This is a genomic window from Bacillus sp. FSL W8-0770 (assembly GCF_038008705.1).
In the GTDB taxonomy this organism is placed as follows: domain Bacteria; phylum Bacillota; class Bacilli; order Bacillales; family Bacillaceae_G; genus Bacillus_A; species Bacillus_A cereus.
Genome location: NZ_JBBOZR010000001.1, coordinates 2,790,173 through 3,020,858, shown reverse-complemented (window position 1 = coordinate 3,020,858; position 230,686 = coordinate 2,790,173). Strand labels below are relative to the sequence as shown.

The window sequence follows — 230,686 nt, the reverse complement described above, 5'->3', positions numbered from 1 at the left end:
AGAGAGTATCGAAAGAAATAAGGAAAAATACATAGAAACAAGTCATGATATTCATGCGAATCCGGAGATTGGAAACCAAGAGTTTTACGCATCAAGAACGTTAAGCTTATTACTAGGTAGTGCAGGATTTCAGCTGCAACACAATATAGCTGGACATGAAACAGGTTTTATCGCGCGAAAAAGTTCAGGAAAACAAGGACCAGTCATTGCATTTTTAGCGGAGTATGACGCTTTACCAGGACTAGGTCATGCGTGTGGTCACAATTTAATTGGCACAATTAGCGTTGCAGCAGCAATCGCATTATCAGAAACGCTTGAAGAAATTGGCGGGGAAGTTGTCGTGTTTGGTACACCAGCAGAAGAAGGCGGGCCAAATGGTAGCGCGAAATCAAGTTATGTAAAGGCAGGTTTATTTAAAGACATTGATGCGGCGCTTATGATACATCCGAGCGGAAAGACAGCGACAACGAGTCCTTCATTAGCAGTCGATCCACTTGATTTTCATTTTTACGGAAAAACAGCTCACGCTGCAGCTTCGCCAGAAGAAGGGATTAACGCATTAGATGCGGTTATTCAGCTCTATAACGGTATTAACGCACTTCGCCAACAACTTCCGTCAGATGTGAAAATTCATGGCATTATTACTGAGGGCGGAAAAGCACCTAATATTATTCCTGACTATGCCGCAGCAAGATTCTTCATCCGTGCAGCAACGAGAAAAAGATGCGCGGAAGTAACAGAAAAAGTAAGAAACATTGCTGAGGGAGCAGCATTAGCAACAGGTGCGAAAGTAAAAATCCATCAATTCCAAAATGAAATCGATGAACTACTCGTAACAAAAACATATAACGACATTGTAGCTGAAGAATTAGAATTACTAGGTGAAGATGTAAATCGTAAAGAAAGACTCGGGATCGGCTCAACTGACACAGGAAACGTAAGCCAAGTCGTACCGACAATTCATCCGTACATTAAAATCGGTCCAGATGATTTAATTGCGCATACGAATGAATTTAGAGAAGCAGCGCGTTCAGAATTAGGAGACAAAGCATTAATTACATCGGCAAAAGCATTAGCAAATACGGCGTATCGATTAATTATGGAAGAAGGGTTGTTAGAGAAGGTGAAGGCGGAGTTTAGAGAGGCGCAGAGGAATCAGGGATAATAAGGGGATTAAGGTGCTCTTTTCGCAGAGCAATCTAATTAATAAGTAGAGGTATAAAAAAGAACATTGAAAATCAATGTTCTTTTTTTAGTTACTAATCATTGATTTTGTTGGATTTTCTCATAAAGGAAAAGCTTGTACTGTTAGCGGAGGATAATACGTATCCCTTTATTAGAACGACAATTTCTCCTCAAACTCACTCTTTAAAATAATTAAAGGAGATGACAAGCCAAATTGCATTAAAGAGTCTAAAAATGCAGCGAGAGAATCCATCGAATCGCTCATGACCTTCATCATATAATTAAACTCCCCACTAATTCGATATAAATCTGTTACTTCAGGAGCGGCATTACAAAATTGAATAAAATCAGAGCATTGGCTCGTTTTAAACATGATGAATGCTTGAATGTTTTTATTAATTTTTGCAGGCTCAAATTTCGTTCGATAAGCCGCTATAACTCCTTGATCTTCAAGCTTGTTAATACGTTCTTTTACAGCAGGTTGCGTCATGGATATAATTCGTCCTATTTCTGAAACAGAAATTCTCGCATTTTCATACAACAAGTTCATAATTTTATGATCGATTTCATCCAATTTTACTGCGTTTGGCATTGTGTAGCCTCCTTATTTTATTTTTTTAAGTAAATAACAAATTATAACTATAATATTATAAGTGAACGGACTGAATTACCTATAAATCTATATTTAAAATTATTGGTGTTTGAATAAAAATATAAGTATAGGATTTATCGAATAGAAATTTAGGAAGGATGGAAAAAATGAAGAATCTTGATGGGAAGGTAGCGTTAGTAACAGGGGCGAGTCGTGGTATTGGTCGTGCGATTGCGAGGAGATTGGCAAACGATGGTGCATTAGTTGCGATTCACTACGGCCGAAATAAGGCAGCTGCAGATGAAACGATTAGTGATATTGAATCTAGTGGAGGAAAAGCGTTCTTAATTGAAGCTGAACTCAATTCAATTGATGGTGTCAAAAAGCTAGTAGAACAGTTAAAGAATGAATTACAAATAAAAGTTAGTACATCAGAGATTGATATTTTAGTAAACAACGCAGGGATAGGTACACAAGGGACGATTGAAAATACGACAGAAGAAGTTTTTGATGAAATTATGTCTGTAAATATTAAGGCACCGTTCTTCTTAATTCAGCAAACATTGCCGTTACTACGAGCAGAGGGGCGTATTATTAACATTTCATCAGCTGAAGTACGACTTGGTTTTACAGGCTCAATTGCATACGGCTTAAGTAAAGGTGCATTAAATACGATGACACTTCCTCTAGCTAAACATCTCGGAGAAAGAGGTATAACAGTGAATACAATTATGCCTGGATATACGAAGACAGATATTAATGCAAAATTGCTAGATGATCCGGAAATACGAAGTTTTGCTACGAATTCATCTGTGTTCGAACGAATAGGGCAAGTTGAAGATATTGCAGATGCAGTAGCATTCTTTGCTTCTGCTGATAGCCGCTGGATAACAGGGCAGATTTTAGATGTTTCTGGAGGGTTTTGTTTATAGGTGCACTACTCCATATCCATCAAGCTAATATTTTCATATCCCCCTAAATTTAAATTTTCTTTCTCTACAGATAGCTATTTTGAGAAGCCGCTCATTTTTTCGTTTTGGGGGCATTTCTTTTTCTTAAGTTGATGAGCATGTATGGTGACCTCTATTAGACGATAGTGAATTAACAATTTCGGGGTTCAGTTCAACTTTATTCAAAATAAGATTTTTTTGCAGTAAAATCAATGTTAGTGGAACTTTTTTAATCAAAATTTTTTCTAAATTAACATAAATACTTGCAATATTTAAATTAGTACTATATAGTTCTAGTTATGACAAAGGTAAAATTAATGAATCAAAGACGTGTGATTGAAGTAGCTGCAACATTATTTTTAGAAAAAGGGTTTGCTTATACAAGTATGGATGAATTAGTACGTGTAAGCAAAGTTTCAAAGTCTAATGTGTATTATCACTTTTCTAATAAGGAAGTATTATTAGAAGGGGTCGTTGATTATTGGATTGAAATGTATCAATCTGCAATTGATGACGTACTTTCTCAGAACCAATTTTTAGTTGAAGATCGTATCCAACTGTTTTTAAAGCAATTATCACAAGGAGTTCAGTCGAGAGAGTATAAGGGGAGCTGTCCATTTATTACTCTTTATATTCAAAGTCCTAAACAGGCCACGCAAATAAAAGAAAAAATAGGTCTTTTTTTTACAGGATTACAAAAGAAAGTTTCTCTATTACTTAAACAAGGGGTAGAGAATGGAGAATTCAGAAATACGATTCATATTGATGAGGTTGCATCACTTTTTATTACAAATCTTGAAGGAGCGTTATTTATTTCAGAAACATTGAAGGATGCAACTGTAATCACGAAAACAGCAGATCATTTTTTAAAATTGCTTCGATAAAAGAAGCATTTTTTTTACATCAAATTAGTACTGATTAGTACTAAAAAAGGGGATTTTATATGAGAACAGTATTTTTAACTGGTGGAACAGGCTTTATTGGAAAGCAATTAGTGAAAGAATTAGCCAAAGAGGATGTGAAAATTCTTCTTTTAGTGAGGTCGAAAAGTAAAGCAATACGCCTTTTTCAAGAAAGAGGCATCTTAAAAAAGGAAGTTATGCACTTTATTGAAGGTGATTTGACGAAAATAGATTTAGGTCTAAGTGCTGAAGATAAGGAGAGGGTATTGAAAACGGATGTGATTATTCACGCAGGAGGCCCCATGGATATTCAAGCGACAAGTAAAGAGGCAGCTTCCGTATTTTTAAATGGCGCCAAACATATTAGTGAATTAGCTAAAAGTATTCATCAATTGAAGGGCTTGCAACAATTTATTCATGTTGTAGGTTATATGAGTCCCTTTGATGATAAAAATAGCAAGATTGCAATTGATGTGTTTAAAGAAGGAAACAGTTATTTGAAAATAAAAAATCCATATGAGAGAACAAAATTTTTAGCAGATCTTTATATCCGTCAGCAGGCATCAGCAGTAGGTTATCCGCTTTCTGTAATTAATCCACCAACTGTAGTCGGTAGTAGCAAAACAGGGAGTACAGAGCAGATAGCAGGATTAGGTTTGCTTGTGATGAGTATGCGAAGAGGGCTCATGCCAGTGATTCCTGGAGGTAAGGGATATAGGTTACCACTTATTTCAAACGATGAGTTTGCGAAGTTTATTGTGCAGGTTTTCAGGTTGGAGCAACCGACTATTCAAACATATACACTTGTTGAAGACAAACAGCACGATCAGAACATGGCTGAGTTATTAAGTATTATGTCGGAAAGTATGAATATGAGGGCACCAAAAATCTCGGTTCCAATGCCGCTTATGAAAACAATTATGAATAGTGGAGTAAGTAAAATAACAAAAATTCCTTCTGATGGACTGAATTTTATTACAAAACGAAAATTTTCAAATGTTTCAGCGAAAAAAATTATGGGAGGAGATTGGTTTAGGAAGACGAGTGTAATGAAATTTTTCCCTGCCGTAGTAGCTGATCTGGATTATCGAATGATGTATCAAAATGGCCAGCATAATCATGTATTTAAACGAACATTATGCGATAACAATACCCTTTACCAATTACAAGGAGAGGGTAAACCGTTTATTTTATTACATGGTTTATTGAGTGATGGAGAGGATTTATTTCCTTTAGCACAAGAGCTTCATGAAAAAACTGGTCAACCTGTATGGATCTTGGATCTTCCAGGTTTGGGGCGTTCTCCTTTTAAACGAGATAAAAATCTTCTAAATATCTATTTGAATGTAGTGAAAAAGTTATTGGAGAAAGCTACGAATGGTGCACATCTAATTGGTCATTCATTCGGTGCATTTATTCTTCTGGAAGCATTGGTACAAGAGTACATAGATAAGAAGTATGCAATCACTTTACTTCAGCCACCTGTAGTTAAAAAAAATGCTAAATCGCTAAATGTTCCTCAATTTATGAACAAATGGACATTAAAACTGGCAACTACTAATTTCATAGAGCGATATTTATTAAGTAATGGTTTGTTTGAAAGTATGGAGAGCATCCCTGAACATTATATCGAAAAAGTAAGTAACAGTTTTACTTCTCCTAGAATTTTAAATACTACGGTTCAGCTTAACAGTTTACTACTGAAAAAAGATCAAGGTGATTTCAAGGAAGTAACAAAGTATAATCTTCACATTATTTGGGGGGATTATGACAGAGGTTATTCTGCTCCATCGTATCTTGGTAAGGTTGATTTTGTTCCATATGGCCATCATTTTCCTCTTAGCCATCCGAGTGAAACGGCAACATTAGTAATGAAAAATAGTGATACTAGCAGATGAGAGTGTGGGATAAATAAAAAGTGTGTAGTAAAATCGTTGTGTTTTTGAAATAAAATCGTACTGTGTGGGAACCCACCCCATCACTATCAGACTAAGAAACGCAAATACCTCAAAACGAAAAAATGAGCATTTTGTTACAAGATAGTACAAAATTTTGTTCTGGGGGTGCTATAAAATTTTAGCTTGATGGCGATGTGGGCATGGGGTCCCACCAACAAACCGCGAATTTCGTACGCTAAGCAAAATTTGAATGTACTAAAAACTTCCCGTAAGATGCATTCCCTACAACTTCATTTAGAAACTTGAAAAATACTGGGATTTTATATACGAATAGGATGAAAATGGTTTGTATACATAGTTGTGTTTTTGTCAGGGGGATAAGTTCCTAGTAAAATAAGGATACTATAATAAAAGAGAAAGCTTTGCATAATATGCAAAGCTTTCTCTTTATTTACTCACAAAATATCCAATTGTATAGATAATCCATAAGTGGACCGGATAGAAAATATAAAACATATATTTTGTTAATGAATTATTTACACCACGTTCTCCACTGTATAAGAAGAAGAATGGTAAAGCAAATATCATCATCCATTGGTTGTTAAAACCAAATAAACCCATTTCCGTAAAAATTTCTCCAGACATAAGTGATGTTGGTACCTCTATTAATGAAAGTAATACATATGTGATAATTAACCACATTTTCTTCTCTCTAAAGAAATAGAAGATTAATGTCATAATGACGCCAATATCACTTGCTTCTGTAAACAGTCCTAATATAGCCGCAATAATGGTAGCTGGAATTCCTAGTAAATAGTTTTTTGTACGTTTCGTATAATCAATCGTACAAAGTAAAACAATACTCATTCCAAGTGACAAGAAAATATTATTGTGAAGTCCACCTTCCCTTGGGAACAAGTACTGAATTAGCGCTGAACCTGCAAACATAATCGCTGCCCACATAAATACACGTGTAGCATACTTTGTACGATTTCGTGTATAGAAGAATCCTTCCACTACAAAATAGAAGAAAATTGGCGCTACAATACGTCCTGGATGATGCATCCACATTGGTATACCCGGAATGTAAGTATACACGTGGTCAATGACCATAAGGATCATTGCAAAAATCTTTAATTGAAAAGCATTTAACCTCATAATATATAAAACCTCCACTTTACATGTTACTCAGATACTATTAATCTTTTGAAAACACAGTTTTGTTTTCTTACATACACAATATACTTTCATAAAAAAGTATAAATTTTTTGTCCAAGAGGTTCTTTTATAAAAAATAGAACCTCTCGAATAGTAAAACTTTGGGTAAACTTGCTATATTATTTTTAGATGAAGTATCTAAAACATTAAATACATGTATTGTTAATTCATTAGTTTTTTCAAATAGTTTCGTCGTATGATGAAAAAGCTTATAACAAATAGCAATAAAAATATTCCTACACCTATTGCTGTGACTCCATAAAATGCTGATGAAAAATGGTTACGCATTCCAATCGTTATTCCACATAGAAGAATAGATGCAAGTGCAAACGGGATAAAAATTAAAGTTGCCAACTCCTTAGTCACCACAGTAACTAATTCTTTCGTAGAAAAGCCAAGTTTTCTGATTCCTGCATATTTTTCTTTTTCGCCTTCAAATGACGTTTGCAGATAGAAATAAAGAATACTCATTGCCGCGCTCAAAAAGATAAGGCTCAACATGAAACCGATAAAGAATAGGAGGCTCACTGTAGTTTTTTCAGTCTCGTAAAAATTAATTTTAGAAGAAATTAGGCGCTCATTTGGTATTGTTGAAATTTTGGAAAGAATCGTTTCAGACAAGTCGAGCTTTTCTGTCCAATTATCAATTTCATAAGCAAATACTTTAAATACAGGATAGTCAATCGTTTCATAAACAGCATCTGGGACGATATAGTACATCTTTTTAAAACCTGAAGTTAAAATATTTCGTTTCTCAAGGCCCGCATATTTAAGTTTTCCAAACGGGTAGTCACGAATAAATTCTGTACTTGGAAGAGCATAGTTATTTCCTGCTGCAACATAGTACTCATCATCCTTTAGTGAAATTTCCTTATGAAAGCCAAGTGCATTATAATTTGAAACCGACATAAAACCGATATTATGATCTTTATCTGTTTTAAATGCTGAATGATATGCATCGTATTTACCGTGTTTTGCTAATGAATTTTCAATAAATGAAATATCATCCTTTTCAACTTCCGTTGCATTTCCTGAGAGTGAGATATATTCAAAGCTGTACGGCTCTATTGATTCTACTCTCGTATCTATATTGTAATAGGAACTGTACAGTACATTTGTACATACAAACACACCTAGCAACAAAACTGTTAATAAATAGATAAGATAGGAATGTGAGCGTCCTTTGGCCTTTATGTTCGAAACGTAAAGCATATTTGTTTTTTGGTAATACGACGGTCGTTTTTGTAATACACGAATCGATAAAAACATTCCCTGCGTGATAATAAAATAAATGGCTAATAGCGAACTAACAAATAGTAAAATGTAATGGATCGTTCCAGATGATTCAACCCAATTCATTTCTAATATGAGCGATAGTGCTAAGAATACGCTCGTAATTACGGATAGTAACAACTTCCATGGTGCAGGCGCTATTAACTTTTCCTGTGTTACATCTGCTTTTAACAGATGAACAGCTTCTTCTTTGTTAATAAAACGTGTTATAAATTTAGAAACGATAAAGAATAAAATTGCAAATAGAAAAATCGTTAATGCGATAGCTTGCATTGGTATATACATACCAAAGCTACTCGCTTGTAAAACCCTTTTGGTGACCATTAAAAACAAAGGGGCGATTACAAGCCCAAGCACAATCGCTGTTAGAATTGCTACACCAGCAATAAGCATATTTTCTCTGAACACCATCTTACGCACTTGCTTCATAGATGCTCCAGTAATCATAAAAATGCCAAGGCTTTTCGTTTTCTTTTTCAAAAACGAAAACATCGAATAAATGATGAAAGCGAATGAAAAAATATACACAATACAGCTCGTAAGTATCATTACAAGGCTAAGTGTGCTTCCTGTTTGAATGATCGCCAGCATTGGATGGAATGCTACAATCGAAAATAAGAAAAATATCAAAATGGAAAATACACTGCTTAAAAAATAGGAAATATATGTCCATTTATCGCGCAAGATGTTTTGAAGGACAATATGATTAAAACTCATGCTGTCCACCACCTAAAAATGTAAGTGTGTCCATAATTTCTTGATAAAACTTCTGTTTATTATTGCCTCGATGCACCTCATTATAAAGAATACCGTCTTTTATAAAGATTACGCGATGTGCAAAACTAGCAACATAGGCATCATGTGTCACCATTAAAATAGCTGTGTTAAAGGTCTTGTTAATTGACTCAAACAAAGTCATAACATCATTTACCGCTTTAGAATCTAGGTTTCCAGTTGGTTCATCGGCTAATAATAATCCAGGTTCATGAATAACAGCTCGCGCAATTGCCACACGTTGTTTTTGTCCTCCTGAAATTTCAAATGTACGTTTCTTTAAAATTTCTTTAATACCTAAAAAAATTGCAACTTTCTCTAAACGTTTGCTCATTTCCTTAGCTTCTACAGAATCAAGTACCAAAGGTAATAAAATATTTTCCTCTACTGTTAAAGTATGAACAAGGTTAAAATCTTGAAAAACAAACCCTAATTCTGTACGACGAAACTTTGCTAGTTCAGTATCATTTAATTCATAAGGATTTTTCGAATTAATTGTAACTAATCCTTTAGTTGGAGGATCGATTGTGGAAATGCAGTTAAGGAATGTTGTTTTACCGCTACCGGAAGGACCCATTACGGCAACAAACTCATTCTTTTCTAAATGAAAATCAATCCCTTTTAATGCTTTATAAATAATTTCCCCTGTATAGTCCTTTTGAAGATTCTTTACATTTAAGATTGTGTTTAACATTAATATTTCACTCCTTTGTATCTTTCAGTATTTTAGTATAAATATGCTTGTAACTTCTTAACATCTCTCAATGTGACAGCAAGATGACAAAATTGTCACATTCAAAACGGCTACCTTATTTGGTAGCCGTTTCTATACTTCTTGAGAAATCTATTGTAAATGTTGTTTCATTATCTTTAGAATGTAGGTGGTATGGATGATTTAATGTAGTAAGGATCCTATTTACTAAATAAAGACCGATACCAGTTGCTTCCCCTTTTGTACGTCCTTTCGTTCCTGTGTAAAATAATTCAAAAACACGTTTTATTTCACTTTCAGGTATCGTTTCTCCTTTATTTTGAATGAATAACTGTCCATTTTCATAATGAATCATAATAGAAGAGTGTTTTTCGCCATATTTAACAGCGTTACTTAATAACTGGTAAACCACAACTTTTAGCCATTTACGATCTGAATAAAGCAATATATGCTCCGGTATGGTGCTTTTAGGAAAGATTTCTTCCTCAATAAAATAATCTCTTAAATCGTTAATAACTTCCTGTACGACATGCTTTAACAGAATTGGTTCTATTTTTAAATCAGCTAATAATTTAGTAGAGCGACTATACGTTAGTAACTGATTTAAAGAGAAGTTCAGTTTATCACATTCAACTTTTACTTTTTGCCACTCTGCAAGGGAATTTGGTTCCTTAAACTGATTGGACTGTATAAGCAGTTGAATGACAGAAAGTGGCGTTTTCATTTGATGAACTGCATGAGAAATCATTAATTGCTGATTATGTAAAGAACTCTTATACTCCTCTTCTTTTGATAAAAATAAGGATTGAATATATTGCAATTGAGTTGCGTATGCTTTCTCGTATGGAGCAATTGGCTGATAAATCATGAAACTGTCCGTATGGATGTTCTTGTTCCCAATATGTGCATACATTTTTTTACGACGTAAATAACGACCAAAAAGTAATACGATTAATAGAGAGCAGGCTAGAAATATAAAATAGGTATAATGATTTTCAAAACCATCTAATCGATGAATAACGATTGGTAAGCTAATAAATGTAATAATATAAAGAATAATAAAGCTCAAATGGTCTTTTAAAAATAACTTCATGTGAGTTTCTCCGTTAATTGATAGCCAATTCCTCGAATAGTTCTAATTTCTAAAGTAGAATGAATGGCTTCTAATTTCTTTCGTAATCTTGCAATATTTACTGTTAATGTATTTTCCTCTACAAATTCTTCCTCATCCCAAATGGCTGTAAGGAGTTGCTGTCTTGTTACAACATTAGGATATGATTCAAAGAACATTGTACATAGCTGGAATTCTTTTATCGTTAATAGCTCCTCCTGATTAGGTGCGCATAATCGTACAGTATCTAAGTTTAAAATTGTATTTCCTATTTTGAAAATTTTCTCCTGTACATTTCTGGCATATTCGCCATATATACGACGAATTTGTCCATTAATTTTTGCAAGAACGACTCCTAATAAAAAAGGTTTGGTAATGAAATCATCAGCTCCATTTTCAATGCCATATACTTGATCCGTCTCACTCATACGAGCAGAAAGAATCACAATGGGACAATTCGATATTTGTCTGATTTTACGGGACCAATAATAACCATCAAAGGCAGGAAGGGTAACATCCATTATGACGAGATGGGGTTGGAAATCTTGAAAAATTTCTAATACCTTTTGAAAATCTTCTACAATGAGGCAATGATATCCATATTTTTCGAGATGTTCTTTTAGTGTATCCGCTATATTTATTTCATCTTCAACAATCAATAATTTATACATTTCATCCTCCGATTTATTTATTAACTTTATCTCATACCTTAATTTTAAATCATTATTACTTATGGTCAAAATGAGACACATTCTTATACTATATAAGAATAATCTTTATCTCAAAGTTATATGATCTTTACATCAGAACTAAAGAGGGGTATCTTCTCTAAAAGAATCGTTTTCATCTCGTTCAGAGTAAATAGGCTTTTTTGAATATTCATAAAAAACTAATGCTAAGTAATTTTTAACAATTGAGAGATAAAATCGAAAAATCAAGATATTTTTCAATTTGAAAGGGAATGCCAATAACATTAAATAAATTTTCAACACCCTTAAGAAAGACTTTCTTTGATTATAGCTGCCATTTTGGCAGCTATTTTTATCTCACAAAAAGGGGCTGATTAGTAGAAGGGGAAATTTTCTATATTTCTTTTTTTATTGGGAACATCTCATATATTTTTTCAGTTAAAGATTGAGGAGACTCTCTTGACGATCTTTTGATCCAATCAATGAAGACATTAAAGAATCCACCAATAAAAAATAATGCTTGAGCTTTGCTCATGTTATTACTGATCGGATTGTCTGTTTCAAATATAGATTTTATTGCGGAATTAACATAATCAAGAAGAAGACCAGACATATTGGAATCTATTATGTTTTTCATTAGGATACGCTCATTGGCCATAAAACTTATTAAACCTTCTATAAAAAGTTGAAGACTATCATGAGAATCTAAATAAGTAATTTCTTCTAAAAATTTGTCGATACCTTTTTGCATAGAGGCATTAAGCACATCGTAAATGGTACGATAGTATTTGTAAAATGTAACTCTTGCAACTCCAGCTTTTTTGCAAAGTTCCGTAACTGTTATATCCTCCAATTTTTTTTCTTGCAGCAGCAGACCCAAAGCTTCTGTAATGTATTCTTGGGAATATATACCATCCTGACGTGAGTTTCTCAGCGCTAACACATCCTTTCATTTTGTTAGTTTTAGCTTCTATTTATCTAAAAGTGCTTGAAAAACCACCCCTCTCTTTTATACTTACATGTGTAAGTGCTAATGTTAATACAAATGTTTCGATAATGACTATGCTTATTCTATAAAAGGAATTTGATTACTGTCAATGTATGCAAAAAGGTCATTTGAAACCATGTACTTACTATTGTAAATAACGAAGTTGGAGGAGATTAAAATAGCAAAGTATCTTTACAAATTAGGTGGTTGGGCAGCAAAACATGGGAAGAGTATTGTTTTTAGTACCTTAGGAATTTTATTCATCTTGGGGGTACTAGCTGGAAGTTTAGGTCCCTCTTTCAATGATGAGTTAACGATTCCAGGCACACCAGCTGAGAAGGCAAGCAAGTTGTTAGAAAAAGAATTCCCTGAATCTCAAAGTGCTGGTGCCCAAATTAAAATAGTTTTTAAAGCCCCAAAAGATCAGACATTAGATTCGGAACAGGTAAATAAAGTGATTACGGATACTTTGTCTGATATTAAAAAAGATGATTCAAATGTTGAATCAATTGCAACCCCTATGCAACTTAAAAATTTAACCAAAGATAATACCATGGGGTATGCTGTTGTCAATTATAAAAATGATGCTGAAGATATAAAGGAATCGTCTAAGAAGAATGTATTAAACAAAATTGAACAAACTCGTGAGGAGGGAATCCAAACGGAGTTAACCGGTGATGTGAAATTTACTGTAGTCGAATCAAATGGTGAATCGGAGGCTATTGGAATAGTTATTGCCTTTATAATTTTGGCGATTACATTCACATCTTTCCTAGCAGCTGGGATGCCTATTATCACTGCTATTATAGGATTAGGAACTGGAATGCTCGTAGTTATGATAGGCTCTAATTTTATTGAATTGCAGGATCTTTCGCTTTCAGTGGCTATCATGTTGGGAATAGCCGTTGGAATTGATTATGCTTTATTTATTATGACTCGATTTAGACAACAACTTGGCGAAGGACATTCCGTTAAAGAATCTATTGCTATAGCAACTGGTACTGCAGGGAGTGCCGTTGTTTTTGCTGGAATCACTGTAATAATTGGACTTCTTGGATTATCTGTCATGAAGATTCCTTTTTTAACCAAGATGGGAGCAGTATCATCTATTAGTATATTAAGTGCTGTATTGGTTTCCATTATCGTACTTCCAGCTTTACTAGGAATAGTAGGGCATAGATTTCATCCCTCTACAGGAAATAAATTCTTGAAAAAAATTACAGGTGCAAAAGAAGGCAAAGTACCTTCGAATAAATGGGGAAAGCTTGTCACAAAACATCCGTTAGTTATGTCTTTCCTGGCTATCGCATTACTTGCTGTCATTAGTCTTCCATTTTTCCATATGAACCTAGGACTGCCCGATGACGGGGATACCATGTCAAAAGATACAACGGAAAGAAAAGCATATGATCTCATGACAGAAGCATACGGGGAAGGTGTTCACTCTTCTCTAGTTGTGGCAGCAAAAATAGATAGTAAAAAACAAGACCCACAAAAGACACAAAAAGCAATGGCGGAGATTACAGAAGAAATTGGTGAGCTAAAGAATGTTAAGAGTGTAACACCAGCTTTCCCTAATTCTTCTGGTGACGTTTTTATTATCACTGTGACCCCAAAAACGGGACCAAATGATATAGAAACAAAGAATCTTGTGAAGCATATTCGAGAAAAGTCGAATATAACCAAAAAAGAAAATGACATTGAGTTATTAGTTACTGGTACAACGGCGGTCAATATAGATATAACAGAAAAGCTAAATACAGCATTACCTATATTCGCAGTGCTTGTAGTAGGACTGGCATACGTCCTGTTAGTGTTAGTATTTAGATCCCTATTACTTCCTTTAAAAGCAGTAGTAGGCTTCCTCCTTTCATTGGCTGCAACACTAGGATTTGCCGTGTTTGTTATTCAAGATGGAAATCTTCTTGATTTATTTGGTTTCCCTTCTTCTAGCGCAATTCTTGCCTTCTTGCCAATCCTTACAATTGGTATCCTTTTTGGGTTAGCAATGGACTATGAAGTGTTTCTTGCAAGTCGTATGCGGGAAGTTTACACGCATACAGGCAATCCAAAGGAAGCTATACTTGCAGGGATGAGAGACAGCGGAAAAGTTGTAGCTGCAGCAGGATTAATCATGATAGCTGTATTTTTTGGCTTTATGCTTATGCCAGACCCAATGGTAAAGGCTATAGGGATGAGTCTAGCATTTGGAGTTCTATTTGATGCTTTTGTGGTTAGGCTGACGATTGTTCCTGCCGTTATGACATTGATGGGAAAAGCAGCTTGGTATATGCCGAAATGGCTGGATAAGATTCTTCCAAATATAGATGTTGAAGGTGAATCTATCTTGCATAAATCAGAAAGTAAAGATAAAAAAGTGGGATAAGCGTAGCTATGAGTTAAGGTTTGATAGAAAATATCGTTTGAACCAACATGGGGTTTAGCCGAGATACCAAGAGAAAAAGAACCAGCAGAAGTTCGAGTAATTTTCTTTGGAAAACATGGTGAATTACGAGAACGAGCGCTACAAGATTAGCTTCAAAGAAGTAGCGCACTAAACCTTTTAATTAATGCGATTAGTGTATGGAATACGGTTTATTTAAATGAAGCAATAAAAGTTTTGAAGAAAAAATTTGATGAAGAGATATTAAAACATATTTTTCTATTAGGGTGGGAACATATTAATTTCCTAGGAGAATACCGATTTAATAAGAAAGAAATTGCACCTTTGGAATCTCTTCGACCACTACAAACAAATTAACAGTAAAAAGCCGATTATCCTGAAGTGAACCCCGAAAACGGGACACCTATCAAAACACCTAAACCACTTGTTCCCTAAATTCTTTAGGGGATAGGTGGTTTAATTTTCTTGAATTCGCACACAATTGTAGTAATGAATGTATTCTAGCACAATCTTTCGCACAGTTGTGTTGGATACTTTTGTTATCTCTTGTGAATAGAAAGCTTCACTTTTCAAATGACCAAAGAAGCTTTCCATGACGGCATTATCATGGCAATTTCCTCTCCGGGACATGCTGGTGATCATGCCGTTTTCTTTGGCATACGCTTGAAATTCTTTTGCTGTATAAATACTTCCTTGATCCGAGTGAAGAATGACATCTTTTACTCTTCGCCCTCTCATTGCTTGTTTCAATGTCTTCATCGCTAATGTCAGTGTTTGTGATTCGCTGATGACACAACTAATAATTTCACGATTAAAGGCATCCATGATCGTTGATAAATACAAGGTACGTTCTCCAAATAAGAGATACGTCACATCTGTAAACCACTTTTCATTTGGTCTGGATGCATCGAATTCACGCTCCAATCGATGAGGGGCTACCATTGGTTCCGCACCATTGATATATTTCTTTTTCTTTCGACGTACTTTTGAAAGAATGTGATTTCGTCTCATGATTCGTAATACTTTTTTATGATTCACACACAGCCCATTTTCCGAAGAGTTGCGGTCACTCTTCGATATCCATATCGTAATTTATGCCGAAGACAAACATCCTTTATTTTCTCTTCTATCTCATCTCTCAAGTCCACTGTTCGTTGTAACCAACGATAAAATGTAGACCGGGGTAATTCTAATACATTACACAATTCTTTTACCGTTAGTTTTGTTTTTAAATTGGTCCATAAAGTAACTACAGTTTCTGGTTTCAGCCCCTTTCGATTTCCAGATACTTTCCCCATACAAGTAATTTTGTTTTTAGATGTTTATTTTCTAAACGTAGCTGTTCTAATTCACTGAGCTCTTTTGGTCCTTTTCCATAAGAATATTGTTTTCCTACAGGTTGTTGAAAACGATACGTTTGATCTGTACGATACCATTTCATCCATGTCTTAATTTGGGAAACATTTTTAATTCCGAGTTTCTCCATAATTGCACGATTTGAATAACCGTCTTTCTTCATTTCAATGACTTTCCACTTTGTTTCTTCTGGGTAATGAACTCTTGTCTTCAAACGAAAAACACCTCCAATGAATTTGCATACTTAGTATGCGAATTCAGGAGGTGTTTTTTTCATGTACCACTATTCGGGTTCACTTCATCCCTTAGCGTACTGGAAATCGGCTTTTTCTATGTGGAAATCCGCTTAGCGTACGAAATTCGCGTTTTGTTGGTGGGACTCCATTCTATATTAGTAACAAAAAATATTTATGAAAGGTCTGCTTTCTTGTCTCATTAGGAGAAAATGATAGACTAAATTTATGTTAATGGGCATAGGAAAGGATTCTACAAACATTAAATACGATTGACAACGTGAGATTACAAGTGTAATATTCAGTTATAGATTACAAATGTAATACAGAGAGGTGTAATTTTAACCAATGAAAGAATTACCTAAAATTTCGGAAGCTGAATTAGAAGTAATGAAAGTATTGTGGTCAAACTCTCCACAAACGGCAAATGATGTAATTGAAGCGTTGGAGGTAAAAATGGATTGGAAACCGAAAACGATTAGAACGTTGATTAATCGATTAGTTCACAAAGAAGCAGTGGCTTATCATCAAGATAAAGGGCGTCTGTACTCTTATTATCCTTTGGTATCGCAAGATAGTTATTTACAAGTAGAAACGAAATCTTTACTTAAACGTTTCTATGGTGCAGCATTTAAACCTTTACTTGTAAATTTCTTAAAAGAAGAAAAGCTGTCTTCAGAAGATATTAACGAACTTAAACGTATTCTGGATGAGAAAACTGAGGAAAATCAGAGGAAGGATAGATTATAGTGATAGAAAAATTTATAAATATCTATCTACCTGCTTTTTTTGATTGGATGATTGAGACCTCTATTATGGCTAGTATATTAGTGGGCCTAATCTTGTGTATCAAGGTCTTGTTTAGAAATAAGTTAACGCCACGTTGGCAGTATATGCTATGGATCATATTAATGATAAGACTTGTATTACCTTGGTCTCCAGATAGTTCCTATAGTATCTATTCTGTTCTTACTTACAAGAATGACGATGCATTCATTTCTAGGGGAAATCCTGTAGCTAAGTTTCTTACAAAAGAGAGTACGCAAGAATTAAAAGGTATAGACGATACAAAGGTTCTCACAAAAGAAGATACTTATACCTCAAGTTCAACAAAAACTGTTCAGGCAAACAAGACACAAGCAGGTATTAATGAAAAGCAGGACGATGAGTCGATTTCATTTTATACAATCTGTATATACATTTGGCTTACTGGCGTTATCCTTCTAAGCGTTGCTACGTTTATAATGAACAGGCGTTTATTACTTTACATAAAAAAACAACCTGTTATTACAGATGAGAAGATTGTCCAGATTTTTGAAAAGTGTAAGCAATCTATGTCTATTCAACGGAATATCCCTCTATTTGTATCTGGAAAGGTTTCTAGTCCAACGGTGTTCGGATTTATTCGCCCCAAGTTGTTGTTATCCAGTGTACATATGAAGATTTTAGATGAACAACAATTACGATATATTTTTTATCATGAATTAGCTCATATCAAGCGAAGAGATGTTGGTGTAAATTGGCTTATGCATGGGTTACTCATTTTAAATTGGTTTAATCCCATTCTATGGTATGCCTACTCATGTATGCGGGAAGATCAAGAGCTAGCATGCGATGCATTAGCTCTTACATGTATAGATTCAGAGGAACAAATTGCGTATGGACATACTATTATTAGTCTATTGGAACACTACTCAAGTTATTATCAAGTACCAAGTATAGCAAATTTTAGTAAAAACAAGAGAGCGTTAAAAAGGAGAATTCTAATGATTAAAAAATTCCAAAAAAAATCATATCGTTGGTCTGCGATAGGCGCTGTGGCAGTGATTGCAGTATCATCTGTATCCTTATTAAACGCCCGTGCTGATCAGCCGACTAACCCTGAGAAACAACAATTAGAAGTGAAAAATAATATGAAAGAATTAAAAACACGAACAGATGCTCCTATACAGCGAATTGTAGAAAAAATGATTGGTACAAAAGAACAAGCAGAAGCAGAATTTTTTGTTTCCGAAGGAGACTATAATACTTTACTTACAGAGATTGGAGTGGCGAGGAATCTGTTTACGAAAGAAGAATTTGATCGATTCATTACATTGGAAACAGAAGCACATATTTTAGATAAAAAAGTAAGGCAAGTAGGAAGTCCTGAAAAGTTAGACCCAGAAGAGGAAAAAAAATATGAGAAAAACAGTGAAGAAATTGGACCATTTAGAGAGAAAATTCATTCGCATTTTAGATTAACTAAAAAGGAAGCACAAAAATATGTTGATTTTCCAATTAACACCCCAAGTTATGTGGTAAAAGGGTTTAAATTAACTGGAGAAGGTGTTAATACACCGATGACTACTGGAAAAATGAATCCCGATTTTATTTATGAATATCAAAATGAAAGTAAAGATAATGTATATATTGTGCACCAATCTGCAGTTACTGCTGAGGGAATAGAATTCTCGAATAAAAAAGCGGATTATAATGAAAAGGTAACAAATTATGAATTAGAAGGTACAAAAATAACCTTAGTTGAAAGTCTTGATACAGAGGAAACCTATAAAGTAATGCAAATGATAGTTCCTGCAAAAGGAAAGAATAGCGCTTTTCAAGTCTTTATTATTGCAGGTGATTTAAGTAAAGAAGAAACAGAGAAAGTTATGCTGTCCTTTCTAAAATAAAAATAGAGTCTCAGGATCCCGTTCTTGAGGCTATATTTTTTAGCTTAAACGAAACCTATAAGTGGGAAGAGAAATTAGTATAGTCTATATAATAAAAAAGTAAAATGATATTTAGTTTTGCTAGCTTGATTGAAATGAAAAAAAATAACAATTTAAAACATAAATTGAATCTAGGTAGGTATATTGTATGGAGAACAGGAGGGAGTATAATTCAAAAAGAAGTAATGGAAGAATACTAGCAAATGGTGATGTATTTTACCGCTATCACCTGGATCTCAAGTAAAACCTCATCATTTAGATATAGTTTTACTTGAGATGAAGCGGTTTGAGGTAGCAGATTCATATTAAAGCCAATTCCAGTGATCCATCTAAATTAGGAGAGAATAACTCATACTGTCAACTGATGCGAAAACGTGGAAAAAGAATCTACTTAGAAGTAAAGAGATTACTGTTATTGAATATACAACAGACTATAGTAAAGCGGTAGAAAAAGAAGAATACAAGCTAATAATGTATTCTTAAGTTTTTAAAGGACGTGAAATGAATATGAAACCAGTTTTAAAATATATAATTATTTCCCTTGTTTTTTCAATAGTAGGGGTGTGTTGGGCGCTGTTTGACATCTGTATGTTAGATGCAGACTGGCTATTGATTTGGATAGGTGTATTAATGGCATATCTATCGTTGTATATCGTGATAGGTCTATATAGTAGAAAATCGTACGACTCAAAATTGGCTAAAGTGCTTCTAAAAACAATAATTACAACCTTTAGTTTTGGAGCATTAGGAATATCATTCGGAGTTGTACACATGATATTAGGACCATTGAGCCTTACTTTAATGACATGGTATTGGTTTATAATGCTATTTTTATATTTAATACCCATAATATTATTAGTGATTTTAGTATTGGTAAATTGTAAAAATCATAATTTCCCTGGGGTATATAGTATACTTATACTTGTAAATATACTTCTTACGTTATGGCCGTTATTATGGCCGTTATTTATTACTTTTATGGGTTCTGGTATGAATGCAAGTGCAGGATGGTAGCAGCTCCACAGATTATAAAAGGGTTAAAAGAAAAAGGTTATGAACTTGAAGTTTATAACCAGAATAATCATTTTCCAATAAACTTGTGGCATGATAACCGAATATAAAAAATTATTTATTAGTTAAATGAATGGAATAAGAAATTAATGCAGGGTTTAAATATTTGTAAGAGCGTGTTTAGCAAAACATATAACAACACACTATTTTAACTGGCTATTTTTTATTATTTAAATTTTAAAAATAGTATTGATTAAATGAAAAAGAGAGTTTTGCTCTCTTTTTTTGCATTTCAGCAAAGCCTAATTAAATGTGAACTGAAAATTCATTTGGAATTTATATTAGTAGCGGAAGATATTCAAGAAGTATCTACTTTCGTGTCTAAAAAGTATCCACTTTCATGTCTTTCTACACCAATAGTATGATTTTATTTTGTAATGAAAAAAGCCCTAGATAGGGCTATATAATTTTCTTCATACCACATTGACGGCATTCTCTTAAGAAGATGAAATCTTTAACGGAACTTTTAAATGCGGTGTTGCCGCAATTATCACAGCGACCACTGATTTTATTATCAAGACCTAAATCTAAAAAACACTTAAAATATCACGCTCCTAACATATTATATATGACTAACATGTTAGGAGCGTTTATTTTTGGTAATGAGTTTTGAAACTGAATTTAAATAGTATTTTTCTCTATCTGGATAGAAATAAGTAAAGTACAATAAACGGTCGTTTTTGGAACTTGGGTGTTTACACGAATTCACTAAATATATCACCTTCCATTTGTTATGGTTTTCAAAATAACTATTTACATATAATTTACATTAGTGTACTATTTGTCTAGTACACTAATACAGAGGAGGAAAGAAATGAAAACTGAGTTTTCTCCTAATATCCCTATTTATGTTCAGGTAATGGAATACATCAAAAAAGAAATTGTAACAGGACGTTTGGCACCAGGTAAAAAAATTCCTGCTGTACGTGAATTAGCGGGTGAATTACAAGTTAATCCAAATACAATTCAACGTACGTTTCAAGAGCTAGAACGGAAAGGTATTGCTGAGACACGTAGAGGAACAGGAAGATTTGTAACAATGAATGAAGAAAAAATTACAGAGCTACGCAAAGAAATGGCAAAAGAGTTGCTTGATAATTTTATAAATGGAATGAATAACTTAGGATTTATGGAAGAAGAGGTTCTCCCAATACTCCGTTCTTATTTGGAAAAGAAAAAGGAGGGAAATGAATGAAAGAATTATTGAAAGTTGAAAATCTGTCGAAAAGATATGATTTAAAAACAGTGATTCAAGATATAAGCCTAACAATCTCAGAAGGAAAAATTATCGGTCTTGTTGGTGAAAATGGTAGTGGGAAAACGACATTATTAAAAATGATTTCGGGTTTACGTTTTCCTTCTAAAGGAAGTATTACAATTAAAGATAAAAAGGTGGGATTAGAAACGAAAAAAATCGTTTCATTTATGCCCGATAGTCCTGTTTTTGAAAAATGGATGACTGTAAAAGATGCTTTGTTGTTCTATCAAGATATGTATGCTGATTTTAATCTACAACAAGCAATAGATTTGATAGCTAACTTTAAAATCCCGCTAGAGGAGAATATAAGCATCTTATCAAAAGGGAAAACAGGGATATTACAGCTAATATTAACTTTTTCAAGGAAAGCAACGGTATATGTATTAGACGAGCCATTAGGTGGAATTGATCTTGTTTCTAGAAAGCATATAGTAGATTTAATTCTTAACTTTTATCGTGAAGATAGTACCATTCTTATTTCGACTCATTTAGTAGAGGAAATTGAAAATATATTTGATGAGGTAATCTTTTTAAAAGACGGGAGTATTGTATTGCATGAAAATGTAGAAGAAATTCGTTTTCACCATGGAAAATCAGTACATGAGTTATTTAAGGAGGTTTTTGAGAAATGAACCCACTTTTTCGTTATTTGTTTAACTGTAATAGAAAAAGGATAGCTGTATTTTACCTTGGATTTATTACTATTTCATTACTTCTTTTATTTAAGATGGTGGGATTATCAAAGGTGACAAATCAAATTACAAAGGATATAACTTTAGGTATATTTATATTCATCATAGGTGGCGCTGCATTTTTACTACTTTTAATAGCTTTGCCTTCTTTCAATAAAATGCTAAAAAATACGATGATTCGTTATACAGCTATCTCAGGAAAAAAGTATATATATGCAAATTTATTTTTTTTCACATTAATGTTTATTCTTTTATTAGTAATAGGCTTAATTTTTCTATACTATTTTTCTCAGAGTAACCTTGGAGAAAAAGTATCTGAAGGCTATCAACAAGAATTTCATAAGTTATATGCATATGGAGTTTTTCATCACATACTTTCCGTTTTTTTATGGGGAATCGATTTCATGAGTATATTAATTTCCTGTTATTTCATCATGGTAATTACAAAACTCATTCCTATAAAGTCATCATTGAGTAAAAGATTTTTATCAATGACTTTCTTTGCTTTATTTTTAATCATACAAACATTAGTATTGGATTTTTTTAGTAAATTAGGAGAATATGTAATCACCATAAAGAGTACGTGGTTCATAGATAAAAATGGTTTTATTGACACTTCACTGTATCCTAGTGAAGACTTCACTATTTTAGATGTATGTTTTACTTGCTTATTCATAATTGTTCTAACAGCTATTACAGGTCGTATCATAGATAAAAAATTAGAAATATAAAGCTCCACTTTAAAGGTAAAGTATATTTAGGAGGAAAAAATGAGGACAACTAATCCAATATTAAAAAAAGAAAAATTTCATAAAGAAAAGAAAAATGCTTCTACGATGACTATCGGTGGAACGATAGCAAAAACATTCATTTTGCTTATCTTACTTCTTGCAGCGTCTGTCTATTCATACGTACAGATGACACAAGGGACAATGAAAATACCTGTGTTAATTGGAATTATAATAGTTACTCTAATTGTCGCATTTTTAGTTATATTCATTCCTCGTATATCACCAATCTGCGCACCGATTTACGCAGTATTACAAGGAATTTTATTAGGAAGTATTTCAGCTTATTATACAAAGCGATTTGGTGATTCTATCGCTTTAACTGCCGTATTACTAACGATTTCGATTTTATTTGCCATGTTAGTGTTATACGCAACGCGAATAGTAAAAGTAACTAAAAAGTTCCGTGCGGTTGTAACGGTTGCAACACTTGGAATTCTTATTATGTATTTTATTGTTTTCTTACTAGGCATCTTAGGGGTGACTGTTCCATATATTCACCAAGGTGGGACAATTAGTATCATCATAAGTACAATTGTAATTATTGTTGCTGCATTAGATTTATTACTCGATTTTGATTCCATAGAAAATGGTACTCAGAGTGGAGCACCTAAGTATATGGAGTGGTACAGCGCAGTAGGGCTTATGATGACATTAGTATGGTTATACTTAGAGATCCTTCGTTTGATTTCTTACATTATGAAAAACAAAGACTAGAAAACATCCTGCATGGTTCAAACATGCAGGATGTTTTTTGTATCTCGTATTTTCAATTAAATTTATATAGGTAGTAACAAATGTACGATGTTACTGTACAAAAATTCCAACCAATGCTTATAAGCTTTCAGCTCCCTCTCTGTAACCTTTCTTCGATTACTACAGACAATTTAACTGTAAAAAAAACAATAAGCTGTCCACATGGACAGCTTATTTACATAATTCTTGATTATCGGTAGCAAGTTTGTCATAAAATCCTTGTTTTTACTAAATTTTTTGTCTCTATGTCTATCTATCTCTTATACAAGATTTTATATATCATTGATATAGCGGGGATTCTAGGGATCGTTGCTATTCTTTTTTGCATAAAATCTTGTATGAAAAAGTGGTTAGACTAGTGTGCTTTACTCCGGTTCATTTCAAAATATAATTGAAAATTCATCTTTAAATTAAAAAAGAAGTGTTACCTATATATTAATAACTTCGAAATATTGTATAACAGATAATTTTTATTGTGCAAACGAATCAGGATAGTGTGGCGACCGACCAACTAAATAGTTGCTTATCCTCAATTATTAGAAGGAAAGTTCTATCATTTCACGAATTGATTAGACATAGACGAGTGCTATAATTTTCTATATATACATAAAGAGGTGACTACGTATGAATCAAAGACCGTCAGAAGAAGAATACGCTGGGAGCTCCGGCGAATATATTCGTTTGGTGCCAGACGGTAACATCATCGACATTCTGCTCGCTCAGGAAAAGCAAATGACCGAGCTCCTGGCATCGTTGACCGAAAGCCAGGCCGCATATCGGTATGCGGAAGGAAAATGGACACTAAAAGAAGTTGTGGGCCACATTACAGACGCGGAACGCGTCATGACTTACCGCCTGCTCCGGTTCGCAAGAGGGGACCAGACGCCGCTGACCGGTTTCGATCAGGAATTGTTCATGCCTCCTTTCGGAAGTTGGACAACCGAGCAATTGGCTGAAGACTACCGGGCCGTACGGCAATCAACGATCACATTGCTGCGCGGGCTACCGGCGGAGGCGTGGAACCGCAAGGGTACAGCCAACAACCTAAGCATTACGGCGCGCGCCCTCGCGTACGGCATCGCAGGACACGAACTTCATCACATGGGAGTCATCCGAAACCGGTACTTGAGTTAATCGTCGGCTGAGGCCTTTTGAATGGAACTAACACCTTTCATACAATCGTAGATACCGTTCTTATTGGGGCCCGCCCCACAACCATCAACTTAAGGATTTAGACTATTTTTGAAATTGAAAGCACGTTACTATTCTCTTATGTTAATGAGAAAGGGTGACGCGCTTTTTATGATTATGCACTAAAAACAAGAGTTATCTTTATTTGCCGAAGAGTTATATCGATTTTTCTCATTTTAAGGTATTTGTTTTTCTTAGATTGATGGTGATGGGGCACTACTCTATTATGATCAAATTAAAATTAAAAATAGTTATAGAGACTCCATTTCTCGGAAATATTATAACTATTAAGTTGTAAAAAGAACCGTCGTTTTTCATTTTTGAAAAGGCTAGGGTACTTTTTAGTTGTAGCGAAGATATAATGGGAGGAAGTTTTTCTAAATCAAAAAAAATTGATTAATAAGTTGCATAATAAACTCACTAGCGTATATACTATAAACATCAAAAAAAGTTGATGAAGGGAAGTGAACTACAGTGGCACAAAATTTTCAGTTATATGAGAAAAAGTTTAAAGCGTTGGCTGATCAGAAGCGTTTAGAGATTATGTATGAACTTTGCCAGCGAGGCCAAACTTGTGTATGTGATTTAACGGAGGTTTTTGAAATGACGCAATCTAAATTGTCCTATCATTTAAAGATTTTATTAGATGCAGGTTTAATTGTAAAAGAAACAAAAGGTACGTGGAGTTATTATGATTTAAATGATGCGGAAGTAAATAATTTATTATCAGAAGAATTATGCTGTATCTTTAGAAAAACAGGCAAAGGTAGTTGTTGTTAAAATTTCGTACTATTAATCAAAAAAAATTGATTAATAACATATAAAGAGGAGGAATAAGCTATGAGATATGTTCACGTCGGTATAAATGTTACGAATTTAGAGAAGTCTATTGAATTCTACGAAAAGGTATTTGGTGTGTCACCAGTTAAGGTGAAAGTGGATTATGCAAAATTTTTATTAGAGACGCCAGGACTTAACTTCACGCTAAACGTACGAGATGAGGTGAAGGGAAATCAAGTAAATCATTTCGGTTTCCAAGTTGATACAGCTGAAGAGATTACATTGCATAAAGAAAGATTAGAAAAAGAAGGTTTCTTTGCGCGTGATGAGATGGATACGACTTGTTGCTATGCGGTTCAAGATAAGTTTTGGGTAACGGATCCTGATGGGAACGAGTGGGAATTCTTTTATACAAAAGCACAGAGTGATGTTCATAAAATAGAAGAGGCATCTTGTTGCACGACTTCTAACGTAGTAGAACAAAATTCTTGTTGTTAATAGGAGATGGAAAATAAAATGAAACGTTTATCTTTTCTAGATCGATATTTAACACTATGGATTTTTCTAGCTATGGCTGTTGGGATTGGTTTAGGGTTTGTATTTCCTAGTGTAGTAGACGGACTGAATACATTACAAGTTGGAACGACGTCTATCCCGCTTGCTGTTGGTTTAATTGTCATGATGTATCCACCATTAGCAAAGGTTCGTTACGAGGAAATGGGCCGAGTATTTAAAGATGTAAAAGTATTGGTTTTATCTTTAGTACAAAACTGGATTATTGGACCTGTACTTATGTTTGTTTTAGCAATTATTTTTCTTCCTGATAAGCCAGAATACATGGTCGGACTCATTATGATTGGTTTAGCACGCTGTATTGCAATGGTAATTGTTTGGAATGACCTTGCCGATGGGGATAAAGAGTATGCGGCAGGTTTAGTAGCTTTTAACTCGGTATTTCAAATGCTTTTCTTCTCCGTTTATGCATACGTGTTTGTAACAGTCATTCCAGAATGGTTAGGAATTGAAGGGGCTATTGTCGATATTACAATGATAGAAGTAGCGAAATCCGTATTTATCTATTTGGGAATTCCTTTTATAGCAGGTATGTTGACACGCTTTGTATTCGTTAAGTTAAAAGGAAGACAATGGTATGAAAAAGTGTTTATACCGAAGATTAGTCCACTTACATTACTTGCATTACTATTTACAATCATCGTTATGTTCTCTTTAAAAGGGGAAATGATTGTTAGCGTACCATTAGATGTAGTAAGAATAGCAATTCCGTTATTAATCTATTTTATTGTCATGTTTTTTGTTTCTTTCTTTATGGGAAGAAAAATTGGTGCAAACTATCCAGTGACTACAACGTTAGCATTTACAGCAGGTAGTAATAACTTTGAGTTAGCGATTGCAGTAGCAGTTGGTGTGTTTGGTATTCATTCAGGTGCAGCATTTGCAGCTGTTATGGGGCCGTTAGTGGAAGTACCTGTAATGATTGCGCTTGTAAACGTCGCTTTTTGGTTTAAGCGAAAATATTTTAGTGATCAGCCAGTCTAAATTTAAAAACAAAGGCGGAAAACAACATGGAAAACAAAAAGACAATCTATTTCTTATGCACAGGAAATTCGTGCCGAAGCCAAATGGCAGAAGCGTGGGGCAAACAATATGTAGGTGATAAATGGAATGTATATTCTGCAGGAATCGAAGCACACGGAGTAAATCCAAATGCGATTAAAGCGATGAATGAAGTAAATATTGATATAACGAATCAAACATCAGATATAATTGATGCAAACATTTTAAATAGTGCTGATTTAGTCGTTACGCTGTGTAGTCATGCGGATTCTGTTTGTCCATCTACTCCGCCGTATGTAAATCGTGTTCATTGGGGATTTGATGATCCAGCAGGAAAAGAGTGGTCCGAATTTCAACGTGTTCGTGATGAAATTGGTGAACGTATAAAGCGATTTTCTGAAACAGGGGAGTAAATAAAGGAAAGAGTCAATCTTCTATCTTATAGGGGATGGGCTCTTTTTTATTATGTATTTCATTTACTTATCGCATTGCTTTAAAACCACTCTTAGGAATAATACAGAATATTATGTGAAAACGGTAAAGTTTCATTTTATAATTTTTACTTTATTAAAAGTTGATTTGTTAGAAAGGATAATCATTTATTGATATAATGAATGGATGCGAAGCAGGAAATAGATAGAAAGATACTGCTAGTAATTTATACTTAAAATGTAGGGAGATTGAACAGAGTTATGGGGACAGAAAAAGAAATTAGTTCCGCTAAATTAATATGGAAGATGACGCGCCCACATACATTAACGGCGACGTTTTCTCCTGTAATTTTAGGAACAGTGGCATCACTTTATGTTGCCAAAATTGATTGGCTGTTATTTATTGCGATGATGGTTGCATGTTTAGCATTGCAAATAGCAACTAACTTATTTAATGAGTACTATGATTTTAAACGTGGATTAGATACCGCTGAATCCGTTGGCATCGGTGGCGGAATTGTCCGTCATGGGTTGAAGCCAAAAAATGTGTTAACAGTTGCGCTTTTATTATATGTCGTAGCAGCTTTTATTGGCATTTATATTTGTATGAATAGTAGTTGGTGGTTAGTGGTTATTGGTTTAATTGGGATGGCAGTTGGCTATTTATATACAGGTGGTCCACTACCAATTGCGTACACCCCGTTTGGAGAATTAGTTTCTGGATTGTTAATGGGGACATGTTTTGTACTCATTGCTTTCTTTATTCAAACGAATACTGTAACGATTGAAAGTGTATTGATTTCCATTCCAATTGGAATTTTAGTCGGTGCAATCAATATGTCGAATAACATCAGAGATATCGAAGAAGATATTAAAGGTGGAAGAAAGACATTAGTAATCCTCCTTGGGAGAGAGAAAGCTGTGGTAACACTAGCGGTAGCCTTTTTTATTGCGTATTTATGGATTGCCGTAATTGTATTAATGGGTTATATAAGCCCTTGGGCATTAGTTATGTTCCTAGGTTTGAGAAAGCCAATTTCTGCGATTCAAAGTTTCCAAAAAGGGGCAAAGGATCCTGGGTATATGCGCATCGCAATGAAATCAACAGCGATGACAAATACGATTTTTGGCTTCTTATTATCAGCAGGATTATTAATTAGTTACTTGTTTTAAATAAAAAATATGGTTAAATAACTTAACCCCAGTTTCTCAATTTTAATATAGAGAGATTGGGGTTTTTATTTTGACTTTGTTTAATGTTAAAAACAGTTTCATTTGAAATGCAAATACCAATAAATTGCAACTTCATCATTTTCAATATCCAAACCTTTATAAACAAGAAAATCAAACCCACCAATTACAAATCCGCATTTTTCATAGAACTTACATGCTGCGACATTATTATTTTGCGTTTCAAGCATGATACCTGGCATATTACCTTTTTTTGCCCACTGCTTTGCTTGATCAACTAATCTTTTACCAACTCCGAGTGTACGATATTTTTTATCTACCGTTATATCTTCTATGTAAGCATAGTGGTTCCAATTCTTTTTCAATACCATTAATCCAATGATTTGGTTATGTAACAGTGCTATGTAAATGACTTGATTAGGTTTATTTATATATTCATTGTAAGCCAGTTCTTCATTATCATCTTGATTTTGTAAATAACTTTTTTCATAACTCGGAACGTCTTCTACTGTATATTCTATACGTTTATTTCCTTTGGAAAGAGAAAGAATTAACCGAGCATTCACTATAAAACTGTCATCAATCTCCGGGAGATTATCTAAATCATTTGTTTCTAACTCTCTAATTACAAGGTTCATCGGGGCACCTCCACATAATAATATTTCTTCTAGTTTTTTATTTGGTTCAAATGAATTCCAATTACAAAATTATAATAGAATTTCAATAGTACGGCTATCTTTGTATTTTATCTTTATACCAGTATGTTGTTATCTTGATATAAAAATATTGTTTAGAAAGAGTAGTATCTTTTATTTTGGATGTATATCCAGTTTTCAAATTTAACTGTAGTAGAGAAACAAATATTTTTTTAAAGAGTGGATGCCATACGTTATTCTTTAACTAAATTCGACATTATCTGCATTTTATCTTCACCTTCCTCTATTAATCTATTTATTGTAAACATCAGCTGGAGTTAATGCTCAGCTGTATAAATAATGAATATAAAAATTAATAGGGAAAGGATCGAAAAATAATGAAAGAATCACAAAGTAAGAAAAAAACAAGTCGACTAACTAAGGTAATAATATCTCTAGGAGTTGTTTTAGCAACGACCTTTTTCACGTTCTTTTTAATAGGAAAATGGAACTCTATTCCAGCGAAAGGAGTAGCTAATGAAAGTATTAAGCTAGCTAATACGCAACAACAAAAAAAGAAAGAGGACACATCACTGACAAAACAGAAAAGACCTGATGGAAAACCGGTAGGAAAGGTTGTGTATTTAACATTCGATGACGGTCCTAGTGAATTAACTGGGAAATTTTTAGATGTACTAAAAAAACAAAATGTTGCCTCGACATTTTTTATGCAAGGTAGCAATTTACAAAATACAGGTTTTCAGGAAAATGTAAAAAGAGCGGTAAAAGAAGGACATTATATTGGTGCTCATAGTATGACACATAATAGTGATAAGCTATACAAAAAGGGACAATTTGTACCGGAGATGAAAGAAACGTTAGCTCTGATCCATAATATTACGGGTACAACTCCTAAACTAGTTCGTCCGCCATATGGATCTGCACCGGGATTAAAGGGTGAGGAAATTCGTAATCAAATTGTAGAAGCAGCAATAAAAGTTTGGGATTGGACAATAGATTCAAATGATTGGAAACTAAAAGGTAACCCACAGCAAATTATAGAAAATGTAAAGCGTACAACAACAGAAGATGTGGAAGTAGTTCTAATGCATGAAAAACCACAGACATTACAAGCGCTTCCGGAAATTATTAAATTTTATAAGGAAAAAGGGTATGAATTCGGGGTATACAATGAAGCGGATCATTTTCAACTAAATTTCCAGAAAGATCAACGTCTATAGTATCAAATAAATAAATTAAGAGCATGTTCTGATTTATCTTTCTTCAGGACATGCTTTTTTTGCTCGCTGCTATAAGCTTATTACTACCAATTTAACAAAGCAGCATTTACAAGTTACTTTATGGATACCTCATTTTAGAATAACTAACTTATAGAAAAAATTGAATAATTTTCATGTGTAAGGAGATTTTAAGAAGGATATAGAGGGGATATTTTCCTTTTGTTTTCTAGATAAATGATTACTTACAAAAAACATTTAGTGGAACGGTTTTTTAAAGCTATTCTGTCAAGAAATTACTAAAAATTGGGTTCAAAACATAAACCACTCGATAAATGGGGTAGTATGATGAAAAAACTTAGTAGAAAGCGTTTGAGAAAAGATATTCAGGAACTTGAGAGTGCAAGTATGCTGCTCCAAAATGATCAAGAGTGCGAACTCAAGCAGAGTGTATCTGCGAATGAAGAAGTTTTGAGAAAAGTTTTTGAAAATTGTTCCGATATTGTTTTTCGTCCAATAATCATAGAAAGTCAAAATAAAATTCTTTTTATTTATATAGATGGATTAACTGACACTAAAGTTGTGGAACAAGTTGTTTTGAAACCAATGATGTTCGAAGGTCTGCCTAGTGGAGTAAAGAGTGTGGATTCGGTAGGAGAAATTATACAAAATCAGCTAATTGCGGTTTCTCAAGTAAAGACAATCTCTAAAGTTCGTGAGGTTATAGAAGCAGTATTGAAAGCGAATATCGTCATTTTAACAGAAGGAGAGAGTCAAGCTCTAGTCGCTGATTTAAAAGGTTTTGAAAAACGAGGTATTGAAGAGCCTGCTGCGGAGATCTCTGTTCGTGGCCCTCGGGACGGGTTTACGGAAACGATAAGGGTCAATACGAGCCTGATTCGCCGAAGAATTCGAAGCCAAAAACTAAAAATGGAACCTTATTCGATTGGGGAATTGTCACAGACAGATGTGGTAATTGCCTATATTGAGGGAATTGCACCTGATTCGGTTTTGGATGAAGTTCGCCAAAGGGTAAAGCGAATTCAAATTGATGGAGTGTTGGAGTCAGCTTTCATTGAAGAGTTTATTGAGGACCAACCCTTTTCGCCCTTTCCACAAATTCAAAATACTGAGCGGCCAGATGCGGTTTGTGCAAGTTTATTAGAGGGGAAAGTCGCCATTTTAGTAGATAACACACCTTTCGTTTTGATTGTTCCTATGACATTTTGGACTGGTCTACAAGCAGCGGAGGATTATTATGAACGCTCCATCTACACAACTTTTGTTCGATGGATACGTTTAATATTAATTAATATTTCATTATTTCTTCCTTCTCTCTATGTTGCTATTACAACCTTTCATCCTAAATTAATTCCGACAAATTTGCTTATTAGTATTGCAGCTGCGCGAGAAGGCATTCCGTTCCCGGCTGTCATAGAAGCGCTAATGATGGAGTTTTTATTTGAAGGCTTGAGGGAAGCGGGGGTTCGGTTACCAAAACCTGTTGGATCAGCAGTTAGTATTGTCGGAGCACTTGTTATCGGGCAAGCTGCTGTGCAAGCAGGTATTATTTCCGCACCTTTGGTCATTGTTGTGGCGACGACGGGTATTGCGTCATTTGCGTTCCCGCGCTACAACTTAGGAACAGCTTACCGGATGTTACGCTTTCCGATGCTGTTATTGGCAGGGATGCTCGGGCTATACGGTGTTGCAATAAGTACCCTTACGATTTTGATTCATTTAACTAACATTCGTTCTTTTGGCATTCCGTATTTAAGTCCAGTTGCACCTCAGACTCCTCGTGATTTAAAGGATGTTTTTCTCCGAACACCTCGTTGGAATATGACCCACCGCCCAATAATGGTATCTGGTGAAGAGAAAGTCCGTTTTCCAGGTGGACAAAAGCCAGATGAGAAACGGGGAGGGGAAACAGAATGAGCCTGCACAAGGCACTCTGTATGATACTGGTCATTTCTTTATGCTTCTTGACGGGATGTTGGGATCGGACAGAATTAAATGATTTGGCAATAGAATTAGGATGGGGACTTGATCAAGCGAAGAATAATAAGATTGAAATTAGTGCTCAGTTTATTATTCCATCAAAAATGGGAATGGGACAGAGCGGAAGAAGTAATGCAGGAAAAGCGTTTTTTACAGAATCGGGAACGGGAAGGGATACACATGAAGCTATACAAATGATGCAAACAAAAATGTCGAGAGAAATTTTTCGAGGGCACCAGCGTGTAATATTGATTGGAGAAAAAATGGCTAAAAGTGGTCTTGCTCCAGTTTTAGATGCATATAGCCGCGATCCTGATATTCGATTACGAGCAGGTGTGTTTGTCATAAAAGGGAATACTGCAAAAGATTTTCTGAAAGCATCCATCCCTTTAGAGTCTATCCCGGCACTTGGGGCACTTAAAGAGCATATGCAAATAGAGGCAGCGGGAGATATGTCTTTATTAAATTTTCTCATTGCTGGTACGAGTGATGGAATCACCCCGATTTTGCCCGTTATTAAACTAAATGTGTCTCATGAAAAAGGTAAAACCGTGGTCAAAGGGTTTCAAATTGTAGGCGGTGCTATATTTAACAACGATTTCAAATTGGTAGGATACTTGAACATGCAGGAATGGTTAACTACTCTTTGGGTAGTGAATCGTTTAAGTAAACAGACAGTTACAGCAACGGCCTCTAAAGGAAATGGTAGTGCAAGTTTATATATGACAAAGATCAATAGAAAAATCATGCCTACTATACAAGGGGACACAATTAAGTGTGACATTGTTTTTTCTGGTGAAGGAACAATTCAGGAGAACAATACGAATTTAGATCTTTCGCAGCCAAAAAATCTTACTCTTTTAGAACAAGTATTGGAAAAACAGTCCGAAAAGGAAGCTCTCCAAACTATTAAAAAGGTTCAAAAACAATACGGAACCGATATCTTTGGATTTGGAGAAGCCATTCATCAAAAATATCCATCCGAATGGAAAGGGTTAAAAAAGAATTGGAGTAAACAATTTCGAAAAGTGGAGGTTTCTGTTCGTACAAAGCTTACTATTCGGCGAGTAGGACTGACTGGACCACCGTTGCAGTTGAAGAAAAATGAAATGAAAAAATAAGGAGGGATATAGAGTGTGAGAAATTCGATGAAAATCTCTGGGAGGCAAATCTTTTGGATGATGTTCACATTTGAAGTGGGACAATCCCTTCTTCTAGTTATTCCAGCGACGATTCGTACGGTCAAACAAGATGCGTGGATCTCGATTTTGATTGCAGGAGCGATAGGGGTTGCTCTTACTTTTTTGGCAACTACACTTGGTTCGCTTTATCCGAAACAAACTCTCATTGAATTTAGTCAAACTATTCTTGGTAAATGGCTAGGAAAGCTGCTGATGATTCCTTACTTCTTTGGGTGGTACATGATAATTTGGATAACCGTCCGTGAATTTGGTGAGTTCATTATTATCGCTTTGTTTCATAATACACCTTTGTGGGTCATTGTCTTTACTGCGATATTATTGCTCATTTTTATCATTTACCAAGGAGGGGTGGAAGGTGTTGGACGTTTAAGTGAAATCATAGGGCCAATTGTACTTTTAATGATAACGTTTGTAATCATTTTGAATGTTGGCAATATGAATTGGGATTATATGCAGCCTATTTATCACGATTCTGGTTGGCTTCCCATACTTAAAGGTTCCTATACTCCTGTAGCCGCATTTTTTGGAGAGGCTGTTATGATGATGATGTTCGTTTTCTTTATGGATAAACCAGAGCAAGCGTCATCAAGGGCGATGTTGGGGGTAGGATTAGCCGTTTTCATGGTAACGATCGGAACATTAGCGGTCATTTTAACATTCGGTCCGAATTTATCTTCAAGTTTTTTGTATCCGGTTTACGATTTGAGCCGATACATATCTGTCATGGAGTTCATTCAAAATGTGGATATTTTGATAGTTATTATTTGGTTTTTTAGTATTTTTGTGAAATTGGCGTTATACATGTTCATCGCTTGTTATGGAACAGCGCAAATATTTCATTTGAAGGATTGGCGAAAAGTAGCGTTAGTTCTTGCTCCTATTTCGTTCATCATAGCTGTGTCAGTTAAAAATATCCAAACATTTACCCATTATTACTACATATTTTTCGTAATTCCAATTGCATTTCCCGTTTATGAGCTAGGGATTCCTTTACTGTTATTGGTGGTTGGCAAAATTCGAAGGAAATATGCATAAACCCAATCGTTAATATGTTTGGAGGACAGGTATACTTTTAGTTTTTTGACTAATATAAAAAGAGAAAAATCCTACTTATAAGTGTAGGATTTTTTGTTTGTATATTACGTTACAAGAGTTTCCTTGTTTTCTCCGGAATGTCCTTTTTAGAAATGTATGCAACAGAGTCTTTATAGTAAGAGTATTTTGTTGGGGATAATTAAAAAACATATATCGCAATATAAAAATTCACTTTAATACTAAAGGATACCTGACAACGATCCCTATAAATTCTTCTCAATAATTGAAAATAAAATCAATCCGGATTATTATATTGTTATTGTAAATTTATTTTATTGAAGGAGGATACATAGATGAAAAGCTCAAAAGGCTCTATTGAATCAGAGATAAGCAAAGCAATTACTCACTGGGAAAAGGACTACCTAGGACGCGGGTCTATATCCGTTAAGACAGATATATTACGGGATATGATTATCGTAAATTTACAAGGTGTTTTAACACCGGCTGAATACAGTGTTTGCGAAACAAAAGACGGTATGCTAACGATAAAGAAAAATCGTTCGGAGCTAGTTGAATCTGGAATTGATGATCTGAAAGAGATTATACTAGAATTAACTGGAGAGGAAGTGAAAAGCTTTCATACGGATATAAGCTCCCGTACAGGCGAACGAGTAATGATTTTTAAATTGCTTCATAATCTTGAGGAGAAATTTTAAAAATACCTTAAGGTTAGTGGAAGGATTAAGAAACCTACAAGTTTTGCACTTTATTAACAGGCTAATAATTAAAAACTTGAAGTTATTTAGGTATAATAAATCTTAATTCTAATAACTCTTAAAAAACGGATAAAGAAATTGACAAACTGCTTAATATGGTTTATCTTATAATTGTTTTAAAAAATTGATAGATGCTCATTTTAACAGTTTGCTATAATTAAGGCTTTAGCATTTTTTTAATATGTAATATTGACTAAATGAAAAAGTTTCTTAATTAAAAGATAGCGTATAACATAAATTGATATATTGATTGCATAATCTAGGAGATCAGAAATATACATTTCTTTTTAATAGGAGTAATACATACATTACTATCCTCTATAAAATGGGAGCTCTTCAAAAAACTTTATTGAAGTTAGTTGAAGTGAAACCGACAATCTCCATAATTCAATGATGATATAAAATCATTGAATTATGGAAGTTGTCGGTTTTTTTTATGGGAAAAAACGATGTACTAAAAAGAGTGAATGAAAATTGAAATTAAAAAAACTATCGTAATGAAAAGGAATTTTTATAGGCTATTTTCGCTTAGAAGGGAGTATTTAACATGTTAATTTCGCTGAGTTCATCAACACTGTTAACATTATTTTTTATGGCGCTTAGTGCTTCTTGGCTAAGTGGATTATTGTTTTTACATGCAAGGATGCCTTTACGTTTTGTTCATATCCATATTGGTATCGCTGCTTTGCCTTCATTGATTTCTTTACTCGCACTTGTTAATAACAATGGAGATAGAGTTGTGGGGCCTTGGCATCTAGATACTTTAGCTTGGTTAATGGCTTTCTTTGTTCTTACAATTGGTTTAATCATTCAGCGTTTCTCTGTACGTTATTTAATGGGGGATCACTCATATCGAAAATACTTTGCACTTTTTACATGTACTACAGGTGTATCTTCGGTTGCATGGTTAAGTGATGATCTTCGCTTAATGCTCATTTGTTGGGGAGCAACGCTTATAGGATTGGTTCTACTTATAGGGCTAAATAAAGGGTGGAAAGTAGTTAGTGAAGCAACTAAAATCTCTGGCTACCTATTTACAATAAGTTGGATTGCCTTACTATCAGCTATCATTTGGCTTTTTCAAGTAACAGGACAGTGGCAGTTAACATCAGTTTTAACGAATGAAAATGTAGCTCAATTTGGAACATTGGAGAAAACAGGAATTAACTTATTGATTATAGTAGCTGTGATGATTCCAGCAGCACAATGGCCTTTTCACAGATGGTTAATTGAATCAGCTGTTGCTCCAACTCCTGTTTCTGCTATTATGCATGCGGGTTTAGTAAATGCTGGAGGTATCATATTAACTAGATTTTCGCCACTTTTTCATGATGATATTGCACAAATCATTTTACTAATTTTCTCTAGTATTTCTGTCTTAATCGGAACAGGAATTAGTTTAGTTCAAGTTGATTATAAACGTCAGCTAGTAGGTTCAACTATTGCACAAATGGGATTTATGCTTATTCAATGTGCATTAGGCGCCTATTTAGCAGCTATTATTCATTTAATTTTACATGGTTTGTTTAAAGCTACACTATTTTTACAAGCTGGTTCTTCCGTGCAACGTTTTGGGGTAGTGAATCAGTCTAATGAAAAGATGTCTAATTTATGGATGATAGTTGGGCGTGTTTTAGGATTATTTATAGCAATTACTTTCTGGTTTATGACTTCTGGAGAGGGGTATCAACTAGTTAGTGCGTTAATCTTAGGCTGGTCACTATACTTTTCATGGAAACAGCTTGTTGTTTTTGGAGAGGGAAGAATGGGACGAATTGCTGGCGTAATTGTTTTGATTGGATTTTCTCTCATTTACTTTACCGTTCATAATTCTCTTTATAAATGGTTGCATACTGATATTTATCAAAGTGTTCAACCTTCAGCTCCAGCCGTTATCTTTGTTATATGTATTTTACTATTTAGTAGTGTTACTAGTACTTTCGTTACTCGTCATCAATCTTCTACTTTATTCGCTGTACTTTATCTTTGGTTAGTTCGAGTAGGTGAGGCGAGAAGAAAATCAGTAGAAAGTCACCCAAGCTATCTGAAACATTATGTATCAAAGGGAGGTAATTCGTGATGAGCATATCGTCAATATTAAAGAAAGATACAAACATTGATATGCAAGAAAATAATATAAATGATTTAGTTGCATCTGCTAGCCGAGTTATTGCACCACTTTGGCCTATCTCTACGTTTGCAGCTCACCACCCTTGGATGGGACTTGAAAAGCAATCATTTGAACAAGTCGCAAATTGGCTAAAAGAAGCTCGTAATGTGGATATGTATCCTAGTACTTCCATGATTCATTCGGCAAAAGCGAAAGGTGAGATTGAGGAATCATTTTTACAAAGTAGTTTGTCTCGTTGGCTGGATTCACAATCTTTTCATATTCCGCGAGAGAAAGTAGAGGGATTTTGCCAAGCGGCTTTAAAGTTAGAAAAATTACCTTCTAGTCTATTATCATCGCCAGAATTAAATAAACTGGCAGACGAAATGAGTTATATAAATACAGGGAGTATGAAAGCCTCTGTTATGCAGCCAATAAGTTCGCTTATAGAGAATCAAAATAGTGAAAACCTATCTGATATTCTTAATTATCATATCATTAAATGGTGTAAATTATATCTTGATGACTCCGGATCAAGTTGGACGATGCCAAATCGAGAGAAAGGTTTTTATCGTGCATGGCAACACCTTATTACATTTGATCCAGCGCTCAGTAAAAATGAGCGTAAAGTTTTAAAAGATTGGCCACAAGATGCCGAAGTAGCTTTAGCGAGAGCGTTATTTGAACTAGGAATTTCTGAATCTAACATACAAGCTTATCTTGAAGGGCACTTACTTTCTTTACCTGGGTGGGCAGGAATGATACGATGGCGCTCACAACAATCAATTCAGGAACAGGGGCTTTTAATAGAATATTTAGCAGTTCGAATTTCTATGGAGCTGGCTATTGCAAAACCTTATTTACCTTTAAAAAATCAAAAGGTTGAGAAAAAAGTTTCGATCGTCCCACTTATAGCTTCTTGGATCTATTGGGGGAATATTTCAACACGGGAATGGTCACAAATGTCTGCAGCTGAACAAAGCGAATTGTTAGCATTTGCATATCGTTTTGATGAAAATATTCGCAGGAAACTTTGGCTGGAAGCTTGGGAACAAACGCATGCAGAGCAATTAAGAGAGAAGATTGCTTCTAAACAATGTGCAACCAATGATAAAAAGCGTGTATTAGCTCAATTAGCATTTTGTATTGATGTACGTTCAGAACCGTTTCGTCGCCACTTAGAAAAACTAGGTCCGTTTGAAACGTTTGGAATAGCTGGTTTCTTTGGGTTACCAATTGCGACTAGTGAACTAGGTAGTAATGACAGCCATCCTTCTTTGCCAGTTATACTGAAACCGAAGCATCAAATAAAAGAGCTTACAGATGAAAATGAATTTAAATCTTATGAGCAACGTAAGAGGGTAGGCAGTTCGGTGCGTTATACATTTAAAACGATGAAACAGAACGTACTGACAAGTATGGCGCTACCTGAGTTAAGTGGTCCTTTACTTGGTCTACAGATGGTGACAAGAAGCTTTGTCCCAAGAGGAGTTGGTGGTTTCATTCGTAAACTTCGTAAAACTATGTTACAAAAACCTGATACAACATTCTCGCTTAATTATGTTCATGACACAAAAGGTGAGATACCTATCGGTTTTACGAAAGAAGAAAAAGTGAACTATGTGCGTCAAACTTTAAAAATGGTGGGACTGACAGAAAAATTTGCTCCTTTAGTTGTAATGTGTGGACATAGTAGTCAAAGTACGAACAATCCTTATGCGGCAGCACTTGAGTGTGGTGCTTGTGGAGGCGCAGCAGGGGGATTCAATGCAAGAGTTTTCGCTACTTTATGTAATCTTCCAGAAGTAAGAGAGGCGTTGTCTGCTGAAGGCATTAACATTCCTGAGGATACCATTTTTGCAGCAGCTGAACATAAAACAACAGTGGACGAATTGGAATGGATTTACGTCCCAGAACTTTCGAAAACTGCGCAAGAAGCGTTTGATTGTATCGAGACGATTATGCCAAATGTGAGCCAACATGCAAATAGAGAACGTTTAACGCAATTACCTAATTTTAAAACGAAAATAAAAAATCCGAGTAAAGAGGCGCATCGATTTGCAGAAGATTGGAGTGAAATACGTCCAGAATGGGGATTAGCGCGTAATGCATCTTTTATTATCGGAAAGCGTGAATTAACTCAAGATTGTGACTTAGAAGGTAGGGCTTTCCTTCATAATTATGATTGGAAACAGGATGAAAGTGGAGATATATTAGCTAATATTATTGCAGGACCAGGAACAGTTGCGCAGTGGATAAATCTACAATATTACGCATCAACTGTAGCTCCTCACTATTATGGTAGTGGAAATAAAACAACCCAAACCGTAACGGCGGGTCTCGGTGTTATGCAAGGGAATGCTAGTGACCTGTTGCCAGGCTTACCTTGGCAATCCGTTATGCAGTCAGATAGTGAGACGTATCATTCACCACTTCGTTTACTAATTGTCATTCAAGCACCTATTGAATATATAGAACGTTTGTTAAATAATGATTTCACATTTCGAGAAAAAGTTCAAAATGGATGGGTTAGACTTGCAAGTGTTGATCCAGAGGGAAGCTGGAAAAACTGGTAACAATTATTATTGTTACTAGCTTAAAAGTTTCATAAATACAATAATGAAGAAAGGGTGCTCCATATGAATTCAAAGAATAAAAAAGTTTTATTATTAACAGACATTGAACACGGAATAGAGCCTAGTATCCAACAAGTAACTAACATTCAACAAGAAAACATGTTGACTATACACAGCTATGATTCTGTAATTGTACATCCTTATGGAGATATAATGAGATCTATTATTATTGCTATTTATCAAGAAAATGTTAAAGAAATTTTTGTTGTCGGAATAGAGGATAAAAAAACTTCTTCAGTTAATCTACAAACTCAACGTGATTTCATAAAAGATAATATAGAATTAGACTATCTCTTTAAAAATTGCATGCCTGAATTTTCAAGTGGTAGCCTTAATCAATGGCTGAGTGGACAAAAAAATGTTAGTGAAAATATTGAAAAGAGTATAGATATGATCCGTCATCATCCATTAGTACCTTCTGATATTGAAGTTCATGGTTTCATAATTGATAGAACGGGTGAAAAAGAAACGGTTGTTAAAGTTTCTGCTAATAAAGTACTGAAACAAATGGATTTTTATGTGTAAGTTATCGATAGATAAGCAACTTTTATTTGGACTTGTGTCCTTTACAAAGAGCAAAAGAAATCTTCTATAAATGGGGATCTTTTGCTCTTTTTGTTTGAATTTTTAATGTGTTTTATAGGAGATACCTAATATGTACATAATAAAAATATATAACTTTTTGCATAAAATTTTAAGGACGGATTAGCAGGCGGAAAATAAAAATTTATGTTGTGATTTATTTCAAGATTATTACTAAAAAGAATGGAGATTCTTTAATTATGAGAATAAAACAGTTAAAACCTAAAGTGATATGGAAAAAAAGAATGTTGCTAACTCTTTTTATTGTTTTCGGATTGATTATTGCGGGGGTTGTTTTTTGGAATGTTTCACCTATTCCGAAAGCGTTTCTCATAAAAAAAGCATTTGAAGGTGGAATGTTTGTTCAATCTAATAATTATAAAAACGCTCTAAAAGAGACACGAATTGTTAAAGATATCAATTATAATTCTAAATTTCCTGATGGTACATTAGACATTATTTATCCCAAAAATTTTATAGGGAAAACACCTGTTATTTTTTGGGTGCACGGGGGTGGATTTGTAGGTGGAGATAAATCAGACATTACTGGTTATGCAGTAGAATTAGCTGCTCGTGGTTATACAGTGATAAATATAAATTACGCTCTTGCTCCTAAAAGAAAGTATCCTACACCAGTACTACAACTTGGTGAGGCTTATGAATATATAAAAGCAAATGCAAAGAAATATAATGTAAAACTAGATGACCTATATTTTGCAGGAGATTCTGCGGGAGCGCAAATATCTGGACAATTTGTTACTATTCAAACATCTCCAGATTATGCGAAATTAACCGGGATTGACGCTGTTGTTGCTCCTTCTACAATTAAAGGTATATTGCTATTTTGCGGCCCGTATAATATGCCTGCATTAGCTAAAATGGAAACATCCAAAGAAGTGCAAGACTTTATGCGTACTACTGGCTGGGCTTACTTTGGGAAAAAGAAATTTGAAACATTACCTGAAATGGAAATCGCCTCTATTTATAAACACGTTACAAAAGATTACCCACCAACGTTCATCACAGATGGAAATACTGCATCATTTGAAGAGCAAGGTAAAGCATTAGCTTCTACTTTACAAAATAAAGGAGTATCTGTAGATACACTTTTCTTTGATAAAAATATCTCTGGCGAGTTAGCACATGAATTTCAATTTAAAATGAACACTCCAGCAGGTGAAGAAGCTTTTAACCAAGTTCTTAAATTTCTAAATGAAAATAAATAATATATATACTATTAACTTTTTATAAGCTTAGTTTAATACCATATATGGGTGAACAAAATATTGCATTAATAATCTAATGGTAGCAAAAATAAATTTGATAAGAAGTATATAGTAAGAATGATTTGGAGATACAGATGGGGATATAACTATTTTATTTAGGACGGTGCACTTTAAATGGATTTACAGAAAGGGAAATTATATTGGAACACAACTTTTTCTAATACACCTTCTTATCCTCGGTTGGAAGAAGATATAAAATGTGACGTACTAATAATAGGAGCAGGAAGTTCAGGTGCTCAATCAGCATACTATTTGAGTGAATCAGATTTAAATATTGTTGTCGTTGATAAAAGAAAGGTAGGACACGGGAGTAACCTTACAAATACAGCACTTATTCAATATTTAGGTGACAAGATGTTTTTTGAACTTGTAAATACATTTGGAGAAGAGTATGCAGTTAAGCATATGAAATTATGTGAACAAGCTATTAATGATATTGAATATGCTGATCAAAACTTGCCTTATTGCTCTGATTTTAAACGACGTGACAGTTTATATTATGCAAGTTATGAAGAGGATATAAAGAAATTAGAAAAAGAACTGTATTATTTACATAAGCATGATTTTAAAGCGACTTGGCTATCAGAGGAACAAATTGGACAGAGATATCCATTTAAAAAACGTGCAGCTATTTATACGTATAATGATGGTGAAATAAATCCTTATAAATTTACACATAGTTTATTAGAACAAGCTTCTAATAAAGGAGTTCAAATTTATGAAGATACAGAGATTGTTGGCAAAAAGTTAGAGAAAGAATGTGCTATCTTTTATACAAAGGGGGGCAATTCTATTACTGCCAATAAAGTAATTGTGGCTGCAGGATATGAAGGGTTAGAATTTAAAAAGGAAAAGAACGCTACACTGATTAGCTCATATGCAGTTGTTACTAATCCTATAGAAGATTTATCTTCTTGGTATAAACGTACTCTCATTTGGGAAACTGCGAGACCATATATTTATATGAGAACTACTGCAGATAACAGGATTATTATAGGTGGGTTAGATGAAGATACAAACATTGCTCAAGAAAGAGATTCAAAATTAATCCATAAAAAAGAGAAATTAGTAAATGAATTTAATAAGCTCTTTCCCAATATAACAGTTGAACCTGAATTTTATTTAAGTGCTTTTTATGGTGGTACTCATGATGGTTTACCTATAATTGGAATGTATGAAGAGTTTCCAAATTGTCACTTTATCTATGCGTATGGAGATAATGGATTAGTATATAGTATGGTGTTTTCTAAAATTGTTCGAGATATAATTATTAACGGTTCAAGTCCGGATTTGAATTTATATTTACAAACTAGACCAAAACTAAATGAGTAAGCTACATGTATGCAAAATCAAGGTAGTATAAAAAAGTAATAGTTTTTACGGTTTTAATTACTTTATATAGGAAGCAATTCTACAATTATAATCTCTCCAATATATTTGGGGGGATTTATTTTTTTTTTAATGATTTATTGAAAAATAGTCTAATTAGACTATAATGAGTATATAGTTTAATTAGACTATTTATTTTGTTGAGTGTGAAAAAAGGAGGAAAGAGGTATGGTTGCAAAAGAGAGCAACTTACGCTTAGTGATAGCTGGGTTAATGCTAGGTATTTTAATGGCTGCAATGGATAATACAATTGTTGCCACTTCAATTGGTACAATTGTCTCAGATTTGGGTGGATTGGATAAATTCATCTGGGTTACTTCTGCTTATATGGTTGCAGTTATGGCGGGTATGCCTATTTTCGGGAAATTATCTGATATGTATGGTAGAAAGAGGTTTTATATTTTTGGTTTATTAATCTTCTTAATTGGTTCTGCATTATGTGGTACTGCGCAAAGTATTGTTCAGCTAAGTATTTATCGTGCAATTCAAGGTATAGGTGGGGGGGCACTGATGCCAATCGCCTTTACCATTGTATTTGATATTTTTCCTATTGAAAAAAGAGGGAAAATGACTGGGTTATTAGGGGCCGTATTTGGTTCTTCAAGTGTATTAGGGCCTTTATTAGGTGCGTATATAACAGAAAATATAAGTTGGCATTGGATTTTTTACGTCAATATTCCAATTGGTCTAATGTCATTAATTTTTATTTTAAAAGCTTATAAAGAAAATAATCCACCTACTAAGCAAAATATTGATTGGTGGGGGGCGATAACACTCGTCATAGCAGTAATTAGCTTAATGTTCGCTTTAGAATTGGGAGGAAAAGAATTTAAGTGGGATTCGATACAAATCATTGGGTTATTTGCATCGTTTATTGTATTTTTTGTTGGCTTCCTATTGGTAGAAAGAAAAGTGAAAGATCCGATAATATCATTTTGGATGTTTAAGCGTAAGGAGTTTGCAATATCACAAATTATTACGTTTTTCTATGGAGCAACATTTGTTATTTTAACAGTATTTATTCCTATTTTTGTTCAGGCTGTATATGGTGGAACAGCAACTAATGCTGGATTAATTTTAACCCCAATGATGTTAGGTTCTGTAGTAGGTAGTGCAATTGGTGGAATATTTCAAACGAAAATTAGTTACCGCAACTTGATGTTATTATCTATAATATCCTTTGGGATAGGTATGTATTTGTTAGGAACGATGGATCCACAAACAAGCCGTGTACTTTTAACGATATACATGATTATAACGGGGTTTGGAGTTGGATTTTCGTTCTCTTTGCTTCCCACAGTTTCTATTCATAATATGGAACCGAGATTCCGTGGTTCAGCTACTTCAACAAATTCATTCTTTCGTTCACTAGGTATGACAATTGGAGTAACGATTTTTGGCTCCATTCAAAATAGTACCTTTACAGCTAACTTAAAGGATGCTTTTAAGGGAATAGAACATGGTTCCAGCATGTTAAATAATCTAGGTGATCCGAGTGCAATATTTCGCTCAGATGTAAGGTCCAGTATACCTACTTTTATTCTTGAAAAGGTTATAGCTGCTATGTCATCTTCCATTACTACTGTTTTTCTATTAGCTTTAATTCCAATTATCGTTTCGTTTATGGCAATATTATTTATGGGGAATGTCAAAGCTGGTACAAAGGATAATAAAGTGAATTTGAAGTTATAAATTTTATAAAACAAAAAGATTCTTTACTTATTTTTAGCTTATACTATTGGTATAGGTTATTAAGGAGTGGAGAGTTATGAATACAAAGCTTTTTATGCTGGGTCTTCTTATGGAGAAAAATAGGCATCCGTATGAAGTCCAGCAACTTTTAAAAAATAGTGAAATGAAATATTATATAAAAATTACTAAAGGCTCTTTATATTATACATTTGAGCAACTTGAAAAGAAGGGTTTTATAGAGGTTGTTGATATTATTCGTAATGAACAACGTCCTGAACGGACTATTTACGGTATTACTAAAAGTGGTAAACAAGAATTTGAACATTTATTATTAGAGCAAATGATAAAGAAAGAGGATATGCATCGTCCTATATATGAAGCGCTACTTTTTGCACAATATGGGGAAGAAGAATTAATTCTAGAACAGCTAAAAACTAAAATTTCTCAACTGACGTTATATCTTACTACCCTTCAAAAAGTATATGAAGAGAAGTGTGGAAAAGAGAGTGTAGCTAAGTTATATATATTATCTAGTGTCATTTTACATTTAAGAACAGAGTTAAAAGTTTTACAGAGTTTATATAACACTATAAAAAATGAAAAGATAGATAATATTGGAAATGATGTACTTAGAGAGATAGAAAATCAATGTTTATAGTGACAGATATTATAAAATAAAGAAAAGTATAATATTTTAATTCATAAATTAAAAACGTTAATTTGGACAGGTCTAATAGTATAGGGAACTGTCCATTTTTAATATGTAAATTCTCCATTCAATGTTAAGAAATCTTAATATTTTTGTAGGGTGAAAATTAAGATTTTTTCAGTAGATTGATTGTATGTTCTAAATTAACATTGGAGAGGAATTTATGAATGTTATTTGTTTTATGTAAGAGTATGTGAAGCGGCCTCGGATCGTAGGGGGCTATTTTACCCAGTTCAAATCAACTTGCAAAACAGATGGTTTCTTCAATATGTTTAAAAAAGCAAAGTGTATTATCACGCATTAACGGGTAGTAAGACCCACATCTCAAAATTAAGTGGAAGCAAAGAAGTTAGGTGGGGGGCGGGATTCCCGTAAAAGACCGATTGGTGAGGGCTGATTAAAGTTTCACTTTATACGTGTAAGGTAAAACTAAATGTATAATACTACAGCATAGAACGAGATGTCAGAGAGGAAGAAAATATGATGCAGAAAGAAAAAATTTTGATTGTAGATGATGATATAGAGATAAGAAAAATCGTATCCATTTATTTAAAAAATGAAGGGTATGAAATTATAGATGCATCGGATGCTATAGAAGCTTTAGAAACTTTAAGAAATACAACAATTGATTTAATCATTTTAGATATTATGTTACCGAAAATGGATGGCATAGAGGCTTGTTTAAAAATAAGAGAACAGTATCAAATGCCTATAATTTTTTTGTCAGCTAAAGATGAGGATATAGATAAGATCCAGGGATTAATGAGTGGGGCAGAAGACTACATTACCAAACCGTTTAATCCACTTGAATTAATGGCAAGAATTAAATCTCAATTACGAAGATATCGTGTTTATCAAACAGAAGAAGTAAAACAATTTATTCATGAAATAGGCCATCTTAAGGTAGACGAGGAGACAAGACAAGTTTTCATTAGAAATGAAGAAGTAAGGTTAACTCCAAAGGAATTTGACATACTTTCTTTATTAGTGAGAAATAAAGGAAAGGTTTTTAGTGTAGAAAAAATATACGAGATGGTCTGGGAAGATTCATTTTATAAATCAGATAATACAGTCATGGTTCATATTACTAAAATACGGGAAAAAATTGAAGAAAACCCTCGTCAGCCTGTTTATTTAAAAACAGTATGGGGAGTTGGCTATAGAGTATGATCGATCGTACGAAATTAAGGGATAATATATTCTTTTCTACACGCTTAAATATAAAGCTTATTTTAATTTTTTTGCTCTGTTTCATCGTTGCGGTTGTTACTTTTTTTCTCATAGCAATGAAAAGTGCAAATCTACTTTCTTATAATCAACAGATTGAAAAAGAAGCCGAAATAAGGGAAATAGCGATAGGGATAACTAATGATATACAAAAGCGTAATTTGGAATCTGGGCATATAGAACAAGTTATACCGATGATTCAATCTATCCAAAAGAAGAATGAAAATTTAAGGTTTTTAGTATTAGATTATAAAGGCCATATTATCTATCGTTCACATAATTTTCAATTGCAGGATAATCTCCCACAGGAATTATTACAGGAGAAATTAAATGTTACACCAAACGTCAGAAATCCTTTGTTTGAGAAGTTCATATTGTTTGTTTCACCAGTTTCATTTCAAGATGGAATTGGATATGTAATGGTACAATCTCCAAATTCGAATAAAACAATCTCACCAACTCAATATAATCAAAATTTATTACTTGCTTTGGTGAGCAGTATATTAATTTTCATCCTTTTATTTTTGCTGTTTATGATCCCTATTACAAGATACATTAAAGAAATTGAACGAGGTATTCAAAAGATTGTAAAAAAAGATTGGAAACATTCCATACGTGTTAAAGGAAAAGATGAATTATCTTCTTTAGCTTATAATATTAATTGGATGGCTAGTCAATTAAGGGAGCGTTTTGAGAAAGAGAGAGCAATTGAGAAAGGTAAAAGTGAATTTATTACCAATATTTCTCATGATTTGCGTACCCCTTTAACGTCTATTATTGGATATTTAGCATTAGTAAATGAAAAACAATATCGAAATAAAGAAGAATTAGAAATGTATATTCAAAATACGTATAATTTAACATTAAAATTAAAAACTCTCATTAATGAATTGTTTGAATACACAAAATTATCTTTACCTGATGTTAAGTTGAGAAAAGAAAAAGTAGAATTGGGCAATTTGTTAGGTCAGCTAGTAGGAGAGTATATCCCGATTTTTGAAAAACAGCAATTAATTGTTAAACTAAATATCATTAATAAGGATATTTGGGTATGGGCAGATATAGAAAAACTGGTGCGTGTATTTGATAATTTACTATCTAATACTGAAAAATATAGTTTTTCAAATTCAACAGTAATAGTGGAACTAAAAAAAGAAGAAGATAAGGCATTTATTTGTATTACAAATAAAACAGATCATCTTGAAGCACAAGAATTAAGCAAGATGTTTGAGAAGTTTTATCGAGTTGATAAATCACGGTCGAGTCAAATACATGGATCCGGAATTGGTTTAGCAATTGTAAAGCGCACAATTGAATTGCATGAGGGTAAAGTATGGGCTGAAAGTCATGGAAATAGTCTTACGATACATGTAGAATTACAACTTTTAAAAAATGTTTAAAAACTATTTAAGAATTTTCATTATGTAACTAATATAAATGCTTAAATAAAGCATTTATAAATAATAGTAGGCTTCTTTTGGTAACCATTGCATGAATGCCATGCCCAAATGGGGAAATCTATAGTAAAGTCAATACCTTTCTGTTTCATGTGTCTTACAATGTATTTATATGCTTTGCAATCTTCTTTACTAACAAAAATAGGATTGGCTATAAGCTTACCTTCATTCAAAAGTGTATTTATAGCATTTTGGTTTTGAAAAGTCCATAGGATTGTTGAATCAATAAATGTATTTAAGTTTGATTGTTTATCAAATTGTTTTTTCATCTTTCGCTCCATTTTCTTTTTTATTTTGCAGAATTAAGAATAAATATGACTAATCGGACAATAAGAAATACCTATGCTAGATACAATTGTAAATGCTTATTTAAAGTAACAGCAAGGAATAACCTTTGTATATAGAGTGTACAATACATGCAAAACAGGATTAAAGAAGATTTTAAATATAATATGAAATAGTACAAAATAAGAATTTGATATATCTTTTATATATAAACTATTAATTGAAGTTTGTAATTACACATTATAGTTAGTATACTAACTATATAATTAGTGTGCTAACTATATTGGGGGTTATATGAATAATTTAGGCTATTTATTACACAAGGTAAGTATAATGACGAAAACAGAATTATCAAATCAATTAAAAGAATATAAAATAACAGCTCAGCAATGGTCTGTGTTAAAGGATATATCTCTTTATCCAAATGGAACCACCCCAGCTATGATTGCTGAAAGGCTCTTAGCAGACCGTCCAACAGTAACCGGGATTATACAAAGATTATTGCAAAAAGAATGGATTCTTATAAAACATAATCCTAAAGATAAACGGTCACATTTAATATTTTTAACAGATGAAGCTAAGACATTAATACAGGAGATAGAAAATGTAAGCGATGAAGTTATAAAAAATGCTACAGCTAGTATTCCTAAAGAGGAAGTAGAAAATACAGTTCGAGTTTTGCAAAGTATGATTCAAAATTTACAAAAAAATAAAGGGTGATTAAAATGATTTTAGTAACAGGTGCTACAGGGAATGTAGGAAAAGAGGTTGTAAAATGCCTAATAAAAAGAAATGCTACTTTCAAAGTCACAACGCGCAGTAGAGAAACTGAAGGAGTGTATTTTGATTTTGAAAATCCTTCATCTGTAAAGGCGGCTTTAACAGGTGTTACTAAAATCTTTCTAATAAGACCACCACATCTAGCTGATGCAAAAAAGTATTTCCAGCCTGTTGTAGATGCCGCAAAAGAAATAGGTATAAAACACATTGTATTTTTATCTTTATTAGGTGTAGAAAAAAATCCGATAGTACCTCATGCTAAAATTGAAGCTATGATAAAGGCTTCTGGGATCCCTTACACATTCCTAAGACCGAGTTTTTTTATGCAAAATTTATTATCACAACATGGTGATGAATTAAGAAATAAAAAAATAATTGAAGTACCTGCTGGTAAAGGGGAAACAAGTTTTATAGATGTACGGGATATTGGAGAAGTTGCAGCTAAAATATTAACCGAAGAGGGACATGAATTTAAAGCTTATTCTTTAACGGGAAATGAGGCATTAACATATTATGAAGTTGCTGCTATTATTTCAAAAATAATAAATAAAGATATTACTTATACAAATCCAAGTATATTTAAATTTAGAAAAAGAATGATTCAAAAGGGACTTAACAGTGACTTTATTTGGGTTATGATTGGAATATATACAACTGCAAAATTAGGGTTAGCTAAAAAAGTCACATCAGATTTATCGAATTTACTAGATAGAAGTCCAATAACTATGGAAACGTTTGTTTACGATTACAAAGAATTATTAATATAATAATGCAAAAGTAAAAAAGAGGATTATTCACATAAAGAATCTATTATGTTTTAAGAGTAAGAGGGGATAGCCATGCAAAACAAAATTATCGTTATGTTTCAAAAAGATTTTCGTTTATATGATAACCCAGCTCTATTTGAGGCTGTTCAGTCCGGGGAGGTTCTTCCGGTATATGTACAAGATGAAACTTTTTCAATAGGAAGTGCGGCAAAGTGGTGGTTACGCCATGCTATAATGGATGTCCAAAAGCAACTTAAGGAATTGGGCTCTACTTTAATAATCCGCAAAGGAAATACACAGGAAGAAATACTTTCTCTCATAAAACAATTAGATATAACGGCTGTATATTGGAATAGTTGTTATGATCCAGACAGGTTAAAATCTAATCAAAAAATGAAAATGATATTAGAAGATAAAGGTATTATTTGTAAGGAATTTAATTCGCATTTATTATTAGAACCGTGGATTATAAAAAAGAAGGATAACACTGAATATAAGGTGTTTACGCCTTTTTACAATGCATTTCAAAAGCAGGTAATACCTAAACCTATTAGCAGAGTGCAGAGTATAAAGTGGGGAAACTCTTTACCAGCAAGCTTATCTGTTTCAGAATTACACTTGTTGCCGACTATACCGTGGACATCTCATATGGAAGCAATATGGGATCCGACAGAAGAAGGGGCATATAAAACATTCAAGAAATTTTTCTCTAGCAAATTAGCCTCTTATAGTGAAGGAAGAGATTTTCCAGATCAAAATGTCCATTCGATGTTGGCACCGTATCTTTCATTTGGTCAAATATCAGTAAAGCTAATGTTTCATTACTTAATAAATAAAAGTACCGAAAGACAATGTAGTCTTTTTGAAAAACAAGTTAATAGCTTTATACGTCAATTAATTTGGCGAGAGTTTTCTTATTATTTACTATATCATTATCCATTTACAGTATCTAAACCTCTTAATAAGAGCTTTGAAAATTTCCCGTGGGATAAGGAAGAGGAGTTATTAAGCGTATGGCAGAAGGGTGAAACTGGTTATCCGTTTATTGATGCGGGAATGCGGGAGCTTTGGCAAACAGGTTTTATGCATAATCGGGCAAGAATGGCTGTAGCCTCTTTTCTTGTAAAGCATTTGTTAATTCCATGGCAAGAAGGAGCAAAATGGTTTATGGATACACTACTAGATGCTGATATTGCAAATAATACAATGGGATGGCAATGGGTTGCTGGAAGTGGGGCAGATGCATCACCGTACTTTCGTATTTTTAACCCCATCACACAAGGAGAAAAGTTTGATAAAAATGGAGAGTATATAAGAAGATGGGTACCAGAATTAAGCGATATACCGAATAAATATATACATAAACCATGGGAAGCGCCTGCGCATATTTTACAAAAGGCCAATATAAAGCTTGGGGATACATATCCTTATCCGATTGTTGATCATAAGGCAGCACGAGAGAGAGCCCTTTGTGCATATAAAAGTATGAAAGAATTTGTATAAAATAGGTTAAAAAATATGTATTTGGAATTTAAATATTAGAATTTTATCCATTACAAGGGCATACTAATCATATAAAGTTTCTATAATCTTCTAGTAAAAAGGAGAATGTTTATGAAAAAATCTAGTATTATAGTATTTTTACTAACATATGGTTTGTTTTATGTTTCTAGTGTTTTATTCCCTATTGATCGTACTTGGTATGATGCGTTAGAAAAGCCGTCTTGGACACCTCCTGGTATGACAATCGGAATGATATGGGCTGTATTATTTGGACTTATTGCATTATCAGTTGCAATTATTTACAACAACTATGGATTCAAGCCAAAAACATTTTGGTTTTTATTCCTTTTAAATTATATATTCAATCAAGCGTTCAGCTATTTTCAATTTAGCCAAAAGAATTTGTTTTTAGCAACAGTAGATTGTTTACTTGTCGCTATTACTACGTTACTTCTCATAGCGGTTTCTTCCAAATTATCTAAAGTATCGACATGGTTGCTAATACCATATTTTTTATGGTCTGCATTTGCTACATATTTATCTTGGACAATTTATAGTATAAATTAAAGACGGAACTAAAAACTTGAGCACAATAAAAATGCTCGAGTTTTTATGTGTGTTAATGATAATCCGAAATATGGAATATATACATCTTATGGAGGTCATCTTTGTGAAGAAATGGATAAAAATTATGCTGTACTCTTTACTAGCTATTTTAATTATAGGAAGTTTTACTTTTTTGACTTGGTCTCAGTTTACTTATAAACCGACGAAAGAGGCTTTGTCGTTAGTAGATGATAAAAAAGATGAAGATAATATCGTTTTTGGAGCGAAAGATGCGAAAGTAGGGGTTATTTTTTATCAAGGAGCTAAAGTAGAAGCTGAGGCTTATAGTTACTTAGGAGAAGCGCTTGCAAAAGATGGGCACTTTGTAGTAATGCCTAAGTTACCATTAAATTTAGCGATACTTGGAATAAATGAGGTAGACAGTGTAATTGAAAAGTATCCGGAAGTTCAAAAATGGTATGTTGCAGGGCATTCAATGGGAGGAGCTATGATTTCTAAGTATGCCTTCCAACATGAAGACAAGGTAGACGGGATTATTTTCTTAGGTTCGTATCCTGCAGATGACTTTTCTACAAAATCGATTCCGATGTTATCAATTTATGGGGAAGTAGATGCTTTAGCAACTGTAGAAAAAATAGAGAACAATAAAAAGTTCATGTCAAAGAATACAACTATGCACATGATAAAAGGGGGAAATCATGCTCATTTTGGCATGTATGGTGAGCAAAAAGGTGATAATGCGAGTTTAATTACGGCAAAAGCACAACGAGATGAAACAGTAAAAGTAATTGAACAATGGTTATTGGAACAATGATAACGAATTTAATAAATCTACCGAAAGAATTATCCAAACGGTAGATGGGAGAGAGAATAAAGAGCCAAATCGTATGAATTGGCTCTTTTATTTATTTGCTATCTCCAATTGTCCCCTTATTTTCTCCGGAATATCCTCTTTAGAAATAATATCGTAAGAATACACATATTTTCCTTTCACATGAATTTTTAAGTAAGTTTTTCTTATAAAATCATTAGGCGTGTTCGTTCCAACTGTATATTCTTTTTCATTACTTAATTCGTCAACAGCTTTTAGTGAGTACATAGCTTTTCCTTTATGATGATAATCTGGAACACCATATCCTTTCGCAACGGCATATACATTTTTTTCTTCAGCAATCGGATTAAATCTGTCTAAATCTCCACGTAATATGAAAGGTAGTAAGTATATAGGGAGGCCTATTCCTAGTATGCAAATTACAAATTTCTTCATGATTGTTTCTCCTTTTGTCTATTTACATTTTTGAGTATAGAAAAAAGTTCTTATGAATATAGAGGGAAATTCTTTAAGTTTTTCTTAATAAAGTTTAACTTTGTGAAAAAAACTAGTTTGAGCATTAAGTTTACGAAATGAATAGCCAAATAACCTGTTTTCTTTATTTTTTGATGGTAGGTTATTAGGTTTTATATTGGTATGAGTGAATTAAGAAATAAGTGAGGTTTAGGAAATAGAATGAATTTATCTTATAGTAATAAGAGAATTACCTGAATAAATGATAGTGAGAACAATTAAAGAAAGCATCTAGTGGGGTGCTTTTTTCTTTTGAAACAGAGAATCTCATGGGTCGGTTACATGTAATTTCGTGCTGTGCTTCTAGGTCATTGGAAAATCCAACAATAAAAAAAGAGGGGGAAGGCGTTTTTTATTGAAGTTTGTTAATGATAGATTTTTAACTTGAGAGGGGGATCGTAAAATAGATTATTAATCTCTTTGGTAATTTTTATTTTCCTTATAGTTGGCATATTGTATTAGAAATTTTAAATTTTGAAGGGAGAATCAATAAGTATGGGTAAGAAAAGAAGAATAAGTAATAAGTTATTACTTATCAGTGCAATTTTTACAATAGCAATTCCCTCAGTCTCATATGCGGAGGAAGTAATTTCACCTGAAAATTTTAAGAGTTCTTCAAATTTGTATAAGGCACGGAATACGGAAATTTTGAAAACAAATTTATATCCTAATACATATAATAATCCATTTAACCACCAATTTATTTCAAAATTAAAGGAAGTAAACACAAATATAAAAAAAATAGACAATAGTGATGATGAAAATCCTGTTATATCTACTACTCTTTCATTTATTCGCCATATGAATAGTGAAGATTATAAATCTGCATTTGATTTAACCTCAAGGTCATTACAGAAAATAATATCCGAAGAATGGTTGAAGAGCTATTGGGAGGGACTGCCAGTTCAATTACAAGCAGGTTCTTTTATAGAAATTGGAGAGGTTACACAAAAAGAGACAAATCCTGTTCATACAAATGTGGAGATTCAATTAGTTTTTGAAAAAATGACTGTACCTTTACTAATTAAACTAGATCCATCTGGAAAAATAGACGATTTTCAACTAAGCATGTCGTTTAGTCCTGTTGCTGAGCGTCCATCATATAGTAAGCCTGAATCATTTGTTGATAAAGAAGTAGTAGTTGGAAGTGGTGCATTTCCATTACCAGGAACATTGTCGGTTCCAAAAGGAAATGGTCCTTTTCCAGCGGTTATTCTTGTTCAAGGATCAGGAGCAACTGATCAGGATGAAACAGCGTTTGCTTTAAAACCATTTCGCGATTTAGCTGAAGGTCTTGCATCGAAGGGAATTGCTGTCCTTCGCTATAATAAACGAACGTATGAACATGGGCTGAAAACACAATTCAGTCCCTTCTATACAGTTGATAAAGAGACAACAGATGATGCTCTTCTTGTAACTCAATTTCTTAAAAATGAGCCTCTAATAAATAAAAATCAAATATATATTCTTGGTCATAGTCAAGGTGGAATGATGCTTCCGAAAATGATTGAAAAAGACCAAAATCAAAATATTGCTGGGGCAATTGTAATGGGTGGGCCAGCTCGTACGATTCAAGACGTTGTTTTAGATCAATTTGAGTATCTTTTTTCTATTGGAGCAATGAACCAGGAGCAATATAAATTCTACAAATCGCAATTTGAATTATTAAATGATCCAAATTTCTCTGGTCAGAATCCTCCAAAAGATTTTTACTTAGGATCAGCAGTATTTTGGGATTCTATTCGGAAAATTAAAGCAGCAGAAATGTCAAAGGAACAAAAGACACCGCTTCTTATTATTCAAGGGGAAAGAGACTATCAAGTTCAATCAAAAATCGAAATTCCTCTTTGGAAAGAACAATTAAAAGAACGAAATAACGTTGATTATCGACTATATCCAAAGTTAAATCATTTCTTTACAGAGGGCGATGGGGAAATAAGTAAGCCGGATGAATATTATAGTCCTGCTAATATACCTGAGTATGTTATAAATGATATTGCTGCTTGGGTGCAAGGCAGATCGCAATTAAATTAGCAACTATATGTTTTAATAAAGACTTTCTTTCTGTAATCAAAATAGAAATATTTTTATTAGGTTATATGTTTTGTAAAGGCACTCTTTGAAAAGGAGTGCTTTTTTATTTTTCTATGATTTCTATAAAACAATGGGCTTGCCTTCCAAACAAATCGTTATTTGTAGCGCTTTTATCAAAGCAAAGTGCTCGTGACATTTCCTTGATATTCAAAAACATTAATAACCTATTATGTGAAGTTTTTTGAAAATTTAGGTTTAACATCTTTAAAATAGGTGTATTACATAACAACTAAATAAGAAAATAAAAAATCTAAGGGAGGAAAAATACGATGCATAAGAATGAAAGAAAACCGGTGGTTTATGAATATCAAAATGAACAGGAAGTAGTTATGAAAGTAAAAGAGCTAGAATTGCAAGGGATTCGCCAAGATGACATTTACGTCTTAACACATGAAAAACATATAACAAAAAGAATTGCGGATGATACAAACACAAATACGATTGGAGTAAAAGAACAAGGGTTGGGCACAAGTATTATCAATTTTTTCTCCAAAAAAGGGGACGAGCTCCGAAATCAAATGGAGGAAATGGGGTTGTCGAAGGAGGAAGCTAACTTATATGAAGAAAAACTAGATCAAGGGAGAATTTTACTTCTAGTAACAGATGAAACACTAACGGCGAGTGATAGGCAGCCGCAAAACTATCATTCTCTCTAATAGATTGCAATATCTAATAAATAGATAAGTTAATTATTTTAGGTTGTAGCATGGAAGAAAATAAAAGTAGAGAAGGGTGAGAAAAATGAAACATACAATATTTAAATATGCTGTGATTGGGATTACGACCGGAGTCATGGTATCTCTGTTAAAAAAAGAAAATCGGAAAGCAATACAAACAAAAGGAAAAAGCGTAAAAGACAAACTACAAGAAGGAAACATAAAGGAAACATTAGAGAAGGTAACCGAGACAAGTAAACAATTTTCTGTAACTGCAGCTAATGTTGCAAAACAAACATTACCACAACTGCTTACAGCCACACCAGTTGTCATTTCTACTATTAAAGATTTAACAAAAAACGAAAATAACAAAAAGAAAAAAGATGAAAAGGATAATGAAATAAAACAAAATAGTAAGAACCTAGACGGAGAAAAAACGGAAAATGAAAAGAAATATGTGAAAGAAGGGAAAGAAGAGAGTGCTTAGATTTAATTCTAAAAAGAGAAAGTGAGGAAAAAAGTATGAAATCTCTGTATGCAATTGATGTAGGAATTGGTTTTACTAAGCGGGCATATCGACAGGATGTAGATTCTGAGGTGACGATTAAGAGTGAAGCTGCCACACTAGCTCCTGTACCTAATCATGCTGAAAGTGAAGATTTAACAAAGGTAAGTTTTATAGACTTAGACTTTGCATACTACATGGGAAATGAAGCACATCAATCTGACGCTTCATTTCTTCCTCCATTTGAAGAAGAAATAGAAAATTATTATGAAAGCGAACGATTTAAACAACAAATATTTGGTTGCATTGCAAAGGATTATAAAGAAAATGTCGTGTTACCTTTAGTTGTTACCGGGCTTCCCGTTACTTGTTTTGGTAGTCAGCATGAGCAATTACAACGTGCACTAAAAAAAGAAACTTCCGTACAAATTGATGGGAAATTTATTCATATTACGGTGGAAAATGCTTTGATTCTTCAGCAACCAATCGCTTTACATGCCTATTTCTTAAAAGAGGGAATCATTCAAGAACGAGATCGCATCTTAATTATTGATGGTGGATTTCGTACATTAGAAATGACAGATATGAAACAGAATGTCATTTTAAATCATTATGAGACGGAACTAGGATGTAGCAAGCCTTTGAAAAATATTAAGAATATCGTGCAGAATCATGAGGGTGAAAGTAATCAATTGCATATTAACGACATGCCAAACATATTAGAAAAAGGATATGAATGTCGAGAAGAAAATCATGAGACAAGTCAGGTTCATACTTTGATTCAAAAAGAGTTGGATGCACACTTCCAAGACGTCATGCGTGTATTACAAGAACAATTTAAGTTAGAACAGTATAACACTATTATTTGGACAGGAGGAATAGTAGATCTCCACAAAAAACGAATTGAAAAAATGCAAAGTGAAATTTCTTCTTTCCGTATGGTAGACGCTTCGAAAGAGGCTGCACTCCATGGATACTATATTATTGGGAGTCAAGTATTTGACGACATCACCAATCAATCTGCATATGAATCCAAATTATAATAACGAATGAAATGGAGTTTGTTGAATAGACGTGCCAAATTATGTAGCTTCTTTTCCATATATAATAAATTCTTTATAAGAAAAGATAAAAAGTGCTTGTATAGAGGAAATGTTTAAAATTGAGAATGAAAATAACTAATATATAGGGGGTCTTTCTTTTAAAAGAATAAGGCCTCCTATGTCATTTATTTTGTAATTTAGATGATCTAAAAACTTTTCCTCCAAGACATGAATACCTACATACAAATGTCATATTACGGTTATGATTCGATTAAACATAAAACAATTTAGAAAGGAAGAATAATATGGAATGCATAAAAATGACGAAATGGAGTTGGTATCATGTGAAAACTAGTGAGCTTGAAAAACTTTCTTCTATAATCCCTCGTGATGTAACATCTTATTTCTCTCAATTTGTAAAGAAAATAAGTTCTCCTTGTGAAAATGGATTATATGTTTATACGTTATCACCAAGTCAAACTTGTGTATATGGTTCGTTTTTATATGATCAAGATAAAAAGGACGCCAAAATTCAAAAATTTCTTCATTATTTCGTAGCTCATGGAATACTGATAACAGTTCAGGAAAAAGAGGAAGAGGATTTCAAAAAATTAATACATAATTTCCCTATGGGTACAAAAAATTGTAATAGTTCCGCTGAAGGATTATGTGCTATCTTATCAATGTTTATATCTCATTATTTGCGAAAGGTTGACTACTTTGAAAACAATTTCAGAAATGTATTATGGGATTTTTATCATCATAATAACATAGCAGTTTTAGAAAGGATTTATCATATTCGTCATGAATTATTTATGAACACACACGTGTTTCGCTTAATACAAGAAGTGTTACAAGGCCTAAAAGAAGCTTGGTTAGAAAAACTAACAAACACCCTTTGTTATAAACAAACAAGCGTAAAATTAGAGCGTGGATTACAACTCGTTAAAGAGTACCAAGAAGAATTAGACACGATGATTCATTTGCAAGAAGTTGTTTCTTCTCATCGTGGGAATGAAATTATGAAAGCTCTTACTGTATTAACTGCTGTGAGTACGCCTTTGACAGCCTTAGGAGCATTATGGGGTATGAATTTTAAATACATGCCTGAACTAGAATGGAAATATAGCTATTTAATCGCTCTCTTATTTATTATTTTCACAACAGGGGGGATGTATATGTATATGCGATTCAAAGGATGGACAGGTGACTTATTACGAGTAAAGAAAAAGAAATCTTTTTTTAAATCTAATTAATCCGCTTAATTATTAGACTTGGTACAATTGTAAAACGACACCTAATATATCAAAGATTGTTTTCCTCTCATACAGATGAGATTTTCGTCCGTTTTATTATAGGAGATTGAACAGGCGAATTAACACCTTTGATTGCTATTAGGTGTTTTTCTGTATGGCTTGATAAATAAGAAGAAAATAATCTTTAATCTATATATGACCTTATATTCACTCAGTTCTTGTTTCTTTTCATAAGAAGTAATTGATGCATTTGAACCATAGTAGCCGAACAGAGTAGGATCGCGATCAGTTGCTCATACAAATAGTAGGATGCTATCCCGATAATTGTAGTTTGCTAATAATTTTACCTTACATAAATGTAATACAAATGAAAGGTAAATGAATATGTAAAATTCCATAAAACAATTATTCTATATAAGGAGCAAATACGAATTAAAGAAACGGTATACGTATATATGATTTGCAGCAATTATCTTAACTAGTTAAACCATTTTTAAACAATAATTCTAAGGAGATTAGAAATGAGAAAAATCATTAACCTATGTATGATTGGAGCCCTCTTATTTGGTTTATACTTGGCGTTTACGCCTAAAGAACCAAGAAATGGAATTTTGATGTTAGGAGATAAACAGGCTTTACAAGATATACGAAGTGAAAACAAAAGTGAAATTAAGTCTATCGATTTATATGAAGTTAAAACAGCACAATATAATGGAGAATCAGTATTTATTATGGATCAAAAAACAGGTGAAGCGGTAATAAAAAAAGGGATATTACGAGAGGGAGAAGATCATTTTACACCGATTTCAGATCCAATAAAGTCTATGCCTAAAATAACAAATGATAATGCTGTGTTATTCGCGGGTGAAAAAAGTAAAAATATAAAAAGAGTAGTAATTGCTGACAAAGAAATACCGGTAAAATATGATAGTAATACTTGGTTTGGGCATTATCGTAACTCGAATTATGAACAGTGTATTTTAATTGTCAATAATTCTATGTTTAATCAAATTCCTATACAAGAAACCTATATGGGAATTTTTGAACTTAACAAAGTTTATGGAAATAATCATGGAGTTGTTGATACCGAGGATAAAAACTCAGTACAAGTGGAGAAAGAATTTCAAAAAATTATTGAGAGTAGAAAAGATAATTCACAGTTTTTAGAAGCGTTATCAATTATAAAATAATAAGCCCCAAAAAAGGTGAAAACTAACTAAAAAATAATATAAATATTACGGAGGATTCATATGGCAGGCGTTATAGGACATACAGTAGTTACCGCAACTGTAGGATTAGTATATAAAAAACATTTAAATATCACAACTTTATTTTTCGGTATGGCGATTCCAGATGCTATAAGCATGTTCATTGGAAAGGTACCGCTTATACCAGGAGGAGCGGTAGATGAGAGTTTCATAGGTGGACTAGCTTGCGCTTTAGTTTTGACTTTACTAATTATGATAGGTCTTAAAACAATACCTAGATTAATGAAACTGTTTACTTATAAACAGAGCTCTTCATTAAAAATTATTTTTATTTCTGCTTTAATAGGTACAGAATTACATGTATTGATGGACCTTATTGCTATAAACGGATGGCTGAATGGAACCATATTATAATAGTTTGATTTTAATGAAATATATAATTTAGGAATATCACTTCTTTTATTGTAAGGAGTGGTCTTTTTTATATAGAGGCTAAATTTTCACAAATAACTGTAAAGGGAAAAATTTCGTTATGGGGGTGTCTCAAAATCTTAGCTTGATGGCGAGGGGGTAGTGCCATATCCCCATCAAGTTAAAGTTTTGATGTCTCCGCAATAATAAAAAAGGTGAAAATTCATATGAAAGATTAGAGCTCTCCTTCTTGTAGGAGGGCTCTAATCTTTGTTTAAAAACTATATCATATACATGGGCAGACTCAATATGTGAACTTTGTCCGGATTCAATTTAGAATATAAAAAAAGAGAACTTGCGTTAGAATACAAGCTCTCTTTAAAAGAAATAACGTAATTGAGATACTTATATATTAACAATTTTTTTCTTCTAATTCCATATGTCTTATGTTGAGAAATAAATGATAAGGGGCTTAATAAAACTAAAAATGAATTATTGACATAATATTTCGACGATAATATAATAAATCTCGAATTCAAGATAACTTGTAAAGGATTGGTAATTATGAGTGTGATTAATGATGAGAGCTTATCTTTAAAGTTATTTGTTACATTATCAAGGGCAGCACAGGCAATTACTAAGCGTATTGAAGAGGATATAAAAAGTTATGGACTTAATCCAACTGAATTTGCAGTGCTTGAGCTACTATATAGTAAAGGCGATCAGCCTATACAAAAAATTGGAGTGAAAATATTACTTGCAAGTAGTAGTATCACGTATGTAGTGGATAAGTTGGAAAAGAAGAGGTTCTTAATACGAAAACCATGTCCAAAAGACCGCCGTGTCACGTATGCGTCAATTACTTCAGATGGTATTCAGTTAATGGATAGTATTTTTCCTCAGCATAAAGAGGCGATTCGGCATATATTTGGTGGTTTGAACTATATTGAGAAAAAAATGATAATCGAAAAGTTGAAAAAATTAGGGTATTATGCACTAGAATTATAAAATTTTAGAAATATATCTCGAATTAGTAATATCCTAATTAAATATAAATTAAATAAATAGGAGGAAAAATTAATAAGTGGTAGTAAATGTATTATAATACAAAATGAATAAATCGTATAATTTCAATTAGTACAGTAGGGAATAAAGTTGTTATATTAACGTATACATATCGTCCTTTTCATTATAAATCTTTCATAAAGCGGAGAGTGGGTATCAAGAATGGAATTACGTCATTTAGAGTATTTTATTCAAGTTTGTAATAATAATAGTTTTACTAAAGCTGCGGAAGTTCTAGGTGTTTCACAGCCGACTTTAAGTCAACAAATCCGTGTGTTAGAAGGTGAACTTGATACACCTTTGTTTCATCGAGTTGGAAGAGGTATCAAAATGACAGAAGCGGGTAAGCTGCTATTTGATAAAGGAAAATTTATCATGCAACAATTTGATGACGTTTATAATGAAATTTTTGAATTAAAGGGTGTAAAAAGAGGTGTAATTACTATAGGAGGTTTATTAGAGGATCTCACTTATTTAACACCTTATATTATGAAGTTTCAACAACATTATCCCAACATCGTAGTAAAGATTATAGAATCTGAAGTTGCTGTAAATCAAATCGTTGACAAAAATATTGATTTCGGGATTACACGTAGTGCTCAAATTCCAGACACATTAACAAACACCCTTTTGTATAGTGAAGAGCTCGTCCTTGTCATTCCAAAAAATCATCCTTTGAATGAAAAATCATTTGTTTCTTTTCGAGAATTAGTAGGGCTCAGTAGAATAATGGTTTCATGTAGTTGTCGTGAATCTATTAAAATATATTGTGAGAGTTTAGGGTTATCTTTATCTGAAGCAAATATAGAAACAAAATCTTCTATTTCTCTATTGAGCCTTGTATACAATGGACATGGGGTTGCCATAATACCTCGTTCACTGGTTAACTTTGTTAATAATGATACTTTGAGCATAGTTCGTATTACTGATCCAACACCAAGTCAAGATATTAATCTTATTCACTTTGATGATAAATTTTTAAGTTTTGCTGCACGCATCTTTATGCAGAAGTTAAATGATTCGCAAAAAGTATCAGTGTAATAGAAATAATAATGATTCTAGTGTGAAATTTGAAAAAATCTATAAGTCTTAAGATAAAGCAAATATTAAAGTCAAAGGGCAGTGGCTTTATATGTGTGGTGTGATTGATTTTTGACTTTTACTTAAGGGAAAGGGGTAGGCTTTGCAAGGAGAGAAGGATGTAAAAAACAAATCAAGTTTAAGCTATCAACTCTTTTGTCCTATTAAATAGTAATAGATTCCAATAGAGATATACAATGCTATTTCGAATCTACATATCCTTATTGCAGAAAGAAAACCACCGGCATTATACCGGTGGTTTTGATTTAGAAAGCAAAGCAAGTACAACCAATACCCCATTTAGTTCCATCTTTTCCTATTACGGTATGAGTGTGTTGATGGAGAGGGTTACTGCAACTATGTAACTTGTTATCATGGGCATCGTGAGAAAGTATAGTGTTGGCTAGGTTAGCACCGCCATAACCATAAACTCCCGTCGGTGACCAGTCAGGTGATGCTGGCGGCAATTCAGGTGATAAATTTTTAAATTCATCATTTCCATACACAACCTGTCCGCCCATAATTGTGAGTAATGATTCAAGGTTTTTGATTTCTTCTTCTGGCACAGTAAAGTAGTCAGCAGACAATACAGCAAGATCAGCAAACTGACCTACTGCAAGGGTTCCTTTTTTACCTTCATCACCAGAGAACCACGCACTTCCTTTTGAATATAATTCCAGGGCTACTTTTCTATCCAGTTTATTTTTTTCATCGTATATCGAAAGTCCACCAATGGTTTTTCCGGCAACCATCCAATAAAGAGCGACCCAAGGGTTATAGCTGGAAACTCTAGTTGCATCACTACCGGCGCCAACAGGTATACCAAGGTCTAACATACGATAAATCGGAGGAGTACGCTTTGCAGCTTCCTTTCCGTATAAATCAACAAAGTATTCACCTTGAAAAGCCATGCGGTCTTGGATGGCAATACCGCCATTTAAAGCCTTAACACGTTCCATGCTACGATCTGAGATTGTTTCTGCATGATCAAACCACCATCGTAGACCATTAAAAGGAATTTCACTGTTAACTTCCTCGAATACATTTAAGAAACGTGTGATTGACTCATCATAAGTTGCATGTAAACGGAAGGGCCAACGGTTTTCCACCAATAGAGAAATTACTTTCTTTAAGTCAGCTTCCATCATCGTAGCTAGTTCAGGCCGTGGCATTTGAAATTTTTCAAAATCGGCCGCTGAGAATACTAACATCTCTCCGGCACCATTCATTTTATACTTATCAGTTCCTTGACCTGGAGAAACAATTTTTGCCCATGAAGCAAAGTCTTCATATTCATGATTTGGATTCTGCGTAAATAGATTATAAGCAATACGCAAAGTTAATTGTTCCTTCTCGGCTAAATGTTCAACAACTTTGTAATCATCAGGATAATTTTGGAATCCACCACCTGCGTCAATAGCACTTGTAATACCTAATCTATTTAATTCGCGCATAAAATGGCGAGTTGAATTAATCTGGTCGTCAAAATTAAGTGCTGGTGCTTTACCCAAACTTGAATAAAGAATAGAAGCGTTAGGATTCGCAATTAAAAGGCCCGTTGGATTACCTCGTTTATCCCGCTCAATTAAGCAGCCTGGAGGGTCTGGTGTATCTTTTGTATATCCCAGTGCATGCAGCCCAGCACGATTTACAAGTGCTCTATCGTAAAGATGTAGCACAAATACAGGAGTGTCTTCAGAAACGGCATTAATTTCTTCCAAAGTTGGCAACCGTCTCTCTTTAAATTGAAATTCAGACCAACCTCCAACTACCCTTACCCACTGAGGAGCAGGTGTACGCCTTGCCTGTTCTTTGAGCATTTCTAGAGCAATAAAAAGTGATGGCACGCCTTCCCAACGTAATTCCATATTATAATGCAGACCACCACGAATAACGTGTATATGAGAGTCATTCAGGCCTGGAATAGCTCTCTTTCTTTTAAGGTCTATTTTCTTTGTTTTTTCCGTGGCACTATTAAGAAGCTCATCTCCACCTACTGCAGTGACTAAACCATCAGTTATGGCGATAGCAGATACCTCAGGCTGAGAAGGGTCAAGGGTAGTAATTTTTCCGTTATATAAGATCATATCCGGTAAATTCATGTTCACACCTCGTCTACTTTCTATTATTTTGTAACCATGGATGAAATAATTTACCGAAAATCGGCATGACTACCCATGATAGCAAGGACACTATACATACTGAAACAAAAAAGGCCGATATAATAGGATTCATATGTTTTATAATAGGTCCTATCACTTTAGGAACTAACATGCTAAGAGGCCATACACCCAAAAGGGTAACGATAGACATTTTCCATTTTGGCGGTGGAACTGGCGTTTTCGGAGTAACAAACCAATAAGCCAAACTACTTTCAGTTTTGTAACTCGGATTAGTAACTTGAAATTGTTCTGCCGTTTTTAACAAATCCCGGCGAATGTCTGATTCTTGCCAAGCACGTAGATGCTCATACGTATCAAAGCGAAAAATAACAGTATACTCTCTCGATTCGTTATTTGGGACTATTAGATTTACACCTAAATGCCCTGGGAATTTAGTAGCGGCAGCTTCGATTTCATGTCTCCATGTTTCAAACTGTTTTTCTTTACCTTGTTGAATTTCCCATGTAACAATCGTTGTTACTGGATCAGCAGCATCCATCGTGTTCCCTGTATAAGTCTCTTCGACAGCTACTCCTTCTTGTTTCATATTTTCCTGCTTGGAAGCGCGCCGTGCACCATAGTATATGCGTATTCTACTCCTTGACCATAAGCGCCAGTGTGCTCCTTTACAATTTCCATTACAGCATCATAAGTGTCTTTGTGTGCCCAGTCACGTTGGTATTCAAGTAAAACTTGAATTGCTGTCACTGGAATTGCACCAGCTTGTTCTACACGACGCATAGCAGCGTTATGTGCTGTCAGACTAGTACCACCTGAAGCATCATCAACTGCATACACTTCATAGCCAGCTTTCATTGCTTCAAGCACAGGGAATGCAAGGCAAACTTCAGTCCAAAGTGCTGCAAATATTAATTTCTTTCTACCTGTTGCTTTAACTGCTTCAACAAATTTTGGATCTTCCCAAGAGTTCATTGAACTGCGTTCTATAATTTCATGGTTTGGGAATATATCAAGAATTTGTGGCCAAAAATAACCAGAAAAGCTGCGTGTCTCAACTGTAGTAAGAATAGTAGGTACGTTAAAAGTTTTTGCTGATTTAGCAAGTAGCATAACGTTATTAATCAATGTTTGTCTATCAATACTTGCAACTCCAAAAGTCATTTGAGGTTGAAAATCAATCAAAATTAATGCACTGTTCTCCGGATTTAACAATTCTAAATTACTCATAATAAAACGCTCCTTTTTTAATTGTTTAAAATTGTAATCGTAAAAATAAAATTTTTGCTATACCTTTTAAATTAAAAGAGAGTGCTGATTTAATCAGCACTAAATGTATACTATCCATTTTTTTGAAAGTGATTTAAAGCTATTTCTTTGAAATACATTTATCCCGCATTAACGGGCAGTAAGACCCCCACCTCAAAATTCAGCGGAAGCAAAGAAGTTAGGTGGGGGATCAACTGCCTGTAAAAGCCCGATTGGTTCAACTAATAATCAGTGGGGGATGAACAAAACCCCCACTGATTAAAGTTTCACTTTATGCATTTTGTTTACTAAGATCTCGCTGAGCTCCCCTATAGCTTCCAATTATATTTTGATAGCCTGGAAGATTGCTAGCAAGCAAATTGCCAAAACCTTCGACATCGTTGCGCCAATCGCGTTGTAATTCGCAAGCTACGCTAAACCAGTTCATAAGTTGCACACCACTATGTGCCATACGAGTATTGGCAGCATCTGCAACTTGTTTACTGAAAGTTCCTGAAGCATCCGTAACAGCAAATACTTCATATCCAGCTTTTATAGCGGAAAGTGCCGGGAAAGCAACACAAACGTCCGTAACTACGCCTGCGATGATAAGTTGTTTTTTTCCAGTTTCTTCGATTACTTTTACAAAATCATCATTATCCCATGCGTTAATTTGTCCAGGTCGAGCTATTTTTGGTGCATGAGGAAAGAGATCAACCAATTCTTGCATTAAAGGTCCATTAGGCCCGTTTTCGAAACTTGTTGTTAAAATAACTGGTAAATCAAAAAACTTAGCAGTATGAGCAAGAGCTAAAACATTGTTCTTGAATTCATCAACACCATAGTCACGTACTAGTCCGGACATAAGACCAGTTTGATGATCTACTAAAAGCAAGACAGCATCATCTTTGTTAATACGAGAATAGAGATCAGTCATTATGTATTCCTCCTAAAAATTAAGTAATCGAAGAAAGTTTAAATAGTCGAATACTATCATAAGTTTCTTCGTTTATAACTAAGCTGACCAATAATATTGGTTATAGCAGCATTCACAGAACATGAAGTGCTATACAATTTTATAGTATTTGAAAACTGATTCGTTAATCAATTCTAAATTATCTATAATTCGTATAGGTCGTAACTATAGTTGTTTTCACTATAAAATAGATTGGTTTTACCTATACATCCTATAGATAGAACAATATTGATAGTCACCTATTTTTGTTATTACAATTGAATAGGAGTAATGTTCAGTAATTATTTTATGATGAAAAAGGTATTAGAGGGGGGATTGTTCCAAAAGGAGAAAATGAATTCTTTGGAATAATAGAGTTTCATACTTAGAGTTCACAACATAAACGTGCATGAATAGGTTATGACATTCATCCGGATTATTGAAGAAAAGGATACATATTAGAATATTTTTTGGAGGTAGAAGCATGGCTAAAATTACTGTAGGAACCGAAAATCAAGAACCAATTGAGATATATTATGAGGATTATGGCACAGGAAAACCAGTTGTACTAATTCATGGTTGGCCGTTAAGTGGGCGATCTTGGGAATACCAAGTTCCCGCTCTTGTTGAGGCTGGATACAGAGTTATAACATATGATCGTCGAGGATTTGGAAAATCATCTCAGCCGTGGGAAGGGTATGAATATGATACCTTTACTTCTGATTTACATCAACTATTAGAACATTTAGAGCTTCAAAATGTCACACTTGTTGGTTTTTCTATGGGTGGAGGCGAAGTAGCCCGGTATATTAGTACGTATGGAACAGATCGTATTGAAAAGGCTGTTTTTGCTGGAGCAGTACCTCCATATTTATACAAATCAGAGGATCATCCTGAAGGGGCATTAGATGATGCAACAATTGAAGCGTTCAAAAGTGGTGTGATTAATGACCGCCTTGCATTTCTTGATGAATTTACTAAGGGATTTTTCGCGGCTGGTAATCGAACAGATTTAGTTAGTGAGCCATTCCGTTTATATAATTGGGATATTGCAGCCAGTGCATCACCTAAAGGAACACTTGATTGTATTACCGCCTTTAGTAAGACAGATTTTAGAAAAGACTTGGAGAAGTTTAATATACCTACTCTTATTATTCACGGTGATTCTGATGCAACTGTACCCTATGAATATAGTGGGAAATTAACACATGAAGCAATTCCTAATTCTAAAGTAACGTTAATAAAGGGTGGTCCACATGGGCTAAATGCAACGCATGCCAAAGAATTTAATGAAGCACTCCTATCATTTTTAAAGGACTAATTACAACTATATAATTGTTAATTAATAAATTATAAACAAGTAAAAAATAAAGCTTTATAAAAGATGCTCTTGGATAAATCCAGGAGCATCTTTTTAATGGTGATATTGAGATGTTAGGTTGATAAATCTCCATTAATTTTGGATTGAATACTCTTCTTAACAGCTAAAATATATTGATTAGAGTTTTTTAGATTTCTTAGAAGTATTGTTATATTACTATCAAGATAATATTTTGAATAATCCTCAAAATAAAGAAATGTTTTGTCAGAAAACAATAAAATCTTATTAATTTTTATAATTAGTTGAATTTTTATAGAAATAATTCTCTTAATATATTAAAATAACATCGTATTATGTCAGATTTTAATTAGGGGAGAGAAATTTTATGTTGAAAAAAATTATTCCAGTTGCTTTAGCATTAAGTACAGTTACTTTTACTAGTGTATTTGCTATGCCTTCAGCCCAAGCAAGTACAGAATCAAACCGCTACATAGATGTACAAATGCTCGGTATTAACGATTTTCATGGGCAACTAGACACTGTAAAAAAAATTAACAATAAAGATGCAGGGGGAATTGAGTACTTAGGGGCTTATTTACGTGATCGTGAAAAACAAAATCCGAATACATTAAAGGTACATGCTGGAGATGTTGTTGGAGCAAGTACTCCTGTTTCAGCATTATTACAAGACGAACCTACGATTGAATTTCTAAATGATTTGAAATTCGATGTTGGAACGATAGGGAATCATGAATTTGATGAAGGTGTTGAAGAAATGAACCGCCTTATTTATGGTGGATACCATGAGAAAACAGGGAATTTTAAAGGAGCAAAATTCCCATATGTTGCTGCAAATTTCTATAATAAATCCACCGGTCGTTTATTTTTACCACCATTCACTATAAAAAAGGTACAAGGAGTTCCTGTTGGATTTATCGGAGTCGTAACAACGGATGTTCCTAACCTTGTTATGCCTACTATGCTAAAGAATGTAGAAATTACAGATGAAGTTGAAGCTATTAACAAATCCGTAAAGCAATTAAAAAAACTAGGCGTTAAATCTATCGTTGTTCTTGCACATAACGGAGGTATAACAGATGGGAACGGCGTAACAAATGGTGATATCGTCCGATTAGCAAATGAGACTGATCCAGAAGTCGATGTTATTTTTGGTGGCCATAGCCACACTTATGTAAATGGAACTGTTAATAATAAACTTGTCGTACAAGCAAATTCATATGGTATGGCTTTTGCTGATGTTGATGTAAAGATTGATCGTAAAACACAAGATATTGTTGAGAAAAAAGCAGAAATTGTTACAACTTATCATGAAGGCATAGAGCCTGATAAAAAAATAAAGAAGAAGATGGAGAAATATCAAGCAAAAATCGCACCTCTTGTTAATGAAGTTGTAGGTAAGTCTATTGCGCCACTAGATCGCAAACTCAATACGGCTGGTGAATCTACTCTTGGAAATTTAGTTGCTGATGCCCAGCGTGCAACAATGCAATCCCAAATTGCACTTATGAATCCTGGTGGTATTCGTAATGACTTAGATGCTGGTGATATTACATGGGGAGAGATATATGGTATTCAACCATTCGGAAATCAATTAATAAAAGTAAATTTAACAGGTCAAGACATTCGTGATATTTTAAATCAACAATGGCAAAAAGACATAACAAGAATGCTTCAAATTTCAGGAATCCAATACACTTGGGATGCGAACAAGCCCAATGGAGAAAAAGTAACAAGTATTCGCTTAACGAATGGAGAAGAAATTATTCCTTCTAAAACTTACAGCGTCGTTGCTAACGCATTTCTAGCTTCAGGGGGAGATGGATTTGTATCCTTTAAAAACGGTAAAGATGCTGAAACAGGACCAACTGATTTTGAAGCATTAGTAGATTATATAAAAAAATCAAAAGAACCAATTCAGTCTATTATTGATGGAAGAATTCAAAAGATAAATTAGGTTTTTATTAATCTCAAAAACAACTAGATTACCTGTGCGCTATACTCTTTAGTGTGCAGGTAATCTATTTTTTTTGATTTGAAATAGTCTAACTGTGGCCAATGGGTATACCGTCTAGATGCAGAGTGCCGAAAAAAATGAAGTGAACAAAAAATAACCCCTAAATTAACTCTATGATAAAGAGACTACAAACAATCAAAATTTGGAACTTCATATTAACCATATATTAACTACGTTAATAATACATACTGAAATTGAATACTTTAGATAACATCATTTATAACGGATATCTGCACATTATAATGTTATGCAATGAGGAATTTACAATACAATGAATTGAAGCTTATTTAGTTTTATATTTGTATAAGTGAATTAAGAATTTCTTAAGAACCTATTAAGAAATAAGTGAGTTTTAGGAACTAGAATAAATGTATCTTAACAGTAATAAGAAAATGAATGTTTTAAACGGAAGTTGGCAGAGTATGTCAAAAAGCTATAAGTAAATATTTCAGGAGGTTTTTTATGAAAAAGAAAATAATTATTGCAATTGTTGCTTCTGCTATAACAATGACTCATTTTGTAGGAAATACTTATGCAGATTCGAAAACAGAGGTTTCTGTTACAGCTCCCTATAATACAAATCAAATAGCGAAATGGTTAGAAGCACATGCAAAGCCTTTAAAAACAACTAATCCAACTGCATCTCTTAATGATTTGAAACCACTTAAGGATATGGTAGGTTCAGCTTCAATTGTAGGTTTAGGTGAAGCTACGCATGGGGCTCATGAAGTTTTTACGATGAAACACCGCATTGTTAAGTATTTAGTATCTGAAAAGGGCTTTACCAATCTAGTTTTAGAAGAGGGATGGGACAGGGCCTTGGAACTTGATCGATATGTTCTTACTGGTAAGGGAAACCCAAACCAACATCTAACACCTGTATTTAAGACGAAAGAAATGCTAGATTTACTTGATTGGATTCGGCAATATAATGCTAATCCAAAACATAAATCGAAAGTACGTGTCATCGGGATGGACATTCAATCAGTAAACGAAAATGTTTATAATAATATAATAGAATATATTAAAGCGAACAATTCAAAACTGTTGCCTAGAGTAGAAGAGAAGATAAAAGGGCTTATTCCTGTAACAAAGGATATGAATACTTTTGAAAGCCTTACGAAAGAAGAAAAAGAAAAGTATGTTTTAGATGCTAAACAAATTAGTGCTTTATTAGAGGAAAATAAAAGTCATTTAAATGGGAAATCTAAAGAGTTCGTATGGATAAAGCAAAATGCTCGTATTATTGAACAGTTTACTACAATGTTAGCGACACCTCCTGATAAACCAGCGGATTTTTATTTGAAACATGATATTGCATTGTATGAAAATGCGAAGTGGACTGAAGAACATTTAGGAAAAACCATTGTATGGGGACATAATGGACACGTTTCGAAAACAAATATGCTTTCTTTTATATACCCTAAAGTAGCAGGGCAGCATTTAGCAGAATATTACGGAAAACGGTACGTATCTATTGGAACGTCAGTTTATGAAGGACAATACAATGTGAAGAATAGCAATGGTGAATTTGGCCCCTATGGAACATTAAAATCGGATGATCCAAACAGTTATAACTACATTTTTGGACAGGTCAAAAAAGATCAATTTTTTATTGATTTACGTAAGGCGAACGGCGTGACAAAAACTTGGTTAAACGAACAACATCCAATTTTCGCTGGAATAACTACCGAAGGGCCTGATATACCAAAAACTGTTGATATATCATTAGGTAAAGCGTTTGATATACTTGTTCAAATTCAAAAAGTGAGTCCATCTCAAGTACATCAATAAATTTAGAATCATGTGCCGTAATGACAAATTTCATAGTGTGTCATATAACACAATGAAATTTGTTTTATATAACAAGAAGAATAATCGCATTAGAAAAAATCAGCAGTTTAACCTGTTAAGAGTAAAACGAATCTTACAATATGTAAAGCGCAAAAACACTGAAGCGAAAAGCATCGGTGTTTTTTGCGCTTTCGGGCACAGATGCTACTTCAATCCTATTGTAGAAGTGATTTTGTATGTAAGGAATTTGTAAGGAATAGGTAAGAAAAAAGAGATTTTCATTGTGTAGGATAAAAATATAAGGAGGCATGAAGGGGGGAACAAGTACGGCCTACATATAAAACAAATAATCAGTAACAAGAGTGTTTTAAGGAAAAGAAGTAATTTCTATGGTTAATATGTATGTGGAAAAAGAGTGATTTAGAGATTGTTAGAACACAATGGTGTTTGTGAAAATAATGATTAGTACGTTGATTGCAAATTCAGTGTTGACTTTTATCATTGGGAGAGTTGATAGCTGTGTGATTAGTATATGAGACAGCTATCAGCCATCAATACAATTTAAATAGAAAAGAGGAATTTTTTATGAAAACACGCAGTAAAATTACATGTGCAAGTCTAGCACTTTTAATAGGTGGAAGTTCCCTGTTATACATAACACCAACATCAGTTGTAAAAGCAGAATCTACGCAAAATGTATCTAGTTCGTTACAAACAAGTACGCAAAGCGATCGTACTTCCGTTAAGAAAGCAATGCGAGATGAACTGCAACTTGGATACCCGGGAATACTCGCTAAAATTTCTAAGGGGGGTAAAACTTGGAGTTATACAGCTGGGGTAGCGGATCTGAAAACTAAGAAACCAATGAAAGCAGATTTTCGCTTTCGCATTGGCAGTGTGACGAAAACGTTCATTGCAACAGTTCTACTTCAATTATCTGGAGAGAACCGTTTGAATCTAGACGACTCCATTGAAAAATGGTTACCTGGTGTTATTCAAGGAAATGGATATGATGGTAACCAGATTACGATCCGGCAAATATTGAATCATACAAGTGGTATTGCTGACTATATAAATTCAAAAGACTTTGATATTACGGATATAAAAAAATCGTATACGGCTGAAGAATTTGTAAAGATGGGGATTTCACTTCCCCCAGACTTTGCCCCAGGAAAGGGTTGGTCTTATTCAAATACAGGATATGTAATACTAGGAATCCTTATTGAAAAAGTAACAGGAAACAGCTATGCGGAAGAGGTTGAAAATCGGATTATTGAACCGCTTGATTTGTCAAATACATTTCTACCTGGTAATTCAAGCGTGATTCCAGGCACCAAGCATGCCCGTGGCTATTTGCAACTAGACGGAGCGAGTGAGCTAAAAGATGTTACTTATATTAACCCAGGTAGCTCGGATGGAGATGTGATTTCTACTGCTGACGACTTAAACAAATTCTTCTCTTGCTTACTAGGTGGCAAATTACTGAAGGAACAGCAGTTAAAACAAATGCTTACTACAGTTCCTACAAATAGAGAGGGAACCGGATATGGTCTTGGAATACTTGAAATTAAGCTTCCGAACGGTGTCTCGGTATGGGGACACAGGGGGGCCGTTCCAGGGTTTTCCACTTTTGCTGGTGGAACACTTGGAGGTAAACATACACTCGCTATCAATTCGAACAGTTTAAACCTTAATAACCCAGAAGTTTTTAAAAACATTTTACTTGCTGAATTTAGCAAGTAGGAAAAACGGATAAATTTTGTCATTTGTAATTTCTATCGGAATGGATTACCGCTTGAAAGAGTATAGAGGGATTAAGTATCTATAATTGTGTAGGAGCAGCATTTGCAAAATTAGAAATTGAACTAGATTCAACCATCAAAGATAATATTAGCGGGAAAAAATTGAGGGACATTAAGGATTTTGTGAAGAAGACTTCAAAAATGAACTGAAATCTAATAAACAACGTAAAAGCTAAAAGATTTTCACTGTGAGAACATCTCAAAATATTAAATTGATGGTAACTTTGTTGTAGCTCTTTAAACATACCTATATTAAAACCCAAATTTCTCAATTTAATGCTGAGAAATTTGGGTTTTTCTAAAGGAATCAATTTTTTAAAAAATTTTTAGAAATTTAAAGATAAAGTATTGTATACATGTAAGTATGATTAAAAATGCAAAGTTGTAAATGCTAAATTTAATTAAATACGCCTTACTCTCTTTAACATTGGCCTGAATGAATAGTTTATAGGAGATTACACTGGCTAAAGATGCGATAATTGTTCCAAGCCCTCCAATATTTACTCCTAGTAATAAAGCTTTCCAATCAGAAGTAAAGTTTGATAGAAGAATTGAAGTAGGAAAATTGCTAATCAATTGACTCAAAAATATGGAACTAAAGAAGACTGAAGTATCTCCTCTTAAATTAGCGCGAGCAAATGTCCCCAGTGCATCGGAATGGGAAATGTTTCCGATAAAAATAAAAAAACAGACAAAGGTTATTAGAAGAAAGTAATCGATCTTAAATAGTAAGTTTCTATCTAACGTAAATGCTGCTATCAGTGTGACTATTAGCGCAATGTAATAATTAATAACACCAAAAATAGATGCAATGATAGTAATAAGTATCAAAATCCAGACGGTAGCTTTTTTTCGATTTTTCACGGTAATAACAGGTAGTTCTATTTTCAAATCTGTTTTTTGAAGTTTTTGAGTAAATATAAATAACAAACTAATTCCAAGTACAGCTAAAAGCAGGATTGAACCTAAAAATGGGATGAGCTTAATTCCATAGTAAGAATATAGGTATAAATTTTGTGGGTTTCCCATAGGCATCAAGCTACTACCGATGTTTGCCGCAATTGTCTGCAGGATGATTGTATCCATCATGTTCATTTGTGTTTTTTTACTAATGACAAGTGTTATTGGTACAAAAGTGAGGAGAGCAACATCATTTGTTACAAACATGGAGCAAATAAAGCATAACAAAATTAGAATAATAGATATTGACCTGCTGTTATTGCATTTATTTAAAATCGCAACGGCAAGTTTGTCTAATATCTTTAGCTGTTCCAAGGCCTTAATGGCCACCATTAGATTAAATAAGCTAATTAACACTTCAAAGTTAATATATTCGATCTTTGGCGAATGTATTAAGCAGCTTACAATTGCTAGTATCAGTGAAATGGTAAGTACTAAATCCTTTTTTAAAAATTCGAATTTCATAAGGAGTCTTTTTTTATTTTGAACAAATACTATTTCTTTCACAATACACCACCTGTAATCTATGTTAGTAAATATACGTTTTTGGGATAACTCGATATTGCTAGAAAAGAGGATGACATAAGGTCCTAAATAAGAGTTTTGTAATGTTTCATCCCTTCAACAAAATCCTTTTTTCTTAGTGTCTTTCATGTTGTAAATATGTGCAATATAGACGAATCCAACTAGGGGGATTAATTGAGAAAACAAATGTTTTTTGTATGATACCATAAATAAATTAAATGTTTTATTTTTTAAATATTCTTATAATATCCCGTTGATTCTTGATTTCAAATACTTTATATGAACTTCTAAAAGAGAAAAAATATGCATGTTTTTATGAAGAAAATAGAGGCTTGTCAAAGGATAGATAGAACAAAATCTGCGACGTTTGGATACTGTATAAAATTCACAAAATCTCACTGTTTTTTTAGATGAAAAATCTTAAAATATTTTTTATTTTTATAAAAACCTGTACTTTTTCGTAACATTCTGTACTTTTAATTATAAATTAAAGACAAGCTTCTCTTAGTTAAAGATTGAAAGCGCTTTATAGATTTTTTGTGAAATTTTTACCTAGCCTATTTTTGAGATTAGTAGTAAGAAAGGAGATATTTCCATGTTCTTAAGAAAATTAACAAAAAACCAGTTAATCACTATAGATTATTATGATTTAAATGTAAATCACCGGTAAACGAAACAAACATAATAGTACAACAACATTAGTGGATAAGAATATTAGTTTTGCAGAAGGGGATAGAGCATCGTGTGTATAAATGGTAAGTTTTTAGAAAATTCAGTTTTGCGGTTGCGTGTTGCGATGTTTGTTTAAACAGGCCAATTCTATTAATATAGAAAATTTTTATCCTTGTTGTATTTGAATATGAATGAGGTATTTATGCCAAGGAATATAGGTGATTTTATATAGATTATGATAGATAAATTTTTGGTATGGAGTGATAATATGGAAAGATTTTTTGTAGAGTTAGTCGGATCAACAAATGATTTTTTATGGTCTAAATTGTTAATTATTATGCTTGTTATTTGCGGAATTTATTTTACATTTAAATTGAATTTTGTACAGTTTCGAATGTTAAAAGAGATGGTCCGTGTATTAATGGAGGGGAAAAGTGGTTCTAAAGATCAAATCTCTCCTTTTCAAGCGTTTTGTATTGGTATGGCAGCCCGCGTTGGAACAGGGAATATCACAGGAATTGCGATTGCAATTGCATTAGGTGGTCCTGGAGCTGTATTTTGGATGTGGATTATTTCTATTATTAGCTCGGCCTCCAGTTTTGTCGAAAGCACATTAGCACAGATATATAAAGTAAAAGATAAAACTGGTTTCCGCGGTGGTCCATCCTATTATATGGAAAAAGGGTTGAATAAACGTTGGATGGGAGTATTATTCTCTATTTTAATCACAATTACTTTTGGTCTTGTATTCAATTCAGTACAATCAAATACAGTTACAATTGCTTTTCAAAACTCATTTGGTACAGATCGTCTAACAGTTGGGATAATCATGGCTATTGCTTTCGCTGCGATTATTTTTGGTGGTGTACAACGTATTGCAAAAATGGCTGAATACAAGGTGGTATTTTTAGCAGTATTATACATTGGAGTTGCATTATTTGTTGTAGTTACCAACATATCAAAAATGCCGGAAGTTCTTTCTCTTATTGTTCAAAACGCATTTGGTTTTCAACAAATAGCAGGCGGTTCAATTGGTGCAGCACTTATGAATGGAGTTAAACGTGGTTTATTTTCAAATGAAGCTGGTATGGGAAGTGCACCAAACGTTGCCGCAACAGCAACAACAAGTCATCCGGTGAAACAAGGACTGATTCAAGCATTTGGTGTATTAACGGATACACTGATCATTTGTACTAGCACTGCCTTTATTATTTTGCTGTCTGATGCATATAAACAACCGGGGTTAAATGGTATTGCACTTACACAAGCAGCATTAAGTGAACACATAGGTCCTTGGGCATCGGGTTGTCTTGCTATCTTTGTTTTTTTATTTGGATTTGGTGCGTTAATTGGCAACTATTATTATGGTGAAACAAATATTCGCTTCTTACATACAAGTAAAGTGTGGTTAATGATATACAGAATAAGTGTGTTGGCTATGATTGTATTTGGTTCTGTTGCAAAGATTCAAATTGTATGGGATTTAGCGGACTTATTTATGGGCTTTATGGTTATTATTAATTTAATTGCTATTACCTTACTTTCAAAAGTAGCATTTGCGGCGTTACAAGATTATATAAACCAGAAAAAAGCTGGTAAAGATCCTATTTTTTATAAAGAAAACATTAAAGGGCTTGAAAATATTGAATGTTGGGATAGTTATGAGAAAACTTCAAAAAAGAAAAGTGTGTAATAAGAAGGATATTCAGACTGCAATATGTCTGAATATTTTTCTTGGTTCTAGTGCAAATATTATTGATTATAGTAAAGAAAAAATCATTCTATATAAAGTTAATAGTACGGGGGAATATGATTAAATGATAAAGGATTCTAGCGTTCAAGTTGAGGGTCAAGAAAAAGTTTGCTTAGATCAATGGGTAGCTCATTATCGAGCGTATGCAGCTAAGGGACGAAGCGCCAGTTATATTCCCGCTCTGGGGGAAATAAATGTATCGCAGTTAGGTATTTGTATAGTAAAGCCAGATGGAACAATGATAAAATCAGGAGATTGGGAGATACCTTTCACATTACAAAGTATATCAAAAGTAATCGGTTTTATAGCCGCTTGTTTAAGTCGCGGTATTTCTTATGTATTAGAACGAGTTGACGTAGAGCCAACTGGAGATGCCTTTAATTCAATTATTCGTTTAGAGATACATAAACCAGGAAAACCTTTTAATCCTATGATCAATGCTGGAGCGATTACGATAGCTTCACTTTTGCCAGGGACATCGGTGCAAGAAAAATTAGAATCTCTATACGTATTAATTGAAAAAATGATAGAGAAGCGTCCCGCTATTAATGAAATAGTATTTCAATCAGAATGGGAAACGGCTCATCGTAATAGAGCATTAGCATACTATTTAAAGGAGAATGGTTTTCTAGAATCAGATGTGGAGGAGACACTAGAGGTTTACCTAAAACAATGTTCCATTGAAATAAATACAGAAGATATTGCCTTAATAGGGCTTATACTAGCACATGATGGATATCATCCTATTCGCAAAGAACAAGTGCTCCCTAAAGAAGTAGCTAGGTTAACAAAAGCTTTAATGCTAACTTGTGGAATGTACAATGCTTCTGGAAAATTTGCTGCTTTCATTGGATTACCAGCTAAGAGTGGGGTATCCGGCGGAATTATGACACTTGTTCCCTCAAAATCTAGGAAGGATTTATCGTTCCAAGATGGATGTGGTATTGGTATTTACGGACCAGCCATTGATGAATATGGGAATAGTTTACCAGGAATTATGTTGTTAGAACATATTGCAAAAGAATGGGATTTAAGTATATTTTAAAAAGGAGCACAGATATTTTGGTGTTAGAGCGAGTCCAAAAGTGTTCAGACCTTATATTGTGTCTGAACATTTTTGAGTTATAAAGTATCTTTCTAAAGTAGAAGGGTGTAATGAATACTCACAATCTATAATGCTTTCGTTTATATCTTATTTATCAGTTTTTGAAAAAAATAGAGTAAGTATTGTATTAATGCAAATAGGTTTGTATACTGACTGTTAGGCGAAAGTGAGAAGTGATTATTTTGAATCTTAGTAATTTAGTAAAAAAAGACATCTATATTCTCGTTTTAATGATACTTACAGTACCCTTAGTAGGTGAAATAAAGTCATTTCCTTTAAATGAAACATTTAGAATGAGCTTTGGCGCACCAACATTTTTCTTTTTTTTGTTATTGTTTCGACGAATTCCAGCATTTTTACCGGGTTTTTTAACAGCGATAGTCGTGGTAGTATTTCGTATCTCAATGGATGTCATTATAAAGGGAAATATGGATTGGCTAGCCGCTTTTCATACTCACTATCCTAGTTTTTTCTTTTATTTTACTTATTCGTATCTCTTTCATTTAGCAAAAATCAAACGTTTTTATCATCAACCACTAATGATTGGTTTTATTGGTTGCATGATTGAAATACTGTCAGACTGTGTGGAATTAATGATTCAATATTTCGTATTAAAAACATCAATCACATCCGAGGCAATAAATGAGATTATTGTTATCGCATGTTCCCATAGTTTTATAGTTCTAAGCTTTTTCAATATGATGAAATTGTATGAAGCGCAATCAAGGGAGAGACACATAAAGAAACAAAATGAACACATGCTCATGCTTATCTCTAATTTATATGAAGATGCTGTTCATTTAAAAAAAACATTACAAGATGCTGAGAATATAACAAAAAAATCCTATGATTTATATAAAACCTTAGACTCTTTTGAGCACAAACAGATGGATTTTCAGTTTGGGGATTTAAGGCAACAGGCATTACAAATTGCTGGTGAGGTCCATGACGTTAAAAAGGATAACCAACGTATTTTTGCGGGACTTTCAAAACTAATTTCCGATGAAAGTTTTACAGATTATATGTCTGTACATGAACTAGTAAATATCATTATACGGGCAAATACGAAATATGCACGCTTGCTAGAGAAAGACATCCAATTTTTGTATAAAATTGATGGTGTGCATCCTCATTATCATATTTACACAATCTTATCTATTATAAATAATATCGTTACAAACGCTGTAGAAGCTATCCAAGGTATGGGAACCATCACAATTGACATTAATAAAGACCACCATTTTGTTGAATTTCAAATAGGCGATAATGGTCCTGGTATTTCTTCAAAATATAAAGATTCAATTTTTGAGCCTGGGTTTACTTCTAAATATGATGATTTAGGCAACCCATCGACAGGTATCGGATTATCGTATGTTAAAGAAATGGTCGAACAACTTGAAGGTGATGTTACGCTTGAGGACAGAACCGAAGGAAAAGGATCAATTTTTATAATTAGATTAGGGATTGATCATATAATTTCGAAAGGGTGATTCTATGTATTTTTATATAGTAGATGATGAAAAAGCGGTTCGCTCAATGTTGGCTCAAATTATCGAGGATGAAGATCTTGGGGAGGTTATAGGAGAAGCTGAGGATGGTTTATCTTTAGAGCAACAAATGCTAATCCTTAAAAATATAGACATTTTATTTATCGATTTGTTAATGCCGATTCAAGATGGAATAAAAACAATCCGTCAAATAAAACCTTCGTTTAAAGGGAAAATCATCATGGTCTCTCAAGTAGAATCAAAAGAATTAATTGCTGAAGCTTATTCGCTTGGTGTTGAATACTATATTATTAAGCCAATTAACCGGATTGAAGTATTAACAGTTGTTCGGAAAGTCATTGAACGAATTCGTTTGGAAAAATCGATAAAAAACATTCAAGAATCGCTTAATATGGTACTAAAATTGGATAGTAATTCAAGTGCACAAGAAAAATACCGTAATGAAAAACATTTAAATACTTTTAATCATTTTCAAAATTCCATTCATTTTCTTTTGTCTGAATTAGGAATAGCCAGTGAAAGTGGAAGTAAAGATTTAATGGATATGCTAGATTATTTATATAAATATGAACAAGATAACACGTTGGAACAAGGCTTTCCCTCACTAAAAGAGATTTTTATGAATTTGGCTCAAAAAAAACTTGGGGATTCAGCTGAAGATGCCGAATTAAAAAGGTTCATAGAAGCTTCCAAACAACGGATTCGGAGAGCAATTTATCAATCATTAAACCATTTAGCATCCCTTGGACTTACTGATTTTTTAAACCCGAAGTTCGAAAATTATGCTTCTAGATTTTTTGATTTTACTACCGTAAGGAGAAAGATGACAGAATTGAATAATGAACCAACATTACCTGCTCGTATTGATACGAAAAAATTTATTCAAGTTCTTTATTTTGAAGCAAAACGAATACACCTGGAATTAAGATGATAAATGCTTGCTAAGTATTATTTTCAATTGATAGATTGATAATAGTTTTTCTTTTTATTCTCCTTTATTTCATATTAGTTTTAAAATCAGAAAATTCCGTATCGATTTGGTAGAAGTGTATGAACTTAGAACAAAAGAATATGTATTTTTTACACATTAATATTCATTTAAAAACGAGTATTTCCAAAATAAAATATAACTACATAGTAAGTTGAATTTAAAAAAAAGATGCTATCTTCTAGCATCTTTTTTTCTTTAAGAGGAAATATCATTAATACTTATATTATTTGAAATTCAAATGCAGGCATATAAATAAGGGAAAAGGAGATAATATTTAACAAATTATAATTGGAAATGGTATTTTAGGTCAGAAATGTTTTTATACTAACTAGGTTATTGGTGCTAAATAAGCATAATGTCTCGCTTTTCTGCTCTTTAATCTTATCGTTATTTTTTATTAAGTACATATCGTTTTTTAGAAATCTCAATCCTAGCAGAGTATATAAATTGGGTGATAAAAATGTGGAACATAATTACTTCTTATCTTCCAGATTGGAAAGTCTTTGTACAAGCTTTTATCTTGTTTTTAATTCCGTATACTATCTCAAGATTTTTTCATTGGGTTCGTATGTCAGAGAAAGAGTGGGAAGAATGAGTTGGTGGAAGTCAAGAGACAAACAAGTGAAAAAAAATAATATTCAAAGTAAAACGAAACAAGAGCATAAACCATCTCAAAATGCAAACGTTCATTTCACAAATGATTTTGCCTCTAACTTAGAACTTATAAAGCAACAAATCGGACATAATTCTGATGTTCGCTTTCGGAAGTTTAATATTGGACGCACAGATATTCAAGCTGGGATCGTTTTTGTTGATGGTCTATCAGATAAAGAGATAATTGACAAACATATTATGAAATTACTAATGGATGATTTTTCTGATGAATATAAAAATGAATCTTCTTATGTGGAGGGGACTGTTTCAAAAGAATATATTAAAAATAAAGTTCTTACAATTAGTGAAGTAGCAGAAGTCCATTACATAAAAGATTTAATACCCAAAGTATTGATAGGTTCAACAGCTCTTTTAATTGATGGTTTAGCAGATGTGTTTATTCTTGGTACAACAAAAGCAAATAAACGAAATATTGAAGAACCAGTATCGGAGGCATTAGTCAGAGGGCCACGGGTCGGTTTTACTGAAGTATTAAGTGATAATACCTCACTTTTGCGACGACACTGTGCGGATGAGAACTTATCATTAGTAAAGCTACCAGTAGGAGAACGTGCAAAGAAAGAGTTAGTTGTCGCATTTATTAAAGATCTTGCTAGTACAGAATTGGTGGATGAAATAAAAAATAGAATTCAGAAAATTGACATAGACAGTGTACTCGAATCTGGTTATATAGAGCAACTTATTGAAGATAATTATCTCAGTCCTTTTCCGCAGATTCAAAATACAGAACGACCTGATCGTGTTATTAGTGCTTTAATGGAAGGTCGAGTAGCTATTTTGTTAGATGGAACACCATTTGTTTTAATTGCTCCAGTTACATTTAGTATGCTGCTGCAATCACCAGAAGATTATTATGAAAGGTGGCTTCCTGGTACGCTTCTCCGTTTATTACGCTTCATGACAGCTTTTGTTTCATTATTTGCTCCAGCACTGTATATTTCTTTTATTTCATTTCATCCAGGATTAATTCCCACTAAGCTCGCTATTTCTATTATCGGATCGCGAGAAGGAGTTCCTTTTCCCGCTTTAATAGAAGCGTTAATTATGGAAGTAGCTATCGAAGTTTTGCGAGAAGCAGGTTTACGTCTGCCTAAACCGATTGGGCCTGCAATGGGAATTGTGGGTGGTTTAATAATTGGTCAGGCTGCCGTAGAAGCAGGAATTGTTAGTCCAATAATGGTTATCGTTGTTGCGGTAACAGCTATTTCTTCTTTTACTATTCCTCAATATAGTGTGGGAATTACGTTACGCATTCTTCGTTTTATAGCTATGTTTTGTGCTGCGATATTTGGCTTGTATGGAGTTATTCTCTTCTTTCTTTTACTTTGCAGTCATTTAGTGAAATTGAAAAGTTTTGGCGTTCCTTATACCAGCCCTGCTGTTCCATATCGATTCAGTGACTGGAAAGATTTTATAGTTCGCATGCCATTAAAAATAATGAGACGTAGACCAAAAATAATGCATACCAAAAAAAATATCCGAAAAAGGTAGCTGATGACGAAAGGAAGTGGCCTTCAGTGATTACGAAACCTAAAGACCGAATAACAACTTCACAAGCAGTTGTTATTATTGTAAATTACATACTTGGGACAGGAATTCTCACTCTGCCCAGAGCATCTGTGGAAAAAGTGAAAACACCAGATGTATGGCTAAGTGTGATATTAGGTGGAATACTGGCAATGGTTTCAGGAGTAATTATGGTCAAATTAAGTCAGCAGTTTCCAGAAAAAACATTTTACCAATACAGTCAAGATATTGTAGGGAAATGGATAGGCAGGTTGCTTAGTTTTCTTATTATAGGGTATTTTCTTACAACTTCAGCATTTCAAATTCGTTCAATGGCAGAAGTAATAAGCTTTTTTTTGCTCGAAGGAACCCCCACATGGGCTATTGTTATGCCTTTTATGTGGATAGGTCTCTATTTGATTATGAGTGGTATTAATTCAATTGCACGGATGTTTGAAATAATATTTCCTATTACTTTTTTTATTTTTTTACTCATTTCCTTTATGAGTATCGGAATATTTGAGATAGATAATCTCCGTCCCGTATTGGGTTTGGGGATTAAACCAGTGTTAGATGGGATAAAAACAACGTCTCTCGCATATACAGGTCCTGAAATTATGTTAATTCTTTTGGTATTTATGGAACAACGAAATAAAGCAGTAAAAGCTATTTTAGTTGGAATTTCTATTCCGTTAATCTTTTATGTAATAACTGTTGTAATGGTCATTGGTGCATTATCAATTGATGGGGTTGTAACAAGAACATGGCCGACAATTGATCTTATGCGCAGTTTTGAAATTTCTGGATTGATATTTGAACGTTTTGAATCTTTATTGCTTGTAATATGGATTATGCAAATATTTGCTACCTATACGATTAGTTATTATGCAGCTGCATTAGGATTAGCACAACTCTTTAAAAAGAGAATTCATCCGTTTATTTTTGCTTTGATTCCAATCATTTACATCATTGCTATGACTTCGAAAAATATAAATGACTTGCTTAAATTGGGGGATATGCTCGGTAATGCTGCTTTATTTTTATTTGGTTTACTGCCACTGCTTCTTCTTATTATTACGCGATTAAAAGGAGGAGTAGTGTGAAAAATAAATTTAATTATATGCGGTTCTATTTGGCTTTGTTATGGACGCTTTTGCTTCTATTTTTAACAGGATGTTGGAGCAGTAAAGAAGTAGAAGAGTTGAGTTTAACTGCAGGTATAGCACTAGATAAAGGGAAGGATTCAACAATTGAGAAAGAGGATGAGGAAGGAGGTTATCCTAAAAGAAATCTTATAACAGCTACTTATCAAATTGTTAGTTCGCAAGCACAAAGTAAAGGAAATGGACAACAAAAACGTTATATAAATGTTTCTGAGACCGGTGATTCCATTCATCAAATTGTTCGTGAGTTTTCATTGAAAAGAGAGAGCACAATGTTCAGCCCACATTTAAAAAACATTGTTATTAGTGATAGTCTTGTACGTACATTCAGTTTAGAACAATTACTTGAACAGTATCTCCGTGACAATGAAGTTCGGCTTAGCTGTATGCTCTTAATTAGCAAGGGTCTAGCGAAGGAGGTACTGGAATCAAACAAAAAAGGAGAAATCCCAGCATTTCGTTTGTCTGGAATTGCAGATAATAGAAATAGAACAACAAGGATTTTACCTCCTGTATCGCTCGCTAAATTGGAAGGAAAGATGCGGTCAGGGTCCAGTTTTCTTTTGCAAAATGTAATCTCGATAAAAGGGGAAACAAAATTTGCAGGAGCTGCTGTAATTAAAGGGAAGACAAAAAAGTTGATGGGCTTTTTAAATGAACAGGAATTGGAAGGAGTAGTATGGATAAACGGAAAAAGGAATGGTGGTGTGGTAAAAACTTTTGATAAAGAATCAAAGAAACTTATTATATACGAGATAAAATCAATAAAAAGCAAAATCATACCACATGTTAACGGAAATAATATTTCCTTTGATGTAAACATTGAATCAGAAGGGCGTTTGTCTGAAAATTGGATGCAATCAGGAAAAGATTTTGAAAATGAATTTTTAAAAAGGGAAGAAAAAGCTATTGAAAAAGAAGTAAAGCACTTAGTACATCATGTTACAAAAAAAATACAAAAAGAATACCAAGTCGATATTGCGGGTTTTGGCAACCAATTAAGAATTAAACACCCGAGAACATGGGAGAAAGTCAAAAAAGATTGGGATCAAACATTTAGTAAAGTACCGATTAAATATCATATAAATGTAACTATACAAGATTATGGAGCGTCAAGTTTAAAACGGTGAGATACATTAATTGAAATTATATTTACATCAAAACAAAAAGTTATAAAAGTTTTAATTTGAAAATTTTTGTAACTTTTTGTTTTTTTATGTCCTTCTCATTATAGATTAAAGAAATGATTTTATCCCGCTATTTGCCGGGCAGTAAGACCCACACCTCAAAATTCAGCGAAAGCAAAGAAGTTATTAGAGGTATATGTAAGCTCTATATAGGAAGGAGAATTTTGAAATTCTATTGATAAACCAAGTAATTGTAATAGCCCTTATTTAGAATAATAATTTCAAAATCAATAAAATTTAGAGTAGAAGGAGTAAGAGCAAATTATTATGAATAAACAAATAGGATTCATCGGATGTGGAAACATGGGTATTGCTATGATAGGTGGGATGATTAAAAAAAATATAGTTTCTCCAGATCAAATAATTTGTTCAGATTTAAATGTCATTAATTTAAAAAATGCTAGTAATGAATATGGCATAACTATAACTACTAACAACAATGAAGTCGCTAACAGCGCTGACATTTTAATTTTATCAATCAAACCAGATTTATACTCATCGGTAATTAACCAAATAAAAGATCAAATAAAAAATGATGTAATCGTTGTAACTATTGCTGCAGGAAAAAGTATTAAGAGCACTGAGAATGAATTTGGTAGAAAGTTAAAAGTTGTTAGAGTAATGCCTAATACACCGGCACTTGTTGGAGAAGGAATGTCTGCGTTATGTTTTAATGAAATGGTTACAGAAAAAGATATAAAAGAGGTACTGAACATATTTAATATTTTCGGCCAGACGGAGGTCATAAATGAAAAACTAATGGATGTTGTTACATCTATTAGTGGTTCTTCTCCAGCATATGTGTATATGTTTATAGAAGCCATGGCAGATGCTGCTGTACTTGGCGGTATGCCGAGAAAACAAGCTTATAAATTTGCGGCTCAGGCTGTATTAGGTTCTGCAAAAATGGTATTGGAAACAGGAATACATCCAGGTGAATTGAAGGATATGGTTTGTTCTCCAGGTGGAACGACGATAGAGGCTGTAGTAACGCTAGAAGAAAAAGGTTTAAGAACAGCTATCATTTCAGCTATGAAACGTTGTACGCAAAAATCTATGGAAATGTCTAGTTTAACTAGTAAGTGAGAAGCGAATTTATATAATATTTTAAATCTATTTAATGTAAAAGAAATATTATGAGGCTAGTTAATAACTAAGTAAATTTATATACAACACTAACGAGAAGAATAAACCTTATTTTAAAGGGGATACAGAAAATATGAGTAATTTACTAAAAAAGAAATCCGTTACACAATTGTTAGAGCATAATCAAAGCAAGACTTTAACGAAAACATTAGGAGCATTTGATTTAATTATGTTAGGGGTAGGCTCGATAGTTGGAACGGGCGTTCTTGTGTTAACTGGATTAGTAGCAGCAAGAAATGCTGGCCCAGCAGTTGTTTTTTCATTTATACTTGCAGCAATTATATGTGGATTTATAGCATTATGTTACGCGGAAATTGCTTCTACACTCCCGGCGTCTGGTAGTGTATATACATACTCATATGCAACAATTGGTGAGTTTGTTGCTCATCTAGTAGGTTGGTCATTGCTATTAATATATATCGTGGCAACAGCGGCTGTCGCTGCTGGATGGACAGGCTATTTCCACAATTTAATAAAGGGATTTGGATTAGAGATACCTAAAGCTCTAGTAACGATTCCTTCGCATGGTGGTATTGTGAATCTACCAGCAGTAATCATTACATTGATATTAGCATGGATGTTATCTCGTGGTACGAGGGAAAGTAAACGAATCAATAATACAATGGTATTGATTAAAATTGGAATGATTTTGTTGTTTATTACGGTTGGTATATTCTATGTAAAACCAATGAACTGGATACCAATTGCACCATACGGTTTAAGTGGAGTTTTTACGGGTGGAGCAGCTATTTTATTCGCTTTTACGGGTTTTGATATATTAGCAACTTCAGCAGAAGAAGTAAAAGATCCGAAACGTAATCTTCCGATCGGTATTATTGCATCATTAATCATATGTACAATTATTTATGTTATGGTATGCCTTGTTATGACAGGAATGGTTTCCTATAAAGAATTAAATGTTCCTGAGGCGATGGCTTATGTAATGGAAGTTGTAGGACAAGGAAAAGTCGCTGGTGCAATTGCTGCAGGTGCTGTAATTGGCCTTATGGCTGTTATTTTTTCCAATATGTATGCGGCAACACGAGTATTCTTTGCAATGAGTCGTGATGGATTGTTACCAAAATCATTTGCGAAAGTTAATAAGAAAACTGGAGCACCCACTTTTATAACTGGATTGGCAGGAATAGGGAGCTCTATAATAGCTGGGTTTATTGATTTGAAAGAATTAGTTAATTTAGTTAATATCGGTAGTTTGGTGACGTTTGCGTTAGTTTGTCTATCAGTTATTATTCTACGTAAATCACACCCAAATTTAAAACGTGGATTTATGGTACCTTTTGTACCTGTATTACCATGCGTTGCAATTGTATGCTGTTTGTTTTTAATGCTAAATTTACCGTTAAGGACATGGGTGTACTTTAGTATTTGGATTACTATTGGGGTAGTAATATATTTCCTTTATTAGATAAAACACAGTAATTTAAATGAGGAAACGATCTCGAAATTACATGATAAAATTGCGAGATAATAACGATAGAAAATTTTATTAATAATCATATTGATAGTTGAGGAACATAGAAACAGTTTTTTACCATTTAGCAAGAGATAAAATAAGAGATGCTAGGGCAGCTAAGTACTTTTTTAGAAACCTTGCTTGTTTTTTACGATTTAAAACTGCTAAGGAGAGAGAAGTATGAGTGAATTGCATTTTATGAGTATAGAAGAATTAGATAATAAATTGAAAAAATCTGACAGTGGTATTTATTTCATTAAAGATTATAATGACAATATTATTTATGTAGGCAAGGCTTTTAGTATAAAAAGTAGAGTATTAGCTCATTTTAATAGTTATTCCAATATTGAGGAATATGTCCATTTATTTAATAAAGTAGCGTATCTCGTTGAAGATAGTTTGTTAAAACGCTCATTGTTACAAGTTACTTATATGATTAAATATAAACCAGTATTAAACAAAGAAGTACAAAAAGAATTCCCAGAGTTGTATACTCAATACATTAAGCAGACAAATAAAAAATCTATGTTGTTAGAAATTGATGAAGCTAAAGAAAAAGGGGATGAGTTAAAGAATAAATTAGTAAAATTAGTGGGTGGAAAAACTATGTTTTATGACATAATTTCTCTGTTAAACAATGGATATAACTATCATGTCCTCGCAAAAGTATTGAACATAGAACTTCAAACTTTAATTATAATAAAAGAACACCGAAATAAATTCCCGATACCACATAATTATAAGAGGACAATAAAACATCAAGATATAATGTATGCTTTATCTGGAAAAAAGAATTTAAGTACTTCAAGGTTAAACACTTAACTTTAAAATAGTAAATTCGTTGCTTTTGTAGCTTTTATTGTTATATTGAAATGCAATGTACATTTGTGTTTCAAATTTAATTGGTGGAATAAGGGGAGGGAAAGGGTTTCTATAAAAATACTGGAATAAATTAGGTTGCTCATGCATAAATAGCATAATTAGGTACATGTTATTTATAAATATTCAAAGATGAGAAAGTAATACAAATGAAATTCTTATTTCTGCTACTACAAGTACTATTGAGCAAATGAAGTATGAAATTGCTTTTGAACTAGGAGTCACACTGGGACCTGATACATCACATCATCTGCAAATGGTTCGGATCGGTGGAGAGATTACAAAACGCTTAGTTCGAATGGCTGAAAAACAGTTAACAGGTCAATACAGAGTACACTAAGAAAATAATCCGTATATATATATGGATTATTTTTCCTTTAATTTACAAAAAAATAAATTTCGAAATTGAAAAAACCTCTCAGATTCCTTTATAACAAACTTTTTTAGTTGTGTTAATGATATAGGTATCAAAAGATAATAAACCCGATACGAACGATGTATGAGCCTTTAAAAGAGTTTTGGTGTTATTTGCAATTTTAATTTCATAATACTTAAGCCGATATAATAAAATGTTTTATGTCTAAATTGATATAAAGTAATAATTATTAAGTGATATTTCTTTTTTATAGAATAAGTAAAAACTGATATTGTAGTAATTACTGTTTTGAGGTCAATTTACTGTGCACCTTAATTATTGAAGTTTTTTTGTTGATTAAAAACTATTGTATTTGGAAATTAATAATAAGTTTATCCCGCTATTTGCCGGGCAGTAAGACCTCCACCTAACTTCTTTGTTTCCGCTGAATTTTGAGGTGGAGGTCTTACTGCCCGTAAAAGCCCGATTGGTGAGGGCTAATAATCAGTGGGGATGAACAAAACCCCCACTGATTAAAGTTTCACTTTATGTGATGCGGTAATAAAACTATCTAGTTTGCTATTCTTAGTATTTGTAAAGTCTATATATTTTTTCCTCTTTTGTGGAAAGTAAAACTATTGTTACGACCAGTAATATAGTGTCATTTTTTTGAATATTCCATTCGTTTTTTGTTTTTAGTTGATGAAAAGACCTTTCTCTCAATTAAATGTTTAATTGAGTACTTGAATTTCCTCCACCTTGTACTTTTCAAAGCATAGTGCTTCAAAAATAGCCGTATCGCTTTCATCTGTTTCCAATTTCACAACTTCTTTATTATTTTTTTCTAAAATTTGGAGCAAAATAGTTTTTCAGTTTCACATTTAAATTAGCAGTATTTATTTTTTGAATTCAATTTGTATAAATGATTGAATTGGAACTTTGACTGTTGTTTCTTGCGGTGGTACAGTACCTCTTTTTACTTTCGCTTTATTTTAAATCTTTTTCCAGCTTGGTCCTCGCATTGACTACCACTGTATTTTGTAGTACTTCACTGTTTTCTCAAGTTCAATAATATATCTTGTAGAATTAAGAAAAGAACTTAGTGTATTTCCTTTACTTATCTACTCTGATATTTAGATGCTAACTACAATTAAATAATATATGATTTTTATAAAAAAGATATAGTAATATTTTGTTGTGAATTGTACTAATTTGATATTTTATAGTATTATTTGTCGTGAATTATATATAACAGAATATATTTTATGGATCTATAAAGGAGAATGTAATGAATACTTCCATCGATATACAACACTTGTGTGATCTTGCACATAAAGCATTTAATGCCCCTGTGCATATTTTGTCTACAGACAGAAAAATTTTATATCATTCTACATCTGATAATGTTTGTAGTCCTTTTTATTCTTCAAAAGAAGAACATCTTAGTGATATTTATCAAGAAAACGATCCCTTTAACTTGCCACTTTTTCGAAGCAATAACTATCTTGAAAATTTTGTTCTAATTCATATAGAAAATCATGATGATATTAAAGGGACTATTATAATCGGTCCTACTATACATTCAAAAGATTCAGATGATATGATCATAAAATTTCAGAAAGAATTTAAATCAAATGATAACATTCAAGAAAGACTTGCCTATTATCAGTGTTTATCTGAGATTAAAAAAACTACATTAATTGATATGGGAATTTTATTACATTACATGATTTTCAATGAAAAGTTAGATGTAGATATTGTCTTGGAAAAAAATAAAGTACTAGAGGAAGTTCCTAATAAAATTGTGAAACCTGATTTATATATTTTAAAACGCCGACAAAACAAACCTAAAACACACAATATGGCATTAGTAAATGATTTCTTTTCGACTATCAAAGAAGGAAATAAAAAAAAGTTAATACAGTATATGTATGCGGTTTCACAAGAAGATGTTGAACTTATGCTAATAGAGGATCCGCTCAGGAATCAAAAAAACCTTGGAATTATTGCGATTACCTTAGCCACTCGATATGCAATAGAAGGAAATCTGCCACCAGATATTGCTTTTGCTCATAGTATTTTATATATACAAACCCTGGAACAATTAGATAGTGTAGAATCTGTAAAGCGATTGTCAGGGGACGCTTTACGTACCTTTGCAGATCGTGTGAAAGAATACAATGCAAAAAAGTATTCTTACGCGGTTACTACATGTATAAAACATATTAATAAAAATGTTTACGATGGAATATCTCTGAATGAACTTGCTAATCATTTAGAAATTACGCCTACTTATCTGTCTAAACTATTTAAAAAAGAAATGGGAATTACTTTAAGCGAATATATTCAAAGGGAACGAGTGGAAGAAGCAAAGAAATTATTAACCCTCACTACTTATTCGTTATCAGATATCTGTGCTTGGCTTAACTTTAATGACCAAAGTTATTTTATAAGAGTTTTCAAAAAAATCACTAGCATGACTCCTAGGCAGTACCGTGAAAAATATACAATAATATAAGCTTGTTATTTGCTGTCTCCAATGTAAAGACTTAAACATGGGTGTAAGTACCCCAAAAGATGAAAATACTGGACTTATTACGCTAGAAAGAGTTTGTGATTTGTCTAGAAAAAGAACTTGTATTCAAATAGACGTATGAGATTAACCAGATATTATCTTGTTAGCGGAACAGTTTCAATTTTTAGGAGTTAGAAAAATAATGGAGAAACAAAGTATATCTATTTTTTTAATAACAATCATGTGCTGAATTTATCCCGCTATTTGCCGGGCAGTAAGACCTCCATCTAAAAATTCAGCGAAAGCAAAGAAGTTAGGTGGGGGGCGGGCTGCCCGTAAAAGCCCGATTGGTGTGGGCTAATAATCAGTGGGGATGAACAAAACCCCCACTGATTAAAGTTGCACTTTATCGGTATAGTTCTGAATCAGATAAACTAGTCTGATGTCAGCTCAAACAAATAGCTCTTGAAGACTTTATAAACACATATGTGAGCAAAAGCTCAATGGAAATCTTTGTACCATATTGTTAATTTGAAAAAATACACTAACCGTTATTTTGCTAAAGGAAATAAAAAGACAGAAGGCTGCAAAGAGTGTTCCAAGGAAGCTTTGCAGCTTTTTTGTAATTTAAAACCTATGTTTATAACGAAGATAAGTTTATAGACTAATATCTTTATACTGGATATTTATTAATAATGATATTAGGATTTTTTGTGAAAAATCAATAATATAACATATATTACTAAATATATCTACATTTTATGCAATTATACATAACTAAATAAAGGTAAAAAAGTATAAAAAGACCTATTATATTATTCTATAAGTATTTTTTCTAAAATAAAATTTCTTGGTTGAGCTAAAATAGTTATTTTTAACCGTATACACATTAATTTGTAATCATTCCAATTACAGAAATGAAATTTACGAATAACTATATTTATATAATTTTTTCCGGGACATATTTTTATTTAACAGTGAATTATCGAGCTTAATCGACAAAATCTTTCTATTTACGCATTAAAAATTTAATGTTTTAATGAACAACATAACTGGTATGACCAGACAGAAAGGAGAAGGTTACGCTAATAGGAATTATAGTGAAGTTGTAAGTAACATTATGTCTTTAATAATTTTCTAAATAGTCAATTTATTCACAAGAGGTCAAGAATCAAATTGGTAATAAACGTGTTCTAAGTTTCTGCATAACAAAAGTGAAGTTATTCCGCAATAAAAGTATAAGCAATGTACAGTATAATTTCATCTTTTGTTGTCTAGTAAGGAGTTTGCTGACAAAACTAAGAGGGATATTATCAAATTGAAATTAAACAATGTTATGACAAGATTAACTGTAAGCATTGGTTTATTGATCCTCACGATTCTGTAAGTTAAACCGCAACTTTAGGAAAGAATTAATAATTTACTACTCATAAGGTGCCTGATTCAAATATAGTTAATAAATTTTTGTTATTTATATTTTAAAAAATAGAGTATCGAAATGAGAGATAAATAAAATCCTTATATCCTATTAGAAGTAAAAAACAACGATATTAACGTATCTGAAAGATTTCTCCTTCTTATCCAGTTTACAAAGAGAGCGGTCGTACAAGTTATATGAATTAAGTTATAAAAACAATGGTAAAGGAGTGTACGGAATGAAAACTAAAATAATGACAGGATTTTTAATAACATCCATTGTAACTGGAGCAACTATTCCTATCAATACTCTCGCAACACCAATCGTTCAAGCAGAAACTCAACAAGAAAACATGGATATTTCTTCATCATTACGAAAATTAGGTGCGCATTCTAAATTAGTCCAAACGTATATTGATCAATCTTTAATGAGTCCTAATGTACAGCTAGAGGAAGTCCCAGCTTTAAATACCAATCAATTCCTAATCAAACAAGATATGAAGGAATGGTCATCGGAACTCTATCCACAGTTAATTCTATTAAATTCAAAAAGTAAAGGATTTGTAACAAAATTTAATAGTTATTACCCGACATTAAAATCGTTTGTAGACAATAAAGAAGATAGAGAAGGGTTTTCGGATAGACTTGAAGTACTTCAAGAAATGGCTATGACGAATCAAGAAAATGCGCAACGACAAATCAATGAATTAACAGATCTTAAATTACAGCTTGATAAAAAATTAAAAGATTTTGATACTGATGTGGCAACTGCGCAAGGCATACTAAGTACAGATGGAACAGGAAAAATAGATCAGTTAAAAAATGAAATATTAAATACCAAAAAAGCAATTCAAAATGATTTACAGCAAATTGCATTAATACCAGGGGCTTTAAATGAACAGGGATTTGCTATATTCAAAGAAGTTTATAGTCTTTCAAAAGAAATTATTGAACCGGCTGCTCAAGCAGGGGTGGCAGCGTATAACAAAGGAAAAGAAATTAACAACTCTATTTTAGAAGCGGAGAAAAAAGCGGCGCAAGAAGCGACAGAACAAGGTAAAACTGCTCTAGAGATTGAAGCAGCAAAAAAAGCAGCTCGTGAAGCAATTGAGAAAAGCAAACAAGGTGAAATAGCAGCCGCAGCCGCAGCAAAAACACAAGAGTATGACCTGATGAAGGTCATTGATACCGAAAAGATTAAGAAAACATTTGGCGTTTTTGCTGAAGTAAATAAATTAACAGCAGAACAGCGAGCATATTTAGATGATTTAGAGAAACAAAATCAAAAAATATATGATTTAACAACGAAATTATCAATAGCTGATTTACAAAAATCAATGCTTCTTCTTACACAAAATGATTTGCATACGTTTGCAAATCAAGTAGATGTAGAACTTGACCTACTAAAGCGCTATAAAGAAGATTTAAATCTAATAAAAAATAGCATTACAAAATTATCTACTAATGTTGATACAACTAACGAGCAGTCTCAAAAAGATACATTAAGACAATTAAAAAATGTAATAAGTTACCTTGAAGAACAAGTATATAAATTTTGATATTGCGTTTTTTGGGAATTCATAAAGATTATAAGCATTTAGCGAAAGAAGGAGAATAGTCATGAAAAAATTTCCATTCAAAGTACTAACTTTAGCTACATTAGCAACTGTTATAACTGCTACTACCGGTAACACTATTCATGCATTTGCACAAGAAACGACCGCTCAAGAACAAAAAGTAGGCAATTATGCATTGGGCCCCGAAGGACTGAAGAAAGCATTAGCTGAAACAGGGTCTCATATTCTAGTAATGGATTTATACGCAAAAACAATGATTAAGCAACCAAATGTAAATTTATCTAATATCGATTTAGGCTCAGAGGGGGGAGAGTTGCTCAAAAATATTCACCTTAATCAAGAGCTGTCACGAATCAATGCGAATTACTGGTTAGATACAGCGAAGCCACAGATTCAAAAAACTGCTCGTAATATTGTAAATTACGATGAACAATTTCAAAATTATTACGACACATTAGTAGAAACTGTACAAAAGAAAGATAAGGCAGGTCTAAAAGAGGGTATAAATGATTTAATTACTACAATCAATACAAATTCAAAAGAAGTTACAGATGTGATTAAGATGCTACAAGACTTCAAAGGGAAACTATATCAAAATTCTACAGATTTTAAAAATAATGTTGGTGGTCCAGATGGGAAAGGTGGATTAACTGCAATATTAGCAGGTCAACAGGCAACGATTCCACAACTTCAAGCTGAAATTGAGCAACTTCGTTCTACTCAGAAAAAACATTTTGATGATGTATTAGCATGGTCAATTGGTGGTGGATTGGGAGCAGCTATTTTAGTTATTGCAGCTATTGGAGGAGCGGTAGTTATTGTTGTAACTGGCGGTACAGCAACACCGGCTGTTGTTGGTGGACTCTCGGCTCTTGGCGCAGCTGGTATCGGTCTAGGAACTGCGGCTGGTGTCACAGCATCTAAGCATATGGACTCCTATAATGAAATTTCTAACAAAATCGGAGAATTAAGTATGAAAGCAGATCGTGCTAATCAAGCAGTTCTTTCGCTTACTAACGCGAAAGAAACATTGGCATATTTATACCAGACTGTAGATCAAGCGATATTGTCTCTAACAAATATTCAAAAGCAATGGAATACAATGGGCGCAAATTATACAGATTTATTGGATAATATCGATTCTATGCAAGACCACAAATTCTCTTTAATACCAGATGATTTAAAAGCCGCTAAAGAAAGTTGGAATGATATTCATAAAGATGCAGAATTCATTTCAAAAGATATTGCTTTTAAACAGGAGTAGAACTGAAATTTAAAACCTAAATTGGAGGAAAATGAAATGATAAAAAAAATCCCTTACAAATTACTCGCTGTATCGACGCTATTAACTATTACAACTGCTAATGTAGTTTCACCAGTAACAACTTTTGCAAGTGAAATTGAACAAACGAATAATGGAGATACGGCTCTTTCTGCAAATGAAGCGAGAATGAAAGAGACCTTGCAAAAGGCTGGATTATTTGCAAAATCTATGAATGCCTATTCTTATATGTTAATTAAGAATCCTGATGTGAATTTTGAGGGAATTACCATTAATGGATATGTAGATTTACCTGGTAGAATCGTACAAGATCAAAAGAATGCAAGGGCACATGCCGTTACTTGGGATACGAAAGTAAAAAAACAGCTTTTAGATACACTGAATGGTATTGTTGAATACGATACAACATTTGATAATTATTATGAAACAATGATAGAGGCGATTAATACAGGGGATGGAGAAACTTTAAAAGAAGGGATTACAGATTTACGAGGTGAAATTCAACAAAATCAAAAGTATGCACAACAACTAATAGAAGAATTAACTAAATTAAGAGACTCTATTGGACACGATGTTAGAGCATTTGGAAGTAATAAAGAGCTCTTGCAGTCAATTTTAAAAAATCAAGGTGCAGATGTTGATGCCGATCAAAAGCGTCTAGAAGAAGTATTAGGATCAGTAAACTATTATAAACAATTAGAATCTGATGGGTTTAATGTAATGAAGGGTGCTATTTTGGGTCTACCAATAATTGGCGGTATCATAGTGGGAGTAGCAAGGGATAATTTAGGTAAGTTAGAGCCTTTATTAGCAGAATTACGTCAGACCGTGGATTATAAAGTAACCTTAAATCGTGTAGTTGGAGTTGCTTACAGTAATATTAATGAAATGCACAAGGCGCTTGATGATGCTATTAACGCTCTTACTTATATGTCCACGCAGTGGCATGATTTAGATTCTCAATATTCGGGCGTTCTAGGGCATATTGAGAATGCAGCTCAAAAAGCCGATCAAAATAAATTTAAATTCTTAAAACCTAATTTAAATGCAGCGAAAGACAGTTGGAAAACATTACGAACAGATGCTGTTACATTAAAAGAAGGAATAAAGGAATTAAAAGTGGAAACTGTTACTCCACAAAAATAGGGAAATATTAATTCTGTTGTAAAGTGAACTAAAACATAGAAAGTCTATGATTACACTGTTAAACAGAAAAGTAATAATTAATAAATCCTTATATAACAGAAAGGCGGAGTCTCATTAAAGACTTCGCCTTTCAATTATATATAAGTATGATTCGAATAAAAAATAACCTTGTAGTTTAATTGCTTTTTTTAAATTTGCAACAGAATCGGTTAATTTGAAGCAGATTATATACATTTTCTTTAATACTTAATGATTTGAAGGCTGCTAAAGAAAGTTCAAACGATACTGATAAAAGATGTAGAACTCATTTTGAAAGACATCGCTTTTTAATAAGATTAGAACTTGAAACCATACCTTATATAGGAGGAATACGAAATGATGAAAAAAATCCCTCATAAACTACTCGCTGTATCAGCGTTTTTAACTATAACAACTACTTATGCAGTCATACCACTAGAAACTTTTGCAATTGAAATTGAACAAACGAACACTGAAAATATGTCTCTTTCAGCAAATGAAGAACAGATGAAAAAAGCTTTGCAAGATGCTGGTTTATTTGCAAAAGCTATGAATGAATATTCTTATTTGCTAATTAATAATCCAGATGTGAGTTTTGAAGGAATAACTATTAATGGAAATGCAGATTTACCTAGTAAAATTGTACAAGATCAAAAGAATGCAAGAGCACATGCTGTTACATGGAATACACAAGTAAAAAAACAGCTTTTAGATACATTGACAGGCATTATAGAATACGATACAAAATTTGAAAATTATTATGAAACATTAGTAGAGGGGATCAATACTGGAAATGGAGATACTTTAAAAAAAGGGATTACAGATTTACAGGGAGGAATTCAACAAAATCAAAAGTCTGCAAAAGCATTAAAAGAAGAATTAATTCAATTAAAAAATGCTATTGGAGAAGATGTTAGAACATTTGGAAGTCATAAAGAGACATTGCAATCGATTTTAAAAAACCAAGGTGCTGATGTGGAGGCTGACCAAAAGCGTCTAGAGGACCTTTTAGGACAAGTAAAATATCAGAAAGACATAGAATCTAAGGGCTTAGACATGGTGAAAATCCCCTTTATTCCAACCTTGATTGCTGGTGGCATAATGATAGGTGATGCAAGAGGTAAGTTAGGTTGGCTAGAACCTGAATTAGCAAAATTGCGTCAGACTGTAGATTATAAAATAACATTGAATCGTGTAGTTGGAGTTGCATTTCATAATATTAGTGATATGCATAGTATGCTTGATAGTGCTATCACTGCTCTTACTTATATGTCTACGCAATGGGAGGATTTAGATTCTCAATATTCGGGTGTACTGGGACATATTGATAAAGCTGATCAAAAAGCTGATCAAAATAAATATAAATTCTTAACCCCTAGCTTGAATGCAGCGAAAAACAGTTGGAAAACATTAAAAACAGATGTTGTCACTTTGCAAGAAGGGATAAAAATTGCAGAGAAAAAAGAACAGGATTTTTTGAATCAGCTTCGTCCATCAAACGTTTTCTACTTTTATAAAAAAATTCATAACGCATACACTTTTGAAATAAAGACTGGAACAAATGCGCCAAATGCGTCTTATAAAATTATGAATTTAACTAAAAACACTGTTCATAATATGTGGAGTGGAGGGGCTAATACTAACATGTGGGCTGATTGGCTTTCATTCAATCCAAATGATGAATTTGCGGTAGTAGCAGTAGTGGATGGTAAAGAATATGTTGTGTATAAAGACAAAGTCCAAAATATAATGAACTGAATCTGAAAGTAACGAAGTAATTGGAGCTGGAGAATAAACTAGACACCAAGTTAATTGAAAAATTGCAATGGCATATATCTCCTTATATCCTAGAATAATTTGCTCAAGAAAAAGAATTTGTTCAGCGAAAAAGTAAATATTGAACCAAGGAGTTAGTTGTCTTATGTGTATGGTTTTACCGAAAGGTTTCAAGTACATTACTCATACAATTATGTAGTTATCCTGAAGCATCTACAGGTGTTCTTATCGACCTTGAAGAACTACTTAGCTTCCTAAGTTGAGTGATTTTATGCAAAATTAAGTAAACGTTTTTGTACATAGATTAGTTGACATTTATATAGTTTTTTTCCATTTTTAAAGATAGTTTTGTTTTTTATGTTATTTTTCAAAAATTACTGCTGAAATTTCTATATTCATCACTCAGCATATAATCATTGTTTGATGAAATGACATACCACGTCCCTTAGAGTTTCAGACATATTACGATAAATTAAAGAAAAAAGATAATAGTAGTCAACGGTTACTATTATCTTTTTTGAACTATTTTTCATTAAAATATCTCATCTGCTGTGCCCCTTATTTACTTTTCTAGATTTTATCCTAGTTTAAAATTTATGCATTTGAACTGTTTATACAATTTGTAGGATTTTTAGCTTTTTTGTCGAATACACTTAATGCAAGGAGGGACATTACATGATTATTAAAGATTATTTCATCAACCTTTCTATTTTTTCTTTATTAGTTAGCGCAGCAATATTTATTCAAGTGTTTACAATTAATTCTAGTCGATATTTTGAAAAGCTCTATGGAGGGATTATTGCAGTTACGTTAATGTTCTTTTCTTTTCCATACATGGGATTTTCCTACGATCTTCGAGTTGTTCCTCTTATTCTATCTTTTATTTACTTTGGTCGTATTGCTGGTTGGATTACGTTAATTAGCATAATTGTAATGCGTATCTTTTACACAGGAGGGTACTGGGAACCTCCTGTGATTGCTTATTTAGGTATGGGGATTCTATTTTCTACCTTTAAAACTTATTTTAAAAAACTACATCCTTTTAAAAGTGCATCGTTATATTTTTCTGTTTTTATTGGAATAAAGTGGTTAGTTGGCGTATTATTTAATACTACATTACTTTACACAGGAGGCTTATTATATATAGCGTTAGGACTTTTAATTGGGCTATTTCTTATGGAAGCCTACCAGAGATTGTATTATTTAACACAGGACTTATCTAAAATGAATCGAGAATTAAAAAAATCGAAGCAAGAACTTGCAGATACCGTACATGAGCTTCAAGGAGGAATTTTTAAATTTAAAAAAGTGGGTAAGCACTTTATACACACTTTATGTGATGGACAGTTTTATTATCAAAACGGATTTTATTCTGAACAGGTGGTAGGAAAAAGCTTACGTACTATTGATGCTTCTATTGTTCCTCCACATTTAGTTCCACAATTGATGAAGTACTATCTTCAGGCATGGGAAGGAAAAGAAATTATATTTGAATTACCTTGGCCAAATGATAAAACTATTATTCTTATTGCGCTTAGGCCGATTAAACGAAATGGACAAGTTATTGAAGTTGTTGGTTCTACAGTTGATATAACCGAAAGGAAAAAGGTAGAATCAGAATTAAGCGCTACCAAAGAATTATTGGAATCATTTATAAAGCACAATCTAGATGCTATTACCATTTCTGATCGAGAAGGGCATATTTTACAAGCGAATAAAGCTTATGAAAAGATATTTGGGTGGTCATCACAAGAAATCATAGGTAAGAGATTACCTTGTGTACCAGATTTTTTAATGGAAGAATCGATTAAAAATATTCAGAAAATTCTAACAGGTGAATCTGTGGTTACTAGATTAGAAACTGTTAGACAAAGGAGCGATGGGAGTCTTCTTGATGTCAGTCTGACAGTTTCTCCTATACTAGATGTAAGAGGAAATGTGATAGCTTTATCAGCAATATGTAGAGACATCTCTGAAAGAAAACAAGCAGAAAGAGAACGACATCGATTACACCAGCAATTAAGAGATAGTGAAATGAAGTACCGTGCACTAATTGAACAAGCAACTGATGCGGTATATGTAGTAGAGCTGAATGAAGATAATGCTCCAAGTCGATTTATTGAGGTAAACCCTGTTGGGTGTAGAAGATTTGGATATAGTAGAGAAGAGTTGCTCTCATTATCATTTTCAAATGTAGTACCACAAGATTCTCAAATAATCGTAAGGTTATTAGAAAAAATTAAAAAGGGACAAACTTCCTTCACTTTGCAAGATGAATATGTTTTTCCAACAGGAAAAGTAATAACAACTGAGTTTAGTGTTCGTGTTTTTAACTTAAATGGTAAAAAAGTTTTCCTAAGTATTTCTCGTGATATCACTGAACGGCTAAAAACAGAAGAATTATTACGAAAATCTGAAAAACTTGCTGTTGTAGGACAATTAGCGACTGTAATGGCTCATGAGATTAATAATCCATTAACTGCAATGAAAGGGTTCATGCAATTACTAAAATCAACGGAAAATGAAAATAATCAAAGTTATATAAATATAGTATCATCAGAGATTGAGCGTATAGAGAGTATTACAACTGAATTTATGGCGGTAGCCAAACCACAGGTGGTAAAAATAAAACCTAATGATATTAGTGTGCTAATGGATCAAGTTTTAATGCTACTACAACCTCAAGCAATGATGAATAATATAAAAATTAGAATTGATCTTAACCCTGGTATTCCATTGATTTCATGTGAAGGAAATCAATTAAAGCAAGTATTTGTTAATATATTAAAAAATGCAATTGAATCTATGCCGATGGGAGGAGAAATTCTCATTCAATTAAATATACTTGATAATAATCAATTAAGTATTCGTTTTATCGATCAAGGGTGTGGGATTCCAAAAGAACGTATACCATACCTCGGAGAACCTTTTTATAGTATTAAAGAAGAGGGGATTGGCTTAGGGTTAATGATCTGTTATAAAATCATTGAAACACATCAGGGAAAGGTATTTATTGAGAGTGAAGTGAATAAGGGAACTACAGTTGAAGTCACTCTCCCTATTTGTACACTTCAAAATTAATACACTCTTTTACTGAAATTTTATAAATTTGTGAGCAGTTAGCTTTGGCTAGCTGCTTTTTTGCATATATTGTAATGGATTCTTCATATTACGGCTTTTTGATGTTTCATATATGGATTTTGTAGCTTTTAAGAACTCTGTAAGTGTTTTGTAATATTTACGAGAGACTTTTTTAACAGTTATGAGAGAGAAAAGAAAGATTTGTTATATATGATGAAATTAATCTTACTAGTAGGTGTTCTAATTGACCTAGAAACCAAGGAGGAAAAATAACAATGAAACAATTGAAGCCAGCAATTAGTGTATTAGGTAGTGTATCGATGGCACTGACTCTAGTATCTCCTGCTTTAGCAGATGTAAAACAACCGAATCCAGGAGGTACAGTTGAAATATTTAAAGAAAATGCAAATGCAAAAAAAGAAGATAAGAATTTCACGCTCGGATCTGATGGGGAGATAGGTTCGCTCATTACACAAAACATTGAAATGGCAAACAATGATTGGGACAAAGATGGTATTTCTAACGACTTAGAGATTAATGGTTATAAAATTGAATTCAATTCACAAACTGGAAAAAATGAAGCGAAAGCATGGGATCCTGAGAAGGATAAAGGGAAACCAAAATTTATATCGAATCCTATGAATGCAAATACGGATGGTGATCCTTTTACTGATATGTATGAGGTTGAGAATTATAACAACGATTCTGATACTAATTTCAATCCGATAGTTGCCAACATACCGAATTTGCAAATTGGTGTCAAACGAATTGAGGTAATTCCTATTGCAACCATTACGGATAATAATGGCGGATCAGTTAGCAGAGGGTGGGAAAAAAGTGTATCTACACAACATTCATTTAATGTAGGTTTAAGTGGTTCAGGTGGTGTAGAAGGCTCAGCAGCCGGCCCTGTTCCTTCCGGAAGTGTTTCAGCAAATGTGGGATATGGATATTCAAAAACAACTACGGAAACGGAGAGTTATACAAATAATTTTGATTGGTCTACGGCAACAACTGTGGATACAGCGAACGCAGCAAAATTACGGGTACATTTGGAATATAAGAATGTAGGAACAGCATCCGCTGAAAATGTTTCGCCACATTTTAATATTCGTTTAGGAAACAAAATTATTAATACTGTAAAGGCAACACAAGATCGTTATAAAGCAAACTATTTAAGTACAGAAAAAGGTGGACGGAATAAAACAGAAGTAGTAATTGACAGTTTAGAAGGACAAGCAGATGCAAATATTGTCTTATCTTTGGATGAATTAAAAGCTGTTGAACAAGGGGAACTTCTTTCGATTGAAGTTTTACCTACAAGTACAATGGATTTATCTATTGAAAAAGGTGAAGAAATTATGCATTTGGGGGATTCAGGGAGATATGAGTCTAGAGTGAATGCAGCTACTGAACAATTAGAAACAGATATAGGAAATATACCAAAGTTTAGGATATATACTCCTAAAGACAAATCCCTTGCTGATAAGCCAGTTTTATCCTATAACGAAGTTTTTCAACATGTAAATATAGATACGAAAAAAGTGAATCATATTGTAAACAAGGCTAAAAGTACTAATAACGTATCAGTGGTTTCAGCTAATAATGGAACTGATGCATTAAACGATTTAAAAGCGGGACAGGGAGATGGCGGTTATTTACATAAAGATTCTGTACACGGTGCTTTTGCAAAACTACAGCAACCAACATTAGTAGAAGGTAGTTATGATTCTGTGACGCAAAAGATTAGGGCAACAGTTTTACCGGGTTTATTTGGAGTGAGTAAAGAGATTCCTACTACGTATAACAAGAAATGGAATGCTCCATCACAAACAGTAACACTAGTTAAACGTGAGAATGGATTTACATATGAGTCTAGAGAAAATATACACCCTATTAAATCTGAAATTGCTGCGCACAGAAAAGTTACATTTGAAATCAATGACGCACACAATTTAACGCCTATACAAAAGATTGATACTGAAATTAAAGCTAATAAAGAATTTGAAGATTATGTAGTAGATAATTCAGGTGAATTTGTTACAGAAGGAGTTCCTTATACTGTGGCCTCATATGGAAATACAGCTTATTGGGGAAGTCATCATGCCGGGAATAAATGGGAGTATCTTTGGTCTGAAAAATCTAGTGATGAAAAAGTGAATGTAATTATTGAAAGAGTAGGTCAACCTAAACCTGGAAAACCAATTAAAAAGGATGAAGAGGTATTAATTAAATTTCAAAATCCTATTTATTCAGATTATGCATATTTAAAACTTCAAGATAGTTATATCCATTTAGATCAAAAACAGAACGCAAGTACTTTTAAATTTAATCATGCATATCCAAAGAATTTCACTGGACACCATAAGCAATGGAACATACTATCTAATGGTAACAAGTTAAAGGTAGGATATTTAATCGATTATATGAAATATGGTAATGGAGAGAATGGGACTGATACTATAGCATGGAATCTATCAAGAGTTCAGTAATAGGTAATAGTTCTGTTGCTAAGTTTGGAAAGAGAAACGGAAATGAATTGAATCCGAAAAGTTAGATACGATAATTTAGGTTACTAATAAGGAATGAGTTCGATGTTAAATCGGACTCATTTCTTTTAATTTATATGATTTAGTAACTACTATTTTAAATACTTATCTAGTCATATAAGTAATCAAATGTTAAGATTACTATCTATATTACATAATTTATTTTTCGAATTTTCATTTGTTTTGAGGCTGAAATGTGGAATTCTGATTTATTTATGTGATTAGTTTCTATATCTTTACCTATAAAGATATTTTTATTGAATAATAGAAAAAAATTTTGTGTTATTGGTGAAAAAGAAGTGAGGATAGTATATGAAGAAAAGAATTTTAATCGTAGAAGATGAAGAAAATATTCGAGAAGTATGCAAACGATATTTAGAAAGAGAAGAATATGAAGTTTATACAGCTGTAAATGGTAAAGAAGGTTGGGATTTATTTCTTACACATCAACCAGATTTAATTATATTAGATTTGATGATGCCAAAAAAAGATGGATGGGAATTATGTGAGGAAATTCGTCAACAGTCAAATGTCCCTATTATTATGTTAACTGCTAAGGGAGAGGAAAGGGATCGGATTTTAGGCTTAACAATGGGGGCAGATGATTATTTAACAAAGCCATTTTCCCCTCGTGAATTAGTATTAAGGGTTCAAATTATACTAAGAAGAGGAAGTCATGTGCCAATACAAGCGAAAGAATCCCTGTTGGAAGTGATAGAGTTTCCAGATTTAAAAATATACCCAAAGACAAGATATGTACTTGTTTGTGATAAGGAAGTGGAGTTAACGGTGAAAGAGTTTGAAGTACTTTATCTCATGGCAAAGCATCCAAAACAAGTATTTTCTCGCTCGCAGCTTCTTGAATTAATTTGGGATTTTGGACATGAAGGGGCATCAAACACAGTTACCGTATTAGTGAGTCGTTTACGTGAAAAGCTCGAGAAGCATACGATAAAGAATCGTTGGATTCATACGGTCTGGGGTATAGGATATCGCTTTGAGCCAAATGGAGGAAATGAAACATGAGATTACGTATTCAATTGTTACTCATGAATCTATTAAGTACCAGTATTATGGTAATTGCTATATGGTATAGTGAGACCAAAATGTTACTTGAACAGGAACAAACGCGGTTATTAACAGTAATTGCATTTGTGGCATTCATTATTTCAACGTTTATTTATTGGTTAATGACACGTCCTATCATGAGATCTATACAAAATTTAATAAAATTGACGAAACAATTTAGTGATAGACACTTTGAAACAATGTATATAATTGGGCAAGAACCACGTGAGTTTAAAGAATTAGCAACAGCCTTTCAACAGATGGCAAAAAAATTAGAAGAAGGGTTTACTAAGTTAGAGGAACAGGAAAACTCTCGTAAGGAGCTAATTACCAATATCTCACATGACTTACGAACACCTATGGCTAGTATGCAAATGATGATAGAAGCATTACAAGATAACCTGATTGAAGATCCTGAAATGAAAAAGCAATACTTAGCAACGGTTTTAAAAGAAATAGAAAGATTAAATGGATTAATTAACGACTTATTTGATCTTTCAAAGTTAGAGTTTGAGCAAGTAGATTTTCACCCAAGTTTCACACATTTAGATAAAGTTCTATTAGATGTATTAGAGTCACATTCTGTCTTATTAGGGGACAAACAAATCCATGTGCAATTGGAGGTCCCTGATACATTACCTCAACTTTTGATTATGCCTTGTAAAATAGAAAGGGTCATAGGTAATTTATTACATAATGCAATTCGATATTCTCCTATCTCTGGAACAATCGAGTTGACTGTAGTGGAAAATAAACTAACTCAAAAGGTCCAATTCACTTTGCGGGATGAAGGAATAGGAATTTCTCCAAATGATCAATTACGTGTATTTGAACGCTTTTTTAGAACAGATCGATCAAGAAGTTCACAATCTGGAGGTTCCGGACTTGGATTAGCTATTGCAAAATCATTAATTGAAATGCACAAAGGGGAAATTGGTGTAAGGAATCGCGCAGATGGTAAGCAGGGAAGTGAATTTTGGTTCACTCTTCCCATCACATCAGTAAAAAAATAAGATGGCTGAAAGACTTTTGTAACATTTATGTTAGAAAAATGAAAGACCTTCTTGTTAACATACTACTACACAGTATGTTACAGGAGGTTTTTTACTTTATGAAAAGAAAATATGTATGGCTTATAGGTGGTTTGATAATTGTATTGGGGATTTTATGGTCATTGTTCCGACCAGAGAAATTATTTATTGATAAGCACGTAAATGAATCATTGCCACAAGCAGAGATACAATCAACTGAAATAAAGCAGCAAAGTGATCGAGTAATAAGGGAAGGTCAGTTTCAAAACGGTGTCCATGAAACAACCGGAACGGCAAAAATTCACCAATTAGCAGATGGAAAACGTGTTTTACGACTTTCTAATTTTGCAACATCTAATGGGCCAGATGTACGAGTTGTATTAGTTCCTACAAATCGTTTGAAAAATAATGAAGACGTGAAAAACTATCAGTATATTGAATTAGGAAAATTAAAGGGAAATAAAGGAGATCAAAACTACGAAATTCCTGAAGGAATAGATGTAAATGAATATGGTTCGGTTTCTGTTTGGTGTAAAAGATTTAATGAAAACTTTGGTGCGGTTTATTTTAATAATTAAATATGAACTTAAAATATCCTTTTACAGGAGGAATTCATATGGGTTATGGTAGTAGCTGCAGCGGACTTAGTTGCTAAGAAGGGCACTTATAAGAGTGTCTTTTTCATATTTCTCAATTTTGGTATATTTTAAGGCTATTGGACGTTTACGGAGAGATTTTATCATTTTAGCAAGAAGACTCCTTCTTACATAAATGGACTAAGCATTCGCTCATTTCCACACATTGGTTCGAGCACTTTCATCTTTTTATCTTTTACAAAAGAAAGGAAAAAATCTAGTTCCTTTCCTTTTACAATTGACTTATTTATTTCATACATTCTTGTACATAGTTCAATGTAATATTCAACCATTCCTTTTTGACCCTTTATCTTTACTTATAAATTGATCATTCTTAATAATCTTACCATTTAAGGGTGAAATTTCATATTTATTATTTTACTCTTAAAAACATATGTATAATGTATTCACAACTAGTCAACATAAGGCATCAGTATCGGTAGCAAGTGTAAAAGTAAATCACTACTATCACAAGGAATCAGCCTTTTTACTCTATTCATTTTTTTATACATTTCTATCCTGGCGCGCTTTTAAGGTTCTCGTTTGTTACTGGATTAGCCGAAAAACTGTATAAAATCTTGCATACCCTTAGTGTGCTTTTTTTCGAAGCGCTGGAAAGCCCCTTTTAAGAAAAAAGAAAAGATACCCTAAGATGCCTTTTCTAATAGTTTTTTAACAGAAGCAACTGCATCCGATAATGATTAATAGAATAAATAATACAACTAATAAAGCAAAACCGCAGCCTTCACCGCAAGTACCACCATATCCCATAATAATAGTTCCTCCTTTAGATAAGAGGGCAAAACTAGGGTTCATTCCATGTATTTTAACAGGTTCACTTTACCTTAAGTTTTTAGGGATTAATTGAGCAGGTGCTTTTGAAAAAAAGAAAAGACCCCAAGGGCGCCTTCCTCCGGCCTGAACAATTTTAATTTTAATAATATGTATTGGACTCCTATCCAAATATAATTTTACCATGTTAAGTTGTTTTGTTCTGGGGTATCATTATATCGCTATATACCTAAAAATACTTACTACCCATTCTTGTTATAAATATTGTTCTGCCAAGGTTAATAGGGGTAGTACCACACATCCATCAACTTAAGGGATATTTTCAAACAAAATGTGGTTTTTTTATATAATTTTTTATTATCTTTTATAGATTTTATAAAAGTAGGCATATCAAATAAACCCTGACAGGTTTCAATTTTTTACTATGCTACCTGAGGATTAGAAGTGGTATACTCATAAACAACACCCAAAATATCAAAGACTGTCTTTTTCTCGTACCGATGAGATTTTCGTCCGTTGTGCTGTAGGAGGTTAAACAGACGAAGGAGAACCTTTGATAATTCTTGGGTGTTTTTGTGTAATGCTTGGTAAAAAAGTGAAAAATAATCCTTAATTATATACATTGCTTTATATTCACTTAGTTCTTTCTGTTTTTTACGTAATAGGAGTTCTCGCATTTTAAACATAGTAGAAGAACATAATAGAATACTAATGAGTTGCCCATAAAGATGACATTCTAATCGCTCTTGTTTAATAGATTTACAACGATGAATTTGAAACCAAGATTTCCATATTTTAAATAACAGCTCAATTTGCCAACGTAATGAATATAGGTCATAGATTTTCTCTTTTGGTACCCATTCCGTAGGAATGTTTGTCATATATACCGTGATACCTTGTAAAAGCTTCGTGCGCTCTGTATATGTAATCCCTTTTTTCTTTTCACGAATAGCTCGGTCACGTAAGCGTTTCTGTTTTTGCTCCTCGGTACATCTATAAACTACAATACGAGTAGGCAGTTTGTCTTTACTCCCTACATATACATCGTGTAATTCATAAACTTGGCCAGGTTTTAATTGTTTCATAATGTCTTCCAAATGAATTTGTATATATACTGGTTTCAATTGAGGAGGTTTTGTTTTAAATACGACTGTTTCGAACTCTTTTCTATATATTTTAGTCGGTAACTTAAGACGGGATAAATAATACCCCTGCTTGTCTTGAATAGACTTAAAGTCTTGTAGACGAAAATATCCTAAGTCACGGATATACAGCTCATTCTTTTGTATCATGTCTGTTCGAGTCGCACCATACGCCTGATCACTTCGTTTTCCTGGTTCAATTTTCACATCAGAAAACTCTCCACTCAACAAGTCATACTCTAGTTGAATTTTCACACCAGCTTTATGACTACATCCTCCGGCACCAGGATACATAGCTGCGAATCGATCTGGAACTTGAAAGGTTGTAGAATCAAGGATGCGAATGCGCTCAAAGTAGGAAGAAAGAGAATGAGAAATCTTAGATACGCCTCCAATCTTAGCCTGTAGAAGCGTAGTAAATACAGTACGAAAAAAGGCTACAGAAGCCGAGTTAAATCGCCGATTAAGTCCTTCCGGACTTAATAAAACTCCTGTTGAAGTTTCTAATTGACTACATAGTTGGGTAAGAGAGGTAGTAGCGACTTGTTGATTTAGCCATACACACAAAGATAAAAAATGATGCCCGTGGCACTTCCGTTTTCGTTTCATCCCGCCTGCTTCTATAGCTAATTGATTAAGTGTAGCGGGAGACATATATCGATATAACTCTTCGGCAAATAAAGACAACTCTTGCTTTTGATGCATATTCATAAAAAGCACGTCACCCTTTCTCATTAATATAAGAAAATAGTAACGCGCTTTTAATTTCAAAAATAGCCCGAATCCTTAAGTTGATGGATGTGGGGTAGTACCACATGCCCATCAAGCTAAAATTTTGAAGTAGACCCAAAATGAAATTTTCCTTTCTCTACAGCTAGTTATTTTGAGAAATGAGCTCATTTTTTTGTACGATACATTTTTTAACTAATTTTGGTTAAGTTATTTTCAAAGAGGTTATTGCTAATTCAATGGATATATCTATATAACACTATGCCTGATTTTTAAAATAGAAATTTCTTAAAAACTATATGTAACTTCTTTCTGAAAGGAAGGTATTATCAATTGAAACCGTATGGAAAAATACCTGATAACTCTATAAAATCTTTACAGGATTTAATGCAATTACTAAAAAAATCTAAAGATTTTATAACATTGGAAATTACTTCCGATAATTCCTCTATAGTCATTTCATATTTTAGAACCTTAATCGATGTAAATATATTTCATGAAGAGGTTTTGACTTATATAAAAGAGAAGAGCTTCAATTCGTTACAAGATATTCGGTCTGTCTTACCCTTTGAAAATTCAAAAATAACAAATCAAATTGAAGATATTCAGGATAGTATTTTAAATGGCTATATACTTATTCAGTTCGATACAGATAAACTAAATTGTTTGTTAGTAAATGTGTCAAAGAAAGAAAAAAGGGATATTACAAAAGCTGAAATTGAATATAATATTGTGGGTCCGCAAATCGCATTTGTCGAAGATTTAGATGTAAATTTAAATTTAGTACGTAGAAAGCTTCCAACACCTTATTTACAAATGAAAGAATTGAAAGTAGGATCTCTCTCTAACACAACTGTTGCGATTGTATTTATTGAGGGAATTGTAAATGATCAAAATCTACAAGAAATTATAAAAAGGGTAAGTCAAATAAAAACAGACCATGTTTTGGATAGTACTTATTTGATGCAGTTAATTGCAGACAACCCGAATTCTATATTCCCTCAATTTTTGAATACAGAACGTCCGGACCGTGTGGCAGCTGTATTAGCAGAAGGGAAAATTGCACTTCTTGTAGATGGCTCGCCTTATGCCATCACTCTTCCAACAACATTAATTGATTTTTTTTCTACGACAGAAGATTACACCATGCCTTGGATTATAGCCTCTTTTTTTCGTCTATTAAGGCTTTTTGCTTTTATATTTTCTGTCTTAACGACGCCATTATATGTCTCGATCTTAACATATCATTACGAGCTTATCCCAAAAGAACTTCTTGAAACGTTAATCATATCGAGAAGTAAAGTACCTTTTCCTCCATTAATTGAAGCACTTTTTTTAGAAATAACGATTGAATTACTGAGAGAAGCAGGGGCACGTTTACCAACTAAAGTGGGTTTAACTGTCGGTATCGTAGGTGGTATTGTAATTGGACAAGCATCGGTAGAAGCAAGTCTTACAAGTAACGTACTTATTATCATTGTTGCACTTTCAGCTCTTAGTTCATTTACAGCACCAATATATCGAATTGGTAATACAATTCGAGTAATTCGTTTTCCTTTTATAATATCTGCACACCTATTGGGCTTATTAGGAATTGTTTTAACAAGTTCTTTCCTTTTAGTACGCTTATTACGTACAGAATCATTAAGACGTCCTTATTTGTTCCCTTTTTATCCTACACGTCCTACAGATTGGAAAGACAGCATTATACGTATGCCAATCTCAGCGATGTTTCGACGTCCTATTTTTTCAAGGTCTAAACAGCGTTTTCGCTTTAATCCAGAAGAGGTAGAGAAAAATAAAATCATATCACGAAATGATTTTGATGATTGAAATTAACAGGGAGGAGCATTATGAAACAGATCCCAATTGAGTATCAAGTCTCGCCATATATGGTATTTTTTTTAATTATTACTATACAGTTGGGAGTTGGTATGCTTGGTTTTGAAAGGATTAGTGCAAAATTAGTTGGAAATGATGCGTGGATTAGCACGCTACTTTTTGGAATATCTGTTAATGTTATGATTTGGATCATATATCAGATTTTAAATCAGGGTAATGGAGACATCATTGCAATCAATCAAAACGTACTTGGAAAATGGATTGGTGGATTGCTCAACTTCATTTTTTTATCCTATATTGTATTGTTAGGTGCAACAACACTACATACTTATATCGAAGTAGTACATGTTTGGATGTTTCCTTCAATTTCATCTTGGGTTATAGCAGGGGCTTTTTTGGGTCTATGTTATTACATTGTTACTGGAGGATTTCGTGTAGTTGCCGGAATCGGCTTCTTTGGAATCGTTATCCCAAGCATTCTAATCTTCACATTTTTTTATCCTTTGCAGTATGCAGATTTCCAGAATTTATTTCCAATTGCACAGCATTCATTCCTAGAAATTATGAAAGGAATGAAAGGAAATATGTTTAGTTTTTTTGGATTTGAAATGTTATTGCTGTACTACCCATTTATTAAAAAGGCAAAAACGTCTCAAAAATATGCGCACTATGCAAATTTAGTAACGACTATTGTCTACACATACCTTATGATTTTAACTCTTGCATTTTTTAGTGAAAAACAACTAGCGAGTGCGATATGGGCATATTTAAGCATGATTAAAATTATACAATTTCCCTTTATAGAGCGGTTTGAATACATTATTGTTTCTGTTTGGGCTTTTTTTATATTACCCAATGTTTCCTTTACATTATGGGGAGTAAGTCGTGGTATAAAAGAGGCACTGGGAATAAAGCAAAAATATGTTTTGCCAGTTATCATCCTATTCATCTTTGTTTTATCATTTTTCTTGAATAATCGTAATAAAATTAACTTATTAAATACTTGGACAGGTCAAATGGGCTTTGTATATATATATGTATACCTACCTGTACTATGGCTAATTCAAACGGCCAAAATAAAGTTAAGGAGATAAACATGAAGCGATGGATACTTTTCCTTATATTAAGTGTCTTCTTAATAGGTTGTGCTAAAACGAAAATTGTGGATGACATTGACTTAGTTCAAGTTGCGGCATATGATACCGAAGCAGAAGGTAAGCTAAAAGGAACCTTTGCGATTTCAGCTTATAAAGGAGGCGGGGAAGGTGAAACAAAAATCTATTCAGCATCAGGCCAGACTGGTAGAGAAGTTCTTGCAAGAGCATCCGAAAAATCTTCTGGACCTCTAGAGTTGGGGCAATTGCGTGTTATTATATTTAATGAAAAAATAATTGAAAAGGGAATGCAGGAAATTTTAGAGACTTTGAACCGAAATCCTAGTGTAGGAAATGCAATTTATTTAGCAATTACAAATGTAAAAGGGGAATCACTATTAAAGGGGAACTATTCTAAAGAAAAAGAAATTGCTTCCTATCTATCCTCTTTACTGGAGCAAAATATGGACAATGGAACGCAGCCCAAAACAAATTTTTTTATGTTTTTAAACCAACTTAATGATGATGCGAGAGATTCCTATTTACCGATAATATCTAAAAAAGGTAACGTGTTGGAGTTAGATGGAATAGCACTTTTTAAAAGATGTAAAATGGTTGATAAAGTGAACCCTAAAGATTTATTTGTATTTAAATTGTTGACAGATAATTTTAAACAAGGTACATACCAATTCAAACTACCTGGTTCTTCAAATACTCACGCTACGATAGAGAATATAAAAGCTAGAACAAAATATAAGATGGAGGGGAATAGTAAGCATCCATTCGTAAATGCTCATATTCAAGTTAAAGCTGAAATTCAAGAATTTACAAAAACAAAAAATCTAGATAATCCTAAAGAAATAAAAAAATTAGAAAAAATTATGGAAAAAGAAATAGAAAAAAAAGCAACTACATTGATAAAGAGATTTATTAAAAAAGACACAGATCCTATAGGACTTAGAAAGCTTGGTAGAACTCACGTAAGAAAATGGAACAGTCAAGAATGGGAAGAATCCTATAAAGATTTACGTTTTCGTGTAACAGCTGATGTAAAAGTAACCCAATCTGGTGTCACAGAATAAATCAAATAAGATATGGGAAATTTTAATAAAAAATATAGTCTCGCAGGAGATTAGGGAGAAGAGAAACGATTAACAAAGAATTTCATAAACATTAAGATGCTTTGTTAATCGTTTTTATACCTGTAGTTTTATCACTTATAGTAATCATAATTATAATAAAAGAACAACGAAACAAATTCCCGATACCACATAATTATAAGAGGACAATAAAGCATCAAGATATAATGTATGCTTTGTCTGGAAAAAGGAATTAAGTACTTCAAGGTTAAACACTTAACTTTAAAATAGTAAATTCGTTGCTTGTAGCACTTCAACTAGACTGTGTCCCCGAAAGTTAGAAAGGTCGGTTTGTTAAGTAGCCTCTAGGGAATGAGCCTAGTACAATACCGGATTCATTCCCTTTTATTTTTCCTTGATTCTTTCATGATTATAGTACTTGATATACTTTGCTAATTCTTGTTTGAATTCTGTTGTACTTTCAAATTCTCTCGATACAGAAATAGACATACAAAAACGCCATTCTTTCTTATAAATCTACAGAAAGAATGGCGTATTCTTCGAACGTGAGTTCCTTTATTGAAAAGCTTTAGTTCTATATGACAGATAAAAGGGAAAGCAACGCTAAAATAGCGAGAAGTCCTTGTTTCATGATAATTGATTTATTGGATGTGAGACCTCCGAAAATAGCTGCTACCCCACACAAATGATGAAAAATAATTGAATCATATAACCAATGGGATTGTTTCCAAGTATAAGTCCCCAAATGAGGCCAGCTGCTAAGAATCCATTATATAAACCGTTTACAAATTAATTGTCTAAGTATTTCTAAGTTTAAAGAGTGCAGTGTCTTCATTTTTTATTGAATTAACTTTTACATGTTGGTTCAATATTTTCTATTCTCTTGGAACTTAGTTCTCGTTTACTTCTCACAAAAGCAATAAAATCTATTATCTCTTCTGTTGACAGTGCTTCTCCATCTACTAAAAGTGTTGCATCTGGATCGTTTAGGAGTCTTGTAATATCAATTACATCTTTGTTTTGATGTGAATGTTCAATTCGACCTAATATATAATCTACAGATGTATCAAATAAATCGGCTATTTTAGATAAAGATTGTAATGAAGGTAATCTATAACCATTTTCATAACCAGCATAGGTGCTTTTCGCAATCCCAAGTCGATCTGCTGTCTCTTGTAAGGACCATTTTTGATTTTTTCTTAATTTAGATAAACGTTCCAGCATTCGTCTCATACCCCATCTAATTTTATTAAATTAATTATAGCATAGAAAAAGAATCAAGAATAGAAAAAAAGTACGCGTATTGAATACAAAATCTTGATTAATTCAAATTAAGTTCTATAATGATAAATATAAATACGCATTACGCGAACGATATATCGTTGTTTATTTTATGGAGGGGTTGTGTATGAAGAAAATTTTATTACTTGCAACTGGTGGGACAATTGCATCTGTGGAGGGGAATGAGGGGCTTGTTCCAGGATTGTCTGCTGAGGAATTATTGAATTATTTTTCGAAGTCTTCTCGAAACTTAGAAATAGATTGCAAAATCTTAATGAATATTGATAGTACCAATATGCAACCTGAGCACTGGAAAGAAATAGCTAATGCTGTTTTTAATCACTATGATGACTATGACGGGTTTGTGATTACACATGGAACGGATACGTTAGCTTATACATCTTCCGCGTTATCTTATATGCTGCAAGGTTTAAGAAAACCAGTTGTTTTAACAGGTTCACAAGTACCTATTAGTTTTAAAAAGACAGATGCAAAGAAAAATGTAGCTGATGCTCTTAGATTTGCCTGTGAGGATGTTGGCGGTGTGTTTATTGTTTTTGATAGTAGGGTGATTATTGGGACGAGAGCAGTTAAAATGCGAACAAAAAGTTATGATGCATTTGAAAGTGTGAATTATCCATATGTTGCTGAGGTAAATGAAGATGAAGTGAAATATCATTGGAAGCCAACGTCCCCCCATAATGAACTTTCAATAAATACTAATTTATGTACGGATGTTTTTCTTATGAAATTGTATCCAGGTACAAAGCCAGAGATATTTGATTGCTTAAAAGATTTGTATAAAGGAATTATTATTGAAAGTTTTGGAAACGGTGGATTACCTTTTGAAGGAAGGAACTTGCTTTCGAAAATTCAAGAGTTGACTGAAATGGGGATTGCTGTAGTGATTACTACTCAATGCCTGGAAGAAGGAGAAGACATACTTCTCTATGAAGTAGGACGGAAAGTGGCACAACATCAAGTAATATTGTCTGGAGATATGAATACGGAAGCCATCATAGCAAAATTGATGTGGGCGCTTGGGAAAACTAATAAATTAGAAGAGATTAAAAAAATTATTGAAGAGCCTTTAGCCTACGATTTAACAATAAAATCTGATAAGGATTGGTAATGACTTCATATGATTTATTTAGGTTTTACATTTAATATGGGGGAGAAATTAAAATGGCAATGACAAACAAGAACGTGCGAGTGGAGAATGATTTTTTGGGAGGAAAGGAATTACCTATTGAGGCATATTACGGAATTCAGACTTTACGCGCTGTTGAAAATTTCCCGATTACAGGGTATAAAATTCATGAAAGTTTAATTAGAGCGTTCGCAATTGTAAAAAAAGCAGCAGCGCTTGCTAATACAGATGTAGGAAGATTGGAATTGAACAAGGGTGGCGTGATCGCAGAAGCTGCTCAAGAAATTCTTGATGGAAAATGGCACGATCATTTCATCGTCGATCCAATTCAGGGTGGAGCAGGTACTTCAATGAACATGAATGCAAATGAAGTCATTGCCAATCGTGCTCTTGAATTATTAGGAATGGAAAAGGGAGACTATCATTATATTAGTCCAAATAGCCATGTAAATATGGCCCAATCAACAAATGATGCATTCCCAACGGCGATTCATATCGCGACGTTAAATGCATTAGAAGGCTTATTACAAACGATGGGTTATATGCATGATGTATTTGAATTAAAAGCAGAACAGTTTGACCATGTTATTAAAATGGGTCGTACACATTTACAAGATGCGGTGCCAATTCGTCTTGGACAAGAGTTTAAAGCATACTCTCGCGTACTTGAACGTGATATGAAACGAATTCAACAATCGCGTCAACATTTATATGAAGTAAATATGGGGGCAACTGCAGTTGGTACAGGCTTAAATGCAGATCCAGAATATATTGAAGCAGTTGTAAAACATTTAGCTGCAATTAGTGAATTACCGCTTGTTGGTGCAGAAGATTTAGTAGATGCGACGCAAAATACGGATGCTTATACTGAAGTATCTGCAGCGCTTAAAGTATGTATGATGAATATGTCTAAAATTGCGAATGACCTTCGCTTAATGGCATCAGGTCCACGTGTTGGTTTAGCGGAAATTATGTTACCAGCTCGTCAGCCAGGTTCATCTATTATGCCAGGGAAAGTAAACCCTGTTATGCCAGAAGTAATTAATCAAATTGCGTTCCAAGTAATTGGTAATGACCATACAATTTGCCTTGCTTCAGAAGCAGGACAATTAGAATTAAACGTTATGGAACCAGTACTTGTTTTCAACTTACTTCAATCGATTAGCATTATGAATAACGGTTTCCGTGCTTTTACAGATAATTGCTTAAAAGGAATTGAAGCGAATGAAGATCGCTTAAAAGAGTATGTTGAGAAAAGTGTAGGAATTATTACAGCCGTGAACCCTCATATCGGTTATGAAGCAGCAGCTCGCGTTGCGAAAGAAGCAATCGCGACAGGGCAATCTGTTCGAGAACTTTGTGTGAAAAATGGTGTATTGTCACAAGAAGACTTAGAGTTAATTCTAGATCCATTCGAAATGACACACCCAGGGATTGCAGGAGCAATTCTTTTAAAGAAAAATTAAAAGAAGAGGGGGGAACAAGTCCCTCCTCTTTGTTTACAATATAGGGAGATTATAAGTAAGTATACAGTGGCGTTTAATGGTTCATAGAAACAATATTAAGAGGAGCAGAAATATGATCAACACCACTTTTAAATAAAGAGGATTTATTAAAATATCCTATCATGTTAACAACAAATTCACATGAATCTTTATAAAGCATTATGACCAACTATGAATCAATAGTTGGCCATAATGACCTTAAAGATCCATATCTTTTAATCCAGGACTATGCTCATTTGGCATTTCAGGAAGTTCTGGTACAGGAAAACCTTTTGGCGGGTCAGTTACTGCTAATGTTCCTTTGTTTCTACTTGGTGATTCACCTTGGAATATTTCTCCCATTCTTGTTGGATCTAAACTAAAATTAAATTGTGCGTTATGGAATCCCATGTCTACATACTTTCTGCACTCTGGGTATTTATTAATATCATAGTTGGGCACAGGGAAGAGTTTCCCCCATTCAACACCCAATGTCTCTAAAGCTTTTGCGAAAGCATTTTGATGTGCATTATCACGTACAATTAAAAATGCAAGTGTTTCTCTAAAAGTTTGATTGGAACTCATTTCATAAATTCTAGTTTTTTGAAGTACACCTGTAGATTCAAGTACTACGTTATCTAATAAATCGCTAATTAAGTTTCCATGACTATATACCCAAGAGCCATTCCATGGGTTGCCAGCTGCATCAACAGGCAATGAACTTTGAGCACCTACAATAAAGTGGTGAGGATTTGCATGTTTAACCGCTTCATCAAGTGGTGCTGTGTCAATACCAGCATTTCCTGGCGTAGGTTCACCAGATCCAGTTAATAGTTGATTAATTGTATGTTGTACAAGTTCTACATGGCTTATTTCCTCTAAAAAAACACCTCGAAGTAAATCACGATATTGCTTCTCTTTACCTCTAAAATTTGAGCTTTGGAAGAAGTATTGCATCATTGTACGCATTTCGCCATAATGCCCACCTAATATTTCTTGTAAAACTTTTGCAGCAGCTGGGTCTGGTTTATGCGGCTTAATCATATTAATTATTTCTTCTTTATAATAAAACATGAAGGACACCTCTTTTTAAGTTAGTTAACATTGTTATCGTGTCCGCTATTTGGTTAATTAATACTTTAATTCATTTTTTTACCAATTAATTATTACCTCAAAATGCAAAGTTTTTGGAAATAACTATTTTAGATGTGAGATGAAAATGGGGGATAGATACTTAGCATTTAATAAAAAGATAAGATTATGAAATGTAATCCTATCTTTTTATTAAGAATAATGAATTGTAGCTTCAAGGTTTCAGAATGACTTTTATACAGTCATCTTCACGATTATTAAAAATTTGATAACCGTAGCTCGCTTCTTCAAGGGGGATTTTGTGTGTAATAATCTCTTTTGGGTCAAATTCTTTATTTGTTATTTTTTCAAATAGTTCTGGCATAAAATGAATAACAGGTGCTTGTCCCATTTTAAGATTAATATTTCTAACCCAAAATGCCCCGAGTGGGAATGCATTATAATTGCCACCATAAACACCAGTCATTTGAACCGTTCCGTATTTTCTTACGGCTTTCGTAGCAATTTGAATAGGGCCGAGAGTTCCACCTTGTAATTTCAATTTTTGTTCTAGAAATTCTAGTGTTGATTTTTTTCCATCCATGCCTACGCAATCAATGACTACATCGGCGCCGCCATGTGTAATTTCCTTTAAATGTTCTCCCATATCAGGGAACTTTGTAAACTCAAATACCTCAACATTGTTAATCTTTTTTGCATAATGTATCCGATAATCTAAGTAATCCACTGCAATTACACGTTTAGCGCCTTGCATCCAAGCAAATTTTTGTGTCATTAACCCAACAGGTCCACAACCAAGGACGATAACAGTATCACCTGGCTTAACGCCTGCGTTTATTACACTCCAATAGGCTGTAGGTAAAACATCTGATAAAAATAGTAGGGATTCATCTTCAAGCTCGCATGATTCCGGTATAACAAATGGAGTGAAATTTCCAAATGGAACTTTTAAATATTCTGCTTGTCCGCCTGGATGATTACCAAATTTCTCCGTATAACCAAAGTATCCACCAGAATCGTAATGAGGGTTTGAGTTATCACATTGACTTTCCATTTCATGTTGGCAATAGAAACAATGTCCACAAGAAACGTTGAAGGGGATGACAACACGATCGCCTTTTTTCACTTTAGTGACATCTGGCCCGACTTCTTCAACGATTCCCATTGGTTCATGGCCGATAATGTATCCTTGAGGTAAGGGCATGTTACCTTGATATAAATGTAAATCAGAACCGCAAATAGCGGTTGAAGTAATCCTTACAATAATATCATCTTTTTTCTCTAACTTTGCATCATCAACTTGTTTAACTTGTACTTGATTTGGTCCTTGATAGGTTACAGCTTTCATCTCATATCTCCTTTTGGATTATGTCTCAAAACATAATTTTATTTAATCTCTTGGTGAAATAGAAATCTTGCTTTTATTTACTGAAGGGAATTAGGAAGTATACATAGTATTGTTATGAAAGTATGTTATATCAGTTATTCTTTCTTATATGTTTTGCCCTACTTTAAGAAAAAAATCAATTTTTATTCATAAACTAATTTCCATAAAAAGGATAATTATTTTTTCATAATTTGTAACATATTAAAAACATCGGAGGTGAAATAATATGGCAAACAATAATAGTGGAAATCGTAATGAATTGTTAGTTCGAGGCGCTGAACAGGCTCTTGATCAAATGAAATATGAAATTGCACAAGAGTTTGGTGTACAACTTGGTGCAGATACAACAGCTCGTGCAAACGGATCTGTTGGTGGTGAAATTACAAAACGTTTAGTAGCAATGGCTGAACAACAACTTGGTGGTAGAGCTAATCGCTAAGTGAATTGGTATAAAATATAGCAAATATGTAAATCAATTTCTTTTGTGTATTTATAAAAATAAAAAACCTTATATTAAACAGATTCTCACTCAAAGATTATTGATAATCTTCTTTCATAATCTTTGAGTATTTAATTTGTAAACTACTTTCCTAAACAAAAAACACGCAGTGTTGGAAAGGTGTTTTCCATGCATAATAGAAAATCTTTTGCAGGAAAAAGCATACTTAAAAATTTGATTTCAATATTGAAATCAATATTTATTATGATATTTTCGAAAGGTAGGAATTTAAAAATGGGTATATTAAGTGGAAATCCTCAAAATGAACCTTTACATTACGGAGAAGTATTTGACATTTGGAGTTATCTTCTTGCTGCACAGGGTGCAATTGCAAGTCATCAAGTATTTATGAATCATACAGGTGATGAAGATTTGAAGAAGTTTTTAGAAGGCTTAATTGAAAATGATATGAATTCGGAAATAGAAGAATTAAAAGCTCTTTTAAAGATTAATGGCGTAGCATTACCGCCTGCTCCTCCAGAACGACCAGTTGCATCTATCGAAGACATTCCCCCAGGGGCACGTATTAATGATGTTGAAATAGCAGCAGCTGTTTCTACAGGATTAGCAGCTGGACTTGTGACATGTAGTCAAGTGATGGGAAAATGTCTTCGAGAAGATGTAGGGATGCTATTTGGACAATTTCATATGAAAAAAGCGCAAGCAGGTGTAACGTTGCTGCGTTTAAGTAAGAAAAAAGGGTGGGTAGTTCCACCTCCGTTACATGTAAGAAATTCTGATCAAGCTTAATAAACAAAAATAAAAAAGTGGCATTGGCCACTTTTTTATTTTTTAGATGTATCCTCAAGCTTGGATTTATTTATTGTGGAAGAATCTATATATTCATCTGATATTTCCATAGCATATTTATCATGATGAATATGATTGCGATTTTTTAATTCATCGTCGTTACGTAGCACTAGCCTCTTCATATAAATATGGAAGAAAACTTCTGTTCCACCAATAATTAAAGCGGCTATAAATGAAGAAAGTCCAATGTTACGAGTAGCATCTAAATTAGTAAACAAGGATGTTAGTAACCAAGTTCCGAAAAAGCTTAAGCCGAAATCTGCCATTGTAGCAATCATATTTCCGTATTTAGGTAAAATGAAGAGGTCTCCAATTAAATAGGCAGCTCCCGTAAGAAAAAGAGAAATTAGTAATACTCTAGGAATTGAAATGCCTTGAAAGATACTGAGCATGATTAGCAATACTGCAGTTATCGCTGTGTATTTAATTAATAAGGCAACAATATGTTTCATCATTTTCCTCCATTGTTTAAACGTATATGGAATACAATATTTCATTAAAAACGGATTATGCTTTTATATAGCGTAACCCGTTTTAATCACCCCTTAATGGTAAGAAGTACAACCTGGGTAAGAAGCAGGCTTATACTATGGATAGTATTTGCGGAATATCGAGCTTTATTCATAAAGGGTAGTTCCATTCTTATAATAGAGATGTTGCCTAAGTACAGTGTTTTTTCATATTAAACTTAATATTCGTTGGTGTTTTGATTCATTAATATAAAAATAAACAAAGTATTTCCGCATTTAATGCATCTTTTTATCTATATATTTTCCGTAATCAGGTACAGCAATTTTATCAAATTCTTGAACGAGTGTTTTGAGGCTTGTTGATAGCAATTCACCTGACATTGGTATCCCATGTCCAGTAATAGCGACTAGAGGCTTTAATTCTTCTAATTTAATGACTGATTCTTTAGCTGCTTTCCAGTCTGTTGTTAAATAACGAGGGGGTCCGCTTATTTCCTGTTCTTGAGTTATTACTTTATACAGATACTCCTGTTTCACTGTAACAAAAGCGTCCCCAGCAATTAAAGTTCGGTCTTTCTCTCTGAATAATGAAATATGCCCAGGAGTATGCCCTGATGTATGAATCCATCTAAACTCTGGCATATGGGGAACAGTTCCATCGGTAGGTAGTGCTTTTACGCTATTTCCTAAATCAATCGGTTCATTAGGGAACAGGGGAGACATTTTCGCTACCATACCACCTTCAACTGTAGGGTCTGGTTCTGGATAGCTTTGTTGTCCAGTCAAAAACGGTATCTCCATTTGATGGGCATAGACTGGAACATCCCAATATTTAATGAGTTCAATTATTCCTCCAACATGATCAAAATGCCCATGAGTTAAAATAATTGCTTTTGGGCGACTATTGGTACCAAATCGATCTTCAGCGATAGAGATAATTTCATTTGCACATTTAGGCATTCCAGCATCAACTAAAACAAAATCATTGGTCTTAGGATTTCCAACAAAGCATATATTGACGATTTGAATCGTGTAACAAAATAAATCAGGTAATACTTCGAGGCCATGACCACTTTCAATTGAAGTTGCTGGAATAAACTTGTAATCACTTCCATAATTCATTTCCTTGTCCACCTTTTATCCCCCTTAATATGTTTCAATACGACATTATAGTTCCCTAATTTCTCAAATCCATTTTGAGGCATTTGAAAAAAAGAATAGTGGGGGGAGTACAAAAAATTAAGTCCTAGAATTAAGGTGGAGACATATGAATTTATATAATAGTTTCTACAGTTTTTTTGAGAAGGGTGATGGGTTAATAAAAATTAATCTTTATATTTTAATGTGTATTTATATAAAAAATACATAACAGTAACTAATAAAACGCCATTAAATAAGACGATGAATTGTACAGATGCTTTTCGTAATGAAAAAATGTTTAGTTTTGGAGATGGAATTGAAGTGAATGAGAGGTGGAGAAATAAAAATAATTATCTCTTCCTAAGTTAATTATATCATGTAAATCAAGTTCGAAATAGACTGTTTATTCGTATTTACTACTGATACAATCAAGAACACACGTAAAGTAAGGAGAGATGTTACATGAGTTCTTTCGTTCTCGATTTTCAGGAAATAGAAAACACGCAGCTTTTGCTCGTCGGTGGAAAAGGTTTGAATTTAGGGGAGTTAACAAACATTCAAGGTATACAAGTACCCGAAGGTTTTTGTGTTACAACGGTAGGATATGAAAAGGCTATCGAGCAAAATGAAGAGTTTCAAACTTTGTTGCAGCAGCTAACAAAGTTGAAAATGGAAGAGCGTGCTCAAATTGGTGAAATGAGTAAGAAGATTAGAGAAGTCATTATGGCAGTAGAAATCCCTACTGATGTAGTGGAAGCAGTAGCTCATTATCTCTCGCGTTTTGGAAATGAACATGCGTATGCCGTGCGTTCGAGTGCTACGGCTGAAGATTTACCGTATGCTTCATTTGCAGGTCAGCAAGATACGTATTTAAATATTATCGGAGAAGAAGCGATTTTACAGCATGTAAGAAAGTGCTGGGCTTCTTTATTTACAGATCGAGCGGTTATATACCGAATGCAAAACGGTTTTGATCATAATCAAGTTTCTATATGTGTTGTCATTCAAAAAATGGTTTTCCCTGTGGCTTCAGGGATTTTATTTACTGCGGATCCGATTACTTCGAATAGGAAGGTGTTGTCAATCGATGCCAGCTTTGGACTTGGCGAAGCGCTAGTATCTGGATTGGTTTCTGCAGATAATTATAAGGTAAAAGAAGACGAAATCGTCGAAAAGGTCATCGCAACGAAAAAATTAGCCATCTATGGACGAAAAGAAGGCGGAACAGAGAGAAAGAAAATTGCTCCTAATAAGCAAAAAGTTCAAACACTTACTGAACAACAGATTTTACAACTAGCACGCATCGGAAGACAAATCGAAGCTTATTTTGGTTGTCCGCAAGATATTGAATGGTGCTTAGTTGATGATACAATTTATATAGTCCAAAGCAGACCGATTACGACTTTATATCCAATTCCAGAAGTAAATGATGGGGAAAATCACGTGTATATATCAGTTGGTCACCAACAAATGATGACCGATGCGATGAAACCATTAGGTTTATCTTTTTTCTTGTTAACGACTAGTGCCCCTATGCGTAAAGCGGGAGGCAGGTTATTTGTCGATGCTACGCAACAATTAGCTTTACCTGCTAGCAGAGATTACTTAATAAACACTTTAGGAAAATCGGATCCACTCGTAAGAGATGCATTAACGACTATAGTTGAGCGAGATAATTTTATTAAATTATTACCAGATGATGAAAAAGAAAAGAGTGTTGGTAAAGGTGTGCCACCTGCAAGCGCGCAACCAGAAATCGAAAATGATCCAGCAATCGTTACGGAATTAATAAAGAATAGTGAAGCATCACTTGAAGAGTTAAAACAAAATATGCAACTGAAATCAGGAGTGGACGTACTTGATTTTATTTTGGAAGATATTCAGCAATTAAAGAAAGTATTGTTTAACCCGCAAAGTATCGCTGTCATTATGGCTGGTATGAATGCTTCAACATGGATAAATGAAAAGATGGAGCAATGGTTAGGTGAAAAAAATGCAGCAGACACGCTTTCTCAATCCGTACAAAATAATATTACATCTGAAATGGGTTTAGCATTAATGGATGTCGCTGATGTGATTCGGCCGTACAAAGAAGTTATTACGTATTTACAACATGTAGAAGATGATAGCTTTTTAAATGAACTAGTTCAGTTTAAAGGTGGAGAAGAAGCTCGAGATGCTATTCTAACTTTTCTAAATAAATACGGAATGAGATGTAGCGGAGAAATAGATATTACGAAAACGCGCTGGAGTGAAAAGCCAACTACAATTATCCCGATGATTTTAAATAATATAAGAGATTTTGAATATGGTGCGAGTAAGCGGAAATTTGAAGAAGGACTGCAAGAAGCTTTGAAAAAAGAAGAAGAGTTAGTAGATCGATTACAGCACTTATCGGGTGGAAAACAAAAAGTAGAAGAAACGAAGCGAATGATTCGTAATATCCGTAATTTTATCGGCTATCGTGAATATCCAAAATACGGTATGATTAATCGTTATTTCATATATAAGCAAGCGTTACTGAAAGAAGCTGAGCAACTTGTGCAGAGCGGTGTCATTCATGAAGTTGATGATATATACTATTTAACTTTTGAAGAGCTTCACGAAGTTGTTCGCACGAATAAACTAAATTATGAGCTTATTCATAAACAAAAAAATGATTATAAATTATACGAAAAACTAACGCCTCCTCGTATAATGACGTCCGATGGAGAAATCATTACAGGTAAATATAAACGAGAAAACCTCCCAGCTGACGCGATTGTAGGTCTGCCTGTTTCGTCTGGAGTAGTTGAGGGGAGAGCTCGCGTTATTTTAAACATGGAAGAAGCGAATTTAGAAGAGGGTGATATATTAGTTACAGCTTTTACTGATCCGGGCTGGACACCATTGTTTGTGTCTATAAAAGGGTTAGTCACTGAAGTTGGCGGACTTATGACCCACGGAGCAGTAATTGCACGTGAATATGGATTACCGGCAGTTGTTGGAGTAGAGAATGCTACGAAATTAATAAAAGACGGACAACGAATTCGGGTACATGGAACAGAAGGGTATATTGAAGTGTTGTAATGAAATAAAAGAACATCCGCTATTATAGTGGATGTTCTTTTATTATATAGCTGACTTATTTCTTTAAGCCAGCCGCATAAAAAGGTCCATGAACTGCGATTATTGATAATATGAACAATAATGTTCGTACGCAAATATTAGAAGGGTTAAAAGCAAAAGGAGATACTGTAACAACAGATCAAGCTGCGAAATTAGTAACACCTATTGTAAAGAACGTGAAAAATATGAATGAGGTCGGCAAAAATAGTGCGAACGGTAACTCACCAATATCATTGTTCCAGCCGTTATGGATTGCAAGTTTAGCTAGTGCAGCGATTATTTTTATTGCGATTAGTAAAATGCCAGTAAGCTCAAGAAAAGAAAACTTTCTGTTAAAAGTAAACCAAATCGTAACAGGAGCTATTGCGACACTTGTAATTGGATTTGGTCTTACATGGATTGCGGATGGGATGGTAGGGTTAAATATTTCGAACTTCACGGATACAGCTCTATTCTTATCCATTACTTCTTTTAGTTTCTTCTTAATGATATCTGCGGTACTTTCATTGGTTGGGCTAAAAGGAATCGGTTTATTCGCTTTATTACTATTCTTCGGGGCGCCGTTACTATCATTAGCACCTGAGATGTTGTCTCCGTTTTATCAAGACTGGGTTTACTCATGGTTACCAATGAAATTTATGATTGAAGGCCTAAGAGAAATCTTCTTCTTCGGAAAAGGGTTAAGTTGGAATACTCCTGTTACTGTACTCGTTTGGATTGGTATAGTAAGTATGGTTACTATATTAGCAACTGCATTCAAACGTAGTGTAGTAAAAGGGCATAAAACAGAATTGAACGCTTAAAAAAAAGCCGTTTCACTAATTGAAGTGACCCCCGAAAGTTAGACAGGTCGTTTCATTAGGCAGCCTCTAGGGTATGAGCCCGGTATTGTACTGGGCTCATACCCTTTAATTTTGCCTTAATTCTTTTATGATTATAGTATTCTATATACTTTGCTAATTCTTGTTTGAAATGTGTTATACTTTCAAATTCTTTTCGATACAAAAATTCCGATTTCATAATACCGAAGAAATTTTCAATAACGGCATTGTCATAACAGTTTCCTTTGCGAGACATACTTTGAGTTATGCCACAATTCTTAAGAGAATGGCGGTATTGTTTCATTTGATAGTGCCAACCTTGATCAGAGTGAATGAGGAGTTTATCCGGATCGGTTACACAATAAAGGGCTTGGTCCAACATCGTTGAAACAAGGGAATAGGTCGGTCTGGAACTAATTGTATACGTGATAATTTCACCATTAAATAAATCCAACATTGGTGATAGGTATAACTTCTCCCCAAATAACTTAAACTCCGTAATATCTGTAACCCACTTTTCATTTGGTTTTTCAGCTTGGAAGTTGCGATTTAAAATATTTGGCGCAATTTTCCCAACTGTCCCTTTGTAAGAGCGATATTTTTTCATACGAACCAGACATTTTAACCCTAATTCTTTCATAAGGCGATATACTTTTTTATGATTTACTTTGTGTCCACGATTCATAAGTTCATCACGAATACGACGATAACCATAACACCCATCGTGTTCATTATAAATAGCTTGAATCAGTTCTTTTACCTCCGTATTTGGATCAGGACGATTAAAATGTTTCATCCAGTAATAGTACGTACTACGTGGAATGTTTGCGAGTTGAAGTAACTCCTTGATAGGAAATTCATGCCTTAACTCGTAGATTACTTGCGCTTTGTCTTGTTTGGTGATTTTTCTTTGTTTTGAACTAAGGCATTCAACTTTTTTAAATATGCATTTTCCATACGTAAACGCTCATTTTCCGCTTGTAAGGCTTCGATTGATCCTTCATCTACTGGTTTTATTTTTTTATCTTTCATGGTTGGACGCCCCTTTTTCTTTGATTGTAGGGCATCCAATCCTCCTGTTTCATAAGCTATTTTCCATTTCCGAAGTGTTTCATAAGACGGTATATTGAAAAGTGCCGCTGTTTCTCTGATAGATGTCCCGTGTTCATTCATATAATAAAGTACATCTAGTTTATACTGGGCTGGGTAGAATGTATAGCACTTTTCAAAGGCCTTTTCACCTGAAGACTCATATCGTCTAATCCACTCACGAAGTACGCTAGGGTTAACTCCTATAGATTTAGCAATTATTTTTCCACTTTCTGTACCATCTAAATATCGTTTCACCGCTTGGATTTTTTCTTTTGAAGAAAATTTAGCCATAAAAAATGCACCTCCAATTGTTAGACTGTGTCTAACAATTGGGGTGCACTTCAAATTAGTGAAACGGCTTTTTTTGATGAAATCTATAAGCTGAAGAATGAATATTTGCTGATAATAAAGTTTGTTAATTTTTCTGGCTTTTCCTCAATGTAAACACCTAATTGTTGAAAAGTGTTATGTTTAGAATTAAGTCGGGATCTCTAAAGGTCACGTACATTCCAGACAATCTCACCACGTTCGTCATCCCACGTACTGTGATGACGCTTAAATCCTATCTTTTCTAGTACCCGGAGGGAAGCGATATTCCAAGCGCCTACAGTCGACCAAAGTCTTTGGCGTCCAGTAGCAATCGCCGCGTCCAGTACAACAGATGCCGCCTCAGTCGCATAACCTTTACCATGAGCGCTGCGGAACAACTCGTATGCAATCTCCGGCTCTTCAAGTGTGGAACGACCGATAATCAAGCCGCAGTATCCGATGAAATCGCCTTCGTCTCTTCTTCGAATAGTGAGAAGGGAAATGCCATTTTCATCTGCTTTCTTACGCATCTCAATAAGCCGGTTACGAACGGAGTCGAGGGTCGGCATGTCCACACCACGTTCGCCAATTAATTTCCTCATCCAAACTGAATCGGATTCCTCCCACATACTCAGGTCAAGTCGTTCGGTTTTTAGCTGGAACTCCATAGTTTTAAATAAAGATGGCATAGTGGAACCTCCTAATTATGTCACTTAACTCATAATAGCTTCGCACCGCATCATGTTGAACCAATCGTTGATTCGCGAATTTATTTTCCTAACTCCCGCGAGAGTTTATAGCAACAGTATACAATAGTATTATTTTATGCATAAGCAATTCCTTTCCAAAATAGACCCTTTTCTCAAACTTTTCTTTCAATCTAAAGCCGTCCCGTTAAATACACAGGCTCCTACTATTTCTAAATGCATAAAATGTTAAGCGAAAGTATGGGGGGATACGATGTATAATTCAAATTATTATGATTGGTATAGGCAAAATGATAAGTTGATAAGTGATATTGAAAAAGCTATAAATGGAGAGTATAGCGCCATAAGCTGCTATGCAAAATTAGCGAATATGGCTCCAAGTCAAGCAGAGAAAAAACAAATTCTTGAAATTCGTAATGATGAAATAAAACATTTTCATCACTTTGTACAAATTTATACGAATTTAACTGGCAGGCAGCCGAAACCACAGATTACCGAAGACTGTCCGAATACCTACTTACAAGGATTAGAGTTCGCTATACAAGATGAGCAAAAGACAGTAGATTTTTATTTGGAAATTTCAGATGAGACATCGGATGCACATCTGAAAGATTTGTTACGGAGAATAGCTGCGGATGAACAAAATCATGCGGTATGGTTTTTATATTACTTCGTGAAGTCGAAGTGAGCATTAAGAATGAACGGCTAATGTGGTGCATATATTAGAAATTATTTTAAAAGGCAGTGCAACAATTGCATGAAAAACTTAATAAGCATAAAGAAACCGTTTCATAAGTAGTGGGACGGTTTTTTTTCGCGGTGAAATACAAGTTACATAGATATCGACAAAATATGGTAATTTAATTTGGTATATAATGTATGAAATGAAAACGAAAATAAATAAGCTAGGAGCAAATAAATGAAAAGAGGAATTACAGTAGATATTCCAAATGAATATGATAATTTACTTTGGAAAGTGTTAAAGCCAATTGATATTTCTTCATATGATTGGTGGGTAGGGAGTGAGGAGTCATACTTAATAGCACGTGGTGGATTGGATGAGGCATTATTTCCAGAAGGACCAAGTATAGTGGAAGGATCAGATTTGAAAATATTATTTAAAGACAATATATATTATGTTATTTTTGCAGATTTAAAAGCGTATTCAAAAGGAGAGGAAGTAGTAGATATTGAAACATATGAAGCATTTAAAGAGAGTAAGTGTGAATTAGTTTTACTAGTTGCGGATTGTACATACGTCACAATTTACGCTAAAGATCAAAAACAGATTGAATTGATGTATGAAAACGCAAGGAATCAAGGTTATTATGTTGAATACGTTACCGACGAAAATGACGGTAGAACGCGTTTATCAGTATGATAGCGATAGGAAAGGGGAACAGCGATATGGAGAGAAATACAGTTAAAGAATATACAATTCGAACTGCTACTGAAGAGGAAAGCGATAGCATTATTACTCTATTAAAAGAAGTAGCACAATGGCTACAATATAAAGAAGTGGATCAGTGGCAGTATCTTTTAGGAGAGGAAGCTACGGCTGAAATACTAGAATGTATAAGAGAGAAATATACATATGTTGTTCTGAAAGAAGATGAAATAGTTGGTACGGTTACAGTTTCTCCTAAACAAAATGAATGGGATGAACATATTTTTGGTAAAGAGGAAGTTTCTAATTCATTATATATTCATAGATTTGCGGTGAAACGGAAGTATAAGGGGAACGGAATTGGAGAATGGATTTTACAGTGGATAGAAGAGAATGTACAACATGACAAAGAGTATTTGAAGTTAGATTGCGTGGGGCATAATCGTACGTTGAATGATTTTTATAAGAAAAATAATTTTGAATATGTTGGAAGTACGGATGGGCTTAGTAAGTTTCAAAAGAAAAGGAGAATGTGAATGCATCCAATTAACGTAAGTTTAGTTGAAAAGTTAATACAGGAACAGTTTCCCGAATGGGCCCATTTAGAAGTGAAACCTGTAAAGTTTAGTGGGCATGATAATAGGACGTTTCACTTAGGGGATGAGATGAGTGTAAGATTGCCAAGTGATGCGGCATATGCACCGCAAGTAGAGAAAGAAAATAGTTGGCTTCCTATATTAAGTAAGAGACTTTCTTTACCAATTTCTACACCAATTGCGAAAGGAAATCCGTCTGAAGCGTATCCATTGCCTTGGTCTATTAATAAGTGGATAGAGGGAGAAACAGTTACGAAACAAAATGTTCGTGATTTAAATGAATTTGCGGCGGACTTAGGATCCTTTTTAGTAGAATTGCAATCTATTAATGCGAGTAACGGCCCTTTAGCTGGAGCACATAATTTTTACAGGGGCGGACTTATATCGGTATATGATAAAGAGGCGAGAGGTGCGATCGAAAATAATAAGGACGTTTTTGATGAAATCGTATTAAAGCATCTTTGGGATTTAGCACTTCAGTCAACGTGGGAGCGTAAACCAGTTTGGGTTCATGGGGATGTTGCACCTGGAAACTTACTCGTTAAGGACGGAAAGCTTTGTGCTGTAATTGATTTTGGTATTTTAGGTGTAGGAGATCCTGCTTGTGATGCGGCGATGGCATGGACTTTTTTTGATAAGAATAGCAGAAACGTATTTAAAGAAGTATTGCGCATAGATGAAGAAACGTGGAATAGAGCAAGAGGATGGGCACTTTGGAAGGCGTTAATTACATATGATACGAATAGGGATAGTAATGAAAAAGTAGCAGAAGAATCGTATCGTATCATTCAAGTGATTGTGGATGATTATGAGAGGTAATAGAAAAGCCTATTTTAAAATAGGCTTTTTCATATGATTAAATAGTAGAAATGGAAAGAAGGAATATAACATAATTATACAGAATATTTAGATAATAGGAGGTGTCGAATTTTGAGTGAAATTGAATTAAAGAGTAATGTAATTAAGACAGGGAGAGAGAAGGGAATTATTCTTCGGTTTATACTTGCTAGTCTTGTTGGGGTGTTTATGTTTTTCGTTCCTGTTACGATAAACGGTGCATCGTCTATTATGATTGATCATATCGTATCGTGGATTAGGGCTTCGGTTCCAGGCATAGTACCTTATTATGCATTATTTGTTATGGCAATTGGTGCGATTTATCCATTTTATACGAAGAAATGGAATGCATCTATCGTAGACATTTGTTTTTCTATTTTAAAAGTAGTTGGCGTTGTTTTTGGCATATTATATTGTTTAAAAGTAGGACCAGCTTGGTTCTTTGCGCCAGATGTTGGACCGTTTTTGTATGAGAAGCTAGTCATATCAGTAAGTTTGCTCGTTCCAATTGGCTCGGCGTTTTTAGCGTTATTAGTCGGATATGGATTGCTTGAATTTATCGGTACATTTTGTCGGCCAATTATGAGGCCATTATGGAATACGCCGGGGAGATCGGCAATCGACGCAGTTGCGTCCTTCGTTGGAAGTTATTCGCTTGCTCTCCTTATTACGAATCGCGTGTATAAAGAAGGAAAGTATACGACAAAAGAAGCGGCGATTATCGCTACAGGATTTTCTACAGTATCCGCTACATTTATGATCATCATCGCAAAAACATTAGATATTATGCATTTATGGAATGTTTATTTTTGGACTACACTTGTTGTAACATTCATCGTGACTGCTATCACCGTAAGAATCCCGCCCCTCAGTAGAAAACCAGATACATATGTAACAGAAGAAGGGTTCCCAGAGCCTGTTTATAAAGAGAAAATGTTAGAACGTGCTTGGGAAGATGCGTTAGAAGTATCAAAGTCTGCACCGAGCATTATGAAAAATATTGCAGTGAATTTAAAAGATGGATTTATTATGACGATGGGAATTTTACCATCTATTATGTCAGTAGGATTAATTGGTATCGTCTTAGCGAAGTTTACGCCAATATTTGATTGGATCAGTTATATTTTCTATCCGTTTACATGGCTATTACAATTACCAGAAGCAGACTTAGCCGCTAAAGCCGCATCAGTTGGTATTGCAGAAATGTTTTTACCGTCATTATTAGTAGTAAGTGCACCAATTGTGACAAAGTTTGTTATTGCAGTTGTTTCCGTATCATCTATTTTGTTTTTCTCCGCTTCCATTCCTTGTATATTATCAACAGATATTCCATTAAAAGTATCTGAACTTATTATTTTATATGTGCAGAGAACGATTTTAACGTTACTTATTATTACGCCGATTGCTTATTTATTGCTTTAAAGTTTTAATAAGATAAAGTTATAAAAAAGAAGCCGTCTGTAAAAAGAGGGCTTCTTTTGTTTAAAAGCGGGATATTCTTATTTATTTTTCGTATATGACGTAACGCTTCTTAAGAAGATTCCTAGTCCCGCAAAAAAGAACCCTAAGCATAATAAGCTGCCTGGCGTTCCCCAAGTAATTTGATCTAGCATTTTTTATCCCCTCCCGTTTATCATTATATAGAATTTATTGGAAATTATCAAAAAATTATTTTTTTGAGGTTTACTGATGAGTCTTCCTACCTTATACGAGAAGAATATATTTGAAAAGAATTCTTCGCTCTATATTTTTATATTAGTATAATACGTTTTTGATTCTTATGATATAGTAACAACAAAGGGGGCTTAAAAATGGAAATTATTCACGAAAGAGCAAAGTTGCGGTTAATGGATAATACTGATGTCGAAACTTTGTTTTCGATTGTAGAAGGAAATCGGGATATTTGGGCGTATTTAATCTCTAAAATGGATAGTGTGCAAGATATGCAACAATACGTTCAAAAAGCGATAAAGGGCTACGGAAGAGGTAATCAAATACCTTTCGTAACCGTAGATCAACAGTCGAATAAGATTGTAGGAAGTACACGTTTATATAATATTTCAGTAGAAGATAAGACAGTTGAGTTAGGGCAAACGTGGTATCATCCGAGTGTACAACGTACGAGTATAAATACAGAGTGTAAGTATATGCTTCTTCAGTATGCTTTTGAAAAACTGCATATGCTTAGGGTACAAATTAAGACGGATGCAAGAAATGAAAAAGCACAACGAGCAATTGAAAGATTAGGCGCATTAAAAGAAGGTGTGCTTAGAAATGAAAGAAAATTACCGAATGGTTATGTGAGAGATGCGGTGGTGTACAGTATTATCTCGAGTGAATGGCCAGGCGTAAAAGAACAATTGTTAGAAAAATTAGAGTTGTATAAAGAAAAGTTATAATTCGTGTTTTGAAAGGTATATTGTTCGTGAGACATGAAAAATATACCTTTTTTCTTACAAAATGCTACTTTATTTTAATTCCTTTTGTTTCATCGTTCCCTTCTGAGAAAAAATTCGTTACAATGTAGTTGTATGGTAATAAACTTATGAATTTAAAAAATGTAATGAAAACCGCAAATGAAAATGAATTGATAATCCTCAATTTTAAATGAAAACCCTTTTATACATAAATAACAAGTAAAGTTCCTTCTTTTAAATAAACTCAAACAAAACGATTTGATATAAATGTTTTTTATAGAAGTATGGATGATGTACGGAGGCAATTACAAATGAAAGAAAATAAGAAGAGTAAGAAAAGACGAATCTTTCAAGTATTTTTACTAATGATTTGTTCTGCTATTTTATATGTAAGTTATGCAGCTTACGATATTTGGAGTTATCGTTTTAAAGCAAATGATGACGTGAAAACGGATGCTGGTATCGTACTAGGAGCAGCTTCATGGAACGGAAAACCATCTCCTGTATTTAAAGAAAGAATTAATCATGCGATTTCTTTATATAAGAACGGAAATATTAAAAAGATTATTTTTACAGGTGGTACAAAGTTCGAGGCAGAACTTGAGGAAGCACGTACTGCAAGAGTATATGCAATGAAACAAGGTGTAAAAGAGGAAGATATTTTAATTGAAACTAAATCCCTTTTCACTGAAGAAAATTTAAAAAATGCGAAGCAAGTTGGAATAGAGAACGGAATACGCACATACACGATTGTAAGTGATCCACTTCATATGAAACGCGCAATGAGAATTGCAAAACATATTAATATTGAAGCGTATGCTTCACCAACGCCGACATCAGCATATAAAACGTTAGACACAGAAATTCCATTCTTTTTTAAAGAATTATTCTCGTATATTGGATATGTAACCTCTTTGCCATTAAAGGCATTGAAGGGAGATTAACATAAGAAAAGAACCTATCCTTAAATAGGAACTTTTCTTATTAGTCAAAAACATTGTATTTTTATCGGAATAGTGAAACAATAGAGAGGTAGCTTCATATAATCATAATGAAAAAGTGAGCGGTTGATGAATCGAACATAAAGGAGATTATAGTATGGCACTCTCATTTGTTGAAACAGAAGAACAATCTTTCATTATTGCACAAATAAATAAATTGATTCCGAAGTTCATGGAAAGGGAGCATCAGCTAAGTGAATTAGGATCATTTCCGTATGAAAATATAAATGATTTGAAAGATATCGGATATACGAAATTAACGTTACCGAAGGAATTTGGTGGTAGTGCGATTTCTTTATATGACTTTGTTTTATTTCAAGAGAAAATCGCGGAAGGCTGCGGAGCTACTGCATTATCGATTGGCTGGCATCTTGGCATTGTGAAAGAGCTAGCGGAAAATCGCTCTTGGAATGATGAGATGTTCAAATGGTTTTGCGAAGAAGTACGTAATGGTGCGCTCTTTAACAGGGCAGCAACAGAACCGAAAACAGGGAGTCCGACGCGTGGCGGCAAACCAGAAACAATAGCGGTTCAACAAGGCGAGAAGTGGGTTATAAATGGAAGAAAAACTTTTACAACGATGGCGCCAGTACTTGATTATTTTATTATTTCAGCAAGTATGGAAGGCCAAGAAGAAGTTGGTGAGTTTGTTATTCCAAGAAATACACTCGGTGTATCTATTGAAGAAACGTGGGATAGCGTTGCAATGCGAGGGACTGCTAGCCACGACCTTGTCTTACAAAATGTAGAGATAGAAAGTCGCTTTTTTACAGATATAAAAGGCGGGAAAGTAAAACAAAAGGGTGTTGGCTGGTTGCTACATATACCAGCATGTTATTTAGGAATTGCACAATCAGCAAGAAATTATGCAGTTCAATTTGCGGAATCATACAAGCCAAACAGTTTAAACCATTCTATTAGTTTATTGCCGAATGTTAGAAGATTAGTTGGAGAATTAGAACTCGAGCTTATGCAAGCTCGCGTCTTTTTATATCAAATTGCGAAAAAGTACGATGAGGCAGAAGATAAACTATCACTGCAAGCAGAATTAGCAGCCGTGAAATATGCTGTAACAAATGCGGCGATATCTATAGTGGATAAATCGATGCGCATCGTAGGAGCAAAAAGTTTATCAGAAAAAAATCCGCTCCATCGTTACTATTTAAACGTCAGAGCAGGACTGCATAATCCACCGATGGATGATGCAACATTGTCTATGCTGGCGGATGCGGCGTTTCGGTCGTAGTTTTTAAAGCTTACATTTTATTGTTTATGGATATTATATTTGTTTTGAAAGCACGGGTTTGATTAGTAATCAAACCCGTGCTTTTTATGTGTATGAAGCACTTGGTTGAGATGTAGGTTTTTAATATAAATGATTATCATGGTTTTGTGATTGTTTCTTGTTGAAAAATTCTTATTGTAATGCCAGTTTGGAGGCTGTATAAACATTTTTCGTATTTAATCCCAAATTAATGGTCTTTCTAAGTTTACCGTTCGTAAATATTGTAAAAATTGACCTGCATGGACCGCATCATGATAGGCAATTCGTAATAGCATATCGCCTAAATATCGTTGATAGCCAACATCGCTTCTATCAATAAGTCTTGAATCTAGCTCGGCTATGCTTATCGATTGAACATATTCTATGAAGTCAGTAAAGTATGATTGTGCCAATTCAATTTCTTTTTTTACACAAGTAATCGGCTCGTCATCATACGGGATACGTATGTCGTTTATTGAACCGTTGTTTTTTATAATCATATGGTAGTAAAAAGTTGAACTCCATACATGACGAATCATCTCACCAAAAGACATAGCCTCAGGATCAGGCTTCCAATTAAGAAAATTATTAGGAAGAGAATTCCATAATTTTTCTGAGCGCCTTCTCGTTTCTTTCAAATTTAATATACTAAGATCAATTGCATTCATAATACATTCTCCTTTACTATTAAACTTAAAATAATTGTATCAATTTAATAGTTAGGGTATCATCGAAATATGAATGTATATCCGAATATCTCATATATAGCTAAACTAATTGCTGAACCTACAAGAGCAATCATATTAGATTGTCTAATGAATAATCAGGCACTACCTGCTAGTGAATTGGCTTATATGGCAAAAGTGTCACATCCAACAATTAGTTCGCATCTTTCTAAATTAGTAGAAGGGAATTTACTTACAGTTGAACAACATGGTAGACATCGTTACTATCGACTTGCTAATCAAGAAGTTGCAGAAGTGCTTGAAAAGTTAGGGACAATTGCACCAACAGTTCAAGTTCGCTCTTTAAAACAATCAAGCCAACTAAAACAAATTCGTTATGCTCGAACTTGTTATGATCATCTTGCAGGCAAACTCGGTGTAGAGATAACTGAAAAATTACTAGATAGGCAATTTATAATTTTAGAGGATGGAGAATACATTGTAACGGAACAAGGTAAGCAATGGTTTCTGAATTTTGGAATAAATGTTGATGAGGCAGATACAAAAAGGAGGGTATTTGCAAAACCTTGCCTTGATTGGAGTGAACGACGCTACCATATTGCCGGTTGGTTAGGATCTGCAATAGCAAAACTATTTTTTGAACAGGAATGGATTACAAAAACGGATAAGAACCGAGCTGTCCATCTTACAAAGAAAGGTGTAAAGTTATTGGAAGATCAATTAGGCATTGATATGAAAACTGAGGAAAGAAAAGCTTGAAATTAGAAAAGTCCGTCAAAATGACGGGTTTTTTCATTATGGTAGGAGTGTACATGAATAATAGGATGTTACCAATAATTGTTGCCAATAAAAAAATCTTTCTTTTCATTCTTCTTTTTTAAGTTTTAAAGGAGAAAGCTAGGCTTCTTATTTTTACTAATGTTATAATAAGAAAAAAGCACGAAAAGAGGTCATCTCATGCTAGAGGTTATTGCAACATGTTTAGAAGATGTAAAACGAATTGAAAGCGCTGGCGGGAAGCGGATTGAATTAATTTCATCTTATACAGAAGGTGGTTTAACACCGAGTTATGCTTTTATAAAAAAAGCGGTAGAAGCGGTAAGTATACCAATTCATGTTATGATTCGTCCGCATGCGAAGTCTTTTACATATACGGAAGAAGAAATTGAAATGATGAAAGAAGATATTATAGTTGCACAGAAGTTAGGAGCAGCTGGTGTAGTATTAGGCGTATTAAATGAACGAAATGAAGTGAATGAAGAGAAATTAGCGGACTTACTATCTGTTGTAGATGGAATAAATGTAACGTACCACCGTGCGATAGATGATATAGAAAATCCAGTAGAAGCGATGAGAACTTTAAAGAAGTTTCATAAAGTGACTCACGTTTTAACTTCAGGTGGACAAGGAAATATAGTAGAGAATATTCCGGTGCTTACAGAAATGCAAAAGGTAAGCGATGGTCAAATTCAGCTTGTAGCTGGAGCTGGCGTGACGAAAGAAAATATAAAGCGATTGCTAGATGAAACTGGAATCACGCAGGCGCATGTCGGTACAGCGGTAAGAGAAGGAAAATCATGTTTTTCTGAAATAGATCCTAATTTAGTACAAGAATTAGTTGAAATAATAAAATAAGTGCTTAAGAAAGAGGAGAAACGATGAAGGAAAATACAAAGAAAGAATTATTCTCTTGGGCTAAAACGATAGGTTTTACCCTTGTATTAATTGCTATTATTCGCGGTGTTTTATTTACACCTTCTTTAGTGCAAGGTGAATCAATGATGCCCACTTTAAAAAATAACGAACGAGTTCTCGTGAATAAGATTGGTTATAGTATAAGTGGATTAGATCGCTTTGATATTATCGTCTTCCACGGAAAAGAAGGATACGATTTAGTAAAACGAGTAATTGGTTTGCCAGGCGATACAGTTGAGTATAAAAATGATGTTTTATATGTAAACGGAAAAGCGATGGAAGAACCATATTTAAAAAAGTTTAAAGAAAAAGCAGTAGGTCGTGTATTAACTCCAGACTTTACGTTAGAACAAATCACTGGGAAAACGAAAGTGCCAGAAGGCCAAGTATTTGTTTTAGGGGATAATCGTGAAGTTTCTAAGGATGGTCGCATGTTTGGCTTTATTTCAGAAGATGAAATTGTCGGAAAAGGACAAGCTGTTTTCTGGCCGTTGGAACAAGTAAGAGCGTTATAAAGTGTGGTGAAGTATGGGAGAGATATTCTTCCATACTTTTTTATTTGCTTAAAATCTATTGATTGAATTGAAAGAATATTTTATAATTTTAAATTATATGTTTGTTTCGAAAAACGGAATTTAAGTTCCGTAATTCGGAACGAAAGGGAGATAGAATGAGTATAAATAAAACGGCAGTTAAGACAATGGATATTTTAGAGTTGTTTTATGAGCATGAAGAGCTAAGTTTAACTGAGATGGTTCAGCTTACAAATATGCCGAAAACATCTGTTTATCGTTTAATTGGTTCGTTGGAAGAGATGGAGTTTTTACAAAAAAACGAAAAGGGGAAATATCGTTTAGGGGTCGTATTTTTACGGTTCGGTCAACTTGTTTCACACCGATTATCAGTAAGAAATATAGCAATTCCTTATATGAAAGAACTTAGAGATAGTTTAGGACAGGCAGTTAATTTAATAATTCAAGATGATAATGAGGCAATTTACGTTGAAAAGATGGAGGGTGTTCAGCCGGTACGCGTGTATACGGCGGTTGGAAGAAGAGCACCGCTTTATGCTGGTGCATGTCCAAGAATTTTACTATCGTATTTCTCCGAGGAAGAGAAACGGAGATACATAGAGGAAGTGGATTTAAAACAGTTTGCAGATGGAACAATCGTGGATAAGGAACAATTGTTAGAAGTGTTGCAAATGGCAAAAAAGGAAGGCTACACAATTAGTTATTCTGAGTTAGAAAATCATACAGCCGCGATAGCAGCACCCATTTTCGCGAGCGATGGAACGGTTGTAGCAGGCATTAGTATTTCAGGATTAGCAATTGAGTACAGCGAAAGTAACATTTCATATTTTATTGCGAAGGTGAAAGAAACAGCGCATCGCATTTCGAAAGAACTCGGCTTTTTGGCATAGAAAGAGGGAGTAGGATGAAATTTTCTGCGTTAGGGGATCAAGCAATTATTGTTACATTTGGTGAAGAAATTAAGATGGGTATATATGAGAAAGTACAGCGGTTATTTAAAGCACTGCAGCAACATCCGTTTGCAGGAATGATTGAGTGTGTTCCGTCGTTTACTTCATTAGCTGTTTACTACAATGTATACGAAGTATGGAAGAGAAATGAGAGAAGTGAAAGGTCATATGATTACGTTCGCCAGTATATAAAGGAGCTGTGTGATTCTTATAAAGAAGAAGTAAAACAGGATATGAAACATATTTCTATACCAGTGTGCTACGGGGGAGAATATGGACCTGATTTAGAAGAGGTCGCGCATTATCACGGTTTACAAGTAGAAGATGTGATTCGAATACATAGTGAAACTATATATTTTGTATATATGCTTGGTTTTACACCAGGGTTCCCGTATTTAGGAGGACTATCAAAAGAATTAGAAACACCTAGAAAAGAAACACCACGATTACAAATCTCTCCTGGTTCAGTAGGTATTGGCGGAAATCAAACAGGTATTTATCCGCTTGAAACACCAGGTGGATGGAATATTATCGGCCGAACACCTATTGCTCTATTTAATCCGAAAGAAGAAATGCCAACATATATTCAAAGTGGTATGTATTTACGATTTATCCCGATAACGAAGGAAGAGTACGTATCACTTGAGGGGGCTAAAGAATGGATGTAGAAGTTTTGCATGCAGGAATGTTTACAACAGTCCAAGATTTAGGGCGATCTTATTATCAACAGTTTGGTGTATCTGTTGGGGGTGCTATGGATAAAAATGCGCTTAGGCTCATCAATATGTTAGTCGGTAATGAAGAGAATGAAGCAGGATTAGAAATGACGATTTTAGGTCCTAAATTGTTAATAAAGAAAACGACTTTACTCGCAATTGGTGGGGTTGATATGGAACCGTTGTTAAATGGAGAACGTATCCCATTATGGCGTCCCATTTTAGCGGAAGAAGGTAGTATGCTTTGTTTTGGAAAAGTGAAAAGTGGTTGTAGAGCGTATGTGACTTTTGCGGGTGGTATACATATTGAGCGTACAATGGGAAGCAAAAGTACGTACATACGTGCTGCGATTGGTGGTATAGAAGGAAGAATGCTGAAAAAAGGAGATTGTTTTCAAATTGGTACGTACTCAGAAATGGCGAATCGTTTCATTCAAGACTTACAAAAAGATGAGCGAATAAAAACGAAATGGGTAATTAGCAACAGCGTACTACCAAAGTATAAGAAACATCCTAAGCTTCGTGTCATAGCTGACTTTGAATACGATCAATTTACAGAAGAAAGTAGAAAGGCATTTTTTACGAAAGAGTATAAGGTATCTAATTATGCTGACCGTATGGGCTACAGGGTTGAGGGAGAAGTTTTAAATAGGATTGAAGAAAAAGAGATTTTATCGAGTCCTGTTACATTTGGAACCATTCAAGTTCCTAATGGCGGACAGCCGATTATATTAATGGCAGATAGGCAAACGACAGGTGGCTATCCGAGAATGGGAAATATCATTTCAGTAGATTTACCTCTTCTTGCCCAGCTAAAGCCGGGGGACTATGTTTCTTTTGAGAAAATTACGCTTGAAGAAGCGGAACAATTGTACATAGAACAGGAAGTAAATATGAATCTATTAAAGAAATTCATCGCTTTACGAAGCTGGAATTAGGAGGAATACATTGTGACTACAATCGATTTAAACTGTGATTTAGGAGAAAGTTTTGGAGCTTATAAAATGGGGAATGATGATGAAATTCTTCCGTTCGTTTCCTCTATAAACGTTGCTTGCGGTTTTCATGCGGGTGATCCGTCTATTATGCGTCAAACTGTTGAAAAAGCTTTGGAGCATAACGTAGCAATAGGGGCGCATCCTGGATTTCCTGATTTAATTGGATTTGGTAGAAGAAACATGAATGTTTCAGCAAGTGAAGTATACGATTATGTTTTATATCAAATCGGCGCATTAGACGGGTTTGTAAAAGTGGCTGGCGGGAAGATGCAGCACGTAAAGCCGCACGGTGCCTTATATAATATGGCGGCGTCTAATCCGGAAATTGCAGATGCAATCGCAAAGGCAATTTATCATATAAATCCAAGTCTATTACTTTACGGATTAGCAAATAGCGAGGCGTTTATACAGGCTGCAGAAAAATACAATGTAACTCTCGTACAAGAGGCTTTTGCGGATCGTACGTATAAGCAAGATGGTACATTAACGAGCCGTACAGAAGAAAATGCGCTTATAAAAGATGAAGACGAAGCGATAAAGCAAGTACTTCAAATGGTGAAAGAAGGCCATGTAAATTCGATCAATGGAGAGAAAGTAGCAGTTCAGACGCAAACGATTTGTTTACACGGTGATGGGGAAAAAGCAGTGCAATTTGCAGAAAGAATATACAGAACATTCGGGTATTATGGTATTTCTATATGTGCACCGAAATAAAAAATGAGGGGAAGTGTTGGAATTGGTGAAATTAATCGGGATATTATTAGTGGCAGTGGGCTTTTTATTTAGATTAAATACACTTTTAGTAGTTATGGTTGCAGGTATTGTTACTGGTATGGTTTCAGGATTAAGTTTTTATGATGTGATCAGCATGTTCGGTAAATTTTTCATAGAAAATAGATATATGTCTATGCCAATTATATTAACTTTACCGGTAATCGGAATTTTAGAGCGTTACGGTTTAAAAGAAAGAGCCCAAGCACTTATAACGAAATCAAAAGGAGCAACAACTGGAAGAGTATTAATGTCATATTTTACGATAAGAGAATCATCAGCAGCACTAGGGCTTAATATTGGTGGGCATGCGCAAACAGTAAGGCCGCTCGTTGCACCGATGGCAGAAGGGGCTGCGCAAGGTAAATACGGTAAACTTCCTGAAAAATTAAGAGAAAAGATTAAAGCAAACGCAGCTGCTGCGGAAAATACAGCTTGGTTTTTCGGAGAAGATATTTTCATCGCAACTGGTGCTGTTTTATTAATGAAAGGATTCTTCGATTCAGTAGGTATGCATGTCGGTGTATGGGATATGGCACTTTGGGGCATTCCGACAGCAATATCTGCACTTATTGTAAGCTGGATTAGATTTAGAAGGTTTGATAAATATATAGAGAAAACAATGAAGGCAGAAGGAAAAGAAGAGAAGGAGGCAATCTAATATGAACATCATCACAATGGATACAATCTATTATGTATTAGGGATAATTGTTGCTTTTATCGCTGTTCGTATTGCATTCGATCGTGAACATCCAAACAGATTCGGTTCTAGTTTATTTTGGGCATTGTTTGCAGTTACATTTTTATTTGGAAATGTAATTCCTTCGTTTTACGTTGGCTGTATCGTGCTCGCTATGGTCGTTTTAGCCTCGCTAAATAAAGTGACAAAATCAGAGGAAAAAGAAGTTCCAGTACAAGAACGTGTAAAACATGCTGAGAAATTAAAAAATAAAATTTTTATGCCTGCACTATTAATTCCTATTTTTACAATTATCGGTACGTTGACGTTAGGGAAAATTAAATGGGGAAATGTCTCTCTTGTTGATCCAGATAAAGTAACTTTAGTTGCATTAGCGCTTGGTGCATTACTCGCATTTGTCGCGGCGATGCGTATTACAAAATCGAAAATAACAACGCCTGTTCAAGAAGGAAGCAGACTATTACAAGCTGTCGGCTGGGCTGTTATTTTACCACAAATGTTAGCGGCACTTGGCGGTATTTTTGCGAAGTCGGGCGTTGGACAAGTCGTTTCTGATTTAGTCGGACAAGTGTTACCGACAGAGTATCCGTTCGTTGCTGTTATGGCGTACTGTTTAGGCATGATGCTATTTACAGTCGTAATGGGAAATGCATTCGCAGCGTTTGCTGTTATTACTGGCGGAATTGGCTTACCTTTAATAGTTCAAATGCACGGCGGAAACCCAGCAATTATGGCAGCACTCGGTATGTTTGCTGGATATTGCGGAACACTGCTTACGCCAATGGCAGCAAACTTTAATATCGTACCTGCGATGCTTTTAGAGCTAAAGGATAAAAATGCGGTTATTAAAGCGCAAGTACCAATTGCTCTTTCAATTTTTATCATAAATATGTTTATTATGTACGGCCTTGTATATCGTTTTTAATTAGGAGGATAAAACTATGAAAACAGTATTATTAACAGGGTTTGATCCGTTTGGCGGAGAAAATATCAATCCAGCTTGGGAAGTAGCAAAAGGTTTGCATGAAAAAACAATTGGAGAATACAAGATAATAAGCAAACAAATACCAACTGTATTTCATAAATCAATAAGCGTATTAAAAGAGTATATAGAAGAACTAGCGCCGGAAATTATTATATGTATCGGACAAGCTGGGGGCAGACCAGATATTACGATAGAACGTGTCGCAATTAATATTGATGATGCAAGAATTGCTGATAATGAAGGGAATCAGCCAGTAGATGTACCGGTTGTAGAAGAAGGAGCGATTGCGTATTGGTCTACACTTCCGATGAAAGCAATCGTAAAAAAACTTCGCGAAGAGGGCATACCGTCATCTGTTTCACAGACGGCAGGCACATTCGTTTGTAATCACTTATTCTATGGACTTATGCATGAACTAGAGAAACATGATAAGAAAATAAAAGGCGGATTCATTCATATTCCGTTTTTACCAGAACAAGCGAGTAACTATCCAGGGCAACCGAGTATGTCACTTTCTACTATTCGTAAGGGAATAGAATTGGCAATTGAAGTAACGATGACAGTTGAAGTAGATATTGTAGAGATTGGGGGCGCAACGCATTAAGTAAAATGAATTGTACAACACCTCCTGTAAACAACTGGTATAATAAGAATAGGAAAATACATAGAGGTGATTTTTGTGCAACAATTTGAAGAAGTTCGTTCAATTTTAGAAAAAGCGAAGAAAATTACAGTATTAACAGGCGCTGGTGCAAGTACGGAAAGTGGTATCCCAGATTTCCGTTCAGCAAATGGATTGTATGCTGATGCGAATGTGGAGATGTACTTATCAAGAGGGTATTATAACCGAAGTCCGAAAGAATTTTGGAAGCATTATAAAGAAATCTTTCAAATTAATACGTTCCATCAATATAAACCAAATCGTGGACATCGTTTTTTAGCTGAGCTAGAAGAACAAGGGAAAGATATTACGATTTTAACGCAAAATATTGACGGTTTACATCAATTAGGTGGCAGTAAACATGTCATTGATTTACATGGAACACTTCAAACAGCACATTGTCCGAAGTGTAAAGCGGGATATGATTTACAGTATATGATTGATCATGAAGTGCCGCGTTGTCAGAAGTGTAATTTCATTTTAAATCCAGACGTTGTTTTATACGGAGATACACTGCCTCAATATCAAAATGCGATGAAACGTTTATATGAAACAGATGTACTTATCGTTTTAGGAACGTCGTTAAAAGTACAACCTGTCGCTTCATTCCCACAAATCGCAAAGAGGGAAATCGGGGCAACGACAATTTTAGTAAATGAAGAGTTAACAGGACAAGAATATAACTTTGATTTTGTTTTTCAAAATAAGATTGGTGAGTTTGTTGAAGGGTTATCTTCAATGAAATAAGTTAACGAAAACACTGGGGTGTATAGAGAACACCTCAGTTTTTTGTTTGAAGAAAATTCATGTTATGACGAATTAAGGGGAATGGTAATAAATAGGATATAAAATTAAAAAACTGAAAATTAAATCTTTTATTTCTTTTGTAATTAATATAAAATTCTATATATATCATATAAATAAATTTGATACATAATGGTTCTATGTAGAAATGTTAATAGAATGAAGCGAGGGAGCGAAATGAGACAGAAAAAGGAGCAGAAGAAACAATCGAAAAAGAAAAAGACCCATATTCCTTTTCGGTTAAATGTACTATTTTTTATCGTCTTTCTTTTATTTTCAGCTATTATAATTCAATTAGGTAAAGTACAAATCATTGATGGAGAAACGTATAGAAATGAAGTGAACAAAAAGGAAGATGTAACGGTAAGCACGCCTGTTCCTAGAGGGAAAATGTTTGATCGGCAAGGCCAAGTGATTGTAAATAACAAACCACTACGAACCGTTACATATACGAAAATGAAAGGGGTAGATTCGAAAGAAGTTTTACAAGTAGCAAGGCAGTTAGCGCAGCTAATAGAAATGTCACCAGAAGATATAGATAAGTTGACAGAAACAGATAAAAAAGATTTTTGGATGCAGTTAAATGAAAAGCGAGCAGCTGCAAAAGTGACAAAAGAAGATGATAGTAAATTTAGGGAGCAAGAAATAGAAGGAAAAGAATTAGATAAAAAAGTAGAAGAGTTACGTAGGGAAAGAATTACGCAAGAAGAATTAAGCGAGCTTTCAAAAGAGGATTTAGAAGTACTAGCAATTAAAAGTAAAATGAATGCGGGATATAAAATGACGCCGCAAATCGTAAAAAAAGATGTAAGTCAAAATGAATACGCAGTCGTAAGTGAAAGATTGGCAAGTTTGCCAGGAGTGGATACGACAGTGGACTGGGAACGTGAATACCCAAATGATAAAATACTTCGTTCCATCCTTGGTAGCGTTTCTACTGAAAATGAGGGCTTGCCAAGAGAACAATTAGATTATTATTTAGTTCGTGATTATAATCGAAACGACCGTATTGGTAAAAGTTACATCGAAAAACAATACGAAGATGCACTACACGGAACGAAAGAACAGTCTAAAAATATTATGGATAAAGCAGGGAAGATTGTTCGAACAGAAAAAGTGACTGAAGGAAAAAGTGGAAATAACTTGATGTTAACAGTCGATATGGATTTACAGAAAAGAGTAGAGGGAAGCCTTGAAAAGAATTTACGAGCCTTTCATGCTGCAGAGCCGATGATGGATCGTGCGTTCGTAGTAATGATGAATCCGAAAAACGGTCAAATTTTATCAATGGCAGGAAAGAAAATTGTAAATAAAGATGGCGGTATGCAAATAGAAGATTATGCATTAGGAACGATGACAAGTTCTTATGAGTTAGGGTCAACTGTAAAAGGTGCTACTTTATTAACTGGATATCAAACAGAAGCGATTAAGCCGTATACACATTTCTTTGATGCACCAATGTATTTTAAAGGAAGTTCTAAGCCGAAGAAATCGTGGAAAGAATTTGGGGATATTGATGATTTAAGAGCTTTGCAAGTGTCATCGAACGTTTATATGTTTAATACGGCTTTAAAAATGGCAGGCATTAATTATGTCCCAAACAATCCATTGGACATTAAACAAGAAACATTTAATAAAATGCGCTACTATTTTAGACAATTTGGCCTAGGTGTGTCGACTGGTATTGACCTGCCAAATGAATCAATTGGTCAAGTAGGTAGAACTGATAACATACCCGGATTTTTACTTGATTACGCGATTGGACAGTATGATACATATACGCCGCTTCAGCTTGCACAATATATTTCAACCATTGCAAATGGCGGTTACCGAATGAAACCACAAATTGTACAAGAAGTTAGAGAGCAACCGAATAGACCAGAGGATGTAGGAAAAGTCGTTCGGTCGATTGAACCAGTTGTATTAAATCGAGTGGATATGGACACTTCGTACATTAATCATGTAAAAGAAGGATTTAGAAGAGTTTTTCAAGAAGCTGACGGAACAGGTACCGGAACGTTTAAAGGTCTACCATATAAACCAGCGGGAAAAACAGGAACAGCTGAGACAGTATATGGTGGAGAAAGTGATATTGGAAGAGATGAGAACAACAACCGAAAAAAATGTTATAATTTAACTCTTGCCGGTTATGCACCATATGATGCTGATCCGGAAGTAGCTTTTTCAGTTGTTGTACCATGGGTGAATGATGATAAATCAGGAATTAATTCTGCGATTGGTAAAGAAATTTTGGATGCGTATTTTGAGTTAAAAACAAATAGATCAAATGCAAATTCAATTCCAGTAGAACAACCGAACAAGGCACAGTAAAAATAGTATCACTGCATGGAAACATATTGTGCAGTGATATATTTTTTGAGTTAAAAAGCGCTTTATAAGGTGGGAATGGATATGAAAAAGGAGATTAAGAGAGGCTGGGGCAAGTACATACTATTTATATTGGTGATAGTCATAGGCTACCATTCTTTTACTTTATGTAAGGTGGAAGGGGAATCGATGCAGCCGACTTTATATGAAGAAGACTACGTATTTGTAAATAAAGCAGTAGTACGTCTTTCTAATTTACAACACGGAGAAATTGTCATTATAAAGGAAGCGGATGAATCGAAATATTATGTGAAACGTGTAATAGGGCTTCCTGGTGATGTAATTAACATAACGAACGGAAAGGTATATGTGAACGATAAAAAGCAAGAAGAACCATATACAAACAAAGATTTATTTAACAACACACAAGTGTTTTATAACTTTCAAAAGACAAAAATTCCGCCAAATAAGTTATTTGTAATGGGAGATAACCGCGAAGTAAGTAGAGATAGTCGAAATGGCTTAGGATATATTGAAGAAGATAACATAATTGGCAAGGTGGAATTTGTATATTATCCTTTTTCAAAAATGAAAATAATAGAATAAGTGGGAGAGGAGCAAAACCCCACTTATTAAAGTTTCACTTTATTTTCTTTAAAAAACCTTTTGGATTAAATGATATGAAAAATTTATGTTTAGACTCGTCGATTATGAAGTTATTATTTTTAGTTAAAAACTCATCCACAGCCTCCATCGGGCCAGGCCCCCAATCGGGAAGAAGCGGATGTCCATTAATGGAGGTATCTTCTACAATCATATAACTGCCAGTAGTGACGATAGATTTATATAGTAATAGTTCTTTGGATACATGCTCTTTACTATGATCAGAATCTAAAATAACTAAAACCACATCATCAGGTTTGCGCATGCTTACTATTGTTTGGACGGCCTGCACAGAAACAGAAGATGCTGTTAAATACGTAATCCGATTATGTGATGGTCGATTTGGCTGCGGAGTTATATCGATAGTAAGTACGTGACCTTTTCCAATTAAATCTAACATAGAAGCTAAATACAGTGCACTACCACCGTGAAAAGTCCCGCATTCAATAATTAAATCGGGCTTTAATTCATAAATGATTTCTTGATACAAAAAGAGATCAGAGGGAAGTTTACAGATTGGAACCCCGAACCAGTGTGTATCGTTTAACCATACGAGGCTGTTGTAATATTGGTTTAGAAATTCATTGCTTATATTATCGATTTTAAATTCTCCTTTCTAAAAAGGATTCTCTCGTTTGACGTAAAGTGTTTACGCATGAAAGTTGTACTATATATTATGTAGTAAGGAATTGTAAGGCGAGTGTTTTTACTTGAAAATAAGCCAAATAACTCATGTGGAAAATGAAAGGAAATGATCGTATGTACAAATACACAATTTGCTTTATTAGAAAAAGCGATAAAATACTGCTATTAAATAGAAATAAAAAGCCGAATATGGGGATGTGGAATGGTGTTGGAGGAAAAATAGAAGATAATGAAACGCCATACGAAGGAATAATTAGAGAAACATTTGAGGAAACGGGCATAGAACTTTCAAGTGTAACGTATAAAGGGACTGTTGGTTTTAAAGGTAAAGATGAGCCCCAGGCTAGTGAAGGAATGTATGTGTTCGTTGCTGATTTGCCAGATGGAATGCAAATGAATACACCATTACGTACGGCTGAAGGTCTATTAGAATGGAAAGAAATTGATTGGATATTAGATGGTGATAATAGAGGAGTAGTTAGCAATTTACCAAAATACTTACCGACAGTATTAACAGAAGAAAATAAGTTAGAACATATGTTTACGTATGATAACCGGAATATTATTCATTACACAACTGCATGTTTGACAGAAGATGATGCGAACAAGCGATATGAAAAACAACTCATTTCTCAATAGAAGAGGAAAGTGAAAAATCACGTTTTTGCTCTTATCATATATGCGAGGTGATTATATGTTTCAGAAATACAATTCATTGGTCATAATTGTAATATGCATGATATAACTTTTCTTATTATGAAAGAGTAGAGAACATATGTAAACGGAGCAAAAAGGAGGTGGCTTTGCCACCTCTTTTTGTTAGCTACAAATCGCCTTAATCATAAAACGATGTTGCTTCACATCAAAATAACCTTTTTGTAAGATGATTTCATGTATACGATATAATTCCTCACAATACCTTTCAACAGTAAAATCAGGAATTTGCCACGGAATTGCTTTTAAATAATAGACGATAGCGCCAATGTCATAAAAGCGTTGGAAAGGGAATTCCTCTTTTGCATCTAAGATAGTAAATCTATTTTGCTTTAACTCACTGCATGCGGTTTCCAGAGACCAACTTGCAAATTCGCTATTTAGTGGTGAGCCAAACTGCTCATTAAGTTCCGCGCAATCAAGACCGCCAACTTGTTGTGTAAGAAAAACGCCACTTGGAGAAAGAATTCCGTTTACCTCAGAAGCAGCATACGATTCATGTTGATTTATAATTAAATTAAATTGACCATCTTGAAATGGCAAAGCAGTATCATCGGTCACTTCTACAACGGTAACCCCTAAAGGCTCTAATTTCTTTCGAGCAATTGGCACATTTGGAGCGTAGCCCTCAGTAGCGAATATAGTTGACGGGAACGGTTGTAACATAGATAAAAACTCTCCGTCGCCAGTACCCATATCGAGCATTGATTCTGCACGTTGCATAAGCTGAAAAGTAGTACTGCCGTATGACCACGATAAAGGCTCGCTCTTCATTCGACCTGTTTCTGAAATGAAAGAAAAATCCCAGCCGCTAAAATGTGTATTTGCACTTTCTAATAAAGTTAAAAATAATGGATCACGTTTCATAATTATGTCCTCCTATTTTTTTAATGGATGATATGATGAGAAAAGAAAAAGGGAGGACCTCTTATTAAAGTGGAACGGTTTTATGTTTCGTGTTCGAATAGATTCATATAAAGTTACTCCTTGTGAGAATTGTTATTTATATATTCGGGTTAATTGAGTGAAAATCCTTTGAGGGTATAAAAGAAGGCAGTTGTTTAATGAAAAAATAAATTGAGTTATCTAATTTTATAGTGTAATTGTTCATCCATACGCATAAAAAAATTATTCTCTCCATAAAATAGTAAAATTATATTGGAGGTTGAATTATGAAAAAATTTAGTGTATTTTCAATAACATTGATGACTTTTGGAATGTTATTATTTGGATTAAATAGGATAATAGATAGCTATTCTGAGCCTATTATCCTATTAGGGTATATTTCTTTTTTAATTGGAGTGGTTCTGAGTATTATAGCGATTGCTAGACGTGAAGATGGAAGATTAAAATTCATATCACTTATCTCTTTCTTTGTTCTCCTGTTTTTCATTACTTGGTTTGAGTCGTTTCAGGTACTACAAATTATTACTTGGCTAAAAAATATCTATTAAAATTTAAATTGTTGGTAAAAATGGGAAACCTTAAATTTAGGTTTCTTTTTATTATATTCGATTATCAATATTAAAACTTATTAGAGCTATTAATAAAAGAAATAGATATATAAACCGAGTGTAAAAATATTTTAATTCTTTGAAAACATTCAGCGATTTAGTATTCTTTATATATGGAATATTTTGTTTATGCGAAAAGAGGGCAAGGTGCTATATGAAAAGAATGAAAAATGTAATGTTAGTATTGTTATGTTTCTTATGTTTAAGTGGGTGTAATTATAAAGATGACGATCAGGTGAAAAAATATGTGAAAAAAAAGCACGGAATTGATGTGATTGTAACACATTGGGGTGCTATAAACGAAGGGAATATGGGGCATACATATCATACTGTTCAAGCAAAAAATAACAAAAATATTCAATTTAGAGTAGAGGTAGATGGCTTCTTATATTCAAGAATAAAAGGTGATGAATATCAATACGGAAAAAAAACATATGAGGAATATAAGAAATTTAAACCAATGCTAGAAGAAATTAAAAAATTAGGTTACGTGGAACCAGAAAATAAAAATGTTTTTCAATATATAGTGGATGATGATATAGAGGAGAAACCAACGGATAAGTTATTATTAACTTTAAAAACGAGTGACAAGATTGATTACAGTCAATTTGAATCAAAAGAATTAGATCGTTTATATGCTCTAATTCAATTCATTCAGAAGAGTAATAGAAAGATAACAACACTTGAAATTGAGGATTATAATGGTGAATCTATAGGTTTCCCTTTTCAAAATGTGCAAAAAGCTATAACGAAAGAAGAACTGCTTTTAACAATGAAAAACACTGTAAGCGGTTATTGGACATATTTGATTCAAACTGAAACAAAAGTAGGCGTAAGGTTAAATGAAATTCAAAATGATCGTTTTGTAATTGAGGATATTACTTGTCCACACCCGAAAGACGGCAATTGTCTAGAGTATGAATTGACTTTAGTTTTCAATGACAGTGAGATAAAATATAGAAATGATCCATATGTAATAGATGATTTGAGAAAGGTAGTCACTATTCTTAAAGAAGAACTATATAATAAGGAATTTAACATATATTTAAGGAACAAGGATGGAACAAGTTATTCACTCTGGCTATCATCCGAAAAAATTAAGGAAAGTAATAACATAGAAGAGTTAGTAAAATAATGATATAAAGAAGAAATTTAAAGTACTTTTTATGTTTGTTATTTCTGTATTCAAAAGGAAAACCGCTTATGCTTCATTTTTGAAGCATAAGCGGTTTTGTTTAAAATACTTAAAAAGAAAAATTTTTTGGTAAAGTACCACTTTTTATTACTGTTCTTAGTCCATGTTTTATAATCCAAGGTTTAATAGGATGCTGTTTATCACGTAATTGCTGTAACCACTGAAAAACGAGTTCTTTATCTTCTTTCGTAATATCGTTAATATGATTGGCTACAGATTTTTGAACATATTTAGAAGGGTCATTCATTAATGGTTCAAGAAGCTGTAAATTGTACTTAAAATCATCTTTTAGAGCTCCTATTTTTTTAGCCCAAGGAAGCCTTGGTCTTGTACCTTCAGAAACTAATCTTCTAATGTGGCTGTTTTCGTCATAAATCCACTGTTGTAATATATTTAGTGTGTCTTCATGGTATGTTTCAAGAAAAGGCCGAATGGCATATTCAGCAGTATTTCTTTTCGTTATTTCATACATGGCGTTGAATGAGGTTTCAAAGTCGTTAAGTCCATATTTTTCAACGTATTTTGCAAGAGGCATGTACATATATCCGTTTGTAAATGTGCCTACTTCTGTTGTATTTTCTGGGCCTAATGTTTTTAGTAATATATGTATTGCTTCATTAAAATCTTTTTGTAATGCATTATGTAATTCATCTGCTATTACTTCAATACGCTGCTTTAACTCTAAATTTTCAACTTTACATGTTACGGAAGATACAAAGTTTCTTTTAGAGAAAGTAGGATCGTGTTTACAAATAGAATCAGCCATTTTTTCTGCTAATTCTTCGTTAAATAAAAATTTTAACGGAACATATTTACCCATTTTTTCACCTCAGTGGTCAAATGAAAACAATTTTTATTTTTTTATCGACAAACCATAAACTAACGTCTCATTCGGAGTCGTAATACTAAAACCTGTCGTCTTATAATCAAGCTTCACTGTATCACCAGTGTAGTCTTTCGTGAATGAATCCATTTGTACGATAAGCTCCGCATCTTCATATACAACATCATCTGCGTTATATGTATCCAAAATTAAATCGACATCAACGAAAATACTACAAGAGTTCGTCATTGTTCCTCTAATGCGAACGATCTTTTTATCTTCACGTTCTAATCTATGTATAGCTGCTTTCGCTTCATCAGTAATGCGAATGTTCATTGTATCCCAACCTTTATTTATATTTCCTTTATTATTGCAAAAACAGGAGCAATAGGGAAGCAAAGAGGTTTGCAACAAAAAACGAGCAAACAAATTTGTTTGCTCGTTTCACTTTATTTTAGTTCACATTTATCGAGTGGAATCACTTTTGTTTTTTTCGTAAATTTATATCCTAACCATAGTACTAAGAAGAGTGGTAAACCGATGTAAGAAACAAGTACGCCGTTCCAATCGATTGATTCACCCATAAATGCGCCATAGTTTTGTCCTAAAATTACGATAATACAAAGAGTAAATGCGAAGAGTGGACCGAATGGGAACCATTTTGCTCTATATGGTAAGTCATTTAAATCTTTTCCTTGTGTGATATACGCTTTACGGAAACGGTAATGACTAATTGCAATTCCGACCCATGCGATAAAGCCAGACATTCCGGATGCGTTTAATAACCAAATGTATACAACACCGTCACCGAATAAAGAAGCAATGAAAGCAATACTACCGACAATCGATGTTACGATTAACGCGTTAACAGGTACACCGCGGCTATCTAATTTACCAAGAAACTTTGGTGCTTTTCCTTGGCGAGCTAAATCCCAAAGCATACGAGTTGATGCATACATACCAGAGTTACCAGCAGATAGTACAGCAGTTAAAATAACAGCGTTCATAACAGAAGCAGCAAAGGCAACGCCCGCTTTTTCAAAAATAAGTGTAAACGGACTTACTGTAACATCACTTGCAGCAAGGCTTTCAGTTGTATAAGGAATTAGTAAACCGATAACGAGAATCGCAAGGATATAGAATAAAAGAATACGCCAAAAGATTGAACGAATTGCTTTTGGGATATTACGTTCTGGATCAGACGTTTCACCAGCAGCTACCCCAAGTAATTCAGTTCCTTGGAAGGAGAAACCAGCTGCCATAAATACACCGATAATTGCCATGATACCACCGTTAAATGGTGCATCAGCAACAGTGAAGTTTTTGAAGCCAACAGTTTCGCCCCCCATAATTCCGAAAATCATCATAAAGCCGACAATTAAAAAGATAATAATCGTAACTACTTTAATAAGTGCGAACCAATATTCAGATTCACCAAACCCTTTAACAGATAAATAGTTTAAAAGGAAAATAATAGCTAAACATAATCCGCTCCAAATAAGAGAAGGGGTATCTGGGAACCAAAATTTCATAATTAATGTTACGGCCGCTAGTTCTGCCGCAATTGTAATCGCCCAGTTATACCAATAGTTCCATCCAAGTGCAAAACCAAGTGATGGATCAACAAATTTTGTTGCATACGTACTAAAAGATCCAGTAACAGGCATGTAAGCTGCAAGTTCAGCTAAGCTTGTCATTAAGAAATATACCATAATTCCAATTGCGGCGTATGCAATTAATGCGCCGCCAGGACCAGCTGAATGAATGACACCACCGCTGGCAAGAAATAGTCCGGTACCGATTGTACCGCCGAGAGAAATCATCGTAAGGTGCCGCGATTTTAATCCGCGTTTTAATTCACCTTGTCCTTGTGTAGTTTGCGTTTTAGAGGTAGATTGATTTGTTGCGCTATTCATGTTCAACACTCCTTTTCTTGTAGGTTAGGAAGGAGCGGGGGAGAAAAATACAAAAAACCGCCAAAGGAATTTGGCGGAACGTTTCACAAATAACCACCCCATCATACCCTTCCGTTAAGATAGCACCCCACGTTTACACGGTAATTTTGTAAACGTGACAGTTCTGTTCCTTTCGGAGACAGCCCCAGCTCATATTTCCAGAGAAGAAATATAAACTTCGGCAACTTTTCCTTTCAAACGGAGTCAGTGACATTCTCTGTGTCTCGTCCGTTTTACTATTAAAAGTCGCAACCTCTACCTCATCGGATTGATGAGGATTTATATATTGCTAAGATTTTTAATATATGGCAATTGTAATGACTTTCTGAATATATTGCAAGATATTTTGTTAGGAAAAGTCAAAAAATATCGGTTATTGTATAGGAAACGCTTGCAAAACTCCACCCGAACCTACTATTATGTAGCAATAAGCAAAGAAAAAATTGTTATACAAATGTTTCGCAAAAAATATTGAAAAACCCTCTAAATAAAAAGAAAATTCAGAAAAATATAATTCGACATTCATGATAAAGTCATATTATTTGTTATAATTAGAGTAACGTAACGTTTAAGCAAAAAGGGGAAATCAAAATGAAATTAGAAACAGAAAGGCTCTATATAGTGCCGTGTACAGAAGAGAGGATTCAAGTTGCTAACGAGCAAGGATATAATAGCGGTCTGCATATTGTAGGGCATGTAGAGAATGTAAAACAAGATGCGGCTTTATTACCATGGGGGGCGTGGTATGTTTTTCGGAAAGAAGATGATAGCGTTTTAGGAGATATTGGATTTAAAGGGAAACCAAACGAGGATCAAACAGTAGAAATTGGCTATGGATTTATTGAGAAATATTGGAATCAGGGCTATGCAACAGAAGCTGTAAAAGAACTAATCGATTGGGCTTTCAAAACAGGAGAGGTAGAAACAATAATTGCAGAGACACTCATAGATAACTATAGTTCGATGCGTGTTTTAGAAAAGTTACATATGAAGAGAGTAAATGCTACAGAAACGATGATTAATTGGAAAATAGAAAAATAAAAAATACCGCTCTAAATTGAGCGGTATTTTTTTATAGTTATGGTAGCATTTGCTTCTGATCATTTGGATACTCAGCCGTTGATGTGTGAGGGCGATTGGAATGATTTCGAACAGCAATGAAAATAGAAATAATAACGACAAGACCAACTGCAACGTAAGAAAGCGAAATAACAGTTGGATCCACTTTAAATGTAGTAAGCAGTGTACGAATATTTGTAAAGATAATAAGACCACCAACTAATACGCCAAGTAAATGGGGTGGAACGATGCGGACTAACCATGCAGCAATTGGAGCTGCGACAAGACCGCCGAGCATTAAGGCAAATACCCAAACCCAGCTTACTTGTTCCCAGCCAAGTGAAATGAAAAAGCCGATTGTTGCAGCGAGTGAAACAGGAAATTCACTCGTATCTACAGATCCAATAACTTTTCTAGCTTCATTTCCTCTTGCCAAAAGTACAGGTGTCGTAATGGGCCCCCAACCACCGCCACCAGTTGAATCAACGAATCCAGCGAATAAACCAAGCGGCACAAGTTGTTTTGCAGACATACGCTTATTTGAAGTGACAATTTGTTTTTGGATGATGAATCGTAATAAAATATAAACCCCTAAAGTAAATAAAAATACGGAAATGTATGGTTTGATTACATCTCCGGGCAAATTACTTAAAAAACATGCCCCAACAAATGCGCCGATTGCCCCAGGCAATGTAAGCCTGGAAACTGTATATTTATCAACGTTTCCAAATTTGATATGAGATGCGCCGGAAGCTGCAGTTGTAACGACTTCAGCTAAATGAACTGATGCAGATGCAACAGCTGGTGCAATACCAAACATTAATAATAAAGAGGAAGACGTTACTCCATACGCCATTCCAAGTGCTCCATCGATCAATTGAGCGAAAAATCCAATAATAGCAAAGACAATTAATTTCTGCATAAATAATCCCCCTGTAATAATAAATGAAAAAGACACTTTTCCCGTATGAGAAAAGTGCCTTTGGTTTTTCCAATCAGCAATAATTAAATTTGTTTCATTATAATACATATTAATCGTATAAATCAACTAGGTTTTAAAGTTTTTGAATTGAATGAAAGAAAAATAAAATATACAATAAAAGGATGGAGAGAAAGGGGAGAAAGACATGTTACGATTTGATCATCTCGTTCACGCAGTTCATGGTACACCGGAGGAAGCGGCAAAACAAATGCAGGAACTTGGATTTCATACTGTATTAGGCGGAGAGCATACGAATTGGGGTACTTGGAATAGTTTAAGTTATTTTGATTTATCATATATTGAATTTTTAGCAGTTCAACATGAAGAAAAAGCGAAAGAAGCAGAAAATCCATTAGTACAAGAAACATTGGTGAAACTACAAAATGGAGAAGGAATGCTACAAATCGCGATCCGAACAGATGCAATTGAGGAGCTAGCAGTTAACTTTAATAAGTACGGCTTACATACGATAGGGCCATTTGAAGGGAAACGTATGAGAAAAGATGGCCGACTTTTAGAATGGAAAATGTTATTCGTTAAGCAAGAAGAGAACGGACCGAAATTACCTTTCTTTATACAGTGGAATGAAACGGACGAAGAAAGAAGAAACGATTTACGTAACAGTGGGACGATTACTGAACATAAAAACAAAGTGCAACAAATTGAAACGATTCATTACGCAGTAAAAAATGTTCGAGAAACAGTACGGAAATGGAAAGAAGTAATGGAGCTATCTACAAGCTTAGTTGTGAAAAATGAAAAATGGAATGCTGAGTGTCAAAGTGTATCGTTTGGTGACATTCAAGTACAGTTTTGTGAACCGGTTGGAGAAGGTCTAGTGCAAGAATACATAAAGAATCATGGCGAATATCCATTTGCAGTAGAGTTTAAAGGGGGAAATAAACGAGAGCATGAAGTGTTAGGGAGTTTGTACATATATTGATAGAGGTGAACGTTGTGGAAGAAATGCTTAGAGAGATAGAGAGAATACTAGAATGGCCTCGTATTGCAACGTGTACAGCTATTTCAAAAGGTTTTTCACATGAAGAGAAGTATAAAATTGAATTAAAGAATCAAGAAACCTATTTTGTAAAAGTATGTGATGCTGTTCATTTTGAACGTAAACAAGAAGAATATACGTATATGAAACAATTAGAGTCATTACATATTCCAACACCCAAGTTAATTCATTTCATAATAATTGAGAAATTAAATAAATGTGTTCAAGTATTTGAATGGACCCGAGGTATAAATGGTGAAGAAGGTTTAAAGAAGTTATCGGTGGAAGAACAGTATAATGCAGGAAGAAAAGCAGGGGAAGTATTAAAGAGGATTCACTCAATTGAAAGAGAAAGTGCAAGTAATAAATGGGAAACATCTAGATGGAATAAATACGAAAGATACATAGAGGCACTAACAGATTACGAGGTGAATTTTCTGGATTTGAAGCCAGTATTAACCTTTGTAGAAAATCATAAAGATTTATTGGAAAATCGTCCAATAAGATTTTTACATGATGACTTCCATCCAGCAAATAGCATGATTCATAATAAGGAATTTATCGTTATCGATTTTGGTGGATATGATTTTGGTGATCCAATACACGATTTTTATAACGTAGCGATTTTTACTATAAGAATAAGTAAACCATTTGCGGTTGGACAAGTTCACGGTTATTTCGGAGGCGAACCATCGCTTCATTTTTGGAAACTGTATACATTGTACGTCGCGATGACATTCCCAGCGGATATCGTTTGGACGAATCGAAGTACACCGCATTTAGTAGATGATATGAAGGAAAGATTAAATGGAATTTTAGAAGATCATAATCATTTTTCATCTTATATTCCAAAATGGTATCAATCAAGCGAATTTAATAAATAAAGGAGTAATTTATATGGATAAAATAGCAGTAATTTCAGATATTCACGGTAATATTCAAGCATTAGAATCCGTGTTGAATGATATTAAATTAAGAGGGATCGAGCGCATTATTTGCCTTGGAGATTTAGTAGGAAAAGGACCTCATTCCAGTGAAGCAATTGAAATCATTCGTAAAGAATGTGAAGTAGTCGTAATGGGAAACTGGGATGATTTTATTACAAAGCCGACTGAATTTGAAGCATTGAAATGGCATCAAAAACAATTATCGGAAGAACAAAATGACTATTTAAGAAACTTACCATTTTCAATCGAGTTTTATATGAGTGGGAAATTCATTCGTATGTTTCACGCTTCACCGAGAAGTTTATATGAAAGAATTCAACCACACGCTTCAAGAGAAGAACGTATTAGTATGTTCGAAAATAGTGATCTGACGGAAAATATAGAAGGGGAAAGAAAACCAGATGTCGTTTGTTACGGTGACGTTCACCAAGCGTTCGTTCAAAATTTCAGAGGGAAAACGTTATGTAATGCCGGTAGCGTAGGAAACCCGCTTGAAATAACGCAAGCTTCCTATTTAATATTTGAAGGGACTTACAATGAAAAAGAAGCAGCGAGCTTTTCTATTCAACTTGTACGAGTACCGTATGATATTGAATTAGCTATCAGACTAGCAGAAGAACTCGAAATGCCAGAAATTGAAGAATACAAACAAGAATTACGGACTGCTTTATATCGAGGGTTTAAGGGAAAGTAAGCTAATAATATATCAACGATTTTTCAAATATATCTATCATAACTTAAAATATATCAATGATTTTTTCGAGATATCAGCGATTCGAGAAAGGATATCAATTTACTGACAAATAGTGACATGAATTATTATCTATAATTATATTATGTCAACTAATTATAAAGGGAGATATCATGAACCGAAAACAACGAATCAAAGAAATTGCAGATCATATTGTAAAGCTAAACTTAACCCATCCAATAAGAGTTGGAGTAAGCGGTATTACAGCCTCAGGAAAAACAACATTTGCAAACGAACTAGCGGAAGAAATAAAAAAACGAGGATTACCAGTAACACGCGCCAGCATTGATGATTTTCATAATCCAAGAGTGATTCGCTATGCAAAAGGAAAAGAATCTGCAAGAGGGTATTATGAAGATGCACACGATTATACAGCTTTCAAAGAAAGATTATTAATGCCTTTAGGACCTAACGGGAATTTACAATATGAAACGATTTCTCATAACTTAATAACGGATATGCCTGTACATAATGAGCCGCTATTGGCCACGAAAAATATGATATTAATAGTAGATGGAACGTTTCTATTGAAAAAAGACGTTGCGCATTTATTTGATTACAAAATCTTTGTAGATACAAATTTTGAGATTGCGAGAAAACGTGGTGCTAAGCGGGAAACTGAAGCTTTTGGAAGTTATGAAGAAGCAGAGAAGATGTTTTTAAACAGGTATCACGCGGCTTGTAAAATGTATATAGATGAGCATAATCCGAAAGAACTTGCAGATGTTTTATTTGAAAATAGTAAATTTGATGATCCAGTAGTTCTATTTAAAAGACATTAATACAGTTTATATAGGGGGAATGAACATTTGTTTAGATGGTTTCAAAAAAATAATAAAGTGAATGAAGAGAAGGATGAACAATATTTAGAAATCAAAAATGAACAGATAAATGAACAGTTAAAACAAAAAATAATGAAACTAGAGAGTATAAGTGAAGACATTTGCAGTAAGTATCAAAAAATATATGAAGAACGTTTTGCGCAAAAGGGTAAATTAAATTTGAAGCTGTCAATTAAAAGAGATATAGACGGTGATGAATTAGAAGAACTAACATCTAAGAATTGTTTAGAGTATGAATATAGATCAGAAATTAATTTTGAATATGATGCTTCAAAATCATGGGAAGTCTGTACTATTTCGCTTTGGTATTATTACCAAGGATATCGAAAAAGTAGTAGCATAGGAACACTTTATAGCGGAACGATTAATGAATTAGAAGAAGAAGTTAAAGCAACATTGGAAGAACTGTTACATAGTGAAGATAATTAATGATTCCATTTTATATTGCGTTAAGAATGGGTTTAATTTTATGATACTAATAGGGAATAATTTAGGAAGAGAAATTTAAAGGGGATAAAAAAATGACAGAAGTACTAGAACTAAAAGAAGAACTACTACAAATTAAAAATAATAATTATGCTGTACCAGAAGACGTAGATGCATATCCATATGCGCAGTGGATGCTAGATTATATCGGATCACCAGATGCTGAATTACGTGATGATTTAATTTATAGTACGCTTCATACATGGATTACAAATGATGTGTTTAGACAAAAAGAATTACGAGGGTTAATGCTACAAGCAATTAGTCCTGATTATTTATTTTATAAAATTGGTGAAAAGGGAACAGACTCTGTATTTAAACGTGCATTCTCCGTATTAATTCCACCACTTATTTTATCTGTTCATGAAAGGGAACCGTTGTTATCCGAAGAACAACTGTACAGTGTAGCAGAACAAGTGCTGGAATATGTATATTTAGAAGAAGATGTAAGAGGTTACGTAGAAGGAAAAGGCTGGGCACACTCTACGGCACATGCAGCAGATGCGCTTGATGCGTTAGCACGTACAATCCAAAATCGTGAATTTTCGTATGCGATTCTTGCAGCTGTTCGTCAGAAGGTACGCTTACATGACTACGTATACATTCACTTTGAGGATGAGAGATTAGTAGCACCAATTATGTCGTTACGTAACCAAAATCTTTTAACTGAAGAAGAGTGGAGCAATTGGTTACATAGTATAGCAATTGTTGAAGACATCCCGCATCCTCAATATGATATTTTAGTACAAAATATTAGAGCTTTCTTAAGAAGTTTATATTTCAGAGCTTTAGAGACAGAGGGTAGTACAGCCTTTACAGATGATATATTGGAGACTTTGAAGGGTTTGCGTAGGTATTAAAAATTCGTTTTTCTAACAGAAAAGTACATAAAACCAACACCTCCCAACCATACTAATAAAATGTTTTGGAGGTGAGTTTAATGGACAAAAAAGACTTTGAAAAAGTATATAATGATTATTTACATCAAGGGGAAGAGCAAGCTCAATTTGAAATAGCTCAGGAAGTTACTTCAGGAGCAGAACAAATTGTTGCTGTTCGTAAAAATGATGAAGGTGATTTGATTGCTTTTAAAACAAGTAGCGGGAGAGAGTTAGATCATATGACTGCTCTTAGTGAAGCAAAATCAGGGAAGTTAGCTCATGTGGACGTATTTCATAAGTATGGCAGAGATATTATACGTAGTGAACCGGATGGAATAAAAGAAAATAACTTTGATAATTTACCTTCATTTTAAACGGGTAAACCTCAAGAAGAGAATGTTCATTACGATATTCTCTTCTTTGTTTTACGAAGTTTTCCTTGCAAATAGACGATTCATTTTTAAAGTGCGATCATACTTTTAAAGAGCTCTCTAAATTTCTCTTTATCTTCTGCTGTAAATGGTTTCGGTCCCTTTGTACGTTTACCACTTTTTCGAACCATTGCACTTAAATATCGTGTTTGTAACAATTGTTCAATGTTATCATTCGTATACTTATAGCCTTTATGGTGTAGAACGATACAGCCTTTTGCTAAAGCGAGCGAAGCAAGACCGTAATCTTGTGTTACGATTAAATCTTCTTTTTTTGCTAACTGCATAATTCGGTAATCTGCAGCATCTGCTCCGGAATCAACATATATTGTTTCCACACCTTTAGGTTGCTGAGCATTAGAATAATGAGAAAAGCTAGTAACGAGGGTTACAGGGATTTCTGCATTCGTAGCTTCAAAAATAATTACATCTTTTACAGGACAAGCATCTGCATCAACGTAAATTTTCATTTTTACCACTCCTATAAAGTGAAACTTTAATCAGTGGGGGGTTCATCCTCCACTGATTATTAGTTGAACCAATCGGGCATTTACGGGCAGTTAATCTCCCACCTAACTTCTTTGTTACAGCTGAATTTTGAGCTGGGAGTTTTATTGCCCGTTAATGCGGGGTAACTAGGTTCGTGTTGATAATAATGGTAGATTTTTCTTTTGTCAAACGATAGGGCTTTATGTAAAGTTATTTTTCACAAACTAAAATAGCCTCCCGCAAACGAGAAATACCTTCCTCAATTTGATCAATATCCACTTTTCCATAAGATAAACGAATATAACCATCTTTCGCGCCGAAAATACTACCAGGCATAAAAGCAATTTCTTGTTTTAAGCTTTGCATAATGAGTTGTTTTTCGTTTATCGGTTCTTTTAATTTTCCCCATATGTAAATACCACCAGTAGGGTTTGAAAAAGAGATTTTATCATGAAGTTGCTCGTTTAGGGCGTGAACGATAACGTCTCTTTTTTCTGCTAGTTGTTTTCGTAACGGTACGATATGCGACTGAAATGGTACAGTTTCGAAAAACTGCTGCATAAGCCACTGCGGGAATATGCTCATACCTAATTCCATTTGGTGCCGTGCGTCGGATAATCTTTCTACTACAGATTGCGGAGCAACGAGCCAGCCGACTCGTAATCCTGGCGCAATCATTTTTGATAAAGAATGTACATAAATAACTGTTCCGTTTTCATCTATTGATTTCAAAGTAGGACAAGGCTGTTTCTTTTCTAGCGTCAGCAAGCTGGATGGATCATCCTCAACGATTGCAATTCGTAAATCTGCGCAAAGTGATAACAGTGTTTTTCTACGGTTTGGATGAAGCATCGTTCCCGTAGGGTTTTGGAAATTTGGATTTAAAAAGATCATTTTAATACGGTGTTTTCTATATAACTCCTGTACATCGTCTGGATTAATCCCATGTTCATCGACAGGTAATGGGAAAATACGAATACCTGCTGATTGGAATAACGGTAAGGAATAACAGTGCGATGGACTTTCGAAAGCGACGGCATCACCTGGATTTAATAAACATTGCACGATAAGGTGAAGTGCTTGCTGGGCGCCGGATGTAATCATAATGGATTGTTCAGTCGCCTCAACTTTTAAATATTCTTTCATATATTTTACGACCGCTTGTCTTAGCGGGAGATAGCCTTGCGGATGATCATAACTTAATGAATGCGTTAACGGTTGTTCTCGTAAAATTGTTTGTAGTTGATCGTGTGGGTAGAGATTACAACCGAGTTCTCCGTTTGCGAAATCAATAATATTTTCATTTTGTTGTATTTCTGCCCGAATATGGCGAAGTAACGGTAAGTTTGGTAAAAACGTACCACCTTCTACGAAATTTCTCCAGTTCGGCGTTAATGTTGGAGAAACGCCCCACATATGTGTACTTACACGTGTACCTTTACCAGTCGTACTTTCTACAATTCCCATAGCACGTAACTCATTATAAGCAGTCGTTACTGTACTACGGTTTACATTTAACTGCGTAGCTAATTTCCGTTCGGAAGGTAGGAAGCTTCCTGGAGGAAGTTCTCCGTATGTAATACGTTTCTCAATAAAGTCAACAACTTGCTGATAAATAGGGATTTTACTGTCATTATCTAGCTTCCATTCCATAAAAAACGCCTCCGTATCTCTTATATAAATCCAGTATAGCAAATTGGCTGGGTAAAAAAACAGCCAATTGGACGGTGTTATATCCAGCCAATTTTACTATGCTAAATATGGAAGGGGAGATTCGGATGAAACGATGGCAAATGGAATGGCTCCTAGTATCAGTTGCGTTAGTATGGGGAGCAAATTATACAATAGGAAAGTATGGCGTGGCATTTATGTCATCCATTCAATTTAATAGTTTACGATTTTTAGTAGCATCACCGGTATTATTACTTATTACTTTTATGATGGAACGCTCATTACGTATTGAAAGAAAAGATTGGTTACGATTAGTAGCAGTCGGCATCGTTGGTACGACAATGTATCAAACGATGTTTATGCTATCCGTGAAATATACTTCAGCAACGAACGCCTCATTATTAATTGCGATGTCCCCTATTTTTACAGGGATATTAGCAGTATTGCACAAACAAGAACGTTTTTTGATGAAAGTACAAATTGGTTCAATCGTAGCGTTTATTGGTGCAGCATTCGTTTTATTAACAGGACACACAGGAGGAGCTACTTACGAGTATGCGTGGCTCGGAAATATAATTGGATTAGTCGCAGCAATTGCGTGGGGATGGTACCCAATTTTAGCACAACCTCTTATTACAAAGTACTCCGCAATGAGAGTCACATCATGGTCTACTTTAATTGGAATTGTACCTCTCGTTATATACTGTTTATTCAATGTAAACACACTAACGTGGCCAGTAGATACACCAAGCTGGGAATCACTAGCATATTCAATCGTCTTTGCGACCATATTCGGACTTGCAATGTGGTATGTCGGTATTAGTAAAATAGGCTCAACGAAAGTAATGGTTTATATGTATCTTGTGCCATTGTTTGCAGTGATCTTTGCGGCAGTAACCATTGGAGAGCAAATTAATTTGATGCAACTAGTTGGCGGGCTTATTATCTTCATCGGTTTATATGTTGTAAAAAAAGGTGGAATGAAAAAGCCTGCTCTCAATTTGAAAAAAGTAAGTTAACAGTAAAAATGATCTCTTTCATATAGAAGGAGATCATTTTTGTTTTCGTATTAAAAGCGCTTGTTCAACAGCCCATTTTTGATGATCGTGAATGAGAAGTTCTACAGCAAGTAAAGGAGACATCCACCTTAGAACATGATCATCCTCACAGTTTGCAGTTTGTTTCTGTACCATATTTGCAATGTAAAAGAACCCAACATTCAAATAATATGTATCTTCCTTTTCTGCATAAAAATATCGAGCTGCATTACCGATATATTGATCAATTGCAATCGCCCATCCTAATTCCTCTAGTAGTTCACGGTGCAAACAATCTTCTTTTGTTTCATTACCTTCCATACCGCCACCTGGTAAAAAATAACGGTCTCCTTTTTGGATAACAGCAATCATTGAAGAAGATAAATGGAAAATAATCGCATAACAACTAGGTCTTAATACATAATGAACAGTAGATTTTTTCGAACCAAATGTGAGTTTTGAAATCATAAAACACAACCTTTCTCTATAAAATACATAAAAGGGATAATAAGGTAGAAATAATTGTATAAGTATAATCTTACGAGATTGGAGTGATAACAAAATGATAAATCGAAAGTGTACGCGCTGTAAAGAAATTACAGGTACGTTGCACGGTGGTAAAAAAATTAAGGAAGAATTTCTATGTGAGGACTGTTTGCAAAAAGGAATTGCAAGCGGAGAAATCGAATTATCACAAGTGGAAGAAAAACAAACTACGTATCTTTCTATAAAAATATTAAAAATAATGAGTGCTATTTATTTAATAGGCTCTATTTTAATGGCTTTTTCTACTGGTCCATTTATACATAATCTTGGGTTTGATGAAATATCCATTTCAGGATCAGAATTAGGTTTAATAAGTATTGTTATGCTAGGTTCTATATTCCAGTCCGTTCTCGTATTTTGCGGGATATGGGTATTTATCCTTTTAGTAGAAACAGTCATTAAAATTTATGAAAAAATGAAGTGAGTGAGAGGGAGAAACATATGCGAGTAAGAAACATCCAAGGGGAAGATTATGTAAAGATTCATTCTGTTTTAAATGATTGGTGGGGCGGGAGAGACATGGCTGCCATGTTGCCAAAATTGTTTTTCGTTCACTTTCAAGAAACGAGTTTTATCATTGAAGAAGAGGGCGAAACGTTAGGTTTCTTATGTGGATTTTTTTCACAAACATATAAAGATGAAGCATACGTTCATTTTATCGGTGTAAATCCGAAGTATAGAAGAAGAGGAATCGCATCGACATTGTATTCTTATTTCTTTGATGTCGCTCGTGCAAATAATCGTAAAGTTGTAAGAGCAATTACGTCACCAACTAATAAAAAGTCGATACAGTTTCATCAAGAAATCGGTTTTCGAATTGAGGCTGGGGATGATGAGGTAGAGGGTGTATCGGTACATACAAATTATGATGGGAATGGCGGGAGTAGAGTTTTATTTTTGAAACATGTGTAGTGAAATAAGCTTTACCTAAACGTACTGAGTTAAATGTATATCAAAACGTTATCCGTTGCATAAAGAATGACTGATTTTGTTAGCTTGATAGAGGGTAGTATGATAGTCGAAATGAATTTCCGTAACAAAATTTCATCTAAAAAAGAGGGATCTATATGAAATTTGAAAGAGATAGATATTTTTTACAGATGGCATTGGAAGAAGCTGAAATGGCATTAAAAGAAAATACATATCCAGTAGGAGCAGTTATTGTTGATGGAAATAATAATGTCATTGCAAGAGGAAGAAATAGAGTGCATCCACAAAAAGACATAACAGCTCACGCAGAGATAGACGCTATTCGCAATGCAGGGGAAGCAATGTTTGATGCAAAAATAAAAAATGAGAAGTTTACTATTTATAGCACGTTGGAACCGTGTCCAATGTGTACAGGGGGTATTTTATTCGCAAAAATACAGAGAGTAGTCTGGTTACTAAATGATGACTTAGGTTTTGGTGGATATAAAAAGATAAAAAATGCTTTAGTTTTCGAAGGGAAATTTAATAAAATCGACATAGTGGAAGAACCATTTGAAGACTTAAAAACAAGACAAAAAGAACTTATGAGACAATGGGAGCTAAATCCCAATAATATTATTAATTTGCGTAGGGCTATAAAAAAATAGTTGTTTCTTTCAATTAAATCGGGATACTGCCACATTACCATCAATTTAAAAAATATAGTGAAATTATATCGATTTAACAATAGAATATGGAAGAATCTATTACGAATAGAAAGCCGTCCTAAAAGTATTCTAGGATGGTTCTTTTTGTTGTGAGGAGATAAAGAGTATGGAGAATAAACAGAGTAGAAATGAGTATGTAAGACGCATACATAAGGTTCAAGATTATATAGAATCAAACATAGACAGTTCATTATCCATTGAAGAGCTAGCTGATATAGCAGGATTTTCGAAGTATCATTTTCATCGGATTTTTAAAGGAATAGTTGATGAGCCATTATCTCGGTATGTGAATCGCTTGAAACTAGAAAGGGCAACACATCTACTTACATATCGCGCAGACATGACGATTACAGATATTGCGTATCACTTCGGATTCACAGATTCAGCAGTTTTTTCCCGAACATTTAAAAGTCATTACGGTGTAAGTCCGTCTCAATATCGAAACGATAATAGCAAGAATTGCAAAGACGTAAGGGGAATTCCTCAATACAATGAATGTAAGAAGGTTCGAGGAAATGTTGGAATTGTAACAGCGGACGATATAAACGTCGCATACATAAGACATACAGGTACATATGAAGAGTTAGCTATAGCTTTTCCAGAAATGATAGAAAAATTATTTCATTACGCGGCGAAGAAAAACTATCATGTATTTGAGGATACGAAAGTATTAACCATTTACCACGATCATCATGAATTTACTGAGGACTATCATTTAAGAACAAGTCTATGTGTAACAATTTCAGATGAATCCACAGTAGAAACGAACGACGTTGGAATAATGGTAATACCTTCTGGAAAATATGCAGTAGGACATTTTGAAATATTCCAAGATGAATATAAAGGAGCATGGGATTTCTTATACGGTGAATGGCTGCCAAATAGCGGATATAAACCGAGAGACTCGTATCCTTTTGAAGTATATAGAAATAATCCAAAGCATAAACATATAGTTGATATATATGTACCTATCGAACCTTTTTAATCATAGGTTAAAGGGGAAAGAATAATGAAAACTGCTGAAAAGTTAGATCAGATTATAAAAGAAGAATATGAAAATATGAATGGTATGTTAGTAGTGCGGAAAGGTAATGTTATTTTTGAAAAATATTATAACGATTACGGACAAAATGATACATTTCATGTAGCGTCAGTTACAAAAACGATAATCTCTGCGCTAATTGGAATATGTATAGATAAGGGCTATATAAAAAGTGTAGATCAAAAAGTAATAGAGTTTTTCCCTGAATATAAACGTACGGCATCTGAAGTAACAGTGAGACACTTACTTACAATGACAGCGCCATATCCTTTTGTAGACTGGCAGGAACCGTTAGAAGAATTATGTACACAACAGGATTGGGTACAGTATACACTTAATAGGATGGGGAATGGCGGAGAAATTGGATCTTTTAAATATTCATCTGCAGGAGCTCATTTATTATCAGCAATTATTACGAGCGTAACAGGAAAAAGTGCGCGTGAATTTGCGAACGAACAGCTATTTCAGTCACTCGGTATGAGAGAAATTCCAAACTATAATATGAAAGCATTTGGATTCGATGACTTATTCGGAAAAGATGTGAAAGGGTGGGTTCACGATCCAAATGGTATTTCGACAGGCGGATGGGGACTAACGTTAACTGTTAGGGATATGGCTAAGTTTGGACAGATGTATTTGAATGAAGGTATTCATAATGGAAAACAAATACTATCAAAATCATGGATAAAAGAATCAACAGAAATGAACCAAAATCAATATGGTTACTTATGGTGGTTTCGAGAAGAAGATGGAATCTTTTCATACTGTGCTATAGGTGACGGTGGGAATATGATTTGTTGTATTCCAGAGAAGGATTTGGTTGTAGTAATTGCTTCTGAAGCTATGCCGAATGCACGGGATAGATGGGAATTGATTGTGAAATATATTTTTCCTGGCATACAGTCAAATCAATAATGGTAGTAAAAAGATGGGGTGAATTTTGGTTTTATACCATCTTTTTGTTTTGTGACGTAAAGTTCATGGGAATGTAAGGGTTTTGTTAAAAGTGTAAATATTAGGGTTTTTTAATATAAAAAGTCTTTCTTTATGTATAATGGGGACAAGGCCTAAAAATACTTAAATATTTAAGTGAATATTTTAAAAAGGGAGATTAAGGATATATGAAAAGCTTACTTCCAAAAACTTTAGCTGTTACAGGATTAACTGCTTCTTTATTAGGTATGGTTTCTTCCGTTTCATTTGCTTCGATTAGTTGGGATAATAATGCAACGTGGACAGGAAGCGGAGCAAAAGCTAAGGCAACTGCCTATACTGCAAAAAAGGACGAACCTCATTTTTACAAGATGACTGTAAGAGCTAGCTTTGATGATGGGACTTCTAAAGAGTTAGCATTGTATGATGCTAAAATTTCAGATCGTATAAACGTTAGCGTTGCATCCAAAGGACCGGTGACCAGAGGTTATTCGGGTCATGAATGGATAATGGTAGGGGATAGTGCGTACACTTCTAAGGAAATGGTAATTAAATAAAAATCAACAAAAACCGTGAAAAAGGATACATACCTTTTTCACGGTTTTTAAAATGAGGAGGATATATGAATCTAGTATTAAAAGAAATAGTGGTGAACAAAACAATATTCATTATGCTATTTATTGGATTTGTATTGACAATATGGCCAATCCTGATCGCAATGTCGACGCGAGATTATTATGATGAGAAATTTTATGATAGTAAAAATGGTTATTTTAATTATTACTATTCAGTTCAACTTACTAATATGGGGGAAATCAATTTCGAACAATTTCAGACGTTAATAGAATCTGATTTTAAAAACGCTAGTGTTATTACAAATGATATTCGTATTACTATTCCGGATATCGGCCACGTAATAATGAATGGTCTCCTTAATAAAAATTGGTCTCCACCTTTGCTAAAAGGTTCTCAGATGGGACAAGATGAAAAAAATAGTGTAATAGTGGGGAAGAAAATTTATAAGGATATGGCAACAATAAAATTATTTAATAAGGAATATACAGTTAAAGGCGTAGCTGGAGAAAATACTGGATATGAGTATAATATTAAAATTTTCGTCTCTCTAAATGACATGCCAGATGAGGTGAAACAGATGATACAAAAAGATAATACATTCCAAATGATTGTTCGTTCTAATGAAAACCCTATCAAGGAAATAGAAACTTTCATACAGCATATGAAACAGAACAATAAAGATATAAATGCCAAAGTGATTAGTGAAAAAGAGAACTATGAAAAGGAAAAAAACTCAAGTGAAGCCGTAGAAGAGTTACTCAGTTTTCCATATAGGCTTTTATGTATAGCTTTCATTACCAATATAATAGTAAGTTATTATTGGATTTATACGAAGAAAAAAAGTTTGTCGTTAAGGAAAGCTTTGGGAGCAAGTAATATAAATCTTTTTATTTTTATATTTAGTCAATTATTTTTATGTGCAATCACTGCATCAGCCTGTGCAATATGCATACAATGGATTTTTAGCATTTTGAGTGAAAATATTATAGAGTTTACAAGTTATAGTATTAGTTTACAGTCTACTCATATTGTAATGTGTGTATTTCTTTCACTTACTATAGCTTTCATCCTCTCTGTAATACCATTTGTATATGTGCTTAAAAGTGAACCTGCTAAAGCATTAAAGGAGTAAAAATGATGAGAATAAAAAGTGCGTTCATAGCATTAAAAAAGAGATTTCTATTTTCCGTACTTCTTCTAATACAGATTACATTTGGATTAGCAACTCTAACGAGTTCAATTAATGTATTTTATAATTTACACCATCTAAACGATAAATCCAGCTCGGTATTAAATGTGGATAAAACATATTTAGTTACTTTTGAAATGACGACAGATAGATTACAAAGCAATCAATTTAATAAAGAGAAAATTCAAGCGGTTTATAATACAATTTATCAAAATAAAGATGTGATTTCGTATGGTACATACGAGGAGCGAGTTATTGAAATAGAGTCAAGTAATAGACCATTTCAAAACAGTATGATTACTGATTTGAAACATAAAACGTTTCACGATGAAAGACCTACTATTAAAACAATTTTTGTAGATGAAAATTACTATAAAATGTTACGTTTACCTTTAAAACCTGAAGAAGGTTTCTCGCATGATGACTTTCAAAAAAATAGTGAAGAAAAAACAAAAGTTTTAATGGGTTCTTACTTTAAGAAATATTTTCAAGTTGGAGATACAATTAATGATCGATATACAATTATAGGGTTTTTGCCAGAAAATAAATTTATCGTAAATAATAATACGACGAACACATATTTGAAGTTGGATTACGCAATGATAATGCCTATGTCATTTGATAGATTTGAAAAATATGAAGCAATGTTTTTAAGACTACATCAAAGTACAGTTTTATATTTACAAAAAGGTGCAGATGTAAAGAAACTAGAAGAATCAATTCAACTTAAAGGAAACGGCGGTACGTTTCATTTAAAAAGTTTAGGTGATGAAATAAATGAAGATGTTACTCTTAACGGCTATTCGGAAATACCTCAACTTATAGTAGGAATCTTATTCGTTGTATTCTCGATCGTCGGAATTGTAGTAACGACCATTGTTTCTATCTTGATGAGAAAGCGGGAATTTGGTATAAAAATAGCTTTTGGCGAAAGTAAATTTGGTATGTTTATTCAAATTGTTTTAGAGAACATTATTGTAGCAATAACTGGCTTAGGAATGTCGATAACTTACTTTTCATGGAGGTATGGGGTTCTATTACAAATGTCGAAGGATTTAAAGGAAGCAACGGTATTAGACTTTAAATTGGATATGCCTATATTGTTTTTAGTATTTCTATTCTTATTATTAATCATCGTTGTCTCGAATGTAATTGTCTTCTTATTTATTAGAAAGCTTGAACCGAAAACATTAATAGGTGGGATGGAATAATGGGGTTAATTGAACTAAAAGATATTAAGAAGGTGTATAGTAATAAGAATCATAATACGTTCGCGTTAAACGGTATAAATTTAACGATAAATAAGGGCGAAATTATAGCGGAATGGGGCGATCAGGCTCAGGGAAGAGTACATTACTAAATGTTATAGGGTTAATTGATATGCCAAATGAGGGTGAATATATGTTAAATGGAAAATCATTAACTGAAATTAGAGCAAATAAAGTTCATAAAACAAGAAATGAAATGATTGGATTTATTTTTCAATATTTTGCATTGTTAAAAGAACATACTGTACTAGATAATGTAGTGCTACCACTCACATATAGAAAGTTAAAGCAACGGGAAAGAGAAAATAAGGCGAAGTTCTATTTAGAAAAAGTAGGTTTAAAAGAACATATGTATAAAACACCGGACGAGCTATCGGGTGGACAGCAGCAGCGCGTCGCAATTGCAAGAGCGTTAGTAGGCGAACCAGAATTAATATTGGCAGATGAACCGACTGGGAATTTAGATAGGAAAACGGGAGAAGAAATTATGAGTTTGCTATTACAACTGAATGAAGAAGGGCGAACAATTATTATTGTAACGCATGATATGGAAGTAGCGAATAAGTGTAATAGAATTATTGAGTTAGTTGATGGGGAAGTTGTGCGGAGTTAGTAATTCAACAATTATATCTAATTTAAGAATCCGTATTGATTAATTTTTCAAGATGGATTCTTTTTATTTGTAGGATTAAAGTAAAACAACAAATCCCCCGTAACTTTTTATGATAGAAATTCGTTTAACAAAAGAAACGATTTTTAATAATGAATGGGGGAGAACCATGAAAATGTTAATACTAGGTGGTACACGATTTTTGGGAAGAGCTGTTGTAGAAGAGGCTTTGAACAGAGGGCATGAAGTTACATTATTTAACCGCGGAACAAACAAAGAAATTTTTCCTGAAGTGGAGCAGCTGATCGGTGACAGAAATGGTGATGTATCAAGTTTAGAAAATCGAAAATGGGATGTTGTTGTGGATACATGTGGGTTTTCTCCGCATCACATTAGAAATGTTGGAGAAGTACTTAAAGATAATATTGAACACTATATATTCATCTCAAGCCTTTCCGTATATAAAGATTGGATTCCGCATGACATAAAAGAAGACTATATATTACAACCTGAACCGACGGAAGAGCAAATAAAGGCTGTAGAGAATGGTGAAATATCTCCTTATGAGCATTATGGTGCGCTGAAAGTATTATGCGAAAAAGAAGCAGAGAAGTATTGGCCGGGGCGTGTTTTACACGTAAGAGCAGGACTTCTTTCAGGAATGTTCGATTATACAGATCGACTTCCATACTGGATCGGGCGTGTAGCAAAAGGAGGTAACGTGTTAGTTCCAGGAAGAAAAAATCGTCCAGTGCAGATAGTTGATATAAAAGATGTCGCGAGATTTGGACTCAACATGGCAGAAAATAATAAAGCAGGTACATTCAATATAACAGGTCCGAATGATGAATTGACGATGGAAGAGCTATTAAATACGTGTAAAAAAGTTACGAATAGCGATGCTGAATTTGTTTGGGTAGACGAATCGTTTATGAGTGAACACAATGTGCAGCCTTGGACAGAAATGCCTTTGTGGATTCCAGAAACTTTCCCATTAGATGGTGGGACGAAGCCGTGGAGAGGCGGGTTTTCTATTTGTATCGAAAGTGCGGTTAATGAAGGGCTTACTTTTAGAAGAATAGACGAGACAGTTACAGATGTGTATGAGTGGATGGAGAGTACGGAAGAATGGGAATTAAAAGCAGGTATTTCAGGCGAGAGGGAGAAGGAATTGTTAGAAAGATGGTATCAATAAATTTAGCGGAGTTCTTTGAATATGCTTGATTGCACATAAGGAGGAAAAGGTGATGTGGAAAGACACCATTCACAGTATCTCATCAAATTTAAGCTTGAAAAACCCAGCTACGAAGGATGAACTTACTGATATACAAAAATGTTTACATGTGGAGTTACCGAATGATTTATATCAATTATTACAGGAAACAAACGGTATAGAAGGTGAATACGGTGACTTTATATGGTCTGCTTCAAAAATTAAAACTGAAAATATGAGTATGAGAAATATAGTTGATTTTAAGGATTTATACATGCCTTTTGACTGTTTATTATTTTTTGCTGATGGGGGAAATGGTGATTTGTTTGGCTATTCCATTTTGAATGGAAAAGTACAAAGAGATGATATATATGTATGGAACCATGAAAATGATAGTAGAACGTGGGTTGCTCCTTCTTTAAAGACTTTTATGGAGTGGTGGGAGAGTGGAAAGATGATAATTTAAATATAGTATCAAAAAAAGTGCCTTGTTACTAAAGAAACAAGGCACTTTTTCACGAATAATTAATCTACCACTCAATCGGTTCTTCTCCGTACATCTCCCATAGCTTAGGAAACATCTTTTTTAAACCTTCTTCATCATCTTCATTCCAGTCAAATTCAAAATCTACATCGTCGAATTCTTCATTAGATAAGACATGGTAAAGTGTAAAGTAAGTATCATCTTCGTCACCAGTTTTTTCTGCATATACAGTGAAACCGAAATATAAAGAAAGTTCTTCTATTTCTGGGACGTCATACTCACTCAAATTTTCTAATACAGGAATTAATCGTTCTGGATCTTCAATACAAGCTTCGTATGTCTCTTTTCCTTGATATAATAACCATCCGCGGAAGTAATCGAAAGTATCATCTGAACAACCACCCATAATAATATAGGCTGCTGCCCATAAACGGGAGGTATAGGAATCTTTCAAAAGACGATGCATATGCGTATCAAAAGCTACAATTTCATGTACTGTACGTTTAGCAAGGTGGGAAGTAAGCCATTCTATTTGTTCTTCTTGGTCTTCACCTTTCGTTTTTGCACGATTAAGTAGTTCCCAAAATTCTTCTTCTGTTATCGTTTTTTCTTTTATGTAATCTTCCCCAGGCAACGGGTCTGTATATCCCTTTTTACGTTTGGAAGCAATTAGTTTGTTAGCTTCTTTCATACATTCTTCTTCTGTTTCAAACTCTTTCGCTTTCACACTGCCAGCTGTGCCGATTTTTCCGTAAAACACAACATAGTCTTTTTCTTTCACAACGATTTTCCAAAACTTATTTGATTTCTCAGTTTGCTGGATTAATAACGTTTCCATCCGTACCCCCATAATGTTTTCTAGTGTGCAATATGATTGTAACATATGTATATACACTTGTAACGATGAAAAGTAATGGTTCAGAAAATTAGGAAATGATTGAATGAAGTGAATAAATTTAGTAACCTTATTTGTACAGCAATTACATAATTGTTTTGTAATAATTCAATATTTGTATAAGGGGGGCGTTAAGATTGGATCTTACGTTTAAAGTAGAGGAAACATGTTTTAATTACCGCGTCGGAGCAATTTGTAAACTGGATAATAAAATACTTATTCTTCAAAACAAAGGGGAACATTATTGGTATGTACCAGGCGGAAGAGTGAAAATGCTAGAAAATAGTGAGGATGCGTTACAACGAGAACTTGCAGAAGAACTAGGTGTTCCTATTAAAGGGAAGAGATTAATATGGTCAGTAGAAAATTTCTTTACACTTTCTGAGCGAAAGTTTCATGAAATTAGTTTTTATTATGAAGTAGAGCTACATGAGTTACCTGCGAGTGGAGCAGATCAATATATTTTGGAAGAAGAGGGTAGAACGTATTTGTTTAGATGGGTGCCAGTAGAAGAACTGCATACATATAACTTACAGCCTGCATTTATAAAAGAGAAAGTAAAGGATGTATCAGTTCACACAGAACATATCGTATTACAAAAGTAAATGTATTCGGAGGGGAAAATGGTGAAGGGAACTAAAAAAGAGGTACATATAAATGACAAAGTAATTTATTACACATATATCGAAAAAGGCTCTAGTACCGTTTGCTTTATGTTTTCAGGTTCAGGATACAATTATGATAAGCCGTTATTTTATTACGCAACGATGTTAATGCTTGAACATAAAATAGATGTTGTACATATTCATTATTCTTATGATGGACAATTAATGAATAAACCAATGGAAGAAGTAACGAAAGTAATGATGGATGATATTAATCCTGTAATAAATGAAGTATTAAAAGATGAGCAATACAACGAGACTATGTTTTTAGGGAAGTCACTCGGAACAATTCCGATTGCAAATGATTTAATGAAGAGAGAAGAATTCGCGCAGTCAAAAATGATACTACTTACACCTTTACTGACGTTTGATACAATTTTTGATTCTATCTTACATAGTCGACACGAAGGGTTTTTAGTTATTGGGGATAAAGATCACCAATACAATGCAGATCAAATTGATCAGTTATATAAAACGAATTTACAGATTGAAGTTGTCAAAAATGCAAATCATTCTGTAAATGTTGGGGGATATGAAACGGAAAATTCAATTGAGGCTATAGCGAAAATAATAGGAAAACTTAAAGAAGTTGTTAGGACAAACTAACCTATTAATACATGCAAAAGAGGTGCGAATTGCACCTCTTTTACTTTAATAAGCCTTCAAAACATGAAGTAAATAATCCTTACGATTCAGCGGATTATAATCAACACGTTTTCGAGTAGGGAAGGGAGCCATAAGTTTTGTGAAACCAGCTGGCTTCGTTGTAAATATGCCTTCTCCTTCTGTAAATGAATGTAGTATTCGTTTGAAACTCTCTGTTTTCGCAACAGGTAATGATCCTGTTAACTGATAAGAATTGTTATTGAATATAGGCTCTGCAAAAGTTGCTGGAACGGCAGCGAGCTTATACATTGCGGTACTAATTGCTTGCTCCGGTACAGTTAATTCAAACGCATTAACTGGTTCATATACATATGTTGCAGCTTGTTTTAAAGCATCCATTAAAACGAGCGGTGTTAAGTTTCTAAAGTCACTCGCTGTTGTAACAGGACTAGCATAACCAGTATGTGTTAACGTGACGATAATATCTGTAACTTCCCACCCATATAATCCTTGTTTTAACGTTTGAAATACCGTATCTTCAATCGCTTTATGAAATGCTAAAGGTAGTGAGCCGAGCTCAACACCTAATTTATATGTTATACCGCAATTAAGTTCACCACGTTCAACTTTGAATCCGATTGTTGCGTAAAATGGATTCTCTTTTTCACCCATTACTTCAACAGAATTGCCTACGCCAATTGGTTTCTCGATACATACAACTCGCGTATTTGAAAAATTAACCTGCAAATTATATTTCTCATAAAGTGTTGTTTCAATTACTTCTTTTTGTACCTCACCGAAAAGGCGAATATATAGTTCATTATGAACATCGTCTTTCCAAACTTTAATGAGCGGATCTTCTTCACAGAGTTCCATAAGAACAGCGTATAAATTATGAATTTGCTCTTTAGGTACCGCATCAATGGCAGCTTCCATTTGTGGTTCGGCAAAGTGAATATCTTTTATATAATCCGTACGTTCACCGATAATATCACCAATTTTAATATCATTCAGCCCCCACACTTTACAAAACTCACCGCTAGGAACGGTAGAAGTTTGAACGGTATCTCCATTATGAAATAGGCACATTTTTTTTATCTTTTCTTTATGGAATAGAGACTTACTGCGCTGTATATTAACATATTTTCTAACATGTAAGCTACCTGAAAAAACTCTTATATAAGCAACCTTTTCTCCAGAAGGTTCACGTTCAATTTTAAAAACAACACCGGATAATGGTTCCTCTTGTGCCGATGTAAGAGCTGGAATGAGAGCCGGAAGTTTTTCAAGAAGTTCTGTTACGCTCATACCAGTCATTGCTGAACCGAAAAAGATTGGATACACATTCGCTTGCTGTATTTGCTGTTCTAGTTTTTCTCTTAATAGTGCGTCCGGTATTATTTCGTTATTTACATATGATTCAAGTAACGATTCATTAAATGGTGCTAACAGTTCCATACAATCGTCATATGATTTGTATTCAATGATCCGGGCTTCTTTCGTTCCTTCGTTTAGAACAGAGTAGAAGGGGAATGCTTCATTTGAAAGAACCTCTTTTATTTGTTTCATAACTTTTTCAGTGTTTGCGCCACTACGATCAATTTTATTAACGAATAAAATAGTCGGTATGTTTAGTTTCTGTAATGTTCGCATTAAAATTTTTGTTTGTGCTTGCACACCTTCAACGGCAGAGATAACTAAAATCGCACCGTCTAGAACGCGGAATGATCGCTCCACTTCAGCGATAAAATCAGCGTGTCCAGGTGTATCAATGACATTTACTTTTACAGCATCAATAAAGAAAGAAACGACAGATGCTTTAATCGTAATTCCGCGTTGTCTTTCTAATTCCATTGAGTCAGTTTGTGTATTACCACTATCTACTCGGCCAATTTCTTTAATCACATTCGTTTCATAAAGAATACGCTCAGTCAAACTCGTCTTGCCAGCGTCTACGTGCGCGACAATCCCTATATTTATTGTTGTCATTTGTGAATATCCTCATTTCATTTTCCATTTTCAATTCCTCATTTCTATTTGTATATTGCCGCATTATCAATCACTCTCCAGTTCTTTAAATTAGTATTATTATAGTGCAATTAACATTATTTGTAACGCTACAAAGCGCCTTAATTTGGAAAAAATAAAATGAAAACAAAATGCTTGCATTCTAAATCGATATAGATTATATTAATTGACATATCAACTATTGATACATCAAATGTTTTTATTTTGATTGTAAAGGAGGGTTAATTTGACAAGTTCATGCTCAAAAGAAGCGATTATTTTATATAAATTACACTTTCTAAATAAAGAAGTAAGTTCGAAATTTGAAGGGTGTACGGGTATGAGCCAGTCTCGATTAGAGCTTATACTTCAGTTATATGAAGTAGGTGAAATTAGTCAAAAAGCACTTCAACAAGAAGTGAATATTGATAATGCTGCGATAACAAGGCATTTAAAGCAGCTTGAGGCCAATGAAATGATTGTAAGACGTAAAAATCCAGATGATAACAGAATTACGTTAGTTTCTCTTACTGAAGAGGGACGAAATAAAATTCAAGCATTTCAAGAGGAAAAAGAACGTTTTGCAGCATCTGCATTTAAAGGATTAAGTGAGGAAGAACGCGATAATCTTTTAAATATGTTAAATCACATTCAAGAAAATATAAAAGAATTATAAAAAAGGGAGAATACAACTATGACTAACTCAGTAAAAACAAATGATTTTAACGAAATTTTAACAGGACGTCGTTCAATTCGTAAGTACGACCCTTCAGTGAAAATTAGCAAAGAAGAAATGACAGAAATTCTTACAGAAGCAACACTTGCACCATCTTCAGTAAACATGCAACCATGGAGATTCGTAGTGATTGAAAGTGACGAAGCGAAAGCAACACTTGCGCCACTTGCGAAATTCAATCAATCTCAAGTAGAAACATCTTCAGCAATGATCGCTTTATTTGGTGACTTAAACAACTTTGATAACGCAGAAGAAATTTATGGTACAGCAGTAGAGCGTGGACTTATGCCAGCAGAAGTAAAAGAAGATCAAATGAAAAAACTTTCAGCTTACTTCTCTATGGTTACACCAGAAGTAATGAAAGATACAGTATTAATTGACGGTGGTCTTGTAGCGATGCAATTTATGCTAGCAGCTCGTGCGCACGGTTATGACACTTGTCCAATTGGTGGATTTGAAAAAGACCAAATCGCAGAAGCGTTTGGACTAGATAAAGAACGCTACGTACCAGTAATGCTAATTTCAATCGGGAAAGCTGCTGACAGTGGTTACCAATCAGTACGTCTTCCAATTGACAAAGTTGCTGAGTGGAAGTAATCTAATTAGATCATAGAAATATATGGAATATGAAAGGGGAAACACCATGATTATTATTCACGCAATATTTCAAGTAGACCCAGCAAAACAACAAGCATTTTTAGAAGAAATTCAGCCACTCATTCATGGTTCAAGAGAAGAAAGTGGAAATGTATCTTATGACTTATATAAAGATACAGAAAAAGAAAGTGTTTATACGATGGTAGAAGTATGGAAAGATGAAGCAGCAGTTGCGAGCCATAATACGAGTGAACACTTCACATCTTTCGTTAGTAAAGCAGCACAGTTTTTAACTGCTCCGCTTAATATAAAAGCTTATAATGGAGAGTTAGTAAAATAATAAGGTAGAAAAAGATGACTTTAGCATATGGCTGAAGTCATCTTTTTTGTATAAGTAGAATCCATTTTGGACTCAGTTATGTTGATTGATAAGCGTTGCTCGTATCCTCAGTAACTGTGGTGAATTGTATGTTAAATTCGAACATTTGGTTTATTGGGATATTTTTCCGAGGTATAATTTTCTTGTAAGTAAAAGGTAGAGGGGAGTAAGTAATGGGAGAATTTCAAAGTAATTTGCATACGGCAACGCAACTTGCAACGAAAATGAGAAATGCTTCAGATAGAATGCAAAGTGCTACTAGTCGCTCTATAAATAAGGCAACGCGTACGACACTATCTGTGAACTTCCAAGCACAAGAGGCAAATCAACAAAATTTACAGATCACGAAACAATTTTGTACTGCTTTTCAACAAACAATTGATAATATCCATTCCGTAGCAAATGAATTTGAGAAAATGGATACAGGACTTCAAAAGACTTTTCAATAATGTAACAACCTACGTAAAGGGGAAAAGGTAGGGAGAAAAGATGAGTCAAGAAATTGAAACGAGAATCAGTCAATGTAATCAAAAATTACGAATTATATTTGAAGAACAAAATGAAAACCGAATTGCGCTGCAAAATCAAGAACGAGCTGAGGTTAGTTTTCATGAATGGAAAAATAGAAGTAATCGTTTATTTAACCGAATACTAGAAACTTGGCACGGCGACAAAGAAGTGTTTCACCTTTTTACGAATATGCGGCAAGAAATCGGACAGTATGAAAGAAAACTTACATTCGAATTAGAAAATGAAAAAGAGACGTTGCTTAAAGAAAAACGGCATCTCAGTGAGAAAGAAAACGACCTTTCCTATGAACAGCAGCAACTACAAAGGGAGGCCAATACATGAGTTTAAACATGTATTTGGGAGAAGTACAAAGTCAAACTCAAAGTATGAACGCTATATGTAATGCTACGATTCAAAGTATGGAACAAGCCATTCAATCTATTGATGCATTTGCGATAGACACAGTATTACAAGGACAAACATACAGTAGTGCAAAAGCCTACCTTGTCCAAACATTTCGGCCATTAGCGCAAGGAATCATATGCTTATGTGAAGAATTAATTCGCCAAAATGAAGCATTTCCAAATGAGTTCCAAGCGAAAGTTGCTTCGACAGATGTGATTGAACAAGAAATAAGAGAACAAATAAGGGGAATTAATCAATCGATTACAAGTATAGAAGCAATAGAAGTACTTACACCAATGCCCGGAGTAGGTGCAATTGTAACGGTATTAGGTGCAATGAGAAAAAAATGGAAGAAAAACTAGAGCATTTATATGAATTCAATCATTCATCCAGCAACAACTACAGCACCGCTCTCCAATTAGCAGCTAGCATCACAGCCGGACTCGCTGAAGTGCAAAGTGGGAAAGGATTTAGTCCTGTGAGTGGTACGTTTAGTACACAAGGGTTGAATATGGATTGGGTGAGTTCGATTCAGGGGATTATAGAAGAAACAGCTCGAAAAAATGATCAGTCAATTAAAGATATAGAAACAAATAACATAATTGAGAAGAAATCTCCGGTTAGAAATGCTTGTGCCGATGCGACAGACAGTATAGTTGGCACGTTTGAAACAGCGAAAAAGATGTGGGAAGCTATTCAAAGAGGATCGGGGAAAGCTATTGGTGATGAAATCGAGTCCGCAATAGCTTTAAGTAATATGGACATAGGAACTTTTATTAATGTAACCTATGCACTTTTCCATTTGGATGAAACTGCAAAAAATATGTGGCATGCATTTTCAAATAAAATAAAACGAGATATGATAGAGGGAGATGCAGAGAGTCGTACAGAATTGACTACCTATGGATTAACACAAATAGCTACCACAATATTAGGCGATAGGGCACTAAATAAAGTAGGCCATATCACAAAAGGAGCAAAAGCATCAAGTGGAGTAAGTACATTTGCTAATGCAGTAAAATTAGCAAAAGAATTGAAGCCTACGCTTGAAATGTTACAATCATTTAAGAGAAATGCTTCCTATGCATTCTCTAGTGTTGGTGGAACTATTGTAACCAAAATACCTCAAGGCGAATTATTAGAAGCTTTTTATAAGTTTGCGAAATCTAAAGATGGTGGTAAGGGTACGGGTGGTGTTGGTAAGGGCGTCAGTGGGGCTGGAAGTAAGATTGATGGAGAACTAATTAGAAAATATGTACGAGATATTGAAACACAGACAAATAGAAAAATACCAAAAAACCAAATGGAAGAATTAAAAAGTGCATTAAGAAATACAGAATATAAAAAGATGACGTCTTCAGAAACAAAGAGATATAGACGAGAGTTTAATAAAATTAAGAATTCATTAATTGATGAATGGGAAAAACAAACTGGTCAAAAATGGCCAACTTATACAGAAGATGTGATTTCAGAGAAAACAGGAAAAATCTTAAGAAAAAAAGGAGAACCTTATGATGCTCATCATATAATTGAAAACTCTTATCGTGGGGAACATGAGTGGTGGAATATCCATCCTGCTAAATTTCCTAATGAGCATCAAGCTGGTATTCATGGTTCGGGTTCACCAGGAAATAAACTTTTTAATGGAGGTAAATAATATGAAGTATGATTATCTAGTATCAAATAAACATAATAGCTTTTATCCAGTAGCATTAGAAGAGATAGAAGAAGTGGAAGAGGTATTAGGTTTGAAATTTCCAAAAGAACTAAAAGATTTCTTCTTAAATGTTGGGTATGGCTTTATCAAAGGTTCTAAGTACAATATTAATCGTATTATGGATCCTTATTCTATTAGAGATTTTCGATTAAAGCAAAATGATTATGAATTTTTTCCAGACATTGAAGTTTATGATGATCTTGAAGAAGAAATAATCTTTTTTGAAGGTAATGAAACAGTTTTAATTTCAATTAAATTAACAACAGAAGAAAATAATGGGATTTATTATGATGAATTTAAAATTGCCGATTCACTAGAAGATTTTCTTGCAAAAATATCAGAAAATGATTTATATTATATGGATTTAATTGATTGAAATAAGAAGAAATATTTTATCAAATAATCATAGTTCGAGAATGTAGTCTTATTGAAAAGAGGGTAGAAGCTCGTTCGATTAGGAAACGGCTTTTGTAATCGGATGAATGATAAAAACTATAGTATGTATTAAGATGAAAACTCCAGTGATTTTATGAATCATGACTGGAGTTTTTTATTCGAATATCCACATTTCGGGATTTTGTATAACCTTCCATAATATCTAATTGATTTTTAGCAACTTCATCAACATGTTGTTTTTTATTATTTGTTTATATAGATATATAAGAGTCTGACTGAATCTTCAATAGGCCATATCGCAAAAGGAGCAAAAGCGTCAAATGGAGTAAGTACAATTGCTAATGTAGTAAAATTAGCAAAAGAATTGAAGCCTACGCTTGAAATGTTACAATCATTTAAGAGAGAGGCTTCCTATGCATTCTCTAGTATTGGTGGAACTAACGTAACCAAAATACCTCAAGGCGAATTAATAGAAGGTTATTATAAGTTTGCGAAGTCTAAAGATGGTGGTAAGGGTACGGGTAAAACTGGTGAAATATCTAAGGAATCTGGAAAAGTAGCCCAAACATTAGAAGCAGCTAGAGCACAACAACGTACGGTAATAGAATCAGTAGAAAGTGGCGAAGTAGCTTTAAAAACAACGAAGCGTAAAGGGAATTATGGTGAAATGAAGATGGATGACTTTTTTGAAAGTCAAACATATACTAGAATTAGTGATGATCGTGTATTAACATTAGATCAAAAAATTGTTAAGGGAATAGATGCTGTATATGAAAATTCATCTCCGCCACCTAAGTATGTGATAGCGGAGGCTAAGTATAACACATCCAAATTAGGAAAAACAAATGATGGTAAGCAAATGAGTGAAGATTGGATTCTTGGAAGTGAAAGGTTAGATAGTACTTTGTCAAAAGAAAAAGCAGATGAAATTGTGGAAGAGATGTTGCTGAATCCAGAAAATGTTCAAAGAATTGTTATTCAAGTTATGCCTGACGGAACGATTGTGAAGAAAATTCTTGAAGTATAAAAGGTGGAAAAGAAATTATGCTAAGGGATAAAATCAAAAATGATATATATTTTAACAAATTTATCAATTATGAGGAAAAGAGAATAGAAAAGTTTTTATTATTGGTTGAAAAGGTTATTGAGGAAAGAGGCAAAGATGATAAAGGTGTAAAGAATGGATATATAGCGTTACAAGGGTATCATTTTAATAAATTAAGGGCAATGTACTCTGCGGGTTGTTCTATCCAAACTATTCGTGATTTTTTACCTGAAGTAATAAATATAATGGAAAAAGTGTGGAATAAAGAAAGTGGATATATACGTATGTTATGGATAATATCTATAGCAGTAATGCTAAATGTTGAAGATAAAGAATTTAATAGACTAATAGCAATGGTAAGGAAAGAAGGATTAAATGATTATCTGATTAATTATTTTATTGCTTTTAGAAATAGTGAGCCATCAGATTTTTATGAGCAAAGTGAGTTTTATGTAAAATATCCATATTTCAAATTAAAAGAAGTAATTGAGAGTAATAAAATTTCACAAGAGAAATCTATAAAAAATTTAGAGAAATATATAAAGGAGTATTGGTATAAGGGACATTTAGAAGAAGCATGGTACGATGCACATGAAAATAAACATGACATTTATAGTGGTTACTGGAGTTTTGAAAGTGGAGCAATCGCTAAAATTTTAAAATTAGATGATTCAACCTTGAAAGATAGTTCATATTATCCTTATGATATGGTGCATTGCCAAGAAAAATAAATGTTGGAATCCACAGTGATAAATTTTAACACTGTGGATTTTTTAGTTTGTATTAAAGTAGGTATAAGGGTAATGTTGGTAATGGATCCAGTGAGCTAGATGTAAGAGCTAATTAGGAAATATGTACGAGATGTTGAAACGCAGACGAATTATGAATTATCACTGGATTTTTTTATCTAAATATCCATAATATCTAATTGAATGTTAGTAAATTCATAAACATATTGTTATCACCTTCTATTTATATCTGTATATAGAAATTAATTGAATAATTTAATTAAATCTTCAATAGGCCATATCACAAAAGGAGCAAAAGCATCAAGTGGAGTAAGTACATTTGCTAATGCAGTAAAACTAGCAAAAGAATTGAAGCCTACGCTTGAAATGTTACAATCATTTAAGAGAGAGGCTTCCTATGCATTCTCTAGTATTGGTGGAACTATCGTAACCAAAATACCTCAAGGCGAATTAATAGAAGCTTATTATAAGTTTGCGGAGTCTAAAGATGGTAAGACTTCAGAACCATACGATATAGTACCGTATAGGCCAAGCAATTCACCATTAGAAAATCATCATGGAGTTATGGATGTATGGGCTAAACATAATGTCCCTGATTATGTTAGTAGAGGGGCGAATACTCCAACTATAGCTTTAACTAAAGAGCAACACAATGCTACTAAAGCTGTTTATAGACAATGGCTCTTTGAAAAAACAGGGAAAAAGGTTGGAGGTAAAGTAGATTGGAAATCTGTTTCACCAAAAGAAATACAAGAATTGACGGAAAAAATGTTTGATGCTGCGAATGTACCACGTTTAGCTAGACAAGAGTATTATAGGGCCTTTAATCAATATAATTTTAGGGAGTAATTTAGATGGAAAATATTAATCAGTTGATTAAAAAAGTAAAATCATTACCTAATTGTCGAGTTCAGGAGCCTACAAAATTACCGATAGTTGATAAGAATAAGCATATGCTACCAGGTGATTTAAAAGAATTTTATAGTCTTTGTGGTGGTCTAACTTTATTTGAAAATGAGGAATATCCTATTCATATTGTTACCCCAGAGGAGTTTATTTTGGCTAATCCCGTAATTGTAGGAGAGTTATGTGAAGAAGATATTTCATCAAATTGGTATATTATATGCAATGATGGTAAGGGTGAATATTTAACAATAAATCTTAGTGAAGAGAGATTAGGTAGATGTTATGATAGTTTCTTTGATCGACATGGAATAGTTGGGGAGACGCAAATTATCGCAACTTCATTCACTGAATTACTTGAAAAACTTATTAATAACAATGGACAATATTGGTATTGGCTAAAGAGTGAATTTGAATCGCTTGGAGATGCTTATGATGATGAAGAGTGAAAAAGAGAGTCTTTAAGTGGAATAAGAAAGTGAAAGGGTGTTTGAAAGTCAGTACTCTATGATGGTTGAAACATCATAGAGTACTATGTACAATGATAGAAAAGAAAAAGAAGTACGAGCTTAGGCAAGATGATATTTTACTGGGGGATGAATATAAACAGATGGAATGTATATTAAACTAATGAACTCGTACAAATTCGTAAGTTTTAACGTAGTAGTTGGCACGACATAGAAAAGGTAGTTGGAATGGAGAAAATCCAATTGAAGGTCGAGAATATTATGTCGAGTTAGAAATAGGAAATACAGTAGTGTGGGGAGAAGAGTTTTAATATTAGAAATATTATTGGTGTTTATAGCGAAAGTCTATATAAGGCAAGTTGAGGAATGTAGATTGAGTGAGCAAATTCAATAGAAGTGGAGAACATTTATTTGAAAACAATAATCAAAAATATAGGTAATAAAAATATAAAAGCTAAAGTAGAAGAACCTTTAATTTTTCATGCAGAAACACTATTTAATTTATTATCTAAAGTAGAAGATAAATTAATAGATGGATTTTCAATACAAATTGGATGGTCTGTTTATAGTTTATATAAGTATGAAGAGTATTATCAAATTATTACCCGGGATTATACTAAAAATCCTTTTAAAGATAAGACGGAAGACTTAACGATTGCATTATGGGTACAACTTGAGCAATCACATTGCTTACGCCGATTAAATATGGAGGGGGAATTAATAAAATTTAATGATAAGATTGTGATAGCGAAAGACGTGTTGCAACAAGAAGAGTTTTATTTACAAAGATCTAGTGGTTGTGATGAAGATGATTCGGGTTGGTATATAGGTCCTATCAATGAAGAAGTATCAGGAGAATTAGAGACCATATACGCCTACGAATTATTAAAAATGAAACCTGCAATTATTCAAGTACTAGCTTTACCTTATAATTATTTAGTAGTTTTTGAGAAAGACGAAATTAAATCGATTTTAAATGAAAGTGATATTGATATTTGGAGTGAAATAGAAAGATAGTGAATGTATATAAGGTGTTAAATACCCAATATGAAAATTACGTGAGTTAAGCACCTCATTGTCAATATACGACAATAGGTGCTTTTTTGCGTGCAATGAAGAAAAAATAAAAGATTTATTTTCACTCTATTTCATCTTCGAATTACATGTTATAATTTGGAAAAAATATATTCTTAATTTTTAGATAATTAAAAGGTGGTAGATTACTATATGAGTACATTAAAGAAAATTACTAATAATATTTCGAAGGTTATTATAGGAAAAGACGAATCGATAGAACTAGCAGCCATTGCTCTAATAGCAGGGGGACATATTTTATTAGAAGATGTACCTGGGACAGGAAAAACAACATTAGCGAAAAGTTTGGCTAAAAGTGTGGACGCTAAATTTCAAAGAATACAATTTACAGCGGATACTTTGCCTGGAGATGTTATTGGTCTTGAATATTTTCATGTAAAGGAATCGGATTTTAAAACAAGGTTAGGACCCATTTTTGCAAATATCGTATTAGTGGATGAAATTAATCGAGCTGTACCGAGAACACAATCTTCGTTACTTGAGGTTATGGAAGAGCGTACTGTTACAATTGCGAAACAGACACATTCATTACCAGAACCTTTTTTAGTTATAGCAACGCAAAATCCACTCGAATCAGCGGGCACATTTCCGTTACCAGATGCTCAGTTAGACCGGTTTTTACTCACAATACGCCAAGGTTATCCTACGAGAGAAGCTGAAAAGGAAATGATGAATCGGTTTCAAATGAATGATCCATTAGAAACGTTACATTCTATTATTTCAAGTGAAGAAATTATTACGATGCAAAAGCGTGCAAGAGAAGTGTTAGTAGGGAATGATGTGCAAGATTATCTCCTTGAAATTATTGAAGCAACTCGTAACCATGAGTTAATTGAAATTGGTGTAAGCCCTCGGGGAACGTTGGCATTTATGAGAGCAATTCAAGCACGGGCAATATTAAATGAAAGAGATTACTGTACGCCAGATGATATTAAGACGCTCGCTGCATCCGTTTGTGCTCATCGTTTAACGTTAACGATTGAGGGAGAGATGAAAACGACGAAAGAACAAATTATGAAAGAAATTCTTCATACGATTAGTGTGCCAGTGGAGAATGTACGATGAATCAACAGCTTGTGTATACACCTTTAGCGGAGCCTTTCGTAATGGGGGTTATGTCAGTTGTAGCCGTTATTTTAAGTGTATTTTCAAGTAATCTACTGTTTTTATCTCTCGTATTTTTATATGTAATTTTAATAGGTGCTATGCATGTATATATACGTAAAGTATCTCGTGTTGAATGGGAATACAGTCAAGGGAATTCGAACGTTTTTATAGGTGAAACGAATATGTGCAAAATGAAAATTTCAAACAAGTCGATATTTCCTATTCTTAATATCGTATTTCGATTTAAATGTGAAAATAAGCTAACTTGGAATCATGATGAAATAAACAAAAATCATAGTACAGGTTCAAATTATTATATGAATTTTAATTTAAAAGGAAGGGAGTCAGTTTCATTTGATTTGCAAGCTGTAGCGTTAAAAAGAGGCATCGCGAAATGGGAAGAAGTTGAAATTGTTATTACTGATCTCTTTGGATTTATAACGAACCATATAACATATAAACAAGTTGATACGCCCTCTTATTTAGTCTTACCAGCTGTTCCGAAAATACAAGTTCCTGAATTACAAGAATGGTCACGAGGATTTCGAAAAGCGATGTCTTCACCCTTATATGATGAAACGAAAGTAATGGGAGTAAAGTCTTATGAAAATGAAGATTTTCGTTCCATCCACTGGAGTGCAACAGCGAAAACAGGGACGATAACTGCGAAAAAGTATGAGCGAACACAATGTGATAAATACGCGATTTATCTCAACTTGCAAAATAAAAGTGGTGTTTCTTTGCGAAATGATATAGAGGAACTAATTGAATTAACAGCAGGTATATGCAAACAACTTCTTATGCAAAACTGTTCGTTTGAAGTATGGATCAATAGTGTAAAAGATAACGGTTTGCTACATATAAAAAATGGGGATAATCGGAAACATTTGCAAAATGTATTAAAGGTACTTGCCTCGATATCAGACCAAGATACGCCTATATCTTCTTCTTACTTTTACACAGCAGGCTTTCGTCGAAAGGAACTGGATGCGGTTCCTTTAATTATTGGTACTTCACCAAAGAAATACAGTAGAACGAATAAATGGATTGTAATGAAAGAATAAGAAGGGGCTTATGTCATGGTGAATAAAAAGCGGCATATGAAAGTGAAGTTATGGAGTGTAAGAACTTTAATCATACTTTTCTTTGCGATTAGTGCGATAACGTTATCACAAGGTGTTGTGTATGTACAGGACATAGTAAAAGAGCGTTTTTTCAGTAAGACTAAGACAATATCGGAAAGAAATTATGACTTTACTAGTATAGGTGAAAATTTTGATGATTCCAAAATAGATGAAGATGAATATGAAGAAGTAGAAGATACAGGTATAAGAACGAAAACGGGTAAAAAATTTCAACCTTTCGAAAGAGAAAGTCTATGGAGTGACGTGTTTTCTGTTCTTTCAAATATATGGATTACTATAGCTTTTTATGTGATAATTGCAATATCAATTATATATGCCATCTACAAGTATATTAGGAAAAAATTGACGAAAACAGAAATAGTACAGGAGAAAGAATTGATTACAAAGCAAACTGCGGTAAGAAGCATAAAGAATGAAAAAGTCATTCATCAGTTAGAACAGCCGTTACCGACAGATAAGATAAGAAAAACGTTAGTTGAATGGGAAAGAACATTACCATTTCATGAACAGAGAAGGTCCTATGAAACGATGCAACAATGGTTAAAAAGAATTTGTAGAACAAGGGATATTATCTCGTTATATGAGTCTGTTCGTTATGGTGAAAAGACGTATACGGATTTAGATGTGGAAGAAATAATGAAGTGGGTAGAGGGAGATGGGAAGGTGGATACATAAATATTCACCTTTTCTTTTTTATATGGAAATTTGATTAACATGAATTATTTTCTTATATGAAACCGTATTCAAATAGGTAAATAAAATTAACTTTATTTACTTATACTTCATTACGTGTTAACCTATACTTAATTTTTATAAATCATAATTAATTTTTGAATTTTTAAGGGTGTGAAAATGTAATGAAATCGGTATTAAAAAGCATACTTATTTCCTTTGTTTTTTCAGCAGTAGGTATGTGTTGGTTACTGTACGTATTATTCAAAGGGGACGGAGACTGGTTATTGTCTTGGATAGGTGTATTAATGGCATATTTATCTTTATATACTTTAATAGATTTATATTGTAAAAATACATACGATAAAAAAATAAATAAATGGCTTATAAAAACAGCGGTGACTAGTTTTAGTTTTTCTGTATTAGGAATCACATTTTGTATCATACATGAGCTATTAACACCATGGAGTCTTAGTTTAATGGTGTGGTATTGGTTGCTAATGTTAGTATTATTTTTAACAACTATAATATCATTAATCAGTTTAGTATTTGTTAATCGTAAAAATCACAATTTCACCGTTGGATATAGAATGCTCATACTTCTAAATGTATTTCTTACATTGGGACCAGTATTATGGCCGCTATTACTTTCTATTATTGGAAATGGTATGAATGCTAGTGCGGGCTGGTAAAAAGGAATATAAATTAGTTGTGTAAAGAATAGGATGAAAAGTTGATATAGAATTTTAAATGTTTAAGAGAACATGTTTACATAAAAAATGAAAACATGTTCTCTTTTTATTTGCATGCATAACTCTTCCTCAGTTTACCGTATTTAAATTTAAACGTAAGTATTTCGTAAGGAATGGATAAGAAAAAAGAGAGATTTATCATATAGGATGAAAGTATAGCTTGAATCAATCCGATATTAATGGAGGAGAGAAAGCCTTATGAAAAAATGTAATTCAATTAAGTTAGCAAGTTTTGCAGTTTTATTAGCGGGTACTGCTCTATTTACACCTGGTTTTACTGTGACTGCAGAGTCAACTCAAAATATTTCTAGTTCGTCACAAGTACATGATCAAAAGAATCGTAATGGCTGGAAACAAGTAATGCAGGAAACAGTACAGCTTGGTGCTGTAGGAATATTAGCTAAGGCGTCTAACAACGGAAAAACTAGTAGTTTTACTGCTGGCGTGGCGGACTTAAGTACAAAGAAACCGGTGAATTCGGATTATCGCTTTCGGATTGGTAGTGTGACGAAGTCGTTTACTGCCACGACTATTCTTCAATTAGTAGGAGAAAAGCGCTTACAACTTGACGATCCAATTGAAAAGTGGCTACCGGGTCTCGTGCAAGGAAATGGGTATGATGGTAATCAAATTACGATACGACAACTTTTGAATCATACGAGTGGTATCGCTGAATACTTAAAGTCAAAAGACGCGGACATAATGAATTCGAAAAAAACGTATACAGCAGAAGAAATAGTGAAAATAGGCCTTTCGCTGCCTCCAGATTTCTCGCCGGGTAAAGACTGGTTGTATTCAAACACAGGATACGTAATACTAGGAATGCTTATTGAAAAAATAACTGGAAATAGTTATGCGGAAGAAATCGAAAAGCGCATTATTGAACCTTTGGACCTATCAAATACGTTTTTACCAGGAAATTCACCCGTCATCCCAGGAAAGAATCATGCTCGTGGATATGTGAAAATGGAAGGAACAGGCGAGTTGAAAGATATTACTTATTATAATCCGAGTTTAGCTAATGCAGCTGGAGATATGATTTCTAATGCGGATGATTTAAATAAGTTCTTTTCATCTTTACTCGGTGGTAAGTTACTGAAGGAACGCGAGCTAAAAGAAATGCTTACTACAATTCCTATAGAAGGAAAAGGGGTTGGTGACGCATACGGTCTTGGAATCTATGAGACTAAACTTCCAAACGGTGTTTCAGTTTGGGGGCATGGAGGAGGAATTCCTGGATTTACAACTTTTGCTGGGGGAGTAATTGGAGGCAAACATACATTGGCTATCAGTCTCAACTCTATAGGTGGGGTCGATATTGTTCCGCAGTTTAATAAAATGATGCAAATTGAATTTAATAAATAGATGAAAAGAAAGTGAATGGAATTTTGTTATAGTTATATTTAAAAGAGGTGCTTTTTTAAGTTCGCAACTATGGACAGTAGTTGCATTTATGATATGGCATCAAGTGTATTTCAAAGTGAAAATCAATCTTAATGCTTACGATAAAAATAAAAAGGATGTCAGTTACATGACATTCTTTTTATTTTGGATAAAAAAGGTATGTAGTTCTGAAAATTGTTATTTTTAAAATTATTAAATATAATGAAGGATATAGGGGCGCCAATAGGGGAGTTATGAATGGAAAATCTTTAGTTAGTTAATTATTTCTCGTTTTAATCAAAATAATTATGAGTTGATTTGGAGTTGAATACAATGGGAGAAAATCATTATAAATGGAGTAATAAACAATTACGAGAGCATGTTGAAGTAATAGATGGTAAAAGAAGTCCGCACATTTTATGTAAGAACGCAACTTATTTAAATTCCTATATGCGCGAGTGGATGCAAGCAAATATTTGGATCTATGATGACCGGATTGTTTATGTAGGGGAAAAGCTGCCAGTGCAACTGCATGAATGTGAAGTCATTGATTGTGATGGAAAGTATGTAGTTCCAAGTTACATAGAACCTCATGCACATCCATATCAATTATATAACCCTGAAACTTTAGCGAATCATGCGATGCAGTTTGGGACAACAACTTTTATTAATGATAATTTAACTTTATTTTTCACATTAAAGCGTGAAGAAGCATTTCGTTTATTAGATGAATTTGAAAAGATTCCAGCAAGTATGTATTGGTGGTGTCGTTTTGATGGACAAACTGAATTGCAAAACGGGGAAACTTTATTTAATCGTGAAGAAATAATAGAATGGCTTAAGCATAAAGTAGTTCTTCAAGGCGGCGAACTAACAGCGTGGCCAAAACTATTACATGGCGATGATGAAATGTTAACTTGGGTGCAGGAAACGAAGCGATTGCAGAAGAAAGTAGAAGGACATTTTCCAGGTGCATCTGAAACGACTTTAGCGAAGTTAAAACTGTTAGGTACAGATTGTGATCATGAAGCGATGACAGGGCAGGAAGCTTTCACTCGTCTTATGCAAGGTTACACTGTTTCCCTAAGAAATTCTTCAATCCGCCCAGATTTAGAAGTTTTACTGAAAGAATTGTTGGAACTAGGCGTAAAGCAGTTTGATAGATTCTTTTTTACAACAGACGGCTCACATCCTTCGTTTTATGAGAATGGAATGACAAACGTTATGATTTCTACCGCGATAAAACAAGGAGTGCCAGTAATAGATGCATACGATATGGCAAGTTATAATATTGCTCGCTATTATAATATGGAACATGTACATGGTTCGATTGCGACAGGTAGAATTGCTAATATCAATATTTTAGAAAGTAAAGAAAACCCAGTACCAATTAGTGTCCTTGCAAAGGGGAAATGGGTGAAGCGTGACGGTGTAAATACACATGAGGCATTACATATAGACTGGAGTAAACATAAAGTAACTCCATTATCATTAGATTGGTCAATAGAAAAAGAGGATATGATTTTCTCTAATAAAACGGGGATACACTTATTAAATAACGTTATTACAAAACCATACACTAGTGAAATCAATATAGACTGTGATGAATTGTCCACAGATCATGATGAATGTTTCCTTATGATGATTGCTCGTGATGGCAGTTGGCAAGTGAATATAGCTGTGAAAGGTTTTGCAAAAGAACTAGGTGGGCTTGCTAGCTCTTATTCTGGTACAGGTGACATCATTCTTATCGGAAAAAGAAAAGAAGATATGCTTACAGCTTTTCGTAGAGTAAAAGAGCTCGGTGGTGGAATGGTCATAGTAGAAAACAATGAAGTGTTACACGAAATAGCATTACCATTGCTCGGGATTATGTCTAATTTAAAAATGAGAGAATTAATACAGGAAGAGAAACAGATGGTGAAATTACTACAAGAGCGTGGCTACGCGTATGATGATCCAGCATTTACAATTTTATTCTTTTCTGCGACGCACTTGCCTTTTATACGAGTAACACCTATAGGATTATATGATGTGAAAAGTAGTAAGGTAGTTGCCCCACCCGTGAATTTGATAAAGCAATATTAAAAGGAAAGATCCTATAAAAATTTTATTTTATAGGATCTTTCTTATTATTAGCATAAGAATATTGTAAGCCTCAAATGATATAGTATCTAAATCATTTGAGGTGATATGTAAATATGAAAAAAATATTTTACATTTTAAGCGTATTTATTCTGTGTGTATCGATACAACACGTTGTACATTCCCAATCAGATGTACCAGAGTTATCTTCGGATTGTCTCGAAGAAAGAAAAGTTAGAGATGAAAAGTATGTGAAGAATATAATACAGGACATTAAATCCACATTTAATTTAAATATTGATGAACATAGTTTTTGGGAAGTAAGTAAAAGAAATCTGGAGGCTGCTCATTTGATGTATGGTGGAAAGGAAAATGATTCTTATTATACTTCGCTAACTAAAATTTATGATAGTGGTGGATTTAGCGAACAGCCCAGCCTATTTGTGAGGGCGCAAGAAGCATTTTTACTTTATAAAGAAAAAGATAATATCAATGTAATGAAACGCCTAAAACTAGACGTTGAAAAAGGGGAATGGCTCGTTATAAAAACGAAAAAGAAGAAAGGGAAAAAAGTGAAATTTAAGCCGTTGCAATGTGAAAAAGATTATATGAAAAAGAGAAATGAATAACAAAATACTTATTCATGCTGTTTTTATTCAACGATATTTTGCTGTTGATTTGAAATAGAAAAAGGTAAACAAACATATTAGCTTTATGGAATATGTTTGTTTACCTTTTTTTGAGAGATTTAATAATTGGGGATTATTTACTGCCTAATGAATTTATAACATTCAATGAATTTGTTCTTCATAAACATTAGATTTTGTGTCAAATGATTTATACATTGCCGAAACACCTATGTATATTTTATTCTACAGTATTTATAAAAGAATGTTGGCTATTCATAAGAAATATGATTGGCACGGTTTTTGCTTGTATTACATGTAAGGAAGGGAGATTGTATGTAAGGAATCTGTACTCGTAATAGTATAAAACAAGCTACTATTGCATTATTAATCATAGTTGTATTTATAGGGGAACTGTAAATACATACAAATAAGTGGGTTTTTTTGATTTTAAAATTCTGAATTTTCATTTAAATCATTAGGGGGCAATGGTATGGTTAAATATTCGAAAATTTCTAAGTGGATTCTTGGTGTTGGACTAGTGACAATAACATGTAATGGTTTGCAAATTCAAGCAGAGACAAAAGAGAAAAATGTGAAGAACGTATTACAAATGGAGCCGGTAGGAATACAGAAATCTGTTGATGAATTGGCGCACCCTTCAAAAGTACAAGAAAATGAATCTTTTACAAAACGGTTAAAATTAGCGGATTTATCGCAGCGTCCACTAGCACCAACCGATAATATTAAGCCGTTAGCTGAAGAAAAAAAGTATTCGATGGCTGAGTTAAATCAATTAAATAATAAACAATTAACTGACCTTCTTGTGACAATTAAATGGTATCAAATTCCAGAATTATTTCAGTTTAATAGTGATAGTCTTAAATTCTATCAAGATGATAGCCGAATGCAAGCGATTATTAATAAACTAGCAGAACAAGGACAAGCTTATACGCAAGATGATTCAAAAGGGATTGAAACATTAGTAGAAGCTCTACGTGCAGCGTTTTATTTAGGTTTTTACCATGATGAATTAAGCAAACTAAATGAGCGTAGCTACCATGATAAATGTTTACCAGCTTTAAAAACAATTGCAAAAAATCCAAATTTCAAACTTGGTACATCAGAACAAAATAAAGTAATTGCATCATATGGAAAATTAATTGGAAATGCATCAGCAGATGTTGAAACGGTTTTATATGCAGGTGAAATTTTTAAACAATATAACGATAATCTTGCAACTTTCATTGAAGACCGAACAAAAGGAGACGCTATATATGAGTTGATGAAGGGAATTGACTTTGATATTCAGACGGATATGTACACGACTGGAAAAGAGCCAAAAGATACGATGTGGTTTCGAAATATTGATAACTTTATTAATGAAATAAATCGTTTTGCACTACTTGGTACAGTAACAAATAAAAACGGATGGTTAATTAATAATGGAATTTACTATGCTGGCCGATTGGGCAAGCTTCATAGCACGCCCACAAAAGGACAACAAGTTGTTACAGATGCAATGCGAATTTATCCATATTTAGGAGAGCAATACTTTGTTGCGGCAGAACAAATTACTACAAATTATGGAGGAATAGATGCGAATGGAAAAACTGTAAATTTAGATCAAATTCGAGAAGAGGGTAAAAAGAAATATTTACCGAAAACGTATACGTTTGATGATGGTGCAATTGTCTTTAAAGCTGGGGATAAAGTTAGCGAAGAGAAAATTAAACGTCTATACTGGGCGGCAAAAGAGGTGCGTTCTCAATTTTATCGTACAGTTGGTAGCGATAAACCACTTGAAAGTGGACATGCTGATGATGTGTTAACGATGGTTATTTATAATAGCCCAGATGAGTATCAATTTAATCGTCAACTGTACGGATATGAAACGAATAATGGTGGGATTTATATTGAAGGGACAGGGACTTTCTTTACATATGAACGTACACCAGAGCAAAGTATTTATAGTCTGGAAGAATTGTTCCGCCATGAATTTACGCACTACTTACAGGGAAGGTACGAAGTTCAGGGATTATGGGGCCAAGGGGAAATGTATCAAAATGAACGTTTAACATGGTTTGAAGAAGGGAATGCAGAGTTCTTTGCAGGTGCAACGCGATTAGATAGTGTAGTACCACGAAAAAGTATAATTGGTGGGTTATCTAATGATCCTGCAAAACGTTATACAGCATCACAAACATTAAATGCGAAATATGGAACGTGGGATTTTTATAATTATTCGTTTGCACTGCAATCATATATGTATAATAAGCGCCCAGAAATGTTCGATAAAGTACATGATTTAATTCGCGCAAATGATGTTTCAAGTTACGATGAATACCGTGCTACATTAAGCAAAGATAATAAGTTAAATGAAGAATATCAATCTTATATGCAAATGCTTATTGATAATCGTGATAAGTATACAATTCCACAAGTATCAGATGAGTATTTAACTCAGCATGATCCAAAATCGCTTTCGGACGTTACGTCAGATATTACGAATGAAGCGAAATTAAAAGATGTGAAAGTAACAAAGAATAAATCACAATTCTTTAATACATTTACACTACAGGGGACATATACAGGAAGTGCGGCTAAAGGAGAAGTTGAGGACTGGAAAGTGATGAATGAAGCAACGAATGATATGTTGAAACGTCTTTTAGGAAAAGAGTGGACTGGATATAAAACATTGACTGCTTATTTTGTAAATTACCGTGTAAATAATGCTGGGCAATTTGAATATGATGTTGTGTTTAGCGGAGTGAATACGGAAGAAGGTACGGCTGTAGAAAAAGAACCGAATAATTCATTTGAAACAGCAAACCCACTATCTTTGAATATTTTGTTAAGAGGAACCTTGAGCGATCAAGATCAGGGGGATAAATTTGTTATTGATGTAAAGGATCAAAAAGATTTACAAATTTCTGTTACGAACGAACAAAATCTTGGATTGAACTGGGTATTATATTCTGAATCAGATTTAAATAATTATGTAGCTTATGCAACAAAACGTGATGGGAACAAATTGCTTGGAAATTATAATGCAAAGCCAGGGAAATATTACTTAAGTGTATATAAGTATGGTGGTGGAACAGGGAATTATACGGTACAAGTAAAATAGTTTACTATAGTTTGTTTTGAAAGGCTACTTATTACATTTTGTAGCGAAATAAAGTATTTAATGTTAAACATTAAACTAATTCAACATATCCCTGTTCTAATTATAGAACAGGGATATGTTGGCTTTATATTTTTAAATTAAATAACCTCATTGGATTTTGATAAGAAAATAATTAATATACATCTGAATTCTCATTCGTAAAGCATGTTTTAATCTTCTTAATGCTCTTTCATTTTTGTCTCAATGCTTGTTTTCAAATCAGTTGATACTTGATTGAAATACCCCAAAACGATCTCCCTAATATCATCGGATATAACTTTCAAATCACTAGCTAAGTTTTCGGCGAGATGTTCTTTTTCTATTGGCTGTAACTTCGTATAAAATTCACCAGCTTGTGTAAAGTCATCCTGTTTCGTTATAGAAGCTCTTTCAAGTTTACCTTCAACGTACCTTCCTTCACCGGTTGTAATTTGATTAGCAGGTGTCCAATCTTGCTGCTGGTTAATCGTTAATTTGCGAAATTCTGGACCAATTCTTCTTCTTTGTGAATCACTGTAAATGTTAGCGCGCCCTTGCAGCATTTTATCATCTGATAGTTCTGCACCATCCAGTAAATTAGAAGGAGAGAATGCGACTTTTTCTACTTGTTCCATAAAATTTTCAGGGTTTTTATTTAATACCATTTTCCCGACTGGTATGAGAGGATACGTCTGTTCATCCCATACTTTTGTGTCATCTAAAGGATCATAAGAAAGGTGCGCTTCATCTTTCGGATCCATGAGCTGGACGTATAAACCATACTCCACTGGTTTACCATTTTCAATAGCATCATATAAATCTTTCCCGCTATAATCAGGATTTTCGGCAGCTAGTTTAATTGCTTCTTTACTAGTAATGTACTGTACACCTTCAAACGGGTACCAATGATACTTTACATACTTTCGATTACCTTCCGCATTTCTCCATACATATGTATTAACACTATGTCCTGGAATGTGGCGAAGACTTTTGGCCGTACCATTATTAGAGTATAAACGGACAACAAAATGAATAGATTCAGGTGCTTTAGCGACAAAATTCCAAAATCTATTAGGGTCTATTAAGTTATTTTTAGGTGAAGGCAATAATGCTTGAATCGTTTCAGGGAAACGCATCGGATCACGGACAGAAAAAACAGGAATGTGATTACATAAAAGGTCAAAAATGCCTTCTTTTGTATAAAATTTTGTAGAAAAACCGCGTACATTTCTAGCAGTATCTGGTGTTCCTTTCGTACTAATAGCTAACGAAAATCGCACCATAACAGGAACTTTCTCATTAGAATTTTGTAAAAAACTTAATTTAGTATGTTCAGACATCGAATATATCGTTTGAAAATAACCGAACGCACCAAATCCTTTTACATGAACAGGTCTTTCTAAAATTTTTTCATGAATAAATTCTTGTAACGTCTCGTGAAGTACACTATCTTGCTCTAGAACAGGTCCACGTGAACCAACTGTTTGTGAGTGAAGGGTAGCTTGTTCATTACGTTCGCCTTTTTTATTAAAGTGATTCCCTAGTAAAGATTGCCCCTGTTTATCATAGTTTTCATTCATCGATATAGCCTCCAAATTTATTTCGTCTATTGTTACTAAATATGATTTTATAATCTTGATTATGTATGATATGCAAAGTAGTAACAGACCGCTAGATGAAAAAAACGTGTATGTAGTGGACCTGTTGAAATAGAAGAAATTATGGAAAAATGAATATCGTGAAGAAAATTACTATTAAAATTTTAATCTGAAAAATGAATTTATACATGAGTTTATAGAGAATGAACAGAAATAAACAGGGAAAATAAATAGGAGGAATTTAACATGTCGGATTGGTTTCAATTAGATAAAGAATATATGATGTCTACGTATTGTCGTACGAAGGTTGCGATAGAAAGAGGAGAAGGATGTAAACTATATGATGTAGATGGTAAAGAGTATTTAGATTTATTTTCTGGCGTAGGAGTAAATGTATTAGGATACAATCATCCTAAAATTGTACAAACGACAATGGAGCAAGTTACAAAATCGTTGCATCTGCCGTTTCATTTTTTAAACCCAGTTGCGATTGAGTATGCAAAGAAATTAGTGGATTGCTCATTAAAAAACGGAAAGGTCTTTTTTACAAACTCTGGTACGGAAGCGACAGAAACAACTTTGAAATTAATTGATAAATATAGAGCTAATACGAATGAAGAACGTGAAGGAATTGTAGTGCTGAAGAATAGTTTCCATGGGCGTACGTTAGGGGCACTTCATTTTACGAGACAAGAAAGTGTATATCAAAATTTCCCTAAAACATCGATTCCTGTATATGAAGTAGAGCGCGAAAATATAGAGCAATTAGAAGAAACAATTATTCATGAAAATCCAATTGCGATTATGCTAGAGCCGGTTTTAGGAAGCGGGGGGATTTATCCTTTATCGCGTGAATATTTACATGGCGTTCAAAACTTATGTGAGAAATACAATCTACTACTTATCGTTGATGAAATTCAAAGTGGTATGGGAAGAACCGGGAAACTGTTTGCGTATCAAAATTTTAATATCACACCGGACATTATTCAAATTGGTAAAGGAGCAGGAGGCGGGATACCGCTAGGAGGAATTATTGTAGGTGAAAAGCTATGTGATGTATTTGCACCTGGAGATCATGGAACAACATTTGCTCATTCATCAATGGGAACGGCTTTAGGGTTAACGGTATTAAACACATTGATTGAAGATGGTTTAATGCACGAAGCGTATGAAACGTCACTATATTTAAATGATAAATTACAAGAAATTCAGAAAGAAAACTCTTATTATATTCAGGAAGTACGTCATGCTGGTATGATGTTTGGAATTAGTTTAAATGATACAAATGAAAATGTGAAGAAATTACAGGTAGAGCTAATGGAAAAAGGGATATTAGTTGACGTAACACAAGGGAATATTATCCGTTTACTTCCTCCATATATAATTACAAAAGAAGAAATTGATACATTTACTACTCAATTTATTACTTGTATGGATAAGGTTGCTACTGTAGTAAGTGCTTAAAAATTAAAAGCTATATTTTATATAAAGTGCACTCTAATTGTTGGGGATAGTTTACAATTGGGGTGCATTTTTTATAGTTGAATTTTGTAAAATACAGTCGTTTGTATATGATAACGGAAAAATAGAAGGAATTTCGTTATATTTGAGTGGTGAAGAAAAGGGAAAGTAAGTATAAAGATAGTAGATAAAGCGGGTGGTTTAAATAACTAATGATAGAACGTTTTGAAAATAATAGCATACGAATATATAAATAATAAGAATGAGGTGATATATTGGAAAATAATGATATTCAATTTACTTCTTTACAAATGAGAACGGATAAATATGGTTGGGCTAGTATTCAATATACAAATAAAAAGCAGGCTATCTTATATACTCGAAACGGAGGAGTAGAATGGGATGTTGTCAATCCTCTTAATTCAATTGTATTATGTGGGTATCCAATAAACGCTCGAAGCTCTTGGGCATATGGTTTAACAAAAAAGAATGACGATTTATTGCCAGCTATATTTTATACAGTTAATAGAGGAGAAAGGTGGAGTGAGTTTATTTTACCGGTTGAAGAAGATTGGGAGAAATCGACTGATGTTCAAGTACAATTGCATGCTACGAATATGGATAGTATATGGATTGTATTATCTAGAAAGCTTGCATCAAATAAATTTGAACATAATTTATACTATTTGAAAACGAAAGGGAAAGTTTGGAAAGTAATAAAAAATATAAGTATTAGTGATAGTATTTCAGGGATAACATTTATAAACGATCTAATTGGGGTTATTTCACTACAAAAACATTATGAAACATCAACGGTATTTAAAACAATAAATGGTGGGGAAAGTTGGCATCCTATAAAAGATATTCCAAGTCTTGAAGGAATTAATAATGGGACTGCTATGGCTTATAAAGCAATCTATAAAAATAACTTATTAGTAATACCAACTAAAATGAATGATGATGTATTTTTAATGAATTACTCATTTGATAAGGGGAATTCGTGGCATATTTCAAATAAAACAATAAATACTAGTAAAGTGGCTGTTTCGTTTTTTAGTTCCTATTATGGCTGGGTTATAAATAGTGAAAATGGGAGTGTGTATCAAATAATAAAAAAAGGAGCAAAATGGATTAAAGTATCAAGCAATCCATTATTAAAAAATGTATTTTGTTTGCATTTTTTTAATCGGCGTAAAGGTTGGGCGTGTAATAAAAAAGAAATATTTACTACAAAAGATCGCGGTATAACATGGAAAAAGGTAGTATATAAAATTAATAATATTGATAAATTTATTTAAAAAAGTCCTAAAGAAATTAGGACTTTTTTTGTTTTTTATGGTGAGAGTTGTAACAAACAATGATAAGAGAAAGGAGGTAAGTGCAGAACTTATATTTTTAAAAATAGACGGTTGTTTTTACACAGTATAATTCACTTTTGAATATGTTAATAAAGTAGCAAATTCATAGGAAATGGTAATACTTAATATTTTATGTCACATAATGTGTAAAGGGGGCGTGTAATGAAATCGTTAACGGTTATTATTTTGTACAGTGAAAGAGAGCAAATATTAGAAGAGTCAATTCAATCTATATGGAAGCTAAATCCTCTTGAAATTATAATTTTCGTTCCTAACGATAGAAGTAATTTGTATGAAATAGCAAGGAAACATAAATGCCATATTGTTTTGATGGATAAATATAGTACGTATTATGATGGGTATGAAGCTTCTGTAAAGGCAGCAAAAGGAGATGTATTGTTATTTGTAGATAGTAATTTTTTATTATCTTCAACTGAAATGAAGAATTTTATTGAGCCAGTTGTTACAAATCAGGCTGATGTAGTATTAAACAAAATAGATGAATTTATAGAGGTTGGTAAATGTCCAAATATGGATATTATTTGGAGAAAAATGTTAAATGAAATTTTAAGTCGACCAGATTTAAAAAGCAATTCAATACTTTCATTACCATATGCACTTACGAAAGAAGTAGTGGTAAATATCGGGTTTGATTATATAAAAGATATCGTTCTAGCTCATATGAACATAGTGAATCAAGGCTGGCGGATTAACAATCAATATGCAATAAGAATGTTATCTAAAGATGAAATGTTAGAAGAAGAAGGGTATTTATTTAAAAAAGAATTATTAGAAAATGAAAAAGAGAAAGTGGAAAAATATTTAATTGGTATATCCAAATGGATAGAGAAAAAGGGAAGAAGAGTAGGTTTTACTGATGCAGGAAAAAGAAGAGATATTATTCAAAGAGTAGGTGAAAGCAAGCAGTATCCTTCGTATCATCGAGGCTGGGGAATGCATTCTTCAATTTATAACGGGAAACAGCTTTCTGTCATTATACCAGTACAAAATGAAGAAGAGACTATAGAACAAGTAATACTTGAGGCGAGAAAAATAGAACCACTAGAAATAATTGTCGTTGTAAATGGTTCGACAGATCAAACGGCTAATATTGCTAAAAGACTTGGTGTTACTATTATTGAATATAACGAACGACTTGGTCATAATGTTGGACGTGCTATTGGAGCGCTTGAAGCTACAGGAGATATTCTTTTATTTATTGATGGTGATTTTAGTGTTTCAGGAAGTAATTTGCATCATTTTACAAAAGCAGTTTCAGCTGGTGTAGACATAGCATTAAATGATTTGAATCCGATGTTACATCCTCCGTTTTATGTTGTAGACGTCGTAAAATATATGCTTAATTTAGCATGTAATCGTCCAGAATTAAGCAATGGCTCATTAGTAGCAATTCCACATGCTATGAGTAGATCATGTTTAGATGCAATAGGCTGGGAAAGCTTACTATGCCCTAGTCTTGCACAAGTAAAAGCTATATTACAAGGGTATAGAGTAGAATGTGTACATTACGTTGATGTTGTAAAACCGAATAGAATTCGTTTAATGGAGAATGTAAGTCACAATGGACATCCTCCGGCAGTATTAAGAATAATTGGTGATCACGTTGAAGCTCTCTCTTACTTAATAGAACATCTTGAAATAGATGGAAAGGGTGATTAAACTGTTAGACCAGTACAAAAAAATTAACATTTCATATGAACAATTATGGCAAATGGATTTTCAAATTACAGAACCATTTATACTCAAGGTTGATTGGGATAAAGTAACGTATGAATTTTTAATTCGTATTAAGCCCGATGCTTCTAACACTATTGTTTTTGGATCCGGAGCAGGTGGGTTTCAAGAACAGCCAATTGGTCCACCTATTTTTCATCGACATTCTTGGATGGATGAATTTGAAGATACTGTTATATATTATAATGACCCTACGTTATATCTTGGAAAATTATCTTTAGGCTGGGGACAGGGAGAGTTAAATAGATTTTATTTACAAGATATAGCAAATATTTTAGAAATAGTATTTGCAAAGTTAAAAGTTGATTCGAAAAATGTGTTGTTTTATGGCAGTTCCGGGGGAGGATTTATGTCTTTAATTTTAGCTGGATTCGTTAAGGGCTCCACAGCTTTAATTAATAATCCTCAAACAAATTTATTAAAATGGATACCTGTACCAATAAATCTAGTTTTCGATTTGTCTTATCCAAATTTATCAAGAGAAGAAGTTGAGGAGAAATTTGGCGAAAGAATTAATGTTGTGAAATTTTTTAATCACATTAAATATGTACCGAATATTTATTTTTTGCAAAATTTCGCGTGTGAATTTGATGTGCAAAATCATTTGCTACCATTTATTTCCGAATTAGAGCAACTTGATAAAGACACGGAAGTAAATCAAATTATAATTGACTTATATTTTGATAAAAAAGCAGGGCATGCAGCTGTAGGGAAGAGTGAAACAATTGAATATATAAAAAAAGTAAAACCTAATCAGACTGTAAAAGAAGAACAAAAAGAAGTGGACCTATCAGTCGTTATAGTTTTAGGAGAAGAAAAATCAAAATTGAATCAAATTTTAAATAAAGTGCAGCATATAAAACCGATAGAAATTATTATTGTAGCTGATGATAGAATGAGTGCGATACAATCTATACCAACATTTGTTGAAAGTAACGTTGTTGTGATTGAGGAGAAAAGTAAACGGAAAGCACCAGTTCATGGGGCAAAAATCGCCAATGGTGATGTAGTCTTATTTTTAGATGGGGAAGATGTTATTTTTTCGGTAGAATTAGAGCGATTTATAGAACCGATACTGAAAAAGGAACAGGATGTAATCTTAAATAACATAGACTCCGTATGTTTTGAAAAGATGAGAGTAGAATGGCCAAGTATTGCTATGGTGTATAGAAAAATAGTAAACGATGTATTGGGGCGTATGGATTTAAAATATGATTCGATGTTATCTATGCCATATGCTATTACTAAAAAAGCAATTGAAGACATTGGATATGATATCTTGCAGAACCCTATTCTGTCCCAAGTAACTCTTATTGAGAAAGGGTGGCGACTACAATCCTCGTCAGCCATCACTAACACCTCCTTGAATAATATGCCCGCAAACGAAACCTCTTTCTATAAAAATGAATTAACTAAATTAGAAGTATATGAGATTAAAGAAAATATAAAAGCTTTGGAGAGTTGGTTACAACGAAAAGATGATAGAGGTAACTATACAGATGGAGGAAGAAAAAGAGAAATTATAGAGCAGTTAAAAAAACAAAAGAATTATTCACGTTTCCATAAAGGATGGGGAATGAATTCATCAATTTATAATGGAAAACAGTTATCAATTATTATACCAGCACAAAATGAAGAATCAACGATTAAAGAAGTTATTCTTGAGGCAAGAAAAATTGAACCGAAAGAAATAATTGTTGTCATTAATGGGTCAACAGATCAGACAGAAGTAATCGCTAAGCAATCAGGGGCAACAGTAATTGTTTATGAAGAAAGATTAGGGCATGATGTAGGACGGGCAATTGGTGCACAAGAAGCCACAGGGGATATACTTCTCTTTATTGATGCTGATTTTGCTATTCCAGCAAAAGATCTTCATCCGTTAACGCAAGCTGTTGCGGATGGTGTTGATATGGTTTTAAATGATTTAAATTTAAATCTTAGATTTCCTCTATATATTGTAAGTTTATATAAATATATGTTGAATATTGCTTGTAACCGTAAAGATTTAGGGGTAGGATCTACAATTGCTGTTCCCCATGCTATTAGTAGAAAATGTTTAGAGGGAATTGGCTGGGACACTCTTCACACAGCGTGTGTTGCACAAGTAAAAGCAATATTAGAAGGGTATAAAGTCGGATGTGTCCATTTTGTAGATGTAATGAAACCAAATCGTATTCGTCCAAATGAACACTTCGCAACAGTAGGACATCCACCAGCTGTATTGAGAATTACCGGTGATCATGTAGAAGGGTTTTCTTATTTACTAAAGAATAGGGATTTTAAAGATTTATTTTAATTTGGAAGCTACTTTATAAATCGGCTTGAAATAGCAACGGATAAAGTATGAGTTACGTATTGGAATAAAAACAAAATTTTAAAAATTGCTTTTTTAATTCAGTGTAAGTGAAAAGTAAAAACCTCTTCAAATACATGAAGAAGTTTTTACTTTTTTATTTCAATTTATTATAAGTATATAAAGTAAAGAGTAAATAAAGCAGTAACGGAATTAACTTAATATTAGATGCAAGAAAGGAGAGAATACCTTTTTTTACATCAATAAAAGGTATTTTAAGATTTATTTAGAAACTAAAGTCAATCCAAATGGTGGTGCAGAAATATTCGTAAGGTGCAATGATGAAAGTTTGTCTAATTTTAATGTAATACCATTTAGCGCATGTATTTCTATTGCAGTGAAAGATGATTTGAGTTTCTTAGTTAATTTAGATAGTTTAATCAAACGTTAATTGCCTATAAAACGAATAGTAAAATAGCATCTAATTTATAAAAATTAGTACGAGAGTCGTGTCCGAATTTAATCAACTGCATATATTGTTAAAGGAAAGGAGGGAGAGTTATGGCATGTATTACGAATAATGTTTGTTTAGATGTGTGTCTTAAAATTACAATTACCCCTGGTAGTGGAATTGATGCAGTAGTAGATTGTGGAGGCGAATGTGGGACAAGTCCTACAATTATAATTAATCCTAGTGGATCAATTGTTATTACTTTACCATTAGTTGCATGTTTCTCAATTGCACTAAATGATGATTTAAGTGTTGAATCTTCATTAACAAGCCTTTCTTTTCAAACTTCTTAAGAAGATACAGAAATGAAAAACCTGCCTTCTACTTTTCTTTTGAGTTGATGTAAAAATAAAAAAGATGGTTACAACCCATCTTTTTTATTCTGTCATATATTAAAAATGATATAATATATTATTTAGTAGGCAGGATGTATAATTAGAAGCACTCTTTACCTCTTTTTTGTTCGATGAGGTAAGAAATTGCTTCTATATGATCGCCAATGATTTGTTGTGTTGCTAATGAAAGGGAACCTCCCTCAGAGAAGTGTTTTTCAGGTCGAACACGATTCAATTTATCAACGTCGACAGAATGGACATTTTGTACATGTAAGCCTGCTACAATTGTTTTTACTTGACTTAAGGTTGGTGAAAGAAGTGAATCAAACCCAATTGTATGAATGCATTTTCGACTAAAAGCATGAGGGACAGCAATTGTGGATCCCATACCTAAATCTTTTCGATTACATGCTAAGTTGATAGCATATTTACATGCGGTGACAATAGAATACGGTAGACGATACATATAGTAGTGCTCTAGTTTATTTAAAGCTAAGTCTGTGCCATTTTGAATAGATTGTACAAATGGTAATAAATCATGACTAGAAATTAAGAAATCTCCATCTATAAATAATAGTATTTCACCTTTTGCAAAAAAGGCACCAACAGCACGTCCTGTATCATTTCCAAGTGCTTCTTCGTAGCTTATAACTGTTGCACCGCAACCCTTCGCCAATTCCTCTGTTTTATCTGTGGATCCATTAACAATAACAATAATTTCAAAAGGTTTTAATTTTTGCACCTCAAAAATGACAGATTCTATCGTTTTTTCTTCATTTTGAACAGGGATGATAACTGATAATTGTTGATCTCCATAAGTATTTGAATAAAACTCTTTACCTGTAATTATTTTTGGAATGGATTTTTGTTCTCCGTTTTGAAGCCCTAAAATAATATCCCGCTTTCGATTATTATCGGTATAGTTTCCTCTTGGATCTTGCATTTTACTTATCCAATTTGCAATGGCTTCAAGATGATAATGAATGAATTGACTTGAAGGAAAAGAGGGAACTTGAGGGATAGAAATGTTTAATTGATCGCAAATCCGAAATTTATGTTTAATAATTTTCATTTGGGCCAATATTGGATTTGATAAACTATCTGGAGTAATTACCTCAAGCGCTTCTTTTGTCATTGCGTAGGGAGGAAATAATAAGGAGTTAATATTTAAATCTGGGCGATAAAAAAAATGATTCGTAACTTGTTGCCAAATCATTGCTATATTTGGCTGTTGTTTTTGATAAAAAAAATCGTCTAAATTATTTAATACGACGTCAGCACATCCATTTAGTAATGGTTGAAGAAATTGTATAAGTAAGGAGGGGGGAACCATGTAATTTTCATCTAAAAATAAGAGATACTGCCCCTTTGCTTTTTTTGCACCAATTACATAAAGATTAGGAGATTCTATCGGTTCTTCTAGTGTAATAATTTCACAATTGTAGGAATCTGCACTCCCAATTGAATCCTGGGTATATCCGTTAATAGTAAGGATAATTTCTAAAGGCTGTAGTTGTTCACATGCTTCCAAAATTCTAGGTAATTTTTTTATTTTATGTTGTATAGGGATAATAATAGAAATTGAATTTTTACACATAAGCAGTCTCCTTTTTAATCAGAGGTAGTTGTTAATAAGGTTAGATAAAATAGGAGATATATTTTCCTTTTGTTATAAGCATAACAATCATTTGTTTTTATCAGACTCACAATTTTCATTACTTGAGTTAGACTTTTTATTTATTCCAGACGCGAGTAAATTATTGAGAACGCTAAGGTCTAATTGCATAGGGATGGAGTTTTCGGATGTAGTTTTCTCATTTTCTTTTTTTGTAGTTAATATAGTCTTTATATTTTTTATTTCTTTATATTGTTTTAAGGTAATGAAAAATCCAGAAATAATGAAGAGAAAAGAAACAGTGGTAAGTAAAAGTATTATTTCCAACATAAAAGAGCCTCCTTTAAAACTACAATAATATTATAGTTAAATGTAATAAAACAGAATTCGAGTTAATGAGTTCACTTTTTAAATATATGCAAATCTTAAGTAAAAGTTACTGATTTCTAAGTTAGAGGAAGCAATTATAGAAACGTTATAAATATAAATAAATGAAAGTTTCATTTGTAGTGTAAAGGTATATATTATATAAGCTAAACGTCATTTTATAACAAGTTAAACAGGGTTTAATTTTATATAAAAAGAGCATTTAATTGGACAAATAATTAATTATGTGAAATAATAATAACAGATAAGGAGACGTTGTTTTTCCTTAAGTGCTTCGAATTAATTTTATTCAATAAGAGAAGGTGTGCTTAAAGAAGTTAAATTAAATAAGGAGCTGTTTTATTATATGCAACAAAATAATGATTTAAATTTTGAACCTCAAGACGTTAATATTGTCAATCCTAAACAAGCCAGGAAAGCAGTAATTGCTACTGGTATAGGGAACGCAATGGAGTGGTTTGACTTCGGATTATACGCGTATTTAGCGGTAATTTTAAGTCAATTATTCTTCTCAGGTGTTGATAATAGTGGATTGCAACTTGTACTTACATTCGGTACATTTGCAGCAGCTTTTCTCGTTCGACCAATCGGAGGTGTATTCTTTGGTAGAATAGGAGATAAGTACGGCCGAAAAATCGTGTTAAGTACTACTATTATTTTAATGGCACTTTCTACATTATTCATCGCATTACTACCAACCTATGAACAAATTGGTGTATGGGCACCAATACTACTTTTAGTTGCCCGAATGATTCAAGGCTTCTCTACAGGCGGCGAATATTCAGGAGCAATGGTTTATATCGCAGAATCTTCTCCAGATAAAAAGCGTGGTATACTCGGTAGTGGTCTTGAAATTGGAACACTCTCAGGTTACATTGCTGCATCGGTAATTGTTACCATTTTGACGTTATTGTTAACAGATGAGCAAATGCTCAGCTGGGGATGGCGTATTCCGTTCTTAATAGCTGCACCAATTGGTTTGGTCGGTTTATACTTACGCCGTCATCTAGATGAATCTCCAATCTTTGAAGAGATGGAAAAAGCACAAGAGGAATCTGAAGACAATGAACAATTTTCATTTATGGATATTATTAAATATCACAAAAAAGACTTCTTATTAAGCACAGTAATTGTCGCCTTCTTTAATATTACAAATTATATGATTCTTTCGTATATTCCTTCTTATCTAACTCAAGTACTTAAAGTCGAAGAAACAACAGGCTTATTAATTATTTCTATTACGATGGCACTTATGATTCCACTAGCACTATATTTCGGTAAATTAAGTGATAAAATTGGTAATAAACGCGTTGTGCAAATTGGTTTACTTGGTTTAACTGTATTTGCAATTCCAGCATTTTTACTAATAGGTAACGGACATATTGCAGCTATATTTGCAGGTATTTTCATATTAGGTTTCTTCTTAAGTGTATATGAAGGAACATTACCTTCATTATTACCATCACTCTTTTTCACTGATGTACGTTATCGAGCACTTTCGATCTCATTTAATATTTCTGTATCGATATTCGGTGGAACAACACCGCTTGTATGTTCATACTTAGTTCATGCAACTGGTAACCCGCTCGCACCGGCATTTTATTTAGCAGGTGTAAGTATTATTGGATTAGTTGTATTTAGTGTACTATTCGTTACGACTTCAGGGCGTGCGCTAAAAGGTTCATATCCTACAGTAGAAACGAAAAAAGAAGCACACCAAATCGCTAAAGAAGATCCTGAAGAAACACTTTGGTGGCATGAAGAGTCATTAGAAATTGAAGCAGGGAAGAATGCTTCCATTTAAAAAGCAACGTAGAAGTATAAAAAGACTCCTATGAATATAGGAGTCTTTTTGTTACGTTATTTCTTTCGTTTCTTCAAATTTTTTTGATATGCATAAAGCTTATGAATCTCTTCCTTAAATTCATGTAGAAGTACAGTGTTTGCACCATTTGAATACCGCACAGTATTATAAGCATCTATAATAATATCACTTTGAATATTTACATCTTCTTCATCGTTTATTCTTTCTAGCCAAGTTTCAACAGTTTCTCCCCGTTTTCTATTTAAAGGAGAGGTTAACTTACTCTCTAGCTTAAAAATTCCCTTCCGAATTTCGTTATGTGGCGGTTTATTTCGTTTAAAACGATTTTGGCTCATTCCTTCTTTATCAGTAATGATAGTAGATTCGAAGACGTGCATATTTGGTAAACTTAAATGTTTTCGTTTTTTTACTATTTTCCAAACGACGTAAATAGCGATAGCTGTACAGACTATTATTGTAGTGCTATTTATGAGTATTGGATTAAAATCAGGAATTTTTTTTCCGTCTTCAATTTTTGGTTTTAAGAGATGTCCTTTATTTGCCCAAACACCTTCAGTATCTTTTAATTCCGCTGCTTTAATTAATGGCATTAAAGCATAGCCGACGCCTAATGCGACTACTTCCGTTATAAAACCAAAAATAAGTCGAATGAAAGGAAATACTTGAACAATGAATATACTCATTAAGCCAATCGTAATGATAGAAGCAAAACGTAATAGTTGTTGTTTGCGATTTGCCCCGGTTAACCAAAATGTAATCATAAGATGCAAGGCTAACATTAATAGTTTCCACAACGGTGGAAAGGGTGCATAAAATATAGCTGAAACAACAAACCATACAATACCACCTAAAGATTTTTGAACTGGATATCCAGGTCCGACCACATGTACGATAAAGAAAAATAGTGGTAATATGATTGTGCCAAAAAGAGAAAAAGGTAAAAATAAAGAGAAAAGAACGATTTGAAGAACTAAAAGTATTACAAATCCTGTTGTTTTTTTCTGCATAAATTTATGAATAAGAAATACTCCAATATAGCCTGTTGTTAAAAATATTGCAATACTAATTAGTTCATCTCTTTCTGTTAATAATGAAAGCAGGAGGAGCAGAATGAAATCATGAATGTGATATAGCCAAGTTTTCAACCGATTCCACCATCCCTTCACTAGTAATGAGAAACGTTGGCTGCGAGAGAAGAGGGAGTTCATTTCTTTGTAAACCAATGTATATCATTGTAGACGATCGTTCTCTCTTTCTCTTTACATAATGAAGGAATCCTTGTTTCGGAAGTAACGTACTATCATCTGAAATACGGGCTAATTCTTCTAAAGCTTTTGCATATTGCGTTTGCCCTTCATGTAACGATAAATGTAATGCACCACCTTCTGCTAATACACTAATAAATAATTCAAACGGTATGTGATGCTTCGTTGCATATTGGCAAATGTATGTTGCGAATGAAATTAAATCTTCAACATTATCTTTCCAACCAAATCCACGATCGGCAGCTAAAGAAAGACAAATCGTCCAACTATAATTTTTTACAGGTTCATATTGCTTCGCTTGTAATTCCTGCATTTTAGCAGATGCCTTCCAATGAATAGAACGGAATGATTCACGTTCATAGCGTTTTACACCTATAATAGATGTTTCGTCATTGTAAAAAGAAAAATTCGTTTGATAGGATCCGATTAAAAGTTGCTGAAGTTCTTGCAAACCTGATACTTCTTTAGGAGAAGGATACACAATAATTTCAGTCCTTAATTTATCAAAAACAGGTAAATGTACAGTTAATAGATGAAATGGATCTTTTAATACACATTCAAACTGTTCAATTTGAAACACACCACGCTTCGTTGCGGTTAATGTTAAACCCCATTTTTGTGCCGAATGTGCAGGTTGTGAAAATGGGAAAGAGAATAATGTTTTTGATATTTGTTCAATGCCTTGCTCTTTATGCGGTATAAGGGACGAATTTAAATGAAAGTAACAAACACCATTAACGAGCGGTATGCTGGCTCCATTTTTTAAATGAATAAAAAACTGTCCAGATTCCTCAGGAAAAAGCCGTGTAGTTTGTTTCTCATTTATGATTTGAAACTTCTTCTCTATGAAAGCGACATATTTATAAATAAAAATCGCAAATATATAATAGAAGAAAAAGAGAAACATAAGCATTCGTTGCGGGAAAAAGAATGTGAAAAGTAACGCGATTGGAACGGTTAGTTGAATAATATGGAGTTGAAAAAATAAAGGCACAGTTACAACACGCTGTCCATTCATGCTTGCTCAATCTCCACAGGTACGTCAACTTCTTTTAAAATACTTTTCATAATATCATTTTTTGTCGTACGCAGGGCACCTTCCATTGATAAGACGATACGGTGATTCCAAACAGAAGGAACTAACAATTGTATATCTTCTGGTGTGCAATATTCTCTCCCGCGTAAAAAGGCTAAAGCTTGAACAGCACGTACTAAAGCTAATGTGGCACGTGGGCTTACACCGTTAGCGATATAATCGTGATTTCTTGTAGCATGAGCAAGTTTAATAATGTAATGTTCTAACGGTTCCGAAACAAATATTTCTTTTACTCGTTTTTGAGATTCTAAAATATCTTCTAATGAGATGACAGATGTGACACTTTCTAATGGTAAATCGTTCCGAAAACGTCGCATCATTTGTAGCTCATCTTCAGGAGTAGGATAACCGATTGAAATCGTCATTAAAAAGCGATCAAGCTGTGCATCTGGAAGAGGGAAAGTCCCTTGTGATTCAATTGGGTTTTGCGTCGCAATAACAAAGAACGGTTTCGGCAGAGGCGTAGATTGTTTTTCGAGCGTCACTTGTCGTTCTTCCATCGCTTCTAACAAACTCGACTGCGTTCTCGGCATTGCACGGTTAATTTCATCTGCCAGCAAAATGTTTGTCATAACTGGTCCAATTCTTAATTCGAATTCGCTTGTTTTTGGGTTGAAGTATTCAATACCTGTTATATCACTTGGAAGTACATCGGGGGTGAATTGAACGCGAGAAAAACTACCACCAATACTTTTGGAAATGGTTTTCGCCAGTAACGTTTTCCCAGTACCAGGCACGTCTTCGAGTAGTGCATGTCCATCAGCAAGAAGTGAAACGAGCAGTAGATCAATAACATTTTCTTTCCCAACAAACACAGATCCGATGTTTTCTTTCAATTTATTTATCATATGTACCATTCCTTTCGTTATAAAAGAGCTAATATTTCTATATTTTAACAAATTATTCAGAAAATTTGTATGGTTTTTTAATTCAAAGAAATGGATATTTAATTATTAAATTACTCTTGCATATTTTGGAATATGATTATACAATATCGATATACGATGTATCGTAAGTCGATATATCATAAGGCGATGTATCGGAGGTAGTTATAATGAATGGGAAGGCGCAAAAATATATTCCGTTAACTGAGGCGACATATTACATACTGTTATCACTAGTGAAACCAATGCACGGATATGGAATTATGCAAATGGTAGAAGAGATGACAAATGGGGAAGTAAAGCTCGGTCCTGGTACTTTATACGGGAATACGACGAAATTACTTAAAGAAAAATTAATTGTTGAAGTTGCCTCTACAGATAGAAAGAAGTGCTATGAGTTAACGCCGTTTGGGAGAGAAGTACTGGAACTGGAGTACAACAGATTACAGCGGTCTGTAAAGAATGGAAACAGTATATTAGGGGAGTGAATGGGAAATGGAGACAAAGAAGGTATTCAAACCTTTTGCGATATGGAGCTTGGAAAAAGAAGAAGCTTTTTTAAGAAAAATGCATCAAAAAGGATGGGCTTTACAAAAGTATAATGTAATGTATACGTTTAAGAAAACTGAACCAAAAGATGTAGTATATAAAGCGGATTTTAGACTGGATTATAAAGATTCAAAAGAAAAACAAAAAGAATATATTGAAATATATGAAATGTGTGGATGGAAACATGTAACGAGTTTTGCGAAGTGGAATTATTTTTGTAAAGAAGTAGACGAGGAAAATGAGTTACCTGATATTTATTCAGACAAAGAAACGAAGATACAAAAATTTGTTGAATTGATACAGTTCGTTGCAATTATGTTTGTAATGTTAATTCCAGTGCTTTACTTATGTTTTCTTGGAGTATCAGAATCAGGATTATATAAAGGTATGGTTGGGTTTTTAGTTTGTATATATTTATATGCGTTTATTAATTTATTTAGGAAGATTAAAAAATTGAAAAAGGAAATATTTTAACAAAGAGTGATATTCTTAGAGAAGATTATTGATGGGAATCAACTTCTCTAATTTCTATATATATTTATTTTGTTCATTCTTTTTTATATAATAAAAGACCAACTTTTTAATTCATAGAACTAACAGTTACAAAGATAATACCATAATACCAGTAACAACACCTAAAAAAATCATAAATGAAGAAATAATCAATAATAACGAACTAGCAATTAATATTAATTTATTAGATTTTTAATTTTTAAAATGGTAGTAAAGTAAAAGACTATAAATAGTAGAAACAAACCATATTGTTAGACCGTAAGGAGTCGTTATTTTCTCCCAATCGAAGATCCAAAAGTAAAAGATGACTATATGACAAGTTAATAGTAGAAATATTGATAGAAGCGTTATTTTTTTATTATTTGTTTTACCTCGCTTATGTAAACATTTCCAAAAGAGTGCGAAGTTTAACATATAATAAGGAAGAAATACATTTTTAATTAAGTTATTAAACGGAAAAATCCCTTATAGAAAAATCTATTTCTATAAGGGATAATCATGTTTTTATTAGAAAGACTGATTTTGCGCAGGTTTAATAAATTGTTCAGGGTTTTCAACAAGTCCGCATACAGCACATTGGACACGGTATGTAGGTCCTTGATAGGCCATATGAAAAGCATTCATCGTTTCATTTGTGTATTCTTCTTCTACTTGACCAGTTTGTGGATTTATTTTGACTGGTTTTACTTGTTGCTCAAGAATATTAAAGCGAGTACGGTTCGTTTTACAGCTTGGACATAGCATTGGTTCCATATGTATACACCTCCATTTGTATCATTTCTTAAAATCTTTAATTTTATGCAAGCAAAAAACTTTCTCAATATAAATAGGTGTTTAATGTATTTAAAATTCAGAAAAAATAAAATATAATAAAAGTACGAACTGGTTATGTCCAAACCAAATCTCCTGTTTTATGCCAATAAGCTGGGGGGCCGAGAAATCGGCCTCATTTTTTTTGCTCATTACTACAAGGAACAAGGTTTTTGTGAGACTTTTGTCGAAATTTTAGGGATAGATACAAAGGGGGATGTAAAATGGATTTGAAAATGAAGTACATTATTTTATATGTAGAAAAGTTTGAGGAATGTTTAAAATTCTATAAAGATATTTTACAGTTACCTATAAAAGCAGAGCACGGTACATATATTGAATTTAATACTGGAACTACCATTTTAGCGATGAATACGCGGCAAGATGTGAAAGAATTAACAGGACTACCGCTTACAGAAGGTGAATTAAAGTCTTCTCATTTCGAATTAGGATTCGTTGTTGAGAATGTACAAGAAACGATTGAGCAATTTAGAGAACAAGGAATCAAGATTTTAGTTGAACCGATTGTAAAACCGTGGGGACAAACAATTGCCTACATTGCTGATCCAGATGGAAATTATATTGAAATTTGCAGTTCATTAGAATAGAGGGAGAAAGAGAGATGGGATTTCCAAAACTAGAAACAGAACGTTTACTCTTAAGAGAACTTACACTATTAGATGCAGAAACGATGTTCCAATATTTTTCGAAAGAATCAGTTATACGTTATTTCGGAATGGATTCTTTTGAAAATATTGAGCAAGCGAAAACAACGATTCAAACGTTTAAAAATCGTTATGAAGAGGGCAGTGTATTTCGCTGGGGAATCGAGAAAAAAGGGACGGGCCAATTAATCGGAACGTGCGGATTTCATTTAATTAATAATAATCATAAACGAGCTGAAATTGGTTATGAATTAGATGATACATATTGGGGACAAGGATATGCATCGGAAGCATTACAAGCGATTTTAGCTTACGGATTTGAAATGCTGCAACTAATAAGAATCGCAGCGGTTGTATATGTAGAAAATAAAGCTTCTCAAAAATTGTTAATAAAAGCAGGATTTCAAGAAGAAGGATTACTTCGAAAACATATGATTCAAAATGGAGTTGCTCATAATACTATTTTATATTCTTTATTAAAAGAAGAGTGGAAGAAGTAATGAGCACAAACGAACTTATAACGATTATGAAGAAGCATAGGGAAAATAGATTCATTTTAGGTATAGATGGTTTAAGTCGATCTGGAAAAACAACATTCGTAACCAATTTAAAAGAAAATATGAAACAAGAAGGCATTCCGTTTCATATTTTCCATATTGATGATCACATAGTGGAGCGTAATAAACGATATCATACTGGATATGAAGAATGGTACGAGTATTATTATTTACAATGGGACATTGAATGGCTAAGGCAGAAATTTTTTCAAAAGCTACAACATGAAACAAAATTGAAATTACCTTTCTTTCATGAAGAAACAGATATATGTGAAATGGAAAAAGTACAGATTCCTATTGTAGGGGTAATTGTTATTGAAGGAGTTTTTCTGCAGCGAAAAGAATGGAGAGATTTCTTTCATTATATGGTCTATTTGGACTGTCCAAGAGAGACAAGGTTTCTACGTGAGAGTGAGGAGACACAGAAAAACCTTTCAAAATTTGAAAACAGGTATTGGAAAGCAGAGGATTATTACTTAGAAACGGAATTGCCGAGGGATAGGGCGGATTTAGTCATCCAATGATTTGAAAATAGAAGGTGAATAGAATGAATATTTTATGGGATTTTGATGGGACGTTATTTGATACGTATCCTGCATATACAATGATGCTTTCTGAAATATTAGGTGACTTAGTAGAAAAACAAGAAATATACAACAACTTAAAAATATCATACTCTCATGCAATTCAGTATTATAATATTTCATGCGAGCAGGAAGAAAAGATTAAAGTTTTGAAGGAGAAATTCACGCCAAAAGATATGAAACCTTTTGCAGGTGTCGAAGAGGTTTTGAAATTTGCAGATAAAAATGTGATTATGACCCATAAACATAGGACAGGGGTTATGGACATTTTAAAATATTACGGCTGGGAAAAATACTTTGTAGATATGATTACAATTGACGATGGCTTTCCACGAAAGCCCAACTCTTTAGCTTATAATCATTTACATAAAAAACATAATATTGATTTAGCTATTGGAGATAGAGAATTAGATTTATTACCTGCAAAAGAATTAGGTATTTCAACATGTATGTTTCAAGGTGATTGTGATGTAGCGGATTATTCTTTATCACATTACTCGGAGTTTTTTAAGATAGTGAGTGATAGAGAGTTTTCTTTATAAAAAAAGTTATTAATAAAGACTGAATCTTTCATTTTAAAGGTACAGTCCTTATTTTTTAGAACTCTTTCATTTTATTCTGCAATAACGGGCAGCCTGATTGCTTCAACTAATAATCAGTGGAGGGTGAACAAAACCTCCACTGATTAAAGTTTCACTTTATTTTCTGTATATAATAATTACTAGAGATTAAAGGATAATCGTCCATCTTTAATAAGGAAGTGGTCAGTTTATTTTAACCAAATTATGGTTATTCATGTTAATATGAACTCATAGCTATATAGAAGGGGTGGGGTTAGTATGAAAACTGAAATAGTTCCTAAAAAGAAGTATAGTATAATAAGTTATGTATCTTTACTCATCGGCATTTTGTGTTTTCTATTCGTTTTTATAACGCCAACAAGGATAGCCAATGCAGGTAATATAGTTGGAGATTATATTACAATTGCCCTGACAGGTGTAGGTATCATGCTTTCAATAATCACAATGACGAAAAGAACAGAGAAGAAGGGAATTGCTATTCTTTCATTAATACTGTCCTCATCATTTTTTATATTTTGGATCATAGCAATTATCCTATTGTTTACTGGTCAAATTAGTTTTGCGCCGTAATGTGTAGTAAAAAGAGTCCTTCTCGTATGAAGGACTCTTTTTACTTGGTATCTTCAGGTTGATATTCTAAAATATCCCCCGGTTGGCATTCTAATGCTTTACATATTGCTTCTAAAGTTGAAAAACGGACTGCTTTTGCTTTTCCATTTTTCAAGATAGAAAGGTTAGCCATTGTAATTCCAACCTTCTCCGAAAGTTCTGTTACACTCATTTTTCTTTTTGCTAACATTACATCAATATTAATAATAATTGCCATATTATTCACCTCAGACCGTTAAATCATTTTCTGATTTTATATCTATAGCATCTTTTAATAGTCTTTGGAGAACGGCAGCAAAGACCGCGATTACCATTGAAGAAAAAATCATAATCATTCCGATAATAATAATGCCAGGGGCATCATCTCTCTCTGCCACGAGATAAAAAAGTGGCATACCTAATACATATAATACACTAATTGCCAATGCGCTGTACTTAATATTTTTTAAAGCTTGAACAGATAGCTCTGAGAATGCGTTATTTTTATCAATATAGTTTAAAAGCTTAAATGTTTGGTACAGTGCGAAGTAATAAGGTATTGCTGTTGCGTATAAATTGATAAATACAAGATATTTAATATATGCAATATCTGGATATAATTCTGCGGCAAAATTTCCTATTTTAGGGACTAAAAAAATGCACATAGCAAGAACGGGGATTCCGATTAGAATTACAACGGTCTTTAAAAAGAGTGTGGATCCTTGTTTCATAAAAAGCACCTCATTTATTTAATATCTTATTAATTTAACATGAAATTTATTGTTTAACAATAAATTTTTATTTCTTTTAATCGAGGATTTATTGTTAAACAAGTAATTAATGAAAAGGATGTTAAATCTTTTTTATAAGATAAATGATACATATCGATATTTAATTAAAGAAAGAGAAAGTAACTATTGTTAGCTTTATGAGAATTGGGAACTAATAAAACATATGTAGGTTTTGGTATGGAAAAGGAAATAAGGTGTATTGAAATGAATGCAAAGTTTATGGAGGAACAATCATGTTGAATTATGGTGTGAAGATGAAAAAGTTACTATTAGTGGGAGCTATAATAGTAAGCGTATTAAGTACGGAAAGTATGATGAATTATCATGCGGCCAAAGCTAAGGTGAAAAAAGTAGAACACCAGCCTAAAAATATAATTATGATGGTTATGGACGGAACGAGTTCAACGGCGACAACATTGGCTCGCTGGTATAAAGGGGCACCGCTTACGTTAGATCAAATTGTAACAGGAGGTGTTCGTACGTTTTCGGCGGAATCAGCTATTACAGACTCAGCGCCAGCAGCAACAGCTTTAGCAACTGGAAATAAATCGAATTCAGGATATGTAGGTATATTACCTTCTATTGTAAGTTCGCCTAGCTTACAGCCAATAAAAGAAGAAGAAAAGTTACGGCCGGTCGCAAACGTATTAGAAGGCGCAAAATGTACTGGTCGTGCAACTGGCATTGTTGCTACATCTGAAATTCAGCATGCTACTCCGGCCGGATTCTCTGCTCACCATGTCAATCGCAAACATTTTGACGTAATTGCGAAGCAGCAAGTATATCAAAATATAGATGTCGTATTAGGCGGGGGAAAAGCGGCGCTGTTACCTATGAAAAGTAATGGAATCCGAAAAGATGGTGAAAATTTAGTAAAGGTGATTCAAGACAAAGGATACGATTTCGTTGAAACGAAAGATGCGTTATTGAACTCCAAATCTAATAAAATTTGGGGCTCTTTCTCACATCATGCTCTTGCGTTTGATATGGATCGTATAGCAACAAATTCAGAACAACCAACACTTTCTCAAATGACAGAAAAAGCAATTCAAACATTATCAAAAGATAAAGATGGCTTCTTTTTATTCGTAGAAGGTAGTAAGCCTGATTGGGCAGCTCATGCTAATGATCCAATTGGGATGATTAGTGATGTATTAGCATTTGATGAAGCGGTAGCAAAGGCGTTACAATTTGCGAAGAAAGATGGGGATACGATGCTCATCGCTTTAACTGATCATGGTAACAGCGGCATCTCTATAGGGAATAGGAATACGACAAAAGGATACAATACTACACCGGTTTCTGTATACATTGATCCATTGAAAAAGGCGAAAATGACACTTGAAGGAACTATAAATAAACTGAAATCTGATTTATCAAATGTAGAAGATGTAGCTAAACTATACGGTTTGGATAATCTAACTCATGATGAAAAAGAACAATTAAAAGTGGCAAAAAAGAAAATGGATGTAGGACGAATTTTTACTACATTATTGGCTAATCGTGCAAATATCGGCTTTACGACAGGAGGACATACAGGTGAGGATGTATTCTTACATTCTTATGGACCTCAAAAACCAGAAGGCTTAATCCAAAATACAGACATTGCGAAGACGATGGCGAAAGCGATGGGCTTTAACTTAGAAGAAGTAACGAATAAAATATTTTTAGAGAGTGAACAAGCCTTTAAGAAAATCGGTGCAACTGTAACAGCCGACAAAACCGAAGGAGCAAACCCGTTACTCGTAGTAAAACATAATAAAGTAGAAGCACAATTATTTGGTAACAAAAATATAATTCGTATCAATGGTAAAGGGTATGAATTAAGAAGTATTATTGTAGAGAGTAATGGAAAGTACTATGTACCAGAAGAAGCAATTCAACTATTTGTAAAGCATTCTCGTTAAAAAATTGCCAACCAGTTAAGCTAACTGGTGGCAATTTTTTGTGTTTATTCTAAATATAAGGGCTCGAATTGTTTTGTAATTTTTTTATATGAGACTTGTATAAATGTTAAAGGGAAATTATATTTTTTTCTTACATTAAAAAAATTTCATTTTGTAGAATAAGAAGTTATACATATAGTAAAGTCTAATGTGTTATCAATTAATATTTACGAAAAATATATTAATACTTTAGAATTTCTTTAATGTTCATTATTTTTTATTTAAGGTTATCCGTTATATTTATAATATGTTTATTTCAATTTATTGTATTGAAGCTCAGTTTTATATAATTATAAAGCAATCATCAAAATAAAATCTCCACTAGAGTAAATTTATTGTTTTTTTGTGGAAATTATTATGCAGCTAAGAAAACTGTAGTTTATTGAATTAGAAATATATTAGAATTTACTTGAAGAAAGAGAGAGGGAATAAAATGAATATAGTGCACTTACGTCCTAAACAGCGGTCTAAGTATCGCATTATGCTAGGGAAGTGGTATTACTCTACAAAGAGGTACATTCAGTGGTTGGCAGATGGAAAAACATATGCAAAAAGGTTCCAACAAGAAAAGCTACCTTGTACAGCAATTCAGCACCGAACGATATTACTTCGTAAGCTCAAAGATGTAGATATGTGGTATCAACAGAATAAGGTTGTTAATTTGAAAATTGCTGTTAAAAAACTAAATGGTATCGTCATTAGACCGGGAGAAACATTTTCTTACTGGCGTTTAATAGGTAAGCCAACGAGGAAAAAAGGGTATGTAGAAGGTATGGTATTACATTACGGATCTTTTCAAACAGGTATTGGAGGAGGTCTTTGTCAGCTTTCGAATTTAATATATTGGATGACTTTACATACACCACTGACAGTAACAGAACGATATCGTCATAGCTTTGATGTCTTTCCTGACTCTAGGCGCACTCAACCGTTTGGGAGTGGGGCGACTTGTTCCTATAACTATTTGGATTTACAAATTAAAAATGAAACGGACCAACTGTATCAACTTCACCTTTATATGACAGATGAACATTTAGTTGGTGAATGGAGAACAGTCTATCCGCAACTTTATCAATATGAAGTGTATGAGAAAGAACACTCAATTCAACCTGCATACTGGGGCGGTTATATACGACATAATGTGATTCAACGTAAAGTATATAATCAACAGAAACAGTTAATAGAAGATCAATATGTAACAGAGAATCACGCTATAATGATGTACGAACCACTATTAGCTTGTAATAATGAGAATAGTGAGTAATATGGTAATCCATAGATTAAATAGTATAGAAAATATTTAATTCTTATTTTTATTAAAAAAGTATGAATCCCAGATTTACTGGATTTTGATTGTAACTAAGAACATATAAAAGTTCACTGTTATTTATAGGAGAGTCTGTTTGTTTTTATATCTTATGTATTTCACCCTGCATAAAAAAATATTTCTCAACATTTTATTTGTTGAAAAAGATTGAATATTCGTATTATAACGAATATTATGTTGTTATCGGCAAAAAACGATAATTTGCAGACACTGGGGAGGAAATACATTGAAAAAGAAAAAGAAATTAAAACCATTAGCGGTATTAACAACAGCAGCAGTACTAAGTAGTACGTTTGCTTTTGGAGGTCACGCAGCGTATGCTGAGACACCAACATCATCTCTACCAATAGATGAGCACTTAATACCGGAGGAGCGTTTGGCTGAAGCGCTAAAACAACGGGGGGTAATTGATCAATCTGCATCACAAGCTGAGACTTCAAAGGCTGTCGAAAAATATGTTGAGAAAAAGAAAGGGGAAAACCCTGGGAAAGAAATCTTAACAGGAGATAGTCTTACGCAAGAAGCCTCTGACTTTATGAAAAAAGTAAAAGATGCAAAAATGAGGGAAAATGAACAGGCGCAGCAGCCTGAAGTAGGCCCAGTAGCTGGACAAGGTGCAGCATTGAATCCTGGGAAATTAAATGGAAAAGTACCTACTACATCAGCGAAGCAAGAAGAATACAATGGAGCTGTTCGAAAAGATAAAGTACTTGTTTTACTTGTAGAATTTAGCGATTTTAAGCATAACAATATTGATCAAGAGCCAGGATACATGTATTCTAAGGACTTTAATCGTGAACATTATCAAAAAATGTTATTTGGTGATGAACCATTTACTTTATTTGATGGATCGAAAATTAACACATTTAAGCAATATTATGAAGAACAATCTGGTGGTAGCTATACAGTTGATGGGACTGTAACAGAATGGCTTACTGTTCCAGGAAAAGCATCAGATTATGGTGCTGATGCGGGTACTGGGCATGATAACAAGGGGCCTTTAGGACCAAAAGATTTTGTGAAAGAAGCATTAAAAGCAGCGGTAGCAAAAGGAATCAATTTAGCAGACTATGACCAATTTGATCAATACGATCAAGATGGTGATGGAAATAAAAATGAGCCAGATGGCATTATTGATCATTTAATGGTTGTACATGCTGGCGTTGGTCAAGAAGCTGGCGGCGGTAAATTGAAAGATGATGCGATTTGGTCACATCGTTCAAAACTAGGTTCAAAACCATATGCAATTGATGGCACGAAATCTTCTGTTTCGAACTGGGGCGGAAAGATGGCTGCATATGATTATACAATCGAGCCTGAAGACGGGGCAGTTGGTGTGTTTGCACATGAGTATGGCCATGATTTAGGCTTACCAGATGAATATGATACAAAGTACTCAGGACAAGGTGAACCTGTTGAGTCATGGTCTATTATGAGTGGTGGTAGCTGGGCTGGAAAAATTGCAGGAACAGAGCCAACGAGTTTCTCACCACAAAATAAAGAGTTTTTCCAAAAGAATATGAAGGGGAACTGGGCGAATATCCTTGAAGTAGATTATGACAAACTTAGCAAAGGAATCGGTGTTGCGACATATGTAGATCAAAGTACTACAAAATCTAAACGACCTGGAATCGTTCGTGTTAACTTGCCGGACAAAGATATAAAAAATATCGAATCAGCGTTTGGTAAGAAGTTCTATTACAGTACAAAAGGAAATGACATTCATACAACACTTGAGACACCAGTATTTGACTTAACAAATGCAAAGGATGCTAAGTTCGATTATAAGGCATTTTACGAACTTGAAGCGAAGTATGATTTCCTTGACGTATATGCGATTGCAGAAGATGGAACGAAGACACGCATTGATAGAATGGGCGAAAAAGATGTAAAAGGCGGCGCGGATACAACTGATGGTAAGTGGGTTGATAAATCATACGATTTAAGCCAATTCAAAGGAAAAAAAGTAAAACTGCAATTTGAGTACTTAACAGATATTGCAGTAGCTTATAAAGGGTTTGCGTTAGATAACGCAGCATTAACTGTAGATGGAAAAGTTGTTTTCTCTGATGATGCAGAAGGTCAGCCAGCAATGACGTTAAAAGGCTTTACTGTGTCTAACGGATTTGAACAGAAAAAACATAATTACTATGTAGAGTGGAGAAATTACGCTGGTTCTGACACTGCGTTACAACATGCACGTGGCCCAGTATTTAATACAGGAATGGTTGTATGGTATGCGGATCAAAGCTTTACAGATAACTGGGTAGGCGTTCATCCAGGTGAAGGGTTCTTAGGAGTAGTAGATTCTCATCCAGAGGCAATTGTAGGGACATTAAACGGACAACCTACTGTGAAGAGCAGTACGCGTTACCAAATTGCCGATGCGGCATTCTCATTTGATCAAACACCAGCATGGAAAGTAAATTCACCAACTCGCGGTATCTTCGATTATAAAGGATTACCAGGAGTGGCAAAATTTGATGATTCTAAGCAATACATCAACAGCATTATTCCTGATGCAGGACGTAAGTTACCGAAACTAGGACTGAAGTTTGAAGTGGTAGGCCAAGCTGAAGACAAGTCTGCAGGTGCAGTGTGGCTTCATCGATAAAATAAGGTAAAACGAAGAGGAGCTGCGATAAGTCGGTGAAACTGACTTATCGCAGCTTTTTTCTTCTTGTGAAAAAACTTGCTGTTTTTTTTATGTACTTATTGGAAAATTTCGAAGTTTCTTTTATAAATAAAATACTCCGCCTGTCCAATTATAGAAGCTATTTTGGGCGTAAGTAATTTGTAAGTAATGAGTAAGAAAAAAGAGATTTTCATAGTATATAATATTTATTATAGCTACTTTTAACACCTGATACTAATAGTGTGCTATAATATGAATTAGCAACAAAAAGGAAAGGAATTAGAACAATGACCTTAGAAAATACTAAAAATTTAAAAAAACAAGTTGCTCCTTTTGAAAAATCAACGATTAAAAAAAGTGTTTGGCAACTGATCAACACAATCGTGCCATTTATTATTTTATGGTACCTTGCTTATAAAAGTTTGTCAGTTTCTTATTGGTTAACATTAGTTCCAGCACTGTTAGCCGCTGGATTTATGACAAGAATTTTCATTATTTTTCATGATTGCACCCATTATTCGTTCTTTAAAAGTCGACGTGCAAATAGAATAGTTGGAACGTGTATGGGTGTTTTAACATTATTCCCATTTGATCAGTGGGGGCATGAACATTCTATTCACCACGCTACAAGTGGTAATTTGGATAAGAGGGGTACAGGGGATATTTGGACGCTTACAGTTGATGAATATGTAGCTGCACCATTTAGACTTCGTTTAGCATATCGCTTATATCGCAATCCATTCGTTATGTTTGGATTAGGTCCGATTTATGTTTTCTTGCTTAAAAATAGATTTAACCGAAAAGGTGCAAGGCAGAAAGAACGTATGAATACTTATTTGACGAATATTATAATTGTTGCTGTAGTAGCTATACTTTGCTGGGCAATTGGGTGGAAATCGTTTCTGTTAGTACATGGTACTATATTCTTAATAGCAGGTTCAGTAGGGATTTGGCTGTTTTACGTACAGCACACATTTGAGGATTCTTATTTTGAAGAGGATAAAGATTGGGAATATGTGAAAGCGGCAGTGGAAGGAAGTTCTTTTTATAAGCTTCCTAAAATTTTGCAATTCTTAACTGGTAATATTGGATTCCATCATGTTCACCATTTAAGCCCAAGGGTACCTAACTATAAACTAGAAGAGG

204 protein-coding genes, 18 pseudogenes and 1 riboswitch (2 of these 223 cut by a window edge) are annotated in these 230,686 nt (G+C 33.7%); of the genes and pseudogenes, 168 read left to right on the top strand and 54 right to left on the bottom strand.

Translation table 11 applies throughout. From position 1 onward, the window contains the following. Positions 1 to 1,165, top strand: partial view of a M20 family metallopeptidase gene (locus tag NST27_RS15500; protein WP_000501377.1) — the 3' portion only. 41 nt of this gene lie to the left of the window's left edge; 1,165 of the gene's 1,206 nt are visible here — the last part of the coding sequence; its start codon lies beyond the left edge, outside the window; it ends in the stop codon at positions 1,163 to 1,165. 171 nt (positions 1,166 to 1,336) lie between these two features. Here NST27_RS15500 and NST27_RS15495 read toward each other — a convergent pair whose 3' ends face one another. Next, positions 1,337 to 1,777 carry an Lrp/AsnC family transcriptional regulator gene (locus tag NST27_RS15495; protein ID WP_001132318.1) on the bottom strand — a complete coding sequence of 147 codons (441 nt, stop codon included), beginning with the start codon at positions 1,775 to 1,777 and terminating at the stop codon, positions 1,337 to 1,339. Positions 1,778 to 1,944: 167 nt separating this feature from the next. On the opposite strand from NST27_RS15495, the gene NST27_RS15490 reads away from it, so the two are divergent. The 3 genes from NST27_RS15490 to NST27_RS15480 all read left to right on the top strand — a co-directional run bounded on the left by NST27_RS15490 (position 1,945) and on the right by NST27_RS15480 (position 5,527). After that, complete coding sequence (locus tag NST27_RS15490) at positions 1,945 to 2,709, top strand: SDR family oxidoreductase (protein ID WP_000792678.1); 765 nt, start codon at positions 1,945 to 1,947, stop codon at positions 2,707 to 2,709. Positions 2,710 to 3,044: 335 nt separating this feature from the next. Next, complete coding sequence (locus NST27_RS15485; protein ID WP_001076337.1) at positions 3,045 to 3,611, top strand: TetR/AcrR family transcriptional regulator; 567 nt, start codon at positions 3,045 to 3,047, stop codon at positions 3,609 to 3,611. A 59-nt stretch (positions 3,612 to 3,670) separates the two neighbouring features. Continuing rightward, positions 3,671 to 5,527: an alpha/beta fold hydrolase gene (locus tag NST27_RS15480; protein WP_047386514.1), complete on the top strand. Its 1,857-nt coding sequence runs from the start codon at positions 3,671 to 3,673 to the stop codon at positions 5,525 to 5,527. A gap of 447 nt (positions 5,528 to 5,974) precedes the next feature. Here NST27_RS15480 and NST27_RS15475 read toward each other — a convergent pair whose 3' ends face one another. The 6 genes from NST27_RS15475 to NST27_RS15450 form a co-directional block, all read right to left on the bottom strand. After that, complete coding sequence (locus NST27_RS15475; RefSeq protein ID WP_001238740.1) at positions 5,975 to 6,685, bottom strand: TraX family protein; 711 nt, start codon at positions 6,683 to 6,685, stop codon at positions 5,975 to 5,977. A 222-nt stretch (positions 6,686 to 6,907) separates the two neighbouring features. After that, the gene (locus tag NST27_RS15470; protein WP_000009434.1) at positions 6,908 to 8,755 is read right to left on the bottom strand and encodes an FtsX-like permease family protein; all 1,848 of its coding nucleotides are present in this window, start codon (positions 8,753 to 8,755) and stop codon (positions 6,908 to 6,910) included. Then, entirely contained in the window at positions 8,745 to 9,506 is a 762-nt protein-coding gene (locus NST27_RS15465; RefSeq protein WP_000935297.1) for an ABC transporter ATP-binding protein, read from the bottom strand. Before NST27_RS15465 ends, NST27_RS15470 begins: the two co-directional genes overlap by 11 nt. A 115-nt stretch (positions 9,507 to 9,621) precedes the next feature. Next, positions 9,622 to 10,617 carry a sensor histidine kinase gene (locus NST27_RS15460; protein ID WP_000765292.1) on the bottom strand — a complete coding sequence of 332 codons (996 nt, stop codon included), beginning with the start codon at positions 10,615 to 10,617 and terminating at the stop codon, positions 9,622 to 9,624. Continuing rightward, positions 10,614 to 11,306 (bottom strand): response regulator transcription factor, encoded by a 693-nt coding sequence (locus NST27_RS15455; protein WP_000277459.1) that lies wholly within the window; start codon positions 11,304 to 11,306, stop codon positions 10,614 to 10,616. The genes NST27_RS15460 and NST27_RS15455 overlap by 4 nt, the downstream gene beginning before the upstream one ends. Before the next feature lie 412 nt (positions 11,307 to 11,718). Beyond that, positions 11,719 to 12,267, bottom strand: coding sequence for a TetR/AcrR family transcriptional regulator (locus NST27_RS15450; protein WP_001986429.1), 549 nt, complete (start codon positions 12,265 to 12,267; stop codon positions 11,719 to 11,721). A gap of 223 nt (positions 12,268 to 12,490) precedes the next feature. On the opposite strand from NST27_RS15450, the gene NST27_RS15445 reads away from it, so the two are divergent. Beyond that, complete coding sequence (locus NST27_RS15445) at positions 12,491 to 14,698, top strand: MMPL family transporter (protein WP_064774787.1); 2,208 nt, start codon at positions 12,491 to 12,493, stop codon at positions 14,696 to 14,698. Between the two features lie 84 nt (positions 14,699 to 14,782). After that, positions 14,783 to 15,073: pseudogene (locus NST27_RS15440) on the top strand (Tn3 family transposase); the annotation flags it as partial. Between the two features lie 58 nt (positions 15,074 to 15,131). On the opposite strand, the pseudogene NST27_RS15435 reads toward NST27_RS15440, so the two are convergent. Beyond that, positions 15,132 to 16,286, bottom strand: a pseudogene (locus NST27_RS15435) (IS3 family transposase). A gap of 367 nt (positions 16,287 to 16,653) precedes the next feature. Here NST27_RS15435 and NST27_RS15430 point away from each other — a divergent pair. From NST27_RS15430 to NST27_RS15415, 4 genes and pseudogenes are all read left to right on the top strand, one after another. Further along, positions 16,654 to 17,055, top strand: coding sequence for a BlaI/MecI/CopY family transcriptional regulator (locus NST27_RS15430; RefSeq protein WP_000661430.1), 402 nt, complete (start codon positions 16,654 to 16,656; stop codon positions 17,053 to 17,055). Further along, positions 17,055 to 18,977: a M56 family metallopeptidase gene (locus NST27_RS15425; RefSeq protein ID WP_000570341.1), complete on the top strand. Its 1,923-nt coding sequence runs from the start codon at positions 17,055 to 17,057 to the stop codon at positions 18,975 to 18,977. The genes NST27_RS15430 and NST27_RS15425 overlap by 1 nt, the downstream gene beginning before the upstream one ends. A gap of 546 nt (positions 18,978 to 19,523) precedes the next feature. Further along, entirely contained in the window at positions 19,524 to 20,030 is a 507-nt protein-coding gene (locus NST27_RS15420; protein ID WP_000805755.1) for a DUF3902 family protein, read from the top strand. Next, positions 20,030 to 20,137, top strand: a pseudogene (locus tag NST27_RS15415) (polysaccharide deacetylase); the annotation flags it as partial. The gene NST27_RS15420 and the pseudogene NST27_RS15415, both read left to right, overlap by 1 nt. A 349-nt stretch (positions 20,138 to 20,486) precedes the next feature. Here the strand turns inward: NST27_RS15415 and NST27_RS15410 are convergent. Then, positions 20,487 to 20,588, bottom strand: a pseudogene (locus tag NST27_RS15410) (hypothetical protein); the annotation flags it as partial. A gap of 313 nt (positions 20,589 to 20,901) precedes the next feature. On the opposite strand from NST27_RS15410, the gene NST27_RS15405 reads away from it, so the two are divergent. The 10 genes from NST27_RS15405 to menA all read left to right on the top strand — a co-directional run bounded on the left by NST27_RS15405 (position 20,902) and on the right by menA (position 28,731). After that, positions 20,902 to 21,282 (top strand): GntR family transcriptional regulator, encoded by a 381-nt coding sequence (locus NST27_RS15405; RefSeq protein ID WP_000845513.1) that lies wholly within the window; start codon positions 20,902 to 20,904, stop codon positions 21,280 to 21,282. Then, the gene (locus tag NST27_RS15400; RefSeq protein ID WP_000661383.1) at positions 21,279 to 21,977 is read left to right on the top strand and encodes an ABC transporter ATP-binding protein; all 699 of its coding nucleotides are present in this window, start codon (positions 21,279 to 21,281) and stop codon (positions 21,975 to 21,977) included. The genes NST27_RS15405 and NST27_RS15400 overlap by 4 nt, the downstream gene beginning before the upstream one ends. Continuing rightward, positions 21,974 to 22,768, top strand: coding sequence for a hypothetical protein (locus NST27_RS15395; protein WP_001068594.1), 795 nt, complete (start codon positions 21,974 to 21,976; stop codon positions 22,766 to 22,768). Before NST27_RS15400 ends, NST27_RS15395 begins: the two co-directional genes overlap by 4 nt. A 39-nt stretch (positions 22,769 to 22,807) precedes the next feature. Further along, a complete protein-coding gene (locus NST27_RS15390; protein WP_001260970.1) occupies positions 22,808 to 23,542 on the top strand; it encodes a Bax inhibitor-1/YccA family protein in 735 nt (244 codons plus the stop codon). 663 nt (positions 23,543 to 24,205) lie between these two features. Then, on the top strand, positions 24,206 to 24,715 hold the full coding sequence (locus NST27_RS15385; protein WP_001076317.1) for a DinB family protein: 510 nt from the start codon (positions 24,206 to 24,208) through the stop codon (positions 24,713 to 24,715). A 531-nt stretch (positions 24,716 to 25,246) separates the two neighbouring features. Then, positions 25,247 to 25,552, top strand: a complete 306-nt coding sequence (arsR, locus tag NST27_RS15380; RefSeq protein WP_002026021.1) for an arsenical resistance operon transcriptional regulator ArsR — start codon at positions 25,247 to 25,249, stop codon at positions 25,550 to 25,552. Positions 25,553 to 25,612: 60 nt separating this feature from the next. Further along, complete coding sequence (locus tag NST27_RS15375) at positions 25,613 to 26,050, top strand: ArsI/CadI family heavy metal resistance metalloenzyme (protein WP_001271031.1); 438 nt, start codon at positions 25,613 to 25,615, stop codon at positions 26,048 to 26,050. 18 nt (positions 26,051 to 26,068) lie between these two features. Continuing rightward, the gene (arsB, locus tag NST27_RS15370; RefSeq protein ID WP_000826565.1) at positions 26,069 to 27,109 is read left to right on the top strand and encodes an ACR3 family arsenite efflux transporter; all 1,041 of its coding nucleotides are present in this window, start codon (positions 26,069 to 26,071) and stop codon (positions 27,107 to 27,109) included. A gap of 26 nt (positions 27,110 to 27,135) precedes the next feature. Further along, positions 27,136 to 27,540 carry an arsenate reductase (thioredoxin) gene (gene arsC / locus NST27_RS15365; RefSeq protein ID WP_000428373.1) on the top strand — a complete coding sequence of 135 codons (405 nt, stop codon included), beginning with the start codon at positions 27,136 to 27,138 and terminating at the stop codon, positions 27,538 to 27,540. A 279-nt stretch (positions 27,541 to 27,819) separates the two neighbouring features. Further along, the gene (gene menA, locus NST27_RS15360; protein ID WP_000536385.1) at positions 27,820 to 28,731 is read left to right on the top strand and encodes a 1,4-dihydroxy-2-naphthoate polyprenyltransferase; all 912 of its coding nucleotides are present in this window, start codon (positions 27,820 to 27,822) and stop codon (positions 28,729 to 28,731) included. Between the two features lie 98 nt (positions 28,732 to 28,829). On the opposite strand, the gene satA is transcribed toward menA, so the two are convergent. Then, positions 28,830 to 29,387 (bottom strand): streptothricin N-acetyltransferase SatA, encoded by a 558-nt coding sequence (gene satA, locus NST27_RS15355; protein WP_001054992.1) that lies wholly within the window; start codon positions 29,385 to 29,387, stop codon positions 28,830 to 28,832. 395 nt (positions 29,388 to 29,782) lie between these two features. Here satA and NST27_RS15350 point away from each other — a divergent pair, with 395 nt between their 5' ends. The 14 genes from NST27_RS15350 to NST27_RS15285 all read left to right on the top strand — a co-directional run bounded on the left by NST27_RS15350 (position 29,783) and on the right by NST27_RS15285 (position 48,667). Then, positions 29,783 to 30,625 (top strand): polysaccharide deacetylase family protein, encoded by an 843-nt coding sequence (locus tag NST27_RS15350; protein ID WP_047386465.1) that lies wholly within the window; start codon positions 29,783 to 29,785, stop codon positions 30,623 to 30,625. Positions 30,626 to 30,967: 342 nt separating this feature from the next. Next, a complete protein-coding gene (locus NST27_RS15345) occupies positions 30,968 to 32,560 on the top strand; it encodes a spore germination protein (protein WP_001986345.1) in 1,593 nt (530 codons plus the stop codon). After that, positions 32,557 to 33,744 (top strand): Ger(x)C family spore germination protein, encoded by a 1,188-nt coding sequence (locus NST27_RS15340; RefSeq protein WP_000052111.1) that lies wholly within the window; start codon positions 32,557 to 32,559, stop codon positions 33,742 to 33,744. Before NST27_RS15345 ends, NST27_RS15340 begins: the two co-directional genes overlap by 4 nt. A gap of 27 nt (positions 33,745 to 33,771) precedes the next feature. Continuing rightward, positions 33,772 to 34,860 (top strand): GerAB/ArcD/ProY family transporter, encoded by a 1,089-nt coding sequence (locus NST27_RS15335; protein ID WP_033689334.1) that lies wholly within the window; start codon positions 33,772 to 33,774, stop codon positions 34,858 to 34,860. Between the two features lie 353 nt (positions 34,861 to 35,213). After that, complete coding sequence (locus NST27_RS15330; protein ID WP_000842547.1) at positions 35,214 to 35,576, top strand: DUF2294 domain-containing protein; 363 nt, start codon at positions 35,214 to 35,216, stop codon at positions 35,574 to 35,576. 607 nt (positions 35,577 to 36,183) lie between these two features. Beyond that, positions 36,184 to 37,716 carry an NADH dehydrogenase subunit 5 gene (locus NST27_RS15325; RefSeq protein ID WP_000908922.1) on the top strand — a complete coding sequence of 511 codons (1,533 nt, stop codon included), beginning with the start codon at positions 36,184 to 36,186 and terminating at the stop codon, positions 37,714 to 37,716. Next, positions 37,716 to 40,322 carry a DUF2309 domain-containing protein gene (locus tag NST27_RS15320; protein WP_000028355.1) on the top strand — a complete coding sequence of 869 codons (2,607 nt, stop codon included), beginning with the start codon at positions 37,716 to 37,718 and terminating at the stop codon, positions 40,320 to 40,322. Before NST27_RS15325 ends, NST27_RS15320 begins: the two co-directional genes overlap by 1 nt. Before the next feature lie 63 nt (positions 40,323 to 40,385). After that, complete coding sequence (locus NST27_RS15315) at positions 40,386 to 40,907, top strand: hypothetical protein (RefSeq protein ID WP_001086250.1); 522 nt, start codon at positions 40,386 to 40,388, stop codon at positions 40,905 to 40,907. Between the two features lie 257 nt (positions 40,908 to 41,164). Next, the gene (locus NST27_RS15310; protein ID WP_001220685.1) at positions 41,165 to 42,190 is read left to right on the top strand and encodes an alpha/beta hydrolase; all 1,026 of its coding nucleotides are present in this window, start codon (positions 41,165 to 41,167) and stop codon (positions 42,188 to 42,190) included. A 174-nt stretch (positions 42,191 to 42,364) separates the two neighbouring features. Continuing rightward, a complete protein-coding gene (locus tag NST27_RS15305; protein ID WP_000365644.1) occupies positions 42,365 to 43,582 on the top strand; it encodes an NAD(P)/FAD-dependent oxidoreductase in 1,218 nt (405 codons plus the stop codon). A 225-nt stretch (positions 43,583 to 43,807) separates the two neighbouring features. Then, positions 43,808 to 45,331, top strand: a complete 1,524-nt coding sequence (locus NST27_RS15300; protein WP_000225814.1) for an MDR family MFS transporter — start codon at positions 43,808 to 43,810, stop codon at positions 45,329 to 45,331. Between the two features lie 76 nt (positions 45,332 to 45,407). Then, complete coding sequence (locus NST27_RS15295; RefSeq protein WP_001093176.1) at positions 45,408 to 45,989, top strand: PadR family transcriptional regulator; 582 nt, start codon at positions 45,408 to 45,410, stop codon at positions 45,987 to 45,989. A 534-nt stretch (positions 45,990 to 46,523) separates the two neighbouring features. Continuing rightward, complete coding sequence (locus NST27_RS15290; RefSeq protein WP_001168370.1) at positions 46,524 to 47,210, top strand: response regulator transcription factor; 687 nt, start codon at positions 46,524 to 46,526, stop codon at positions 47,208 to 47,210. Beyond that, complete coding sequence (locus tag NST27_RS15285) at positions 47,207 to 48,667, top strand: sensor histidine kinase (RefSeq protein ID WP_000567229.1); 1,461 nt, start codon at positions 47,207 to 47,209, stop codon at positions 48,665 to 48,667. Before NST27_RS15290 ends, NST27_RS15285 begins: the two co-directional genes overlap by 4 nt. Before the next feature lie 65 nt (positions 48,668 to 48,732). On the opposite strand, the pseudogene NST27_RS15280 reads toward NST27_RS15285, so the two are convergent. Then, positions 48,733 to 48,993, bottom strand: a pseudogene (locus NST27_RS15280) (DUF3841 domain-containing protein); the annotation flags it as partial. A 310-nt stretch (positions 48,994 to 49,303) separates the two neighbouring features. Between NST27_RS15280 and NST27_RS15275 the strand changes: the two are divergent. The 5 genes from NST27_RS15275 (at position 49,304) to NST27_RS15255 (ending at position 53,440) form a co-directional block, all read left to right on the top strand. After that, entirely contained in the window at positions 49,304 to 49,729 is a 426-nt protein-coding gene (locus tag NST27_RS15275; protein WP_001061038.1) for a MarR family winged helix-turn-helix transcriptional regulator, read from the top strand. 5 nt (positions 49,730 to 49,734) lie between these two features. Next, positions 49,735 to 50,556 (top strand): SDR family oxidoreductase, encoded by an 822-nt coding sequence (locus NST27_RS15270; protein WP_000604771.1) that lies wholly within the window; start codon positions 49,735 to 49,737, stop codon positions 50,554 to 50,556. 72 nt (positions 50,557 to 50,628) lie between these two features. Continuing rightward, positions 50,629 to 52,059, top strand: coding sequence for a cryptochrome/photolyase family protein (locus NST27_RS15265; protein ID WP_047386457.1), 1,431 nt, complete (start codon positions 50,629 to 50,631; stop codon positions 52,057 to 52,059). A gap of 111 nt (positions 52,060 to 52,170) precedes the next feature. Then, positions 52,171 to 52,626, top strand: coding sequence for a TspO/MBR family protein (locus tag NST27_RS15260; RefSeq protein WP_000749743.1), 456 nt, complete (start codon positions 52,171 to 52,173; stop codon positions 52,624 to 52,626). A 103-nt stretch (positions 52,627 to 52,729) separates the two neighbouring features. Then, the gene (locus NST27_RS15255; protein WP_000758813.1) at positions 52,730 to 53,440 is read left to right on the top strand and encodes an alpha/beta hydrolase; all 711 of its coding nucleotides are present in this window, start codon (positions 52,730 to 52,732) and stop codon (positions 53,438 to 53,440) included. 87 nt (positions 53,441 to 53,527) lie between these two features. On the opposite strand, the gene NST27_RS15250 is transcribed toward NST27_RS15255, so the two are convergent. Next, a complete protein-coding gene (locus NST27_RS15250) occupies positions 53,528 to 53,893 on the bottom strand; it encodes a YxeA family protein (RefSeq protein ID WP_000714887.1) in 366 nt (121 codons plus the stop codon). Between the two features lie 573 nt (positions 53,894 to 54,466). On the opposite strand from NST27_RS15250, the gene NST27_RS15245 reads away from it, so the two are divergent. Next, entirely contained in the window at positions 54,467 to 56,005 is a 1,539-nt protein-coding gene (locus tag NST27_RS15245; protein WP_000516852.1) for an alpha/beta hydrolase, read from the top strand. Between the two features lie 118 nt (positions 56,006 to 56,123). Here NST27_RS15245 and NST27_RS29610 read toward each other — a convergent pair. Beyond that, positions 56,124 to 56,222: pseudogene (locus NST27_RS29610) on the bottom strand (acyl dehydratase); the annotation flags it as partial. A gap of 112 nt (positions 56,223 to 56,334) precedes the next feature. On the opposite strand from NST27_RS29610, the gene NST27_RS15240 reads away from it, so the two are divergent. From NST27_RS15240 to NST27_RS15225, 4 genes are all read left to right on the top strand, one after another. Continuing rightward, positions 56,335 to 56,721, top strand: coding sequence for a general stress protein (locus NST27_RS15240; protein ID WP_000549441.1), 387 nt, complete (start codon positions 56,335 to 56,337; stop codon positions 56,719 to 56,721). An 85-nt stretch (positions 56,722 to 56,806) separates the two neighbouring features. Further along, a complete protein-coding gene (locus tag NST27_RS15235; protein WP_000683228.1) occupies positions 56,807 to 57,208 on the top strand; it encodes a hypothetical protein in 402 nt (133 codons plus the stop codon). Between the two features lie 35 nt (positions 57,209 to 57,243). Continuing rightward, a complete protein-coding gene (locus NST27_RS15230; protein ID WP_000839458.1) occupies positions 57,244 to 58,269 on the top strand; it encodes a ParM/StbA family protein in 1,026 nt (341 codons plus the stop codon). Positions 58,270 to 58,574: 305 nt separating this feature from the next. Continuing rightward, entirely contained in the window at positions 58,575 to 59,525 is a 951-nt protein-coding gene (locus NST27_RS15225; protein ID WP_000388933.1) for a magnesium transporter CorA family protein, read from the top strand. Positions 59,526 to 59,530: 5 nt separating this feature from the next. Here the strand turns inward: NST27_RS15225 and NST27_RS15220 are convergent. Further along, a pseudogene (locus tag NST27_RS15220) lies at positions 59,531 to 59,829 on the bottom strand (IS4 family transposase); the annotation flags it as partial. A 217-nt stretch (positions 59,830 to 60,046) separates the two neighbouring features. Between NST27_RS15220 and NST27_RS15215 the strand changes: the two are divergent. The 4 genes from NST27_RS15215 to NST27_RS15200 all read left to right on the top strand — a co-directional run bounded on the left by NST27_RS15215 (position 60,047) and on the right by NST27_RS15200 (position 63,250). Then, positions 60,047 to 60,715, top strand: coding sequence for a lipoprotein BA_5634 family protein (locus NST27_RS15215; RefSeq protein WP_001226310.1), 669 nt, complete (start codon positions 60,047 to 60,049; stop codon positions 60,713 to 60,715). 60 nt (positions 60,716 to 60,775) lie between these two features. Then, entirely contained in the window at positions 60,776 to 61,147 is a 372-nt protein-coding gene (locus tag NST27_RS15210) for a hypothetical protein (protein WP_000929330.1), read from the top strand. Positions 61,148 to 61,708: 561 nt separating this feature from the next. Next, positions 61,709 to 62,152: a MarR family winged helix-turn-helix transcriptional regulator gene (locus NST27_RS15205; protein WP_000111432.1), complete on the top strand. Its 444-nt coding sequence runs from the start codon at positions 61,709 to 61,711 to the stop codon at positions 62,150 to 62,152. Between the two features lie 219 nt (positions 62,153 to 62,371). Further along, positions 62,372 to 63,250, top strand: coding sequence for a LysR family transcriptional regulator (locus NST27_RS15200; protein ID WP_000423213.1), 879 nt, complete (start codon positions 62,372 to 62,374; stop codon positions 63,248 to 63,250). 305 nt (positions 63,251 to 63,555) lie between these two features. Here NST27_RS15200 and NST27_RS15195 read toward each other — a convergent pair whose 3' ends face one another. The 4 genes from NST27_RS15195 to ycaC all read right to left on the bottom strand — a co-directional run bounded on the left by NST27_RS15195 (position 63,556) and on the right by ycaC (position 67,594). Next, positions 63,556 to 65,391 (bottom strand): amidohydrolase, encoded by a 1,836-nt coding sequence (locus tag NST27_RS15195; protein ID WP_001052852.1) that lies wholly within the window; start codon positions 65,389 to 65,391, stop codon positions 63,556 to 63,558. Between the two features lie 13 nt (positions 65,392 to 65,404). Beyond that, on the bottom strand, positions 65,405 to 65,998 hold the full coding sequence (locus NST27_RS15190) for an antibiotic biosynthesis monooxygenase (protein WP_000806850.1): 594 nt from the start codon (positions 65,996 to 65,998) through the stop codon (positions 65,405 to 65,407). Beyond that, on the bottom strand, positions 65,995 to 66,639 hold the full coding sequence (locus NST27_RS15185) for a hydrolase (protein WP_000067163.1): 645 nt from the start codon (positions 66,637 to 66,639) through the stop codon (positions 65,995 to 65,997). The genes NST27_RS15190 and NST27_RS15185 overlap by 4 nt, the downstream gene beginning before the upstream one ends. Before the next feature lie 310 nt (positions 66,640 to 66,949). Further along, positions 66,950 to 67,594 (bottom strand): isochorismate family cysteine hydrolase YcaC, encoded by a 645-nt coding sequence (ycaC, locus tag NST27_RS15180; RefSeq protein ID WP_061661782.1) that lies wholly within the window; start codon positions 67,592 to 67,594, stop codon positions 66,950 to 66,952. A 502-nt stretch (positions 67,595 to 68,096) separates the two neighbouring features. On the opposite strand from ycaC, the gene NST27_RS15175 reads away from it, so the two are divergent. The 5 genes and pseudogenes from NST27_RS15175 to NST27_RS15155 all read left to right on the top strand — a co-directional run. Further along, positions 68,097 to 68,933 (top strand): bromoperoxidase, encoded by an 837-nt coding sequence (locus NST27_RS15175; RefSeq protein ID WP_001074330.1) that lies wholly within the window; start codon positions 68,097 to 68,099, stop codon positions 68,931 to 68,933. Positions 68,934 to 69,318: 385 nt separating this feature from the next. Continuing rightward, positions 69,319 to 70,908, top strand: coding sequence for a bifunctional metallophosphatase/5'-nucleotidase (locus NST27_RS15170; protein WP_000913789.1), 1,590 nt, complete (start codon positions 69,319 to 69,321; stop codon positions 70,906 to 70,908). Between the two features lie 522 nt (positions 70,909 to 71,430). Further along, complete coding sequence (locus tag NST27_RS15165) at positions 71,431 to 72,762, top strand: erythromycin esterase family protein (protein ID WP_000726831.1); 1,332 nt, start codon at positions 71,431 to 71,433, stop codon at positions 72,760 to 72,762. A 585-nt stretch (positions 72,763 to 73,347) separates the two neighbouring features. Further along, positions 73,348 to 74,505 carry a serine hydrolase domain-containing protein gene (locus NST27_RS15160; RefSeq protein WP_000857810.1) on the top strand — a complete coding sequence of 386 codons (1,158 nt, stop codon included), beginning with the start codon at positions 73,348 to 73,350 and terminating at the stop codon, positions 74,503 to 74,505. 110 nt (positions 74,506 to 74,615) lie between these two features. Continuing rightward, positions 74,616 to 74,714: pseudogene (locus NST27_RS15155) on the top strand (cytochrome P450); the annotation flags it as partial. A gap of 165 nt (positions 74,715 to 74,879) precedes the next feature. Here NST27_RS15155 and NST27_RS15150 read toward each other — a convergent pair. Further along, positions 74,880 to 76,031 (bottom strand): anion transporter, encoded by a 1,152-nt coding sequence (locus NST27_RS15150; protein ID WP_000659286.1) that lies wholly within the window; start codon positions 76,029 to 76,031, stop codon positions 74,880 to 74,882. A gap of 958 nt (positions 76,032 to 76,989) precedes the next feature. Here NST27_RS15150 and NST27_RS15145 point away from each other — a divergent pair. The 11 genes and pseudogenes from NST27_RS15145 (at position 76,990) to NST27_RS15095 (ending at position 90,448) form a co-directional block, all read left to right on the top strand. Continuing rightward, positions 76,990 to 78,414, top strand: a complete 1,425-nt coding sequence (locus NST27_RS15145; protein WP_000439290.1) for an alanine/glycine:cation symporter family protein — start codon at positions 76,990 to 76,992, stop codon at positions 78,412 to 78,414. 124 nt (positions 78,415 to 78,538) lie between these two features. Then, on the top strand, positions 78,539 to 79,519 hold the full coding sequence (gene glsA, locus NST27_RS15140) for a glutaminase GlsA (RefSeq protein WP_000588648.1): 981 nt from the start codon (positions 78,539 to 78,541) through the stop codon (positions 79,517 to 79,519). A 233-nt stretch (positions 79,520 to 79,752) separates the two neighbouring features. After that, positions 79,753 to 81,069 carry a sensor histidine kinase gene (locus NST27_RS15135; protein WP_000584792.1) on the top strand — a complete coding sequence of 439 codons (1,317 nt, stop codon included), beginning with the start codon at positions 79,753 to 79,755 and terminating at the stop codon, positions 81,067 to 81,069. 4 nt (positions 81,070 to 81,073) lie between these two features. Next, the gene (locus NST27_RS15130) at positions 81,074 to 82,018 is read left to right on the top strand and encodes a response regulator (protein ID WP_000274074.1); all 945 of its coding nucleotides are present in this window, start codon (positions 81,074 to 81,076) and stop codon (positions 82,016 to 82,018) included. Positions 82,019 to 82,669: 651 nt separating this feature from the next. Further along, positions 82,670 to 84,244 carry a spore germination protein gene (locus NST27_RS15125; RefSeq protein ID WP_000119227.1) on the top strand — a complete coding sequence of 525 codons (1,575 nt, stop codon included), beginning with the start codon at positions 82,670 to 82,672 and terminating at the stop codon, positions 84,242 to 84,244. 26 nt (positions 84,245 to 84,270) lie between these two features. Further along, the gene (locus NST27_RS15120) at positions 84,271 to 85,362 is read left to right on the top strand and encodes a spore germination protein (RefSeq protein WP_000628985.1); all 1,092 of its coding nucleotides are present in this window, start codon (positions 84,271 to 84,273) and stop codon (positions 85,360 to 85,362) included. Next, positions 85,359 to 86,552, top strand: coding sequence for a Ger(x)C family spore germination protein (locus NST27_RS15115; protein WP_000790799.1), 1,194 nt, complete (start codon positions 85,359 to 85,361; stop codon positions 86,550 to 86,552). Before NST27_RS15120 ends, NST27_RS15115 begins: the two co-directional genes overlap by 4 nt. 324 nt (positions 86,553 to 86,876) lie before the next feature. Next, positions 86,877 to 87,695 (top strand): pyrroline-5-carboxylate reductase, encoded by an 819-nt coding sequence (gene proC / locus NST27_RS15110; RefSeq protein WP_001041290.1) that lies wholly within the window; start codon positions 86,877 to 86,879, stop codon positions 87,693 to 87,695. A 133-nt stretch (positions 87,696 to 87,828) separates the two neighbouring features. Next, positions 87,829 to 89,244 (top strand): annotated as a pseudogene (locus NST27_RS15105) (amino acid permease). 165 nt (positions 89,245 to 89,409) lie between these two features. After that, the gene (locus NST27_RS15100; RefSeq protein WP_001292166.1) at positions 89,410 to 90,051 is read left to right on the top strand and encodes a nucleotide excision repair endonuclease; all 642 of its coding nucleotides are present in this window, start codon (positions 89,410 to 89,412) and stop codon (positions 90,049 to 90,051) included. Positions 90,052 to 90,262: 211 nt separating this feature from the next. Beyond that, on the top strand, positions 90,263 to 90,448 hold the full coding sequence (locus NST27_RS15095) for an alpha/beta-type small acid-soluble spore protein (protein ID WP_130813691.1): 186 nt from the start codon (positions 90,263 to 90,265) through the stop codon (positions 90,446 to 90,448). Between the two features lie 746 nt (positions 90,449 to 91,194). Here NST27_RS15095 and NST27_RS15090 read toward each other — a convergent pair. After that, positions 91,195 to 91,323: a hypothetical protein gene (locus NST27_RS15090; protein ID WP_001986326.1), complete on the bottom strand. Its 129-nt coding sequence runs from the start codon at positions 91,321 to 91,323 to the stop codon at positions 91,195 to 91,197. 428 nt (positions 91,324 to 91,751) lie between these two features. Between NST27_RS15090 and NST27_RS15085 the strand changes: the two genes are divergently transcribed. From NST27_RS15085 to NST27_RS15040, 10 genes are all read left to right on the top strand, one after another. After that, complete coding sequence (locus NST27_RS15085) at positions 91,752 to 92,981, top strand: helix-turn-helix domain-containing protein (RefSeq protein WP_001097930.1); 1,230 nt, start codon at positions 91,752 to 91,754, stop codon at positions 92,979 to 92,981. A 1,652-nt stretch (positions 92,982 to 94,633) separates the two neighbouring features. After that, on the top strand, positions 94,634 to 95,953 hold the full coding sequence (gene hblC, locus NST27_RS15080) for a hemolytic enterotoxin HBL lytic component L2 (protein ID WP_000850225.1): 1,320 nt from the start codon (positions 94,634 to 94,636) through the stop codon (positions 95,951 to 95,953). Between the two features lie 61 nt (positions 95,954 to 96,014). Then, on the top strand, positions 96,015 to 97,235 hold the full coding sequence (gene hblD, locus NST27_RS15075; protein ID WP_000714435.1) for a hemolytic enterotoxin HBL lytic component L1: 1,221 nt from the start codon (positions 96,015 to 96,017) through the stop codon (positions 97,233 to 97,235). A 36-nt stretch (positions 97,236 to 97,271) separates the two neighbouring features. Then, positions 97,272 to 98,399 carry a hemolysin BL binding component B gene (gene hblA, locus NST27_RS15070; protein WP_000591969.1) on the top strand — a complete coding sequence of 376 codons (1,128 nt, stop codon included), beginning with the start codon at positions 97,272 to 97,274 and terminating at the stop codon, positions 98,397 to 98,399. A gap of 375 nt (positions 98,400 to 98,774) precedes the next feature. Next, the gene (gene hblB / locus NST27_RS15065; protein WP_000976144.1) at positions 98,775 to 100,175 is read left to right on the top strand and encodes a hemolysin BL regulatory component HblB; all 1,401 of its coding nucleotides are present in this window, start codon (positions 98,775 to 98,777) and stop codon (positions 100,173 to 100,175) included. 693 nt (positions 100,176 to 100,868) lie between these two features. Then, on the top strand, positions 100,869 to 103,274 hold the full coding sequence (locus NST27_RS15060) for a PAS domain S-box protein (RefSeq protein WP_000584297.1): 2,406 nt from the start codon (positions 100,869 to 100,871) through the stop codon (positions 103,272 to 103,274). A 275-nt stretch (positions 103,275 to 103,549) separates the two neighbouring features. After that, the gene (locus NST27_RS15055) at positions 103,550 to 105,766 is read left to right on the top strand and encodes a binary toxin-like calcium binding domain-containing protein (protein WP_000811551.1); all 2,217 of its coding nucleotides are present in this window, start codon (positions 103,550 to 103,552) and stop codon (positions 105,764 to 105,766) included. A 369-nt stretch (positions 105,767 to 106,135) separates the two neighbouring features. Then, positions 106,136 to 106,849, top strand: a complete 714-nt coding sequence (locus NST27_RS15050) for a response regulator transcription factor (protein ID WP_000746049.1) — start codon at positions 106,136 to 106,138, stop codon at positions 106,847 to 106,849. Continuing rightward, complete coding sequence (locus NST27_RS15045) at positions 106,846 to 107,904, top strand: sensor histidine kinase (protein ID WP_002098245.1); 1,059 nt, start codon at positions 106,846 to 106,848, stop codon at positions 107,902 to 107,904. Before NST27_RS15050 ends, NST27_RS15045 begins: the two co-directional genes overlap by 4 nt. Positions 107,905 to 108,002: 98 nt before the next feature. After that, entirely contained in the window at positions 108,003 to 108,500 is a 498-nt protein-coding gene (locus NST27_RS15040) for a DM13 domain-containing protein (RefSeq protein ID WP_000824728.1), read from the top strand. A gap of 188 nt (positions 108,501 to 108,688) precedes the next feature. Here NST27_RS15040 and NST27_RS15035 read toward each other — a convergent pair. From NST27_RS15035 to NST27_RS15025, 3 genes and pseudogenes are all read right to left on the bottom strand, one after another. Continuing rightward, positions 108,689 to 108,850, bottom strand: a pseudogene (locus tag NST27_RS15035) (SAM-dependent methyltransferase); the annotation flags it as partial. 379 nt (positions 108,851 to 109,229) lie between these two features. Next, positions 109,230 to 109,328 (bottom strand): YjcZ family sporulation protein, encoded by a 99-nt coding sequence (locus tag NST27_RS15030; protein ID WP_074595434.1) that lies wholly within the window; start codon positions 109,326 to 109,328, stop codon positions 109,230 to 109,232. Between the two features lie 443 nt (positions 109,329 to 109,771). Next, on the bottom strand, positions 109,772 to 111,202 hold the full coding sequence (locus NST27_RS15025) for an IS4 family transposase (RefSeq protein WP_001055922.1): 1,431 nt from the start codon (positions 111,200 to 111,202) through the stop codon (positions 109,772 to 109,774). A 405-nt stretch (positions 111,203 to 111,607) separates the two neighbouring features. On the opposite strand from NST27_RS15025, the gene NST27_RS15020 reads away from it, so the two are divergent. The 4 genes and pseudogenes from NST27_RS15020 to NST27_RS15005 form a co-directional block, all read left to right on the top strand. Beyond that, a complete protein-coding gene (locus NST27_RS15020; protein ID WP_098356241.1) occupies positions 111,608 to 113,053 on the top strand; it encodes a spore germination protein in 1,446 nt (481 codons plus the stop codon). 20 nt (positions 113,054 to 113,073) lie between these two features. Beyond that, the gene (locus tag NST27_RS15015) at positions 113,074 to 114,156 is read left to right on the top strand and encodes a GerAB/ArcD/ProY family transporter (protein ID WP_000809694.1); all 1,083 of its coding nucleotides are present in this window, start codon (positions 113,074 to 113,076) and stop codon (positions 114,154 to 114,156) included. Positions 114,157 to 114,158: 2 nt separating this feature from the next. Then, on the top strand, positions 114,159 to 115,238 hold the full coding sequence (locus tag NST27_RS15010; protein WP_000832859.1) for a Ger(x)C family spore germination protein: 1,080 nt from the start codon (positions 114,159 to 114,161) through the stop codon (positions 115,236 to 115,238). A gap of 146 nt (positions 115,239 to 115,384) precedes the next feature. Further along, a pseudogene (locus tag NST27_RS15005) lies at positions 115,385 to 115,515 on the top strand (excinuclease ABC subunit C); the annotation flags it as partial. A 125-nt stretch (positions 115,516 to 115,640) separates the two neighbouring features. On the opposite strand, the pseudogene NST27_RS29605 reads toward NST27_RS15005, so the two are convergent. The 3 genes and pseudogenes from NST27_RS29605 to ansR all read right to left on the bottom strand — a co-directional run. Further along, positions 115,641 to 115,727, bottom strand: a pseudogene (locus tag NST27_RS29605) (IS3 family transposase); the annotation flags it as partial. Between the two features lie 103 nt (positions 115,728 to 115,830). Further along, positions 115,831 to 116,036: pseudogene (locus NST27_RS15000) on the bottom strand (DUF1304 domain-containing protein); the annotation flags it as partial. Between the two features lie 66 nt (positions 116,037 to 116,102). Next, complete coding sequence (gene ansR / locus NST27_RS14995; RefSeq protein WP_000893567.1) at positions 116,103 to 116,480, bottom strand: HTH-type transcriptional regulator AnsR; 378 nt, start codon at positions 116,478 to 116,480, stop codon at positions 116,103 to 116,105. Positions 116,481 to 116,664: 184 nt separating this feature from the next. Between ansR and ansA the strand changes: the two genes are divergently transcribed. Both ansA and aspA read left to right on the top strand, forming a co-directional pair. Continuing rightward, on the top strand, positions 116,665 to 117,669 hold the full coding sequence (gene ansA, locus NST27_RS14990; protein WP_000722295.1) for an asparaginase: 1,005 nt from the start codon (positions 116,665 to 116,667) through the stop codon (positions 117,667 to 117,669). A 53-nt stretch (positions 117,670 to 117,722) separates the two neighbouring features. Continuing rightward, complete coding sequence (aspA, locus tag NST27_RS14985) at positions 117,723 to 119,153, top strand: aspartate ammonia-lyase (protein WP_001251927.1); 1,431 nt, start codon at positions 117,723 to 117,725, stop codon at positions 119,151 to 119,153. A gap of 237 nt (positions 119,154 to 119,390) precedes the next feature. On the opposite strand, the gene NST27_RS14980 is transcribed toward aspA, so the two are convergent. Further along, positions 119,391 to 120,245 carry a manganese catalase family protein gene (locus tag NST27_RS14980; RefSeq protein WP_000500351.1) on the bottom strand — a complete coding sequence of 285 codons (855 nt, stop codon included), beginning with the start codon at positions 120,243 to 120,245 and terminating at the stop codon, positions 119,391 to 119,393. Positions 120,246 to 120,477: 232 nt separating this feature from the next. Next, positions 120,478 to 121,611, bottom strand: coding sequence for a zinc-dependent alcohol dehydrogenase (locus NST27_RS14975; RefSeq protein ID WP_000649090.1), 1,134 nt, complete (start codon positions 121,609 to 121,611; stop codon positions 120,478 to 120,480). 265 nt (positions 121,612 to 121,876) lie between these two features. Here NST27_RS14975 and sasP point away from each other — a divergent pair, with 265 nt between their 5' ends. Both sasP and NST27_RS14965 read left to right on the top strand, forming a co-directional pair. Further along, positions 121,877 to 122,089, top strand: coding sequence for a small acid-soluble spore protein, SasP family (gene sasP / locus NST27_RS14970; RefSeq protein ID WP_000002832.1), 213 nt, complete (start codon positions 121,877 to 121,879; stop codon positions 122,087 to 122,089). A gap of 294 nt (positions 122,090 to 122,383) precedes the next feature. Further along, entirely contained in the window at positions 122,384 to 122,899 is a 516-nt protein-coding gene (locus NST27_RS14965) for a DUF3231 family protein (protein WP_001986359.1), read from the top strand. A gap of 35 nt (positions 122,900 to 122,934) precedes the next feature. Here NST27_RS14965 and NST27_RS14960 read toward each other — a convergent pair whose 3' ends face one another. Next, positions 122,935 to 123,411, bottom strand: a complete 477-nt coding sequence (locus NST27_RS14960; protein WP_000680670.1) for a YndM family protein — start codon at positions 123,409 to 123,411, stop codon at positions 122,935 to 122,937. A gap of 294 nt (positions 123,412 to 123,705) precedes the next feature. Beyond that, the gene (locus tag NST27_RS14955) at positions 123,706 to 124,563 is read right to left on the bottom strand and encodes an MBL fold metallo-hydrolase (RefSeq protein WP_000356903.1); all 858 of its coding nucleotides are present in this window, start codon (positions 124,561 to 124,563) and stop codon (positions 123,706 to 123,708) included. Positions 124,564 to 125,031: 468 nt separating this feature from the next. Between NST27_RS14955 and ppsA the strand changes: the two genes are divergently transcribed. After that, positions 125,032 to 127,638 (top strand): phosphoenolpyruvate synthase, encoded by a 2,607-nt coding sequence (gene ppsA, locus NST27_RS14950; RefSeq protein ID WP_000094212.1) that lies wholly within the window; start codon positions 125,032 to 125,034, stop codon positions 127,636 to 127,638. Positions 127,639 to 127,733: 95 nt separating this feature from the next. Beyond that, a pseudogene (locus tag NST27_RS14945) lies at positions 127,734 to 128,480 on the top strand (DUF3533 domain-containing protein); the annotation flags it as partial. A 55-nt stretch (positions 128,481 to 128,535) separates the two neighbouring features. Here the strand turns inward: NST27_RS14945 and NST27_RS14940 are convergent. Next, a protein-coding gene (locus tag NST27_RS14940; protein WP_085962496.1) for an IS3-like element ISBth10 family transposase occupies positions 128,536 to 129,881 on the bottom strand; the annotation gives its coding sequence in 2 pieces (ribosomal slippage) (positions 128,536 to 129,440 and positions 129,440 to 129,881; 1,347 coding nt in all). A 200-nt stretch (positions 129,882 to 130,081) separates the two neighbouring features. Then, positions 130,082 to 130,588, bottom strand: coding sequence for a GNAT family N-acetyltransferase (locus NST27_RS14935; RefSeq protein WP_001139531.1), 507 nt, complete (start codon positions 130,586 to 130,588; stop codon positions 130,082 to 130,084). Between the two features lie 271 nt (positions 130,589 to 130,859). Here NST27_RS14935 and NST27_RS14930 point away from each other — a divergent pair, with 271 nt between their 5' ends. The 8 genes from NST27_RS14930 (at position 130,860) to NST27_RS14895 (ending at position 138,090) form a co-directional block, all read left to right on the top strand. Next, positions 130,860 to 131,294, top strand: a complete 435-nt coding sequence (locus NST27_RS14930; RefSeq protein ID WP_000282836.1) for a ferritin-like domain-containing protein — start codon at positions 130,860 to 130,862, stop codon at positions 131,292 to 131,294. A gap of 231 nt (positions 131,295 to 131,525) precedes the next feature. Next, positions 131,526 to 131,987, top strand: coding sequence for a DUF2691 family protein (locus NST27_RS14925; protein ID WP_000820207.1), 462 nt, complete (start codon positions 131,526 to 131,528; stop codon positions 131,985 to 131,987). A 26-nt stretch (positions 131,988 to 132,013) separates the two neighbouring features. Next, on the top strand, positions 132,014 to 132,529 hold the full coding sequence (locus NST27_RS14920) for a GNAT family N-acetyltransferase (RefSeq protein ID WP_000440851.1): 516 nt from the start codon (positions 132,014 to 132,016) through the stop codon (positions 132,527 to 132,529). Then, positions 132,530 to 133,408, top strand: a complete 879-nt coding sequence (locus NST27_RS14915; protein ID WP_000553364.1) for an aminoglycoside phosphotransferase family protein — start codon at positions 132,530 to 132,532, stop codon at positions 133,406 to 133,408. A gap of 111 nt (positions 133,409 to 133,519) precedes the next feature. Beyond that, on the top strand, positions 133,520 to 134,848 hold the full coding sequence (locus NST27_RS14910) for a YjiH family protein (RefSeq protein ID WP_001289414.1): 1,329 nt from the start codon (positions 133,520 to 133,522) through the stop codon (positions 134,846 to 134,848). Positions 134,849 to 135,237: 389 nt separating this feature from the next. Next, on the top strand, positions 135,238 to 135,825 hold the full coding sequence (locus NST27_RS14905) for a GNAT family N-acetyltransferase (protein ID WP_000402583.1): 588 nt from the start codon (positions 135,238 to 135,240) through the stop codon (positions 135,823 to 135,825). Between the two features lie 329 nt (positions 135,826 to 136,154). Beyond that, positions 136,155 to 136,787: a YdcF family protein gene (locus tag NST27_RS14900; RefSeq protein WP_000662216.1), complete on the top strand. Its 633-nt coding sequence runs from the start codon at positions 136,155 to 136,157 to the stop codon at positions 136,785 to 136,787. Positions 136,788 to 136,941: 154 nt separating this feature from the next. Continuing rightward, positions 136,942 to 138,090: an acyl-CoA dehydrogenase family protein gene (locus NST27_RS14895; protein ID WP_001218341.1), complete on the top strand. Its 1,149-nt coding sequence runs from the start codon at positions 136,942 to 136,944 to the stop codon at positions 138,088 to 138,090. Between the two features lie 215 nt (positions 138,091 to 138,305). On the opposite strand, the gene NST27_RS14890 is transcribed toward NST27_RS14895, so the two are convergent. After that, positions 138,306 to 138,776 carry a DinB family protein gene (locus tag NST27_RS14890; protein ID WP_000991284.1) on the bottom strand — a complete coding sequence of 157 codons (471 nt, stop codon included), beginning with the start codon at positions 138,774 to 138,776 and terminating at the stop codon, positions 138,306 to 138,308. Positions 138,777 to 138,845: 69 nt separating this feature from the next. Between NST27_RS14890 and NST27_RS14885 the strand changes: the two genes are divergently transcribed. The 13 genes from NST27_RS14885 to lepB (NST27_RS14825) all read left to right on the top strand — a co-directional run bounded on the left by NST27_RS14885 (position 138,846) and on the right by lepB (NST27_RS14825) (position 150,541). Further along, on the top strand, positions 138,846 to 139,553 hold the full coding sequence (locus tag NST27_RS14885) for an ArsR/SmtB family transcription factor (protein ID WP_001103809.1): 708 nt from the start codon (positions 138,846 to 138,848) through the stop codon (positions 139,551 to 139,553). A 198-nt stretch (positions 139,554 to 139,751) separates the two neighbouring features. Next, entirely contained in the window at positions 139,752 to 140,429 is a 678-nt protein-coding gene (locus tag NST27_RS14880; protein ID WP_000895112.1) for a copper homeostasis protein CutC, read from the top strand. Between the two features lie 23 nt (positions 140,430 to 140,452). Then, positions 140,453 to 141,004, top strand: a complete 552-nt coding sequence (lepB, locus tag NST27_RS14875) for a signal peptidase I (protein WP_000662498.1) — start codon at positions 140,453 to 140,455, stop codon at positions 141,002 to 141,004. A 155-nt stretch (positions 141,005 to 141,159) separates the two neighbouring features. After that, positions 141,160 to 141,912, top strand: coding sequence for an IclR family transcriptional regulator (locus NST27_RS14870; protein ID WP_000026357.1), 753 nt, complete (start codon positions 141,160 to 141,162; stop codon positions 141,910 to 141,912). 14 nt (positions 141,913 to 141,926) lie between these two features. Continuing rightward, a complete protein-coding gene (gene pxpB, locus NST27_RS14865) occupies positions 141,927 to 142,640 on the top strand; it encodes a 5-oxoprolinase subunit PxpB (RefSeq protein WP_000672274.1) in 714 nt (237 codons plus the stop codon). Further along, positions 142,631 to 143,626, top strand: a complete 996-nt coding sequence (locus NST27_RS14860; RefSeq protein ID WP_000382258.1) for a 5-oxoprolinase subunit C family protein — start codon at positions 142,631 to 142,633, stop codon at positions 143,624 to 143,626. Before pxpB ends, NST27_RS14860 begins: the two co-directional genes overlap by 10 nt. Positions 143,627 to 143,638: 12 nt before the next feature. Beyond that, positions 143,639 to 144,400, top strand: a complete 762-nt coding sequence (gene pxpA, locus NST27_RS14855) for a 5-oxoprolinase subunit PxpA (protein WP_000207314.1) — start codon at positions 143,639 to 143,641, stop codon at positions 144,398 to 144,400. A gap of 22 nt (positions 144,401 to 144,422) precedes the next feature. Then, positions 144,423 to 145,118 carry a DUF969 domain-containing protein gene (locus NST27_RS14850; protein WP_047386422.1) on the top strand — a complete coding sequence of 232 codons (696 nt, stop codon included), beginning with the start codon at positions 144,423 to 144,425 and terminating at the stop codon, positions 145,116 to 145,118. A gap of 1 nt (position 145,119) precedes the next feature. Next, positions 145,120 to 146,082, top strand: a complete 963-nt coding sequence (locus tag NST27_RS14845; protein WP_001021658.1) for a DUF979 domain-containing protein — start codon at positions 145,120 to 145,122, stop codon at positions 146,080 to 146,082. 16 nt (positions 146,083 to 146,098) lie between these two features. Beyond that, positions 146,099 to 146,746, top strand: coding sequence for a pyroglutamyl-peptidase I (gene pcp, locus NST27_RS14840; protein WP_000859703.1), 648 nt, complete (start codon positions 146,099 to 146,101; stop codon positions 146,744 to 146,746). A 75-nt stretch (positions 146,747 to 146,821) separates the two neighbouring features. Beyond that, the gene (locus NST27_RS14835) at positions 146,822 to 147,550 is read left to right on the top strand and encodes an NAD-dependent protein deacylase (RefSeq protein ID WP_001183799.1); all 729 of its coding nucleotides are present in this window, start codon (positions 146,822 to 146,824) and stop codon (positions 147,548 to 147,550) included. A 234-nt stretch (positions 147,551 to 147,784) separates the two neighbouring features. After that, positions 147,785 to 149,938, top strand: a complete 2,154-nt coding sequence (locus NST27_RS14830) for a peptidoglycan D,D-transpeptidase FtsI family protein (RefSeq protein ID WP_001249202.1) — start codon at positions 147,785 to 147,787, stop codon at positions 149,936 to 149,938. 81 nt (positions 149,939 to 150,019) lie between these two features. Beyond that, the gene (gene lepB / locus NST27_RS14825) at positions 150,020 to 150,541 is read left to right on the top strand and encodes a signal peptidase I (RefSeq protein WP_001986493.1); all 522 of its coding nucleotides are present in this window, start codon (positions 150,020 to 150,022) and stop codon (positions 150,539 to 150,541) included. Positions 150,542 to 150,575: 34 nt separating this feature from the next. Here lepB (NST27_RS14825) and NST27_RS14820 read toward each other — a convergent pair whose 3' ends face one another. Beyond that, complete coding sequence (locus NST27_RS14820) at positions 150,576 to 151,199, bottom strand: cephalosporin hydroxylase family protein (RefSeq protein WP_080008954.1); 624 nt, start codon at positions 151,197 to 151,199, stop codon at positions 150,576 to 150,578. A 158-nt stretch (positions 151,200 to 151,357) separates the two neighbouring features. On the opposite strand from NST27_RS14820, the gene NST27_RS14815 reads away from it, so the two are divergent. After that, a complete protein-coding gene (locus NST27_RS14815) occupies positions 151,358 to 151,882 on the top strand; it encodes an NUDIX hydrolase (RefSeq protein WP_000280182.1) in 525 nt (174 codons plus the stop codon). A gap of 180 nt (positions 151,883 to 152,062) precedes the next feature. Here NST27_RS14815 and NST27_RS14810 read toward each other — a convergent pair whose 3' ends face one another. Beyond that, positions 152,063 to 152,824 carry a methyltransferase domain-containing protein gene (locus tag NST27_RS14810; RefSeq protein ID WP_000817578.1) on the bottom strand — a complete coding sequence of 254 codons (762 nt, stop codon included), beginning with the start codon at positions 152,822 to 152,824 and terminating at the stop codon, positions 152,063 to 152,065. Between the two features lie 305 nt (positions 152,825 to 153,129). Here NST27_RS14810 and NST27_RS14805 point away from each other — a divergent pair, with 305 nt between their 5' ends. Beyond that, entirely contained in the window at positions 153,130 to 153,411 is a 282-nt protein-coding gene (locus tag NST27_RS14805) for a hypothetical protein (protein WP_000714729.1), read from the top strand. 214 nt (positions 153,412 to 153,625) lie between these two features. Next, positions 153,626 to 154,606, top strand: coding sequence for a hypothetical protein (locus NST27_RS14800; RefSeq protein ID WP_047386416.1), 981 nt, complete (start codon positions 153,626 to 153,628; stop codon positions 154,604 to 154,606). Positions 154,607 to 154,715: 109 nt separating this feature from the next. On the opposite strand, the gene NST27_RS14795 is transcribed toward NST27_RS14800, so the two are convergent. The 3 genes from NST27_RS14795 to NST27_RS14785 form a co-directional block, all read right to left on the bottom strand. Next, the gene (locus NST27_RS14795; RefSeq protein WP_000521708.1) at positions 154,716 to 155,486 is read right to left on the bottom strand and encodes a DNA alkylation repair protein; all 771 of its coding nucleotides are present in this window, start codon (positions 155,484 to 155,486) and stop codon (positions 154,716 to 154,718) included. A gap of 33 nt (positions 155,487 to 155,519) precedes the next feature. Then, entirely contained in the window at positions 155,520 to 155,825 is a 306-nt protein-coding gene (locus NST27_RS14790; protein ID WP_001026190.1) for an iron-sulfur cluster biosynthesis family protein, read from the bottom strand. A 113-nt stretch (positions 155,826 to 155,938) separates the two neighbouring features. Beyond that, entirely contained in the window at positions 155,939 to 157,405 is a 1,467-nt protein-coding gene (locus NST27_RS14785) for an amino acid permease (protein WP_001083388.1), read from the bottom strand. Between the two features lie 112 nt (positions 157,406 to 157,517). Beyond that, positions 157,518 to 157,710, bottom strand: a riboswitch (Lysine riboswitch). 325 nt (positions 157,711 to 158,035) lie between these two features. On the opposite strand from NST27_RS14785, the gene NST27_RS14780 reads away from it, so the two are divergent. Then, positions 158,036 to 158,485 (top strand): GNAT family N-acetyltransferase, encoded by a 450-nt coding sequence (locus NST27_RS14780; protein WP_000764597.1) that lies wholly within the window; start codon positions 158,036 to 158,038, stop codon positions 158,483 to 158,485. A 37-nt stretch (positions 158,486 to 158,522) separates the two neighbouring features. On the opposite strand, the gene NST27_RS14775 is transcribed toward NST27_RS14780, so the two are convergent. After that, positions 158,523 to 159,425 carry a sulfite exporter TauE/SafE family protein gene (locus NST27_RS14775; RefSeq protein ID WP_001170722.1) on the bottom strand — a complete coding sequence of 301 codons (903 nt, stop codon included), beginning with the start codon at positions 159,423 to 159,425 and terminating at the stop codon, positions 158,523 to 158,525. A gap of 205 nt (positions 159,426 to 159,630) precedes the next feature. Here NST27_RS14775 and NST27_RS14770 point away from each other — a divergent pair, with 205 nt between their 5' ends. The 7 genes from NST27_RS14770 (at position 159,631) to NST27_RS14740 (ending at position 164,766) form a co-directional block, all read left to right on the top strand. Continuing rightward, on the top strand, positions 159,631 to 160,428 hold the full coding sequence (locus tag NST27_RS14770) for a VOC family protein (protein WP_000943345.1): 798 nt from the start codon (positions 159,631 to 159,633) through the stop codon (positions 160,426 to 160,428). A gap of 14 nt (positions 160,429 to 160,442) precedes the next feature. Beyond that, positions 160,443 to 161,369: an aminoglycoside phosphotransferase family protein gene (locus NST27_RS14765; RefSeq protein ID WP_047386435.1), complete on the top strand. Its 927-nt coding sequence runs from the start codon at positions 160,443 to 160,445 to the stop codon at positions 161,367 to 161,369. Positions 161,370 to 161,382: 13 nt separating this feature from the next. Next, a complete protein-coding gene (locus tag NST27_RS14760) occupies positions 161,383 to 162,126 on the top strand; it encodes a metallophosphoesterase family protein (protein ID WP_000357653.1) in 744 nt (247 codons plus the stop codon). A gap of 170 nt (positions 162,127 to 162,296) precedes the next feature. Then, positions 162,297 to 162,965 carry a uridine kinase gene (locus NST27_RS14755; protein ID WP_001080551.1) on the top strand — a complete coding sequence of 223 codons (669 nt, stop codon included), beginning with the start codon at positions 162,297 to 162,299 and terminating at the stop codon, positions 162,963 to 162,965. 27 nt (positions 162,966 to 162,992) lie between these two features. Then, positions 162,993 to 163,454: a hypothetical protein gene (locus NST27_RS14750; RefSeq protein ID WP_047386411.1), complete on the top strand. Its 462-nt coding sequence runs from the start codon at positions 162,993 to 162,995 to the stop codon at positions 163,452 to 163,454. 92 nt (positions 163,455 to 163,546) lie between these two features. Next, a complete protein-coding gene (locus tag NST27_RS14745; protein ID WP_000141230.1) occupies positions 163,547 to 164,371 on the top strand; it encodes a DUF2785 domain-containing protein in 825 nt (274 codons plus the stop codon). 80 nt (positions 164,372 to 164,451) lie between these two features. Continuing rightward, a complete protein-coding gene (locus NST27_RS14740; protein ID WP_000358160.1) occupies positions 164,452 to 164,766 on the top strand; it encodes a DUF3892 domain-containing protein in 315 nt (104 codons plus the stop codon). 86 nt (positions 164,767 to 164,852) lie between these two features. Here NST27_RS14740 and NST27_RS14735 read toward each other — a convergent pair whose 3' ends face one another. Together NST27_RS14735 and pdxR are read right to left on the bottom strand one after the other, a co-directional pair. Continuing rightward, positions 164,853 to 165,293: a YaiI/YqxD family protein gene (locus NST27_RS14735; protein WP_000708769.1), complete on the bottom strand. Its 441-nt coding sequence runs from the start codon at positions 165,291 to 165,293 to the stop codon at positions 164,853 to 164,855. A gap of 229 nt (positions 165,294 to 165,522) precedes the next feature. Further along, on the bottom strand, positions 165,523 to 166,965 hold the full coding sequence (gene pdxR, locus NST27_RS14730) for a MocR-like pyridoxine biosynthesis transcription factor PdxR (protein ID WP_000454888.1): 1,443 nt from the start codon (positions 166,963 to 166,965) through the stop codon (positions 165,523 to 165,525). A 125-nt stretch (positions 166,966 to 167,090) separates the two neighbouring features. Between pdxR and NST27_RS14725 the strand changes: the two genes are divergently transcribed. Continuing rightward, the gene (locus NST27_RS14725) at positions 167,091 to 168,002 is read left to right on the top strand and encodes a DMT family transporter (RefSeq protein WP_047386407.1); all 912 of its coding nucleotides are present in this window, start codon (positions 167,091 to 167,093) and stop codon (positions 168,000 to 168,002) included. 33 nt (positions 168,003 to 168,035) lie between these two features. On the opposite strand, the gene NST27_RS14720 is transcribed toward NST27_RS14725, so the two are convergent. Next, entirely contained in the window at positions 168,036 to 168,488 is a 453-nt protein-coding gene (locus NST27_RS14720; protein WP_000624008.1) for an NUDIX hydrolase, read from the bottom strand. Positions 168,489 to 168,582: 94 nt separating this feature from the next. Here NST27_RS14720 and NST27_RS14715 point away from each other — a divergent pair, with 94 nt between their 5' ends. The 11 genes and pseudogenes from NST27_RS14715 to NST27_RS14665 all read left to right on the top strand — a co-directional run bounded on the left by NST27_RS14715 (position 168,583) and on the right by NST27_RS14665 (position 177,500). Next, positions 168,583 to 168,990 (top strand): DUF3980 domain-containing protein, encoded by a 408-nt coding sequence (locus NST27_RS14715; protein ID WP_000610503.1) that lies wholly within the window; start codon positions 168,583 to 168,585, stop codon positions 168,988 to 168,990. A gap of 17 nt (positions 168,991 to 169,007) precedes the next feature. Continuing rightward, positions 169,008 to 169,478 (top strand): GNAT family N-acetyltransferase, encoded by a 471-nt coding sequence (locus tag NST27_RS14710; protein WP_001266059.1) that lies wholly within the window; start codon positions 169,008 to 169,010, stop codon positions 169,476 to 169,478. A 155-nt stretch (positions 169,479 to 169,633) separates the two neighbouring features. Continuing rightward, entirely contained in the window at positions 169,634 to 170,143 is a 510-nt protein-coding gene (locus tag NST27_RS14705) for a nucleoside deaminase (protein ID WP_000667405.1), read from the top strand. A gap of 166 nt (positions 170,144 to 170,309) precedes the next feature. Continuing rightward, entirely contained in the window at positions 170,310 to 171,188 is an 879-nt protein-coding gene (locus tag NST27_RS14700; RefSeq protein WP_047386403.1) for an AraC family transcriptional regulator, read from the top strand. A gap of 24 nt (positions 171,189 to 171,212) precedes the next feature. Next, positions 171,213 to 172,160: a serine hydrolase domain-containing protein gene (locus tag NST27_RS14695; protein WP_000844657.1), complete on the top strand. Its 948-nt coding sequence runs from the start codon at positions 171,213 to 171,215 to the stop codon at positions 172,158 to 172,160. Between the two features lie 206 nt (positions 172,161 to 172,366). Continuing rightward, complete coding sequence (locus NST27_RS14690) at positions 172,367 to 172,735, top strand: hypothetical protein (protein WP_000838682.1); 369 nt, start codon at positions 172,367 to 172,369, stop codon at positions 172,733 to 172,735. 65 nt (positions 172,736 to 172,800) lie between these two features. Continuing rightward, a complete protein-coding gene (locus NST27_RS14685; RefSeq protein WP_001055055.1) occupies positions 172,801 to 173,886 on the top strand; it encodes an FtsX-like permease family protein in 1,086 nt (361 codons plus the stop codon). Between the two features lie 2 nt (positions 173,887 to 173,888). After that, on the top strand, positions 173,889 to 175,154 hold the full coding sequence (locus NST27_RS14680) for an ABC transporter permease (protein WP_001986462.1): 1,266 nt from the start codon (positions 173,889 to 173,891) through the stop codon (positions 175,152 to 175,154). Further along, positions 175,154 to 175,824: pseudogene (locus tag NST27_RS14675) on the top strand (ABC transporter ATP-binding protein). The gene NST27_RS14680 and the pseudogene NST27_RS14675 overlap by 1 nt, the downstream one beginning before the upstream one ends. A gap of 166 nt (positions 175,825 to 175,990) precedes the next feature. Beyond that, positions 175,991 to 177,016 carry an SDR family oxidoreductase gene (locus NST27_RS14670; protein ID WP_000783060.1) on the top strand — a complete coding sequence of 342 codons (1,026 nt, stop codon included), beginning with the start codon at positions 175,991 to 175,993 and terminating at the stop codon, positions 177,014 to 177,016. A gap of 52 nt (positions 177,017 to 177,068) precedes the next feature. Then, positions 177,069 to 177,500 (top strand): SMI1/KNR4 family protein, encoded by a 432-nt coding sequence (locus NST27_RS14665; protein ID WP_000265342.1) that lies wholly within the window; start codon positions 177,069 to 177,071, stop codon positions 177,498 to 177,500. Between the two features lie 64 nt (positions 177,501 to 177,564). On the opposite strand, the gene NST27_RS14660 is transcribed toward NST27_RS14665, so the two are convergent. Beyond that, complete coding sequence (locus NST27_RS14660; protein ID WP_000449110.1) at positions 177,565 to 178,356, bottom strand: DUF4240 domain-containing protein; 792 nt, start codon at positions 178,354 to 178,356, stop codon at positions 177,565 to 177,567. 194 nt (positions 178,357 to 178,550) lie between these two features. Between NST27_RS14660 and NST27_RS14655 the strand changes: the two genes are divergently transcribed. Both NST27_RS14655 and NST27_RS14650 read left to right on the top strand, forming a co-directional pair. Next, a complete protein-coding gene (locus NST27_RS14655) occupies positions 178,551 to 179,018 on the top strand; it encodes an NUDIX hydrolase (RefSeq protein WP_000366240.1) in 468 nt (155 codons plus the stop codon). Beyond that, positions 179,019 to 179,684, top strand: a complete 666-nt coding sequence (locus tag NST27_RS14650; RefSeq protein ID WP_118043482.1) for an alpha/beta hydrolase — start codon at positions 179,019 to 179,021, stop codon at positions 179,682 to 179,684. A gap of 45 nt (positions 179,685 to 179,729) precedes the next feature. Here NST27_RS14650 and NST27_RS14645 read toward each other — a convergent pair whose 3' ends face one another. Continuing rightward, positions 179,730 to 181,673: an elongation factor G gene (locus NST27_RS14645; RefSeq protein ID WP_000207799.1), complete on the bottom strand. Its 1,944-nt coding sequence runs from the start codon at positions 181,671 to 181,673 to the stop codon at positions 179,730 to 179,732. A 265-nt stretch (positions 181,674 to 181,938) separates the two neighbouring features. Here NST27_RS14645 and NST27_RS14640 point away from each other — a divergent pair, with 265 nt between their 5' ends. From NST27_RS14640 to colA, 20 genes and pseudogenes are all read left to right on the top strand, one after another. Then, complete coding sequence (locus NST27_RS14640; protein WP_000204172.1) at positions 181,939 to 182,367, top strand: MarR family winged helix-turn-helix transcriptional regulator; 429 nt, start codon at positions 181,939 to 181,941, stop codon at positions 182,365 to 182,367. An 18-nt stretch (positions 182,368 to 182,385) separates the two neighbouring features. Further along, positions 182,386 to 183,024, top strand: a complete 639-nt coding sequence (locus NST27_RS14635) for a nitroreductase family protein (protein WP_000185390.1) — start codon at positions 182,386 to 182,388, stop codon at positions 183,022 to 183,024. 46 nt (positions 183,025 to 183,070) lie between these two features. After that, entirely contained in the window at positions 183,071 to 183,364 is a 294-nt protein-coding gene (locus tag NST27_RS14630; RefSeq protein ID WP_000583805.1) for a putative quinol monooxygenase, read from the top strand. A gap of 212 nt (positions 183,365 to 183,576) precedes the next feature. Beyond that, a complete protein-coding gene (locus NST27_RS14625) occupies positions 183,577 to 183,852 on the top strand; it encodes a TIGR04197 family type VII secretion effector (protein WP_000503641.1) in 276 nt (91 codons plus the stop codon). 40 nt (positions 183,853 to 183,892) lie between these two features. Beyond that, positions 183,893 to 184,255 carry a DUF3958 family protein gene (locus NST27_RS14620; protein WP_000076595.1) on the top strand — a complete coding sequence of 121 codons (363 nt, stop codon included), beginning with the start codon at positions 183,893 to 183,895 and terminating at the stop codon, positions 184,253 to 184,255. Next, positions 184,252 to 185,975 (top strand): annotated as a pseudogene (locus tag NST27_RS14615) (T7SS effector LXG polymorphic toxin). Before NST27_RS14620 ends, NST27_RS14615 begins: the two are co-directional and overlap by 4 nt. Before the next feature lies 1 nt (position 185,976). Further along, complete coding sequence (locus NST27_RS14610; RefSeq protein WP_000872947.1) at positions 185,977 to 186,411, top strand: SMI1/KNR4 family protein; 435 nt, start codon at positions 185,977 to 185,979, stop codon at positions 186,409 to 186,411. A 402-nt stretch (positions 186,412 to 186,813) separates the two neighbouring features. Then, the gene (locus NST27_RS14605) at positions 186,814 to 187,458 is read left to right on the top strand and encodes a hypothetical protein (protein ID WP_000941897.1); all 645 of its coding nucleotides are present in this window, start codon (positions 186,814 to 186,816) and stop codon (positions 187,456 to 187,458) included. A 17-nt stretch (positions 187,459 to 187,475) separates the two neighbouring features. Continuing rightward, positions 187,476 to 188,207, top strand: coding sequence for a PoNe immunity protein domain-containing protein (locus NST27_RS14600; RefSeq protein ID WP_000942842.1), 732 nt, complete (start codon positions 187,476 to 187,478; stop codon positions 188,205 to 188,207). A 522-nt stretch (positions 188,208 to 188,729) separates the two neighbouring features. Further along, a pseudogene (locus NST27_RS14595) lies at positions 188,730 to 189,074 on the top strand (sugar-binding protein); the annotation flags it as partial. Positions 189,075 to 189,079: 5 nt separating this feature from the next. Further along, positions 189,080 to 189,577, top strand: coding sequence for an SMI1/KNR4 family protein (locus NST27_RS14590; RefSeq protein ID WP_000427922.1), 498 nt, complete (start codon positions 189,080 to 189,082; stop codon positions 189,575 to 189,577). Positions 189,578 to 190,006: 429 nt separating this feature from the next. Continuing rightward, positions 190,007 to 190,612, top strand: a complete 606-nt coding sequence (locus tag NST27_RS14585) for an immunity protein Imm33 domain-containing protein (protein WP_000848818.1) — start codon at positions 190,007 to 190,009, stop codon at positions 190,610 to 190,612. A 210-nt stretch (positions 190,613 to 190,822) separates the two neighbouring features. After that, a complete protein-coding gene (locus tag NST27_RS14580; protein WP_000105650.1) occupies positions 190,823 to 191,755 on the top strand; it encodes an AAA family ATPase in 933 nt (310 codons plus the stop codon). Beyond that, positions 191,752 to 192,861: a DUF58 domain-containing protein gene (locus tag NST27_RS14575; protein ID WP_001075943.1), complete on the top strand. Its 1,110-nt coding sequence runs from the start codon at positions 191,752 to 191,754 to the stop codon at positions 192,859 to 192,861. The genes NST27_RS14580 and NST27_RS14575 overlap by 4 nt, the downstream gene beginning before the upstream one ends. 15 nt (positions 192,862 to 192,876) lie before the next feature. Next, positions 192,877 to 193,617 (top strand): hypothetical protein, encoded by a 741-nt coding sequence (locus tag NST27_RS14570; RefSeq protein ID WP_061661908.1) that lies wholly within the window; start codon positions 192,877 to 192,879, stop codon positions 193,615 to 193,617. 182 nt (positions 193,618 to 193,799) lie between these two features. Then, positions 193,800 to 194,306, top strand: coding sequence for a DUF3902 family protein (locus NST27_RS14565; RefSeq protein ID WP_000843835.1), 507 nt, complete (start codon positions 193,800 to 193,802; stop codon positions 194,304 to 194,306). A gap of 258 nt (positions 194,307 to 194,564) precedes the next feature. After that, positions 194,565 to 195,731, top strand: a complete 1,167-nt coding sequence (locus tag NST27_RS14560) for a serine hydrolase domain-containing protein (RefSeq protein WP_047386394.1) — start codon at positions 194,565 to 194,567, stop codon at positions 195,729 to 195,731. 351 nt (positions 195,732 to 196,082) lie between these two features. Continuing rightward, the gene (locus NST27_RS14555; RefSeq protein ID WP_000504390.1) at positions 196,083 to 197,837 is read left to right on the top strand and encodes an adenine deaminase C-terminal domain-containing protein; all 1,755 of its coding nucleotides are present in this window, start codon (positions 196,083 to 196,085) and stop codon (positions 197,835 to 197,837) included. 113 nt (positions 197,838 to 197,950) lie between these two features. Continuing rightward, positions 197,951 to 198,463 carry a hypothetical protein gene (locus NST27_RS14550; RefSeq protein ID WP_000719381.1) on the top strand — a complete coding sequence of 171 codons (513 nt, stop codon included), beginning with the start codon at positions 197,951 to 197,953 and terminating at the stop codon, positions 198,461 to 198,463. A gap of 490 nt (positions 198,464 to 198,953) precedes the next feature. Continuing rightward, a complete protein-coding gene (gene colA, locus NST27_RS14545; RefSeq protein WP_000241881.1) occupies positions 198,954 to 201,590 on the top strand; it encodes a collagenase ColA in 2,637 nt (878 codons plus the stop codon). Between the two features lie 218 nt (positions 201,591 to 201,808). Here colA and NST27_RS14540 read toward each other — a convergent pair whose 3' ends face one another. Further along, complete coding sequence (locus NST27_RS14540) at positions 201,809 to 203,188, bottom strand: catalase (protein ID WP_001005114.1); 1,380 nt, start codon at positions 203,186 to 203,188, stop codon at positions 201,809 to 201,811. A gap of 264 nt (positions 203,189 to 203,452) precedes the next feature. On the opposite strand from NST27_RS14540, the gene NST27_RS14535 reads away from it, so the two are divergent. The 6 genes from NST27_RS14535 to NST27_RS14510 all read left to right on the top strand — a co-directional run bounded on the left by NST27_RS14535 (position 203,453) and on the right by NST27_RS14510 (position 210,880). Then, positions 203,453 to 204,670: an aspartate aminotransferase family protein gene (locus NST27_RS14535; protein WP_001286501.1), complete on the top strand. Its 1,218-nt coding sequence runs from the start codon at positions 203,453 to 203,455 to the stop codon at positions 204,668 to 204,670. Positions 204,671 to 204,942: 272 nt separating this feature from the next. Continuing rightward, positions 204,943 to 205,965: a hypothetical protein gene (locus NST27_RS14530; RefSeq protein WP_000429617.1), complete on the top strand. Its 1,023-nt coding sequence runs from the start codon at positions 204,943 to 204,945 to the stop codon at positions 205,963 to 205,965. Between the two features lie 222 nt (positions 205,966 to 206,187). Further along, positions 206,188 to 207,705 (top strand): glycosyltransferase family 2 protein, encoded by a 1,518-nt coding sequence (locus tag NST27_RS14525; RefSeq protein WP_000839303.1) that lies wholly within the window; start codon positions 206,188 to 206,190, stop codon positions 207,703 to 207,705. Positions 207,706 to 207,757: 52 nt separating this feature from the next. Further along, complete coding sequence (locus tag NST27_RS14520; protein ID WP_001986534.1) at positions 207,758 to 210,079, top strand: glycosyltransferase family 2 protein; 2,322 nt, start codon at positions 207,758 to 207,760, stop codon at positions 210,077 to 210,079. Between the two features lie 256 nt (positions 210,080 to 210,335). Further along, positions 210,336 to 210,527, top strand: a complete 192-nt coding sequence (locus tag NST27_RS14515; RefSeq protein WP_033689307.1) for a hypothetical protein — start codon at positions 210,336 to 210,338, stop codon at positions 210,525 to 210,527. A 110-nt stretch (positions 210,528 to 210,637) separates the two neighbouring features. After that, positions 210,638 to 210,880: a hypothetical protein gene (locus NST27_RS14510; RefSeq protein ID WP_000752186.1), complete on the top strand. Its 243-nt coding sequence runs from the start codon at positions 210,638 to 210,640 to the stop codon at positions 210,878 to 210,880. A 142-nt stretch (positions 210,881 to 211,022) separates the two neighbouring features. Here the strand turns inward: NST27_RS14510 and NST27_RS14505 are convergent, their stop codons facing one another. Further along, complete coding sequence (locus tag NST27_RS14505) at positions 211,023 to 212,519, bottom strand: glycosyltransferase (RefSeq protein ID WP_000335273.1); 1,497 nt, start codon at positions 212,517 to 212,519, stop codon at positions 211,023 to 211,025. 87 nt (positions 212,520 to 212,606) lie between these two features. Further along, on the bottom strand, positions 212,607 to 212,867 hold the full coding sequence (locus NST27_RS14500) for a hypothetical protein (RefSeq protein WP_000889748.1): 261 nt from the start codon (positions 212,865 to 212,867) through the stop codon (positions 212,607 to 212,609). A gap of 403 nt (positions 212,868 to 213,270) precedes the next feature. Here NST27_RS14500 and NST27_RS14495 point away from each other — a divergent pair, with 403 nt between their 5' ends. Next, positions 213,271 to 214,728: an MFS transporter gene (locus tag NST27_RS14495; RefSeq protein ID WP_001186923.1), complete on the top strand. Its 1,458-nt coding sequence runs from the start codon at positions 213,271 to 213,273 to the stop codon at positions 214,726 to 214,728. Positions 214,729 to 214,784: 56 nt separating this feature from the next. Here the strand turns inward: NST27_RS14495 and NST27_RS14490 are convergent, their stop codons facing one another. Genes NST27_RS14490 through NST27_RS14480 form a run of 3 tightly spaced genes read right to left on the bottom strand, consistent with a single transcriptional unit; the run spans position 214,785 to position 217,958 of the window. After that, complete coding sequence (locus tag NST27_RS14490; protein WP_000860481.1) at positions 214,785 to 215,894, bottom strand: DUF4018 domain-containing protein; 1,110 nt, start codon at positions 215,892 to 215,894, stop codon at positions 214,785 to 214,787. After that, positions 215,866 to 217,032, bottom strand: a complete 1,167-nt coding sequence (locus tag NST27_RS14485) for a DUF58 domain-containing protein (RefSeq protein WP_001014393.1) — start codon at positions 217,030 to 217,032, stop codon at positions 215,866 to 215,868. Before NST27_RS14485 ends, NST27_RS14490 begins: the two co-directional genes overlap by 29 nt. After that, entirely contained in the window at positions 217,029 to 217,958 is a 930-nt protein-coding gene (locus tag NST27_RS14480) for an AAA family ATPase (protein ID WP_047386390.1), read from the bottom strand. Before NST27_RS14480 ends, NST27_RS14485 begins: the two co-directional genes overlap by 4 nt. 206 nt (positions 217,959 to 218,164) lie before the next feature. Here NST27_RS14480 and NST27_RS14475 point away from each other — a divergent pair, with 206 nt between their 5' ends. Beyond that, complete coding sequence (locus NST27_RS14475) at positions 218,165 to 218,482, top strand: PadR family transcriptional regulator (RefSeq protein ID WP_001013434.1); 318 nt, start codon at positions 218,165 to 218,167, stop codon at positions 218,480 to 218,482. Between the two features lie 7 nt (positions 218,483 to 218,489). Then, positions 218,490 to 219,017, top strand: coding sequence for a DUF2812 domain-containing protein (locus tag NST27_RS14470; RefSeq protein WP_000448424.1), 528 nt, complete (start codon positions 218,490 to 218,492; stop codon positions 219,015 to 219,017). 106 nt (positions 219,018 to 219,123) lie between these two features. On the opposite strand, the pseudogene NST27_RS14465 reads toward NST27_RS14470, so the two are convergent. Together NST27_RS14465 and NST27_RS14460 are read right to left on the bottom strand one after the other, a co-directional pair. Further along, a pseudogene (locus NST27_RS14465) lies at positions 219,124 to 219,470 on the bottom strand (hypothetical protein). A 93-nt stretch (positions 219,471 to 219,563) separates the two neighbouring features. Then, on the bottom strand, positions 219,564 to 219,809 hold the full coding sequence (locus tag NST27_RS14460; RefSeq protein WP_000433602.1) for a hypothetical protein: 246 nt from the start codon (positions 219,807 to 219,809) through the stop codon (positions 219,564 to 219,566). Positions 219,810 to 220,090: 281 nt separating this feature from the next. Here NST27_RS14460 and NST27_RS14455 point away from each other — a divergent pair, with 281 nt between their 5' ends. The 5 genes from NST27_RS14455 (at position 220,091) to NST27_RS14435 (ending at position 222,823) form a co-directional block, all read left to right on the top strand. Further along, on the top strand, positions 220,091 to 220,474 hold the full coding sequence (locus tag NST27_RS14455; RefSeq protein ID WP_000364497.1) for a VOC family protein: 384 nt from the start codon (positions 220,091 to 220,093) through the stop codon (positions 220,472 to 220,474). Positions 220,475 to 220,488: 14 nt separating this feature from the next. Further along, positions 220,489 to 221,031, top strand: coding sequence for a GNAT family N-acetyltransferase (locus NST27_RS14450; RefSeq protein WP_000506653.1), 543 nt, complete (start codon positions 220,489 to 220,491; stop codon positions 221,029 to 221,031). Beyond that, the gene (locus tag NST27_RS14445; RefSeq protein WP_000106121.1) at positions 221,031 to 221,612 is read left to right on the top strand and encodes a kinase; all 582 of its coding nucleotides are present in this window, start codon (positions 221,031 to 221,033) and stop codon (positions 221,610 to 221,612) included. The genes NST27_RS14450 and NST27_RS14445 overlap by 1 nt, the downstream gene beginning before the upstream one ends. A gap of 23 nt (positions 221,613 to 221,635) precedes the next feature. After that, entirely contained in the window at positions 221,636 to 222,214 is a 579-nt protein-coding gene (locus tag NST27_RS14440) for an HAD-IA family hydrolase (RefSeq protein WP_001024229.1), read from the top strand. Positions 222,215 to 222,511: 297 nt separating this feature from the next. Beyond that, positions 222,512 to 222,823 (top strand): hypothetical protein, encoded by a 312-nt coding sequence (locus NST27_RS14435; RefSeq protein WP_000845560.1) that lies wholly within the window; start codon positions 222,512 to 222,514, stop codon positions 222,821 to 222,823. A gap of 40 nt (positions 222,824 to 222,863) precedes the next feature. On the opposite strand, the gene NST27_RS14430 is transcribed toward NST27_RS14435, so the two are convergent. Then, positions 222,864 to 223,079 (bottom strand): helix-turn-helix domain-containing protein, encoded by a 216-nt coding sequence (locus NST27_RS14430; protein WP_000974620.1) that lies wholly within the window; start codon positions 223,077 to 223,079, stop codon positions 222,864 to 222,866. Positions 223,080 to 223,089: 10 nt separating this feature from the next. Further along, complete coding sequence (locus NST27_RS14425) at positions 223,090 to 223,572, bottom strand: DUF2975 domain-containing protein (protein ID WP_000809119.1); 483 nt, start codon at positions 223,570 to 223,572, stop codon at positions 223,090 to 223,092. 293 nt (positions 223,573 to 223,865) lie between these two features. On the opposite strand from NST27_RS14425, the gene NST27_RS14420 reads away from it, so the two are divergent. The 4 genes from NST27_RS14420 to NST27_RS14405 form a co-directional block, all read left to right on the top strand. Beyond that, positions 223,866 to 225,539, top strand: coding sequence for an alkaline phosphatase (locus tag NST27_RS14420; protein WP_047386385.1), 1,674 nt, complete (start codon positions 223,866 to 223,868; stop codon positions 225,537 to 225,539). 472 nt (positions 225,540 to 226,011) lie between these two features. Beyond that, on the top strand, positions 226,012 to 226,842 hold the full coding sequence (locus tag NST27_RS14415; RefSeq protein ID WP_009327106.1) for a VanW family protein: 831 nt from the start codon (positions 226,012 to 226,014) through the stop codon (positions 226,840 to 226,842). 289 nt (positions 226,843 to 227,131) lie between these two features. Then, the gene (locus NST27_RS14410; protein WP_000727450.1) at positions 227,132 to 229,519 is read left to right on the top strand and encodes an immune inhibitor A domain-containing protein; all 2,388 of its coding nucleotides are present in this window, start codon (positions 227,132 to 227,134) and stop codon (positions 229,517 to 229,519) included. A 308-nt stretch (positions 229,520 to 229,827) separates the two neighbouring features. After that, on the top strand, positions 229,828 to 230,686 hold the 5' portion of the coding sequence (locus NST27_RS14405) for a fatty acid desaturase (RefSeq protein ID WP_000171503.1). Its footprint extends 173 nt past the window's final position; the window shows 859 of its 1,032 coding nt (coding positions 1–859); it begins with the start codon at positions 229,828 to 229,830; its stop codon lies off the right edge, out of view.

Coding starts and splice junctions, on each gene's coding strand:
- NST27_RS15495 (WP_001132318.1), bottom strand. CDS start 1,777: ATGCCAAACGCAGTAAAATTGGATGAAATCGATCATAAAATTATGAAC.
- NST27_RS15490 (WP_000792678.1), top strand. CDS start 1,945: ATGAAGAATCTTGATGGGAAGGTAGCGTTAGTAACAGGGGCGAGTCGT.
- NST27_RS15485 (WP_001076337.1), top strand. CDS start 3,045: ATGAATCAAAGACGTGTGATTGAAGTAGCTGCAACATTATTTTTAGAA.
- NST27_RS15480 (WP_047386514.1), top strand. CDS start 3,671: ATGAGAACAGTATTTTTAACTGGTGGAACAGGCTTTATTGGAAAGCAA.
- NST27_RS15475 (WP_001238740.1), bottom strand. CDS start 6,685: ATGAGGTTAAATGCTTTTCAATTAAAGATTTTTGCAATGATCCTTATG.
- NST27_RS15470 (WP_000009434.1), bottom strand. CDS start 8,755: ATGAGTTTTAATCATATTGTCCTTCAAAACATCTTGCGCGATAAATGG.
- NST27_RS15465 (WP_000935297.1), bottom strand. CDS start 9,506: ATGTTAAACACAATCTTAAATGTAAAGAATCTTCAAAAGGACTATACA.
- NST27_RS15460 (WP_000765292.1), bottom strand. CDS start 10,617: ATGAAGTTATTTTTAAAAGACCATTTGAGCTTTATTATTCTTTATATT.
- NST27_RS15455 (WP_000277459.1), bottom strand. CDS start 11,306: ATGTATAAATTATTGATTGTTGAAGATGAAATAAATATAGCGGATACA.
- NST27_RS15430 (WP_000661430.1), top strand. CDS start 16,654: ATGAAAGAATTACCTAAAATTTCGGAAGCTGAATTAGAAGTAATGAAA.
- NST27_RS15420 (WP_000805755.1), top strand. CDS start 19,524: ATGAAACCAGTTTTAAAATATATAATTATTTCCCTTGTTTTTTCAATA.
- NST27_RS15405 (WP_000845513.1), top strand. CDS start 20,902: ATGAAAACTGAGTTTTCTCCTAATATCCCTATTTATGTTCAGGTAATG.
- NST27_RS15400 (WP_000661383.1), top strand. CDS start 21,279: ATGAAAGAATTATTGAAAGTTGAAAATCTGTCGAAAAGATATGATTTA.
- NST27_RS15395 (WP_001068594.1), top strand. CDS start 21,974: ATGAACCCACTTTTTCGTTATTTGTTTAACTGTAATAGAAAAAGGATA.
- NST27_RS15390 (WP_001260970.1), top strand. CDS start 22,808: ATGAGGACAACTAATCCAATATTAAAAAAAGAAAAATTTCATAAAGAA.
- NST27_RS15385 (WP_001076317.1), top strand. CDS start 24,206: ATGAATCAAAGACCGTCAGAAGAAGAATACGCTGGGAGCTCCGGCGAA.
- NST27_RS15375 (WP_001271031.1), top strand. CDS start 25,613: ATGAGATATGTTCACGTCGGTATAAATGTTACGAATTTAGAGAAGTCT.
- arsB (WP_000826565.1), top strand. CDS start 26,069: ATGAAACGTTTATCTTTTCTAGATCGATATTTAACACTATGGATTTTT.
- arsC (WP_000428373.1), top strand. CDS start 27,136: ATGGAAAACAAAAAGACAATCTATTTCTTATGCACAGGAAATTCGTGC.
- menA (WP_000536385.1), top strand. CDS start 27,820: ATGGGGACAGAAAAAGAAATTAGTTCCGCTAAATTAATATGGAAGATG.
- satA (WP_001054992.1), bottom strand. CDS start 29,387: ATGAACCTTGTAATTAGAGAGTTAGAAACAAATGATTTAGATAATCTC.
- NST27_RS15350 (WP_047386465.1), top strand. CDS start 29,783: ATGAAAGAATCACAAAGTAAGAAAAAAACAAGTCGACTAACTAAGGTA.
- NST27_RS15345 (WP_001986345.1), top strand. CDS start 30,968: ATGATGAAAAAACTTAGTAGAAAGCGTTTGAGAAAAGATATTCAGGAA.
- NST27_RS15340 (WP_000052111.1), top strand. CDS start 32,557: ATGAGCCTGCACAAGGCACTCTGTATGATACTGGTCATTTCTTTATGC.
- NST27_RS15335 (WP_033689334.1), top strand. CDS start 33,772: ATGAAAATCTCTGGGAGGCAAATCTTTTGGATGATGTTCACATTTGAA.
- NST27_RS15330 (WP_000842547.1), top strand. CDS start 35,214: ATGAAAAGCTCAAAAGGCTCTATTGAATCAGAGATAAGCAAAGCAATT.
- NST27_RS15325 (WP_000908922.1), top strand. CDS start 36,184: ATGTTAATTTCGCTGAGTTCATCAACACTGTTAACATTATTTTTTATG.
- NST27_RS15320 (WP_000028355.1), top strand. CDS start 37,716: ATGAGCATATCGTCAATATTAAAGAAAGATACAAACATTGATATGCAA.
- NST27_RS15315 (WP_001086250.1), top strand. CDS start 40,386: ATGAATTCAAAGAATAAAAAAGTTTTATTATTAACAGACATTGAACAC.
- NST27_RS15310 (WP_001220685.1), top strand. CDS start 41,165: ATGAGAATAAAACAGTTAAAACCTAAAGTGATATGGAAAAAAAGAATG.
- NST27_RS15305 (WP_000365644.1), top strand. CDS start 42,365: ATGGATTTACAGAAAGGGAAATTATATTGGAACACAACTTTTTCTAAT.
- NST27_RS15300 (WP_000225814.1), top strand. CDS start 43,808: ATGGTTGCAAAAGAGAGCAACTTACGCTTAGTGATAGCTGGGTTAATG.
- NST27_RS15295 (WP_001093176.1), top strand. CDS start 45,408: ATGAATACAAAGCTTTTTATGCTGGGTCTTCTTATGGAGAAAAATAGG.
- NST27_RS15290 (WP_001168370.1), top strand. CDS start 46,524: ATGCAGAAAGAAAAAATTTTGATTGTAGATGATGATATAGAGATAAGA.
- NST27_RS15285 (WP_000567229.1), top strand. CDS start 47,207: ATGATCGATCGTACGAAATTAAGGGATAATATATTCTTTTCTACACGC.
- NST27_RS15275 (WP_001061038.1), top strand. CDS start 49,304: ATGAATAATTTAGGCTATTTATTACACAAGGTAAGTATAATGACGAAA.
- NST27_RS15270 (WP_000604771.1), top strand. CDS start 49,735: ATGATTTTAGTAACAGGTGCTACAGGGAATGTAGGAAAAGAGGTTGTA.
- NST27_RS15265 (WP_047386457.1), top strand. CDS start 50,629: ATGCAAAACAAAATTATCGTTATGTTTCAAAAAGATTTTCGTTTATAT.
- NST27_RS15260 (WP_000749743.1), top strand. CDS start 52,171: ATGAAAAAATCTAGTATTATAGTATTTTTACTAACATATGGTTTGTTT.
- NST27_RS15250 (WP_000714887.1), bottom strand. CDS start 53,893: ATGAAGAAATTTGTAATTTGCATACTAGGAATAGGCCTCCCTATATAC.
- NST27_RS15245 (WP_000516852.1), top strand. CDS start 54,467: ATGGGTAAGAAAAGAAGAATAAGTAATAAGTTATTACTTATCAGTGCA.
- NST27_RS15240 (WP_000549441.1), top strand. CDS start 56,335: ATGCATAAGAATGAAAGAAAACCGGTGGTTTATGAATATCAAAATGAA.
- NST27_RS15235 (WP_000683228.1), top strand. CDS start 56,807: ATGAAACATACAATATTTAAATATGCTGTGATTGGGATTACGACCGGA.
- NST27_RS15230 (WP_000839458.1), top strand. CDS start 57,244: ATGAAATCTCTGTATGCAATTGATGTAGGAATTGGTTTTACTAAGCGG.
- NST27_RS15225 (WP_000388933.1), top strand. CDS start 58,575: ATGGAATGCATAAAAATGACGAAATGGAGTTGGTATCATGTGAAAACT.
- NST27_RS15215 (WP_001226310.1), top strand. CDS start 60,047: ATGAGAAAAATCATTAACCTATGTATGATTGGAGCCCTCTTATTTGGT.
- NST27_RS15210 (WP_000929330.1), top strand. CDS start 60,776: ATGGCAGGCGTTATAGGACATACAGTAGTTACCGCAACTGTAGGATTA.
- NST27_RS15205 (WP_000111432.1), top strand. CDS start 61,709: ATGAGTGTGATTAATGATGAGAGCTTATCTTTAAAGTTATTTGTTACA.
- NST27_RS15200 (WP_000423213.1), top strand. CDS start 62,372: ATGGAATTACGTCATTTAGAGTATTTTATTCAAGTTTGTAATAATAAT.
- NST27_RS15195 (WP_001052852.1), bottom strand. CDS start 65,391: ATGAATTTACCGGATATGATCTTATATAACGGAAAAATTACTACCCTT.
- NST27_RS15190 (WP_000806850.1), bottom strand. CDS start 65,998: ATGAAACAAGAAGGAGTAGCTGTCGAAGAGACTTATACAGGGAACACG.
- NST27_RS15185 (WP_000067163.1), bottom strand. CDS start 66,639: ATGAGTAATTTAGAATTGTTAAATCCGGAGAACAGTGCATTAATTTTG.
- ycaC (WP_061661782.1), bottom strand. CDS start 67,594: ATGACTGATCTCTATTCTCGTATTAACAAAGATGATGCTGTCTTGCTT.
- NST27_RS15175 (WP_001074330.1), top strand. CDS start 68,097: ATGGCTAAAATTACTGTAGGAACCGAAAATCAAGAACCAATTGAGATA.
- NST27_RS15170 (WP_000913789.1), top strand. CDS start 69,319: ATGTTGAAAAAAATTATTCCAGTTGCTTTAGCATTAAGTACAGTTACT.
- NST27_RS15165 (WP_000726831.1), top strand. CDS start 71,431: ATGAAAAAGAAAATAATTATTGCAATTGTTGCTTCTGCTATAACAATG.
- NST27_RS15160 (WP_000857810.1), top strand. CDS start 73,348: ATGAAAACACGCAGTAAAATTACATGTGCAAGTCTAGCACTTTTAATA.
- NST27_RS15145 (WP_000439290.1), top strand. CDS start 76,990: ATGGAAAGATTTTTTGTAGAGTTAGTCGGATCAACAAATGATTTTTTA.
- glsA (WP_000588648.1), top strand. CDS start 78,539: ATGATAAAGGATTCTAGCGTTCAAGTTGAGGGTCAAGAAAAAGTTTGC.
- NST27_RS15130 (WP_000274074.1), top strand. CDS start 81,074: ATGTATTTTTATATAGTAGATGATGAAAAAGCGGTTCGCTCAATGTTG.
- NST27_RS15125 (WP_000119227.1), top strand. CDS start 82,670: ATGAGTTGGTGGAAGTCAAGAGACAAACAAGTGAAAAAAAATAATATT.
- proC (WP_001041290.1), top strand. CDS start 86,877: ATGAATAAACAAATAGGATTCATCGGATGTGGAAACATGGGTATTGCT.
- NST27_RS15100 (WP_001292166.1), top strand. CDS start 89,410: ATGAGTGAATTGCATTTTATGAGTATAGAAGAATTAGATAATAAATTG.
- NST27_RS15085 (WP_001097930.1), top strand. CDS start 91,752: ATGAATACTTCCATCGATATACAACACTTGTGTGATCTTGCACATAAA.
- hblC (WP_000850225.1), top strand. CDS start 94,634: ATGAAAACTAAAATAATGACAGGATTTTTAATAACATCCATTGTAACT.
- hblD (WP_000714435.1), top strand. CDS start 96,015: ATGAAAAAATTTCCATTCAAAGTACTAACTTTAGCTACATTAGCAACT.
- hblA (WP_000591969.1), top strand. CDS start 97,272: ATGATAAAAAAAATCCCTTACAAATTACTCGCTGTATCGACGCTATTA.
- hblB (WP_000976144.1), top strand. CDS start 98,775: ATGATGAAAAAAATCCCTCATAAACTACTCGCTGTATCAGCGTTTTTA.
- NST27_RS15060 (WP_000584297.1), top strand. CDS start 100,869: ATGATTATTAAAGATTATTTCATCAACCTTTCTATTTTTTCTTTATTA.
- NST27_RS15055 (WP_000811551.1), top strand. CDS start 103,550: ATGAAACAATTGAAGCCAGCAATTAGTGTATTAGGTAGTGTATCGATG.
- NST27_RS15050 (WP_000746049.1), top strand. CDS start 106,136: ATGAAGAAAAGAATTTTAATCGTAGAAGATGAAGAAAATATTCGAGAA.
- NST27_RS15045 (WP_002098245.1), top strand. CDS start 106,846: ATGAGATTACGTATTCAATTGTTACTCATGAATCTATTAAGTACCAGT.
- NST27_RS15040 (WP_000824728.1), top strand. CDS start 108,003: ATGAAAAGAAAATATGTATGGCTTATAGGTGGTTTGATAATTGTATTG.
- NST27_RS15030 (WP_074595434.1), bottom strand. CDS start 109,328: ATGGGATATGGTGGTACTTGCGGTGAAGGCTGCGGTTTTGCTTTATTA.
- NST27_RS15025 (WP_001055922.1), bottom strand. CDS start 111,202: ATGAATATGCATCAAAAGCAAGAGTTGTCTTTATTTGCCGAAGAGTTA.
- NST27_RS15020 (WP_098356241.1), top strand. CDS start 111,608: ATGCAATTACTAAAAAAATCTAAAGATTTTATAACATTGGAAATTACT.
- NST27_RS15015 (WP_000809694.1), top strand. CDS start 113,074: ATGAAACAGATCCCAATTGAGTATCAAGTCTCGCCATATATGGTATTT.
- NST27_RS15010 (WP_000832859.1), top strand. CDS start 114,159: ATGAAGCGATGGATACTTTTCCTTATATTAAGTGTCTTCTTAATAGGT.
- ansR (WP_000893567.1), bottom strand. CDS start 116,480: ATGCTGGAACGTTTATCTAAATTAAGAAAAAATCAAAAATGGTCCTTA.
- ansA (WP_000722295.1), top strand. CDS start 116,665: ATGAAGAAAATTTTATTACTTGCAACTGGTGGGACAATTGCATCTGTG.
- aspA (WP_001251927.1), top strand. CDS start 117,723: ATGGCAATGACAAACAAGAACGTGCGAGTGGAGAATGATTTTTTGGGA.
- NST27_RS14980 (WP_000500351.1), bottom strand. CDS start 120,245: ATGTTTTATTATAAAGAAGAAATAATTAATATGATTAAGCCGCATAAA.
- NST27_RS14975 (WP_000649090.1), bottom strand. CDS start 121,611: ATGAAAGCTGTAACCTATCAAGGACCAAATCAAGTACAAGTTAAACAA.
- sasP (WP_000002832.1), top strand. CDS start 121,877: ATGGCAAACAATAATAGTGGAAATCGTAATGAATTGTTAGTTCGAGGC.
- NST27_RS14965 (WP_001986359.1), top strand. CDS start 122,384: ATGGGTATATTAAGTGGAAATCCTCAAAATGAACCTTTACATTACGGA.
- NST27_RS14960 (WP_000680670.1), bottom strand. CDS start 123,411: ATGAAACATATTGTTGCCTTATTAATTAAATACACAGCGATAACTGCA.
- ppsA (WP_000094212.1), top strand. CDS start 125,032: ATGAGTTCTTTCGTTCTCGATTTTCAGGAAATAGAAAACACGCAGCTT.
- NST27_RS14935 (WP_001139531.1), bottom strand. CDS start 130,588: ATGCCATCTTTATTTAAAACTATGGAGTTCCAGCTAAAAACCGAACGA.
- NST27_RS14930 (WP_000282836.1), top strand. CDS start 130,860: ATGTATAATTCAAATTATTATGATTGGTATAGGCAAAATGATAAGTTG.
- NST27_RS14925 (WP_000820207.1), top strand. CDS start 131,526: ATGAAAAGAGGAATTACAGTAGATATTCCAAATGAATATGATAATTTA.
- NST27_RS14920 (WP_000440851.1), top strand. CDS start 132,014: ATGGAGAGAAATACAGTTAAAGAATATACAATTCGAACTGCTACTGAA.
- NST27_RS14915 (WP_000553364.1), top strand. CDS start 132,530: ATGCATCCAATTAACGTAAGTTTAGTTGAAAAGTTAATACAGGAACAG.
- NST27_RS14905 (WP_000402583.1), top strand. CDS start 135,238: ATGGAAATTATTCACGAAAGAGCAAAGTTGCGGTTAATGGATAATACT.
- NST27_RS14900 (WP_000662216.1), top strand. CDS start 136,155: ATGAAAGAAAATAAGAAGAGTAAGAAAAGACGAATCTTTCAAGTATTT.
- NST27_RS14895 (WP_001218341.1), top strand. CDS start 136,942: ATGGCACTCTCATTTGTTGAAACAGAAGAACAATCTTTCATTATTGCA.
- NST27_RS14890 (WP_000991284.1), bottom strand. CDS start 138,776: ATGAATGCAATTGATCTTAGTATATTAAATTTGAAAGAAACGAGAAGG.
- NST27_RS14885 (WP_001103809.1), top strand. CDS start 138,846: ATGAATGTATATCCGAATATCTCATATATAGCTAAACTAATTGCTGAA.
- NST27_RS14880 (WP_000895112.1), top strand. CDS start 139,752: ATGCTAGAGGTTATTGCAACATGTTTAGAAGATGTAAAACGAATTGAA.
- lepB (WP_000662498.1), top strand. CDS start 140,453: ATGAAGGAAAATACAAAGAAAGAATTATTCTCTTGGGCTAAAACGATA.
- NST27_RS14870 (WP_000026357.1), top strand. CDS start 141,160: ATGAGTATAAATAAAACGGCAGTTAAGACAATGGATATTTTAGAGTTG.
- pxpB (WP_000672274.1), top strand. CDS start 141,927: ATGAAATTTTCTGCGTTAGGGGATCAAGCAATTATTGTTACATTTGGT.
- NST27_RS14860 (WP_000382258.1), top strand. CDS start 142,631: ATGGATGTAGAAGTTTTGCATGCAGGAATGTTTACAACAGTCCAAGAT.
- NST27_RS14845 (WP_001021658.1), top strand. CDS start 145,120: ATGAACATCATCACAATGGATACAATCTATTATGTATTAGGGATAATT.
- pcp (WP_000859703.1), top strand. CDS start 146,099: ATGAAAACAGTATTATTAACAGGGTTTGATCCGTTTGGCGGAGAAAAT.
- NST27_RS14830 (WP_001249202.1), top strand. CDS start 147,785: ATGAGACAGAAAAAGGAGCAGAAGAAACAATCGAAAAAGAAAAAGACC.
- lepB (WP_001986493.1), top strand. CDS start 150,020: ATGAAAAAGGAGATTAAGAGAGGCTGGGGCAAGTACATACTATTTATA.
- NST27_RS14815 (WP_000280182.1), top strand. CDS start 151,358: ATGTACAAATACACAATTTGCTTTATTAGAAAAAGCGATAAAATACTG.
- NST27_RS14810 (WP_000817578.1), bottom strand. CDS start 152,824: ATGAAACGTGATCCATTATTTTTAACTTTATTAGAAAGTGCAAATACA.
- NST27_RS14805 (WP_000714729.1), top strand. CDS start 153,130: ATGAAAAAATTTAGTGTATTTTCAATAACATTGATGACTTTTGGAATG.
- NST27_RS14800 (WP_047386416.1), top strand. CDS start 153,626: ATGAAAAGAATGAAAAATGTAATGTTAGTATTGTTATGTTTCTTATGT.
- NST27_RS14795 (WP_000521708.1), bottom strand. CDS start 155,486: ATGGGTAAATATGTTCCGTTAAAATTTTTATTTAACGAAGAATTAGCA.
- NST27_RS14790 (WP_001026190.1), bottom strand. CDS start 155,825: ATGAACATTCGCATTACTGATGAAGCGAAAGCAGCTATACATAGATTA.
- NST27_RS14785 (WP_001083388.1), bottom strand. CDS start 157,405: ATGAATAGCGCAACAAATCAATCTACCTCTAAAACGCAAACTACACAA.
- NST27_RS14780 (WP_000764597.1), top strand. CDS start 158,036: ATGAAATTAGAAACAGAAAGGCTCTATATAGTGCCGTGTACAGAAGAG.
- NST27_RS14775 (WP_001170722.1), bottom strand. CDS start 159,425: ATGCAGAAATTAATTGTCTTTGCTATTATTGGATTTTTCGCTCAATTG.
- NST27_RS14770 (WP_000943345.1), top strand. CDS start 159,631: ATGTTACGATTTGATCATCTCGTTCACGCAGTTCATGGTACACCGGAG.
- NST27_RS14760 (WP_000357653.1), top strand. CDS start 161,383: ATGGATAAAATAGCAGTAATTTCAGATATTCACGGTAATATTCAAGCA.
- NST27_RS14755 (WP_001080551.1), top strand. CDS start 162,297: ATGAACCGAAAACAACGAATCAAAGAAATTGCAGATCATATTGTAAAG.
- NST27_RS14745 (WP_000141230.1), top strand. CDS start 163,547: ATGACAGAAGTACTAGAACTAAAAGAAGAACTACTACAAATTAAAAAT.
- NST27_RS14740 (WP_000358160.1), top strand. CDS start 164,452: ATGGACAAAAAAGACTTTGAAAAAGTATATAATGATTATTTACATCAA.
- NST27_RS14735 (WP_000708769.1), bottom strand. CDS start 165,293: ATGAAAATTTACGTTGATGCAGATGCTTGTCCTGTAAAAGATGTAATT.
- pdxR (WP_000454888.1), bottom strand. CDS start 166,965: ATGGAATGGAAGCTAGATAATGACAGTAAAATCCCTATTTATCAGCAA.
- NST27_RS14725 (WP_047386407.1), top strand. CDS start 167,091: ATGAAACGATGGCAAATGGAATGGCTCCTAGTATCAGTTGCGTTAGTA.
- NST27_RS14720 (WP_000624008.1), bottom strand. CDS start 168,488: ATGATTTCAAAACTCACATTTGGTTCGAAAAAATCTACTGTTCATTAT.
- NST27_RS14715 (WP_000610503.1), top strand. CDS start 168,583: ATGATAAATCGAAAGTGTACGCGCTGTAAAGAAATTACAGGTACGTTG.
- NST27_RS14710 (WP_001266059.1), top strand. CDS start 169,008: ATGCGAGTAAGAAACATCCAAGGGGAAGATTATGTAAAGATTCATTCT.
- NST27_RS14705 (WP_000667405.1), top strand. CDS start 169,634: ATGAAATTTGAAAGAGATAGATATTTTTTACAGATGGCATTGGAAGAA.
- NST27_RS14700 (WP_047386403.1), top strand. CDS start 170,310: ATGGAGAATAAACAGAGTAGAAATGAGTATGTAAGACGCATACATAAG.
- NST27_RS14695 (WP_000844657.1), top strand. CDS start 171,213: ATGAAAACTGCTGAAAAGTTAGATCAGATTATAAAAGAAGAATATGAA.
- NST27_RS14690 (WP_000838682.1), top strand. CDS start 172,367: ATGAAAAGCTTACTTCCAAAAACTTTAGCTGTTACAGGATTAACTGCT.
- NST27_RS14685 (WP_001055055.1), top strand. CDS start 172,801: ATGAATCTAGTATTAAAAGAAATAGTGGTGAACAAAACAATATTCATT.
- NST27_RS14680 (WP_001986462.1), top strand. CDS start 173,889: ATGATGAGAATAAAAAGTGCGTTCATAGCATTAAAAAAGAGATTTCTA.
- NST27_RS14670 (WP_000783060.1), top strand. CDS start 175,991: ATGAAAATGTTAATACTAGGTGGTACACGATTTTTGGGAAGAGCTGTT.
- NST27_RS14665 (WP_000265342.1), top strand. CDS start 177,069: ATGTGGAAAGACACCATTCACAGTATCTCATCAAATTTAAGCTTGAAA.
- NST27_RS14660 (WP_000449110.1), bottom strand. CDS start 178,356: ATGGAAACGTTATTAATCCAGCAAACTGAGAAATCAAATAAGTTTTGG.
- NST27_RS14650 (WP_118043482.1), top strand. CDS start 179,019: ATGTATTCGGAGGGGAAAATGGTGAAGGGAACTAAAAAAGAGGTACAT.
- NST27_RS14645 (WP_000207799.1), bottom strand. CDS start 181,673: ATGACAACAATAAATATAGGGATTGTCGCGCACGTAGACGCTGGCAAG.
- NST27_RS14635 (WP_000185390.1), top strand. CDS start 182,386: ATGACTAACTCAGTAAAAACAAATGATTTTAACGAAATTTTAACAGGA.
- NST27_RS14630 (WP_000583805.1), top strand. CDS start 183,071: ATGATTATTATTCACGCAATATTTCAAGTAGACCCAGCAAAACAACAA.
- NST27_RS14625 (WP_000503641.1), top strand. CDS start 183,577: ATGGGAGAATTTCAAAGTAATTTGCATACGGCAACGCAACTTGCAACG.
- NST27_RS14620 (WP_000076595.1), top strand. CDS start 183,893: ATGAGTCAAGAAATTGAAACGAGAATCAGTCAATGTAATCAAAAATTA.
- NST27_RS14610 (WP_000872947.1), top strand. CDS start 185,977: ATGAAGTATGATTATCTAGTATCAAATAAACATAATAGCTTTTATCCA.
- NST27_RS14605 (WP_000941897.1), top strand. CDS start 186,814: ATGTTACAATCATTTAAGAGAGAGGCTTCCTATGCATTCTCTAGTATT.
- NST27_RS14600 (WP_000942842.1), top strand. CDS start 187,476: ATGCTAAGGGATAAAATCAAAAATGATATATATTTTAACAAATTTATC.
- NST27_RS14590 (WP_000427922.1), top strand. CDS start 189,080: ATGGAAAATATTAATCAGTTGATTAAAAAAGTAAAATCATTACCTAAT.
- NST27_RS14580 (WP_000105650.1), top strand. CDS start 190,823: ATGAGTACATTAAAGAAAATTACTAATAATATTTCGAAGGTTATTATA.
- NST27_RS14575 (WP_001075943.1), top strand. CDS start 191,752: ATGAATCAACAGCTTGTGTATACACCTTTAGCGGAGCCTTTCGTAATG.
- NST27_RS14570 (WP_061661908.1), top strand. CDS start 192,877: ATGGTGAATAAAAAGCGGCATATGAAAGTGAAGTTATGGAGTGTAAGA.
- NST27_RS14565 (WP_000843835.1), top strand. CDS start 193,800: ATGAAATCGGTATTAAAAAGCATACTTATTTCCTTTGTTTTTTCAGCA.
- NST27_RS14560 (WP_047386394.1), top strand. CDS start 194,565: ATGAAAAAATGTAATTCAATTAAGTTAGCAAGTTTTGCAGTTTTATTA.
- NST27_RS14555 (WP_000504390.1), top strand. CDS start 196,083: ATGGGAGAAAATCATTATAAATGGAGTAATAAACAATTACGAGAGCAT.
- NST27_RS14550 (WP_000719381.1), top strand. CDS start 197,951: ATGAAAAAAATATTTTACATTTTAAGCGTATTTATTCTGTGTGTATCG.
- colA (WP_000241881.1), top strand. CDS start 198,954: ATGGTTAAATATTCGAAAATTTCTAAGTGGATTCTTGGTGTTGGACTA.
- NST27_RS14540 (WP_001005114.1), bottom strand. CDS start 203,188: ATGAATGAAAACTATGATAAACAGGGGCAATCTTTACTAGGGAATCAC.
- NST27_RS14535 (WP_001286501.1), top strand. CDS start 203,453: ATGTCGGATTGGTTTCAATTAGATAAAGAATATATGATGTCTACGTAT.
- NST27_RS14525 (WP_000839303.1), top strand. CDS start 206,188: ATGAAATCGTTAACGGTTATTATTTTGTACAGTGAAAGAGAGCAAATA.
- NST27_RS14520 (WP_001986534.1), top strand. CDS start 207,758: ATGGATTTTCAAATTACAGAACCATTTATACTCAAGGTTGATTGGGAT.
- NST27_RS14510 (WP_000752186.1), top strand. CDS start 210,638: ATGGCATGTATTACGAATAATGTTTGTTTAGATGTGTGTCTTAAAATT.
- NST27_RS14505 (WP_000335273.1), bottom strand. CDS start 212,519: ATGTGTAAAAATTCAATTTCTATTATTATCCCTATACAACATAAAATA.
- NST27_RS14500 (WP_000889748.1), bottom strand. CDS start 212,867: ATGTTGGAAATAATACTTTTACTTACCACTGTTTCTTTTCTCTTCATT.
- NST27_RS14495 (WP_001186923.1), top strand. CDS start 213,271: ATGCAACAAAATAATGATTTAAATTTTGAACCTCAAGACGTTAATATT.
- NST27_RS14485 (WP_001014393.1), bottom strand. CDS start 217,032: ATGAATGGACAGCGTGTTGTAACTGTGCCTTTATTTTTTCAACTCCAT.
- NST27_RS14480 (WP_047386390.1), bottom strand. CDS start 217,958: ATGATAAATAAATTGAAAGAAAACATCGGATCTGTGTTTGTTGGGAAA.
- NST27_RS14475 (WP_001013434.1), top strand. CDS start 218,165: ATGAATGGGAAGGCGCAAAAATATATTCCGTTAACTGAGGCGACATAT.
- NST27_RS14470 (WP_000448424.1), top strand. CDS start 218,490: ATGGAGACAAAGAAGGTATTCAAACCTTTTGCGATATGGAGCTTGGAA.
- NST27_RS14460 (WP_000433602.1), bottom strand. CDS start 219,809: ATGGAACCAATGCTATGTCCAAGCTGTAAAACGAACCGTACTCGCTTT.
- NST27_RS14455 (WP_000364497.1), top strand. CDS start 220,091: ATGGATTTGAAAATGAAGTACATTATTTTATATGTAGAAAAGTTTGAG.
- NST27_RS14450 (WP_000506653.1), top strand. CDS start 220,489: ATGGGATTTCCAAAACTAGAAACAGAACGTTTACTCTTAAGAGAACTT.
- NST27_RS14445 (WP_000106121.1), top strand. CDS start 221,031: ATGAGCACAAACGAACTTATAACGATTATGAAGAAGCATAGGGAAAAT.
- NST27_RS14440 (WP_001024229.1), top strand. CDS start 221,636: ATGAATATTTTATGGGATTTTGATGGGACGTTATTTGATACGTATCCT.
- NST27_RS14435 (WP_000845560.1), top strand. CDS start 222,512: ATGAAAACTGAAATAGTTCCTAAAAAGAAGTATAGTATAATAAGTTAT.
- NST27_RS14430 (WP_000974620.1), bottom strand. CDS start 223,079: ATGGCAATTATTATTAATATTGATGTAATGTTAGCAAAAAGAAAAATG.
- NST27_RS14425 (WP_000809119.1), bottom strand. CDS start 223,572: ATGAAACAAGGATCCACACTCTTTTTAAAGACCGTTGTAATTCTAATC.
- NST27_RS14420 (WP_047386385.1), top strand. CDS start 223,866: ATGTTGAATTATGGTGTGAAGATGAAAAAGTTACTATTAGTGGGAGCT.
- NST27_RS14415 (WP_009327106.1), top strand. CDS start 226,012: ATGAATATAGTGCACTTACGTCCTAAACAGCGGTCTAAGTATCGCATT.